Here is a 228,055-nt window from a genome sequence, read left to right as displayed (position 1 = left end):
AAGAACGACCGCGCCGCCTGGCGAGTGCGCGCCTTCACCCTCGCCATGGCGGGCGACGCGGCGGGCGCCGACAAGATTACGGCCAGCATGCTGCCGGGCTTTGCGGCCAGCCTGTCCCCCTTCTTCCGCCGCCTGCCGCAATTGGCCGGCGCGGACCGCGCCTTCGCCGTGCATTTCGGCCGTCTGGCTCCTACGCCCGAACGGATCGCCGACGCCCGCCTCGCACCACCGCTGCCTGCGCCGGTTCGCACGACTGCGCCAGTTGCAGTCGCCGCCGTGACCCCGACTCCGGCGCCCGCAGCCGTCCGCCAGCCGAATGCCGCCGAACGCCGTCGTCAGGCCGCCACCGAACAGGCCCGCCGAACCGCGGAAATCCAGGCACAGCAACTGGCCCAAGCCCGCGCCGACGAGACCGCCCGCCGCGAATCGCTGGCCCGCGCCACTGCCCAAAAGGCGGCGCAGGCGCAGCGCGAACGCGAGGCCCAGCAACTCGCCGCCCAGCAGGCCGAACAGGCCCGCATCGCCGAAGCGACGCGCCTCGAAGCCGAACGGGTCGCCGCGCGACAGGCGGAGGAACGCCGCATCGCCGCCGCTGCGCTTGCCGAACGCGACCGGCAGGCACAGGCTACGCGTCCGCCGGTCCAGGTCGCCGCCGCATCGGTGCCCGACCGACCGGTCGCAACACCGCCGGCAACCCCGACCGTCGCGCCTGCCGCCCGGTCCGAATCGAACGATGACGTCCTCGCCCGAATCATCCGCAACCTCGACATTCCGGCATCCGAACTGGGCGTCGGCCCGCCGCCCGCACCTACGCCCGTCCCGACCAGCGTCGCCGCCTTCGCCGCCGATGCCGCCGCCGCGCGCAAAGCTGCCGCACAACGCGAGGCCGATGCCCGCGCCGCCGAAGCCGCTGAGGCGAAAAAACAGGCCGCCGCCCGCGCCGCCGCTGCCAAAAAGGCCGCGGACGCAAAGAAACTGGCCGACGAGAAAAAGGCCGAAGCCGCCGAAGCCGCGAAGCTAGCCGCCGCCAAGCGCGCCGACCCCGAACGGCATTGGGTGCAGGTCGCCGGTGGCGCGAATGTCGCCGGGCTGCCCGCCGCCTGGGCGATCATGGCGGCAAAGGCACCGGCACTGAAGGGGCGGCAGGCATGGACCACGCCGCTGCGCGCTACCAACCGCCTGCTGACCGGGCCGTTCAAGACCGATGACGAGGCACAGGCGTTCGTCAACACGCTCCGCAAGTCTGGGGTTCAGGCCTTCGCCTTCACCAGCGAGGTCGGGCAGAAGGTCGCGCGGGTGCCGATCAAGTGACCGCCACCTATGCCGCGAACCCGCACGCCCATGGCGGCCGCCTCCACCCCGAACCGGGCGATGCGACACGCGGCCCACGCGACGCATTCCAGCGCGATCGCGACCGCATCATCCATTCGATCAGCTTTCGTCGCCTGCGCCACAAAACGCAGGTGTTCATGGCGCCCGATGGCGATCATTTCCGCGTCCGGCTGACCCACAGCCTCGAAGTCGCGCAGATCGGCCGCGCCGTCGCCCGTACGCTTGGGCTGAACGAGGATCTGACCGAGGCGTTGTGCCTCGCCCATGACATCGGCCATCCGCCGTTCGGCCATGCGGGGGAGGATGCTCTGGAAGCGGCGATGGCCGCGCATGGCGGCTTCGACCATAATGGTCAGACACTGCGCACGCTGACATGGCTCGACAGCCCCTATCCGCGCTGGCGGGGGCTGAATTTGACCTGGGACACGCTGGAAGGGCTTGCCAAGCATAACGGCCCGATCCCGACGCCCGGCTGGGCCTTGGCGCAGGCGGATGCGGCGCACGGTCTGCGGCTGAACGAATGGCCGTCGCTGGAGGCGCAGATCGCGGCGATCGCCGACGACATCGCCTATGACAATCACGACATCGACGACGGCCTGCGCGCCGGGTTGCTGACGCTCGACCAGTTGCTTAGCGTACCGTTCGTCGCAGCCGGATGGGACGCCGTGCGCCGACGCTTCCCCGATGTGCCCGCCGAACGGCTGGTCGGCGAACTGACCCGGTCGCAGATCGGGGCGATGGTCAACGACCTGATCGCCGAGACCAACCGCCGCCTCGCCTTCGCCGAGGTCGAGACCGTCGCCGACGTCCGTGGCGCCGGCCAGTGCCTCGCCCATTTCTCGCCTGAAATGGCCGAGCAGGAGCGGGTGCTCAAACGCTTCATGTACGCCAATCTCTACCACCACCCGCGCCAGTTGGCGGCGGCGGAAATGGCCGGGCGGGTCGTGGCGGGGCTGTTCGCCGCCTATCATGCCGATCCACGGGCGATGCACGATGGCTGGTACAGCACACTGCCCGACACCGAACCCGATCGCAGCCGCCACATCGCCGATTATATCGCCGGCATGACTGATCGCTATGCGGTGCGCTGCTACCGCGAGGTCGTCGGCCCGATCGACCTGCCCGAAGGGTTCTGACCCGACAGCAGCTTTTGCCTAAGCCGACCCTTTCCGCTAAGCGGCGCGGTTCCACCAACCGACCGGAACCGCCATGACGCTGTACCCCCGTTTCTTCGCCCATCTCGACCGCGCGCTCGATACGCTCGTCGCTCGCGGCGACCTGCCGGCGGGACTGGAGCGACGCGCGATCACGGTCGAGCCGCCGCGCGATACCAGCCATGGCGACCTGTCGACCAACGCGGCGATGGTGCTGGCCAAGCCTGCCAAGACCAACCCGCGCGCGCTGGCCGAATTGCTGGTCGCCGAACTGGCGGGCCTGCCCGAAGTGGCCGCTGCATCGGTCGCGGGGCCGGGCTTCATCAACCTGACGCTGACCGACGCCACGTGGCGCGGCGAACTGACCGCGATCGCCGAAGCGGGCGACGCCTATGGTCGGTCGCAGGCCGGGGCGGGGAGCGTCGTGAACATCGAATATGTCTCGGCCAACCCGACCGGTCCGATGCATATGGGCCATTGCCGCGGCGCGGTGGTCGGCGATGCGCTCGCCAGCCTGCTCGAATGGAACGGCGCGCGCGTCATCCGCGAATATTATGTCAACGATGCCGGCGGACAGGTCGCCGTCCTCGCCCGCTCGGTGCATTTGCGCTACCGCGAAGCGCTGGGCGAGAGCGTGACCATTCCCGAAGGTCTGTATCCCGGCGACTATCTGGTCCCGGTGGGCCAGGCGCTCGCCGCCGAGTTTGGCGACCGCTATGTCGATGCGCCGGAGGAGGACTGGCTGGTCCTGTTCCGCACCCGCGCCGTCGCGGCGATGCTCGCCATGATCAAGGCCGACCTGAAACTGCTCGGCATCGAACATGACGTCTTCTCCTCCGAAGCCGAACTCCAGGCGGCGAAGAAGCCCGAGGCGGCCGAGGCATGGCTGCGCGAACGTGACCTTGTCTATGACGGCGTCCTCGAAGCACCGAAGGGCGAGACGCCCGAGGACTGGGAACCGGTCGAGCTGCCGCTGTTTCGCTCGACGAAGTTCGGCGACGATCAGGACCGCCCGATCAAAAAGTCCGACGGCAGCTGGACCTATTTCGGTGCTGACCTCGCCTATCATTTCCAGAAGGCCGAGGGCGTCGACCAGCTGATCGATATCTGGGGCGCCGACCATGCCGGCACCGTCAAGCGGATCGTCGCGGCGGTACAGGCGCTGACGGAAGGGCGGACCCGCTTCGACGTGAAGCTGGTGCAGATGGTGCGGCTGCTGCGCGGCGGCGAGCCGGTCAAGATGTCGAAGCGCGCAGGCAATTTCGTGACGCTCGCCGATGTGGTGAACGAAGTCGGCAAGGACGTGGTGCGCTTCACCATGCTGACCCGCAAGGCCGATGCACAGATGGACTTCGACTTCGCCAAGGTGGTCGAGGCGTCGAAGGACAATCCGGTCTTCTATGTCCAATATGCCCATGCCCGCGTGCATTCGCTGGCGCGGCGTGCGGCGGAGGCGGGGATCGCCGTTGCCGATGACGCCGACCTGTCCCGTCTCGATACGGTCGAACTGGCGCTGGTGAAGCGTGCGGCGCAGTTTCCGCGCATGGTGGAAAGCGCGGCGGCGGTCCGCGAGCCGCACCGTATCGCCTTCTATCTCTATGACTTGGCCGCCGAATTCCATGCGGCGTGGAATCTGGGCAACGATGATCCGTCGCGCCGCTATCTGCAGCCGGACGATCCCGCACTGACACAGGCACGGCTTTTCCTCGCTCGTGCGATCGGGCAGATTATTCGCAACGGCCTTGCTATCATGGGGGTCGAGGCGGTTAAGGAGATGAAATAATGGCGGATTCGATCGCGTCCGGCGATCCCGACCACGAACGTCTGCCCTGGCTGGAAAGCGCAGATCCGGAACCGGATGCGCCGCGTCCGGTGTGGCGGACGGTCCTGCTGGTGCTGATCGGGTTGCTGATGGTGGCCGCGATCGTCTTTGCCCTGTTGCGTCAGCGCGATGCGCCGACCGCCAGCGGCACCGGCGACCTGATCGCCGCCCCCAACGAGCCGTACAAGACGCGCGCCGAGGGTAGCGACGGGATGCAGGTGACCGGCGACAGCGACACCGCCATCGCGACCAGCGAGGGGGCGATGGGCGGCAACGCTTCGGTCAATCTCAACGCCGTGCCCGAAGCGCCGGTACAGGACAGCGCTGCGGCACCCGCTGCGGCCCCTGCCAGCAGCGGCACCGGCCGTGTCGCCACCGCGGTTCCGACGACCACGCAGCGGCTGGAGGCGCGTGCTCCGGCAGCGGCGGCCCCTGCGCCGGCAGCGGCCGGGGCGGGCGGTTCGGTGGTGCAACTGGGCTCGTTCCCGAGCGAGGCGGTCGCCAACACCGCGTGGAACCAGCTGTCGCGGCGGTTCGGCTATCTCGCGCCGCTCGGCAAATCGGTGCAGGTCGCGGAGGTGAAGGGCAAGACCGTATATCGGCTGCGCGTCAACGCCGGTAGCGCCAACCAGGCATCGGACCTGTGCGGCAAGCTGAAACTGGCCGGAGAGAATTGCTTCATCGCCCGGTGAGGGTCACCGGTTGTCGCGCCGGGCCGCCTGCGGTAGCCCGGCGCCTATGAAGCCCGTGATCTTTGGCCTGTCCGGCCCGATGCTGACCGCCGACGAAGCCGCGCTGTTCCGCGAGGCCGATCCGCTCGGCTATATTCTGTTCGGGCGCAATTGCGTCGATCGCGCGCAGATGCGGGCGCTGACCGATGCGTTGCGCGACCTGTCTGGGCGGGCCGATCTGCCGATCCTGATCGATCAGGAGGGCGGGCGGGTCGCGCGGATGCGACCGCCCGAATGGCCGGCGTTTCCGGCGCCCGCTGCCTTCGCCGCGCTGTACGACCGTGCCCCGTCCTCGGCGATCGCCGCGGCCAAGGCGAACGGGCAGGCGATCGGCACGATGCTGGCGGAGGTCGGCGTGACCGTCGATGCACTGCCGCTGCTCGACGTCGCGCAACCTGACATGACCGGCGCGATCGGCGACCGCAGCTATGGTGCCGATCCGATGCAGGTCGCGGCACTCGGCCGTGCGACGCTCGACGGGCTGGCGGCGGTCGGGGTGGTCGGCATCGTCAAGCATATGCCGGGCCATGGCCGGGCCAGAGTCGACAGCCATCTCGAACTCCCGCGCGTCGATGCGTCGGACGACGAACTCGTGATCGACCTGCGACCGTTCCGTACGCTCGCCCACGCGCCGATGGCGATGACCGCGCATGTCGTGTTCTCGGCATGGGACGCCGATCGCCCCGCCACCCTGTCGCCGACCGTCATCCGCGAGGTGATTCGCACGCGGATCGGTTTCGACGGGCTGTTGATGACCGACGATATCGACATGAAGGCGCTGTCGGGCACCCCGGCGGACAAGGCCGCGGCGGCGATCGCTGCCGGCTGCGACGTGGTGCTCGACTGCTGGGCGCGCATGGACGAGATGACGGCGATCGCCGACCGGCTCGATGTCGTCGCGCCGGAGTCGCTGGCACGACTCGACCGGGCGATGGCAGGGGCGGGCAAGGCGACAGGGGTGCCGTTCGCCGAACTGGTCGCCAAGCGCGATAGTTTACTGGCACTCACCTGACGCCACCTGCGCGTAACGTCTTCCTAACCATGATTACCGCAGTCTTGCAGCGGTGTCAGGAGGGGAAGAACGTTGCTAACGACCGAACCGCTGCCGCTCCGGCATAGCTGGCCGTTGTTCGAAACCGGCGTTCGCCTGCCGCTCGGCGCGGTGCATGACCTGACCGTGCCGCTCGCCGCGCCCGCCTTTCGCTGCGACTTGGGGCGCGACTGCCTGCATTGGTCCGACGGCATCTTTGCGCTGTACGGCCTGCCGATCGGCCGCGAGCCCGAACGTGCGCTGGTCCAGTCGCTGTTCGATGACGAGACCCGTCGGAAGCTCGAACGTCTCGCCGCCTATTCGATCAAGCACCGGCGCGGCGTGACCCTCGACGCCGAACTGCACCCGCTCGACGTCGCCACCCGCTGGCTGCGGATCACCGTCGTGCCCGATCCGATCGCACGCGGTCGGCCAATCCTCTACGGGACGCAGAGTGACGTGACGCACGAATATCGGTGACGCCTGTAGCGTCGGGCGGATAGAGTCGCACGCATGGAAGCCGATGCGCCGGTACTGACGATCGAACTTGATGGATGGGAAGGGCCGCTCGACCTGCTGCTGGCGCTTGCACGGACGCAGAAGGTCGATCTGCGCCGCATCTCGATCCTCGCGCTGGTCGAACAATATCTGCGCTGGATCGACCGCGCGGCGGCGTTACGGCTGGAACTGGCTGCCGACTGGCTGGTGATGGCGGCATGGCTCGCCTATCTCAAATCGGCGCTGCTACTCCCGCGCGAGCCGGACATGGACCCCGACCCCGAGGAACTGGCGCTACGCCTGCAACTGCGGCTCGAACGGCTCGATGCGATGCGCGAGGCCGGCGCCCGGCTGCTGGCGCGCAACCGGATCGGGCGCGACGTGTTCACCCGCGGTGATCCGGAGGGGCTGCACGTCGTGCGTAAGGCCCGCTGGGACGCCAGCCTCTATGACCTGATCGGCGCCTATGGCCGGGTCAGTGCGCGGACGCGGCCGGTGCTGCATGTCGTACGTCACCGACCGGTAATGACGCTGGAGGTCGCGATCGAACGGGTCGAGGCGCTGCTCGGTACCCGGATCGACTGGACCGCGATCGAAGCGTTCCTGCCCGGCGATGCCGACGAACGCTTCCGCCGTTCGGCGCTCGCCTCGACCTTTCTCGCCACACTCGAACTGGCGCGACAGGGCAGGGTGGCGATCCGGCAGGACGCACCGTTCGGGCCGATCGAACTCCGGCCGATCGCATGACCGATCCGTTCGTCCGCGCGGTGGAAGCGGTGCTGTTCGCCAGCGAGACGCCGCTGACCGCCACCATGATCGCCGCCTATGTCGGCGACGGCGATATCCGCGCCGCGCTGGCGACCATTCAGGCCGATCACGCCGAACGCGGCTTCGGCTTGGTCCGGCGCGGCGAGCATTGGCATTTCGAAACCGCGCCCGACCTCGCCCATTTCCTGCGCCGCGACCGCGACGAATCGCGCAAATTGTCGCGCGCCGCGATCGAAACGCTGGCGATCATCGCCTATCACGAGCCGGCGACCCGCGCCGATATCGAATCGATCCGCGGCGTACAGATCTCGAAGGGCACGATCGACGTCCTGCTCGCCGCCGGCTGGGTCCGTCCGGCGGGGCGCCGCGAAGTGCCCGGACGGCCGCTGATGTATGCCACGACCTCGGCGTTTCTCGACCATTTCGGGCTGAACAGCCGCCGTGACCTGCCGGGGATCGACGACCTGCGTGCCGCCGGCCTGCTCGAACCAATCGACGATGCGTTTGCAACCATGCTGGAAAGCGGCGACGATAGCGACTAAGTGAACCGGAACGATCCGTTTCGTGTGGAGTGTGGACGATGGGTGGTCTTAGCATTTGGCACTGGCTTATCGTCGGCGTCCTGGTCCTGTTGCTGTTCGGCAAGGGTCGTTTTTCCGACATGATGGGCGATGTGGCAAAGGGGCTGAAGAGCTTCAAAAAGGGTATGGCCGAGGATGACGACGTACCGCCGCCGCCGGCGCGCCCGCGCGAACGGCTGGAGCAGCGTCCGCTCGACGATCGCTACGATCACGATCCGGCTCCGCGCGATCCGGCCTATCGCGACGCTCCGCGCGACGCCGATCGTCCGCACGGCGACCGCTGATCCTTTGCCAACCGGCGGGTTGCGTGCCCGCCTGAACCCGAGCGCCGATGTTCGATATCGCACCTACCGAATTGATGGTCGTCGCGCTGGTCGCGCTGGTCGTCATCGGCCCAAAGGACTTGCCCAAGGCGATGCGCTTCGTCGGCCACTGGGTCGGCAAGGCGCGCGGCGTCGCGCGTCAGTTCCGCTCGGGCTTCGACACGATGGTCCGTGAGGCCGAACTGGCCGAAATGGAAAAGAAATGGGCGGAGGAAAACGCCCGGATCATGCGCGAACATCCGACGACGGATGCGCCGGTCCATCCGGTCGACGCGCCGTCGCCCCCGCCGCCGGTGCATGACCCGGCGCCGCACGACGAACATGCCGCACCGCTGATGGTCGAGCGGCCCGAACTGCGCGAAGGTCCGGCCGATCAGCCGCCTGCCGCCGATGGCAAGGCCGCGTCATGAACGATATCGACGACAGCCAGGCACCGTTGCTCGATCACCTGATCGAACTGCGCCGCCGCCTGCTCTATTCGGTGGTGGCGGTTGCGATCTGTTTCGGCGTCTGCTTCTATTTTTCCGAACAGATTCTGACGTTTCTGGTGAAGCCGCTGCTCGCCGCCGGGCAGAAGCGGGTCATCTTCACCCAGATTTTCGAAGCCTTTTTCGTACAGATCAAGGTCGCGTTCTTCGCGGCGATGATGCTCGCCTTTCCGGTGATCGCCAACCAGCTGTGGCAGTTCGTTGCGCCCGGCCTGTATCGCAACGAAAAGCGTGCGCTGTTCCCGTTCCTGCTCGCGACGCCGATCCTGTTCATCGCCGGCGCGGCGCTCGCCTATTACGTGACCATCCCGGTCGCATTGCATTTCCTGCTCGGCTATCAGGGCAATCTAGGCGGTGTGCAGCAGGAGGCGTTGCCTTCGGTCGAGAACTACTTGTCGTTCGTGATGCAGTTCCTGTTCGCGTTCGGCCTCGCCTTCCTGCTGCCGGTGCTGCTGATGCTGCTGGAGCTCGCCGGGATCGTCACCCGCAAGCAACTGGTGGGTGCGCGGCGCTATGCGATCGTCGCGGCCTTCGCGATTGCGGCGGTCGCGACGCCGCCGGATATCGGGTCGCAGTTCCTCCTCGCGGTGCCGCTGATCCTGCTCTACGAACTGGCATTGATCGCGATCTGGTTCACCGAAAAGCGCCGGGCAAAGCGCGATCCTGATGCTGCCGGCGAGGAAGAGACTGCCTGACGCGTCGGTTGCGGCGGTCGATCGACGACCGCTGCCGTACAGCGATCCGCTCGCATCAAGTCCGACACTGTCCCGGCGCAGGACCTGCGATGAAGGTAAGCGGCAAGAAGCTGGGGGTGCCCAGCCTTCGCCGGGGCGACGACGACAACCTCTTAAGACCATGTGATTTCGTTGGGGGCGTAGCCGGCAGACACTTTGGCAGCGAAAAGGCGGCCCGGACTCGATCCGAACCGCCCCCAATGTCGTCCTTCGTCGGACTTACTTCGAATCCTTGGCCGCGCCGGCCACTGCGTCGCCTGCCGACGATACGTCGCGGCCGACGCCTTCGACCGTGTTGCACGCGCTGATGGCAAGGGCACCTGCGACTACTGCCAAGCTTAGAAACTTACGCATATGTACCTCCGACTTGAAGGCGGGATGACCCGCTGTCCGAGGGAATGTCTGATGCCCGACTTCGTTCCGGTCGGGTAACGCATTGACATTGCATATAAAAAGCAACCCGCCGGTTTTCACCGACGGGCTGCTTAGTTTGAAACCAGAATATGGGCCCGGCGGCGCTACCGGGGGGGGAGGGTTCGCACCAACCGGGCCCTGTTCGTGGATAGCGAGAGCGGGGGGGCATAAATTCGCTATCCAAGGGTGATAACGGCATGCCCGATGCTTGGTTCCGACCGATCTGTGTCTTTTTTGATATTTGTATCCGGTGTTCGATCAGGCCGGGTAGGCGCCGCAGCGCTTGACCTGCCACAGCCCCTTGCGCCAGCATTTCTTGTTGTCGAACTGGTACAGGCGCGCCGGGCGGACATAATAGGGCAGCGCGCGGCCGAACTGCTGTTCGCCATACGCCACCAGCGAGTTGCGCATCTTGCGCATCCGCATTTCAGCGAATTCGCCCAGATAGCCGCGCGGCACGAAGATCGCTTCCTGCCCGATCTCGTTCGCCGCCTGGCAGAAGCTCAGCTGCGCCGACACGGTCGAGAAGCTCGAATAGACGCGCGTACCGAACTGGTCGAGCGCAGTCTGGCCCGCCTTGGTCGAACCGGCGGTACGGATGAAATATTTGCCGAGCGCGTCATAGCTCTGCTTCAATTCGTCGGCATGGTCGAACAGCAGCGCGTTGTAATTGTGCAGCGTCAGCAGCGTCGGTTCGAACTGGCATTGCAGCGCGGCGACGTTCAGCCCCGAACGCAGGTTCCACAGCACAGCAGCGCGCAGCTCGGCCGGCGTCGCACCGGGCAGCGCCTGCGTCGCGACGCCGGATTCCTCTCCGGTCACGCGCGGACCGTTGGTGTCGACGTTCTTGAGGAAAAACTGTGCCGAGGCGGGGGTGGCCGCGACGGTCAGGGCGGCGGCAGCGGCCAGAAACAGGGTACGCACTACGCTCATCTCTTCCTTATCACGGCGCATCGGCGCCTGGGTCAGGGAGCGATGGTTAGGCAGTTTTGCCGGGCGACCCAAGCCCGATTCTGCAACACGCATCACGTTTCGCCGCACGGCCGCGTAACGATCGGTCGATCGACAGGAACACAACGAAAAGGGGCCGCCCGGTCACCCGGACGGCCCCTTCGCCAGAATAGCCGAAACGGCTGATTACATGGCGTTGGTCATGCCGGCTTCGTTCGACATCATCATGTCGTTCGACATCATGGTGTCGTTCGACATCATCATGGTGTCGTTGCCCATCGCGCCGTCCACGGCGGTCATGTTGTCCGACATCGTGCCGTCCATCATGTCGGTCGAGTTCAGGTCGGTGACGGTCGCGTTGTCCGCGGTGGTTTCGGTGTTGCCGCCGCAAGCCGACAGCGCCAGCGCCGCGCCGGCAACGATCGAACCGGTCAGAATCTTCGAGAATGCACGCATGGTAAGCTCCCTAAGCTGTGGAGTAGGCGGCGTTCTTATGCCGTTAATACCCAATCCGCGCTGGACATTAGTCGAACGACCCGTCCCCCTCAAGCCTCGTTTTGCGCGCTAGCGTACAAGGCGTTCAGGAAGGCGGGAAAGCCGTCTGCCAACGCCTGGTCAAAGTCGGTGGTATCGACCGGTTTGCCAAGGGCCTTCGCGCTCGTAACCGGATATTCGGCGATACCGCAGGGAATAATCCCACTAAAATGTGTCAGATCCGGGGCGAGATTGACGGAAAATCCGTGCAACGTCGCCCAGCGGCGCACCCGCACGCCGATCGCGCCGATCTTCGCTTCGGTCCCGCCGTCGCTGGTCCAGATGCCGATCCGGTCGGGCACGGCATAGGCGCGAATGCCGAATTCGCCGAGTGCCCCGATCACCCATGATTCGACCGCATGGACGAAGCGCCGCACGTCGCGCCCGCGCTTCGTCAGGTCGAGCATGAGATACCCGATCCGCTGCCCCGGCCCGTGATAGGTATAGCGTCCCCCGCGCCCGGCGGCATGCACCGGAAACCGGGTGTCGAGCAGTTCGGCGGGATCAGCGCTGGTTCCCGCCGTATAAAGCGGGGGATGTTCGAGCAGCCAGACCAGTTCGTCGGCACGTCGATCGGCGATCGCGGTCGCGCGCGCCTCCATCTCCGCCAAAGCCGCCGGATATTCGATTCGGCCCGGCGAGCGGCGCCATTCGATCTGCTGTTCGGTCGCGATCGGCGGAACGGGTGGATTGCTGGCCATTTTCATTCGGAAAGAGGAGGGGTAGAGCGTCCTTCGGACATATGGGGAGCGAGCGCAACGATGGTGAGTGTCGGAACAGTGTGGGACCGCGCGGTCGATTTCGTCCGCGACCATCTGAGCGCGGTAATGCCGGTGCTGCTCGTCACCCAGTTCGCCGCCCCCGCGATCAGCGGCAGCCTGGCCGGTGTGCGCGCCGATGCGACCGGCGGCACTGCTGCCGGGCTGGGACTGCTGTCCATCGCGACGACGATCATCTCGCTCTGGGGTGCGCTCTACCTGGTCGGTTTTGCCGCACAGCCGAGCGGCCGCGAACATCGTGACGAGGCGATGCGCATCGCGACCAGCAGGTTCCTGCCGCTCATCGGGGTCAGCATCGTGCTGATGGTCGTACTCGGCATCCTCGCGCTGCCGGGCGTGCTGCTCGCCGTTTCGAGCGGGTTCGATTTCATGGCGATTGCCAACGGCACGCCGCTGCAGCCCGCCGACGTCGCCAAGCTCGGCTCGGCTCTGCTGTATTTCGTGGTGCTGGCGCTGTTCGTGCTGTGGGCGTCGGCGCGGCTGCTGCCGATCAATGCCGTCGTGGCAATGGAGCGGCGCGGGCTGGGCGCAATTCCGCGCGCCTTTGCGCTGACGCGCGGGCTGACCTGGAAGCTGATCGGCCTGATCCTGCTCTACGCCATTGTCACCGGCGTGGCGGTATCGGCGGCACAATTCGTGTTCGGCGCGGTCATTGCACTGGTCGTCGGCGACGATGGCGGCCTGTCGATCGCGACCGTCGCCGGGTCGATCGCGGTTGCCGCGGTCAGCGCGGTGCTTGCGCTCTACCAGTCGGCGTTCATCGGCAAGTTGTACCGCGCCATCATCGGCGAACAGGACGACGTGGCCGTTTTCGCATGAGGATCGATATCGGTGCGGTGGTCCGCGAGGCGCTGGCGATCTGGCGGCGCGACCGCGACGTGATTCTGGCGGTGGCAGGCGTATTCTTCTTCGTCCCCAATCTCGCGCTGTCGTTGCTGCTGACCATGGACCGGGCGCCGGTGACGGTCGATGCCGCCACCGTCGACGACAATGCGCTGATCGCGACGTTGCAGGCGCAACTGATCGAAAACGCGCCATGGCTGGCGATGCAGGCGCTGGCCGAGCTGATCGGCATCGCGGTGTTGCTGACGTTGCTGCTCGACCCGGCGCGACCGACCGTGGGCGAAGCGTTGCGCAGCGTGGTCCGCCGTCTGCCGGTGCTGGTCGCGGCGACGTTGCTGGTCAATGCCGCGAAGTTCGGCGGGCTGCTGCTGCTGATCCTGCCCGCGCTGTATGTGATCGGTCGTGTGTTCGTGGTGATACCGGTGCTGGTCGCCGAGCCGCAGCGCCGCTTCGGCGATGCGATGACGCGCGCGCTGACGCTGACCAAGGGGTATGTGCTGCAACTGGTCTCGCTGTCGGCGATGCTGTATTTCGGCGGCCAGCTGATCGCGCTGCTGCTGACCAGCACCGCCAGCGCCGTGTCGCGCAGCGGGGGCAATCCGGTGACGATGGCGATGCTCGCCACCGCCATCGCCTTTGTCGGGGCGGCGATGTCGACCGCCTTCGCGCTGGTCCGCGCGACGGTCTATCGACGGCTGGCGAGCAGGGGATAATGCGGCGCGGCGTCGGCGGGCAGAATGCCGATGCTGCGCGGATCGACGAAGGTCTCGATCGTCCGCTGATACGGCACGAAACCCGACCGCCGATAGAAACCGAGCGCACCGGGATGGTCGAGCGTGCAGGTATGCACCCACACCCGCCGCACGTCCTTGCCCCATGCCAGCGCCAGGGCATGCGCCATCAGCCAGCGGCCATGCCCCTGTCCCGCCAGTTCGGGGATCAGCCCGACATAGGACAGCTCGCATTCGCCCGCCTTGCGATCGTCGAGTTCGAGCATCCCGACCTCGATCCCCGCCCGGTCGACCACCGCCCAGATGCGGACCGCATCGTCGTGGATGATCGCCGCCAGCGTGTCGTCGGCCATCACCAGCCGCGAGAACCACAGCCACGGCCCGCCGATCCGGCGGAACAGCGCGCGATAGCGCTCGATCCCCGGCCGCTCCCAACGCACCAGCCGCAGCGGCGATGCCGGCAGCGGCGCCGGACGCGGCCGTTCGCGCATTTCGAGCGAAGTGACGATCGTCGCGACCTCGTCCGGCTTGACCGGGATCAGCCCCACCGCCTCAGCTCCACGTCGCCAGCGGCGGCAGGCTCATCAGGATCGCATCGATATTGCCGCCGGTCTTCAGCCCGAACAGCGTCCCCCGGTCATAGACCAGGTTGAATTCGGCATAGCGCCCGCGCCATTCGAGCTGCCGCGCGCGATCGGCATCGTCATACGGCATCGCCATCCGCCGCCGGACGAGCTGCGGATAGATCGACAGGAATGCCTCGCCCACGTCGCGGGTGAAGGCGAAGTCGCCTTCCCAGTCGTTCGACAGATGGTCGTAGAAGATGCCGCCGACGCCGCGGTGCACGCCGCGATGGGGGATGTAGAAATAATCGTCGGCCCATTGCTTGAACCGCGGATAATGCGCCGGATCATGCGCGTCGCACGCCGCCTGCAGCGCGGCATGGAAATCGGCGGTATCCTCGGCATAGGGGATAGGCGGGTTCAGGTCCGCGCCGCCGCCGAACCAGCGCTTGGTGGTGACGAGGAAGCGGGTGTTCATATGCACCGCCGGCACGTGCGGATTGGCCATGTGCGCGACGAGGCTGATGCCGGTCGCGAAGAAGCGCGGGTCCTCGGCTGCGCCATGAATCGACTTGGCGAACTCGCCCTCGAACGTGCCGCCGACCGTCGAGACATTGACCCCGACCTTCTCGAACACCTTGCCCTTCATCACCCCGCGCACGCCGCCGCCGCCGGGTGCGCCCGACGGATCGATGCGGTCCCATGGCGTGTAGGCGAAGGCCGCGTCCGATCCGGCCTCGCGCTCGATCGCCTCGAACGACGCGCAGATGCGGTCGCGCAGCGATTCGAACCAGGTGCGGGCGGTTTGTTGCTGGTGATCGAGCGGTTGCATCGCTGCGCTTTGCCGGGCGGGGCGGGCGGGAGCAAGAGGACGGAATGTCTCAATAGGTTGCAACCCGTAGACGACGAGGCGGATCAAGCCTGGGAACCGGTGTCATAATTGCCGAAAAGGTGGCTGGGGTTGAGCGCACGCGCGCCACAATGTCCGCATGTCGAACGTATGCGTCATATGTCGGAACGGTCTTTTGCTCACAGCGCTTGCTGCGTTGCGGGCGAATATCACGCAAATCCGCCATTCCGGTCGAGCAAAAACCGGTCGACGCGACCGGCCAAGGGGGGTAGGACGGTTGCAACCAATGCGAACTGCCGGACCCGTCGGTAGCGTGACTGCACTGATACCGGTTACCTAATGGAGAGAGCCATGTTCGACCGCACCTATTACGCGACGCACCCCGACATGATGGAATGCGTATCGAACGAGGAACTGCGCGACCGGTACCTGATCGACGGCCTGTTCCGCGAAGGCGAATGCGTCCTCAACTACACCCATGCCGACCGGTTCGTGATTGGCGGCGTCGCGGTGGGCGATGCCCCGGTCAAGCTGCCCGCGCAGACCGAACCCAAATCGGCCGAGGGGCATCCGTTCCTCGAACGCCGCGAAATGGCGGTGGTTAATGTCGGCGAAGCCGAAGGCACGCTGACCGTCGATGGCGAGACGTTCACGCTCGGCAACAAGGACTGCGTCTATGTAACGATGGGCGCGACCGACGTCGAATTCGGTGGCAAGGGCGCGCGCTTCTACATCGCGTCGTGCCCGGCGCATAAGGGGTTCACCACCCGCAAGCTCGGCATCGCCGACGCCAATGCGCTCGACCGCGGCAGCCTCGAGGAATCGAACGAGCGCACCATCTATCAGCTGGTCATCCCCGGCGTGTGCGATTCGGCGCAGTTGGTCATGGGCCTGACCGTGCTCAAGCCCGGTAGCGTGTGGAACACCATGCCACCGCACATCCATGAACGCCGCAGCGAAATCTATTTCTACTTCGAACTGCCGACCGAGAACGACAAGGTGTTCCATTACATGGGCGAGGGCGAAGCGATGCGCCACATCGTCATGGGCAACGAGGAAGCCGTCATCTCGCCGCCCTGGTCGGTGCATATGGGGTCGGGCACGCGTGCCTATGCCTTCATCTGGGCGATGGCGGGTGAGAACCAGGACTATACCGATATGAAGGTGCTCGACATCTGCCAGCTGGCGTGAGTCTGCCGTATCCCCGCGCAGGCGGGGATCCAGAGCCGCGGACCTGAACGCTCGTAGCCCTGGGTCCCCGCCTGCGCGGAGATACGCGTTGCGAAGGACCGGGCGCCGCGTGATAGCCCAAATCCCGCCGGTGCGGGAACCGAGGAGTTACCATGAATCCCTTCGATCTTTCGGGCCGGGTCGCGGCCGTCACCGGCGCCAATACCGGCATCGGACAGGCGATCGCACTGGCGCTGGCCGCTGCCGGCGCCGATGTCGCGCTGATCGGGCGCACCCCTGCCACCGACACTGCCGATCGGACGCGGGCCATGGGTCGCCGGGCGGAGATCGTTTCCGCCGATCTGTCGACCATCGCCCCGGTCGAAGGGGTCGTGCAGCAGGTCGTCGATACGCTTGGCGGGCTCGACATTCTGGTCAACAATGCCGGTATCATCCGCCGCGCCGACAGCCTCGACTTTACCGAGGAAGACTGGGACGCGGTCATCGACACCAACCTCAAATCGGTGTTCTTCCTGTGCCAGTCCGCCGGGCGCCACATGGTGGCGCAGGGGCGGGGGAAGATCATCAACATCGCCTCGATGCTGACCTTCCAGGGCGGCGTCCGCGTGCCGAGCTATACCGCGTCCAAGTCCGGCATCGGCGGCCTCACCAAGCTGCTGGCCAATGAATGGGCGGCGAAGGGCGTGAACGTCAATGCGATCGCGCCGGGCTATATCGCCACCAACAACACGGCCGCGTTGCAGGCCGATGAGACCCGCAACCGCCAGATTCTCGAACGCATTCCCGCCGGGCGCTGGGGTGCGGCCGATGATCTGGGCGGGGCGGCGGTATTCCTTGCGTCTTCGGCGTCGGATTATGTTAACGGCCATGTCCTAGCGGTTGATGGAGGATGGCTGGCACGATGATCCTGTGTTTCGGGGAATTGCTGTTGCGGTTGAGCGCCCCCGGGCGTGAGCTGTTGATGCAGAGCCACCGGTTCGACGTGCATGTCGGCGGGGCGGAGGCGAATGTCGCGGTCGGTCTCGCCAATCTCGGCCATGCCGCCGCCTGTGTCAGCGCGGTGCCCGACAATGCGCTCGGTCACGGCGCCGTCGCGGCGATCCGCGCACAGGGGGTCGATTGTTCGCGTGTCGTCCGGCGTGACGGGCGGATGGGGATGTATTTCCTCAGCGTCGGCGCCGGTTTGCGCGCCTCGGACATCGTCTATGACCGCGTCGGCTCCAGCTTCGCGACCGCGCCGGCCGATAGCTGGGACTGGGACCGGCTACTCGACGGCTGTACCCGGCTGCACCTGTCGGGGATCACCCCGGCGCTTGGGCCCGACAGCGCCAATGCCGCGATCGCCGCTGCCGAAGCGGCGCGGGCGAAGGGGCTGACCATCTCGTTCGACGGCAATTACCGTGCCCGCCTGTGGGAAGCATGGGACAGCGACCCGCGCAGCGTGCTGACCAAATTGGTGAGCCTTGCCGACCTGTTGTTCGGCAACCACCGCGACGTGTCGCTGCTGCTCGGCCGCGACTTTTCGGGCGATGGCGAGGATCGCCGGCGCGAGGCGGCGGAGGCGGCGTTTACGGCCTTCCCGAACCTGAAGCACATCGCTTCGACCGCGCGCCATGTCGACGATGCCGACCATCACCGGCTGTCGGCGCGGATCGATACGCCGTCGGCTTCGGTCCAGACCAACGAGATTACCATCTCCGGCATCGTCGATCGGATCGGCGGTGGCGACGCCTTTGCCAGCGGCGTGCTCCACGGGCTGATGTCGGGCAGGAGCGAGGAAGTCGCCGCGCATTGGGGACTGGCGGTCGCCGCGCTCAAACATTCGCTTCCCGGCGATTTTAGCCTGTTTCATCAATCCGATATCGATGCGTTTCTTGCCGGCGGACTGGACGTCCGCCGCTGATCCGATCATAGCTGTCGGCCAAGGGGGGCGCGGCTGCGGAACGGCGGTCCGCGGACCACGTTACTTGGGCGATGCGAGGCGACGTGGATCAGGACGGGGGCAGCAGCGAAACGGCGCGGCGCGACGATCGGCGCATCGCGCTCGAAATCGCCGGCAATGACAGCGGTACCGATCCGTTCGTCGCCGCGGTCCGCGCGACGCGGATGCCGATGCTCATCACCAATCCGCGGCTGCCCGACAATCCGGTGGTGTTCGTCAACGACGCCTTCTGCCGGCTGACCGGTTACGACCGCAACTGGATCATCGGTCGCAACTGCCGTTTCCTGCAGGGCGAGGATACCGACGCCGCTACAGTGGCGCAGATCCGCGAGGCGGTGGCGGGGGAGCGGTCGATCGAGATCGACATCCGCAACTATCACCGTGACGGCACGCCCTTCTGGAACCGGCTGCTGCTGGCGCCGGTCCCCGATGCCGATGGCAAGCTCGCCTATTTCTTCGCCAGCCAGCTCGACGTCACCGCCGAGCGCGACCGGGTTGACGGCCTCGAATCGAGCAACGCCGCGCTGCTCGCCGAACTCGCCGGCCGCTTCCGCGAACAGGAGGAACGCGAGCGCGAGATGCTGTTCGCGCTGGAGGCGGGGCGCTTCGGTACCTGGGCGTTCGACCGCGTCAACCGCCAGGTGAGCATGTCGGCGATCTGCCGCACCAATTTCGGTTTCGACGCCGATTATCCCCCATCGCCCGCCGAAATCTCGGCGATCCTCCACCCCGACGATCGCGCGGCGGCGATGGCCGCGATCGAGGCTAGCCTTGCCGGCGAACCGCTCGAGATCGAGGTCCGCGTCTGCGTGCCCGGCGGCGAGACGCGCTGGATCGCCAGCCGGGGCCAGCCGACCCGCGATGCACAGGGCGAGATCACCCGCCTGACCGGCGTGTCGATCGACGTCACCGTCTACAAGCGGCTGGAGGGCATGCGCGCGGCGATGGCCGAGCTGAACGAGATGCTGCGCCTGCTCGACGACCCGGTCGAAATGACCACCGCCGCGTCGCGCATCATCGGCGAGGCGCTCGGCGTCGACCGTGTCGGCTATGGCGTGGTCGACCGCAAGGCGGAGACGATCACCATCGAACGCGACTGGAACGCACCCGGCGTGACCACCATCGCCGGCGTGCTGCAATTCCGCGACTATGGCAGCTATATCGACGACCTGAAGCGCGGCGAGACGGCGGTGGTCGCCGACGCCCGGACCGATCCGCGCACGCTCGACACCGCGGCGCAACTCGAATCGATCAACGCCCGCGCCTTCATCAACATGCCGCTCACCGAACTGGGCGGGCTGGTCGCGCTGCTGTACGTCAACCATGGCGAGCCGCGCGCGTGGCGCGACGACGAGATCGCCTTCGTCCGCGAAGTCGCCGAGCGCACCCGCGCCGCGACCGAACGCCGCCGCGCCGAACGCGAACTGGCGGCACTCGCCTCCTCGCTGGAGGAACAGGTCGTCGACCGGACCAAGGCGCTGGTCACCGCCCAGGATGCGCTGCGCCAAAGCCAGAAGATGGAGGCGATCGGCCAGCTGACCGGCGGCGTCGCGCATGATTTTAACAATCTGCTGACGATCGTCCGCTCCTCGGTCGATCTGCTGCGCCAGCCCTCGCTGGTCCCCGAACGCCGCGAACGCTATCTCGCCGCGATCAGCGATACCGTCGACCGTGCCGCCAAGCTGACCGGGCAGCTGCTCGCCTTCGCCCGCCGCTCCGCGCTCCAGCCCGAGACGTTCGACGCCAATCTCGCCGTCGAAGCGCTCGGCGACATCGTGCGCACGCTGGCGGGCTCGCGGGTCGATGTGACGATACATGCCAGCGGCGAACCCGCCTTCATTCATGCCGATCCGAACCAGTTCGACACCGCCATGGTCAATATGGCCGCCAATGCGCGCGACGCGATGCAGGGCGAGGGCGCGCTGACGCTGTCGGTCGCGTGTATCGACGGCATCTCCGCCGGCCCGACCACACCCGCCGTGCCCGGATCGTTCGTCGCGGTGACCATTGCCGATACCGGCAGCGGCATCGACGAGGAAACGCTCGGCCGCATCTTCGAACCCTTCTTCACGACCAAGGAACTGGGCAAGGGCACCGGGCTCGGCCTCAGCCAGGTGTTCGGCTTCGCCAAGCAATCGGGCGGCGAGGTCCGTGCACGCAGCGTGCCCGGCAACACCGAATTCATCCTCTACTTGCCACGCGCCGCCGCCCCCAGCGGCGACGTAGTAACCGCGCGCAGCGATGCCGAACCCAGCTGCGGCGACGGGCTGCGCGTCCTGGTGGTCGAGGATAACGAAGCGGTCGGCACCACCACCACCCATGCGCTGGAGGCGCAGGGCTTCGTCACCGTCCACGCACCCGATGGACAGGCCGCGCTCGATCGGTTGGCCGCCGACCCCGATGGGTTCGATGTCGTGTTTTCGGACGTGATGATGCCCGGCATCGGCGGCATGGAACTGGCCGCGCGCGTCCGCGATAGCCACCCACAGCTACCGGTGCTGCTGACCAGCGGCTATAGCGACGTGATCGTCCGTCACGGCACCATGGGGTTCGACCTGCTGCACAAACCCTATACCATCGGTCAGCTGGTCACCGCGCTGCGCCGGACCGCGGGACGTTGACCCCGCCACCGGTCGGCATGCCGCGCGGCTTCGTCGCGCTCTACACGCTCGCCTATTGCGGGTTGTTCGTCGCGTTCATGCCGTTCGTGTCGATCCTGTTGCAGGTGAAGGTCGCTGCGATCGATCCCGCCAATCGCGTCACCCTGTTGGGACAGGCGGTGCTGGGCGGCGCGCTGGTCGCCAGCATCGCCAATATCGCCGCCGGCTGGTTGAGCGACCTGCGCTGGCGGCGTAGCGGCAGCCGGCGCGGGCCGATCGCGCTCGGGCTGGTGCTCATCGCCTTCGCCTTCGCCGCCGTCCATGCCGCCACCACCGCTACCGCGCTGCTGGTCGCGATCGCTTTGTGGCAGGTCGCGCTCAACCTGATGTTCGCGCCGATGGTCGCGGTGATGGCCGACGAAGTCCCCGACGGCGCGAAGGGGCGGGTGTCGGGCCTGCTCGGCATCTCGCACCCGATCGGCGTGTTGTCGGCCGCGGCGGTGACCGCGCCGCTCTTCACCACCGAAGCCGCCCGGTTCGCGGCGAACGTCGCGCTGGCGGCGGTGATGATCGTGCCGTTCCTGCTGTTCGTTCGCGAACGCGGTGCCGGCGGCGCAAGCCATCCGGGGGCGCCGGCAACGACCGCGCTAGCCCGCCGCGACCTGATCCGCGCGTGGGTCGCACGGCTGGCGATGCAGGTCGCGGGCAACGGCCTGACTGCCTATGCCTTTTTCCATTTCTCCGATCGCTGGCGGGGGCAGGGGGATGCGGCAGGACCGGTTGCTCAGGCGATGGCGGTCGTGACCGGCGTGGTCGTCGTCGCCACGATCCTCGCCGGGCGCTGGTCGGACCGGGTCGGCGGGCGCAAGCCGTTTCTGGGCGGCGCGACCCTGTTGGTCGTCACCGGCCTGATCGGCATGGCGCTGGCCCCCGGCTTTTTGGGGGCGGCGATCGGCTATGGCGTGACGCAGACCGGGCTGTCGGTGTTCCTCGCGCTGCATTCGGCGCTGGCGATGCAGTTGCTGCCGTCGCCCGCTACGCGCGGCCGCGATCTGGCGATCCTGAACCTCACCAACACGCTCCCCGCCTGTGTGCCGCCCCTGCTCGCGGCCTTGGTCCCGGCCGGGGCGGGCCTGAGCGCGGTATTTGTCGCGTTGGCGCTGGTCGCCGCCGCCGGCGGGCTGACCGCGCTCACCATTCGCTCGGAGCGCTAGGCCCCCTCGCGCGTTGGCTGCACTTCCAATCTAGGGGAGCGCCAGATGATCCGCCTGTTCCATGTCAGCGACGTCCATTTCGGCGCGGAGGACAAGGCGGCGATCGCGTGGTTCGGCGAAGCGGTGAAGCGCGAACAGCCCGATGCGATCATCATGACCGGCGACCTCACGATGCGCGCCCGCTCCGCCGAATTCGAAGCGGCGGCGGAGTGGCTCGAAAGCCTCGGCCGCCCGGTCACGGTCGAGGTCGGCAACCACGACCTGCCGCTCTACAATCTCTTTGCCCGCTTCGTCCGGCCCTACAAACGCTACAAGCGGCTCGAACGCATGATCGAACGCCCGCTCGAGATCGACGGCGTCGCGATCGTCCCGCTCAAGACCACCGCCCGCTTCCAGTTCCGCTGGGACTGGTCGAAGGGCTATGTCGGGCCGAAGGCGCTGGCGCGCACGCTGAAGCTGATCGACCGGGTGCCGAAGGGTGACCTGATCTTCATCGCCGCCCACCATCCGCTGGTCGATGTCGGCACCAAATCGAGCGGCGAGACCGATGGCGGCGAAGCGGCACTCGACGCGGTCGTCGCCGCCGGCGCGCATGCGGTGCTGTCGGGTCACGTCCACGACCCGTTCGACCTGCCCTATCGCTCGCCCCGCGGCATGTTGCGCATGGTCGGCGCCGGCACCCTGTCGACCCGCACCCGCCGCGACCCGCCGTCGTTCAACGAAATCCGCATCGAGGGTCGCGCGTTCGAAACGATCGCGCGCAAGATGGGTGTGCCGGACGAACCGGTAACGCTCGGCGGGTAGGGGAGGGCACTCACCGTCGCCCCGGACCTCATCCGGAGGTCCGCTTCCTCTGCGCCTCGAGTTCGATTCACCTGCCTGCAACCGTCGCCCCAGCAAAGGCTGGGGCATCCGGCTCCTGTCCCGTGCAGGGCCCGTGAGATGACAGCCTTCGCGGAGCCCTTGCGAAACGTTTTTCCGTACCCCGGCGAAGGCCGGGCCCCATTTCGGGGACGTTCGTACGTTATGGAGCAGCCTTGCCAACTGGACCCCAGCCTTCGCCGGGGTACGATAGCGTTCGGATTGAAGGCTTGAATTTCAGGAGGGGCCGTCTTCGCTGGGAGGACGTGACCGGTCAGCGTTACAGGATCAGCCTCCGCAACGAGACGCCAGCCCAAATCGATACCGCTGCGGAAGGCCCTTACGCCGTGTCCCCGCGCAGGCGGGGACCCAGGGCCACAGCCGCAACCGTTCGTTTAGCTTGGCCCTGGACCCCCGCCTGCGCGGGGGTACGGAGCGGGCCGGCGCGACATTGCAAATTTCGTCGAGCGCTGGGTCAACCCAGACCCGGCAATCTCGCCGGCCCTCAAACCCCTACGCCAATCGCCGCCCGATCAACGTCCCCTTGGTCCCGCGATTGACCAGTTCGAACCGGAAGTTCGGCCACCGCCGCCGCCAGCGCTGCGCGACCACGCGCTCGCCCGGCCTTGCGCCGTCGTCGAGCATCACCACGCCGCCCACCGGCAACCGGTCGAACAAGGTTTCGGCCGCGCCACGGACATAGGGATGGATCGTCCAGGGCGGCCCGTCGATCAGCAGCAGGTCGACCTGATCGGGCAGCGCATCGATATCATACCACACACCCGGCCAGTCGCCCGGCGCCTCGACCAGCGGCGCCGCGCGCAGATCGGCGGCGATGCCATGCTCGGCCAGCCATTCGCGGGTCGCATCGACGAAGCCAGCATGCTGGTCGAAGCTGATGAGCTGTCCGCCGCCATGCTTCGCCAGCGCCGCGCCGGTCACCAGGCTCGACGCGCCGGTGCCTAGTTCGACGACGGTGCGCGGGCGGCTGGCGGCGATCTGTTCGACGATCAGCGACAGATAGCCGGTATCCGCCTTCCAGCTGCCCAGATTGGGGAGCGCATCGGCGGCAAGGCCCAGTTCGGCCATCAACCGCGCCTTGTCGGTGCGCTTGCCGCCCGACAGGCTGCGCAGCAACCACGGCCACTGGATCGCACCGAAGGCGATGGTGAACAGCTTGTCGGACAGGCTGCGACGCAGTTCGTCGGGCCACAGGTCCGAATCGGCAAGTGGCAGCAACGATGTTTTGGCACGCGAGGTCATGGCGTCTCTTGGATTCCGGCTCCGCCAGCGTGCGGACGGGCACTCGCTATACGGTTACGAACCAAACGAAAAGGGCGGCCCGATACCGGACCGCCCCAAAGCGCGTACTGTTGACCGCAAAGGCGGAACCTTTTCTCCGCCCCGGCGTGACCGGCGTCGCCATAAACGGCGACGGCCCGCTTTCCCATTCGGGCCCGCACAGCATCTGCTGGTCGGGTGTCCGAATGGAAAAGCGGGCCGTTTCCACGAAGCACGCCCGTCGGGCCGTGCTTCGCGAGTAACCTTAGCGCTTCGAGAACTGGAAGCTGCGGCGGGCCTTCGCCTTGCCGTACTTCTTGCGCTCGACCGCGCGGCTGTCGCGGGTCAGGAACCCGGCGGCCTTGACCGGCGCGCGCAGGATCGGCTCGTACCGGGTCAGCGCCTGGCTGATGCCATGCTTGACCGCGCCGGCCTGACCCGACAGACCACCGCCCTTGACGGTGCAGATCACGTCATACTGACCGGTACGGTCGGCGACGCCGAACGGCTGGTTGATGACGAGACGCAGCGTCGGACGCGCGAAATACACTTCCTGATCGCGACCGTTGATCGTGATCTTGCCCGAACCCGGCTTCAGCCACACGCGGGCGACGGCGTCCTTGCGACGGCCGGTCGCATAGGCGCGGCCATAGGCGTCGATTTCCTGCGCACGCAGCGGCATGGTCGGCGCGGCCGGAGCAGGGGCGGGGGCGTCGGTGCCAACTTCGGCGGCCGGAGCGGCCTGCTGCGTAGCGGCGGGGGCCTGCTGGCCGGTCAGGTTCGCGAGGTCGGAAAGGGACTGGCGGTTGTCGGACATTATGCGCCCACCTTGTTCTTGCGGTTCATGCCCGCGATGTCGAGAACCTCGGGGTTCTGCGCGCCGTGCGGATGTTCGGTGCCCTTGAAGATGCGCAGGTTGCGCATCTGCTCACGGCCCAGGGGCCCACGCGGGATCATCCGCTCGACGGCCTTTTCGAGGACGCGCTCGGGGAAACGACCTTCGAGGACCTTCTCGGCGGTGACCGCCTTGATGCCGCCGGCATAGCCGGTGTGCTTGTAATAGGTCTTCGTCTTCGCCTTGTTCGAGGTGAAGCGGATCTTGTCGGCATTGATGACGACGACGTTGTCACCGCAATCAACGTGCGGGGTGAACGACGTCTTGTGCTTGCCGCGCAGCACGTTGGCGATGATCGTCGCCGCGCGACCGACCACCAGGCCGTCGGCATCGACGATATGCCACTTCTTCTCCACCTCGTGCGGCTTGGCCGACTTGGTGGTCTTCATGAGCGCCTTCATGGGCGTTGGACCTTTCGGAAGTTAACCGCAGCCGCCCCGAACCGGAGCAGTGCGAACGCCGGCCAATTGCCCAAACTACGCCCGGAAGTCAAGCAAACAGCGGCTTTGCTGACGGGTATCCAGATACCCTATAGACGCCGCCCGGTCGCATGCGCCGCCCAGGTGGTCGCGACGACCAGCATCGCGCCCACGAACTGGTGCAGCGCCGCCACCTCGATCCGCACTCCCGTCATGACCGTCGCGATGCCCAGCAGGATCTGGATGCCGAACGCGATATGTACAACCTTCGCCACCTTCGGGTGCCCGGAGCGCTTCGCCGCGCGCGCCAGCAGGATCAGCGCGGCAACCGTCACCCACGCCCACCAGCGGTGGATGAAGTGCACGACATAGGGGTCGTTGACGATCGCATCCAACGGGTTGCGCGCCGCCCATTCGTCCGCCGGAAAGAACCGCCCGTTCATCAGCGGCCATTGATCGGTGACCAGTCCGGCGTTCAGTCCCGCAACCCACGCCCCGAACAGCAGCTGGACGAACAGCACCAACCCCGCGATCGCGCCGATCGCCGTCATCCGCGCCGGTCGCGCATAGCGATCCGCCGCCAGCTCGCGCAGGTCAAGCGCGGTCCACACCGTCCCCGCCAGGATCAACAGCGCATTGAGCAGGTGTACCGACAGCCGGATATGCGAAACATCGGTCCTGACCGACAGCCCCGAGGCGACCATCCACCAGCCGATCGCGCCTTGCAGGCCACCTAGCGCCAGCAGCGCCAGCAACCGCCCCTTATATCCGGTCGGGATTGCACCCCGGATCCAGAACCATGCCAGCGGCAGCGCAAAGGCAAGGCCGATGATCCGGCCCAGCAGCCGGTGAACATATTCCCAGAAGAAGATGCCCTTGAACTGCGCCAGCGTCATGCCCTGGTTCAGCAGCTGATATTCCGGAATGCGCCGGTAATTGGCGAATTCCGCCTCCCACTGCGCGGCGTTCAGCGGCGGGATCGTGCCTGACAGCGGCTTCCATTCGGTGATCGACAGCCCGGATTCGGTCAGCCGGGTGATCCCCCCGACCACGACCATCGCCACGATCAGCGCGGCGACCCACCACAGCCAGCGGGCGATTGCACCCGGCCGGGCGCGCGAGGGAAGGGGAGGAGCGAGCATGTCCCGGCATCTAGCGATCGTACCCGTCGCACGAAAGGGGCGCGTTTCGCTTTACCCCTCGGGACTTGCCGCTACGGTGCCGCCATGCCGAAAGCCTGCCCATGACGATCGAAGCGCTGATCGCCCGCTACGGCCTTGCCGCGTTGCTGTTGGGCGCGGGCGTCGAGGGCGAGACGGTCGTCATCCTCGGCGGGATCATGGTCCAGCGCGGGGTGTTGCCCTATGTCGGTGCGATCCTTGCCGCCGCGATCGGATCGTTCATCGCCGACCAACTCTTCTTCGCCGCCGGCCGGCGCTTCCGCGATCATCCGCGCGTGGTGCGCTGGCGCGAAAAACCGGCCTTCGCCCGCGCCTTGTCCACGTTCGAACGGCATCCGACGCTGTTCGTCTTCGCCTTCCGCTTCCTCTATGGATTGCGCACCGTCAGCCCCGTCGCGATCGGCACCACCCGCCTGCCGCTAGCGCGCTTCGCGCTGCTCAACGGGTCGGCGGCGCTGCTATGGGCGACGATCTTTGTCTCAATCGGCTATTGGTTCGGTCATGGTCTGAGCGAACTGATCGGCCGCTGGCTGCCGTCGTGGCAGGTGCTCGCTGGCGGCGGCATCGCGCTGGCGATATTGGGCGGCCTGACCTGGTGGTGGCGTCGGCGTTAGTCGCCCTTGCGCCCGATCCGCTCGACCCGCGCAACCACCTCGTCACAAACCGCCGGCGACACGAATTTGGCGATCGACCCGCCATACATCGCGATCTCCTTGACCAGCCGCGACGCGATCGGTTGCAGCGATACGTCGGCCATTAGGAAGACCGTCTCGATCCGGTCGTTCAGCTGCTGGTTCATGCCCGCCATCTGATATTCATATTCGAAGTCGGCGACGGCGCGCAGGCCCCGCACGATGACGCTTGCCCCCTGCCGCTCGGCAAAGGTCATCAGCAGCGCATCGAACGCGACCACTCGAATATCGCCCGCGACCCCGGCCACTTCGCGCTCGACCATGGCGAGGCGTTCGTCGAGCGAGAACATCGGCGATTTCGAAGGGTTGGTCGTCACCCCGATGACCAGCCGGTCGACCAGCTTCGCGCCGCGGCGGATGATATCCATATGCCCGCGGGTGATAGGGTCGAAGGTGCCGGGATAGACGCCGATCCTCACCGATCGCGCTCCAGCACATATCGGGCGATGGCGCGCAGCAGGTCGGCTTCGTGACCGAAGTCGCGCAGATGTTCGATCGACTGCTCGACCAGCAACCGCGCCTGTTCGCGGGCGCGGTCGAGGCCGAGCAGCGACAGGAACGTTTCCTTGCCCGCCTCGCCGTCCTTGCGCAGCGCCTTGCCGACCGCCGCCTCGTCGCCCTCGACGTCGAGAATGTCATCGGCGATCTGGAAGGCGAGGCCGATGTCGCGCGCGAAGCCCCGCAGCGAGGTGCGTTGATCGGCGGGCAGCCGGCCAAGGATCGCCCCGGCCTCGACCGAACAGGCGATCAGCGCGCCGGTCTTCATCGCCTGCAACCGGGTGACGGTATTGAGGTCGAAGCTGGTTTCCTCCGCTTCGAGGTCCATCGCCTGTCCACCGGCCATGCCCGACGGCCCCGATGCGTGCGCGAGGTCGGCGATCAGTTCGATCCGCACATGGCTGTCGGGATGCGTCGCCTCATGCGCGAGGATTTCGAACGCCAGCGCATGCAGGCAATCGCCGGCAAGGATCGCGGTGGCTTCGTCATACGCCTTGTGGACGGTCGGCTTGCCGCGACGCATGTCGTCATCGTCCATCGCTGGCAGGTCGTCGTGGATCAGGCTGTAGACATGGATGCACTCGATCGCGAGCGCGGCGCGGGCGGCACGAGTCCGCTGAACGTTGAACAGCCGCGCGGTTGCGAAGACCAGCAACGGCCGCAGCCTTTTGCCGCCGCCGATCGCGGCATGGCGCATCGCCCTGTACAGGTTCGCGCGCGGATCGCCGGGGACCGGCAGCAGCGCATCGAACTGACGATCCATCTCGGCCGAGATTTCGCGAAGGGCGGCGTTCAGCGACACCGGCGGCGCGATCGTCGCCATTATTGCGCGTCGAACGGCTGGGTCGAGGCGCGCCCTTCGGCATCGACCCGGATCGCCTCGATCCGTGCCTGCGCCGCATCGAGCCGGGCAGCACATTGCGCGCGCAGCAGGTCGCCGCGGGCATAGAGGTCGATCGCGGTCTGCAGGTCTTCCTGACCCGTCTCCAACCGGCTTACGATCCCCTCGAGTTCGCGGAGCGCATCTTCGAAGGACAGGGCGGAAACATCGCGTTCGTCGGACATGAGCGACGCTATGGGGCAGGGGGCAGGGCGATTGCAACTGCCGACCGGCAGCTTGCCGAGATTGCGACAGGTTATGCTTCGCTACCGGCCGGCCCGGATGTGGACGACGCTACCGCTACAGATACGCGCCAATCGCATCCCATGCCGGCTGTTTCACCGCCACCCCCACCGTATGCAGCGGGCTGCTCGAGGGTAGCACCAGCGTCTCGACACCGCTCACCAACGCGCGTCCGGCCTTCCAAGCCGTACCGCCATTGAACGCCACCAGCCGCAACGCGGGCAGCGTCGCGATGAGCGCCGCCACGTCGTTCGCTGTCGCATCGCGGATCGCGGCGTCGCTGCTGCCGGGGCGGGTCGCGCTTGCCACTACGTCCCACAGGCCGATGCCAGCTTTCTGAAGCGCGGCCAGTCGCGCGTCATAGGGCAGGGCAGGCAGGTCGATCCCGACGACCGGCGACAGCAATCGCCAGAACTGGTTCTGCGGATGCGCATAATAACGCCCCGCCGCCAGCGAGGCATCGCCCGGCAGGCTGCCGAGGATCAGCACCCGTGTCGATACGTCGACCACCGGCGGGAACGACGCCTTGCGCGTCACACTGCCTGTCCCGCCGCCCATCCGCTCGACCACGCCCATTGGAAGTTATAGCCGCCCAGCCAGCCGGTCACGTCGACCGCCTCGCCGATCACGTAGAGGCCCGGCAGATGTTTCGCCGCCATCGTCTTCTGGTTCAGCCCATCGGTCGCGACGCCGCCGACGGTCACTTCCGCCTTGGCGAAGCCTTCGGTACCGTTGGGATGGAATTGCCAGCCTGACAGCCGCCGTTCGATATCGCCCAGTACCGCGTCGCGCGCATTGCCGAGTTCGCCCGTCACTTCGAACTTCGCCGCCAGCGCCTCGGCCAGCCGGTCGGGCAGCGCCGCTCCCAGCGCCGATCGCAGCCCGGCGCGGGGACGCGCGCGCTTGGTCGCGAGCAGCCAGCCGGGGGGCTGGTCGGGGACGAAATCGATCGTGACAGCCTCGCGGTGTCGCCAATAGGAGGATGCCTGCAGGATCGCCGGCCCCGACAGCCCGCGATGGGTGAACAGCGCCGCCTCGCGGAACTTCGCCTTGCCCGCGCCTGCCACGACCTCGGTCGCGACACCCGACAATTCGCGGAACAGCGCATCCTCGGGCGGCAGCGTCAGCGGTACCAGTGCCGGGCGCGGCTCGACCAGCTTCAGCCCGAAGCGCTTGGCGAGATCATAGGCGAACCCGGTTGCGCCCAGCTTCGGGATCGACGGCCCGCCGGTCGCGACGACCAACGACGGCGCAGTGGCGCTGCGCTCGCCCTGCACGACGGTGAACATGCCATCGGCATGGCGCACGTCGCGGATCGGCTGGCCCAGCGCGATTTCCGCGGCCGTCGCCTCTTCCAACAGCATCGCCACGATCTGCCGCGCCGATCCGTCGCAGAACAACTGCCCCAGCGTCTTCTCATGCCACACGATACCGTAGCGATCGACCAGCGCGACAAAATCCTGCGCGGTATAGCGCCCCAGCGCCGACCGCGCGAATTGCGGGTTCGCCGAGACATAGCGGTCCCAACTCGCCCCGACATTGGTGAAATTGCACCGTCCGCCACCCGAAATGACGATCTTGCGACCCGGATCGGGCGCATGGTCGACGACCAGCACCCGCCGCCCGCGCTGCGCGGCGATCCCGGCGCAGAACAGGCCGGCGCCGCCCGCGCCGAGGATGATGACGTCATGGCTGGTCATCGCCCGCCCTTCGCATGGCCGAAGGGCGAGGTGAAGGGGTCAGCCCCGTACTACGACCTTCACCAACTGCCCTGGCACCAGCCGCGCATTGTCCTCCAGCCCGTTCAGCGTCAGGAACCGGTCGCGCTGGAAATCGGGATAGGCCATCTGCCGGCTGAGCGAATCGATGGTGTCGTTGGCCTTCACCGTGACGATGCGGATGCGCTTGCCGACGATCGCATTCGCCTCGGCCTGGCTGAGCGTGCCGAAGCTGTCGAGCAGCGATTCGAACGGGCCGATGCCGCGTCCGGCGGGCGTGACGATCTGGAAATAATAGATGGCCGAGGGGTAGCGATAGGCGACGATCGTCACATCCACCGCCTGATTGTTGGCGGTGGCGCGCGTCGTCGCGATCGCGGCTTCGGTGCCGTTGATCCGCGTCAATTGCGGCTCGACCGCGGTCCGCGCCCCCAGCGACGCCAGCCGCTGCTGCACGAAGCTCGCCGGATCGCCGGCCGGCCCCATGCGGAACTCCGCCTGCCCGCCTTGCCCGGCGATCGTCACCGCGTCTGTCCCGTTCTGCAACGCATAGCCGCTGGGCGCGGTGAAGCGGATGCGAAGTGCCGGATGCTTGAAGGTCGTGCCGTCGATCACCCCCTGCGCGGGATCGTCGTCATAGCGAAGGCCATCCAGCATCCGCAAATAGGTCACGTCCTGTGCCGGTTGGGTCGTCGCGCGACCGGCCTGCTGCGCCAGCGCCCGCGCCCGACGGACGCGGTCGGCGCCATTGGGGTGGGTGCTCATCCATGTCGGCACGGTGTTGCCGCCCCGCCCGCTGGTCTGCGCCGCCAACGCCTGCGCTTCGTTCAACTGCACCAGCGCATCGGCCATGCCCGACGGCGCATAGCCAGCAGCCGTCGCATAACGCACCCCGAACTGATCGGCCTGATATTCCTGATTACGGCTGTACGACAGGGTATAGAGCTGCGACCCGACGCCTGCGATCCGCCCGACCAGATCGCTGCCGGTCACTGCGCCCAGCAGCGTCGCGCCCAACGTTCCTAACGTCGATCGGGTGCTGCGCGAATTGCTGTGCCTTGCGGCGACATGGCCGACTTCATGCCCCATGACCGCCGCCAGTTCCGCCTCGCTGTTCATCAGCGCCAGCAGCTGCCGGGTGATATAGACATAGCCGCCGGGGATGGCGAAGGCGTTCTCGACCGGCGAGTTCAGCAGTGTCACCGTGAAGTCGCCGCTCGCGTTCGACAGGCCCGACTGCACCGCCACCCGCTTGCCGACGCGCTCGACATAGGCCGACTGCGGCCCCGAATATTTGCCGCCATATTGCGCCAGCAACTGCGGATTGGCCTGCGCGCCTTGTGCGCGGTCGCTCTGCGAGATCGATCGCGTCTGCGCCGTCGCCGGTGCCGCGATCGTCGCAGCGCACAGCATTGCCGCGGTCCAGATCCGTGTCGTCATCTTCAGCAGTCCCCGTTCAGTCTCGTTCCGAATACGTTGCGATACGACAACGGTTCCGTCCTTCAGCTGAACAAGTCGCCCTGCGGCCCGGCCGGCGGGCGGAAGAGGTCGCAGCGCAGCGGGGCATGGCCACCGGTCAGCCCATGGCGGCGACAGGCGATGGCGAAGCGTGTCGCTAGCAACTGCCCCCACACGCCTTGCCCGCGCATCCGCGAATGGAAGTCCGGATCATTGTCGCGCCCGCCGCGCAGCGACCGGACGATCGCCATCACCTTGCCCGCCCGATCGGGGAAATGGGTGTCGAGCCACGCCCGAAATAGCGGCGCGACCTCGTGCGGCAACCGTACCGGCAGGAAATACGCCCCGGTCGCGCCTGCCTCGGCCGCTCGTTCGATCAGATGCTCGACCTCGTGATCGGTGATGGCGGGAATGACCGGCGATATCGAGACATGGGTGGGGACGCCCGCCGAAGTCAGCTTCGCCACCGCCGCCAGCCGTTTCAGCGGATGCGGCGCACGCGGCTCCAGCGTCCGGGCGACGACCGGGTCGAGCGACGTCACCGACAGTGTGACGCTGACCAAACCCTTTGCCGCCATGGGAGCCAGCAGGTCGATATCGCGCACCACCCGGTCCGACTTGGTCGTGATCGTCAGCGGGTGATTCGTCTCCGCGAGCACCGCGATGCAGTCACGCGTGATCCGCCATTCGCGCTCGATTGGTTGATAGGGATCGGTATTCGTCCCCATCGCGATCGGCCGCGCGACATAGCTGGGCTTGGCCAGTTCGCTCCGCAGCAACGCCGCCGCTTCGGGCTTGGCGAACAGCTTCGTCTCGAAATCCAGCCCCGGCGACAGGTCGTGATAGGCATGGCTCGGCCGCGCGAAACAGTAGATGCAGCCATGCTCGCAGCCCCGATACGGATTGATGCTCCGGTCGAACGGCATGTCCGGCGAGCTGTTGCGCGCGATGATCGTGCGCGGCTGTTCGATCGTCACCGTCGTGCGCAGCACCGGTGCCGCGCCGTCCACCGTCTCGCGCCAGTCGAGCCAGTCGCCGTCCGCATCCCGCACCGGCAGCGCGAAGCGGGTGCTCGCCGGATTATCGGTCGCTCCACGGGCAGGACGGTTGCGCATTGCGCGATGCTACCGGCTTCGTTAGAACGAAGCAAGAACACGAACGGGAGGACGGACATGGCGCGCCTGAACTATCTCGAACTGCCGGTCGCGGCGACCGGGCCGGCGGCGGACTTCTATGCGAAGGTCATGGGGTGGCGCTTCACCGACTATGGCCCGGATTATGCCGCGACGACGACCGGCGATACCGATGTCGGGCTGGATGCCGATACGGCGCTCACGGTCCTGCTCCCGGTCATCCAGGTCGATGATCTCGAAGCGACGCTGGCCGCGGTCGAAGCCGCCGGCGGGACTGTCGTCGAACCGATCTTCGCCTTTCCCGGTGGTCGGCGATTCCATTTTCGGGACCCCGACGGCCATGTGCTCGCGGCGATGGTCCCCGAATGACGTTGCACCCGCCGCCGCCGTCACATTAGGCTGTGCGGGGGTGATTACGGGGAAGGGAAATGATCGGTGCGCTATTGTGGGCGGCGGCGGCGTTGGCTGCGCCCGACGACGCGATGCTCGACCTGCGGCAGCCGGGTAATGTCGTCACCGCGTTGCAACGCGCGGGCTACAAGGGCGAACTGAAGCTGAACAAGGGCGGCGAACCCTATATCCAGAGCAACGCCAACGGGGAGCCGTTCACGATCGAATTCTACGAATGTGACGGGCTGAAGGACTGCAAGTCGTTTCAGTTCAATGCGTGGTACAAGAAGGAACTGGTCTTCAGTCCGGAGATCACCAACGAATGGAACGCCAAGAAGCGTTTCCTGAAGGTCGCGGTCGACAGCGATGGCGACATGCTGCAATTCATGGACGCGACGGTCGTCGGCGGCATGTCGCAGGCGCAGTTCGCTGAACTGCTCGACTGGTATCAGGCGATGGACGGCGCGTTCACGAAATTCCTGCAGGAAAAGCGCGACGCGGCGAAAGCCAAGCCCGCCAAGCAGTAACCAGCGGTCGCTTCGGCTATTGCTCCAGCAGCCGCGGCATCAGCTCGACGAAATTACAGGGTCGGTGACGGCTGTCGAGCTGTTCGGCAAGGATGCCGTCCCACCCGTCCTTCACCGCGCCGGTCGATCCGGGGAGCGCGAAGATATAGGTGCCGCGCGCGACACCGGCGGTGGCGCGCGACTGGATCGTCGACGTGCCGATCTTGGCATAGCTTTGCCAGCGGAACAGTTCGCCGAAACCGGGGATCAGCTTGGTCGCCACCCGTTCGACCGCCTCGGGCGTCACGTCGCGGCCGGTAACCCCGGTACCGCCGGTGGTGATGATACAGTCGATCGCCGGATCGTCGATCCACTGGTCCAGTTGCGCGACGATCGTGTCGATATCGTCGCGCACGATCGCGCGGGCGGCGAGGATATGGCCCGCCCCCTCGACCCGCGCGACCAGCGTGTCGCCCGAACGATCGTCGGCGAAGCCGCGCGTGTCCGATACGGTCAGCACCGCGATGCGGACGGGCACGAACGCCCGGGATTCGTCAATTGGCATCGGCGACGCGCGTCCGGCCGGTCTTGCTCACCCGCACGGCGGCGGCACCCGGTAGCCCCGGGAATTTCGGCCACATGCCCTGCGCCAGCGCGGCGCGGCTGGCCGATGGCTTGCCCGCCTGCTTCTCGTACATCCAGTAATTGCGCAGCACGGTCATGACGTAACCGCGCGTCTCCCAATAGGGGATCGATTCGATGTAGAGCAGCGGATCGCCGCCGTCCTTCAACTGCACGTTCCACGCCTCGACCGGGGTCGGCCCGGCATTGTACGCAGCGATGACCTTGGGCAGCAGCCCGCCGGTGAACGGCCGGTCGCGCAACTGTTCCAGATAGCTTTGCCCGACCGCCATATTGACCTGCGGCTTCGACAGCGCCGATTTTTCGAGTTGCAGGCCATGCGCCCGCGCATAGTCGGTCAGTGCGCCGGGCCGGATCTGCATCAGCCCGGTCGCTCCCGCCGGGCTGACGACAGCAGCATCGAAGCGCGATTCCTGCAGCGTGTGCGCGAACACCAGCGCCTTGTCGACGCGCCACCCGCCTTCCGGCGTCCAGTCGGGGGCGGGATAGCGCGCCTCGACCAGCGGACGCGCGCCCTGCGGCCCGTTATGCGACAGCCACAATTGCGTCGCGGGCAGGTTCAGGCTGCCGCACAGCCGGGTCAGCGCCGCATAGTCGCTTGCTCCCCCGATCCGCGCCTGATGGCGCAGCAGCTTGTCGGCCAGCGCGCCTTCGCCGATTTCGGTCAGCGCGGCGGCGACCTTTACGTTCGATCGCCGCTCCAGCGCGCGCCAGTCGTCGGTCGCGGGCGCGCGGCCATTGGCATCGGCCCCGTCGATTAAACCCAGCGCCTGCCGCGCCAGCAACCCGTAATAGGTCTCGCCATATTGCGCCGCGGTCTGCAACCGCCCCTGAACCAGGTCGGGCCGGCCGCAGGCGATGTCGGCGCGCGTCGCCCAATACAGCCCGGCCGACCGCAATTCGGTATCGCCCGCACGCTGCGCCACGCTGGCGAAGGCGGTCTGCGCCGCGGCGCAATCCTGCTGCCGCCACGCCGCCAGCCCCTGTGTCCAGTCGGCCTGGGCCGCCCAGTCGCCCGAACCGCGCTGCGCCACTGCCGCCAGCCGCCGGGCATTGGCATCGTCGCCCGCCACGAAATAGATCCACGCGACCCGCCCGCGCATCTCGGTCAGCGCTTCCGGCGTCAGCTCGGCTTCGCGCGGGGCGATCAGTGCTTCGGCGGCGGCACCGTCATCGGCCTTCACGTACGGCTTCATCGCCTCGAGCAGCTGCGCCGCGGCGGCGTCGCTCCGCGCAGCCTTGGCGCGCAGCCGCACCGGCGCGGCATCGAACCACACCAGCTTCTGCGGCGTCGGCAGTTCGGGTACCGCGTCCGCCCCGCGCAGCCTGGCGAGGCGGGCGAGGTCGGGCGCCTGCGGCAAATCGGGCGCTTCGGCCAGCAGCGCCAGCAGCTGCGGCAGCTCCACCTTCGGCGATCCCTTGGCAGTAAACAGTTCGGCGCGCGCCACCGCATGCAGCGGCCCCGGCTTCATCGCATCGAGCCGCAATTGCGCATCCGCCCAGCGTCCGCCCCGAATCGCTGCGAACACCTGCGTATAGGCATCGCGGTCCTCGGCCGACAATTGCGGCGGCACCCGCGCCTCGACCGGTGTCCGCGCAACGCTTCCCAGCGTCGGCGCCTCGCCGGCAAGCGCGGGGAGGGCGGGCAACATCAGCGCCGCGAACACGATGGGGGTCAGCTTCACGTGATCGTTTCCCTGGTAAGCAACTGCAAGTGCCGCCAGCTTTCCGCCTTGGCCAAGGGCCGCTCCAACAGGAAGCGCGGGTGGAAGGTGGCGATGGCGGGGCAGTCTATGCCATCATGGTGAAGGGTCCGTAAACCACCGCGTTGCCCGTCGGGCCCCAGCAGTGCCCGGCATGGTTCCGCCCCGAACAACAATAGCTTGGCGGGGGCGACCAGCGTCACCAGCCGCCGCGCCAGATCGTCGAGCGTCGCCTGTGCATCGTCCGGTACCCGCCCGGTCAGCGGCCGCGCCTGCGCAACCCCGGCGATCGTCACCGCGTCCCGGTCCAGCCCGATCGCTGCCAGCATCCGGTCGAGCAGCACGCCGACCGGCCCGGTCATCCACCCTGCTTCCGCCGAATCATCGGCCTCGGGCAGGTCGGTCAGAATCATCAATGCCGGATTTTTTGTCGCCGCGACCGCCAGGCGTTCGGCATTCCATCCGGCCTCAGGCACCGCATCGCTCATCCGCCACGCCACGAACGCATCGAGCGTGTCCGGCGGCAGGTCGGCGACCGGCGTCGACGCTACGGCAGCGGGCGCCCGCGTCGGTGCGGGCGTCGCGAACCAGTCGCGCAGTTCGTCCTCGACCAGCGTGTCGACTCCGGCATCCTGCCACCATTCGAGCGCGCTGGCTGCGGCTTCGTGCCACTGGATATGCTGGTCCGCCCCCATGCCGCCTTTAACGCTCTCCTTGACCTCCCCGTCAATCTGCCCAAATCGTGGGGGAGGACAGGGCGTTGCCGTAGCGCGACGAGGTTGGCCGTACGCGGCGCCCGCGATGAGGATGGAAGATGAGCGAACGGGAATCGATGCCCTATGACGTCGTGATCGTCGGCGCGGGGCCTGCCGGCCTGTCCGCGGCGATCCGGCTGAAGCAGATGGCGGGCGAGACGGGCGAGGAGATCGCCGTCTGCGTCCTCGAAAAGGGGTCGGAGGTCGGCGCCCATATCCTGTCGGGTGCGGTGTTCGATCCGCGCGCGATGGACGAATTGCTGCCCGACTGGCGTGAGCAGGGCTGCCCGATGGCCGAAGTGCCGGTGACCGAGAATCATCACTGGCTGTTGTCCGAAACCGACAGCAGCGAGGTATCGCACCGCATCCTGCCGCCCTTCATGCAGAACAAGGGCACCTATACCGGCTCGCTCGGCAATATGTGCCGGTGGCTGGCCGAACAGGCCGAGGGGCTGGGCGTAGAAATCTTCCCCGGCTTCGCCGCAGCCGAGATCCTCTATCACGAGGACGGCTCGGTAAAGGGCGTCGCGACCGGCGACATGGGCGTGGCGCGCGACGGCACGCACAAGCCCGACTGGCAGCCCGGCCTCGAACTCCACGCCAAATACACCTTCTTTGCCGAAGGGGTGCGCGGGCACCTGTCGAAGCAGATCATCCGCACCTTCGATCTGGCGCGCGACAGCCAACCGCAGGTCTATGGTCTGGGTATCAAGGAATTGTGGGACATTCCGGCCGAAAACCATGCCCCCGGCCGGGTGATCCATACGCAGGGCTGGCCGCTCAGCGAGACGCGTGGGTCCAATGGCGGCGGCTTCCTGTATCATCAGGCAAATGGCCAGGTGGCGTTGGGCTTCGTCACCTGGCTCAACTATTCGAACCCCTATCTCTCGCCCTTCAACGAGATGCAGCGGTGGAAGACCCATCCGGCGATCGCCGCGATCCTGAAGGGCGGCAAGCGCGTGTCCTATGGCGCGCGCGCGATCAACGATGGCGGGTGGCAGTCGGTGCCGAAGCTGACCTTCCCCGGCGGCGCGCTGGTCGGCTGTTCGGCGGGTTTCCTGAACGTCCCGCGGATCAAGGGCATCCACACCGCGATGAAGTCGGGCATGATGGCCGCCGAAGCTGCCTTCACTGCGGTGCGCGACGGGCGGCAGGGCGACGAGCTGACCGCCTACACCGCCGCTTATGAAGCGAGCTGGGTGTACGAGGAGCTGCGCAAGGTTCGCAACGTCGTGCCTTTGGTCAAGAAATTCGGCGATTTCGTCGGGTCGGGCGTGGCGAATGCGACGATGTGGGCCGAGCATTGGGGGCTGCGCATGCCCTTCACCATGGGTCACCACCCCGATCACGAAAGCCTGTGGCGCAAGGATCAGGTCCAGCCGATCGCCTATCCCAAACCCGACGGCGTGCTGAGCTTCGATCGCCTCTCCTCGGTGTTCCTATCGAACACCAATCACGAAGAGGATCAGCCGGTCCATCTGACGCTGAAGGACCCCGACGTCCCGGTCGCATACGACCTGCCGCTCTATGACGAACCCGCGCAACGTTATTGCCCGGCGGGCGTATATGAGATTGTGGGGCAGGAGGTGGGCGAACCCAAATTCGTCATCAACGCGCAGAACTGCGTCCACTGCAAGACGTGCGACATCAAGGACCCGACGCAGAACATCAACTGGGTCGTGCCGGAAGGCGGCGGAGGGCCGAATTATCCGAACATGTAGTCTCGGCATCCTCGCGGCGGCGCTGGTGGCGTCGCCTGCCCTTGCCGCCGACACCCCGCTCGCCGCCTATATGCGGGCGCGTGCCGCCGATGCCGATGGCCGGGCGACGATCGCGGCGCAGGGCTATGCACAGGCGCTGGCCGCCCAGCCGACCGATCCGGTCATCGCCGTGCGTGCGCTGCGCGAGGCACTGGCGAGTGGCGACCTGACGCTCGCCCGCCGGGCGGGGGCGGTGCTGCGTGCCGCCGATGTGGCGCCGCCCGATCTCGATATCCTTGCGTTCGCCGACGCCGTCGACCGGCGCGACGCTGCCGGACAACGCGCGGCACTCGCCCGGCTGGCGGGATCTCCGCTGGGCTTCCTTGCGCCGTTGCTCGCCATATGGGTCGATCAGCCCGCACCTACGGTGGCCGGCGACGGCGGTGCGATCCCCCGCCGCTACGCTGCCGAAAATCAGGCGCTGCGCCTGCTCGCGACCGGACAGGTGACCGAGGGGGTTGCCGCGGTCCGTGCGCTGCTGACCACCGGCGGCAACGATGCCGATCTCCGCCTCAACGCCGCGCAACTGCTGGCGCGGGCGGGGCAGGGCGATACCGCCCGCGCGCTGTTGGCCGGCGACGACCCGGTCCTGTCGCGCAGCGCCGCGACGCTCGGCCGGGGCAGCAAGGGCGATGCCCGCTTCGGCATCTCGCGCCTGTTGACGCGCATGTCCGGCGACCTGTCTGCCGAGGGAACCGAACCGCTGGCGATCATGCTCAGCCGCTCGGCGCTGCTGCTCGATCCGAACTATAGCCGCGCCCGCCTTGCGCTCGCCGATGCGCTCGCCCGCAGCGATGCTACTGCCGAGGCGCAGACGGCACTCGCCGCGATCCCCGCCGACGATCCCTTCGCGCCCAGCGCCGCCGCGCTCGCCATCGTCATCCAGCAGCGCGCCGGCAATCTAGACGCCGCACTGGCCCTTGCCGCGAAACAGGCCGGGCGGGCCGATGCCACCACCGCCGGCCTGCGCCGCTACGCCGACCTGCTGCTCGAAACCGGTCGTGCGCAGGAAGCCGCCGCCGTCTATGCCCGCGCCATGGCCCGGCCGGGTGCGGCGAACGACTGGTCGCTCTACCTGCAACGCGGCGCCGCGCTTGACCGGGCGGGCGACTGGGCGGCGGCGCTTCCAATGCTGCGCCGCGCGGTCGAACTGGCACCGCAGGAACCCGCCGCGCTCAACTATCTCGGCTATGCGCAGGTCGATCGCGGCGAGAATATCGTCGAGGCGACGCGGATGCTCGAACGCGCCCATGCGCTGGCCCCCAAGGACCCGGCAATCGCCGATTCGCTCGGCTGGGCCCGGTTCCGCGCCGGCGACGTGACCGCCGCGCTGCCGCTCATCGAGGGGGCGGCGCGGGCTGCGCCCGACGATGTCGAGATCAACGAGCATCTCGGCGACGCCTATTGGCGCGCCGGTCGCCGGGTCGAAGCCCGCTATGCGTGGCGCGCGGCATCGGTCGAGGCCGAGGTTGCCGACGCCGCGCGACTGGCGAGCAAGCTTGCGAACGGACCCGCTTCGTCGCAACGCTGATTCGATGATCGTCGAACCCGCCCCCGCCAAGCTCAACCTCGCGCTCCACGTCCGCGCGCGGCGCGCCGATGGCTATCACGAACTCGAAACGCTGTTCGCCTTCGTCACCCACGGCGACACGGTGACGCTGACCCCGGCCGATCGCGACGGCTTTGCCATCACCGGTCCGTTCGCGGCGGGTTTGGGCGGGGAGGGCGACAATCTAGTCACCCGCGCCCGCGATGCCTTTCGCGCCGGCTTCGGCCCCGGCCATCCCGTTGCCTTCGTCCTTGACAAGCATCTCCCGGTCGCGTCGGGCATCGGCGGTGGATCGGCCGATGCCGCCGCGGCCCTGCGCGGGCTGGCCCGGTTGCAGGGCATCGGGCTCGATGATCCGACGCTGATGGCGATCGCCGACCGGCTCGGTTCCGACGTACCCGCCTGCTTGGTCGGACGCACCATGATGGGGCGAGGGCGCGGCGAACGACTGACCCCGATCGACGCGCCGAAATTGCCGGTGCTGCTGGTAAATCCCGGCGTCGCCGTATCGACCGCGCAGGTCTTTGCCGGCTGGGACCGCATCGATCGCGGCCCGATCGGCGATGGCGAAGCGCTGTCGATCGCGCAGGCAGGCCGCAACGACCTCGAACCGCCCGCGCGCGCACTCGCCCCCGCGATCGACGATGTCCTCGCCATGCTCCAAATCCTTCCGGGCGTACGGCTCGCCCGCATGTCGGGATCGGGTGCGACCTGTTTCGCCTTGTTCGACGACCCCGCCGCCCGCACCGCAGCCGCTGCTGCCATTCGCGCGGCGCAGCCTGACTGGTGGTGCCTCGAAACGGCACTCGCGTGACGATGTTTTGTGTCGAAGCGGGGCAGGGCGCACCGCTTCCCCTCCGCAAACCGGCTGGCATGAAGCTTGTAACGGGACGGGCGCGGATCACACGCCAGGAGCGGATCGTCCGTGGGCGGTCTCTCCGGACGCCGCCCACTTTTTCCCGATGATCGAGCTGACCCGCGACGGGCACGTCGCCACCCTCTGGCTGGCGCGTGGGGGCAGAAGGAACGCACTGTCGACCGGCCATTGGCGCGACCTCGCCGCTGCCGTCGCCCACCTCGTCGCGTCCGATGCCCGTGCCGTCCTGCTCGCCTCGCGCGAGCCCGGCGTCTTTTCCGCCGGCGCTGACATCGCCGAATTCGGCGAACTGCAACGCACTCCCGCCCGCGCCACCGCCTTTCGCGAAGCCCTGTCCGCCGCGATCGAGGGCGTCGCCGCGCTGCCGATGCCGGTCATGGCCGTCGTCGATGGCGGTTGTTTCGGAGCGGCGGTCGCGCTGATCCTCGCCTGCGACATCACGATTGCCGGCGACGGCGCCCGTTTCGCCGTTCCGCCCGCCCGGCTCGGCATCCTCTACCCGCCCGCCGACGTCGCCCGCCTGACCGCCGCCATCGGCCGCGGCCATGCCGCCCGGCTACTCTTCACCGGCGACGCCATTGCCGCCGACGAAGCGCAAGCGATCGGTCTGATCCACCATCGTGCCCCCGCAGCCTTGCCTTTCGCTCAGGCGCTCGCCGCCCGCATCGCCGCCAACGCCCCGCAAGCCGTGCGCGGCCTCAAGCGCATCCTGAACGCCGAACCCGGTGGCGAGGCACGGTTCGACGCCGCCTTTGCCGGTCCCGAACTGTGCGAAGGGCTCGCCGCCTTCCAGTCCCGCCGCCCGCCGGAGTTTCCATGACCGACCATCTTCCCGGCCGCGACACCTCGTTGCTGCTGCTCTGCGATCATGCCTCGGCGTTCGTGCCGCCCGACATCGCCATCGCGCCCGAATTGCTGGCGCTGCACATCGGTGTCGATATCGGCGCCGGCCCGCTCACCCACGCACTGTCCGCGCGGCTCGACGCGCCCGCGATCCTCGGCACCGTGTCACGACTGGTGATCGATCTCCACCGGCAGAGCGATCATCCTGGCCTGATCCCGACCATATCGGACGGCCATGCCATCCCCGCCAATATCGATGCCGACCGCACCGATCGCATCGCCCGCTTCCACGCACCCTATCACCGCTGGGTCCGCGACCAGGTCCGCCGCGCTCGCCCGCGCCTGATCGTCGCGATCCACAGCTTCACTCCACAACTCGAAACCGGCGGCGACCCGCGTCCATGGGAAGCCGGCATCCTCTACGGCCGCGACGACCGCGCCGCGCGCATCGCCATCGACTATCTCCGTGCGCAAGGCATCCCGACAGGCGATCAGGAGCCGTATTCCGGCCGCTTGCTTAACGCGACCTTGGATCGCCACGCCGATGGGCAGGGCATTCCGTCGCTATCGGTCGAAATCCGCAACGACCTGATCGCCGATCCCGCCGGAGTCGACCATTGGTGCAGCATCCTGACCAACATGATCGACGCTGTGCGCAACGGACTTGCGCTGAACGCTACTCCCGCGCAATAGGCTGTCGCATGACCCAGCAATTCGACAAGTCGCGGCTGCCCAGCCGCCATGTTTCCGTCGGCCCCGAACGTGCGCCGCATCGCAGCTATTATTACGCGATGGGGATTGCCGAAGAGGATATCGCTAAGCCGTTCGTCGCGCTCGCCTCCGCTGGCAATGACAGCGCGCCGTGCAACACGACGCTCGATTTCCAGGCCGATGCCGCGCGCGAAGGCGTGGTGGCGGGCGGCGGCATGCCGCGCCGGTTCAACACCATCACCGTCACCGACGGCATCGCCATGGGCCATCAGGGAATGAAATCCTCGCTGGTCAGCCGCGAAGTCATCGCCGATTCGGTCGAATTGTCGGTGCGCGGCCATTGCTATGACGCGCTGGTCGGCTTTGCCGGCTGTGACAAATCGCTGCCCGGCATGATGATGGCGATGCTGCGCCTCAACGTGCCGTCGATCTTCGTCTATGGCGGATCGATCCTGCCGGGTCGGTTCGAAGACCGCGACGTCACCGTCGTGGACGTGTTCGAAGCGGTCGGTCGCTACGCCGCCGGCACCTGCCCGCTGCACGACCTGACCGCGCTCGAAAAAGTCGCCTGTCCCGGTCATGGCGCCTGTGGTGGCCAGTTCACCGCCAACACCATGGCGTGCGTCGGGGAAGCGATCGGCCTGTCGCTGCCCAATTCGAACATGGTGCCTGCGCCCTATCGCAGCCGCGAGGAGATCGCGATCGCGGCCGGCAAACAGGTCATGGAGTTGGTCCGCTTGAACCTGCGCCCGCGCGACATCGCGACCCGCGCCGCGTTCATCAACGCCGCGCGCGTTGTGGCGGCGACCGGCGGCTCTACCAACGCCGCGCTGCACCTGCCGGCGATGGCGTCGGAGGCCGGCATAGATTTCGATCTCTTTGACGTTGCCGAGGCTTTCAAATCAACGCCTTACGTCGCCGACCTCAAGCCCGGTGGCAAATATGTCGCCAAGGATATGTACGAGGCCGGCGGCGTCTACATGCTGATGAAGACGATGCTTGCCAACGATCTGCTCGACGGCAGCTGCATGACCGTCACCGGCAAGACGCTCGGCGAGAATATCGATGAGGTGACGTGGAACCCGGATCAGAAGGTGATCTACGACGTCAAGACGCCGTTGTCGCCGACCGGCGGTGTCGTCGGCCTGCGCGGTACGCTCGCCCCCGATGGCGCGATCGTGAAGGTCGCCGGCATGAAGCGGCTGCAATTCACGGGAACCGCACGGGTTTTCGATTGCGAGGAAGACGCCTTCGCCGCGGTCGAGGCGCGCAACATCACTGAAGGGTCGGTCGTCGTCATCCGCTATGAAGGGCCGAAGGGCGGTCCGGGCATGCGCGAAATGCTCTCGACCACCGCCGCGCTCTACGGCCTCGGTATGGGCGAAAGCGTCGCGCTCATCACCGACGGCCGTTTTTCGGGCGCGACCCGCGGCTTCTGCATCGGCCATGTCGGTCCCGAAGCAGCCGAAGGCGGCCCGATCGCGCTGGTCGAGGACGGCGATATCATCACCATCGATGCCGAGGCCGGCACCATCGACCTCGACGTTCCCGCCGACATACTCGCCGACCGCCGCGCGAAGTGGCAGCCGCGGGTCAACGACTATCAGGCAGGCGCGCTGTGGCGTTACTCGACCACCGTCGGCCCGGCGTTCCAGGGCGCAGTGACCCATCCCGGCGCCAAGGCCGAGCGTCACGTCTACGCCGATATCTGATCGTGCTATCGACCGGTATCTGCGCCGACGCGGGGATACCGGTCGACCGGCTTATGCTATCGATCGCCGATGATCGACAAACGCCTTCTCCTGATCCCTGCGCTGCTGCTCGCCGCTTGCGACCGGCGACCCGACCCGGATGTCCTCGCCAAGGTCGAGGCCGGACAGCGCACCGCCGCCGCCGATGCCGATGCCGGCCGGATCGACTGCGCGACCGGTAGCGCCCCGGTCGCCGCCGACTGCACGATCGAGCGTACCGTCGACGGCACCGATACCATCCTGACGCTGCGCCAGCCTGATGGCGGCTTCCATCGGCTGCGGATTACCCGCGACGGGCGCGGCGTCGTCGCCGCGGACGGCGCGGAAACGGCGAAGGTCACTGTAATCGGCAACGACCGGATCGAGGTCGCGGTCGGCGATGCGCGCTATCGCCTGCCCGCCACGGTCGGCCCCGTCGCGCGATGACCCTTTTTCCCGCCGACGCTCCGATACTGCGCGCCGCCGAGATGCGCGCGGCGGAATCGGCCGCCTTTGAGTCCGGCGTGTCGCAGGAAGCGCTGATGGAGCGGGCCGGCACCGCCGTCGCGCAACAGGTCCAGCGTATCGCCTTCGGCCGGCCGATTCTTATCCTTGCAGGACCCGGTAACAATGGCGGCGATGCCTTTGTTGCAGCAAGGCTTTTGCGGCAATGGGGCAATGACATCACCGTCGCCGCTCTTCCCGGCAACGCCGATGGCGCCGCCGCGCGAATGCGCACGGCATGGACCGGGGCGGTTCAGTCGCTCGACGCAGCCGAACCACGTCCGATCCTCGTCGACGGCCTGTTCGGCACGGGGGTCACCCGCCCGCTCGACCCCGGTGTCGCCGATCGCCTTGCCGCATTGTCTTCCCACGCCTTCGTCGTCGCGATCGACCTGCCGAGCGGGGTCGACACCGATGCCGAACGATCCTTTGCCGGCGCCGGCCGTGCCGATCTGACCGTAGCACTGGGCGCGCTCAAATCCGCCCATGTCACCGGACCCGACGCCGGACGCATGGGCCATGTCGTCCTCGCCGACCTCGCCATCGCGCTGCCCGCGACCACCCGCACGATCCTGCGCCCGACGATCGCCGCACCCGCCCGCGACGCGCACAAATACAGCCGCGGCTTGATCGCGGTACTCGGCGGCGCAATGCCGGGCGCGGCGAGGCTCGCCGCCCGCGCGGCACTGTCGGCCGGCGCCGGCTATGTCGTGCTGACCGGCGACGAAGCGGGGCAGGGCGGCCCCGACGCACTGGTCCGCCGCACCGATCCGCAGGTGTTGCTAGACGACGATCGCCTGGCGGCGATACTCGTTGGTCCCGGTCTCGGCCGCGACGACAACGCCCGCACCCTGCTCGACATGGCACTCGCCGGCACCTCGCCGCTGGTCATCGACGGCGACGCCCTGTCGCTGCTCGGGCAGGCCGGCCCCGAACGCATCGCCGCCCGGACCGCGCCGACCTGGCTGACCCCGCATGAGGGCGAGTTCGCCCGCATGTTCGGTGACAGGCATGGCAACAAGATCGACCGCACCCGCGAAGCTGCGCTACAGGCGCGCGCGACCATCGTTCATAAAGGCCCCGATACCGTGATCGCTTGCCCGCAAGGCACCGCCATCGTCTCCACCCACGGCCCATCCTGGCTGTCGACCGCCGGGACCGGCGACGTGCTCGCCGGCACGCTCGCCGCACGTCTGCGTCCCGGCGGCACTGGCGCTGCCGAACAGGCGGTGTGGCTCCACGGCCGCGCCGCGCGGCTCGCCGGGCCGGCCTTCGTCGCCGATGCGCTGATCGACCATCTCGGACAGGCGATCGCCGAATGTCGCTGATCGACGACGATGTGATCGTCCGCGTCGCGGCGCGGGGCGAGGGAGTGACCGCCGACGGTGTCCACGTTCCCTTCGCCGCACCCGGCGACCGACTGCTCGGCGATGGATCGATCGAGCCTGGACCGCATCACGCCGAACCGCCCTGCCGGCACTTCCCAAGCTGTGGCGGGTGTCAGCTGCAACACCTTGATATAAGATCGGAAAGCGATTTCGTCGCCGACCGCGTCGCCGGGGCACTGGCCTCGCAATCGCTGACCGCGACCATCCGTCCGGCAATCCTGTCCGCACCCAAGACCCGCCGCCGCGCTACGCTTCATGCCGACCGCCGCGGCAAGCAGGTGACGCTCGGCTTCACCGAGGCCGGCAGCCACCGCATCGTCGACGTCCGCGAATGCCATGTCTTGCTACCCGAACTGTTCGACGCAATCGCGCCGCTGCGCCGCCTGCTTGGTCTCGCGCTGAAGGACCGCACGCGCGCCGACGTGCACCTCGCCCGCGTCGATCAGGGCGTCGACGTGCTCATTATCGGCAAGGTGGCAGAAGGGCTTGCCGCCGCCGAAGCGCTGACAATCTTCGCACAAGAGCAGGGGCTCGCCCGGTTGTCGATCGACGACGGCATGGGGCCGGAGGCGCGATGGGAACCCGAACCCGTCACCGTGACGCTGGGCGGCGTGGCCGTCCCGTTCCCGCCGGGCAGCTTCTTGCAAGCGACCGGCGACGGCGTGGCGGCGCTGATCGCCGCGGTCGACGAAGCTGTCGTCGGGGCCGCCATCGTCGCCGACCTGTTCGCCGGTCTCGGCACCTTCACCCTGTCGCGCGGGTCCAATACCCGAACCTATGCCGGAGAGGCGGGGCGCGAGGCGATCATGGCGTTGAAACTCGCTGCCGCGCGCGCTGGCCGACCGGTTGTCGCCGACCATCGCGACCTGTTCCGCCGCCCGCTGACCCCAGCCGAAATAGACCGGTTCGACGCCGTCATCCTCGACCCGCCCCGTGCGGGGGCACGCGAACAGGCAGCGGCACTGGCCGAGGCGAACGTGCCCGTCATCGCCTATGTTTCCTGCAATCCCAGCAGCTTCGCGCGCGATGCGAAGACATTGGTTCAGGCCGGCTACCGGCTAGATTGGGTGCAGCCGGTCGGCCAATTCCGCTGGTCGACCCATGTTGAACTGGTCGCGCGACTGGTCCGCTAACTTTCCTACTCGCCCGGATCTGCCATCCATGACCGGCGGCGGGGACAGGACCAAACCGGGCATGGCGCGAACCGCGCACGAGTGTGAACTTCGTGAACTTTGACCTGTCAGCCCGGGTAATCGGCGCCGACGAAATACAGCCCGTCGGGCGGTGCGTTCAGCCATAGCGCGGCCCGGTCGCGTGCGGCGAGGATGTCGGCAAGGTCGTCGGGCGTCCGCTTGCCCTGTCCGACCATCGCCAGACAGCCGACCATCGACCGCACCTGATGATGCAGGAACGACCGGGCGGCGGCATGGATCGCGATCCGGTCGCCATCGCGCTCGACCGCCAGCCGGTCGAGCGTTCGCAGCGGGCTGTCCGCCTGACAATGTGCCGACCGGAATGTCGTGAAGTCGTGCCGCCCGACCAGCCGCGCCGCCCCCTCGGCCATCGCCCTCGCATCCAGCTTCTGCGGTACCCGCCACGCCAGCCCCTGTTCGAACGTCAATGGCGCGCGCCGACAGACGATGCGATAGACATAAGCCCGTCGCACGCACGAGAAGCGCGCATGCCAGTCGTCGGCGACGACCTGGCAATCGAGGATCGCCACCGGATCGGGCCGCAACCGCGCGTTCAGCGCCTCCATCAGCCGGAACGGCGCGAACTCCTTGGCGACATCGACATGCGCGCGCATCGCGGTGGCATGGACCCCGGCATCGGTCCGGCCGGCGGCATGGACGGCGGCGGTCTCGCCGGTTACCTCCAGCAGCGCGCGCTCGATCGACCCCTGCACGCTCGCCCCTTCGGACTGGCGCTGCCACCCGACGAACGGCCGTCCGTCATATTCGACCGTCAATGCGAAGCGGGTCATGCCAGCCGCGTACCCTCGGGGATCGCGAAGCCACGCAGCAATTCGGCGGGGGTCATCGCCCCCCGCCCGGCGCGCTGGACCAGCGTCGGCCGCAACGCCCCCTTGGCAGAGGCGATGGTCAGCATATCGTCAATCACGGTGCCCGGCGCACCGGCCCCGTCGACTACCTCCGCCGCCAGCACCCGCACCCGCTCGCCGTTCAGCTCGAAGAAGGCGCCGGGTGCCGGGTTGAACGCCCGCACCTGCCGCTCGGCATCGACCGCGCTGCCCTCGAAGCGCAACCGCGCCTCGCTCTTGTCGATCTTCGCGGCATGGGTCACGCCCTCGCTCGCCTGTTCGACCGGCGGATAGACATCGGGATCGGCCAGCACGTCGAGCATCAACCGCGCCCCCATCGCGCTCAGTTCCTTGGCCAGTTCGCCCGCGGTCTTGGCCCCTACCGGCGTCCGTCCTTCCAGCCGCACCGGCCCGGTATCCATCCCCGCCGCCATCTGCATGATGCCGACCCCGGTTTCCATGTCGCCGGCAAGGATTGCCCGTTGGATCGGCGCCGCCCCCCGCCAGCGCGGCAACAGCGAGCCATGGACGTTCAGGCATCCCAGCCGCGGCGCATCCAGCACCACCCGCGGCAGCAACAGGCCGTAGGCGGCAACTACCGCCACATCGGCATCCAGCGCTGCGAACTCGGCTTGCACCGTCGGATCGCGCAACGTTTCCGGCGTCCGCACCGCGATCCCCAACGATTCGGCCAACCGGTGGACGGGGGAGGGGGTCAGCGCCTTGCCCCGCCCGGCCCGGCGCGGTGGCTGGCTGTATGCCGCGACGACGTCATGCCCGGCATCGACCAGCGCTTGAAAGATCGGCACCGCAAAATCGGGCGTGCCCATGAAGATGATCCGCATGCCGCTCTCTCGACACCGTGGCGTCCGCGCGCGCAACCCCCTATCTTGGGTGGGATGGCCTCTCCCGAAATCGATGCGCTGACGCAGGCGCTCTCCCGCCTTCCCGGTCTCGGCCCCCGCTCGGCCAGGCGTGCGGTGCTGCATCTGGTTAAGAAGCGCGAGACGGCGCTCGATCCGCTGCTGGTCGCGCTCGACCGGGTGGCGCGCAACCTCGCCACCTGTTCGACCTGCGGCAATGTCGACACCACCGATCCGTGTGCCATCTGCACCGACCCACGCCGCGACGATCGTTCGCTGTGCGTGGTCGAGGAGGTCGCCGACCTGTGGGCGCTCGACCGCGCGCGACTATTCCCCGGTCGCTTCCATGTGCTCGGCGGTCGGCTGTCGGCGTTGGAGGGGGTGCGCCCTGACGACCTCGCCATCGATTCGTTGGTCGGCCGCGTTGCGGCGGGCGGCATCGACGAGGTCGTGCTGGCGATGAACGCCACGCTGGAGGGGCAGACCACCGCCCATTACATCGCCGAACGGATCGAGAAATTCCCCGTCCGCCTGACCCAGCTTGCCCATGGCCTGCCGGTCGGCGGCGAGCTCGACTATCTTGACGAGGGGACGCTCGCACAGGCGCTCCGCGCGCGACGCCCGGTCGCTTGACCGCCGGAAATATGCTACCTAGCTAGCCGCTATGGCCATTCTCCCGATCATCGAAATTCCCGATCCCCGCCTCCGCCTCGTGTCCGAACCCGTAGAGGGCGTGACCGACGAGGTGCGGACGCTAATCGCCGACATGTTCGAGACGATGTACGACGCCCCCGGCATCGGCCTCGCCGCGATCCAGGTCGCGGTGCCCAAGCGCGTTCTGGTGATCGACCTGCAGGACGAGGAAGACGAAGAGGGCAAGCCGGTCAAGGCGCCGCATGCCTTCGTCAATCCGGTGATCGAGGAAGTGTCGGACGAGCTGTCGACCTATCAGGAAGGTTGCCTGTCGATCCCCGAACAATATGCCGATGTCGTCCGCCCCGCGCGCTGCCGCGTCACCTGGCTCGACGAGCAGGGCGAGAAGCATGACGAATGGCTCGACGGGCTGATGGCGACCTGCCTCCAGCACGAGATGGACCATCTGAACGGCGTGCTGTTCATCGACCATCTGTCGCGGCTGAAGCGCGACATGGTCATCAAGAAGCTGAACAAGGCGCGCAAGGCGGCGTAAGCGACGAACCGAACCCCCTCCGCCTTGTCCGGTGGGCGGGGCGGGGGTAAGTTCCGGGTCCGTTCCACCCGGAGTATCGCATGGACCCGCTTGTCATCGTCATCGTCGCCGCCGTTCTGCTTGCGGGGTTGGCGATCGGCTGGCTGATGGGCAGCCGGCAGGTCCAGTCGCTTCGCGAGGAACGCGACAAGCGCGAGGGTGATTTCAAACAGGCGATCGCCGATCTCGCTCTCGCCAGCGAACGCGCGAAGGAAGTGCCGACGCTGCGCGAGGAACTGGCCGAAATCCGCGCCGATCGCGACGCGCTGCTGCTCGACCATGCCGCGCTGAAAGCCAATGCCGCGGCGTTCGAGGAACGGCTGACCGAGTTCAAGGACGCACGCGAAGCGATGGCCTCGCAATTCCGCGAAACCGCGCAGATCATGCTCGACGGCGCACAGAAATCCTTCCTGCAACGCGCGCAGGAACGCTTCGCGCAGGCCGGCGACACCAACGAGATGAAGTTGAAGGCGCTGCTCGCCCCGGTCGAGGCGACGCTGAAACGCTACGAAGCCAGCATCGGAAAGGTCGAGAGCGAGCGGCAGGAAGCCTATGGCACGCTCAAAGGCCTGATGGACGCGATGCGCATCGGCCAGGAATCGGTGAAGAGCGAGGCGGCCAAGCTGGTCAACGCGCTGCGCTCCGCCCCCAAGGCGCGGGGCCGCTGGGGCGAGCAGCAGCTGCGCAACGTGCTCGAAACCTGCGGCCTTGCCGAACATACCGATTTCCAGATGGAGGTATCGGTCGATCACGACGGCGGGCGGCTGCGCCCCGATGCGATCGTCAAGGTGCCCGGCGGCAAGAGCCTCGTCATTGATGCAAAGGTCTCGCTCAATGCCTATCAGGACGCGCATGGTGCGGTCGACGAGATCGAGCGGGCGGCGTTCATGACCGCGCACGTCGCGTCGATGAAGAATCACGTAAATGCGCTCGGCGCCAAGAGCTATCAGTCGCAGTTCGAGGATACGCCCGACTATGTCGTGATGTTCGTGCCGGGCGAGCATTTCCTTGCCGCCGCGCTCGAACATGCGCCTGACCTGTGGGACTATGCCTTTGACCGCCGCGTGCTGATCGCGACGCCGACCAACCTGATCGCCATCGCCCGTACTGTCGCGGCGGTGTGGCGGCAGGAGAAGCTGGCCGGCGAAGCGCGGCAGATCGGGCAGCTGGGCCGTGAACTCCATGCCCGCCTCGCCAAGATGGGCGAGCATGTCGCCAAGCTCGGCAAGAATTTGGAAGGCGCCAACACCGCCTACAACGCCTTCGTCGGTAGCCTGGAATCGCAGGTGATGACCTCGGCCAAGCGGTTCGAGACGCTGAATATTGATACTGCCGGCAAGTCGATCGAACCGCTGCCGGTCGTCGAACAATCCCCGCGTCCGCTGACCAAGCTCGCCGTCGCCATCGCGCAAGCCGAGGAAGCCGGCGAGGAGCGCACGGAGGAAACGGCGGTGGAATAGAAACTCAGGCCGGTCGCGGCGGCGTTTCGCCATTATCGCCGAGCACCAGCCCCATCGTCACTGCGACGATCCGCGCCGCGATCATCGCGCATAGCCGGTGCGGATCGTCGCGCGCCGGCACATATTCCGCCAGCACCAGCCCGACGATCTCGCCTTTCTCGGCCAGCGCGGTCAGCAGCAGCACGACCTCCTCATAGCGCAACCCTCCCGGCGTCGGCATCGCCACCGCCGGGAACACTGCCGGGTCGATCCCGTCGCAATCGATCGACACCAGATAGCGCCCACCCGCCGGCACCGCATCGATCGCGGCATCGATCCCGCCGCGGATCAGGTCATAAGCGGTGACGACCCGGCTTCCCCAGTTCCGCGCATCGTCGATCTGCCATGCGCCGCCGCTGCCGAGACCCCGCACGCCGACTTGCACCATGCCGGTCACATGCGGCATCTCTGCCAGCCGCCGCATCGGCGATCCATAGCCCAGCGTCTGCCCACGGATATCATCGCCCCAATCGACATGCGCATCGATCTGCACGACGGTCAGCGGACCGTGATCGGCAAAGGCCGCCGCAAACGGAATCGGCACCGAATCGTCGCCGCCAAGCAGGATCGGCACCGCGCCCGCCGCCAGCACCGCGCGCGTCGTCGCCTCGATCCGCTCGCGATTGCCCGTGGCATCCTCGGGTCGGGTATCGACATCGCCCAGATCGACGACGCCGCGCGCGCCGTTCGGATCGGGGAAGGGTGTGAACCCCAGATCGAAATCGATCTGCGACAATTGCCGCGCGAACCCCAGCGACGCCGCGCGTACAGCAGCGGGTGCATCGGCCGAATGGCTGGGCTCGCCATCGTCATAGGGCGTCGCCTCGCTCGCCCCGAACAGCGCGATGCTTGGCCGCCCCAGCGTATCGAGTTCGGCGGCGGGCAGGGCGGCGAAGGTCGGGCGGGTCATCCCCGCTGAATGCGCCGCACCGTCAAAGGTTCAGGGGCGGTGCTGCCCCAGCACGGTGTACGCCATGACCGCTGTCGCCACTGCCGCGTTCAGGCTGTCGGCCTTGCCCAGCATCGGGATCTTGACCAGCAGGTCGCATTCCGCCGCCATATGCTCGGGCATTCCCTGCGCCTCGTTCCCGGTCAGCAGGAAGGTCGGATCAGGATAGGTCGCCGCGCGATAATCGTGCGTCGTGTCGAGACTCAGCCCGACCAGCGTCCCTGGGCCGCTGCGCAACCACGTCTTGAACGTCGCCCAGTCGGCGCGCGCCACGGCGACGGTGAAGATCGCCCCCATGCTCGCCCGCACCGCCTCGACCGAAAACGGATCGACGCAGTCGTCGATCAGGATCAGCCCGCCGGCACCGGTCGCATCGGCGGTACGCAGGATCGTGCCCAAATTACCCGGATCGCGCAGACGTTCGGCGACCAGCCACAGCGACGCGTTGCGCCGATGGATGGCCGTAAGCTCGGTGGAAAACTCGTCATAGACGCCGACCACCGACCCCGGATTGTCCTTTCCCGACAGTTTGGAAAGGATGTCGACCGTCGTGGCAATGGCGATGCCGCCCGAAGCCTCGGTCTCCTCGATCAGCGTTTCCAGCAGCGGATGCGGCGCATCGCTCGCGAAATAGAGTTCGGCGGGCAGCCATCCAGCCTCGCGCGCTTCGGTCAGGATGCGCAGTCCCTCGGCCAGAAAGCGGCGTTGATCGCGACGATGGCGCTTCTCGCGCAGGTTGCGCGCGGCCTTCACCATGGGGTTCGAATAGGCGGTAATCTCGCGAGGCATGCGACGCCCTAGCGAACCTCGCCGTCCGCGTCGATCGAATCGAGAATGCGCGTGCCCGCCATGAACACCGCGATCGGGCACACCGCGAACATCAGCTTGCCCGCGATCCCCGGGTACATCTGCATGTAGTGGAACCCGCGTTCCACCGCCCCGACGGCAAGGCCGTAGATGACGAGGAACGCCTCGAACTTTGATTTGATCGTGAACAGGTTCTTGAGCCGGGTCAGCATGGTTCCAAATTACGCAATTTACGTACCATCGGCAGTTTTCCGGGAGTTTCGGACCATGCGACGTGGTTAACTGTCAATTAACCCGACAAGGTCGAGCGCCTCTAGCAGCGCGCGCCGCGCCGCGACGATCCGATCGATCAGTGCCGGATCGCCGATCTCCGCCGGTTCGATCCGTTCGGGCCAATGCGCCTCGACCACCGCTGCGATCCGATCGAGCTTCGCATTATCGACCAAAAAGCGCGGATCGATCGTCGCCGGATCGGCGACGACGCGCAGCCGCAGACAGGCGGGGCCTCCGCCATTGGCCATCGATTCGCGGACGTCGACCACCTCCAGCCGCCGGATCGGACCGTTGCCGGCGACCAGTTCCTGCAACCACGTCCACACCGACTCCGTTTCCCGCGCCTCGGCCGGAAGGATCAGCGCCATCCCGCCATCGGGCAAGGTCACCAGCTGCGCATTGAACAGATAGGAGGCGATCGCATCGGCCAAGCTGACCCGATCCGTCGGCACCTCGACGATCTCGACCGACGGCATCGCCGCGCGCAGGTCGGCGAAGAAGCCGTCGCGGTCGTGGAACGCCTGTTCATGCGCGAACAGCACGCGCTCGTTGGCGACCGCGACGACGTCATTATGGAACGCCCCGGCCGCGATCGCTGCGTCCGACTGCCGGACGAACAGCGTCCGCGCAGGATCAAGGCCGTGTGTCCGCGCCACCGCTTCGCACGCCTCGCGATGTTGGCGCGCGGGGAAGGGACCACCGCTCACGCCATAGACGAACACCTCAATCCCCGCCGTGCCATGCGTCTCGCACAGCCGCATATGGTTCGCCGCCCCTTCGTCGCCGAACGGCGCGGGCACCGGGCCGTGCACGGCAAAGGCCTGGTCGGCAAAGGCTAGCTCCACCTGCTTCAGCGTCGCCGGCCATTCATGACTGCGATGCGGCATCGTTACCAGATTGGCGACGGTCAGGTGGCAGCGTCCGTCTGCGGTATCGGGGGCCGGCGACACGGTCGCGGCATTGGCCGCCCACATCGCCGATGCCGACAGCGCCTGCGCCTGCAGATGCGGGGCAGCGCTCGCATAATCGGTCGCCAGTCGCGTCAGCCAGCGCGCGTCCGGCCGTGGATGCGGTAACAGGATCCCCTGCGTCAGTCCCAGCGCGAGGTTCGCGCGCATCTTGGCGATGCCCTGCAACGCCGCCATGCGCGGGCGCGATACCTCGCCGGCATTGCGCGTCGCCGCCAGATTGCCATGGCTCAGCCCGGCATAATTATGGCTGGGACCGATGATTCCGTCGAAATTGATTTCCCGAACCATCGTCACCGCCCCACATGACACAGCGTGTCGCCGACTTCGACGCCCAGCGCGCGCGCCGCCTCCGCGTCGATCGCGATACCGTCGTCGCGCACCGTCACCTCGCCCAGACAGGCGCGGAAATCGGACAGCCGCCCGGTCGACAGCAGCGACGCCTTGCCACCGCCATTGTCAATGGCCACGACCTTCCCCTCGCGCCGGTCGCGGATCGTCATGATCTGGTCGGTACGCGCGGTCATCGTCGGCCCGCCATCGAAGATGTCGACGTAATTCTCATACGCAAAGCCTTCATTCTCCAGCATCCGCATCGCCGCGCGGCCGGTAGGATGGGGCAGGCCGATGACCGCCCGCGCCGCCTCGGGCAGCATCGCGATATAGACCGGGTGGCGCGGCATCAGGTCGGCGATGAACTGGTTGCCATGGATCGCATTGAACTGGTCGGCATCCTGGAACGTCATGCCGAAGAAGCGCCCGGCAACTCCGTCCCAGAAGGGCGATCCGCCCGCCTCGTCGATGATCCCGCGTAATTCGGCCAGCACCCGGTCGGCAAAGCGCCCGCGATGCCGCCCGATGAACAGATAGCGCGACCGGGCAAGCAGCAGCCCCAGCCCACCGGCGCGCTCACCGGGATGCAGGAACAGTCCGCCGACCTCGCTCGCCCCCTCCAGATCGTTGACCAGATTGAGGATATCGGCGCGGAACGTCCGCCCCAGCGCCTCGCTATGCTTGGTCAGCGTCGCGACGCGATAGGAATAGAAGGGCCAGCGCTGCCCGACCTTGGTGAACACCTGACACGTGCCGCGTACCTCGCCGGTGTCGATATTCTCGAGCACCAGCACGAATATCTCGTCGCGCGGGGCATCCTCCTCGTGGCTGAAGGCGATGGCGCTGCGCTCCAGCCGGGTCATCAGCGCATTGCGGTCGGGCGGCAGGTTGGTGAACCCGCCCCCGGTCAGCTTCGCCATTTCATAGAGATATTTCAGGTCCTCTTCGCGTGCTGCGCGGATACGAAACGTCACAATCCCCCCTGTGCCACGATACGCGATATGGCGACCGCCGACAGCGCGGCGCGTTCGGCCAAGCTGTCGACGATCATATATTCGTCCGCCGAATGGATCGCGCCGCCGCGCACCCCCATCGTGTCGATCACCGGTACGCCCTGCGCGGCGATGTTGTTGCCGTCGCACACCCCGCCGGTGTCGCGCCAGCCGATCGGGATCGACAGGTCGTGCCCGACCGCCTGCACCAGCGCGAACAGCTTCGCCGCCCCGGCATCGATCGGCTTGGGCGGCCGGTTGAAACTGCCATGTACCATCACGCCCACGTTATGGGCGGCGGCGGCCATCGCCGTCGCCGCATCGATCTGCGACCGGGCGCGCGCGATTTCATCGGCGCCATGCGGCCGGAAATTGACGCGCAGCACCGCATGGTCCGGCACGACATTGTTCGGCCCGCCGCCCTCGATCCGTGCCGGATTGACCGCCAGCCGCGGCCCCTTCACCGCATTGAGCCGAAGCGCGATATCGGCGGCGGCAACGATGGCGTTGCGCCCGTCCTCCGGATTTCGCCCGGCATGCGCGCTGCGCCCGCTGACCACGATCGAGAAATTGCCGGTCCCGCCGCGCGCGCCGGCGAGCGTCCCGTCGGGCAGCGCAGGTTCATAGGTGAAGGCCGCGACCTTGCTCGCCGCCAACTGCTCGATCAGCCGGGCGGAGGCGAACGACCCGGTCTCTTCGTCGGAATTGATGACCACGTCATAGCCGAAGCGGTCGCCGATCCCCGCCGCCTCGACCGCCTTCAGCGCGGCGAGCATCACCGACAAACCGCCCTTCATATCGGCGGCACCGGGACCGTTCAGCGCGCCGTCGGGCAGGTATCGCGCGGTCTGGAACGCATTTTCCGCGCCGTACACCGTGTCCATATGCCCGGTGAACAGCATCCGCACCGGCGCTTCGGGCCGTACGCGCAGCAGCAGGTGGCGGCCATGATCGATCGCGCGCACCTTGCCGTCGCTGTCGACCGTCTCGACCGGATCGGGATCGACCAGTTCGATCGTGCCGGGCAGCGCGGCGAAATCGTCGGCCAGCAACCCGGCCATCACCGCCAGCCCGGACAGGTTGCGCGTGCCGCTATTGACCGCGACCCATCGCTCGACCTGTACCTGCATCGCCGCGGCGTCGATCGTATCGATCAAAGCGGCGTCTTCATACGTCCCATCCATGCCCCGGTGTAACCGGGATCGGTCGCTTCAGAAAGCATAGACCAAAGATGCACGCCCTGTGGTGTCGGTGTTGACGCGCCCAACCGGCGGTCGGCTTTCATACTGGATGTTGTACGACAGCCGCGCCGATAGCGGTCCCAGCAGCTTGGCATCGACCGCGGTCAGGCTGGTCACCGTGCTGTTTGCCGCCTGGACATAGGCTGACGTATCCTGCCGGAGCGTCAGCGCGGGCGTCATTCGCCAGTCGAAATCGACCGACCCGCGCGCCGCCAGATTGCGCTCCACGTCGCCGGTCGTGAATGAGGTGTGCCGAAATGCCGGCCCCAGTTCGAGGTCGAGCGTTACCGGCCCGCGCGCAATCGCGGTATAACCCGCCCCGCTCGATGCTGAATAACGATCGTAATAGCCGAAGAACTTATCGGATTCATACTGGGCAGCGCCATAGATATACAGCCGGTCGTCGACCTTGTAGTTGGGCTCGAACGCACCGAGATAATGTTCGCGCGACGGAATGCCGTTATTTTCCTGATAATCCGCCTGTAATTTCAGCTTGTGGCGCCAGCGATATCCCTCGCGCGACAGATCGAGCACGGCGGTGATGCCGAGATTGTCCGAATTGCCGCTGTTCACCCAGCCGCCGATTTCGGCTCGCCCCTTGACCAGTGCCCCGAACGATGCGGTGCGCAGGCGCTTCTCGGTCTTCTCGGTCCGCTCGAACGTGTAGTGCGATGCGAGGTCGGCGATCTTCTGCGCATGTTTGGGCGCAGCCTTGCGGGCATAGCGGACGATCGTGGCGACGTCGTTGTCGTTGCCCGACGCCATCGCCTCTTCCAGCATCGTCCGGATTTCGATCGGCAGATCGGGCTCGGGCGGCGGTTCCGCGAAATACAGGCCGAGCGGCAGGAGGAGCGCGGGATTGGGCATCGCCGCCCGCTATAGCCGATCGCCTGACGTCAGGCTGAACCGTTCATCGCGGCTTTGGCGCGGTTCACCGATGCAGATGCTCGGCAAACGCGGCCAGAACCTGTTCGTATAAGGTCTTCTTGAACGGCACGATCATCGTCGGCAGATCGGCCGGATCGGCCCAGCGCCAGGCGCGGAATTCGGGTTCTGGCGTGGCGATGTCGATATCGCCATCCTTGCCTTCGAACGCGAACAGGAACCAGCGCTGCCGCTGCCCGCGCCATTTCCCCTTCCAGATCCGGCCGATCATGTCGTCGGGCAGGTCGTAGAGAAATTCCCCGGGTGCCTCGGCGATCAACCGCACCTTGTCGGACAGCACCCCGGTCTCTTCACGCAGCTCGCGGACGGCGGCGTCGAGCGCTTCTTCGCCCTCGTCGATCCCACCCTGCGGCATCTGCCACGCCTCCAGCGTCGAATCGAGCCGCTGTCCGACGAACACCTGACCGTCGCGGTTCATCAGCATGACGCCGGCACAGGGGCGATAGGGGAGGGTCGTCTTGTCCATCCCCGCTTCCTATCCGGCCCCCGCGGCTTTTGCGAGGACCAACGGCATCTTATCTTGGCGGCGTGATCCCCGTCATTCACCATCCGCACTATGTCGCCGAAAGCCCGCCGGGCAGCCGCTATCGCTGGGGCAAGAACGGTCTCGTCCGTGATCTGCTGCTGGACATGGGACCGGCGATCGACTGGCACGAACCCGAACCGATGCCGCGTGGCTGGATCGAGGCGGTGCACGACGACAGCTATGTCGCCGAGGTGATCGAAGCGCGGGTTCCGCCCGCCAAGGAACGCCGCATCGGTTTCGCGGTCACCCCGCCCATGGCACTGCGCGCTGTCGCGGTGCCCGGCGGTACCTATGCCGCCGCACGTGTCGCGATGGAGCGCGGCTATGCCGCCAACACCGCCGGCGGCAGCCACCATGCGCTGGCCGATACCGGTGCCGGCTATTGCGTGTTCAACGACCTCGCCATCGCCGCCAACCGGCTGGTCGACGAGGGAACGTGCGATCGGGTGCTGGTGGTCGATGTCGACGTCCATCAGGGCGACGGCACCGCATCTTTGCTCGCCGGACGCACCGGCCTCGCCACCTACTCGATCCATGCCGAAAAGAACTTCCCGGCGCGAAAGGCCCGCTCGACGCTCGACATCGGCTTGGCCGACGGGGTCGGCGACGACGAATATCTATCGACGCTGGCCGCGACGCTGGTCCCCCTGATCGACAGTTTTGCGCCGTCGCTGCTGCTGTATCAGGCAGGGGTCGATCCCTTCGCCGACGACCGGCTGGGGCGGCTGTCGCTGACCCAGGCGGGGCTGAACGAACGCGACCGCTGGATCGGACAACTGGCGCGAACGCGCGGTCTTCCGATCGCCAGTGCCTTGGGCGGCGGTTACGGCGACCTGCTCGAGGTCGCGCAGCGCCACGTCCAGTCGATCGTCGCAGTGGCGGAGGGAACCGGGATCGTCGCGCGGGCGTAACGCCTGTTACATGACCGACCCCGTCCTTCTCTGGCTCCGCCAGGACCTCCGCCTGCGCGACCAGCCCGCGCTCGTCGCCGCTGTCGAGGCCGGGGCGATAATCCCGGTCTATATCCTTGACGACAAGAGCCCCGGCGACTGGGCGATCGGCGGTGCCCAGCGCTGGTGGCTGCACCACAGCCTGTCCGCCCTGGACGAATCGCTCCGGGCAAAGGGATCGCGCCTGATCCTGCGCAAGGGCGAGGCCGTCGCCGAACTCCGCAAGCTGATGGACGAAACTGGCGCACCACACATCCACGCCATGCGCCATTACGAGCCGTGGTGGGTAAAGGCGCAGGACGCGCTCGGCGACGATCTGACGCTGCACGACGGCAACCACCTCCGCCCGCCCGAATGCGTCCGCACCGGCTCTGGCGGAATGTTCAAAATCTATTCGTCCTTCTGGAAGGCGCTGAACCAGATGCTGCCCCCGGACGAACCGGTGGCAATGCCGCGCACCATCCGCGCGCCCGCCAAATGGCCGAAGTCCGACCATCTCGCCGACTGGGACCTGCTGCCCACCAAACCCGACTGGTCGACCGCCTTCGGCAAAGCTTGGCAACCGGGCGAGGACGGCGCGTTGAAGGCGCTCAAATCCTTCGCCAGCCGGCTCGACGACTATGCCGAGGCGCGCAACCAGCCCTCGATCGACGGTAGCTCGAACCTGTCGCCGCACCTCCACCATGGCGAGATTTCGCCGCGACAGGTGTGGGCGGCGCTCGACGGATCGGGCGACAGCCTGACCACCTATCGCAAGGAACTGGCGTGGCGCGATTTCTCGAGCGGCGTGATCCTGTCGATGCCAGACTATGCCGACACCAATGGCCGCCCGCGTTATGACAAGCTGAAATGGCGCAGCGGTGCAGCGGCGAACCGCGATCTGAAGGCGTGGCAACAGGGCCGCACCGGCTATCCGATTGTCGATGCCGGCATGCGACAGCTGTGGCAGATCGGCTGGATGCACAATCGCGTGCGGATGATCGCCGCGTCCTTCGTCATCAAGCACCTGCTGATCGACTGGCGTGAGGGCGAGCGCTGGTATTGGGACTGTCTGGTCGATGCAGATTTCGGCAACAATGCCGTCAACTGGCAATGGGTCGCCGGCACCGGAGTTGATTCGAACATGTTCGGGCGGATCATGGCGCCGCTGACCCAGTCCGAGAAATTCGACGCTGTCGACTATATCCGTCGCTGGGTGCCCGAACTGGCGCACCTGTCGGACGCGGCGATCCACGACCCCGATGCCGCCGGATGCCGGCCGGACGACTATCCCGAAAAGATCATCGAGCACCGTGAGGCGCGCGAACGCGCGTTGGCGGCGGCGCGCGGTATCTGATCCCCCTTGTCGCCGGACGCGCGCCGTGCATGTAGGCGCGCGATGCCGTCCGACCCCTTTCGCTTCCTGTCCCCCCTGTTCCGCCGTGCCTTGGCCCGGATCGACGCCGGCCTGACCGCCGGCGCAATCGATGCGACCTTGCCCGACGGCAGCACCCGCCGGGTCGGCGGCCATGCGCCGGGGCCGGTCGCGGTCGTCGTCCTCCACCGCTGGCGCGCGATGTGGCGGCTGGCGCGTGGCGGATCAGCCGGCTGGTACGAGGCGTGGGCCGATGGCGACTGGTCCAGCCCCGATCCGGTGCCGCTGTTCGACCTGTTCATGCGCAACGCCGAAACGCTCGGCACCGCGGCGCGCGCGGGCGGGGTGTCGCGCCTGCTGCGTCGGCTGGGCCATCTGAAACGCCGCAACGACCGCCCCGGCGCACGTGCCAACATCGCGGCGCATTACGACCTCGGCAACGACTTCTACCGCGAATGGCTCGACCCGACGCTGACCTATTCCAGCGCGATCTTCGACGGCGCGACCGGCCTGGTCGAGGCGCAGCACAACAAGCTGACCGCGATCCTCGATCGCACCGCCACCCGCCCCGGTGACCGCATCCTTGAAATCGGCTGCGGCTGGGGCTCGTTCGCCCGCACCGCCGCGGCGGCCGGGCGGCGGGTCGACGCGATCACTCTGTCGACCGAGCAGCAGCGCCATGTCGATGCGATGGCGCTGCCCGGCGTCACCGTGTCGCTGACCGATTATCGCGACGTCACTGGCACCTACGACGCCATCGCCAGCATCGAGATGGTCGAGGCGGTAGGCCGCGAATATTGGCCCGCCTATCTCGACACCATTGCCGCGCGCCTGAAACTCGGTGGCCGTGCAGCGATCCAGTATATCGCCATCGCCGAACCGCTGTTCGATGCCTATGCCGGCAACGTCGATTTCATCCAGGCGCATGTCTTCCCCGGCGGGATGCTGTTGTCCGAACCCCGCTTCCGCGCGCTCGCCGAGGCACGGGGCCTCGCATGGCGCGATGTCCGCCGCTTCGGCCTCGACTATGCCGAGACGCTGCGGCTGTGGCGGCTGGCGTTCGACCGGGCCCGCGCCGAAGGCCGCCTGCCGATGATCGACGACCGCTTCGCCGATCTGTGGCGCTACTATCTGATGTATTGCGAGGGCGGCTTTCGCGGTGGCGGCATCACCGTCGCCCAAGTGACGCTGGTCAGGCAGTAGCGCGCCGCGTCACCCGCACAATTGCCGCCCCTTCGGATCGCGCAGCGCCGTCGCTTCCGATCCGCTGTCGCTCAACCGGTCGACCTCGAACCCGGCAAGCGACGCGCGCCTAGTGCACAGCCGCTTGCACGCCGCCGGCAATGCGCCCGGCAGTCGCACATGATCGCCGTCGAACGCTGCCTCGAACGTGCAGCCATCGCCCAAGTCGACGCGCAACGCCTCGCCGTCGCGCGTAAACCGTCCGCGTCCGCTGCACCCGATATCGTCGCCATAATCGACGAACATCCCGATCCGTTCGCCGGTGATGCACAACCGGTCGCCTGCGCGGGCATATAGCCCGTCCGCCGTCGCCGTCGCCGGATCGCGCACCACGGCGCGCGCGATTGCCGCCTGTTCCAGCGTGGTTTTGCTTTCGGGCGTCGCCGACGGCGAACATCCCGTTAGCACCAGCGCCGCCGCGATCCAGACCCTCACGCCGCGGGCACCAGCCGATCGCCCTCGATCCGTCGAAAGAAACAACTGTTCGCGCCGGTATGGCATGCCGGACCCGCCGGGTCGCACCGCAACCACACCGCATCCTGATCGCAATCGATCCGCGCTTCCACGACGCGCAGCACGTTACCCGACGTCTCACCCTTCTTCCAAAGGCGCCCGCGACTCCGCGACCAGAAGGTCGCCTCGCGCGTCTCCAGCGTCAGGCGCAACGCTTCGTCGTTCATGAAGGCGACCATCAACGGCTCGCCGCTGGCGGCATCTACGGCGATGGCGGTCAACAGCCCATCGGCATCGAATTTTGGGTTCAGCACCAGTCCGGTATCGCGATTTTCCATCGCCGCAACTCCTATCGTCGAACCTGGTTCCGCCGCAATCGACGATCAAAGGGCGACAAATCGATTCCATCTACCTATATGGCAGCCGCGTGACACGCTTATCCCCGGAAGGGCCTATGTTCACCACCCATCCATTCGACGACGACAAGCTGCGCGAGGAGTGCGGCATTTTCGGTGTATCCGGCGCGGACGGCGCTGCAGCGCTGGTGGCCCTCGGCCTCCACGCCCTCCAGCATCGCGGGCAGGAAGCGGCCGGCATCTGCAGCTGGGATGGGGCGATGTTCCATACCCAGCGCGCACAGGGCCATGTCGCGGGCAATTTCGATCGCCCCGACGTGATCGAATCGCTGCCCGGCGCCACCGCCTGCGGCCATGTCCGCTATTCGACCACCGGCGAAACGTCGAACCGCAACATCCAGCCGCTGTACGCCGAACTGGCATCGGGCGGGTTCGCGGTGGCGCATAACGGCAATCTTTCGAATGCGATGCGGCTGCGCAAGGATCTGGTCCGCACCGGTTCGATCTTCCAGTCGACCAGCGATACCGAAGTCATCATCCACCTGGTCGCCACGTCCAACTACCGGACGCTGCTCGACCGGTTCATCGATGCGCTGAAGCAGGTCGAGGGCGCCTATTCGCTGATCTGCATGACGCCCGAGGGGATGATCGCCTGCCGCGACCCTCTCGGTATCCGGCCGCTGGTGATGGGCAAGCTCGGCGACGACGCCTATATCTTCGCCTCCGAAACCGTTGCGCTCGACGTGGTCGGCGCCGAGTTCGTCCGCGAGGTCGAACCCGGCGAACTGGTCATCGTCAAGAACGGTGAACTGCGCTCGATTCGCCCGTTCGCGCCGCTATCCCCCCGTCCCTGCATCTTCGAATGGGTCTATTTCTCGCGCCCCGATTCGATCAGCGACGACCGCTCGATCTATTCGGTGCGCAAGGCGATCGGTGCCGAACTGGCACAGGAAAACCCGGTCGAGGCCGATCTGGTCATCCCGGTCCCCGATTCGGGGGTCCCCGCCGCGATCGGTTATGCGCAGGCGTCGGGCATCCCGTTCGAACTCGGCATCATCCGCTCGCACTATGTCGGCCGAACCTTCATCCAGCCGGGCGACAAGGTCCGCCATCTCGGCGTGAAGCTGAAGCACAATGCCAATCGCAAGCTGATCGAGGGCAAGCGCATCGTCCTGATCGACGATTCGATCGTGCGCGGCACGACCAGCCTGAAGATCGTGCAGATGATGCGCGATGCCGGCGCGGCCGAAGTGCATATGCGCATCGCCTCGCCGCCGACCCGGCACAGCTGCTTCTACGGCGTCGACACGCCCGAACGCGCCAAACTGCTCGCCGCCAAATTCGATCTCGGCGGCATGACCGACTATATCCAGGCGGACAGCCTTGCCTTCGTTTCGATCGACGGGCTGTACCGGGCGCTCGGCGAAGCATCGCGCACCTCGGTCCGTCCGAAATATTGCGACGCCTGCTTCACCGGCGACTATCCGACCCCGCTGACCGATCAGGACGAAACCAGCTCGGTCGATCAACTCGCGGTGCTGGCCGAACGCGTCGGATGAGCGATCGTCTGAAGGGGCAGCTGGCCTTCGTCACCGGTGCCAGCCGCGGCATTGGTGCCGCCACCGCCATCGCGCTCGCGGCGGAGGGCGCTCACATCATCCTGACCGCGCGCACCACCGGCGGGCTGGAGGAGGTCGAGGACGCGATCTACGCAGCCGGCGGGTCGGCGACGATCGCGCCGGTCGACCTCTATGACCGCACCGCCATCCCGCAACTGGTGTCGGCGATCGCCGAACGCTGGCGTGCGCTCGACATGTTGGTGCTCAACGCCGGCGCACTCGGGACGCTGGGGCCGGTGCCGTCGTTCGATCTCAAGGAATTCGACAAGGTGATGGCGCTAAACGTCACCGCCAATGCCGCGCTGATCGCCGCCTTCTCGCCGATGCTGCGGCTGGCACGGTCGGGCAGGGTGGTCGGCGTCACTTCCTCAGTCGGCGCCGCCCCGCGCGCCTATTGGGGCATGTACGGCGCATCGAAGGCGGCGTTCGACAACATCATTGCCAGCTACGGGCTCGAAATGGCGAACATCTCGCCGGTCCGCACCGCGATCGTCGATCCCGGCGCCACCCGGACCAAGATGCGCGAGCGCGCCTATCCCGGCGAGGACCCGCAGAGCGTGAAGCCACCCGAACGCGTCGCCGATGCGATCGTCCGGCTGATGGCCGACGGCTTCGACAGTAGCACCCGTATCCGCGTCGACTGACGAAGGTTCCGGACCCCGGCAAAAACAAATAGTTGGTTCCTGTCGGGGCCGGCTCCCGCCTCGCTCGTTGTCCGGCGGCTGCGCGTGCAGCTTGCCGTTCGAGGAGCTTTTGCATGGCCCTGAAATTCGCCGGAACGATGAACGCGATCAATCGCGGACTGGACGAAACCAAACCCGCCAAGGGCGCGACGATGATCGAGGATTGGGAAGCGGCGCTGGCCGATACCGACGTGCCGGGGGCCAAGGGCATCCTGCGCGACCTCGCCTCGTTGCGCAAGCAATTGGAAAAGGACGCACCTGATAGCGACCGCGTCCACGACCTGCTTCACCGCTTGGGCGCTGCGACAACGAAGATCGCCGACAAGGCCGACAAGCAGCAGGACAAGCTGCGTGCGCTTGGCGAAGCGCTGAGCGAAGCGGGCGAGGAAACCCCCGACGAGGAAGAAGACACCGAAGCCGCCGCCGCTCCGAAGCGGGCGCGCAAGAAGGCTTGAAGGAAGGGCGGCGGGGTGTCACGAATGCCCCGCCACCGCGCCGATTGCGCTTTCCTACACGTCTTTAAACCGCCACCCTCGTCACCCCGGTTTGATCCGGCGTCCTGCCTCGCTTCCAGCGCTTGTTGGAAGGCAGGACACCGGCGCAAGCTCGGGATGACAGAATGCAATCAGGAAACGCCACGGCGCACGAAACGCCGCGAGTGTGAACTTAGTGAACTTTGGCCGCTTACGGCTGCACGGTCGGGGTCCATGGCCGCTCGCGAAACCACTTGGTGATGACGTATTTGGTCCCCTCGACCACTGCCATCCCCTCGTGCAGCGTCGACAGGTTGGGGCTGCCATCGGCGTTCATGTTGTTCCACGCGACCAGCATCCCCGGCCGCGGGTTGAAGCGGACGCCGGCGACCGGAAACCACGTCGCGCCGCCCTGTTCGACCTCGTTCAGATAGACCATCGCCGTCCAGGTCCGCTGCCCGCCCTGTACCGCCATCGGCGCCCAATAATGTTCGTTCTCGTTGAAATAATCGGCATGCGCGCGGAATTGCTGCCCCGGGGCATAGCGCTGTCCCTGCATCGTCTCGCCATATTCGGGTGGGATGCCCAAGAGATGCGCGATCCGCTCGTCGATCGGCTGCAGATCGGGGTGCCAGCGGTCGAGGTCACAGCTGTCCGATGTCCGGAAATTGGGGTCGTTGCTGCTGGTCAGCAGCGTGGATTTGCGCCGCCCGGCATCGATCGTCGCCATCAGCAGCTCGCATTCATCCTCCGACAGGAAGTCGGGGAGTGCGAACAGCACCGCCGCCTCGGTCTTGGCGCGGCGGATGCCGGGGATCGCGGCAAGCTTCGCCTCGACCGTCCGGCCCCATTCGGCACGGACGGGGGAGGGGCTACCAGGGGCTTTGCGGATCGGCGTGTTCATGGGCAGGGGTTCAATCAGATCGCGGTGGCGAGGGGAAGGGGTCAGTAATCCGCCGGCGTCTCCATCAACTCGATCAGCACCCCGCCCATGTCGCGCGGATGGACGAACACGATGGGCGTCCCATGCGCCCCGATCCGCGGCGTCCCCAACACGCGCGCGCCCTTGGCGGTCAGGTCGGCGATCGCGGCATGGATATCCGACACCTCGAAACACAGGTGATGCTGTCCGCCCGCCGGGTTTTTCGCTAGGAAGCCCGCTATCGGCGAGGAATCGTCATACGGCTCGATCAATTCGATCTGCGTATTGGGCGCATCGATGAAGCACACCTTCACACCCTGTTCGACCAGATCGAAAGGCTCGCCAATGGCGTCCGCGCCGAGCAGGTCGCGATACATCGCAATCGAAGCTGCGATCGAAGGCGTAGCGACCCCGACATGATTGAGACGGCCGAGGCTCACAACTCCTCCCCGGCACGGGGAGGGGGACCAGCGAAGCTGGTGGAGGGGAAGTGCCCAACACTGCAACCGTGGTGGATCGGAAAGGTCCCCTCCACCACCTGCGCTGGTCCCCCTCCCCGCAAGGCGGGGACGATGTCAAAGCGGGATATTGTCATGCTTCTTCCACGGGTTATCCAGCTTCTTGTTCCGTAACTTCCGCAACCCCAGCGCCACCCGCCGCCGGGTGGAATGCGGCAGGATCACCTCATCGATGAACCCCTTGCTGGCCGCTACGAACGGGTTGGCGAAGCGCGCCTCATATTCCGCCGTCCGCGCCGCGACCTCTTCCGGGTCCTTCGACCGGAAGATGATCTCCACCGCGCCCTTCGCCCCCATCACCGCGATCTCGGCGGTCGGCCACGCATAGTTCAGGTCGCCGCGCAGATGCTTCGACGCCATCACGTCATAGGCGCCGCCATAGGCTTTCCGCGTAATGACCGTGATCTTAGGCACCGTCGCCTCGGCATAGGCGAACAGCAGCTTCGCGCCATGCTTGATGATGCCCGAATGCTCCTGTCCGACGCCTGGAAGGAAGCCCGGCACGTCGACGAAGGTCACGATCGGTATCTCGAACGCATCGCAGAAGCGGACGAACCGCGCCGCCTTCTTCGACGAATTGATGTCGAGACACCCGGCCAGCACCATCGGCTGGTTGGCGACGATGCCGACGGTCCGCCCCTCGATCCGGCCGAAGCCGATCAGGATGTTCGCGGCATGCCCCGGTTGCAGTTCGAAGAATTCGCCGTCATCGACCGTCCGCACGATCAACTCGTGCATGTCATAGGGCTGGTTGGCGCTCGGTGGGATCAGCGTGTCGAGACTGTCCTCGATCCGGTCCCACGGATCGTCGCTCGGCCGCAGCGGCACGCCGCTGCGGTTGTTGGCGGGCAGGAAATCGACGAAATCACGCGCCGCCAGCAATGCCTCGATATCATTCTCGAACGCGCAATCGGCGACCGACGACTTGGTGGTATGCGTCACCGCGCCGCCCAGTTCCTCTTGGCTGACCACCTCGTTCGTCACCGTCTTGACCACGTCGGGCCCGGTCACGAACATGTAGCTCGAATCCTTCACCATGAAGATGAAGTCGGTCATGGCCGGCGAATACACCGCACCGCCCGCGCACGGCCCCATGATGAGCGACAGCTGCGGCACCACGCCGGACGCCAGAACGTTGCGCTGGAACACCTCGGCATAGCCGCCGAGCGAGGCGACGCCTTCTTGGATGCGGGCGCCGCCCGAATCGTTCAGCCCGATGACCGGAGCGCCGACCTTCATCGCCATGTCCATGATCTTGCAAATCTTCTGCGCATGGCGTTCCGACAGCGAACCGCCGAACACGGTGAAGTCCTGGCTGAAGACATAGACCAGCCGCCCGTTGACCGTCCCCGACCCGGTCACCACCCCGTCGCCCGGAATCACCTGCTCCGGCATCCCGAAATCGACGCAGTTATGTTCGACATACATGTCGAGTTCCTCGAACGATCCTTCGTCGAGGAACACGTCGATCCGTTCGCGCGCGGTCAGCTTGCCCTTGGCATGTTGCGCGGCGACGCGCTTCTCGCCGCCCCCGGCCCGCGCTGCCGTGCGCCGTTTCTCCAACGCTTCGAGTGCTTCGAGCATCGTCTCTCCTTGGCCCCTTAATGGGCGTTTCGCCCCTTGTGCCAGCGGGACGCGGTCGAGCGCAACATTCTTGCGTCGCCCAACACATGCGGTCTGCCCGTACGGGGTTGGCGGACGCGACCGAACCTCCCTACAAGGCCGGTGCCATGACCCGGTTCACCGTCAACAATCTGCCGCAGGAATATCGGCTCGATCCCGAAACGCCGCTGCTCTGGGCGCTGCGCGACGTGTCGAACCTGACCGGCACCAAATATGGCTGCGGCACTGGCCATTGCGGCGCCTGTACCGTCGATATCGACGGCCGGGCGGTGAAGTCGTGTCAGGTCACGATCGGCAGTATCGAGGGCACGTTCGTCACGACGATCGAGGGGCTGGCCCGCGACCGCAGCCACCCGGTCCAGGCCGCATTCCTCGCCGCGCAAGTCGTGCAGTGCGGTTACTGCATCCCCGGCTTCGTCATGGCGACCGCCGCGTTGCTGCGCGCGAACCGTGACCCGGACGAGGCGACGATCGCGGCGGCGCTGACCAACTTGTGCCGCTGCGGCATCTATCCCCGGCTGGTCGATGCGGTGCGACAGGCCGCTGCCGCTGCGCGCGGCGATGCGACGCTGGCACCCCCGCCGCGCCCCGGCATCGATCCGGCGGAGGCGGCGCGCGAGACGCCGGCGCTGACCCCACCCAAACCATAGGCGCTTATTCTTTCAATCGGCTGTCATCGCCATTCAGCCACGGTTGATCGCATCCGTCGTAAGCAGGCACCATCGAAGCCGGCGACATCCGGCGGTGGAGGGAAGCCGAGATGAAGAACCGTTTCCTGCTGGCGTTGCTGAGCGTGACCGCGCTGGTCCCGAGCGCGGCGATGGCGCAGCCCGAGCGCGAGGGGCGGGGGCCCCGCATGCGCGAACGCATCGAGCGTGGACCGGGCGGCGAAACACCACAGGCCCGCGCCGAATTCCGCAACGATATCCGCGTCGAAGCTCCGGCGCCGCGCCCCGAACAGCGCCGTGAGACACCGCGTTTCGAACCGCGCGGCGACCGGCCGGAGCGTGGTCCCGGCTTCGAACGGCGCGATCCGCCGCGCGACGGGCAGGGGCAGATCGATCGCGACGCGATCCGCCGCGAATGGCAGCGGGGCCAGGGCGAACAACGCGACCAGCGCGAGGATCGCGGCTGGCAGCGCGCGCCGCAGCCGGGTCAACCCGATCGCGGCTGGCAGCGTCCGCCCCAGAGCGACGTCCCCGACCGCTTCGAACGCCGCGACCCGCCGCGGGATGCGCAAGGGCAGATCGACCGCGAGGCGCTGCGCCGCGACTGGCCGCGCCGCGACGGTCGCGGTGTTCAGGAACGCGACCGCCGCGAACAATGGCGGCGCGAACAGCTTCGCCGCGATCAGTGGGACGGCGACGGCTGGGCCCGGCGCGACCGCGACTGGAACCGCAATGGCTGGGACCGCGGCAATTGGGAGCGCGACCGCTGGGGCAACAACGGCCAGTGGGACCGCGGCTGGCGGCGCGACGACCGCTATGACTGGAACCGGTATCGCGAACGCAACCGCAGCCTGTACCGCCTCCCGCGCTATTACGCGCCGCAGGGCTGGGGCTATGGCTATCGCCGCTTCGGTGTGGGCGTCCGGCTGAATTCGTTCCTGTTCGGGTCGAACTACTGGATCAACGACCCCTTCTATTATCGCCTGCCTGAGGCATGGGGACCGTATCGCTGGGTGCGCTATTACAACGACGCGCTGCTCGTCGACATCCGCTCGGGCCAGGTCGTCGACGTCGAATACGACATCTTTTGGTAAGCGGTCCGTGGCGGGGTGTTCCTCGCCACGGTTCGTTTGCGCTGGCAATCGCGGCGGCCTTTCCGCAAAACCGTATCAAATGATACGGGAGAGCGATTCGATGGCAGGCGATATCCGGGTGGCGCGCGACGGCGACGTGCTGCGCATCACTCTCGACCGGCCGGAGCGGCTGAACGCCGCCCCGCCGGCGATGTTCGATGCGATCCGGGGTGCACTCACCGGCCTTGGCGATGCGCGGGCGGTGCTGCTGACCGGCGAAGGACGTGCCTTTTGCTCGGGCGCGGATGTGGCGGCGGTGCAGGCGGCGGGCGACGCTCCCGCCGCGACTCATCACGCGCTAATCCACCATTACAACCCCTGCCTGCAGGCGATCGCCGACCTGCCGGTCCCAATCGTCAGCGCGGTGCGCGGCGCGGCGGCCGGCATCGGATGCAGCCTCGCGCTCGCCGCCGATTTCTGCATCGCATCCGACGACGCCTATTTCCTGCAAGCCTTCGTCAATATCGGCCTCGTCCCCGATGGCGGGGCGAGCTGGATGCTGCCGCGCCTGATCGGCCGGGCACGGGCGGCGCGGATGATGCTGCTCGGCGAACGGGTGCCGGCGGCGACCGCGCTCGACTGGGGCATGATCCATGCGGTCGCCGCGCCCGACGCGCTCGACGACGAAGCGATGGCGCTCGCCGGCCGGCTCGCGGCGGGACCGACCGTCGCGCTTGGGCTGACCCGGCGCAACCTCGCTTTTGCGCTCGACCACGACTATCCCGCCGCCATGGTCCGCGAGGCGGAGGCGCAGCGCAGCGCCGCCGCCACCGCCGATGCGCGCGAAGGAACCGCCGCCTTCCTCGCCAAGCGCACCCCCCGGTTCGAGGGGCGCTGACATGACCCGCCTCGACTTGTCCCCCCGCCGGGCGCTAGGGACGTACCCATGACCGGCCCAACGATCGCAGACTGGCAGAAGCTCGCCGCGCGTGAGGTGAAGGACGCCGATCTTACCTGGCACACGCCGGAGGGGATCGCAGTCAAGCCGCTCTACACCGCCGCCGACGCGCCCGATCCGGGCCTGCCCGGTTTCGCGCCGTTCACCCGCGGGGTGAAGGCGTCGATGTATGCCGGCCGGCCATGGACCATCCGCCAATATGCCGGTTTCTCGACCGCCGAGGAATCGAACGCCTTCTACCGCCGCAACCTGGCAGCGGGGCAGAAGGGGCTGTCGGTCGCCTTCGACCTCGCCACCCACCGCGGATACGACAGCGACCATCCGCGTGTGGCGGGTGACGTGGGCAAGGCCGGGGTCGCGATCGACACGATCGACGACATGAAGATCCTGTTCGACGGGATTCCGCTCGACACCATGTCGGTCAGCATGACGATGAACGGCGCGGTGCTGCCCTGCCTCGCCTTCTACATCGTCGCGGCCGAGGAACAAGGCGTCGGTCCGGAGAAGCTGTCGGGCACGATCCAGAACGACATTCTGAAGGAGTTCATGGTCCGCAACACGTACATCTATCCGCCCGAACCATCGATGCGGATCGTGTCGGACATCATCGCCTACACCGCCGAGCATATGCCGCGCTTCAACAGCATCTCGATCAGCGGCTATCACATGCACGAGGCGGGGGCGACGGCGGTGCAGGAACTGGCATTCACGCTGGCCGACGGCATGGCCTATGTCCGCGCGGCGATGGCGCGCGGGCTGGATATCGATGCGTTCGCCGGTCGGTTGTCCTTCTTCTTCGGCATCGGCATGAACTTCTTCATGGAGATCGCCAAGCTGCGCGCCGCGCGCATGCTGTGGAGCCGGATCATCGCCGATTTCGGCGGCAACAGCCGCAGCCAGATGCTGCGCACGCACTGCCAGACCAGCGGCGTGTCGCTGACCGAACAGGACCCGTACAACAACGTCATTCGCACGACCGTAGAGGCAATGGCCGCCACCTTCGGCGGGACTCAGTCGCTCCACACGAACAGCCTGGACGAAGCCGTCGCACTGCCGACCGATTTTTCCGCCCGGATCGCGCGCAACACCCAGCTGATCCTTCAGGAAGAAACCGGCATGACCCATGTCGTCGATCCGCTGGGCGGCAGCTATTATGTCGAGGCGCTGACGAAGGAACTCGCCGACAAGGCATGGGCGCTGATCGAGGAGGTCGACGCGGCGGGCGGCATGATCGATGCCGTGAACAAGGGCCTGCCCAAGGAGCATATCGAACGCGCCGCCGCCGCCCGGCAGGCCCGCGTCGACCGCGCCGAGGACGTGATCGTCGGCGTCAACAAATACCGTCTGGCCGAGGAAACGCCGATCGACATCCTCTCGATCGATAATGCCAAGGTCCGCGCCGACCAGATCCGCCGCATCGAACACGTCCGCGCCACCCGCGACGAAGCGGCTACCCAGGCGGCTCTAAGCGCGCTGCGCGACGGGGCGGCGGGGAACGCCAACCTCCTCGCGCTATGCGTCGCCGCTGCTCGCGCGCGCGCGACGCTCGGCGAAATGTCGGCGGCGATGGAGGTCGCCTTCGGTCGCCACGCCGTCTCGGTCACGCCGGTCAAGGGCATTTACGGGCCCGCCCATGCCGATGACAGCGGCTGGCTGCGCGCCGGCGAAGGCGTGGCGGCGGTCGAGCGGCGGCTGGGCCGCAAGCCTCGCATCCTCGTCGCCAAGATGGGGCAGGACGGTCACGACCGCGGCGCCAATGTCGTCGCCAGCGCCTTTGCCGATCTGGGGTTCGAGGTCGTGTCCGGCCCGCTGTTCCAGACGCCGCAGGAAACCGCCGATCTGGCGATTGCGGAAGCGGTCGACGTCGTCGGCGCCTCCAGCCTCGCGGCCGGGCACAACACACTGATCCCCGAACTGATCGAGCGCTTGGCGGTGGCGGGTCGCGCCGATATCCGCGTCATTGCCGGCGGAGTCATCCCGCCACAGGATTATGCGCTGCTCCGCGAAGCCGGTGTGGCGGCGATTTTCGGACCGGGCACCAATCTGGTCCATGCAGCGGCGGAGGTGCTGAAACTGCTCGGCCACAACCTCCCGCCGGTTGGAGAAACTGTCGAATGAATGTGATTGCGTCCGTACCTGCCAACGTCACCCGTACCCCCGCGCAGGCGGGGGGCCAGAGCGGCGAGCGCGACGCCCTTGGCTCTGGGCCCCCGCCTCCGCGGGGGTGCGCCGAACAAGTTCGGCACAACTGGACCCGCGCGGAAATCGCCGAACTCTTCGACCTGCCCTTCGACGAACTGATGTTCCGCGCCCAGACCGTCCACCGCGCGCACCATGCGGTCGGGCAGGTGCAACTGTGCACGCTGCTCTCGATCAAGACCGGCGGCTGCCCCGAGGATTGCGGTTATTGCTCGCAATCGGCCAGCGCCGATACGCAGCTGAAGGCCGAAAAGCTGATGGACGTCGACGCGGTCCTTGCCAGCGCGGCGGAGGCCAAGGCCGCGGGATCGCAGCGTTTCTGCATGGGTGCGGCATGGCGCAACCCCAAGGACCGCGACATGGACAAGATCGTCGCGATGGTCGAGGGCGTGCGCGACATGGGCATGGAGACCTGCATGACGCTGGGCATGCTGACCCCCGAACAGGCGCAGCGGCTGGGGCAGGCGGGCCTCGACTATTACAACCACAACATCGATACCTCGCCCGAAAACTACGCCAACGTCATTACGACGCGGACCTTCGACCACCGGCTCGACACGTTGGCGCATGTGCGCGAGGCGGGGATCAACGTCTGTTGCGGCGGGATCGTCGGCATGGGCGAGACCCGCGCCGACCGCGTCGGCTTCGTCCACGCCCTCGCCACCCTGCCGCGCCACCCCGAAAGCGTGCCGGTCAATGCGCTGGTCCCGGTCAAGGGCACCGTGCTCGGCAACATGCTGGCCGACACGCCACTCGCGAAACTAGATGATATCGAGTTCGTCCGCACCGTGGCCGTCGCGCGCATTACCATGCCGATGAGCATGGTGCGCCTCTCGGCCGGGCGCGAGAGCATGTCGGATGCGACGCAGGCGCTGTGCTTCATGGCCGGGGCCAATTCGATCTTTACCGGCGACCGCCTGCTGACCGCGGGCAATGCTGGCGACGATGCCGATGCGGCACTGCTGGCGAAACTAGGTATGACGCCGATGGTCGCCGAGGAACCGATGCGCAAGGCGTCATGCTGCTGACCCTGTAAACAGGGCGGATTTGGGAGAGCGATTTGTTCAAGAAGATTCTGGTCGCGAACTGGGGCGAGATCGCCTGCCGCGTGATGCGCACCGCCAAGCGGATGGGCATCGCGACGGTCGCGGTCTATTCCGATGCCGATGCGCGCGCGCCGCATGTGATGATGGCCGATGAGAGCGTACGGCTGGGGCCGGCGCCCGCCGCGCAAAGCTATCTCGTCCCCGAACTGATCCTCGCCGCTGCCCAGGCGACCGGCGCGGACTGTATCCATCCCGGCTATGGCTTCCTGTCGGAGCGCGAGAGTTTCGCCCGCGCCTGTGCCGATGCCGGCATCACTTTCGTCGGCCCGCCGCCGAACGCCATCGCCGCGATGGGCGACAAGATCGAATCGAAGAAGCTGGCCCAGACTGCCGGCGTCAACGTCGTCCCCGGCTTTCTGGGCGAGATTGCCGATACTGAGCAGGCGGTCCGCATCGCCACCGACATCGGCTATCCGGTGATGATGAAGGCTTCGGCCGGCGGCGGCGGCAAGGGCATGCGTCTCGCCTGGTCCGAACAGGATGTCCGCGAAGGCTTCGAGGCGACCAAGCGCGAAGGCCTTGCGAGCTTCGGCGACGACCGAGTGTTCATCGAAAAATTCATCGAAAGCCCGCGCCATATCGAAATTCAGGTGCTGGGCGACCAGCATGGCAACATCGTCTATCTCGGCGAGCGCGAATGCTCGATCCAGCGCCGCCACCAGAAGGTCGTCGAGGAGGCGCCGTCGCCCTTCGTCACGCCCGCGATGCGCAAGGCGATGGGGGAGCAAGCGGTCGCCCTCGCCCGCGCGGTCGGCTATTATTCGGCCGGTACTGTCGAACTGATCGTCTCGGGCGCCGATACCACCGGCGAGAGTTTCTATTTCCTCGAAATGAACACCCGGCTGCAGGTCGAACATCCGGTGACCGAGGAGATCACCGGCCTCGATCTGGTCGAACAGATGCTCCGCGTCGCATCCGGCGAGAAGCTCGCCTTCACGCAAGACGAGGTGAAGCTGACCGGCTGGGCGATCGAAAATCGCGTCTATGCCGAAGACCCCTATCGCGGCTTCCTGCCGAGTACCGGGCGACTGACCCGCTACAATCCTCCCCGGCACGGGGAGGGGGATTATGCGAAGCATGGTGGAGGGGGGGCTCCCCGAACGACGTCGCCCGATACCGCGACACCCCGCACCCGAGTCGACGACGGCGTCGTCGAGGGCGGCGAGGTCAGCATGTTCTACGACCCGATGATCGCCAAGCTCGTCACCTGGGCATCGACCCGCGAAGCCGCGATCGATGCGCAGGTGGCCGCGCTCGACCGCTTCGAACTCGCCGGAGTCGGCAACAATATCGACTTCCTGTCGGCGATCATGCAGCATCCCCGGTTCCGCGACGGTGCGTTGACCACCGGCTTCATCGCCGAGGAATATCCCGAAGGCTTCCACGGCGCCCCCGCCGACGAACCGCTGCTCCGCAAGCTCGCCGCGATCGCGGTCGTCGCCGATCTCGGACAGTCGGATCGCGCCGCGAAGATCAACGGGCAACTCGGCACGCGCATCCCTCGCTCGACCGAACGGGTCGTCACCATCGGCGACCATCGCTACGCCATCTCCGTCGACGGCTACGATGGCGGGCTGTTGGTCAATATCGAAGACGACGCGCCGCTTGATGTGGTCATGCACTGGCGCCCGTCGCAGCGGCTCGTGACCGCGCGCATCGACGGCGAGGAACTGACCGCGCGTATCGCCCGCACCATCGGCGGCTGGAAGCTGACCGCCCGCGGCGCCAGCCACATCGTCCGCGTCCTGCCGCCGCATGTCGCGGCGCTGACCCGGTACATGCTCGACAAGGTCCCGCCCGACCTGTCGCGCTTCCTGCTATGCCCGATGCCCGGCCTGCTGACCCGCGTCGAGGTCGCCGAGGGCCAGCGGGTAGAGGCCGGCCAGCCGCTGGCGGTGGTCGAGGCGATGAAGATGGAAAACATCCTGCGCGCCGAACGCCCCGGCACCGTCGTCCGCATCGCCCATGCCCCCGGCGACAGCCTAGCGGTCGACGCCGTCATCATGGAGTTCGAATAAGGGAACGATTTGCCCGCTGGCGGCTTGTCGGCGGGTGATCGTTACTCCTCCGCAACCATGGTGGCATGCCGCCACCATCTATCAGATCTATCCGCGGTCTTTCGCCGATAGCGACGGCGACGGGATCGGCGACCTGCGCGGCATCGCCGACCGGCTCGACCATCTGGTCACGCTCGGCGTCGATGCGCTGTGGATTTCGCCGATCTTCCCGTCGCCGATGGCCGATTTCGGCTATGACGTCGCCGACTATACCGGCATCGATCCGCGCTTCGGCACGCTCGCCGATTTCGATGCGCTGCTCGCAAAGGCGCATGGTCTGGGACTGCGCGTCCTGCTCGATTTCGTGCCGAATCACAGTTCCGACCGGCATCCCTGGTTCGTCGCGAGCCGGTCGTCGCGCGACGATCCGAAGCGCGACTGGTATATCTGGCGCGACCCCGCCCCCGATGGCGGCCCGCCTAACAACTGGATCAGCGACTTCGGCGGCCCCGCCTGGACCTTCGATCCAGCCACCGGGCAATATTATTCGCGCGCCTTCCTGCCCGAACAGCCTGACCTGAACTGGCGCAATCCGGAGGTGCGCGCCGCGATGCTAGGGGCGATGCGCTTCTGGTTCGATCGCGGCGTCGACGGGTTCCGCATTGACGTGCTTTGGCACATGGTCAAGCATGCCGATTTCCCCGAGAATCCGACCAACCCCGATTATTGCGAGGGCATGGGCGAGATGCACCGGGTCCTCCAACTGAACTCGACCGATCAGCCCGAAGTCCACGCCATCGCCGCCGACATGCGCGAACTGGCCGACCGCTATGATGCGGTCCTGGTCGGCGAGATCTACCTGCCGGTGCCCAAGCTGATGACCTATTACGGGTCGGCCGCCGCGCCCGAAGTCCATCTGCCCTTCAACTTCCAGCTGATCGAAGCCGGCTGGAACGCCGCCGAACTGGCCGATCGGATTACCGAGTACGAGGCGGCGCTGCCCGAGGGCGGCTGGCCCAACTGGGTGCTCGGCAACCACGACCGCCCCCGCATCGCGACCCGCGTTGGATCCGCACAGGCGCGGGTGGCGGCGGTGCTGTTGCTGACGCTGCGCGGTACGCCGACCCTGTATCAGGGCGACGAACTTGGCCTCCCCGATGCGCAGGTGCCAGCCGAAAAGGTGCAGGACCCGCGCGAGCTACGCGAACCGGGGCTGGGGCTCGGCCGCGACCCGGTGCGCACCCCGCTGCCCTGGACCGAACAGGACGGTTTCACCACCGGAGATCCTTGGCTGCCGATCGACCCGGCGCATCTGCCACTCAACGTCGCCGCGCAGGCCGACGATCCGCATTCGATGCTGACCCTCTACCGCCGCCTGCTGGCGCTGCGCCGCGCGACCCCTGCGCTCGCGACCGGCGCGATCAGCGATGTCCGAGCGGAGGGCGACGTCCTCACCTACGTCCGCAGCCACGGCACCGATCGCTACCGCATCGCGCTGAACCTCGGCCATGCGCCCGCCGCGATCACCCTTGAACCCGGCACGGTCGTGCTGTCGACCCATGACGCCGCGACCGCCACCACCCTTCGCCCCGACGAAGCCCTGATCCTGAAAGTCGATTGATGCGCATCGCCATGCTCGCCCCCATCGCGTGGCGCACGCCGCCGCGGCACTATGGCCCGTGGGAGCTGGTCACTAGCCTGTTGACCGAGGCGCTGGTCGTGCGTGGCGTCGATGTGACGCTGTTTGCCACGCTCGACAGCCAGACGTCGGGCACGCTCGCCGGCGTCGTCCCCGCACCCTATAGCGAGGACCCGTCGATTGATGCGAAGGTGTGGGAATTTGCCCATCTCGCCCATGTGTTCGAGCGCGCCGGCGAGTTCGACCTGATCCACAACCAGGCCGATTTCCCCGCACACGCCTTTTCCGGTCTGGTCGACACGCCGATGGTCACCACCATCCACGGTTTTTCGTCCGACCGCATCCTGCCGATGTACGCGCCCTATCAGGACCGGGTGCACTATGTCGCGATCAGTGACGCCGATCGCCATCTGTCGCTGCGCTATGCCGCGACGATCCATCACGGCATCCCGCTGGACGACTTTCCTTTCGATCCGACCGGCAGCGACGACCTGCTCTTCTTCGGCCGGATGCACCCCGACAAGGGTGCGGCCGAAGCAGTCGCGGCAGCGCAGGCCAGCGGGCGGCGGCTGCACATGGCCGGCATCGTCCAGGACGATCGCTATTGGCGCGAAGCGGTCGAACCACATGTCGATGGTGAGCGCATCGTCTATCACGGCGCGGTCGGCGGCAAGGCGCGCACCGACCTGCTCGGACGTGCTCGCGCGCTCCTCCACCTGATCGGCTTCGACGAACCCTTCGGCCTGTCGGTGGTCGAGGCTATGGCCTGCGGCACCCCGGTCATCGCCTATAACCGCGGATCGATGCCCGAACTGATCGAACATGGCGTCAACGGATTCCTTGTCGACAATCTGGACGAAGCCATCGCTGCGATCGACCGGGTGGGGGAGATCGACCGCACCGCCTGCCGCGCGCGTGTCGCCGAACGCTTCTCGGTCGAGGCGATGGCCGAACGCTATCATGCGTTATACACTTCGATCCTCGGCGGCTGAAACCGCGCCAAGTTGTTGAGAGTTGACCCTTTCGTAGAGCGAAAGGATCCCGTCATGCCGCGCGGCGACAAGAGCAGCTATACCGACAAACAGAAGCGCAAGGCCGAGCATATCGAACAAGGCTATGAAGAACGCGGCCTGTCGGAGAAGGAAGCCGAACGCCGCGCCTGGGCCACGGTGAACAAGGATTCGGGTGGCGGCAACAAGTCCGGATCGGGCCGCGGCAAGCCCGACAGCCACGGATCGTCGCGGCGCGGCGGTCGCGCTGCGGCCGATCGCCCCGCTTCCGATCGCTCGGCCGCGGCGAAGAAGGGTTGGGAAACGCGTCGGAAGAACGCATCGAAATGACCGAGACGCTGTCCCCCGTCTTGCCCGAACATATCGAACGTGCTGCCGCCAATCTGCTCGAAGCGGCGTGCAAGGCCGACCTGTCGCTCGCCACCGCCGAAAGCTGCACCGGCGGCATGCTCGCGGCGTTGCTGACGGACGTCGAGGGTGCATCGCACGCGTTCGATCGCGGCTTCGTCGTCTATAGCGAGGGCGCAAAGTGCGAATTGCTCGGGGTCGAGCGCAAGATGCTCGACGATTGCGGCGCGGTCAGTCGCGACGTCGCGCTCGCCATGGCGCGCGGCGCGCTGCGCGGGTCGGACGCCAATATCGCGCTATCGGTCACGGGCTTTGCCGGGGCAGGGGCACCCGGCGACGAAGCGGGCCTCGTCCATTTCGCCTGCGCGGTGCGAGACGGGGCGGAGACGACCCGCGAATGCCACTTCGGCGATATCGGCCGCGGCGCGGTGCGCATCGCCGCGCTCGAACAGGCGCTGTCGATGATACGGGCGGCAATCGATCAGGTGTCGTCGCACGCCGCGCCGAGTGCCGCATAGATCGCGTCGAGGTCGACATCGTCGATGCAATAGGGTGGCATGACGTACAGCGTCGACCCTAGCGGCCGCAGCAACAGGCCGCCCTCGCGAAACCGTGCCAGCAATTTGGGCGCGCGATCGGACAGGTAGCCATCGTCGCCGTCCAGTTCGAACGTCGCGATCGTCCCCAATTGCCGGGCATTGGCGACGCGAGGATGCTCCGCCAGCACCGCCAGCCGCGCCGCCTGCCGCGCCGCCAGCGACGCGATCCGCTCCATGACCGGTTCTTCACGCCAGATCGCAAGGTTCGCATTGGCGGCGGCGCATGCGATCGGATTGGCGGTGTAGCTCGACGAATGAAAAAACATCGTCGCCCGGTCCGCTCCGTAATGTGCCTGATAAATCGCTTCGCTCGCTATCGTCACCGCCAGCGGGATCGCTCCGCCGGTCAACCCCTTCGACAGACACATCAGATCGGGCACGACGCCTGCCTGCTCGCACGCGGTCAGCGTGCCGGTCCGTCCCCATCCGGTCATCACTTCATCGGCGATGAATAATACGCCGTAAGCTGCGCAGATGCGCCGCATCTCGGCGAGGACGGTCACCGGATACATGCGCATCCCGCCCGCACCCAGAACCAGCGGCTCGACGATGAACGCCGCCGCGCCCGCCCGACACGCCACCTCCAGCGCATCAAACGTCGCCTGTTCCTGGCCGCCGTCGGGAAAGGGGATCGACCCGACATCGAACAGCAGCGGTGCATAGGCCCGGTTGAACACGCCGCGCGCCCCGACCGACATCGCCCCGATCGTATCGCCATGATAGCCATGGTCCATCACGAGGATACGGTGCCGGTCCTCACCCCGGTTGCGCCAATACCCCAGCGCCATCTTGAGCGCGACCTCGACGCTGGTCGATCCCGAATCGGAAAAGAACACACGGGTCAGCGCGTCGGGTAGCAGCGCGCGCAGCCCCTTCGCCAACGTCTCTGCCGGCTCGTGCGTGTACCCGGCAAAGATGATTTGATCGAGCCGCCCCGCCTGTTCGGCGATGGCGGCGGTGATGCGCGGGTGGTTGTGGCCGTGCGTCGTCACCCACCATGACGAAATCGCATCGACGATCCGCCGCCCGTCCGCCGTCCACAATGCCGCCCCGTCGCCGCGTACGATCTGCGGGATCGGCTCCTGCAAACCATGCTGGGTAAAGGGGTGCCAGACGGGCGACGAACTCACCGGAAATCCTCCAGATCGAAATGCACGGCGAACGCCGCTGCCAGTGTCGCCGGGTCGAGCGGATCGAGCCGGGGCAGGTGGCCGAGCCGCTTCGTACCCCCCAGCCGGACGATCGTCGCCTCGCTGTCGGGAACGCTGTCGCCGATGAACGCCACGCCCAGCAACGGCACGCCGCGCGACCGCAACGCCTCAATCGACAACAGGCTGTGGTTGATCGTGCCGAGCGCGGTCCGCGCCACCAGCACCACCGGGCGCTGCCAGCGCGCGAACAGGTCGCCGAACGTCGTCGTTCCGACGATCGGCACCAGCACGCCGCCGGCACCCTCCACCACCAGCGGCCCGTTCACCTGCGGTAGCGTCAACCGGTCGACATCAATCGTCACCCCATCAATTTCCGCCGCGCGGTGCGGCGAACACGGCGTGGCAAGCGAATATGCTTCGGGCAGGATGCGCTCTGGCTTGATTCCCGCCAGCCGCGCGACCCGCTGGCGATCGGTCCCGTCATCGGTCCCGGCCTGCACCGGTTTCCAATAGGATGCACCGAGTGCTCCGGTCAGCGCGGCGGCGAACACCGTCTTGCCGACATCGGTATCGGTCCCGGTAACGACGATCACGCTCACAACAATTGCTCCAGACGATCGGCCAATCCGTCGATCGCCGCTTCGTCGACGTTCAGCGTCAGCGAGATTCGCAGCCGCGCGGTACCCGCCGGCACCGTCGGCGGGCGAATCCCTCGCACGTCGAACCCCGCCGCCTGCACCTTGGCCGCCAGCGTCATCGCCCGGCCATCGTCGCCGACGATCAGCGGCAGGATCTGCGACCCGCTGACCGTCGCGCCCATCCGCCCCAGCTTCTGACCGGCATAGTCGACCAACGCCGCCAGCCGCACCCGCCGCGCCGGTTCGTCCTGCAATACCCGCAATGCCGCCCGAACCGCTGCCGCCATGACCGGGGAGGGCGCGGTCGAAAAGATGAACCCGCGCGCGCGGTTTACCAAGAAATCGCACACCAGCGCCGGGCCGCACACCAGCGCGCCTTCGCTGCCCAGTGCCTTGCCGCAGGTACGGAGCGTCACGACGTTCGCCCGCCCTTCATAGGCTGCCGCCAGTCCGCGCCCGTCCGGTCCGAACACCCCGGTCGCATGCGCCTCGTCGATCAACAGCATCGCCTCATGCCGGTCAGCGACCACGATCCAGTCGTCGAGCGGCGCGCGGTCCCCGTCCATGCTGTACAGGCTTTCGACGGCGATCCACGGCGATCCGGTCCCGCCCTCGCGTCGCCAGCGCGCGATCGCATCCTCGCTCGCCTGCGGATCATTATGCCCCGCCGCCACCGCCGGCGCGCGCGCCAACCGCATGCCCTCATGCGCGCTCGCATGGATCAGCGTGTCGTGGACGATCAGGTCGCCGCGCTGCGGCAGGGTCGCCAAGAGCGCGGCATTGGCCGCAAAGCCGCTGCCGAACCACAACGCCGCCTCGCTGCCGAAGAAGGCCGCCGCTTCCTGCTCCAGCGCCGCGTGCTCGGCGTGATTGCCACGCAGCAGCCGCGATCCGCCCGACCCGACCGGTACGCCACGCGCTATTGCATCGGTCACCGCATCGCGCAGCACCGACGAACCGCTCAGCGCCAGATAATCGTTCGACGAGAAGTCGCGCCCCGCGATCGGGATCAGTCGCCGCCGCCGGTCGATCGCCGACAACGCTTCGAGATCGGCCGCGATCGGGCGCAGCGCGCGCGCGGCCATCCGGTCCTGATCGATCATCGCCGCTCCCCGCCGGCCTTGTGCCGGGCGCTGCCCATATCCGCGACATCGCCATGGCGCAAATCGCCGCGTCGCGCGTTTGGGGTGAATGCGTCGGTCGTTGCCATCGGTACGGCACGCAGCGGCGCAGGGGGGAAGGGTACATGGCAGAGTCGTTCGAAGAAAACACGCGTGTCGATCGGGCCGGCGCGACCGGCACCGCCGCGACGCCGCCGTCCGATCCGGTCGACGCGGTGGTCGACGCCCCGACCGAGGAACTCCGCCGCGACCGGTTGCTCGCCGCCCTGACGCTGATCGCCGGGGTCGGACTGGTGCTCGCGCTGCCCTTCGCGTTGCAGGCGGGGGCGCGCTTCTTCCTGCCGCTCACCGCCGCGATCGTCATCGCTATCGCACTGGTACCGCTGCTCGAATGGCAGGAACGGCACCGCGTGCCCGCGCCGCTGGCTGCGCTGTTCTGCGTGCTGTTGTTCCTGATCGTCGCCAATGGCGCGTTGGCGTCGATCGTCGTGCCGGCATGGGGCTGGGCGGCGATCCTGCCCGATCGCATCGACCGGGTGCAGGAAAATATCGCACCGCTGATCGACTTCTACGCCAGTCTCGAGAAATTCGTGAACGGCCTCATCACCAACGTCGCCAACGCTCCCGCGCGCCAGACGACCAGCAGCGTCGCCCCGCCGCAGTCGCTGCTTGATGTCGTGACGACCTCCGCACCGTCCGCGTTGCTCGAAATGTTCTTCGCGATCCTGGTGATCTATTTCTTCCTGGCGGGCTGGACCGATCTGCGCCGTGCCGCGATCACCGGGCGCAGCAGCTTCGGCGGGGCGATGGCGACTGCGCGCGTCATCCAGAACGTCGTCGACGACACCTCGGCGTATCTAGGCACCATCACCTTCATCAATCTGATGCTCGGCGTCATCGTCGCGCTGGCCTTGTGGTATATCGGCATGCCGACACCGCTGATGTGGGGCGGGATCGTCGCGCTTCTCAATTATGTCCCCTATCTGGGACCGATCTTCGCCGCGCTGCTGCTCGCGGTCGGCGGGCTGATGACCTTCACCGATATCTGGTGGGCGCTGTTGCCCGCTGCGATCATGGTCGGCGCGCATCTCGTGGAGGCGAACGTCATCACCCCGCTGGTCGTTGGCCACCGGTTGACAATCAATCCGCTCATGATCCTGATAACGCTCAGCTTCTGGGGCTGGGTCTGGGGCACGCCCGGCGCGCTGCTGGCAGTCCCGTTGCTTATCATCATCCAGACGGTGCTGAAAGGCGCCGGCAAACCCGACATCGCCGGCTTCCTGTTCGAACACGGTACGCTCGTGCAGGATGTGCCGGCCGCGCAACGAAATGCACCAAATGGCAATGGAGGCGTTGACAGTCCCGGCACCGCTCCGTAAAGGCCGCCTCCTCGCTAGAGAGCGGGTGTAGCTCAGTTGGTTAGAGCGCCGGCCTGTCACGCCGGAGGTCGCGGGTTCGAGCCCCGTCACTCGCGCCATGGCGCATCGATCGCGATGCGCCCGGCGCCACAGGGCGCCGTTTTCCATCCAGTCACGGTCGATACGGCAGAATGCGCTGCGACGCGGTCTGGAATTGGCACCATTTTCACATCTGATCCGCCATGGTGCCGCCATCGAATCGATGGGGCAGCATGATCGGACGTTGGGGCAGGGCGATTGGATCGACGATGGCACTGGTCTGCGCACCGATACCGGCCGCGATCGCGCAGGTGTCCGCGCCCAGCGTTGACCGTGCGCCGGGCGAGGTTGAGGCGCCGGCCGTCGAACGCCGCGATCCCCTGCTGGTACAGCTTGCCTATACCGGCGATCTGCTGACCGCGGTCGCGGGTGGCGCAAGCCGTGGCAGCCGCTGGATCCACAATGTCAGCGCTATCGCCACCGCCGATCTCGAACAGCTGGCCGGGGTTCCGCGCACCACCGCACTTGTCCACGGCTTCTACAATAACGGCGCCAGCTTCAGCGGTGGGGTCGTCGGCGATGCGCAGGTCGTCTCCAGTATCGAGGCGGGCATGCCGCTATTCCGATTGCTGGAGGCATGGGTCGAACATGGCGGTGTTGACGGCCGCTGGTCGGCGAAATTCGGGCTGTACGACATCAACAGCGAATTCGACGCGCTGCAGACGTCGCTCCTGTTCGTCAACAGTGCGTTCGGCATGGGGTCTGACCTCGGCACCAGTGGGCGCAACGGCCCCTCGACCTTTCCCAGCACCGGCCTAGCGCTTCGCGGTCAGGTCCGTGTCGGCCCTGCGCTCACGCTGCGCGCGGTGGCGGCGGACGGCGTGCCGAACGACCCGGCCTTTCCCCGCCGGCTCAATGTCGGGTTGCACCGCGGTGAGGGCGCGCTACTGATCGGGGAGGGGGATGTCGAACTCGGCACCGTCCGCCTGCTCGCCGGGGCATGGGCCTATACCGCGCGGATCGACGACCGGTATGATGCTGGCATCGCCGCCGCCACTAAGCGCCATGTCGCCAGCAACGGCCTGTATCTGCGTGGCGAGGCACAGTTGATCGGCGACAGCGATCGTGGCGTCCGCGGCTTTGTCCGGCTGGGTACGGCCAGTAGCCGCGCCAACATCTTCGACCGCTTCGTCTCGGGCGGTATCGTCGGCCACGGCCTCGTTCCCGGCCGTCCGGCCGACGACAGCGGCATCGCCATCGCCTGGGCCGGAGCGAGCAGCGCCAGCCGTGACCTTGCCCTCGCCCGCCATGGCGGGCGGCCCGATGCCGAAACCGCGATCGAACTCACCCACCGTGTCGCTGTCACCGACTGGCTCGGCGTACAGCCGCATGTCCAATATGTCCTCGATCCCGGGCTTGACCCGACGCTCGACGACGCGCTCGTCCTCGGCATCCGCCTGACCGCCGCCTTGGCCCGTTGACCGGAAAAACCGCGTGCCCCGAAATACCCGCTTTACAGCAACGATTCGCTACCCTACACGCCGCCTCCTCGCTAGAGAGCGGGTGTAGCTCAGTTGGTTAGAGCGCCGGCCTGTCACGCCGGAGGTCGCGGGTTCGAGCCCCGTCACTCGCGCCATTGCTTGCGAAGCGGTGGCGCTACCGCCAGTGGCCGGTCTCCATCCACCGCAACATTGCTCGCATCGGCAACACCCACAGCCATGCGATCCCGGCGATCAGGTAGAAGCCGAGCTGCAACAGCCAGTGCCAGCCGCCGACCACAGCCGACAGCATCGCCACACCGATCGCCCATAGCGTCAGGAGGACGAGGATCGCCAACACCCCCGCCGGTTTGCGCCATGTCGGCTCGTTCATGTCGCGGCTCCCGGCAAGATCAGTTCGGTTTCGGTAACAATCGCATCCAGCGGCATGTCCCACGCATCGCGCGGCAGTTCGTCGACCTGCTGTACCGACCACGCAATGCCGATGCGAAGTGCCTCCGGCCATGTGGCAAAGGCGCGGTCATAGTGACCCGCGCCCTGGCCCAGCCGGTTGCAGCGTGAATCGAACCCAAGCAACGGAGTCAGGATGATGTCGGGTACCACCGGCGCCGAATTACCCGCCGGCTGCTTCAACCCGAACGGCCCCTCGACCATCCGCCCGCCCGGTGCGGTGTGGAACTGGATCGGCGATTCGCGATCGACGACCACCGGCCATGCCAGCGTCGCCCCGGCATAGATCGCCGCTGCCTCGAAACGGGACGGATCGGCCTCGCTGCCGACCGGCACATAGCTGGCGACGATCATCCCACGCCGCAGCGCGTTCAGGAACAGGCCCGGCGGCACCAAAGGCGGCCGATCGCGCTCGACGAAGCCGCGGCGCAAACGACGCAGCTCGCTACGCAAAGCCGGCTTGTCGATCGTCATGGGCGAAGCATGGGGTGGCGGGACCACCATGGGCCGTTGGCCGCGTTATCCACTGACGCACGGTACGTCAGGTGGGGATCATGTACGTCAGACCAGGATCTGCGCAGGGACAACCCCCATGGATGAAGAAATAGCCTCAGGGATTATGCATGGCTCGCACCGGGCAGTTCCCGCCACCACCTATTTAGCGATCCTGTGGCACTTCCTCAAGGGTCGCGGCAACCGTTTCGAGTCGCTCGGCAATTTGCGTCAGCACCGCCGCCGACAGCCCGGCCGCCGGGTTCTCCTCGCGTTCGGCCAGTTCGTCGGCGACCATCAGCGCGATGTACAGCAGCGTACGTTCCGCTGATCCGCCGGCGGCGCGTTGGGCGGCGCCGGCGTGGCGTTCGAGCATCGCCGCCAGCGCGCGCAGCTTCGGCTCCTCGCCGTCGCGGCAACCGACCTGATATTCGCGTCCCGCGACGTTCAGCGCGATCTGTCCCATTAATCGGTCTCCGTCTCACGCGCGATCACTGAATCCAGCGCCCCGATCGCATCGCCGATCTTCGAACGCAGCGCGGCGTGGCGTGTGGCAAGTGTATGATTTTCGAACGACCACGACTGCGCCGCACGTTCGATCCGCACCAGCGCCCGTTCGATCCGCGCAATGGCGTCGGCGTGGGGGGTGTCGTTCATCGGATAAATCCACGCTTGCTATACATGTTAAACAACCCTTCGTCTGGGCGGTTGACTGTGGGGCGCGACGGTTCCAAAGGCTCGCGCGAACCTTCGGACTCTGGCGCCCAACAGGAGTGCGCGTGACCATATCCCAGCTAGAACTCGCCAACGCCATCCGCGTTTTGTCGATGGATGCGGTCGAGGCCGCTAATTCCGGTCATCCGGGCATGCCGATGGGCATGGCCGATGTCGCCACCGTCCTGTGGTCCAACTATCTTAAATTCGATCCGACCGACCCGAACTGGGCCGATCGCGACCGTTTCGTGCTGTCGGCGGGCCATGGATCGATGCTGATCTATTCGCTGCTCCATCTGACCGGCTATGCCCGCCCGACGATCGACGACATCGCCGCCTTCCGCAAGCTGGGCAGCCCATGCGCCGGCCACCCGGAGAATTTCGAGCTGCCCGGCATCGAATGCACCACCGGCCCGCTCGGGCAGGGCCTGGCGATGGCGGTCGGCATGGCGACCGCCGAACGGCACCTCAACACCGTGTTCGGCGACGATCTGGTCGATCACCGTACCTGGGTGATCGCCGGTGACGGCTGCCTGATGGAAGGCATCAACCACGAAGCGATCGGCCTTGCCGGGCATCTGAAGCTTGGCCGTCTGAACGTGCTGTGGGACGATAACCGCATCACCATCGACGGTTCGACCGACCTGTCGACCAGCGAGGACGTCGCCGCGCGTTATGCCGCGACCGGCTGGCACGTCGTCGCCTGTGACGGCCACGACTTCGCCGATATCGACCGTGCGCTCGCCGAAGCCGCCGCCGATCCGCGCCCATCGCTGGTCCGCTGCCGCACCGTCATCGGCAAGGGCGCGCCGAACAAGGGCGGCAGTCACAAGGTCCATGGTTCGCCGCTTGGCGCCGAGGAAATCCTCGCCACTCGCGCCGCCTTGCTGTGGGAGCATGAGGCCTTCAACCTGCCCGAAGCACTGACCGACGCGTGGAAGGCGGTCGGTGCCCGCGGCGGTGCGGTTCGCGCCGAATGGCAGGATCGCCTCACCGCCCATGCCGACCGCGCCGAATTCGAACGCCGCATGGCCAACAAGCTGCCCGACGGCTGGTCGCTGAAGGGGCACATCGACGGTCTGCTCGCCGAACCGAAGAAGATCGCGACCCGCGTCGCATCGTCGCTGGCGCTCGAAGCGATCAACGCCTCGCTGCCCGAAACGATCGGCGGCTCGGCCGACCTGACCCCGTCGAACAACACCCAGACCAAGGCGCAGGTCGCGCTGACCGCCGAGGATTATTCGGGACGCTACATCCATTACGGCATCCGCGAATTCGGCATGTCGGCGGCGATGAACGGCATGGCGCTGCACGGCGGCGTGCTCGCCTATGGCGGCACCTTCCTCGTCTTCGCCGACTATGCGCGGCCTGCGATCCGCCTGTCGGCGCTACAGAATGCCGGCGTCGTCTATGTCATGACCCACGACTCGATCGGTCTGGGCGAAGACGGCCCGACCCACCAGCCGATCGAGCATGTCATGAGCCTGCGCCTGATCCCCGGCCTCGACGTCTATCGCCCCGCCGATGCGGTCGAGACGGCGGAATGCTGGGAACTGGCGGTACAGCGCCGCGACGGGCCGTCGCTGCTGGCGCTGTCGCGTCAGAACCTGCCGCAGGTCCGCACCGAAGCCGGCGAAAACCGCAGCGCGCGCGGTGCCTATCGCCTGAAGGGTGCCGAGGCGGTGCGCCGCGTCATCCTGCTCGCGACCGGTTCGGAGGTCGAGATCGCGCTCGGCGTCGCCGCGAAGCTGGAGGGGCAGGGGATCGGCGCCGATGTCGTGTCGATGCCGTGCTGGTCGCGCTTCGATGCGCAGGACGCCGCCTATCGCGAGGACGTCCTGCCGCACGCCCGCCCCGACGAGATCCTGCGCGTCTCGATCGAGGCGGGGACGACGATCGGCTGGGAACGCTATACGATGGTCGACGGCCTGCGCTTCGGCATCGACCGGTTCGGGGCGTCGGCCCCGGCGGACAAGCTCTACGAATATTTCGGCCTGACCACCGATGCCATCACCGCGAAGGTGCTGGCGCGGCTCGGACATTGAGGGAGACGCGGATATGACGAAAGTAGCGATCAACGGTTTCGGGCGCATTGGCCGCCTGGTGGCGCGCGCGATCCTCGAACGGCCCGACAGCGGCCTCGAACTGGTCACGATCAACGACCTCGCCGATGCGAAGTCGAACGCATGGCTGTTCAGCCGCGACTCGGTCCATGGCAAATATCCGGGCGACGTGTCGGCCGAGGGTGACGATCTGGTCATCGACGGCAAGCGCATCCGCGTCACCGCCGAACGCGATCCGGCCAACCTGCCGCACAAGGAACTGGGCGTCGAACTGGTCCTCGAATGCACCGGCTTCTTCACCGACCGCACCTCGTGCCAGAAGCATATCGATGCCGGTGCCAAGCGCGTGCTGATCTCCGCCCCGGGCAAGAATGTCGACCTGACCGTCGTCTATGGCGTCAACCACGACAAGCTGGAGGCAGGTCACACGATCGTGTCGAACGCGTCGTGCACCACCAACTGCCTCGCACCGGTCGCCAAGGTGCTGAACGATTCGATCGGGATCGAACGCGGTCTGATGACCACGATCCACGCCTATACCAACGACCAGAAGATCCTCGACCAGATCCACCCCGATCTGCGCCGCGCCCGTGCCGCTGCCATGTCGATGATCCCGACCACCACCGGCGCCGCCCGCGCGGTCGGTGAAGTGCTGCCCGAACTCAAGGGCAAGCTCGACGGTTCGGCGGTCCGCGTGCCCGTGCCGGACGGCAGCCTCGTCGACCTGACCTTCACCCCCAAGCGCGACACCACCAAGGACGAAGTCAATTCGATCCTGAAGGCGGCATCGGAATCGGGTCCGCTGAAGGGCGTGCTGGTCTATTCGGAAGACCCGCTCGTCTCGATCGACATCGTCCACACGCCCGCATCGTCGACCGTCGACAGCCTCGAGACCGCCGTCCTCGACGGCAAGCTGGTCCGCGTCGTGTCGTGGTACGACAACGAATGGGGCTTCTCGAACCGCATGGTCGACACCGCGACCGCGATGGCGAAGCTGGGCTGACCCGATGGCGGGCGGTATCCTGAAGGGCATCGCCCGCCACGCCTTTTCGCGCGGGCCGATCGAGCTGGTGCAGACGGTGCGCGTCACCGTCGAAACCGGCCTCGACGGCGATTTCCGCGGCGCGCTCAAGCCCGGCCGCAACAACCGGCAGGTGTCGCTGATGGAAGTCGGCGACTGGGCGCAGGCGATGCGCGAGGTCGGCCACGACCTGCCATGGTGGGAACGTCGCGCGAACCTGCTGGTCGAGGATTTCGACCTGCCGCAGACGCGTGGGAGCCTCGTGCGCGTCGGTCCGGTGCTGCTCGAAATCACCAAGGAATGCGATCCGTGCAGCCGCATGGAAACCATCGTCGAGGGGCTGCGCGGCGCGCTGATCCCCGACTGGCGCGGCGGCGCGCTGGCGCGGGTGATCGAGGGCGGTCAGATCAGCGTCGGCGATACCATCCAAATTGAAACACCGGCCGTTCATCCTGAGTAGCCGCTGAGCTTGTCGAAGCGGCGTATCGAAGGATCGATGCTTCGATACGAGCCTTCGCCTTCGCTCAGTCTCTACTCAGCATCCACGGCGAAGGAGACGAAGAATGAGCCGCAATTTCAAAACGCTCGACGACATGGGCGACCTCACCGGCAAGCGCGTGCTGGTCCGCGAGGACCTGAACGTACCGATGGCCGATGGCGCCGTCACCGACGACACCCGGCTGCGCGCCACCATCGGCACCGTCACCGACCTTGCCGATCGCGGTGCGATCGTCCTGATCCTCGCCCATTTCGGCCGGCCCAAGGGGCAGCCGAACCCGACCATGTCGCTGGCCCCGGTCACCAAGCCGCTGTCGGACGTGCTCGGCCGCGAGGTTCGCTTCGTCGACTGGACCGGCGCTGCCGAAGCGGTGCGGATGATGCAGCCGGGTGACATCGCCGTGCTAGAGAATACGCGGTTCTTCGCAGGCGAGGAGAAGAACGACCCGCAACTGGTTGAAACCATGGCGGCGCTGGGCGACTATTATGTCAACGACGCCTTCTCCGCCGCGCACCGTGCCCACGCCTCGACCGAGGGGCTGGCGCACAAGCTCCCCGCCTTTGCCGGGCGGCAGATGGAGGCCGAACTCGACGCGCTCGACAAGGCGCTGGGCAATCCGCAGCACCCGGTCGCCGCGGTCGTCGGCGGGGCGAAGGTGTCGTCGAAGCTCGACGTGCTGAAGCATCTGGTCGGGCGGGTCGATCACCTGATCATCGGCGGCGGCATGGCCAACACCTTCCTCGCCGCGCGCGGCGTCAATGTCGGCAAGTCGCTGTGCGAGCATGAACTGACCGGCACGGCGGACGAAATCTTCGCGGCGGCGGAAAAAGCCGGCTGCACCATCCATCTGCCCTATGACGTCGTCGTCGCGACCGAATTCAAGCCGAACCCGGCGACCCGCACCGTCAACGTTCACGAAGTGGCCGCCGACGAAATGATCCTCGACGTCGGCCCCGCCGCGACCGAGGCGCTGGGCGATGTGCTCAAGAACTGCCGGACTCTGGTGTGGAACGGGCCGATGGGCGCCTTCGAAACCCCGCCCTTCGACGTCGCCACCGTCGCACTCGCCCGGACCGCGGCGGCGCTGACCGCCGACGGGTCGCTGATATCGGTCGCGGGCGGCGGCGATACCGTCGCGGCGCTGAACCAGGCGGGCGTCGCGGACCAGTTCAGCTTCGTCTCGACCGCCGGCGGCGCCTTCCTCGAATGGATGGAAGGCAAGGAACTCCCCGGCGTCGCCGCACTGGCCCGCTGATCCGTCCCTGACTGACCACCGTATCCCCGCCTGCGCGGGGGTACGGTGTTTTGCGTACGGCCGATGTCCCGTTCCGCGCCGCGCCCAGCAACAACCCGCTTGATCCCAGCCGCAACCCCCGCTACCCGTTCAACACGTTAAACGGGAGGTGGCTTCGGGTGCTAGGCGTACGACTCGATACCGAGCTTGAGGAGCGACTCGCCAATGTCGCTCGCTCGCAGGGACGCTCCAAGAGCGACATCGCCCGCGATGCCGTGCGCCGTTACGTCGAACTCCACGACGAAGCCTTTCGCGCCGAAGCCCGCCGCCAGTCCGAACGCGCCGCCGCGCGCGACGACGGCGCCGACTGGGCCTTCTTCGATCGTGTCGAGGCGGAGGACGGCCGGTGGAGATAAGGCGCGGCATGATTGTCCTGGTCGAAGGACCCGAGGCACTCGCCAACAAGCGCCGGCCCTTTCTGGTCGTGCAATCCGATCTGTTCAACGAAGCGCACGCCTCGGTCACGCTGATCCCGATGACCAGCCTGACCGGCGGCGAAACGCTGTTCCGCGTGCCGTTCGCGCCGTCCGACACGACCGGCATTTCGGTCGAGAGCGAGGCGCAGGTCGACAAGATCAAGACCCTGCGCCGAAGCCGCATCGTCCGCGTGCTGGGGCAGGCGACTGCAACATCGATGGAGCAGGTGGATCAGGCGCTGCGGCGCTGGCTCGCGCTCTGACTTCTTTTCCGAACCTGAAGGGAACGCCCATGAACACCGCTGACATGACTGCGAAGATTGCCGACGGACAGGGTTTCATCGCCGCGCTCGACCAGAGCGGCGGTTCGACGCCGAAGGCGCTGAAGGGCTATGGCGTCGAGGACGGCGCGTGGTCGACCGATGAGGAAATGTTCGGCCTGATCCACGACATGCGCGCCCGGATCATCACCTCCGACGCCTTCGCCGGCGACAAGGTGATCGGCGCGATCCTGTTCGAACGCACCATGGACGGACAGGCGGGCGGCAAGCCGGTGCCGCAGGCGCTGGCCGACAAGGGCGTCGTCCCGTTCCTGAAGATCGACAAGGGGCTGGAGGACGAAGCGAACGGTGTGCAGTTGATGAAGCCGATCCCCGGCCTCGACGAACTGCTCGCCCGCGCCGCCAAGCTCGGCATCTTCGGTACCAAGGAACGCTCGGTTATCAATCTTGCGAACCCGCAGGGCATCGCCGCGGTCGTCAAGCAGCAGTTCGAGGTCGGGCAGCAGGTCCTCGCCGCCGGGCTGATGCCGATCATCGAACCGGAAGTGAACATCAAGAGCGCCGAGCGGGCTGAGGCCGATCGGATCCTGCTCGACGAGACCCTGAAGGCGCTCGATGCGATGCCGGGCAATGACAAGGTCATGCTGAAGCTGTCGCTGCCGGCCAAGCCCGGCCTGTTCCAGCCGCTGGTCGATCATCCACGCGTGCTGCGCGTCGTCGCGCTGTCGGGCGGGTTCGGCCGCACCGAAGCCTGTGCCGAATTGGCCAAGAACCCCGGCATCATCGCCAGCTTCAGCCGCGCGCTGCTCTCGGACCTGCGCCAGCAGATGACCGATGCCGAGTTCGACAAGGCGCTGGGCGACGCGATCGACGAGATCCACGCCGCCTCGACCCAGAAGGCGCTGGTCGCAGCGTAACGCTTTCCTACACCGTTCGGACGGTGGCAAAAAGGGCATCGGGCGCCAACGCGTCCGGTGCTCTTTTCCATCGTGCCACACTGCTCCAACGTCATCCCCGGCGTCCCGCTTTTTCTTCCCGCAGCAGACGGTCGGCTACTAATAGTCACTTGCAACTTGGCGTGCGAAACGCGTGCGAGTGTGAACTTAGTGAACTTTGACGCCCCGAAACCCTTTCACCCGCTGCGCGGCTGGGGCAGGGAGGCGCCATGACCCTCGACGAAGATCCGCTCGGCCCGCTTTCCCCCGATTTCGCGAAGCAGTTCGTTCGCGACGTGCGCCGCCCGCCATGTCAGCTCTACCTGATCTCGCCGCTCGACGTGGCCGGAACCTTCCCCGATCGCCTTGCCCGCGCGCTCGATGCCGGGCCGGTCGCCGCCTTCCAGTTCCGGGTGAAGGATGTCGACCAGCACGCCGCCGCGCGCTTGGCCGAACCGCTCCAGCGCATCTGTGCCGACCGCGACGTCGCCTTCCTCGTCAACGACAGCATCAGCCTCGCCAAGCGTCTCGGCGCCGATGGTGTCCATCTCGGGCAGGAGGATGGCGATCCGCGCGAGGCGCGCGATGTGCTCGGCCCCAATGTCCAGATCGGCGTGACGGCGCATGACAGCCGCCACCTCGCGATGGAAGCCGGGGAGGCCGGTGCCGATTATGTCGCGTTCGGTGCCTTTTACCCGACGACGACCAAGGAAGTACGCCATGTCCCCGAACCGGTGATCCTGTCGTGGTGGTCGGCGGTGTTCGAACTGCCCTGCGTCGCGATCGGCGGCATCACGCCTACCAACGCTGCCCCGTTGATCGCCGCCGGGGCCGACTTCCTGGCGGTGTCGGGATCGGTCTGGAATGGCGACGAAGCCGCCGCCGTCCGCGCCTTTGCCGAGGTGCTCGGATAGTCGGAAACGTCTTGGCCGGCCGTTCGTTATCCATCCTCAACGAGTTCGAGGAGGGGTCATGAAGCGACTGGCATGGGCGGCGATCCTGTTGGGTGGCGCGGCGTTGGCGCAGGCACCCGCGCCGCAAGGGCTGCCGGCGATCGACCGGAACGTTCTGCATGCGCAGGTGCTGCTCGACCGCCACGGCTTCACCGTCGGCGTCATCGACGGTCGGGACAGCCCGGCCTTTGCCAAGGCACTGCGCGGCTTCCAATCGGCCCGCGACCTGCCGGTCACCGGTAAGCTCGACCCCGCCACCGTCCGCGCGCTCAACCCCAATATGCGCCCGGCCACAGTCACGCTGACCCTGTCGGACCGCGCGCTCGCTGGCCCCTACACCAATCCGATCCCGAAGGAGTATGCCGACCAGGCGAAGCTGACGGTGATCGGCTACCGCTCCCCACTCGAGAAGCTGGCGGAGATGTTCCACACCACGCCCGCGACGCTGGTCGCGCTCAACAGCCGCGAGACGATGCTGAGCCCCGGCACCCGCGTCGTCTTCCCCAACGTCCTGCCTGCGTCGCGCAGCTATGCCGAAACCTGGTCGCCAGAATATCGCCAGACGCTGGCCAACCTGAACGTCGATGCGAATCAGCAGCAGGCCGACCGGGTCGTGGTCGACAAGTCGGAGGGCTGGCTGCGCGCCTATGCCGGCGACCGCATCCTCGCCCAGTTTCCGGCGACGATGGGGTCGTCGCACGATCCGCTGCCGATCGGCAAATGGACGATCCAGGGCGTCGCCCCCAATCCCGACTGGCAGTATAATCCCGCGATCCTGCGCCATGCCGACAAGTCGGACAGCAAGGAGATCGTCCCGCCCGGCCCGAACAATCCGGTCGGCGTCGTCTGGATCGACCTGTCGAAGGAGCATTACGGCATCCATGGCACGCCGGAGCCGGAGAATATTGGCAAGACCGAGAGCAATGGCTGCATCCGGCTGACCAACTGGGACGCGGCGCGCCTGTCGCTGATGGTGAAGCCGGGCACCCCGGCGATCTTCCAGCCATAGGGCAGGGGCGATGAACCGGATCGGCTGGACCTTTCTCGGCCTGTTCGCGGTGATCGGCGCACTGGCGGCCTTGCTGGTCGATTTCGGCGGATCGGCAGCACCACGCCGATCCGCGCAGCAGGTGCGCCCAGCCGAACAGCTTGCGGCGGGCGGACTGGTTATGCCGGTACAGGGCGCGCGCTGGTCCGATATCCGCGATAGCTGGGGCGACAGCCGCGGCGGTGGATCGCGCGGCCATACCGGTACCGACATCATGGCACCGGGGGGCACGCCGGTCGTCGCGGCGGCGGACGGGGTGGTCGAAAAACTGTTCTACAGCGACGGCGGCGGCGGGATCACTGCCTATGTCCGTGCGCCCGACCGCCGGCTATCCTATTATTACGCCCACCTCGCCGCCTACGCGCCGGGCCTGCGCGAAGGGGGCCGGGTGCAGGCGGGCGATCCGATCGGCCTGGTCGGCGACACCGGCAATGCCGGCGCCGGCAACACCCATCTGCATTTCGGGATCGAACGGCTGCTACCCGACGAGGCATGGCATCAGGGGCGGGCGATTGACCCCTATCCGCTGCTTGCCCGCGGCCGGGCGGAGCGGTAAGGGCGCAGCTTCGCTCTTTCCAACAGGTATGGTTCGTCATGAAGATCAGCGGCGTCGACATTCGCCCCGGCAACATCATCGAATATGAAGGCGGCATCTGGCGCGCGGTCAAGATCCAGCATACGCAGCCGGGCAAGGGCGGCGCCTATATGCAGGTCGAGATGAAGAACCTGCGCGACGGCCGCAAGAACAATGTCCGCTTCCGCTCGGCCGAGACCGTCGAGCGCATCCGGCTGGATACCAAGGACTTCCAGTTCCTGTATCCCGAAGGCGACATGCTGGTGTTCATGGACAAGGAAACCTACGACCAGGTGTCGTTGCCCCGCGACCTGCTGGGCGATGCCGCCGCGTTCCTGCAGGACGGCATGGACGTCGTCATGGAACTCTATGAAGACGAAGCGATCAGCGTCCAGCTGCCCGACACGATAGAAGCGACGATCGTCGAGGCCGATGCTGTGGTGAAGGGCCAGACGGCATCGTCGTCGTACAAGCCTGCGGTGCTCGACAACGGCGTCCGCGTGATGGTCCCGCCGCACATCGCCTCGGGCACGCGCATCGTCGTCGACGTGTATGAGCAGACGTATGTGAGGCGGGCTGATTGAGGCGCAGCGGTCGGAGCAAATAGCGATCGCTATTTGCCCTGACCGCAAGCCCGGCCGGCGCGCGGATGCGCGACCGACGACGCGGGCTTTGCCCGCGTCCGCTGCCAAATAGATTCAAGCAGGAACCAGAACCATGTCCGCCCAGTCCGGCCTCATCACCGTCATCGAACGCGCTGTCCGCAAGACCGGCCCGCGCCTGCGCCGCGACTTCGGCGAGGTCCAGCATCTTCAGGTCAGCCGGAAGGGACCCGCTGACTTCGTGTCGATGGCCGACAAGCGAGCCGAGGAAACGCTGGTCGAGGAACTGCGCAAGGCGCGGCCCGACTGGGGCATGCTGCTGGAGGAAGGCGGCGAGGTCGCCGGTGACCCGACCAAGCCACGCTGGATCGTCGATCCGCTCGATGGCACCACCAATTTCCTGCACGGTATCCCGCATTTCGCGATCTCGGTCGCGGTCGAGGAACCGAACGGCGTCGGCGGCAAGCCGGAGATTACGACCGCGATGGTCTATAACCCGATCACCGACGAAGGCTTCTGGGCCGAAAAGGGCCGCGGTGCGTGGTTGCAGGGGCAGCGGCTGCGGGTATCGTCGCGGCGCGACCTGTCAGAAGCGCTGATCGCGACTGGCATTCCCTTTCTCGGCTATGGCAACTTCAGCGAATGGACCCGCATCTTTGGCGCGGTGGCACCTGAGGTCGCGGGCATCCGCCGCTTCGGCGCGGCGGCCCTCGACCTCGCCTATGTCGCGGCGGGCCGGTTCGACGGCTTCTGGGAATCAGGCCTGAAGAAGTGGGACATCGCGGCGGGCATGTTGCTGGTGAAGGAAGCCGGTGGCTTCGTCACCGACTATCGCGGTGCCGACCGAGCCTATGAAAAGGGCGAGGTGCTGGCCAGCAACGAACAGATGCAGACCCGTCTGCACAAGCTGGTCGCGGGCGCGCTGCGCTGATCCGGTAAGGCACTGCCGGGCCGGTCGGGTCCGGCAGCATTGGCGATGCTCCGGCTCCGCGCGACGGTCGCGCGGGGGATCATATTATGGCGCGCGTCGGACCCCTGCGGAATTGAGAGTGATTCTCATCCTGTTCCGCCCTTGATGCACCCGCGCCATCAGCCTAAAGCCGGCTCCATTCATACCGCAACCGCGAGAGACCCTGCCTTGGTCGACCTGTCGCAATATCTGCCGATCCTGATGTTCCTGGGCGTCGCCCTGGTCCTGTCGACGGCGTTCGTCGTGCTGCCGATGGTGGCGTCGCGCTTCACCGGTTCGTACAAGCCGACGCCTGAAAAACTGACCGAATATGAATGCGGCTTCCCCGCGTTCGAGGATTCGCGCAGCCAGTATGACGTCCGCTTTTATCTGGTCGCGATCCTGTTCATCATCTTCGATCTCGAAGCAGCGTTCCTATATCCTTGGGCAGTCTCGGTTTTCGACCTCGGCTGGACCGCGTGGGTGTCGATGATGGTGTTCATCGGCGAACTGGCGCTGGGTCTCGTATATGCTTGGAAGATGGGAGCTCTCGAATGGGAGTAGAACTCACGACGCCGCCGCACGGATTCGGCGCGGGTAACGCCGCCGGCGTGCCGGTACAGGCGCCTGATCAGGGTTTCTTCAACGACCTGAATGGCGAACTGACCGATAAGGGCTTTCTGGTCACCTCGACCGAAGACCTGTTCCAATGGGCGCGGACCGGTTCGCTGTGGTGGATGACGTTCGGCCTCGCCTGCTGTGCGGTCGAAATGATCCACGTCAACATGCCGCGCTACGACATGGAGCGTTTCGGCGCCGCGCCGCGCGCGTCGCCGCGCCAGTCGGACGTGATGATCGTCGCGGGCACGCTCTGCAACAAGATGGCCCCGGCGCTGCGCCGCGTGTACGACCAGATGTCGGAACCGAAATACGTCATCTCGATGGGCAGCTGCGCCAATGGCGGCGGCTATTACCACTATAGCTACAGTGTCGTGCGCGGTTGCGACCGCGTGGTGCCGGTCGACATCTATGTCCCCGGCTGCCCGCCGACCGCCGAAGCGTTGCTCTATGGCGTGATGCAGTTGCAGCGGAAGATCCGCCGTTCGGGGAGCATCGAACGGTGAAGGCGCCTGCACCCCGTTATGCGCCTAATGACGGCGTGATCAACGCCGCCACTGCCGCGCTCGGCGACATGCTGCTACATGCGCAGGATCTGGTCGGCGAAGTCTCGCTGACCATCGACCGTGACCGTCTGGTCACGGCGATGGAGACGCTGCGGGACACGCCGGGGCTGAAGTACGAGATGCTGGCGGAGATCGCCGGCGTTGATTACCCCGAACGGCCCGAGCGGTTCGACGTCGTCTATCACCTGCTGTCGATGACCCGGAACCACCGCATTCGCGTGCGCGTGACGACCGATGAGGAACAGCCGGTGCCGTCGGTGACCGGCATCTGGTACAATGCCGGTTGGCTTGAGCGCGAAGTGTATGACCTCTACGGCGTGCTGTTCTCGGGCAATGCTGATCTGCGGCGTATCCTGACCGATTACGGCTTCCGCGGCCATCCGCTGCGCAAGGACTTCCCGCTGACCGGCTATGTCGAGATGCGCTATTCGGAAGAAGCCAAGCGCGTCGTTTATGAGCCGGTCAAGCTGGCGCAGGACTTCCGGACGTTCGACTTCATGAGTCCGTGGGAGGGCGCCGAGTACGTCTTGCCAGGTGACGAGAAGGCTGCCGAACCCAAGCCGGCTGTCGGACAGGCGCCGGGCGCACAGTCGCCGGTGACCGCCGATCAGGTCGCTCGCGCGCATGACTCGGAAAAGAGGGCCGAGCCGAACGCGCCCGAGGTGAAGACGACCGACCACACCGGACAGACTGGCGCAGGCAAGCCGCATCCCGGCAACCAGCCGCAGGAAAAGCCGGTCGATCCCGACGTGCCCTCGCCTGACGCGACGGCGAAGTCGGCGGAGAACAAGTGATGGCCGATTACGATCCGCTCGAAACCGCGCATCAGGCGCAGGGCACCGACGTCGAAATCCAGAATTACACGATCAACTTCGGTCCGCAGCACCCGGCGGCGCACGGCGTGTTGCGTCTCGTTACCGAGCTGGACGGCGAGATCATCGAACGCATCGATCCGCATGTCGGCCTGCTCCACCGCGGCACCGAGAAGCTGATCGAGTACAAGACGTACGCGCAGGCGCTGCCGTACATGGACCGGCTCGATTACTGCTCGCCGATGTGCATGGAGCACAGCTATGTCCTCGCGGTCGAGAAGCTGCTCGATATCGAGGTCCCGTTGCGCGCCCAGTATCTGCGCGTGTTCTTCGCCGAACTGACCCGCATCATGAACCACATGCTGAACCTGGGTTCGCATGTCATGGACGTGGGCGCGATGACGCCGAACCTGTGGATGTTCGAGCTGCGCGAAGACACGATGAACTTCTACGAACGGGCATCGGGTGCGCGGATGCACGCGAACTTCCTGCGCGTGGGCGGCATCCGGCAGGACGTTCCACTGAAGCTGCTGACCGATATCGCCGAATGGCTCGACACGCGGCTGCCGCGCCTGTTCGGCGATGCGATCAGCCTGGTTGCGGAGAACCGCATCTTCAAGCAGCGCAACGTCGACATTGCGATCGTCAGCCGCGAAGATGCGGTACGCTGGGGCTTTTCGGGTCCTATGATCCGCGGTGCCGGCATTCCGTGGGATATCCGCAAGGCACAGCCCTACGACGCGTATGACCGGGTCGAGTTCGACGTGCCGGTCGGCACGCGCGGCGACTGCTACGACCGGTTCATGGTTCGCGTCGAGGAGGTCTGGCAGTCGGCACGCATTATGAAGCAGTGCCTGGCGGAGATGCCTGAGGGTCCGATCTCGAGCGATGATCGCAAGGTCGTGCCGCCGAAGCGCGGCGAGATGAAGCAGTCGATGGAAGCGCTGATCCATCACTTCAAGCTGTACACCGAGGGCTATCACGTGCCCGCCGGCGAGGTCTATGTCGCGACCGAAAGCCCCAAGGGCGAATTCGGTATCTACATGGTCTCGGATGGCAGCAACAAGCCGTACCGCGTGAAGATCCGTCCGACCGCGTTCAGCCACCTGCAGGCGATGGACTTCATGTCGAAGGGGCACATGCTCGCCGACATCACCGCCATCCTGGGTGCGATGGACATCGTGTTCGGGGAGTGCGACCGTTGAGCCGTCTCAATACCGTGACGGCGATGATGGAGCGCTACAACGCGCGCGACGCCGCGGGCTATGCCGCGTTCTTCGCCGACGATGGCTGTGAAGCGCAGTATCGCGGCGACGTGGTGCGCGACGGACGTGCCGGCGTGGAAAGCGGGATGGCGGCGGTTTTCGCCGAATTCCCGGAGAACCACGCCGAAGTCCTGCAGTCGTTCGAGCTGAGCGAGCGTGTCGTGCTGCACGAACGAGTCCAACGCTCGACCGATGCCGAACCGTTCGACGTGATGACCATCTATTCGTTCAGCGGCGACAAGGTCAGCCGCGTGGAGTTCATTCGCTGATGGCCGACGCCCCCAACATCCCCGACGAAGCGGAGGTCCGCGCGCGCTGGGGCAATTTCACCTGGAACCCCGCCAATGCCGAGAAGGCGCGCGAGATCGTCGCGCGCTATCCCGAGGGGCGGCAGCAGTCGTGCACCATCCCGTTTCTCGATCTCGCCCAGCGGCAGGTCGGGGCCGAGACCCATACCCAGGGCTGGCTGCCGGTGCCGGTAATCGAGTTCATCGCGCGCGAACTGCAAATGCCCTATATGCGGGTGTACGAAGTCGCGACCTTCTACACGATGTTCAACCTCGCGCCGGTCGGTCGCTATCATGTGCAGGTCTGCGGCACGACGCCGTGCATGTTGCGTGGGTCGGACGACGTGTTCGCGGCCTGTAAGAACCGCGGGCTGGCGAAGGGCAAGACGACGCCCGATGGTCTGTTCACGCTCACTGAGGTCGAGTGCATGGGCAATTGCGCCTCGGCACCGATGGTTCAGATCAACGACGACAATTACGAAGACCTCGACTATGATCGCATGACCGTGATCCTCGAGGCGCTGGCACGCGGCGAGACGCCGAAGCCGGGCACGCAGGAACCGGGTCGTCATACGGTCGAACCGGTCGGTGAACCGACCAATCTGGTCGCGATGATGACCGAGAACCACGATTACCGGCCCGAATGGGAAACGGCTTCGTGAGGGCGCTGGGCAGCCTGTTGATCGCGGTGCTGGTCGGCATCGTCGTGTTGTGGATCGCACTCGAACTGTTCGTCGGTGCGTTGAAGCTGCTCGGCGTCGCCATCGGCATCGCAGCGATGGTTGCCGTTTATTTTGTCGCCGAAAAGGCGATCGGGAAGGGACGATAAGGATGCTGGCCGACAAGGATCGCATCTTCACCAACGTGTACGGGTTCCAGCCATGGAACCTCGACGCCGCCGTGATGCGCGGCGATTGGGACAATACCAAGGCGCTGTTGCAGCTTGGGCCCGACACGATCATCGATCGGATCAAGGCTTCCGGTCTGCGTGGGCGTGGCGGGGCAGGGTTCCCGACCGGCACCAAATGGTCGTTCATGCCGAAGGCCCCCAAGCCCGACCGGCCGAATTTTCTGGTCATCAACGCCGACGAATCCGAACCCGGCTCGTGCAAGGACCGCGAGATCATCCGCCACGATCCGCACAAGCTGATCGAAGGCGCGCTGGTCGCGGGCTTCGCAATGCGCGCGCGGGCGGCCTATATCTACATTCGCGGCGAATATATCCGCGAGGCGGAGACGCTGTTCGCGGCGATTGCCGAAGCCTATGCCAAGGGGCTGCTCGGCAAGAACGCGTGCGGTTCGGGCTATGACTTCGACGTCTTCGCGCATCGTGGCGCCGGTGCGTATATCTGCGGCGAAGAAACCGCGATGCTTGAAAGCCTCGAGGGCAAGAAGGGGCAGCCGCGGTTGAAGCCGCCATTCCCGGCGGGTGCCGGCCTCTATGGCTGCCCGACGACGGTCAACAATGTCGAATCGATCGCGGTCGTCCCGACAATCCTGCGCCGCAGCCCCGAATGGTTCGCGAGTTTCGGCGCCGAGAATAATCGCGGGACCAAGCTGTTCCAGATCAGCGGCCATGTGAACCGGCCGTGCGTGGTTGAGGAAGCGATGAGCATCCCGTTCCGCGAACTGATCGAAAAACATTGCGGCGGCATTCGCGGCGGTTGGGACAATCTGCTCTGCGTGATCCCCGGCGGATCGTCGGTGCCGTTGGTCAAGGCTGAGCACATTATCGACGCGCCGATGGATTTCGACGGGCTGAAGGCGGTCGGATCGGGTCTCGGTACGGCGGCGGTGATCGTCATGGACAAGTCGACCGACGTCGTCCGCGCGATCAGCCGTCTCAGCTATTTCTACAAGCATGAGAGCTGCGGCCAGTGCACGCCGTGCCGCGAAGGCACGGGGTGGATGTGGCGGGTGATGGAACGGCTGCGCACTGGCGACGCCGACATCTCCGAAATCGACATGCTGCAACAGGTCACCAAGCAGGTCGAAGGCCACACCATCTGCGCACTGGGCGACGCAGCGGCGTGGCCTATCCAGGGCCTCATCAAGAATTTCCGCCCGGAAATTGAGCGGCGAATCAACGAGAAGCGCGGCGGCGGCATGTCGCCCATGATGGAAGCGGCCGAATAATGCCGAAGGTAAAAGTAGACGGGATCGAGGTCGAGGTGCCGCAGGGCGCCACCGTCCTCCAGGCGTGCGAAGCGGCGGGGAAGGAAATCCCACGGTTCTGCTATCACGAACGACTGTCGATCGCCGGCAATTGCCGGATGTGCCTGGTCGAAGTGAAGCCGGGGCCGCCCAAGCCGCAGGCATCGTGCGCGCTGCCCGCCGCCGACAATCAGGAAATCCGCACCGACAGCGCGATGGTGAAGGCCGCGCGCGAAGGCGTGATGGAATTCCTGCTCATCAACCACCCGCTCGACTGCCCGATTTGCGATCAGGGTGGCGAGTGCGACCTGCAGGACCAGTCGGTCGCCTATGGCCGCGGTCACTCGCGCTATGACGAGAACAAGCGCGCGGTCACCGAGAAATATATGGGGCCGATCGTCAAGACGGTGATGACGCGCTGCATCCAGTGCACGCGCTGCATCCGTTTTGCCGAGGAAGTCGCCGGGGTCGAAGAGATCGGCGCGATCTATCGCGGCGAGAATATGCAGATCACCAGCTATCTCGAACAGGCCGTGTCGAGCGAACTGTCAGGCAATATCGTCGATCTGTGCCCGGTCGGTGCGCTGACGTCGAAGCCCTATGCGTTCGAAGCGCGCCCGTGGGAACTGAAGAAGACGCTCGCGATCGACGTGATGGACGCGGTCGGCACCAATATCCGCCTCGACAGCCGCGGTCGGCAGGTGCTGCGCTGCGTGCCGCGCATCAACGAAGACGTGAACGAGGAATGGGCGCACGACAAGACGCGCCACGCGGTGGACGGCTTGGTCCGCCGTCGCCTCGACAAGCCTTATGTCCGGAGGGACGGCAAGCTGGTCGCGGCCGAATGGGATGACGCTTTCGCCGCGATTGCGGCGGTCAACGCTGGTCCTTCGGTGGCGGCGATCGCGGGCGACCTGCTCGATTGCGAAACGATGTTCGCTGCCAAGGCGCTGGTCAATGCGCTCGGTTCGTCGTTGCTCGAAGGGCGGCAGACCGGCATGGACTATGACGTCACCAATCTCGGTGCCGTCGCGTTCAATTCGACGATCGCCGGCGTCGAGGATGCCGATGCGATCCTGCTGGTCGGTACCGACCTGCGCCACGAAGCGCCGCTCATCAACACCCGCGTCCGCAAGGCGATCAAGAAGGGCGCGCGCGTCTTCGCGATCGGCCCGGAAGTCGATCTGACCTACAAGGCGGAATGGCTGGGCGACGATCTGGGGTTGCTCGGCGGTCTGCCCGACCGCGCGGCCGAAGCGATGGATGCTGCCAAACGGCCGATGGTCATCGTCGGTCCGGCAGCACTAAAGAACGGTCATGGTACGGCGGTGAGGCTCGCCCAGGACGGCAATCTGGTCCGCACGCTCGAAGACGGCACGACGTGGAACGGCTTCAACGTCGTCCATCTCGCCGCGGCGCGGATGGGCGCGCTGATGCTGGGCTATGCGCAGCTGGGCGGTATCGCCGACATCATCGCGGCGAACCCGAAGCTGGTCTTCTTCCTCGGCGCCGACGAAGTCGATTTCGCGAAGTTCGCAGGCGCGACCAAGGTCTATATCGGTCATCATGGCGACAAGGGCGCGGCGGCGGCGGACATCGTCCTGCCGGGCGCGAGCTATGCCGAAAAGGCCGGCACCTATGTCAACATGGAAGGCCGCGTGCAGCGCGGCGACCGTGCCGTCTTCCCGCCGGGCGATGCCCGCGAGGACTGGACGATCTTCCGCGCACTGGCCGAAGTGCTGGGCGTGACGCTGCCGTTCGACGACTTCGCCGGCGTGCGCGCGGCGATGGCGGCGGCGGTACCCGAACTCGGTCGCGAAGGTCTGGTACGGTTTGACTGGAACCCGCCGGCGCTCGACGCTAAGGCGTCGGGCACGGTGACCTATCCGGTGACCGACTTCTACCTGACCAATGCGATCTGCCGGGCCAGCCCGACGATGCAGCGTTGTTCGGCCGAACTTGTCCATGGCCAGGATTTCGCGGAGGCCGCCGAGTGACCTCGTTCTTCGAAACTACCGTCGGCCTGCCCTATGGCTGGGCGTGGACCGTCGCCACGCTGGTCGGCATTCTGGTCATCGCGCTGCCGCTGATGCTGGCGGTGGCGATGATCATCTATGCCGACCGCAAGATCTGGGCGGCGATGGCGCTGCGGCGTGGGCCGAACGTCGTGGGGCCACTCGGTCTGCTGCAGTCGTTCGCCGATGGTCTCAAGGTGTTCCTGCAGGAAACGATCGTGCCGTCCTCGGCTAATCGCGGCCTGTTCCTGCTCGCGCCGATCATCACGTTCACTGTCGCGCTGATCGTCTGGGCGGTGATCCCGTTCGATGTCGGCGTGGTGGTTGCGGACATCAATGTCGGCCTGCTCTATATTCTCGCGGCATCGTCGCTCGGCGTATATGGCGTCATTATCTCGGGCTGGGCGTCCAACTCGAAATATCCCTTCTACTCGGCGCTTCGTGCGGCTGCGCAGATGGTCAGCTATGAAGTCGCGATCGGGTTCGTGCTGATCGCGGTGGTGCTCTGGGCCGGGTCGTTCAACCTGACGACGATCGTGCTGGAGCAGCGGGCGCATATTTTCGGTTTCATCAACGGCTTCGGATTCAACCCGCTGCTGTTCCCGATGGCGGTCGTGTTCCTGATCTCGTCGCTCGCCGAAACGGCACGCGCGCCGTTCGATCTGACCGAAGCGGAATCGGAACTGGTCGCGGGCTATCAGACCGAATATTCGTCGATGGCATTCGCGCTGTTCTGGCTCGGCGAATATGCCAACGTGATCCTGATGTGCGCGCTCAATGCGCTGCTTTTCTGGGGTGGGTGGCTGCCGCCGGTCGATTGGGCACCGCTGTATTTCGTCCCGGGCATCATCTGGTTCTTGGCAAAGACCTTCTTCTTCTTCTTCGTCTTCAGTTGGATCAAGGCGACGGTGCCTCGGTATCGTTACGACCAACTGATGCGGCTGGGCTGGAAGATTTTCCTGCCGCTGTCGCTGACCTTCGTGTTCCTCGTCTCCGGTTATCTGATGATCGACCGTGTAGGATTGCCGTCATGAGTATCGCCCAGACCATCCGATCGTTCACCCTGTGGGAGTTCGTGAAGGCGCACGCGCTGACGTTGCGGTACTTCTTCAAGCCCAAGGCGACGATCAACTACCCGTACGAGAAGAATCCGATCTCGCCCCGTTTCCGCGGCGAGCATGCGTTGCGACGCTACCCTAACGGCGAAGAACGCTGCATCGCGTGCAAGCTGTGCGAGGCGGTGTGTCCGGCGCTGGCGATCACGATCGAGGCCGAACCGCGCGATGACGGCAGCCGCCGTACGACGCGCTACGACATCGACATGACCAAGTGCATCTATTGCGGGCTGTGCCAGGAAGCGTGCCCCGTCGATGCGATCGTCGAAGGTCCGAACTTCGAGTTCGCGACCGAAACGCGCGAAGAGCTGATCTACCACAAGGACAAGCTGCTCGCGAATGGTGACCGCTGGGAACGCGCGATTGCCGCGAACCTTGCGAGCGACGCGCCCTATCGGTAATGGCGCGCATATTCCGTACCGGCGGGGAAGAGAAACCTCGCTTCGCCGGCCAGTTGATTAAAGTTTCGTCCCGCAGCAACGCGCGGGGCGGGCAGGGGGAAGAGCAGCGCTCGTGATCCAGACACTCGCCTTCTATCTGTTCGCCACGATCGTGGTGGCATCGGCCGCGCTGACGATCACGTCGCGCAACCCGGTCCATTCGGTGCTGTGGCTGATCCTCGCCTTCTTCAACGCAGCCGGCCTGATGGTCCTGTGCGGCGCCGAGTTCATCGCGATGCTGCTCGTCATCGTCTATGTCGGCGCGGTCGCGGTGCTGTTTCTGTTCGTGGTCATGATGCTCGACATTGACTTCACCGAACTGCGCGCCGGCTTCGTCCGCTATCTGCCGGCCGGCCTCGCGCTGGCGGTGCTGCTGGCGGTCGAACTCGTCGTCGGGGCCTATGCCTGGACCGCCGCGCGCATCGATCTCGCCAAGCGGATTGCGCCGGCCGACGTTGCGGTGCCGAATATCGAGGCAATCGGGCGGTTGCTCTATTCTCGGTACCTGTACGTGTTTGAAGGCGTCGGGCTAGTGCTGCTGGTCGCGATGATCGGCGCGATCGTTCTGACCCAGCGCAAGCGCGCGGATGCGAAGGCGCAGAACATCAATCGACAGATCAACCGTCGTGCGAAGGACGCCGTCCGCAACGTCAATCAGCCCATCGGGCAGGGGGTGGAGCTGTGATCGGTCTTACCCATTATCTGGTCGTCGCGGCGATCCTGTTCACGCTGGGGGTGCTCGGCATCTTCCTGAACCGCAAGAACCTGATCGTCATCCTGATGTCGATCGAGCTGATCCTGCTGGCGGTGAACATCAATTTCGTGGCCTTTTCGGCGCAGCTGGGCGACCTGGTCGGCCAAATCTTCGCGATGTTCGTGCTGGCGGTCGCCGCCGGTGAGAGCGCGATCGGGCTGGCCATCATGGTCATCTATTTCCGTGTCCGCGGTTCGATCGCGGTCGACGACGTCAACCGGATGAAGGGGTGATGCCGGTGGCTTTTCGGGTTTCGGGGGTGCTTGTATGAGCGCCATCCATATCGTCGTGTTCCTGCCGCTGCTGGCGTCGATCGTCGCGGGTCTGTCGAACCGCGCCTTCGGCATCGGGCTGCCGAAGATGGTGACGACAGCGGGGCTGTTCGTCGCCGCTGCGCTGTCGTGGTCGATCTTCATCCCGTTCCTGACCGGAACCGCGCAGGCCGGCGTGGCGCCGGTGTCGACGTGGATCCTGTCGGGCGGCATGAACATCGCTTGGGAACTCCGTGTCGATGCGCTGACCGCAGTCATGCTGGTCGTCATCACCAGCGTGTCGGCGTTGGTCCATCTCTATAGCTGGGGCTATATGAGCGAGGACCCGGATCAGCCGCGCTTCTTCAGCTATCTGTCGCTGTTCACCTTCGCGATGCTGATGCTCGTGACCGCGAACAATTTGGTGCAGATGTTCTTTGGTTGGGAAGGCGTCGGCCTGGCGTCGTACCTGCTGATCGGCTTCTGGTTTAAGAAGCCGTCGGCCAATGCCGCGGCGATCAAGGCGTTCGTCGTCAACCGGGTCGGCGATCTCGGCTTCATGCTCGGCATCTTCGGCACCTATCTGGTGTTCGGAACGATCTCGATCCCGGCGATCCTCGAAGCAGCGCCGTCGATGGCGGGTTCGACGATTGGCTTCCTGTGGTTTCGCGCCGATACGATGACGGTGCTCTGCCTGCTGCTGTTCGTCGGCGCGATGGGCAAGTCGGCGCAGTTGGGTCTTCACACCTGGTTGCCCGACGCGATGGAAGGGCCGACCCCGGTGTCGGCGCTGATCCACGCGGCGACAATGGTCACCGCGGGCGTGTTCATGGTGTGCCGCTTGTCGCCGATGTTCGAAACCTCGCCGACCGCGCTGGCGGTGGTGACGGCGGTCGGCGCCGCGACCTGCCTGTTCGCGGCGACGATCGGGCTGGTGCAGACCGACATCAAGCGCGTCATCGCCTATTCGACCTGTTCGCAGCTCGGCTACATGTTCTTTGCGGCGGGGGTCGGTGCGTATGGCGCGGCGATGTTCCACCTGTTTACGCACGCCTTTTTCAAGGCGTTGCTGTTCCTGGGCGCCGGTTCGGTCATCCACGCGATGCACCATGAACAGGACATGCGCTTCTATGGTGGCTTGCGGAAGCATATCCCTCTCACCTTCTGGGCGATGATGGCGGGCACGCTGGCGATTACCGGTGTCGGCATCTACGGCATCGGCGGCTTTGCTGGTTACCATTCGAAGGATGCGATCCTCGAAGCGGCTTGGGCATCGGGTCCGGGCGGTTACGGTGCATTCTATGTCGGTACCTTCGCGGCGCTGCTGACGAGCTTCTATTCGTGGCGGCTGATGTTCCTGACCTTCTTCGGTACGCCGCGCTGGGCCGGGTCCGAGCATATCCAGCACGCGGTGCACGATGCGCATGGTCACGGTCATGGCGACCACCATGACACTCATGGTCACGGCCATGACGATGGCAGCCATCCGGCACCGCCGGCCGCCGAAGATGCAGGCCACGCCCCGTCGACGCACGCGGCGCATGCGAGTGAGGTCGCGGAAGGTACGGCAGGCTATCACCCGCACGAAAGCCCGTTGCCGATGCTGATCCCTCTGATCGTGTTGACGATTGGGGCAGTCGCCGCGGGCTATGTCTTCCATCACTGGTTCATCGAGCCGGAAGCGGGCGAGACGTTCTGGAAGGGCAGCCTGTTCTTCGACGAACATCTCATGCACGAAATGCATCAAGTCCCGTTGCTGGTGAAGCTGGCCGCGACAATCGTGATGCTGGTTGGTCTGGCTAGCGCCTTCTACGTCTACATTGCGCGGCCGGGTACGGCGGCAGGGATCGCCGACACGTTCCGCGTGCTGCACCGGTTCCTGCTCAAGAAGTGGTATTTCGACGAGCTGTATCACCTGCTCTTCGTGCGCCCGGCCTTCGCCCTTGGCCGCTTCTTCTGGAAGCGTGGCGACGAGCAGACGATCAACCGCTTCGGCCCCGACGGGTCGGCGGCGCTGGTCGACTTCTCCAGCCGCCTCGCGGTCAAGATGCAGACCGGCTATCTCTACACTTATGCTTTCGTCATGCTGATCGGCCTGACGGCGGCGGTTACCTGGGCGATCGCGTCGTGATGCGCGGTTTCAAGCAATTGGTTCGGGGGAATAACTCGTGAACGGCTTCCCGATCCTGTCGGTGATGCTGCTGGTACCGGCGGTCGCGGCGATGCTGTGCCTGTTCGTATCGGCGAATGCCGCGCGCTGGACGGCGCTGGCCGCAACGCTCGTCAACTTCGGACTGGGCGTGCTGTTGTGGGCCAATTTCGATATCGGCGGCGCGCAGTGGCAGTTCGTCGAAGCGCCGGCGATGGGCGATTTCGGCGTATTCCGCTATGCGCTGGGCATCGATGGTTTCGCGTTGATGCTCATCATGCTCAGCGTCTTCCTGATGCCGATCTGCATCGGCGCGTCGTGGAAGTCGGTCACCAACCGCGTGCCCGAATATATGGCGCTGTTCCTCAGCGTCGAAGTGCTGATGATCGGCACCTTCGCAGCGCAGGACCTGTTGCTGTTCTATGTCTTCTTCGAAGCCGGCCTGATCCCGATGTATCTCATCATCGGTATCTGGGGCGGGGCGAACCGCATCTACGCGTCATACAAGTTCTTCCTGTACACCCTGCTCGGTTCGCTGCTGATGCTGATCGCTATGATCTACATGATCCGCTCCGCGGGTACCTCGGATATCCCGACGCTGATGGCGTATGATTTCCCCGTGCAGGTGCAGACGTGGCTGTGGCTCGCTTTCTTCGCATCGTTCGCGGTCAAGATGCCGATGTGGCCGGTCCACACCTGGTTGCCCGACGCGCACGTGCAGGCACCGACCGCTGGCTCTGTCATTCTGGCCGGCGTGTTGCTGAAGCTCGGCGGATATGGCTTCCTGCGCTTCTCGATCCCGATGTTCCCCGAAGCCTCGGGTGAGCTGACATGGCTGATCCTGACGCTGTCGGCGGTTGCAGTGGTCTACACCTCGCTGGTTGCGCTGGTGCAGTCGGACATGAAGAAGCTGATCGCCTATTCGTCGGTCGCCCACATGGCGATCGTCACCATCGGCCTGTTCGCCTTCAACCAGCAGGGTATCGAAGGCGCGATGATCGTGATGCTCAGCCACGGGCTGGTATCGGGCGCGCTGTTCCTGTGCGTCGGCATCATCTACGACCGGCTGCATACCCGCGAGATCGCACGCTACGGCGGTCTGGCGATCAACATGCCGCGCTATGCCGTGTTTTTCCTGCTGTTCACCATGGCGTCGATCGGTCTACCGGGCACGTCGGGCTTTGTCGGCGAGTTCCTGAGCCTTGCCGGCACCTACCGCGTGTCGACCTGGGCGGCGCTGATCTGCACGACCGGCATCATCCTCGGCGCGGCCTATTCGCTCTATCTGTATCGTCGGATTGCGCTGGGCGATCTGGTGCATGACGATGTGAAGGCGATGCCCGACGTGTCGATGCGCGAGCTGGCGATGCTGGCGCCGATCGCCGCGGTCGTGCTCTGGATGGGCGTCTATCCCGAAAGCTTCCTCGCGCCGATGCGCAAGGATGTCGGGCTGCTGCTCGCGCGGATCGAGCGCGCGGCACCGGTTTCGGACTCACGGCCGACCGCGGGCAATCCGGCGGCGGCAGCGGCGCACGCCGCGGAACATGGAACGGGCGGCGGTGAAGCGGCGCACGGGGAATCGCACTGATGAGCTACGCCGAACAACTTTCGATGACCCTGCCCGAGCTGGTGCTCGCGGTCGGGGCGATCGTCCTGATGCTGGTATCGGCATGGGGCAAGCAGGGCGCGACGCGCGGTGTCAGCATCGCGGCGGTGTTCGTGCTGGCCGGGGCCGGCGCGGCGCTGATCGGTAACGGTTCGTCGGGCGGTACCGCCTTTGGCGGGATGTACCGCGCCGATGCCTTCGCTGCCTTTGCCAAAGTGCTGATCTATCTCGCGTCGGCCGTAGCGATCATCATCGCGCCGCGCTTCTTCGAACGCACCAGCGGCGAGGATCTGAAGCCCGAATATCCGGTGCTGATCCTGTTGTCGGCATGCGGCATGGGCATGATGGTGTCGGCGTCCGACCTGTTGCTGCTCTATGTCGGTCTCGAACTGCAGAGCCTTGCCGCTTATGTGCTTGCCAGCTTCATGCGCCGCGATACGCGGTCGGCCGAGGCGGGGCTGAAGTATTTCGTGCTGGGCGCGCTGGCGTCGGGCATCCTGCTCTATGGCATCAGCCTGGTGTACGGTTTTGCCGGCACGACGCTGTTCGCCGATATCGCGACGGCCTATGCCGGACCGCGCAACATGGGCTTGTTGTTCGGGCTGGTGTTCGTGTTCGCCGGGATCGCGTTCAAGCTGGCGGCGGTGCCATTCCACATGTGGACGCCCGACGTGTATGAAGGTGCGCCGACCCCGGTCACCGCCTTCTTCGCTTCGGCGCCGAAGGTTGCGGCGATGGCGATGGCGCTGCGCGTCGCGGTCGAGGCGATGGGCCCGGCCGTCGACCAGTGGCGGCAGATCGTGATCTTCGCGGCGCTGGCGTCGATCGTGCTCGGTGCGGTCGGTGCGATCGGGCAGGCGAACATTAAGCGACTACTGGCCTATTCGTCGATCAACAATGTCGGCTTCGCGCTGATCGGCCTCGCTGCCGGTTCGGCCCAGGGCGTGGCGGGCGTGCTGTTCTACCTCGCCGTCTACATCGTCATGACGCTCGGTTCGTTCCTGATCGTGCTGCAGATGCGCGGGAGCGACGGGCAGCCGGTGGAGACGCTGGCAAGCCTGTCGGGCCTGTCGCGGACGCGGCCGGCGCTGGCGCTGGCGCTGGCGATCTTCATGTTCTCGCTGGCCGGTATTCCGCCGCTGTTCGGCTTCTGGGCCAAGTATGCGGTGTTCGACGCGGCGGTGCAGGCCGGGCTGTTCCCGCTGGCGGTGATCGGCATCGCCGCGTCGACGATCGGGGCCTATTATTATCTGCGCGTCGTCAAGACGATGTACTTCGATGAACCTGCGCCGGAGTTTCTGCGCGAACCGGCGCTGGTCGAGGGTGGCCTGACCTTTGCGGCGGCGGTGGTGATCTCGCCGGTCAGCCTGTTCCTGATCCCGGCACTGTCGGCGTGGTCGCTGACCGCGGCACGGGCGCTGTTCTGACGATCCGCGTCGTTGGCGAGACCGGGTCGACCAACGCCGACCTGCTCGCCGCTGCCGCGACCGGAGCGGAAGAAGGGCTGTGGTTGCGGGCGGAACGGCAATCGGCCGGGCGCGGGCGGTTGGGCAGAGACTGGGTCGACGGCGCGGGCAATCTGTTCGCCAGCACGATCGTCCGGTTGCGGCCGCACGACCCGGCCGCGCATACGCTGACGCTGGTTGCGGCGGTCGCATTGGCGGACGCGATTGCCATGTCCGCACCGGGATTGGCGACGATCAAATGGCCGAACGACCTGATGGTCGGGGATGCCAAACTTTCAGGCATTTTGCTCGAGCGATCGGGTGATGCGGTGGTTATCGGCTTCGGGGTCAATCTGGCCTCACAGCCGGCCCTTACCGATAGGCGGACAACGTCGCTGACGGCGTTGGGCGTCGCGCTGACGCCGGAAGCGCTGCTGGCCGGGCTCGTCGAACGGTTCGCGGCGTGGTTGGCGATTTGGCGGCGAGGCGATGGATCGGTCGTTCGGGCCGCGTGGGAGGAACGGGCGCATCCGCGCGGAACACCGCTGCGCGTGCGACTTCCCGATGGCAGCGAGCGATCGGGGCGGTTCGACGGGCTTGATGCCGATGGCGCGTTGCGGCTGATCGGCGGTGACGGGCGGACGGGCACCGTCCATGCCGGCGACGTTTCGGCATGAAGCAAACCAGCGGCGATCGTCGGGACCGCTTGTCGCGGAGCGCCACACGCTCTAGCGGGATAGGGGAGCGCGCCGGTCGGGCGTGACGGGGAAGTTCGATGCTGCTTGCGATCGATGCCGGCAATACCAACATCGTCTTCGCACTGGTCGATGGCGATATGATCGTCGCGCGCTGGCGGATCGCCACCGATCCGCGCCGCACCGCCGACGAATATGCGGTATGGCTCAGCCAGTTGCTGGCATTGGGCGGTCGGGATCGATCGGTGGTCGATGCGGTCATCATCGGCACGGTGGTGCCGCGCGCGCTACATAATCTGGAAGTACTGGCGAGCAAATATTTCGGCGTGGAGGCGTTGGTCGCGGGACGGGGGCAGGCGGCGTTCGGCATTGCGCTGGATGTCGAGGAGCCGCATGCGGTCGGGGCCGATCGCGCGCTGAATGCGATCGCAGCACACGCCGCGCATCCGGGCGACCTGATCGTCGTCGATTTCGGCACTGCCGCAACGTTCGACGTAGTCGATTATACCGGAGCATATAAGGGCGGGATCATCGCGCCTGGGATCAACCTGTCGCTGGACGCGCTGGTGACGGCGGCGGCAAAGCTGCCCCGGATCGCGATCGAGGCGCCGGCGTCGAAGACCGTCATCGGCCGCAATACCGCCGACCAGATGCATATCGGCATCTATTGGGGTTATATCGCGATGATCGAGGGGCTGGTCGCGCGGCTGAAGGCGGAGATCGGCCGCCCGGTCCGCGTGATCGCCACTGGCGGTCTGGCGATCCTTTTCGAGAAACATACGCAGGTCTTCGATTCGATCGAACAGGACCTGACGATCACGGGACTGGCGATGTTGTGGCGCCGCACCCATATTTCCACGGCAACCGAATGAACGAAACCGAACCCGCGAATGGGCGCGGGCATTGAAAGAGATTGAGTGACACCAAAGAAAGAACTGTTGTTCGTCGCGCTTGGCGGGTCGGGCGAAATCGGCATGAACGTCAACCTGTACGGTACCGCCGGCAAATGGTTGATGGTCGATTGCGGCGTGACCTTCGCCGACCCCGCTTATCCGGGCATTGACGTGATGCTGCCCGACCTGCAATTCATCGAGGAACGCGGCGATCAGCTGCTCGGGATCGTCATCACCCACGGGCATGAGGACCATATCGGGGCGCTGCCCTATCTGGCCGCCGATCTGGGCGTGCCGATCTATGCCACGCCGTTCACCGCCGGGCTGATCCGCGGCAAGCTGGACGAAGAGGGCATTGCCGACCGGGTGAAGCTGAAGATCGTACAGCTGGGCGGCGACGTGAATGTCGGTCCGTTCGGCGTTCGTTTCGTGCCGATGGCGCATTCGATTCCCGAATCGACTTCGCTCGTGATTTCCACGCCGCATGGGAAGGTGTTCCATTCGGGCGACTGGAAGCTCGACGATCAGCCGATGGTGGCGACGCCGGCGAGCCCGGCGGAACTGACCGCGATCGGCGATCAGGGTATCCTCGCGCTGGTGTGTGATTCGACCAACGTCTTCAATACTGAGGCGTCGGGATCGGAAGCCGATGTCCGCAAGGGGCTGTTCGAACAGATCGCTTCCGCCGAAGGGCGGCGGGTGATGGTCACCAGCTTCGCTTCGAACGCGGCGCGGCTGCACACGCTGGGCGAGGTCGCGCGCGACACCAACCGCAAGGTGTGTGTCGCGGGCCGTTCGCTCGACCGCATCCTGAAGGTTGCGAAGGCGACCGGCTATCTGAAAGACTTTCCGCAGACCGTTGATTTCGACACCGCGATGCGCTTGCCCCGCGATCAGGTGCTCATCATCGCGACCGGGGGGCAGGGCGAACAGCGCGCGGCGCTGGCGCGGATCGCCAATCGTGAGCATCAGCTGAGCCTGCAATCGGGCGACCGCGTCATCTTCTCGTCGAAGCAGATCCCCGGCAACGAGGTCGCGATTGGTCGTATCCAGAACCAGCTCGCCGCGGCGGGAATTGAGATGGTGACCGATCGGCAGGCGCATGTGCATGTGTCGGGTCACCCCGGGCGACCGGAACTGGCCAAGCTCTATGGCTGGCTGCGCCCGAAAATCCTGATGCCGGTGCATGGCGAGATGCGGCACCTGATGGAACATGCCCGTTTCGCCCTGTCGCAGGGGATCGATCAGACGCTGGTCCAGACCAATGGCGACATCGTGCGTCTGGCGCCGGGCAATCCGACCAAGGTCGGGCATGCGGTCGTCGGGCGGCTTGCGCTGGATGGCGACGTGATCCTGCCGGCCGATGGCACGACGATCAACGAACGGCGCAAGCTGGCGGCGTTCGGCCATATGTCGGTGGCGGTCGCGATCGATCGGCGCGGGCAGTTGATCGGCGAGCCGCAGATCCGGGTACAGGGCGTGCCGGTCGAGGAAGACCGCGAACCCTTCCTCGAGGAAGCGGTCGATGCGGCGGCGGAAACGGTAGCGGCGAAGGGACGCGAGCGGTCCAAGCTGCCGGAGGCGATCCGTCTGGCGGTGCGCCGGGTGGCGACGCGCTGGACCGGCAAGAAGCCGGTCGTCGACGTCCTGATCATCCCGGCCTGACGCGCGGCACATGGCCTGGCAGTCGGCGCTCGCCATCTACCTGTTGTTCTGGGTGCTGGCGATGTTCCTAGTGTTGCCGTTCGGGGTTCGCACGACGCATGAAGCGGGCGAACCCCCGGTGCCGGGACAGGCCGACAGCGCCCCATCCGGCTTCCGCTTCGGGCGGATGGCGTGGCGCACGACGTTGGTATCGGCGGTTTTGTTCGGCGGCTTTTACCTCAACTACATCTATGGTTGGGTGACGGCCGACATGCTGAACTTCTACAATTGAGCCGAGCTCAATCGATAATAGTCTCGACCAGATCGTGTGGGTAGCGGGTGAATTCACGGTACAGCCGGAAATGGCTGGTTTCCTCCAGCGTCGTCGGACGCAAGCCGAAGCGTTCGACCTGCCATAGATCGGCGTCGGGCAGCGCCATCAGGATCGGCGAGTGCGTCGCCATGATGACCTGACAGGTTTCGACGCGTTGCAGATTGCGGAGCAGCTTCAGAAGATCGAACTGCTTGGTCGGTGACAGCGCCGATTCCGGCTCGTCGAGAATGAACAACCCCTGTTCCGACAGGCGTTCTTCGAAGAAATGCAGGAAGCCTTCGCCGTGCGACGCGCGAAGATAGCCGGCGCGGTGTGATCCGACTTCGTCGAGATAGCGGGCAACGGAGAAAAAGGTTTCAGCGCGGAAGAACCAGCCATGCCGTACCTGCGGCAGCCATGCCGCACGGAGCAGGTCGCCAAGCCGGCCGGCATCCTCACCTGCCGCCGGAGATCGACCGATCGCTGCCATGCCCTGCGTGCCGCCGCCTTCGCCGAAGCCTGCCATGGTCGCGATCGCTTCGAGCAGCGTCGACTTTCCCGAACCATTTTCGCCGACCAAGACGGTGATGGGCTTTTCGAACGTAAGATCGAAGCCGCCGCCCAACACGATCGGGAGCGAGAAGGGATAGGCATTCTGGTCCTGCCAGGCCAATGCCTCGTCCGGCAGCCAGACACGTTTCAGGAACGGTGGGGGAAGCGAGATCGTTCGCGCTCGGCGTGTCATAACGTTCTCTGCCGGGAAGCCGCCTAGTTGCGCAGCCGCTCGATTGCCTGCGCCAGCACGACGTACAGCTTGCCCATGTCCGACGACAGCAGGGTCACTCCCATCGGGGATCCGTCGCGCAGGCCGAGTATCTGGCGGAGCATCGCTTCGAAATCGTGGATGTAGCGGTTCACCTGATCGCGGAAGTCGGGATCGGAATCGTAGAGCGCCGCAATCTCGCGTGCCTGCGTGCCGTCGACCAGCCGCACCGCCCGGCGGGTGAAGACGCCACGATCGCCCTTCAGATAGGCGGCCCAGGCGGTGTCGGAGACATCGGTCGACAGCGACCGGGCGATGTCGATCGCGGCTGAATTCATCGCCTCGATCAGCAACGACACGCGGCGCGAGAATTGGTCGCTGTCGGCTGCCTCGCGTTCGGCGCGAGCGGTCGCGATACGCTCATCGAGTTGCTTGCTGGTGTCAGCGATGTCGAGCATCTGCCGCGACAGGCGTTCCGATGCCTCGATCGCCGAGGCGACGGCGTGGTTGGCAATGGCGGATAGTTCGGCGACCTGCCCCTTCACCGCGCTGTCGACGGCGTTGGCAAGCGCACGGGCGCCTTTTGCCTCGAGATCGCGGGCGGCGTCGGGCAGGACCTTGGCCAGCGTCTCTCGCGCCTGTTCGCTGGCGGCTTCGGCGGTATCGCGGATGCGGAGCATCGCTTCGGTCAAACGCGGCGCAGCGTCTTCGGAGAAGTGGATCGTCGTCGCGATCGTTTCGTCGACGATGGTGCGGACATTCTCGATCCGGTCGGCCCCGCGATCGAGCGTGTCGAGCAGCGACTGCTGGACGGTCGACAGCGTGTCGCGCTGCATCGCCACCACCCCGGCAATCGCCTCGATCGCCTCGTGCGTGCTTTCGGCCGCGGTGACCAGCGCGAGCAATTCGGGCTTGGACTGGGCGACGACCGCGCGACTGGCGGCGATGCGGCTGTCGAGGCGGTCGAGCGCGCCGGGCAGCGTCTCGTCCATTTCGCGCGCCGCGGCGTCGAGCGCGGTCAGCACTTCCTCGGCACTGGCGATCACGCGGCGGGCGGTGACGTCGCCATTGGCCAGCGCTTCGCACAGGGCATCGGCGACCTGGGTCAGCGCATCGACCGATCCGGCTACCGCCTGGGTCCGTTCGACCCCGGTGATCCGTAACCGTTCGAACCGGTCGTCGACCCCGGCCAATCCATCGTTGAGCAGCGCCAGCAACGCCTCGCCATCGCGGCGGCGGTCGTTCAGCTGCCCGGTGAGCATCTGGATCGCCGAGTCGATTGCCGCCACGCGGCCAGCCAGCTGTTCGGCGCCTTCGCGACCGGCGCGTTCGATCGCCGATCCATTCGCCTCGATCATGGCGATGGTCGCGTCACCCTGTGCGGTGATCGCCTTGCGCGATTCGTCGATCGCGGCGGCCGCGCGTTCGAGCACGGCGTCGATCGCTTCGGACATGGTGGCGATGACGGTTTCGAGGCGAGCACCGGCGCTCTCGCTGGTCGCCTCCATCCGGTTCATATGCGCCGCCAGCCGCTGCGCCGCACCGCCGGCCAGTTCGTCGGCCTCACGCGCGCGTTGCGAAACGACGACCAGCTGCGCGTCGAGCGCGGCGACGCGTTCGCTGGCCGACAGGCCGGTCGCTTCGACCAGCGCGGCCATCTCCGCCGCTTCGGCGCGCGCGCGGGGCAGCGAGGACAGCACCGTCGACAGCCGCTGCTGGGTCGCATCGGCCACCCGTTCGAGCCGGCCGGCGGTGGTTTCGATCGCGTCGACCTGTTCGCCGATCCCGGCACTGACGCCGCGCAACCGGTCGGTCGCGCTATCGCCTAGAGCCAGCAGCGACTGGGTCTGCTCCGCCAATTCCCGGCGCGACTCCGCCAGCGTCTGGCGCACGCGGGTGACGACCGCCTCCAGCGCCTGCGCCTCGGCACGCATCGCCTGCGCAGTGGCGGCGAAGCGGCGGGCCTCCGCCCGGCTGTTCCGGCGGAGCAGCAGCCAGCCGACGCCGAGCATCATCGGCGGCACGCACAAGGCGGCGATGAACGACACCAGCCCGATCGGCCCGAGCGCGGGCAGCGACGGCGCGCTCCAGGCGAGCATCCCCCCGGTCCAGCCCAGCACGGCGAGGGCGGCAAGCGTCGGTCCGATCCAGTTGCGGCGGATCGGCTCGGGCTCGGCCACCGCCTCCGCCAGCCAGTGCTGCGCTTCGTCCTGGGCGACGTGGCCGTCGTCGGCAGGGTGGTGCGGCTGTTGCAGCCCGGTGATCGAACCCCCATTCATGTGCCACCGTCTATCATGGACCTGCCGTCAACGACAGACCGGTCGAACGATCGGGAGGTAACTGTCTGTTAATCTTTGGGGGCGTATCGTTCATCCATGGTCTATGATCCCGGAGCAATCGATGCGGCGCTGGCGGCGGCGTTGGGCGACGAACCCCAACTGATCGCCGAGCTTCGCCGAGCCTTTGTCGACAGCGCGCAGAAGGCGCTCGGTGCGTTGGAAGCGGCGGACACCGATGGCTGGCAGCCGGCGGCGTTCCGGCTGAAAGGGCTGGCGGCCAGTTTCGGCGCGGTCGACCTGATGGCGCTGTCGAGTGCGGCGGCGGCGGCGGTGCCGGGCGATAAGGTGATGCTTGCCAAGCTGCACGAGGCGATCGACGAACTTTGACGCTTACCGCCGGCGCGACAATTCGCGCATGGCGGCATCGAGTCCGTCGAGGGTCAGCGGATACATCCGGTCGGCGAACAGGTCGCGGATCAACTGGGTTGAATGGGACCATTGCCAATGGTCCTGCGGCGCGGGATTGATCCACGCCGCCGACCGCCAGTGCGCGGTCAGCCGTTGCAGCCAGACGGCGCCGGCCTCCGCATTCATATGCTCGACCGATCCGCCAGGTTGCAGGATTTCGTACGGGCTCATTGCCGCATCGCCGACCACGATCAGCCGGTAATCGGGGCCATAGGTCCGCAGTAGTTCAGCGGTCGACGTCTGTTCGGCCCAGCGGCGGCGATTGTCGCGCCACACGCCCTCATAGATACAGTTGTGGAAATAGAAGAAGTCGAGGTGGCGGAACTCCGACGTGGCGGCCGAGAATAGCTCCTCCACCTGCGCGACGAACGGATCCATCGATCCGCCGACATCGAGGAACAGCAGCAGCTTGACCGCATTGCGCCGTTCCGGCCGCATCGTGACGTCGAGAAAGCCGCGCCGCGCGGTACCCACGATCGTCGCGTCGAGGTCGAGTTCGTCGGCGGCGCCTTCGCGGGCGAAGCGGCGCAGGCGGCGAAGCGCGATCTTCAGGTTGCGGGTGCCGAGTTCGCGTCCGTTGTCGAGGTTGCGGAATTCGCGGCGTTCCCAGACCTTGACCGCGCGGCGATGGCGACTCTCGCCGCCGATACGGACGCCCTCCGGATTATAGCCGCCATGGCCGAACGGGCTGGTGCCGCCGGTGCCGATCCATTTCGATCCGCCCTCATGCCGTTCCTGCTGCTCGGCTAGCCGCTGGCGCAGCAGTTCCATCAGCGCGTCCCAGTCGCCGGTCGGCGCGATCTTTGCCATCTCCTCGGGCGACAGATAGCGTTCGGCGATGCGGCGGAGCCATTCGTCGGGCAGGGTTAGCGGGTCGACGCCATTGGTGGCGTCGATGCCGGCGAAGACCTGTGCGAACACGCGGTCGAAGCGGTCGACCAGCCCCTCATCCTTCACGAAGGTCGCGCGGGCGAGGTGATAGAAGCTGTCGAGGTCGGGATCGATCACGCCGCGCCCAAGCGCGTCGAGCAGGACGAGATGCTCGCGAATGCTGACGGCGATGCCGGCGCTGCGCAGCGCGTCGACGAACGAATGGAACATGGGGCGGGTCTAACGCGATCGGGCGTAGAGGCGCCAGTGGCTGCCCGACAGGCCGGCCGGATCGCCACGCGCGATTTCGCGGAAACGGCGGCCGCAGCGAATCAGCGGGTCGGGAAAGGGGTTATAGCCATCGCGTTCGATAAAGCGGAACGGTGCGCAGGGGCCGTCGTCGATGGTCAGGGGATAGCGTTGCGATCGGGCGGCAGCGTTGAGGATCGCGGTCGAACGCGACAATGCTACCGAGACGGTGGCCCCCTGTGGCGCTACGGCAGCCAAGGTTCGGACCGCCCGGCCGGGATCGCCGCGCAGATTGGCGACCAGTGCGAGGTCGCGGTCGATCGCTGTCCAGCTGAACAGGGCACCGACAACCAGGACGGGGAGGCGCCAGGCGCGGCGCTTCCTCCACAGGACGGGCAGGGTGCTCGCCGCTAGCAGCAGCAGTGGCGGGACGGCGATGATGTAATAGCGGGCGGCGCCGCTGTTCGGCAGCGCGAGCAACGCGACCGCCAGCGGCAGGCCGACCCCGGTCAGCAGGACCAAGCCGATCAACCGGTCGCGGACGAAGCAGCCGGCGATGGCGACGGCCGGGGCGATAACCCACAGCCCGCAACTCCACGTCCAGAGCTGTTCGAGCGCGATCAGCCATTTCGTCATGTTATGCGGTTCGCGTGCGCCGAACTGGAAGCCGTTTCTGCTGGTCATTGCCGCGCCGACCGCGATCGCGATCAGTAACGCCACGGCGATCAGCGCGGGGGCGAACAGGCGTACCGTATCGCGTAGCGAGCCCCGCCAGCCGGCGGCGCGCCACCGCTCGATCCCGACCCAGCCGCCCAGCCCGGCGAGGCCGAACAGCATCGTCGCCTGCGATAGACACCCGAAGATCGCCGCCAGCAGCATCGCGGTCGCTGGCGGCTGCCCGTCGGGTGCGGCTAGCCAGCGGTCGGCCACGCCGATCGCCGCGACCCATGCGAGCAGCATCGGCGCATAGCCGCGCGCCTCCGATCCGAAGGTCACGAGGAAGGGCGAACCGGCAAAGGCGATGGCGGCAAGGACCGCCGCCGCCCGCCCCCGGCGCAGTGCGATGGCGGCGGCGAGTGGGATGGTCGCGGTGCCGGTGACGATCGACAGCGCGCGCTGGAACAGCGGCGGCGCGGTGCTGCCGACCCATTGCAGCCACAGGCTGTTGAGATGGTGATTGTTGTCGTGGTTGATCCGGACGAATATCCCGGCGGGAGTCCCGACGTCCTGCGCAACGACCGCCGACCATGCCTCGTCCAGCCACAATCCGCCGTGCGCGGCGAGGATGCGTACCGCAAGCCCGGCTAGGGTGGCCAGCGCGATCGCCGCGCAGACGCCACGCCGCTGTCCGATCGTCAAGGCCGGCAGCAAGCGGTCAGCGCGCGTAGGCGTCGATCAGCGACCCGACATAGTCCGGTGCCTTGCCGCTCAGTTCGGCGGCGGGGCGGGGACCGTAGATGAAGCCGTGCGTCGGATATTCGGATCCGCCCAGCCCCTGCGTATCGCGGTACCAGACCTTGACCTTCGTCCAGTCGCCCTTGGCCGACACATCGAACACGGTCACGTCCTGTTCGACGCCGCCGCGTACGCCGTTGATCCGCGACCAGTTGGCATGGGTGACCATCGCGACGCGCGGTTCGACCACGCGGCTGATGACGAGGACGTGGCCGAGCGGCAGGCGATCGGTCCGGGCAAAAGCGAGGACGGCGCCGACCCTCGGCTTGTGCCCGCGTGGATAGCGACCGTCGGCCTGATCCCACCAGGTCCAGGCGTCCCCGTAGATTTCGATGCCCGACGCCGCCCGCGCAAAGGGCACGCATTGCCCGACATAGTCGAGCAACGAGCGCGCGCCGACCGGCACGCTGACGATGGCGGCAAAGGCAAGGAGCAGGAAGCCCCGGACGAGCGAACCGAACATGATGACGATCCTGCCGAACGATGGTCGCCAAGTGATTGTCGAACATGGTTAACAAATCGTCGACACTGCGCAACCCCTGTCGTGATCAGCGGTCCTTGCCCCGGTGCAGGAAGGCCAGTCGTTCGAACAGCATCACGTCCTGTTCGTTTTTCAGTAGCGCGCCGTGCAGCGGCGGGATCGCCTTGGCCCGATCGTGCGACGCCAGCACCTCCAGCGGCATGTCGTCGTGGAGCAGCAGCTTGAGCCAGTCGAGCAACTCGCTGGTCGACGGTTTCTTCTTCAGCCCCGCCGTCTCGCGGACCGCGAAGAACAGGTCGAGCGCGCGGTTGACCAGCAGCGTCTGGATACCTGGGAAATGCACGTCGATGATCGCCTGCATGGTCGCGCGGTCGGGGAAGCGGATATAATGAAAAAAGCAGCGGCGCAGGAAGGCGTCGGGCAGTTCCTTTTCGTTGTTGGAGGTGATGACGACGATCGGGCGTTCGCGCGCGGTCACCCGCTCGCCGGTCTCGTACACATCGAACGCCATGCGATCGAGTTCGTGAAGGAGGTCGTTGGGGAACTCGATATCGGCCTTGTCGACCTCGTCGATCAGCAGCACCGGCAGCGTCGGGCTGACGAACGCCTCCCACAATTTGCCGCGGCGGATATAGTTAGCGATATCATGGACGCGCGGATCGCCCAGCTGCCCGTCGCGCAGCCGCGCCACCGCGTCATATTCGTACAGCCCCTGCTGCGCGCGGGTGGTCGACTTGACGTTCCATTCGATCAGCGGTGCGCCGATCGCGCGGGCGATCTCCTGCGCCAGCACTGTCTTGCCGGTACCGGGCTCGCCCTTCACCAGCAGCGGCCGACGCAGCGTCACCGCGGCATTGACCGCGACCTTCAGGTCGTCGGTCGCGACATAGTTCTGGGTTCCTTCGAACCGCATCGCCTGTTCCTTGGTCATGGACCCAGCGATACGGACAGACACGGCCGGACGCTAGCCGCGGCTTTCGGCGCGAGCGGCGAGGAGGTCCCACAGCCCGCGATGCTGGGCGAGCAGCTGATGCACGCCGAAGGTCATCGCCCGCTCGACCGCTGCGTTGATCGCGACCGCCTCGATCAGCTGCCGGGTCTGTCCGGGCGAGGGCAGGGTGCAGGGGATGACGTCGATGCCCATGCGTTCGGCCGCGGCATCGAGCGGGCGGCGGATCACCGGCCAGTCGAGCGTCACCGCGATCGCCGCGCCCAGCGCGCAACCGGGACGGATCGATCGCGACAACAGGTCGATGGCGTTGCGCTGCGTCGCGAGCGCGGCTTCGGCGGCGGCCTGTCCGGGGGTGCCCGGCGGCGGTCCGGCGGCGGCGGCGACACGGATCAGATAGGCGCGTTCCTCGACGAACGCCGCACCGGCATGTGCCAGCCAGGCGTCGGCGGCGGGATTGTTGGTCGCGCTGGTCGCCAGATCGACGACACCCGGATGGCGTCCGTGGAGGGTACCGAGCTGGTGCAGCGCATCGGCGATATCGCGTAAAGCTACACCGCCGCGCGACAGGCGTTCGGGCGTGGCATGGGTCCCGCTTCCGTCGGCATGAACGATCTGCGCCACCCGATCGGCGACGCCCCAATCATGCGTGTCGTTCGCTATCGCAACTGTCACCAACGGCTCCCAATGTCGTCCGAGCGGGCTATCCCCGTTCGACCGATGGTATGCCTGCAAGAGATAACCCAAGCGCGTAGGAACAAGGTTTCCAGCACTTTAACCGCGTTCAACAGCGCTAAAAGCGCTTCGGTCCGACGCCGAAACGAAACGCCCCGGCGCTTTTGCAAGAGCCGGGGCGGGTCGATTACTGGTCGAGGAAAGAGCGCATCTTGCGACTGCGGCTCGGATGTTTGAGCTTGCGCAGCGCCTTCGCCTCGATCTGGCGGATGCGTTCGCGGGTCACGCTGAACTGCTGCCCGACCTCTTCGAGCGTGTGGTCGGTGTTCATGCCGATGCCGAACCGCATGCGCAACACGCGCTCTTCACGCGGCGTGAGGCTGGCAAGGACGCGGGTGACCGTTTCCTTCAGGTTCGCCTGGATCGCGGCATCGACCGGGATGATCGCGTTCTTGTCCTCGATGAAGTCGCCCAAGTGCGAATCCTCCTCGTCGCCGATCGGCGTTTCGAGGCTGATCGGCTCCTTGGCGATCTTCATCACCTTGCGAACCTTTTCGAGCGGCATCGACAGCCGTTCGGCCATTTCCTCCGGCGTCGGTTCGCGGCCCTGTTCGTGCAGGAACTGGCGGCTGGTGCGGACCAGCTTGTTGATCGTCTCGATCATGTGGACCGGGATGCGGATCGTCCGCGCCTGGTCGGCGATCGAGCGGGTGATCGCCTGCCGGATCCACCACGTCGCATAGGTGCTGAACTTGTAGCCACGGCGATATTCGAACTTATCGACCGCCTTCATCAGCCCGATATTCCCCTCCTGGATCAGGTCGAGGAATTGCAGCCCGCGATTGGTGTATTTCTTGGCGATCGAAATGACGAGACGCAGGTTCGCCTCGACCATTTCCTTCTTGGCGATACGCGCCTCGCGCTCACCCTTCTGCACCATGTTGACGATGCGGCGGAACTCGCTGAGCGCCATACCGGTCTGCTGCGCGATCTCGCCGATTTCGGTGCGGATGCGGTCGACGGCGGCGCCTTCGTTCTCCGCGAACGCCTTCCACTTCTTGTCGATCGTCGCGACCGAGGTCAGCCATTGCTCGTCGAGCTCGTGATCGACATAGCTGTCGAGGAACGCCTTGCGCGGGACCTTGTGCCGCTCGGCCAGCCGCAGCATCTGCCCGCCCAAAGCGGTCAGGCGGCGGTTATAGGCATAGAGCTGATCGACCAGATATTCGATCTTCGCCTGATGGAACTGGACGCTTTCGACCTCGGCAGTCAGTTCCTCGCGCAGCTTCTGATACTTACGTTCCTCAGCGCTCGACAGCCCGTCGCCGGTCGCCATCGCGTCCAAGCGCTGCGACTGCATCTTCGAGAATTTCTTGAAGATCGCGGTGATGTTGGCGAACTTCTCCAGCGCCTGCGGCTTGAGTTGTTCCTCCATCTGCGCGAGGCTGAGAGTGTTGTCCTCATCCTCGTCGTCGCTCGGGCGCGGGGCGCGGCGTTCGCCGTCCTCGTCCTCGTCGGCCGAGGCTTCCTCGGGCTCTTCCTCTTCCTTGAAGCTGGGGCCGGCGTTCTTCGATGAAATCTCGCCATTGTCATCGGCGTCCTCGTCGTCGGACAGCGATTCCGGAGCCGGGTCCTTCGAGAGCATCGCGTCGAGATCGAGGATCTCGCGCAGCTGCATCGTGCCTTCGTTTAGCGCGGTCGACCAGCCGATGATCGCGTTGAAAGTGATCGGTGATTCGCACAGGCCGAAGATCATCGTGTCGCGACCGGCCTCGATCCGCTTGGCGATGGCGATTTCGCCCTCGCGGCTGAGCAGTTCGACCGCACCCATTTCGCGCAGGTACATGCGGACCGGATCGTCGGTCCGGTCGACGGTTTCCTTCTTCTTGGCCGGTTCGAACGCAGCGGACGCGTCGTCCTGTTCGCCGGCATTGTCGTCGCCGTCGTCTTCTTCCTGCTTGGCGCGCTCCTCGCTCTCGCCGTCCTCGCCCGCGTCCTCATTCTCGACGACGTTGACACCCATGTCGTTCAGCGCCGACATGATGTCCTCGATCTGCTCCGAGGTCATCTGATCCTGCGGCAGCATTTCGTTCAACTGGTCGACGGTGATGTAACCGCGTTTCTTGGCGCGCGCGACCAGCTTCTTGATCGACCCTTCGTTCAGGTCGATCAGCGGCGCATCGCCGGAATCGATCGTGTCGTCGCCGCCACCATTCGCCTTGGCCATCAATAACCCTCAGAAATTTATGCAGCGCGTTCGCCTAGCGCTATTTTACCGGTCGTCTTCGTCCGACACCGCCGGATTTGCAAGCCAAGAGCGAGCAATCGGGCGGTCCGGCCGCGGATTTCCGGCAATTCTACGACGGCGATATGGGAGGCGGGGCGAAGGGGATCAAGCCGCCTCGTCCAGTTCCTCCATCCAGCTACGGATCCGTGCCTGCACCGCGGCATGGTTCGAGCGTGCCTGTTGATAGTCGGCGAAGGTGCGCTCGGTCGTCTCCTGCCGGCAGCGTTCGGCAGCGGCATTTTCTGCCCGGCGGCAGGCCTGTTCGTCGACCAAGATCTGGATGACGCGCAGCAGATCGGTCTCGGCGGTTTCGCGGTCGGCCTCGCGCAGCCAGAAGCTGAAGGCGAGATCGGTCTCCTTGTTACGCCGAGCCATATCGACCAGCTGCCGGTCATTGGCGATCGTGTCGCTCAGCAGGCTTTCGCTCAGGTCGTTGCGATAGATGGCAAGGTCGATCAGGTGATTGCGCCAGCGCTGCAACTGCTGGTTCTTGATCGGCAACTGGGCGACCAGTTCACAGTGGCGGGTCAGCACGTCGACATGCTGCATCAGCCCCATCAGCACCGCGCGCTGGAAGGCGAAGACCAGATCGACTTCCTTGACATCGGCCGCCGCCGCCATGTCGTTGGCGACGATGCGCAGGCGGCGGTCCTTGGCACCGAACAGCGCGAAGAACTGATCCTTGAAGGTACGAAAATACTCGCGGCGAATGCCTTCATGGGTGATCGTACCGGCGAGGCGCGCCAGTTCGTGCTCGAACGCCGCGCGCTCGTCGGGGCCGGCGCCGGGGGGCAGCGTCGCCAGCTCCAGCCGCCACAGGAAATCGGACAGCGATTCGCGGCGGGCAAGCAGGTCTTCGAACGCTTGCGGTCCCTCCGCACGCACCAGATCGTCAGGGTCCATGCCGTCGGGAATGGTGACGATCGAAATGCTTTTGCCCGGTTGCAGCAGCGGCAGCGCGCGTTCTGCCGCGCGCCGCGCCGCCTTGATCCCGGCCGCGTCGCCGTCGAAGCACAGGATCGGGCAGTCGGCCATCCGCCACAGCCGTTCGAGCTGATGCTCGGTCAGCGCGGTGCCGAGCGGGGCAACGACCTCATCGAAACCGGCCTGGGCCAGGGCGATGACGTCCATATAGCCCTCGACCGCGATCACCCGCTTGGCCTTCCGCGCGGCGGCCTGTGCCCGGTCGATATTGTAGAGGGTGCGCCCCTTGTCGAAGAGCGGGGTTTCGGGCGAGTTCAGATATTTCGGCTCGCCATCGCCGAGGATGCGCCCGCCGAACGCGATCGTCCGCCCGCGTGCGTCGCGGATCGGGATCATCAGCCGTCCGCGGAAGCGGTCGTACGGCTCCTTGCCCTCGACCGAAATCAGCATCCCCGATTCGACCAGCATCGGATCGCCATAGGATGCCAGCGCTGCCTTCAACCGGCCGCGCGCATCGGGGGCATAGCCCATGCCGAACGCGCGCGCCGTCTCGGGCTTGATGCCGCGCTTGACGAGCGCGTCGCGGGCAATGCCGCCTTCGTCGCCGAGGCGATCGGCGAACCAGCTTTGTGCGTCGGCCATCAACTCATGCAGGCCTTTGGCGCGCTCCGCCGCCTTCGCCGACCGCGCATCCTGCGCGGGCATCTCCATGCCGGCGGCGGCGGCCAGTTCCTTCACCGCGTCGATGAAGGGCAGGCCGCGCTGATCGGTCATCCAGCGGATCGCATCGCCATGCGCGCCGCAGCCGAAACAGTGGTAGAAGCCCTTGTCATCATTGACCCAAAAGCTCGGCGTCTTCTCGGTATGGAACGGGCAGCAGGCCTTGTGCTCGTTGCCCGAGCGCTGAAGCTTCACCGATTTGCCGACCAGCGCCGACAGCGTCGTGCGGGTGCGCAACTCGTCAAGGAACTGGGGCGATAGGGTCATGGCTCTTTATGCCCCGAACGGAACGGGTACGGCAACGCTTAACTCAGCGCCCCTTTCACCGCCGCGCTCGCCTTGCTCATGTCGAGTTCGCTGCCGTGGCGCGACTTCAATTCGGCCATGACGCGGCCCATGTCCTTCATGCCGGTAGCGCCCAGATCGGCCTTGATCGCCTCGATCGCTGCTGCCGTCTGTGCTTCGTCCATCTGCTGTGGCAAAAAGCGTTCGATGACGGTCACTTCGCGCGCTTCGCCAGCGGCGAGTTCGGGGCGGTTGCCCTTTTCGTACATCTCGATCGATTCGCGGCGCTGCTTGACCATTTTCTGGAGCACTTCGACGACCAGCGCGTCGTCGCTGTCGGGAGCCTTGCCGGTGCGCGCCTCGATATCGCGGTTCTTGATCGCCGACTGGATCAGGCGGATCGTGGCCGTCGTCTCCTTGTCGCCGCCCTTCATGGCGGTGACGAGGGCGTCCTTGATGGTGTCGCGAATCATGGCGGTTCCAGTGTCTCTCATTCGGATAAGCGATCACGCATAGCCGCAATCGATCCGCGATCACAGGATTGACGGGGCGGGACGTTGGGACTAGCCGCCACCGCTTAGCGACATCATCAGACAAACCCAGGAGTGCCCGCCCATCATGGCCGACGCCAAGCCATTCGCCATGCCCGAAGGAGCCACCGGGGTTCTCGTCCTTGCCAATGGCGACGTGCTGTGGGGCCGTGGCTTCGGCGCGGAGGGCGCTGCGGTCGGCGAGGTGTGCTTCCACACCGCGATGACCGGGTACCAGGAGATCATGACCGATCCGTCCTTTGCCGGGCAGATCATCACCTTCACTTTTCCGCACATCGGCAATGTCGGCACCAACGTCGACGACGTCGAGGCGAACGACCCGCACGCGCTGGGCATGATTGTTCGCGAGGATGTGACGGCGCCGTCGAATTTCCGGTCGAATGAACATCTTGATGCCTGGATGGCGCGGCACAACCGGATCGGGCTGGCCGGCATCGATACGCGGGCGCTGACCCGGCGCATCCGGCAGGGCGGGGCGCCCAACGGGGTGATCGCGCATTCGGCGGCGGGCGAGTTCGACATTCCGGCGCTGCTGGCACAGGCGCAGGCTTGGCCGGGGCTGGAGGGCATGGACCTTGCCAAGACGGTGTCGTGCGAGACGCATTATGGCTGGGCCGGCGGGGCGTGGCATCTGGGCAAGGGCTATGACGACAGCACGCACGCGGAAGGTGGCGAAGGTGCCACGCAAAGCACATCGCGTCCGCATGTCGTTGCGATCGATTATGGCAGCAAACGCAATATCTTCCGCAACCTTGTTCACGCTGGTGCTGAAGTAACCGTGCTACCGGCCACCGCGACCTATGAAGAGGTGATGGCAGCGAACCCCGATGGCATTTTCCTGTCGAACGGTCCGGGCGATCCGGCGGCGACGGGGGAATATGCGGTGCCGGTGATCCGCCGACTGCTGGAGACCGGCAAGCCGTTGTTCGGCATCTGTCTGGGGCACCAGCTGCTCGGCCTCGCGGTGGGCGCGACCACGACCAAGATGCATCAGGGCCATCGCGGCGCGAACCATCCGGTCAAGCGCCTGTCCGACGGCGCGGTCGAGATCACCAGCATGAACCACGGCTTTGCGGTCGAGCGCGACAGCCTGCCCGCCAACGTCCGCGAGACGCATGTGTCGCTGTTCGACGGATCGAATGCCGGCATCGAAGTGGACGGTGGTCGCGCGTTTTCGGTCCAGTATCATCCAGAGGCTTCGCCCGGGCCGCAGGACAGCTTCTATCTGTTCGAGCGGTTTGTCGGGATGATGAAGAGCTAACGGATGCTCGACTTAGTGCGCTTCAGGATCAGACCCGAATGCCTCGCATCCGCCTTGGCGGATTTTGGCAGCGTTGGCGTCGAACCTGACAGCGTAGAAGCGCGACCCGATGGTGACGTCGCCGTCGAGTTCCACAATCTGACTGATGAATACGCAGCCCTGTTGGTCCGCGTATTCAAACCTGAATATTCCGCGATCATTGGCGTGATCGGCGGGCCGCTGTTCGAGGACTAATCATGCCAAAACGCACCGACATTTCGTCCATCCTCGTCATCGGCGCGGGGCCGATCGTCATCGGCCAGGCTTGCGAGTTCGATTATTCGGGCGTGCAGGCGATCAAGGCGTTGAAGGAGGAGGGCTATCGCATCGTCCTTGTCAATTCCAACCCCGCGACGATCATGACCGACCCCGAACTGGCCGACGCGACCTATGTCGAGCCGATCACCCCGGCGGTCGTCGCCAAGATCATCGAGAAGGAACGCCCCGATGCGGTGCTGCCGACGATGGGCGGACAGACCGCGCTGAACACTGCGCTGGCGCTGGCGAATGACGGTACGCTCGAAAAGTTCGGCGTGCAGATGATCGGCGCCGATGCCGAGGCGATCGACAAGGCCGAGGACCGTCAGAAGTTCAAGGTCGCGATGGAGAAGATCGGCCTCGAATCCGCGCGCAGCCATATCGCGCATAGTGAGGCGGAGGCGCTGGCCGGGCTGGAGCATGTCGGGTTGCCCGCGATCATCCGCCCGTCGTTCACGCTGGGCGGGACCGGCGGCGGCGTCGCCTATAACCGCGACGAATTTTTGCGCATTGTCCGCGAGGGACTGGACGCGTCGCCGACCACCGAAGTGCTGATCGAGGAATCGCTGCTCGGCTGGAAGGAATATGAGATGGAGGTGGTCCGCGATCGTGCGGACAACGCCATCATCGTGTGTTCGATCGAGAATATCGACCCGATGGGCGTGCACACCGGGGATTCGATCACCGTCGCCCCGGCGCTGACGCTTACCGACAAGGAATACCAGATCATGCGCAACGCATCGATCGCGGTCCTGCGGGAAATCGGTGTCGAAACAGGGGGTTCGAACGTACAGTTCGCGGTCAATCCGAAGGACGGCCGCCTGATCGTGATCGAGATGAACCCGCGCGTGTCGCGCTCATCCGCGCTGGCGTCGAAGGCGACCGGCTTCCCGATCGCCAAGGTCGCCGCCAAGCTGGCGGTCGGCTATACGCTCGACGAGATCACCAACGACATCACCGGTGCGACGCCGGCATCGTTCGAACCGACGATTGACTATGTCGTCACCAAGATCCCGCGCTTCGCCTTCGAAAAGTTCAAGGGATCGCAGGCGGTGCTATCGACGGCGATGAAGTCGGTCGGCGAAGTCATGGCGATCGGCCGCAATATCCATGAATCGATGCAGAAGGCGCTGCGCGGGCTGGAGACCGGGCTGTCGGGCTTCAACAGCGTCGAGCGGCTGGCGGGTGCACCGCGTGCGGAGATCGAGGCGGCACTGGCCGTCGCGACCCCCGACCGGTTGCTGGTCGCGGCACAGGCGCTGCGCGAAGGCTTCACCGTCGCCGAAGTGCACGCCATCGCCAAATACGACCCGTGGTTCCTCGAACGCATGGCGGAAATCGTCGCGGCGGAAACCGAAGTTTGCACCAACGGCCTGCCGCAGGACGCGGCGGGCATGCGTCGCCTGAAGGCGATGGGCTTTTCGGACAAGCGTCTGGCGTGGCTGGCGCTGCAATCGGCCAATCTGCGCGGCATGGAACGCGGCATCGCGCGCGGGTCGGGCCTGATCCACGAGGTCGTCAAGATGATGACCGGCGGCGTGACCGAGGACGAGGTGCGTCAACATCGGCACAAGCTGGGTGTACGGCCGGTGTTCAAGCGCATCGACACCTGCGCCGCCGAGTTCGAGGCGAAGACGCCATACATGTACTCGACCTACGAAGCGCCGACCTTCGGCGAGCCGGAGGATGAGAGCCAGCCGTCTGCCGCCAGGAAGATCGTCATTCTGGGCGGTGGGCCGAACCGGATCGGGCAGGGGATCGAGTTCGACTATTGCTGCTGCCATGCCTGCTTCGCGCTGAGCGATGCCGGCTATGAAACGATCATGGTCAACTGCAACCCGGAAACGGTGTCGACCGATTACGACACGTCGGACCGACTGTATTTCGAACCGCTTACCGCCGAGGACGTGCTGGAAATCCTGCATGTCGAAGCGTCGAAGGGCGAATTGGTCGGGGTGATCGTGCAGTTTGGCGGGCAGACGCCGCTGAACCTCGCCCGCGCGCTAGAGGCCGCCGGTATCCCGATCCTGGGCACCACGCCGGATTCGATCGATCTGGCCGAGGACCGCGAGCGCTTCGCCGATCTGGTCACCTCGCTGGGTCTGCTCCAGCCGGCCAATGGACTGGCGCGCAGCCGCGACGAGGCGGCGGTGATCGCCGATCGGATCGGCTATCCGGTGCTGATGCGGCCGAGCTATGTGCTGGGCGGGCGGGCGATGGAGATCGTCGATTCGCTCGGGCAGCTCGACGACTATATCCAGACTGCGGTGCAGGTATCGGGGGACTCGCCGGTCCTGATCGACCAGTATCTGCGCGACGCGATCGAGGTCGATGTCGATGCGATCGCCGATGGCGACGATGTGGTCGTCGCGGGCGTGTTGCAGCATATCGAGGAAGCGGGCGTCCATTCGGGCGACAGCGCGTGTTCGATGCCGCCCTATTCCTTGGGTGCCGATACCATCGCCGAGATCGAGCGGCAGACGGTGGCGCTGGCCAAGGCGCTGAACGTCAAGGGGCTGATGAACATCCAGTTCGCGGTCAAGGACGGCAAGGTCTATCTGATCGAGGTCAATCCGCGCGCCAGCCGCACGGTGCCGTTCGTCGCCAAGGCGATCGGGACGCCGGTCGCCAAGATCGCAGCCCGGGTGATGGCGGGCGAGAAGCTGGCCAACCTGCCGGTCATCGATCGCGACATCGATCATGTCGCGGTCAAGGAAGCGGTCTTCCCGTGGGGACGCTTCCCCGGCGTCGATCCGGTCCTGTCACCGGAAATGAAGTCGACCGGCGAAGTTATGGGAATCGACGGTGATTTCGCCACCGCCTTTGCCAAGGCGCAGATGGGTGCCAACATCGTCCTGCCCAACAGCGGCACGGTGTTCGTGTCGGTCAAGTCGAGCGACAAGCCGGTGATCCTGCCAGGCGTGCAGTTGCTGGTCGAGCTGGGCTTCAGGATCGTCGCGACCAGCGGGACGGCCGATTACCTCGCCGAGAACGGCGTGCCGGTGGAACGGGTGAACAAGGTGGCGCAGGGTCGTCCGCATATCGTCGACAAGATTTTCGACGGCGATATCGCGATGATCTTCAACACCACCGAAGGGTGGCAGTCGCTGAAGGATTCGGAATCGATCCGCGCGTCGGCCCAGTCGCAGAAGGTGCCGTATTTCACTACGGCGCCCGCCAGCGTCGCGGTGGCGCAGGCCATTCAGGCGCTGGGTGCCCGGTCCCTTGAAGTGCGGCCGTTGCAGTCCTATTATTCGCAATCGCACAACTGATCCCCATCAGCGGAATGTTGCGCGCGGACGGGCAGGGAGGCCCGTCCGTGTGGCGGGGGTAATGACAAAAGGGACGCGCGCGCGATGGCGACGGTCGAAAAGATGCCGATGTTGCAAGAGGGCTATGATCGCCTGACGGCGCACCTCAAGCAACTGAAGGTCGAACGGCCGCAGATCATCGACGCGATCGAGGAAGCGCGCGCGCATGGCGACCTGTCCGAAAACGCCGAATATCATGCGGCGAAGGAGCGGCAGGGCCAGATCGAGGCGTCGATCGCCGATATCGAGGACAAGCTGAGCCGCGCGCAGGTCATCGATCCCAAGGATCTGTCGGGTGACAAGGTCGTGTTCGGCGCGACCGTCACGCTGCTCGACGAGGATGACAAGGCGGTCACCTATCAGATCGTCGGCCAGACCGAGGCGGATGCCAAGTCGGGCCGCATCTCGTATAATTCGCCAATGGGCCGCGCGCTGATCGGGCGCAAGGTCGACGACGATGTCGAAGTGACGGTGCCGTCGGGCGACCGTTACTACCAGATCTCGAAGATCGAGTTCATCTAGACCCCGATGTTCGAACGGCGTCCCTCGCCGTCGATCTTGGTGATCGGCGGGTTGATCGCGTGCGTCAGCGCGTGGCTGATCCTGACCGGCGGTGTGTGGAGCGCGGCGATCGCGGCGGGCTTTGTACCGCTGCGCATGACCAGCAATGTCGCGTCGATCGAGGGGTTTGCGCCGTTCGTCCCGGTGTGGCTGACGCCGGTCACCGCCGCGTTCATTCATGACGGGTGGCTGCATCTGGGCTTCAACCTGCTGACGCTCGCGATCGTGGGCACGCCGATGCAGCGCGCAGTGGGCTTGCGCGGGGTGTTGGTGCTGTTGCTGGTCGGGGCTTATGCGTCGGTCGCCGCGCAGTGGCTGGCGGGGCCGACTTCGCCCGCGCCGATGATCGGGGCGAGCGGGGCGATCTCGGCATTGATCGGCGCCTATGCGCTGCTGTTCGGCGGGGGCAAGGCGAAGGCGATCGGGCCGGTGCCGGCGCATGTCGTCCATGCGGTGTGGCTGGGGGTGAGCTGGACGCTGCTCAACCTGGTTGTCGGCTGGGCGAGCGCGGGGAGCGAGATGCCGATCGCCGGGGCGGCCCATGCCGGCGGGTTCGTTGCCGGAATGCTGTTGCTGCGGCCGCTGTTGCGGTGGCGTTGGGGGCGGCGGGTGGAAGCTGGCAGCCCCAACTGAGTCATTTGCCTCCTTCCCTCAACCTCCCCGTTCGCTTCGAGCGGAGGTTCGAGCCTGTCGAGAACCGTAGTCGAGAAGGGGTTGCCCCACGAGAGGCGTTCTCGACGGACGCTTCTCGACAAGCTCGAAGCTGCTCGAACCGAACGGGGTGGGGAAGGCTGCCTGGGACGGGCAAGGGCAGCCGTCCGGAACGGAGTGAGGGGGCGTCCGGGTGTGCGGGCGCCTTACGCCCCCGGCAGTTCCGGCTCGAGCAGGCGGTGCAGGTGCACCACCACATATTTCATCTCGGCATCGTCGACGGTCCGCTGCGCCGCGGCGCGCCATGCCTTTTCGGCGCTGGCATAGTCGCCGAAGATGCCGACGACGTCGATCGCCTTCAGGTCGGCGAAGTCGAGCGTGCGCGGATCGGAGACGCGGCCGCCGAAGACGAGGTGGAGTTTGCTCATGATCGTTCCCGCAGTGCAAAAAAGTTACGCCCAGCCCGCATAGCGGACCGGGCGTACCCTTCAAGCCATAAACTGGCAGCGATCAGCGCTTGACCGCAGCCTTGCCGCTGTCGGCGGCGGCCTGCACGACGGTGCTGAACGCCGAGCGCAGCTGTTCCTTGGCGCCGTCCTTGCTGGGCAGTGCGGCGGTCAGCTGTTCCTTGCCGACGTCGCGTGCGGTCGCGGCGGCGGCGGCGGCGGCGGCGGCCAGCTTCTTGCCGAGCGGGGCGAGGGTCTTGGTCTCCTGCGCGGTGCGCGGCAGCAGCGCACCGAGCACGGCACCGAGCGCCAAGCCGCCGGCGAGGACGGCGAGCGGGTTGGTTTCGATCGTTTCCGACCCGCGCTGTGCGGCTTCGTGCGCCGCTTCCGAGGCGCGCTTGGCGGCGTCGTGCGCGGCGTCGCTGGTCGCGTGGGCGGCGGTCGACGCCTTTTCCTTCAGCGTGTCGATCGTGCCCGTGGTTTCGTGCGGGGCGGTCTTGAGTTCGCTCATGATGTCATTCCTTGTTCGGGACGGGCGGGGGCGGGGCGATGGGGGCCGGGGGCGGCGGTGGCGCCTTGCGGAACAGGCGGGCGATGCGCTTGCGGGCAAGTAGCGCGACGATACCGGTGGCGATGCCCGCCGCGACGCCAGGACGCTCCATCACGACGGCGACACCGTCCTCCGCCTTGTCGCGCAGGTCGTGGGCGACGTTCGAGGCGATGGTCGAAGGCGACAGGCGATGTTTCGCCTCGGCGAGGCTGGCCTGCAACCGGGCGCGCTTGAGCAGCGCGTCGGCGCGGGCGGCGGCGAGGGTCGGCGGGATCATCAGCTGTCTCCCAGTGGCGCGACGACGCGCTTGAAGCTCGACAGCGCGACCTTGGCGAGGATCGCCGCGATCACGAGTGCGATGACGACGACCAGCAGTGTCGCCCAGCCCGGTCCCATGATCGGGCGCAGCGACAGGATCGCCCCAACCAGCAGCGCGGTGACCGCCGACAGCGCGATGACCACCGCACCGACCGCGAGACCGGCGGCGATGCCGGCCTGCGATCCGCGCGTGCCTGCGACCGTCTTCCATAGCGTCACCTCGGCCCGGGCATAGGCCTTCGCATCCTCGACGACGCGACTGACGACCGTTCCCAGCCCCTCGTCCCCCATGATCGGGGTCAGCCCTTGACCACGGGGGTGGTGTCGGCGTCAGTGCCCGCCTTGACGACGCGGGCCAGTACGAAGCCGAGCGCAGCGGCAGTGCCGATCGCGATCGCCGGGCTCTTGCGCACGAAATCGCTGACGTCGGCGATCAGATCCTCGACTTCCTTGCCGCGCAGGCTGTCCGAGAAGCCCGAAATCGCCTGCGCCGCCGAACGGGCATATTGGCCGTACTGTTCGCCGAGCTTTTCGTCGACGGTGCCGGCGGCGTCTTCCATCAGCTTCGAGAATTCATCAAGCGCACCGGTCGCCCGCGCCTTGCCCTCGTCCGCCAGGCCGCGCGCCTTTTCGGTCGCCTTGGTGGTCAGCTTCGACGCTTCGTCCTTCAGCGTCTGCTTGGCGCCGGCGGTCGAACTCGCTTCCGAATCGAACGAAGTCGTTGCAGCGGGGGTGAATTCGACCGTCCCGCCGGTGGTCGGCGTGATGTCGGCATTGAAGTCGACAGCGGTGTCGTTGGTGGTCGGCGAGCCGCCGGTCCGATTGAAGTCGGTCATAACGAATCCTTTCTTCGTTTCGGGACGATAACCATGCGGCCATGGTCGGGTTCCGCGTCACGCACAGGATTTGCGAGCGGCGGGACGAATGGATAGAGGGACCGCGACCACGCCGTACCCACGGGCATAGAAGGAGTCGTTACGTGACCGCAATCATTCAGGTGCATGGCCGCCAGATCCTCGACAGCCGCGGCAACCCGACCGTTGAGGTCGACGTGCTGCTGGAGGATGGCAGCTTCGGCCGTGCCGCGGTCCCGTCGGGCGCGTCGACCGGTGCGCACGAAGCCGTCGAAAAGCGCGATGGCGACAAGAGCATGTATCTGGGGAAGGGCGTGCTGGCCGCTGTCGAGGCGGTGAACGGCGATATCGCCGAAGCGGTGCTGGGCATGGATGCCGAGGACCAGAGCGACATTGACAACGCGATGATCCAGCTAGACGGCACCGACAATAAGGGCCGGCTGGGCGCGAACGCGATCCTGGGCGTCAGCCTTGCGGTGGCGAAGGCGGCGGCGGATGCGCGCGGGCTGCCGCTGTATCGCTATGTCGGCGGTGTGTCGGCGCACCTGCTGCCGGTGCCGATGATGAACATCATCAACGGCGGCGAACATGCCGACAATCCGATCGACTTCCAGGAATTCATGGTGATGCCGGTCGGTGCCGACAGCATCGCCGAAGCGGTCCGCTGCGGTTCGGAAATCTTCCACACGCTGAAGAAGGGCCTGTCGGAGAAGGGCCTCGCGACTTCGGTCGGCGACGAAGGCGGCTTCGCGCCGGCGCTCAGCAGCACGATCGATGCGCTCGACTTCATCATGCAGAGCATCGAACGCGCCGGCTACAAGCCGGGCGAGGACGTGATGCTGGCGCTCGATTGCGCGGCGACCGAATTCTTCAAGGGCGGCCGGTATGAGATGGTCGGTGAGGGCAAGTCGCTGTCGCCGCACGAAATGGCCGATTACCTCGCGGATCTCGCCGCGCGCTATCCGATCCTGTCGATCGAGGACGGCATGTCGGAGGATGATTTCGAAGGTTGGAAGGCGCTGACCGATAAGATCGGCAACAAGGTCCAGCTGGTCGGTGACGATCTGTTCGTGACCAATCCGAAGCGGTTGGCCATGGGTCTGGAACAGGGCCTTGCCAACTCGCTGCTGGTGAAGGTCAACCAGATCGGCACGCTGAGCGAGACGCTGGAGGCGGTGAACCTGGCGCAGCGCAACCGCTACACCGCGGTCATGTCGCACCGTTCGGGCGAGACCGAGGACGCGACGATCGCCGACCTGGCGGTCGCGACCAACTGCGGCCAGATCAAGACCGGGTCGCTGGCGCGGTCGGACCGGCTTGCCAAGTACAATCAGCTGATCCGGATCGAGGAAGAGCTGGCAGGTGCCGCGCGCTATGCGGGGCGTTCGATCCTGCGTTGATCGAGTAGCGGATCGGGAAGGGGGCGTCGGTGCGAACCGGCGCCCTTTTTCGTTGGTGGCGGCGGATAGGGCTGATTTGGTGACGTCACGCAGGCCGTGCTTGTACTCAGGCGATTGTTCCGGAATGTTATTTTCGAACGTTGCTTGATTCTCGGCAGCTGCGAGGGGACGGAATGTTGGTCGGACACCTGTTGCGTACCGGTCTACTGGCCCTCACCCTATCGGCGGCAGCCGTTCGATCGGGAGCGCAGGAAGCGGCCGCCCCGTCGCCTACGGCTACCACTAGTCAGCCGGAGATACTGGTCACCGCCCCGCCCCCCCCGGATGAAAAGCAGGTCCGTCGGCTGGTACGCGCTATCACGCCCAACGTCGCGCGGGAAAATCCGATGGCGCGGTTCACCGAACCGGTATGCTTCGCAACGGCCGGCCTGCCGCGTGCGACGCTGATCCCGTTGAGCAACCGGATGGTACGGACTGCGCAGGCGGCGGGTATCCGGCTTGGCGGCGAAAAATGCCGCGCGAACGTACTGGTGATGTTCGTCGATGACGGCAAAGCGGAGGTCGAACGGCTGGCCAAGCACAGCCCGTGGATTTTCAGCGGCATCGACCGCAGCAAAATCGCCGGCCTACTTGATGAACCAGGGCCGATCCATGTCTGGAGCACGACCGAGATTCGCAGCCGGGACGGCGATCGGATGTATAATGGTCCCGAATATAATGGACTGCCGCAACTGAATATTCAGCTGTCGTCCTTCATCGTCCTGCCGATCAGGGAGGATATTTTGTTCTCCGTCCTGCTCATCGATCGCAAGGCGGCGATTGGGCGGAACGTCAATCAGATTGCCGATTACGCAGCGATGCGAACGCTGACGATGATACGGGCCAAGGGTGCAGCGGGTGTCAACTCGATCCTGGCCCTGTTCGATCCCGAACCCGCCACGCCGCCGCTGGAAATGACGGATTTCGACCATGGCTATCTGAAGACGCTCTACACCGGACAAGGCAATCAGCGATCGACAGTGAAGGTGCGGCAGATCGGCCGGGCGATCCTACAGGCGCAGGCACCGGCCCCCTGACGGACTGCTAAAACAACCGCCCGCCATCCGGCACGCGGTGGTCCGGCGCGAACAATACCACCGCCCCCGCATCATCGGGAAAGCCGAGCGTCAGCACCTCCGACACGAACTTGCCGATCTGGCGCGACGGGAAGTTGACGACCGCCGCGACCTGGCGCCCGACCAACCCCTCGCAAGCATAATGTTCGGTGATCTGCGCGCTCGAGCGTTTGCGGCCGATGACCGGGCCGAAATCGATGACCAGCTTGATCGCGGGCTTGCGCGCCTCTGGATAGGGTTCGGCGGCGACGATCGTGCCGACGCGGATGTCGACCTTCAGAAAGGTGTCGAAATCGATCGGGTCGCTGAGCGTCGCGGGGTCGTGCAGCAGGTGCATATCGGCTCCTCGGGGGCGGCAGGTGGCTTGCGTGGACGGCGGGTATAAACGACATACGCGCGATGTCGCGTGCCTCGCCACTTCGTCAGATGCTGAAACGTGCCGGATGGCCGGCGCTGGTGATCCTCGTCATCGGCTTCTTTGCCTATCATGCAGTCCTGGGGCCGAACGGGGTGCTGGCGTATCGCGACTATCAGCGCAAGCTGGCGGTGCGGAAGGCGCAATATGCCTGTCTGGAGAAGGTGCGCGCCGATCTGCGCAACCGGGTCGAACTGCTCGATCCGCGCCATGCCGATCCCGACATGGTCGACGAACTCGTCCGGCGAAAGCTGAACGTCGCGCATCCGGACGAATTCATCGTGCCGATCGGCGGCGAGGCGGCGGCGCGGACGCGGTGCGGAATCCGCATCGACGACTGATTCCGGACCGGAACGGGCGGGTTCGGTTGCGCGGGGACGCAAATCGCGTCATAGGCGCGGCTCCTACCCATCCTTTCAGGAACGAGGCATCCGAACCGTGGCAAAAGCACCGGCGCAAGGCCGCACCAGCGAACCCGTCATTCCCAATCGCGAACGGCCGGGTGAGCCAAAGCGGTACGAGGCGTCGAAAGAGGAATTGCTCTCCTTCTACAAGGAGATGCTGCTCATCCGTCGTTTCGAGGAGAAGGCGGGGCAATTGTACGGCCTCGGCCTGATCGGTGGTTTCTGCCACCTGTATATCGGTCAGGAAGCCGTCGCCGTCGGGTTGCAGTCGGCGCTCGAATCCGGCAAGGATTCGGTCATCACCGGGTACCGCGACCATGGTCACATGCTGGCGTACGGCATCGATCCCAAGGTCATCATGGCCGAGCTGACCGGACGCGAAGCCGGCATCAGCCGCGGCAAGGGCGGGTCGATGCACATGTTCTCGACCGAGCATAAATTCTATGGCGGTCACGGCATCGTCGGCGCGCAGGTGTCGCTGGGCGCGGGTCTCGCGTTCGGGCACAAATACGCGAACGACGGCGGCGTCTGCATGGCCTATTTCGGCGACGGCGCCGCGAACCAGGGCCAAGTGTACGAATCGTTCAACATGGCCGAGCTGTGGAAGCTCCCGATCATCTTCGTGATCGAGAACAACCAGTATGCCATGGGGACCAGCGTCAATCGCGCATCGTCGGAAGACCAGTTGTACAAGCGCGGCGAAAGCTTCCGCATTCCGGGCATCCAGGTCGATGGCATGGACGTGCTGGCGTGCCGCGGCGCTGCCGAGGAAGCGCTGGCATGGGTGCGTGCGGGCAAGGGGCCGATCATCCTCGAGATGAAGACCTATCGCTATCGTGGTCACTCCATGTCCGACCCGGCCAAGTATCGCAGCCGCGACGAAGTGCAGGCGGTCCGCGACAAGTCCGACCCGATCGAGGGGCTGAAGCGGGAGCTGGAAGCGGCCGGCGTCACCGAAGCCGATCTGAAGACGATCGAGCAGGACATCCGCAAGGTCGTCAACGAAGCCGCCGACTTTGCCGAAAGCGCGCCCGAACCGAACCCGGAAGAACTGTACACCGACGTGCTGGTGGAGACTTACTGAGATGCCGATCGAACTGAAGATGCCGGCGCTGTCGCCCACGATGGAAGAAGGCACGCTGGCCAAGTGGCTCGTCAAGGAAGGCGACACGGTCAAGTCGGGCGACATCATGGCCGAGATCGAGACCGACAAGGCGACGATGGAATTCGAAGCCGTCGATGAAGGCACGATCGCGCAGATCGTCGTCGCCGAAGGTACCGACAATGTGAAGGTCGGCGCGGTCATCGCGATCCTCGCCGCCGAAGGCGAAGATGTCGACGCGGCCAAGTCGTCGCAGCCGACCGAGGCACGCGCCGGCGATGCCGCCGCCGCCACGCCGAAGGCCGAAGAGAAGAACGACGACAAGGCGCCGCCGACGCCCGAGGGCACGTCGCAGCAGCACGCCGAAACCGGCGCGCGCCAGCTGTTCGACGCAGCCGACCAGGAAGGCGAGACCGCGCCTGAGATCCCGGAAGGGACCGAGATGGTCAAGACCACGGTCCGCGACGCGCTGCGCGATGCGATGGCCGAGGAGATGCGCGCCGACGACCGCGTGTTCGTGATGGGCGAGGAAGTCGCCGAATATCAGGGCGCGTACAAGGTTACGCAGGGCCTGCTCGCCGAATTCGGCGACCGTCGCGTCATCGACACGCCGATCACGGAATATGGCTTTGCCGGCATCGGTACCGGTGCGGCGATGGGCGGTCTGCGCCCGGTCATCGAATTCATGACGTTCAACTTCGCCATGCAGGCGATCGACCACATCATCAATTCGGCGGCGAAGACCAACTATATGTCGGGCGGCCAGATGCGCTGTCCGATCGTGTTCCGTGGTCCCAATGGTGCGGCGAGCCGCGTCGGTGCACAGCACTCGCAGAACTATGGCCCGTGGTATGCCAGCGTCCCCGGGCTGATCGTGATCGCGCCCTATGACGCGGCCGATGCGAAGGGCCTGCTGAAGGCGGCGATCCGCTCGACCGATCCGGTCGTCTTCCTCGAAAACGAACTGATGTACGGCCGGTCGTTCGACGTGCCCAAGCTCGACGATTTCGTCCTGCCGATCGGCAAGGCGCGCATCATGAAGCCGGGCAAGGACGTGACGATCGTCAGCTATTCGATCGGTGTCGGCATTGCGCTCGAAGCCGCCGAGAAGCTGGCCGGTGAAGGCGTCGACGCGGAAGTGATCGACCTGCGCACGCTGCGCCCGCTCGATACCAAGACGGTGCTCAAGTCGCTGAAGAAGACCAACCGGCTGGTCGTGGTCGAGGAAGGTTGGCCGACCTGCTCGATCGCGTCGGAAATCGCCGCGGTGGTGATGGAGCAGGGCTTCGACGACCTCGACGCCCCGGTGCTGCGCGTCACCAACGAGGACGTGCCGCTGCCCTATGCCGCCAACCTCGAAAAGCTGGCGCTCATCACCAGCGACAAGGTGGTGGAAGCGGTGAAGAAGGTTACTTACAAGAACTGATCCCGAACCGGCCCCGTCACGTCGCGCTATAGGCATCGCAATAATAGCGCGGCGCGGCGGGTTCCGGATTGTAGATCTGATCGAAATTACGGCGATCGCGGATAACGAACGCCGCCGTCGCGTGGATGCGCGCCGACCCGCCGGGTAGCCAGGCGGTACCGACGATCGGCCGATATTCGTAATTCACCTCGATATACATGACGCCCGACCCGACCGGCGACTGGACCTTGGGATCCTGATCGCCCATCCCGTTCGGCATGTTCACTCCGCCGTTCCACCAGTTCGTGCCGATGCCGTCGTCACGGTCCATCGTGCCATAGGTCCGGTCGTAACTGGAATCGTAATCCGGGCCGCGCATCAATCCGATGCAGCGTTGCCAGTGTAGATATTGCACCCCTTTCCAACCCTGTTCGAGGCTGGAAATGGTGACCCGTCCGCGGGTGGTCAGGTCGATCCGTTCGCCCTGCAACCGGGTGGCGGTAAGCACGTCGTTGATGTCGATCTCACGCAACTGCTTGATGCTGTCGCTGTTCATGTCGCCGACGCGCGAGGCGTTGTCGGCAAGGTTCTGTGCGATCTGATGGACGCGCATGTTCGTCAGCGCGAGATTGGCGGTCTCGACGGCGTAAAGGCCGACGGCGAGGACAAGGGGCAAACCGAGCGCGAATTCGAGTAGCGCCACGCCGCGTCGATCGCGACAGCTCCTCTCGATGGCGCGGAAGGCGTTGGTGGTCATCGTCATGGCAGGCAGACCCGCTGGACCGCAGGCGTGTTCTGCCGCTTGTACGGCTGGTTCTTGAGCAGCGTGGAAGACTCTATTTCCTGCGTGGCGGGCAGGCCGAGTAGCGTCATGACCGGGAATGGCCGCGTATAGACGACGCGCACCGTATAGCGGGTCACGTCTTCGGCGCCGCCCTGACCGGTGCGGGCGGGGTTTCGGTCATACTGGCCGTTGCCGTTAATGTCGTCGAAACATTCCTGCGCGTCGAGCATGCCATTGCCGTTCGTATCATAGATCGGTTCTGGCTTGATCAGCGCGAACGCCGCATAGTTTTCGCGGTACGAGTTGAATGTGGCGTCCTTCGCGATCATGCCGATCGCCGCCTTCACCTGATCGTCGATGGCGCTCTGATCGGTCGCGCTGCTTTCCAGCGTCGAATCGCGTCCCGCCTTCTGCACCGCACCGTCGAGAATAGCCTGGACATAGGGCCGGTAGAGGAGGTCGCCGATCCCCATCACCAACAGCATCAGAACCGGAGCGAGAATCGCGAATTCGATCACGGTCGTACCGCGCCGATCGCTGCCGATGCCGGACAGGACCCGCGCGGTCATCGCGAAATCCGCAGCATGGCGACCGCCTTCGCAATCTTCTTGAACGCTTCCGAAAGACCGCTGCCCGACGTCGTCGCCATCGCCTGATCCGGGGAGGAGGCACAGCGCTGCAATTCGTCGATAATGCTGGTGCCGAGCGCGACCGTCCAGACGTCGATCCCCATCGCCTTCGCCTTGTCGCACAATGCGCTGAAGCGGGCATTGTGGTAGAATGTCAGGTCGCTGTCGCCATTGGCGACGCGTCGGTCCCATGCCTCCATGCCGTACAGGCCATAGGTTCGGTCGCTCGGTTCCATCTCGCCATCGGTCATGAAGACGACGACCTGTTTGGGAGCGTTGCGATTGCCCTGCTTGGCGTTGTCGCTGGCGAAGATGCCATCGCGCGCGAGCAACCGGGTTGCCCACAGCATGCCGATATCATGTTCGGTACTGCCATAGGGTGCGAAGTCCGCATCGTTGACATAGGTCTTGACCTGATCGCGGTCCATTTCCTTCAGCCGCTGTACCGGCTTCACGCATCCCGACCAGTACATCCACTGCACGTCGCCACCGTTGCCGGCTGCCGTGATCGAACCGAGAGAGGGACTGCCGTTCCTGAAGCGTTGGTAGGTGACGTCCGGCCAGAATGGGACCCAGCGTTGCTGGCCCGACGGCTTAAGACTGGGGTTCATGCCGGGCGGGAGGTTGTTGATGTCGAATTGGCGCCAGCCCGACGCACTATTGTCAGTTTCCTCGATACATCCGAGCCAGGCGTCGTTCGCCTGTTCGACGCGGCTCGGGTTCCTGACCGACGCCTTGTTGACGAAATCGCTGATATCGACTGCGCGCCGTTCATAAGTCCAAACGGGATCGATGTTGATGGTCGTGACCCGACACTGTTGGCCGTCGTTCGACCATATTATCTCGCGCCGAACGGCATAGCCGTTCCGGTCGAATTCCAGCCGATTGCCCGGATCACGTCCGGTCCGAACCCGTTCGCAGTCGCGGCGCGTCAGGGTTCTGCTTTGTCTGGAGCCATCCTGTTCATTGACCAGAACGCGGGTTTGATACGATGCGGTGTCGCTTCTACCGCCGCTGCCGAAGAGATAGTCGGGCGACATGGCCCGGATCGCCGCCCCGGCGTTGACAGTGCTGGCATAGGGTACGAACCCGTACCGCACCCGTGTCGTCGGCTGCTTGGCGGTGTTCATAGTGTCGTAGAAGTCGACGACGGCGGTTCGCAACGCCGCGATCCGGGAGTCCGAGAATTCGTCGATGCTGACGGCTGTGCCGCCGGCGTAGCCGGGGGTGATGTCCGCGGTATTGCTGCCGGGACGGGTATACTCACGCCCGTACATACGACGGTTGCGGCATGTCGCCGCGCTGTCACTTGCCGGGCAGGCCATCGAACCGGTCGTATCGAGAACGAACATGACGTCGGTGTCGGCAATATCGAAACGTGCCTCGCACGAAACCGTCAACGTCACGTCGGGCGCGGCGAACATGCGCATGACCGACATCGGCACTGTCACGGTGGCATCACCAGCGACGCGGTTCTGTTCGGTGCGTCGCGGCGTGAAGTCGACATTGGTGATGCCGAGCCAGCCATCGGCGATGTTGTTCGCGAAAAACGCCCTGGCCTGCGTGGTGGCGGTTTCGCCCAGTTCGGTGTTGCTGTCCTCGTCCATGAACTTGCGGCCGGCCAGCACGCCGGAGTCGCACGCCTGTTGCAGACGGTTCTTAACCATGTAGACACGCGCCGTATCGACGGCCGATCCGCCAAGCGCCGTGATCGGAATGAGCGCGATCGCCATCATCGCCAGCGTATTGCCGCCGCGATTGCGTGCCAAGCGCTGCAGAAAGCTGATCGGGCACGATGCGTGCCGTCGTCCATTCATCGTATTTCGCCCGTCCCGCCTGCGACGCCAGACCATATTTTCCGTCACTGCATGGCAGGTCGGGGTTGACGCTCGGTTAAGACTTGGCTGGGACGACACGCATGCATCCCGATCCCGAACGCAGCCTCGCGCTGGCCTATGCCCCCGACGACGGACGGCGCGCAGCGCTGTCGGCGCTGCTCGCGCTCGATGCGGCGCTGGCCGATGTCGTGCGGACCACGACCCAACCCGCGATCGGGCAGATCCGGCTGGCATGGTGGCGCGAGCAACTGGCGAAGCTCGACCAAGCGCCGCCGCCGGCGATGCCGGTGCTGACCGGGCTGGCGGAGCAGGTGCTGCCGCGCGGCGTGACCGGCGCCGTGCTGGCGAAGGTGGTCGAGGGGTGGGAGGTGCTGATCGAGGAGGAAACGCTCGATCGCGATGCGCTGCACCGGTTCGGTGCGGAGCGGGGCGGGCAGTTGTTTGCGCTGGCCGCCGCGATCCTAGGCGGTGATGCCGGGCGGGCGGCGACGCTGGGGCAAGGATGGGCGCTTGCCGATCTGACCCGGCATCTCGACGACCCGAGCGTTGCGTCGGCGGCGGGCGGCCTGGCACGTGCGGCACTGGCGACGCCGTTGCGCGGGGTTGCCCGGTCGCTCGGCCTGATGGCGCTGTCGGCGCGGCTCGATCTGGCACAGGTCGCGCTCGGCGGGCCGAAGCGCGCGGCGCGGCTCGCCTGGTTCGGGCTTGCCGGGCGATAGGGGCTGGCCGATACAGACGGCTGGCAGCGGGGAGTTGAGCGATGTGGCGGTTCCTGGCGGGGGTGGGCTCGGCACTGGCGCTGGTCGCGGCCGGGCTGTTCCTGTTTCGTGGCGATGCCGCCACCGAGCCGCTGCCGCCGCCGCCCGCGCCGCCCGCGCCGGCCGCTGCCGCGCAGACCGCCCGGGCGGAGCTGCCCGAACCGCCCGCTGCCACCACGCGGACGCGCGAGCAGAAGCGGTTCGACCGCTATGACAAGGATCGCGACGGCCGCATCACCCGCGAAGAATATCTGGCGTCACGGCGCAAGGCCTATGCGAAGCTCGACACCAATGGCGACGGGCGGCTGAGCTTCGACGAATGGGCGGCCAAGACGACGGGCAAGTTCGCGACCGCCGACAAGGGCCGCGACGGGACGCTCGATGCCGCCGAGTTCGCGACGACCGCGGTAAAGCGCAAACCGGCGAAGCGCGTCGATTGTCCGCCGGCTCCAGCATCCCCCGAAGAAAGTTGACGTTCACGTCAACGTAAACTAGCGTAGTGGCTATGATAGCTGCCGCCGCCCGCCTTTCCGAGTCGTCCGGCGAAACCGATCGCTTCTCGATCACCGACCTGTGCGGCGAGTTCGGGGTCACCGCCCGCGCGCTGCGCTTTTATGAGGACGAGGGGCTGATCGCGCCCGAACGGCGGGGCCTCGCCCGCATTTATTCGCAGCGCGACCGGGCCAGGCTGGCATGGATTTTGCGTGGCAAGCGGGTCGGCTTCAGCCTGGCCGACATTCGCGAGATGATCGACCTGTACGATATCGGCGACGGTCGCGTCGTGCAGCGGCAGGTCACCGTCCAGAAATGCCGCGACCGGATCGCGCTGCTCGAAAACCAGCGGCGCGACATCGACGCCGCGATCGCCGAACTCAGCGACTTCGTGTCGACCATCGAAGCGCTACCACAACAGACCGCCCCGTCAGAGGGCGCATCGCCGGAGAAGGATTGACCCGATGCCCAGCTATACCCCGCCGGTCCGCGACACCCGCTTCATCCTCGACCATGTGCTGAAGATCGGCGACCATGCCGACCTGCCCGGTTTCGCCAACGCGACGCCCGACACGGTCGAGGCGGTGCTGGAAGAGGGTGGGCGCTTCGTCGCCGAGGTGCTGTTTCCGCTGAATGCATCGGGCGACCAGCAGGGCTGTACCCGCCACGCCGATGGCAGCGTGACGACGCCCGACGGGTTCAAGGACGCGTATCGCCAGTTCGTCGAATCCGGCTGGGGCACATTGTCGGCGCCGGAGCAGTTCGGCGGGCAGGCGATGCCGCATGTCGTCGCGACCGCGTTCGAGGAATATCTGATCTCCGCCAACATGGCGTTCGCCATGTATCCGGGGCTGACGCACGGCGCGATCGCCGCGCTGCTGGTGAAGGGTTCGCCGGAACAGCAGGCGATGTACGTGCCCAAAATGGTGTCGGGCGAGTGGGGCGGCACCATGAACCTGACCGAGCCGCAATGCGGCACCGACCTCGGCCTCATCAAGACGCGCGCGGTGCCGAACGACGACGGGTCGTGGGCGATCACCGGGACCAAGATCTTCATCTCGTCGGGCGAGCACGACCTGACCGACAACATCATCCACCTCGTTCTTGCCAAGACGCCGGGCGCGCCGGAAAGCTCGAAGGGGATTTCGCTGTTCGTCGTGCCGAAGTTCCTGGTGAACGACGACGGTTCGCTGGGCGCGCGCAATCCGGTCACCTGCGGCTCGATCGAACACAAGATGGGCATCCACGCCAATTCGACCTGTGTCATGAACTATGACGGGGCGAAGGGCTGGCTGGTCGGCGAGGAGATGAAGGGGTTGGCGGCCATGTTCATCATGATGAACGCGGCGCGCCTCGGCGTCGGGTTGCAGGGGCTGGGCGTGGCCGAGACCGCGTATCAGAATGCGGTGATCTATGCCGGCGACCGGCGGCAGGGGCGCGCGCTGACCGGTCCTGCGCAGCCGGAAGAAAAGGCCGATACGCTGTTCGTCCATCCCGATGTCCGCCGCATGCTGATGGAGGGTAAGGCGCTGACCGAGGGCTTGCGCGCTCTGTGCCTGTGGGGCGCGTTGCAGGTCGATCTGGCGCATATGAGCGAGGATGCGGCGACGCGCGAACTGGCCGACGATCTGGTGTCACTGCTGACCCCGGTCATCAAGGGCTACGGCACCGACAAGGGCTATGACGTCGCGACCAATGCGCAACAGGTCTATGGCGGGCATGGCTACATCGCCGAATGGGGCATGGAGCAATATGTTCGCGATGCCCGGATCGCGATGATCTATGAAGGCACCAATGGCGTGCAGGCGATGGATCTGGTCGGGCGCAAGCTGGCGCAAAATGGCGGCCGGGCGATCCAGCATTTCTTCCGCATCGTCGGCGAGGAGATTGCGACCGCCAAGGGTGCGGACGCGACGCGCGATTTTGCCGAGCGGCTGGAGCGGGGACTGAAGGACCTGCAGGCGGCGACGATGTGGTTCATGGGCAACGGGATGCAGAACCCGAACCATGTCGGTGCCGGCGCGCATTCGTACATGCACATCATGGGCATCGTCGCGACGGGCCTGATGTGGCTGCGGATGCTAACCGCTGCCGAGGCGCTGGCGGTGTCGGGCGAGGGCGATCCGAGCTTCGTCGAGGGCAAACGGGTGACCGCGCGCTTCTATGCCGAGCGGATCATTCCGGACACCGGCGCGCTGCGGCGCAAGATCGAGGGCGGGGCCGATGCGGTGATGGCGCTCGACCCGGCGCTGTTCGCGCGAGGATAGGGTTCGACGCCATCGAACCTACACCCCGGACCCGGTCCGGGGTGACGTCGTTTCGAGCGGTCCGCTTACTTCTCGCGCTTCTTGCGATGCGTCTCGAGGTCGAGCACCGCCGAGTCCGCACCTTCGGGCAGCAGGCCCAGCCGCCGCGCGACTTCCTGATAGGCTTCGACCTCGCCGCCCAGATCGCGACGGAAGCGGTCCTTGTCGAGCTTTTCGTTGGTTGCCATGTCCCACAGGCGGCAGCCATCGGGGCTGATCTCGTCCGCGAGAATGATCCGGCTGAAATCATTGTCCCAGATGCGGCCGAATTCGAGCTTGAAGTCGACCAGCCGGATGCCGATCCCGGCGAACAGGCCCGACAGGAAATCGTTCACGCGGATCGCCATGTCGGCCATCTCATGCAGTTCGTCCTGCGCCGCCCAGCCGAAGCACAGGATATGCTCGTCCGACACCATCGGATCACCGAGCGCATCGTCTTTGTAGTAATATTCGATGATCGTGCGGGGCAGCTGCTGCCCTTCTTCGATGCCGAGGCGCTTGCTGATCGATCCGGCGGCGACGTTGCGCACCACGACCTCGATCGGCACGATCTCGACCTGGCGGATCAACTGCTCGCGCATGTTGAGGCGGCGGATGAAGTGGGTCGGCACGCCGATATTGCCGAGCAGCGTGAAGACATGCTCGGAAATCCGGTTGTTCAGCACGCCCTTGCCGTTGATCGTACCCTTTTTCTGGGCGTTGAAGGCGGTGGCGTCGTCCTTGAAATACTGGATCAGCGTACCCGGTTCCGGACCCTCGTACAGGATCTTTGCCTTGCCTTCGTAGATCTGGCGGCGGCGAGCCATGCGATTCCCTTCGACGAAACGGGGCGGCCGGGGGATGCCCCTGGCCGGTGGAGAAAGCCGCCGCATAGCCCAAGGGGGCCGGCCGTGCAATCACGCCGCGGGAGTGGATGCGAGTGGCGTCTCAACCGCGCAGCGCCCGCGCGATCGCCGCCTTCGCCGTTTCCCAAGCCGGGGTGCCGGGGGTGATCAGTTCGACATGGCCGGTGTCGTCGATGCGGTGCTGGGTGACCCAGTCGCCGGCCGCTTCGGCGGCTGTAGCAAAGGCGGGACTCATGCGTGCGGGGACGATGCGGTCCTGCGCGCCGTCGATCAAGTCGATCGGGACGCCGATCGGCAGCAGTGCGACGACCGACGTATCGGCAAAGCGATCGGGGCGGTCGCCGCCGACCAGTTGCGCGATCACCTCGGTTCCGCAGCCATTGTCGGGATTGGCCGCAACGGCAGCAAGGTCGGGCAGGCCACCCAAGCTGACGACATGAGCGATCGGCAGGGGATCGTCGGTTGCGAGCGGACTGCTTGGGGGCAGGCGGTGGCGAGCGGCGAGCCAGAGCGCCAGATGGCCGCCGGCAGAATGGCCGACCGCCACGAGGCGTGACAGGTCGAGCCGATGCGCCTCGGCATGGTCGCGCAGCAGGTCGGCCGCCGCTGCCGCGTCGCGAAACGTCCCCGGATAGCCGCCGCCGTCGCGATCGACGCCGCGATAGTCGATATTCCAGACCGCAATCCCGTCCGCGCGCAGATCGGCCGCGACCCAGTCCATCAGTCGCCGGTCGGCGATCGAACTCTGCCAGCAGCCGCCATGGACCATCAGTACCGTCGGACGGCGGTCGCCCGGGCTGCCGGACGGCAACCACAGATCGACCAGCTGCAATTGATCTGTCCCATAACGAAGCGTAAGATCCGGCTCGGCCCGTGGCCGCGCGGTCAGATCGGGCCAGGTCATTGGACTCCACCGAGTGCCGGGTTCGAACATTGCCGATTTTTTCTCCATGCGAGACCGCAACCGTACGAAAACGTAAAGATCGTATAATAAAAGTCGCGCAGCCGCATAAATTTGGGTTAAAGGAAGCGCGGGGAAGAGAATGGCCGGATATGCGCCGGCCGCAAAGGGGCGTTATCGTGGGTAGAACTCGTACGATCGAGCGTGACAAGCTGTTGGATGCGGCAGAGGCCGTGACGCTGGAAAAGGGGCCGGCCGGACTGACCATCGCCGCCGTTGCCGAGCAGATGGGCATCACCAATGGTGGCGTGCAATATAGTTTCCGGAGCAAGGAATCGCTGATCGCCGCGATGTTCGAGCGGTGGCAGGAAGAATATGCCGAACGGATCGCCGAGCTCGGCGCAAGCGACCCCACCGGCCCCTGCGCCGTGCGCAAGCATATCGACTATGCCGCCGACTATGACGATCGGTCGCGGCGCGGTGCGCCCAGCCTGTTGGTGACGCTGCTCAATTCGCCGCAGCACATGACGCTGGTGCGCAAATGGTATCGCGACCGGGTCGACATGATCGACGTGACCGGCGAACGCGGCCGGCGGCTGCGGCTGGCGTTCCTTGCGATGGAGGGTGCGTTCCTGATGCGCCTGTTCGGGATGATCGAGATGGGGGACGCCGAATGGCAGTCGATCGTCGCCGATGTCGTCGCCCTGGCCGATGACGAACCGGAGCAGGATGTTGCCAAGGCCGGGCGCGAAGCCGCCTGATCCCGGTTCGTTCCATTTCGCCCCTCGCAGGAGCGCGGTTCGCCTGCTATCGCGGTCGCGATGGCAAGTGAACTGACCGACCCTTCGACCCCGATCGGCGTCTTCGACGCACCGTTCGACAGCGCATTGTCCGAGCGTTACCTCGTCTATGCGCTGTCGACGATCACCGCCCGGTCGCTGCCCGATGTGCGCGATGGCCTCAAGCCTGTTCACCGGCGTCTTCTCTGGGCGATGCGGTTGCTGAAGCTCGATCCGGCGTCGGGGTACAAGAAGTGCGCGCGCGTCGTCGGCGACGTCATCGGCAAATATCATCCGCATGGCGATCAGTCGGTCTATGACGCGATGGTCCGCTTGGCGCAGGATTTCGCGCTCCGCTATCCGCTGGTCGACGGGCAGGGCAATTTCGGCAATATCGATGGCGATAACGCCGCTGCATATCGTTATACCGAGGCACGGCTGACCCAGGTTGCGATCGACCTGATGGCCGGCCTCGACGAAGACGCGATCGATTTCCGCCCTACCTATAATGGGGAGGAGCAGGAGCCCGAACTGTTCCCGGGCATGTTCCCCAACCTGCTCGCCAATGGCGCCAGCGGCATCGCCGTCGGCATGGCGACCAGCGTGCCGCCGCACAATGCCGCCGAATTGTTCGAGGCGGCGATGGTGCTGGTCGATCAGCCGCAGGCGGACGATGCGGCGGTGCTCGCCCATGTCCGCGGCCCCGATTTCCCGACCGGCGGCATCGTCGCCGATCCGCCCGCGGCGATCCGCGAAGCCTATGCCACCGGGCGCGGCGGCTTCCGGGTCCGGGCACGCCACATGGTCGAGCGGGAAAAGGGCGGCGGCTGGCAGGTCGTCGTCACTGAGATCCCCTACGGGGTGCAGAAGGGCAAGCTGATCGAACAGATTGCCGCGCTCATCAACGACAAGAAGCTGCCGATCCTGACCGATGTCCGCGACGAATCGGATGCCGAGATCCGCATCGTCCTCGAACCGCGCAGCCGCACCGTCGACCCGCAGGTGCTGATGGACGGGCTGTTCCGGCTGACCGACCTCGAATCGCGGGTTCCCCTGAACCTCAACGTCCTCGACAAGGACCGCACCCCGCGCGTCATGTCGCTGCGCGAGGCGCTGAAGGCGTGGGTCGATCACCAGTTCGTTGTCCTGCGCCGTCGCAGCGAGCATCGCCTGTCGAAGATCGCCGACCGGATCGAACTGCTCGATGGCTATCTGGCCGCCTATCTCAATCTCGACCGCGTGATCGCGATCATCCGCAGCGAGGATGAACCGAAGCCGGTGCTGATCGCCGAGTTCAGCCTCACCGACCGTCAGGCCGAAGCGATCCTGAACATGCGGCTGCGATCGTTACGCAAGCTGGAGGAGATGGAAATCCGCGGTGAGCGTGCAAAGCTGGAGAAGGAGCAGGCCGAACTGACGCTGCTGCTATCGAGCGAGGCGCGGCAGCGCACGCGAATGAAGCGCGACCTGTCGAAGATGCGCGATCGCTATGGCAGTGAGACCGCGCTCGGTCGGCGACGCACTGCGATCGAGGAAGCCGCACCGGCGCGGGAAATCCCGGCCGAGGCGATGATCGAGCGCGAGCCGCTGACCGTCATCCTGTCGCAACGCGGCTGGGTGCGCGCGCTCAAGGGGCATGTCGATCTCGCATCGGCCGATACCGCGCGGTTCAAGGAGGGTGACGGCCCCGCCTTCGCCTTTCATGCGCACACCACCGACAAGCTGTTGCTGACCACCGATGGCGGGCGTTTCTACACGCTGGGGGCCGACAAGCTGCCCGGCGGGCGCGGCTTCGGCGAACCGGTTCGGGCGATGATCGACCTCGATGGCGATGCCAGGATCGTCGGGCTGTTGCGTGCGGCGGCGTCGGACCGGCTGCTGCTGGCGGCGACCGACGGGCGCGGTTTCGCGGTACGGGTCGCCGATGTGCTCGCCGAAACGCGCAAGGGCAAGCAGGTGATGGCGCCCCGGCCGGGTGCGAAGCTGAAGGTCGTGCGACCGATCGGCGCCGACGACGATTATGTCGCGGCGATCGGCGACAATCGCAAGCTGGTGCTGTTCCCGCTGTCCGAACTCGCCGAAATGGCGCGCGGGCAGGGCGTGCAGTTGCAGCGGTTCCGCGACGGTGGCCTGTCGGATGCGCGCACGTTGCGCTTTGCGGACGGGCTGACCTGGACGATGGGTGGCGAGACCGGACGGGTGCGCACCGAAAGCGACCTGACGCCATGGCGTGCCGCCCGTGGTGCCGCGGGGCGTATGCCGCCCAACGGCTTCCCGCGCGACAACCGCTTCTGACCGGCGTCCACGGCGGCTCGAAACCGCAGCACGGCGACGGCTGTCTCATCCATTGGAATCGTTTGCCAGGCTTCAGAAGCTTTTAACCAACGTTGCCCTATAGCGATGCAAATGGCTTTTGGTCGGCAGTTCCTTTCCGCGTTCAAGGCGCATCCGTTTTCGGACGACCCTACGGCCGTCGAGGGCGAACCAGGCCATGTGCCGGGCGCAGCGAATATGGTCGACTCGGCAGCGCTCGACCTGATCCCGGCGCCGACCGCGATTGCGCATCTGGTCGACGGACGGCTGGTGTTCAGCGCCAGCAACGTCGCGTTTCGCGCCGCCGGGTTCGTCGGCGCAGGGCAGGCGGCGCTACTCGAGGGTATCGGCGAGCAAATCGCGACCTTCCTGACCTCGACCGAGACCCGCCGCCGCCTATCGTTGCAGGTCGGCGATTCGGTCGACAGCCGCTATTACGACGTGACGCTGGCGCGGCGTCCCGAAACGGTCGCGCTGGCGCGCTGCCTGATAACGCTGCTCGATCAGACCGCCGAACAGCGCACCGAGGCCAGCCTGCGCCGCGAGATGAACACCGATTCGCTGACCGGGCTCGCCAACCGCATGGGGTTCGGCGATCTGGTCGACGAGGGGATCGCCGGGGGCAATCGCGCGCGCTATGCGGTGCTGGCGATCAATCTGGACCGCTTCAGCCGGGTCAACGCCTGCATGGGATCGCTGTCGGGCGACGAGTTGCTGATCTCGGTCGCCCGCCGGTTGAAGGGCGTGCTGCGCGGTTGCGACGTGCTGGCGCGGACGGGGGGCGATGAGTTCGCAGTGCTGCTGACGCTGCGCGAGGGGCCGGACGATGCGATGCTGGTCGCCGGGCGGCTGCAACAGGCGCTGGTCCAGCCGTTCCAGCTGTCCGATTTCAGCATCCGCGTCGATTGCTCGATCGGCATCGCGCTGGGCGAGGATGCCGAGGACGAGGCCGAAGATCTGATCCGTCACGCTCAGTTCGCGGTCAAACGGTCGAAGCGCACCGGCCAGACCGAAATCTATCGCCCGCACCTGTTCGACATCGTCCGCAGCCAGTTTTCGATCGAGACGCGCCTGCGCAACGCGCTGGAGGAGCGGCAGTTGCGGCTGGCGTTCCAGCCGATCTACGACCTGTCGAACGGCCGCATCAACAGTTTCGAGGCACTGGCGCGGTGGCGGACGCCGGACGGTCAGGATATCTCGCCGGTCGATTTCATTCCCGTCGCCGAGGAATCGGGCCTGATCGTGCCGCTTGGCCGCTGGGCGATGGACGAGGCGGCGCGAATATTGGCGCTCTGGGACCGTCAATGGGGCGGGCAGTGCGGTGCCAAAATGGCGGTCAATCTGTCGGCGGTGCAATTGCAGCGCGACGATATCGCCGCGATGTTCGCCGACGTGCTGGCGCGCCACGATCTGCCGGGCGATCGCTTCACCATCGAATTGACTGAAAGCGCGTTCATCGTCGATCCCGACCGCACGCTCAAGACGATGCTGGCACTGAAGGACATGCGCGCGACGATCGCGATGGACGATTTCGGCACCGGCTATTCGAACCTTGCCTATCTGCAGAAACTGCCGATCGACAAGCTGAAGATCGACCGCAGCTTCGTGTCGGGCATGCTTGCCGATCGCGACAAGGTGGCGATCGTTCGCGCGATCCTGAGCTTGGCACAGGCGCTCGGCATGCGGACGACGGCCGAGGGGATTGAGACGCAAGAACTCGAGCAGACGCTGGTCGCGCTCGGCTGTGCCTTTGGGCAAGGCTATTATTATTCGAAACCGATCGAGGCCGATGCGGCCTATGCGATGCTGGTCGCGCGCAACGCCTGAGCCACGACGTCGTCGGCGATCGCATGGGTACGTTCCGCGTCGGGAAAGCCTTCGGCGATCCAGCGATCCTCGACCGCGCGCAATGCCCTTGCGACATCTGGTCCGCGCGCCAGACCGCGCTCGACCAGCGCCCCGCCCGATAGCGGCAGGGTCGGGCGGGTCCAACCGGTCAGGCTCGCTGCCGCGACCGCATCACCCGCCAGCAGCAGGCCGTCGATCGCGCTTTCGACACCCAGCCGATATCCCAGCGCCTGCGGATGTTGCGCGTGGCCTTGCCCCAATGCAGTCGCAATCCGCTTGCGCTGGGCGTTCGACAGTTTCAGCCGCGCGGTGACGGCTTCGGCGGTGCCGGGCTCCAGTAGTGCGGCAAGACGACGGGTCGGATCGGGCGCGATCCCTGCCGCGACCTCGCTGCTTGCCAGCGCGGCGAGCCGTTCGACCGCCGCCACGTCGATCTCGGGCAGAACCGGTTTCCAGATGCCATGCTGCACCATCAACCGCATGACCGCCACCGCATCGCGCGCGACCAGCAGCTTGAGCAACTCATCGGCGATCCGTTCACGCGACAGCGCCATCAGGTCGTTGGCGCGATCGATACACGCCGCCAGCCCCTGTGCATCGGGTGCATCGCCAAACCGTGCTAGGAAGCGGAAGAAGCGCAGGATGCGCAGATGATCCTCGGCGATGCGCCGCAACGGGTCGCCGATGAAGCGCACCCGCCCGCCACGCAGATCGGCGATGCCGCCGAAATAATCGTGCAGCGCATGGGTCCGCATATCGGCATAGAGCGCGTTCATCGTGAAGTCGCGCCGCGCCGCATCGGCCTGCCAATCGTCGGTGAAGGCGACCTCGGCATGGCGGCCGTCGGTGGTCACGTCGCGGCGGAGCGTCGTCACCTCGACGACGGTGCCATCGGCGACTGCGGTAATCGTGCCGTGCGCAATGCCGGTCGGCACCGCCTTGATGCCCGCCGCCTCCAGCCGTCGCACGACCTCCTGCGGCGGATGGATCGTCGCGACGTCGATGTCCGACACCGGCAGCCCCAGCAACGTGTCGCGCACCGCACCGCCGACATAGCGCGCCGCGCCCGCTTCGGCGCCAAGCGCATCGGTCAGCCGGTCGAGGCCGGGGCGCTGCATCCAGTCGGCAGCGGGGAGGGTGTCGGTCAGGGCCATGTCAGTCGTCGCGCCAGGTTGAGGATCATCGCCGCCGTCGCACCCCAGATGCGCCGATCGCCGAAGATCAGTTCGTAATAGAATCGCTCGGTCCCTTCGTGCCAGCGGCTGCCGATCGAGAAATTGGTCGGATCGAGCAACAGCCGCAGCGGCACCTCGAAGATCGCATCGACCTCGAGCGGCGCGGGAACCAGCGGCAGATCGGGCGGCACCGTCGCCAGCACCGGGACCACTTCGAAGCCGGTCACGGTGTGATAGCGATCGAGCGTCGCCACCACCGTCGCCTCCTCCGCCGGCAACGCGATTTCCTCGGCCGCCTCGCGCAGTGCTGCCGTCACCGGCCCGCCATCGGCCGGGTCGATGCTGCCGCCGGGAAACGCCACCTGTCCGGCATGGGTGCGCAGGTCGCCGGTCCGCTGCGTCAGCAGCACGCCCGGTTCGTCGCGTTCGGTCACCGCGATGAGCACCGCCGCCGCGCGCCACCCGCCCGCCGGCATCGGCGCCGCGCCGTTCAGGTCGCCGGTCAGCAGCGGCTCGACCGGGTCCGCCAGCCGCGCGCGCAGCCGGTCGGCCAGCGTCATGCCGGCTCGAACGGAAAGAAGGCGCCCTCGCTCCACAGCCCGCGCCGCCCGTCCGGCCCCGTCGCCAGCCGCTCGACCAGTTCGTAGAAGACCGGCCGCGCGATCAGCGCATCCATGCCGCCCCGCACCCGCAGATAGGGGCGCGGCGCATCCGCAGTTCCTTCGATCCGGATCGGATGCTCGGCATCGGCCACCGCCAGTTCGTGGGTATTCAGCCGGAACGCGATCCGCGCCTGTTCGCCTTCACCCGACAGCTTCGCCTCGACCGCGACGAACGGCGCGTCGTCGACCGCGATCGACAGCTTTTCGACCGGCGTCACCAGGACGTACGAACCGTCCTCCTCCCGCCGCAGGATCGTCGAGAACAGGCGCACCATCTCGCTGCGGGTGATCGCACTGCCCTGATGATACCAGCTGCCGTCGGCGGCGATGCGCATTTCACTGTCGCCGCAATGGGTCGGGTTCCAGCGCTCGACCGGCGGCAATTTGGCTTCGGCGGCAAGGCGGGCGACCTCGGCGAGGGAGAGCGAGGCGAAGTCGGCGGGGGGCTGCATGGGCATGGCCGTCCGTTAGCTTGGACGGCGCGCCCGCGACAAGGGGTTCACGCCGCCAGCGCGACGCGCGGCCCGATCATGCCGTTGCATTCGGGCACGGCACCGCGCGCCAGCAGCCGCCGCTGCTCATACGGCCCCGGCATCCGCCAGCCGCCGCTTCGCGCCGCGCTGAACCCGAAGCGGCCATAATATTCGGGATCGCCGATCAGCATGAGCGGTGCATCGTCACCCGCCGCCGCGATCGATTCCGCCATCAGCCGCTGCCCGATGCCGGTGCCCTGCCGATCGGGCGCGACCGCGACCGGACCGACCATCACCATCGGCATCGCCTGCCCGTCGTCGCCGTTCAACTGCACCGGCCAGCATTGGATACAGCCGGTCAGCCGTTCGCCCTCGACCCACGCGAAGCTGAGCGCACCGATCGGTTGCAGGCCGGTCCGCACCCGATAGGCCGTTCGCTGATGCCGGTCGATCCCGAACGCCGCGTCGAGCAGCGCTTCGACCTCGGCGGCGGCAATGGTGGCAAGCGGGCGCAAAGCGGACAAGGGCGGGTCCAATCCAATCGGGATGCGCGCCTGTACCGCCACGACCGACGCGCACAAGGGGCAAGATTCGCGGCCGGCATGGTTTCGCCGCCCGCGCCGTCTGCTATCGCGCCGATATTCCCAGATGATGACAGGTGCCGCTTGCGCGATTCGCTCCAACTCGAAGTCCATGATATCGAGGTGAATGTCCTGACCGGCATTTACTCGGAGGAAACGCACCTGCCGCAGCCGCTGCGGATTTCGATGACGGTCGATCTCGATTGTCCCGAACGCTTCGCGCCGGACACGCCGCTGTCCGCCTCCAAAAGCTATATGGACCTCAAGCACGCCGCGACCGATGCGTTGCCGCAGGGGGTGCATTTCACGCTGATCGAAGGCGTCGCGGATCACATCGTCGACACGCTGTTCCTGTCCGATCCGCGTGTGCAGCGGGTGAAGATCCGCATCGTGAAGCTGGCCATCGCCGAGGACGGCGAATCGATCGGCGTCACCATGGTCCGGCACCGGCGGTGAGCCGCCCGCTGGCGCTGGTCACCGGCAGCTATCGCCGGCTGGGCGGGCATATTGCGGTGCGACTGGCTGAGGCCGGTTATGACGTCGCGCTCCATGCCAGTACGCCGGGCGAGCCCGATGCCGCGGTCGTCGCCGGGATCGGCGGGGCACGATATGGGTCCTTCGCCGCCGATCTGGCCGATCCGGCGGCGGTCGCCGCGCTGATCCCGGCGGTGGCGGATCGGTTCGGCCGTCGGGTCGACCTGCTGGTCAACAATGCGTCCTGCTTTCGTGCCGACGACGACAGCTACCCTGCGCCCGAATCGCTGACCGCCCATTTCGCGGTCAATGCCGCCGCGCCGTTCGTGCTCGCCACGGCGCTGGCGGGGCAGGGCGGGTCGGCGGTCGTCAACATCCTCGACCAGCGCATCGCCCATCCGCATCGCGATCAGCTGGCCTATACCCTGTCGAAGCAGGCACTTGCCGAAGCCACCCGTACGCTGGCGCTGGCACTGGCGCCGGCGGTGCGGGTCAACGGCGTGGCGCCGGGCCTGACGATTGCGACCGATGATTATGACGCCAGGCAGCTGGACCGGCTGGCGGCGATGATGCCGCTCGAACGCCTTCCTAGCGCCGATCAGGTCGCGGACGCCGTGCTATTTCTCGCCGGCGCCACCGCCTCGACCGGACAGTTGCTGTTCGTCGACGGCGGGGCTGGGCTGGTCCGATTCGAACGCGACTTCGTCCATCTCGGCCGCTGACAGGTCACCGGCCGTCGTCGCACCGGCCGAGTTGTTGCCGGACGAACGCATAATCCTCGCGCGCGATCGTGGCATTGTCGTCGTCCTGCGACTGCAGGCTCGCCTCGGGCAGCGTGTCCGGCAGACCGCAGGCCAGCCGGTACCAGGCAAGCGTGTCGCGTTGCGGCGCACCGCCTGCTTCGTCGATGATATCGCCCAGCGACAACGCCCAGCGCTTTTCCTCGCCCGGCCGGCGCAGGATCAGCAGCGATACCGGGTTGCCATTCGCAGTCTTCAGGAAGATCTGCGTCTCGCCTTCGCCGGGGAGGGTGCCGGGCACGTGGAAGGCGTTGCCGATCCCGGTCACCGCCGGCGGTGCATCTGGGGCTAGCACGTCCCGCACGACGCCCCGCACCCGCTGATCGAGTGCGGGCGTCCAAGCAAATTGCGCATCGGGCGTGAGCAGTTGTACCTGATCGGGACGCCCCGCCACCGCGCGGGCAAAGGCGATGACCCGCTGGCGCTTCAGATTGGGCGCACGACCCCGCGGATCGAACGGCACGTCGACCAGATAGCCGACCCGCGCCGGCAACGGCCCGCTCGCCCGAATCAGCGCGCTGACATCGGCAGTGACATAGAAGCGGACATGCCCCGGCGCGAGGCCGGTCGCCTCCGCCGGCGGAATGCGGGCGGCCGAGCGAATCGTTGCGTCGAGCACGATCTCCCCGTCGAGCGCAAGCCGGGCGAGTTGCGCATAGGGCGGTCCGGATGATTCGGTAGCGATAACATCGGGCGTGCCATTCTGGCGCGCGACGACCGGGCCACACCCGATCAAAAACAGGGACATGCCGGTCGCGGTAAGGAGGATGCGCTTCATCCGACCGGTCATAATGCCCGGAAATGCGCGGTTACAGACTTATTTCGGTAATGGCGCGATTGTACGATTGTTTCGTCCGACAAAGCGTTTGCGTCGTTTAAAAGGCCGCGATAGACAATCGCGTCCGGAATGCCGCGTAGCCCCGGACACGACGGTCGTTGCGTGCCGGTTTCGCCGGACGGACCGACCCAATGTACCGGGCTAGAGGAGTTTGGTTGCTGAATGGCTTACGCTGACCAAAAAGCAGGTAGTGGCCGGATCGTCGCACTGATCATCGTGGGGATTCTCCACGTTGTGATCGGTTATGCGTTCATCTCCGGCCTCGCCTATAAATATGTGAAGAAGGTGACTGAGGATACCGAGACGTTCGACGTCGAGGAACCGCCACCCCCGCCCGAGGAGATTCCTCCTCCCCCGCCGCCGCCCGATCAGCCGCAGCCGCAGTCGCCGCCGCCGGTCGTAACGCCGCCGCCGATCGTCCAGACGCAGGCACCGCCGCCGGTGGTGATGCAGACGGTGACGACGCCGCCACCGACCTATGCGCCGATCCCGACCGCTGGTCCGCCCGCGCCGCCCGCACCGGTTGCGCCGCCGGCGCCCCCGGCTCCGGTCATCAGCAAGGCCGCTGGCGCGAAGGGTGACCCGTCGCAGTGGATCACGCAGGACGACTATCCCGCGTCGGCGCTCAACAGCGGTGACGAAGGCGTGACCGCGATCTCGTGGGACATCAACGCCCAGGGTCGCGTCGAGAATTGCCGCGTGACCTCGTCGAGCGGTTCGGCCGCGCTGGATCGGGCCGCGTGCTCGGCCCTGCAACGCCGCGCCCGCTACTCGCCGGCGCTCGATCAGGCGGGCAATCCGATCCGTTCGAGTTCGTCGCGTCGCGTTCGCTGGCAGTTGCCGGCCGACCGGTAAGACCGGGTGTCCCGCGACGCTGTGTCGCGGGGCGGTCCGGGGCATAATTCTTCAAGAACATAATCAGCTCTAAGGAAACTATCCGATGCTCACCATTCTTGCTGCCGGCGCACCCGCCGGGGCTCCGAACTTCGGCTTCTGGGAAGCGCTTCAGCAGGGCGGCGCGATCGCGTTCGGCACGCTGGGCATCCTGGTCATCATGTCGGTCGGCTCGTTCTACATCCTCTTCACCAAGCTGTTCGAACAGCAGAAGATCATGAACCAGGCGAAGCGCGTTCGCGCCACCTTCTGGCAGTCGAACTCGCTGCGTGAAGGCGCCGCCAAGCTCGACAAGAACTCGGCCTATCGCCAGATCGTCGACGACGGCCTCGCCGCGCAGGACCAGCACGGCAAGCTGACCGATCCGGTTGAAGCGCATGACTGGCTGCACGGTTCGCTGGCGCGTTCGGAAGCGTCGATCAACTCGAAGCTCAATGGCGGCCTCGCCTTCCTCGCGACTGTCGGTGCCACCTCGCCGTTCGTCGGTCTGTTCGGTACCGTGGTCGGCATCTACCGCGCGCTCGTGAAGATCGGTGCCGCAGGTCAGGCCGCGATCGGCGACGTCGCGGGTCCGGTCGGTGAAGCGCTCATCATGACCGCCATCGGTCTGGTCGTCGCGGTTCCGGCCGTGCTGGCGTACAACTGGCTGCAGCGCCGCAACAAGTCGATCGCGGAAGACCTGTCGGCCTTCTCGAACGACGTGCTTGGCTACCTCGCCTCGAACGGTGCGGTTCGTCCGACCGTCGCCGCTCGTGGCCCGGCTCCGACCGCCAAGCCGGCAGTCGGCAGCACCACCGCCGGCCAGGCCGGTGGCGTGCCGACCGCGCCGCGCGTTTGATCCGACGCTGACACCGCCGGGGTCGTGATCGGTCCCGGCGGTTCGATTGAGTATAAGTGGATAGGATAGCCTCATGGCGATGAGTGTTGGCGGCGGCGGCGATGAAGCCCCCCTCTCGGACATCAATACCACGCCGCTCGTGGACGTCATGCTCGTGCTGCTGATCATCTTCCTGATCGCGGTTCCGGTCGTGGTCCAGCAGGTGAGCGGCCTCAAGGTCCCGAAGGTCGTGTTCGAACCGACGACGACCAAGCCCGAAAACGTGTCGCTTTCGGTGCAGGGCCTCGACGGACAGTGCGCCGTCTATTGGGGTCTCACCCGCGTCAATGCGGACGAGCTGCGGACCCGCGCGGTCAAGAAGTTGGAAGACGAAGTCGCCCGTCAGGGTGGCGTCGGCAACCCGAACCTCGAACTGCCCGAAGTGCATATCCGCGGCGATGTGAACACGCCGTATCGCTGCATCGGCGGTACGATCTACACGATGCAGTCGGCCGGGTTCACCAAGGTCGGGTTCATTTCCGAACCGGACCCCAATACCACGCCGCGTGCGCGTCAATAGGAGTAGCCTGACATGGCAATGAGTGGTGGCGGTCGCGCAGACGACGAACCGATGATGGACATGAACACGACGCCGTTGATCGACGTGCTGCTCGTGCTCCTGATCATGTTCATCATCACCATCCCGATCCAGAGCCACGCGGTGAAGGTCGACCTGCCGCAGCCGGACAACCGGCCGCAGACCGTCGTTGATCCGGTGAAGAACAAGATCGCGATCAATGCGCAGGGCCAGACCTTCTGGAACGGCACGCCGGTCGACGAGGTCACGCTGACCCAATATCTCGACCAGACCGTCGCGATGAACCCGCAGCCCGAACTGCACTTCCAGCCCGACGCTACGGCGCGGTACGAAGTGGTCGACGGGGTGTTGGCGATCGTGAAGCGGGCGAACGTGACGAAGCTCGGCTTCGTCGGCAACGAACAGTATCGCGCCGACTTCTAAGCGGCGCGCACCACTGTCTCGCAAAGGGGCGGCTTCGGCCGCCCCTTTTTTTATGTCCGGCTTGCGGAGCCGTCTTAAAAGTGAAACATTGATGTCATCACGATGTAACAAACAGGAGATGATGTCATGCGAATCGGAACGCTCGTACTGCTTGCCCCGGCGCTGGCGGCCATGGGGATCGCCAGCGCGAACGCCCAGGATGCGCAATACGCGCACGCTGCTATTGCCGCCGGAAACCTCCCGGCTGCCGAACGCGCGCTGGAGCGCGACACGCGGGCGGGAAGCCGGGAACCGCAGGTCCTGCTCAATCTCGCCGCCGTCTATGCGATGACCGACCGCCCCGACGCGGCCCGCGCCCTGTATGCGCGTGTGTTGGCGGGCGAGGATGCATCACTGCTGATGCCGTCGGATCAGGTCGCGAGCGCCCATGACGTGGCGCGCCGCGGACTGCGGATGCTGGATAAGTCGAACGCGGTCTTGCTGACGTCGCGCTGATTGCTGCGGGCGTACGGCTGATGGCGGCGGCCTTTACTTCACGTCCGATGTAGCCGCCGGAAACGAACGAACAAAAACGCCGCCGGGTTATCCCGACGGCGTTTTCGTTTGCACATGCTGATCTGCGTCAGAAATTCATGCGCGCGACGATCGAGTAGCGCCGATCGTTCACATACCATTGCCGCGGCACGCGACGGATCGCGTCGTTCTGATCGGCGACGGCTGCTTCGGTCACCGTCATGGCATTGGTCAGGTTCACACCTTGGATGCCGATGCGGAATTGCGGCGTCACCTGCAGGAAGGCCGAGGCGTCCATCTGTCCATAGGCCCGTTGGAAGATCGGATCGAACGGGGTGATGACGTCGCGCAGCGTCAGCAGATAATCCGACCGCCAGTTATACGACGCCCGCAGCGACAGCGCCCCGATGTCGATGAACGGGGTAATGTTGAACTGGTGCTTCGACAGGCCTTGCAGCGGAAAGTTGGTTCCGGTGATCGTCGGCTGCTGACCGGCGGCGACCGCTGGATCGGTCGCGGAAAGCACCGCCTGCGGCACGCCCGAGCTGCTGATGAAGGTGTAGTTGGCCTGCAACCCCAGCCCCTTCAGCGCCCCGGGCAGGAAGTCGTAGGTTTGCTGATAGCCGACCTCGACCCCGCGGATATGGCCGGTTGCGTCCGAATTGACCGGCGTAGTGACGATCGCCTCGAAACTCTCGCCATTATTGGTGAAGGTCTGGCGCTGGGTGTCGTTGGTCAACACCTTGCTCAGCCGCTTGTAGAAGCCCGAAACGGTGATCGAGCCAACCCGCGAGAAATACCATTCGCCGGTCAGGTCGAAACTGTCGGCCTCGGTCGGCAGCAGATAGGGGTTGCCGGCGTTGAATTGGCCGAACACCTGCACTTGGTTCGGGGGCAGGGTGCCATCGGGATTGACGACGATCGGAACCTGCGCACCGGTGCTGTCGAGCTGCGACTGGGTAGTGAGGCCCACGGTATAATAGTTTCGCACCAGACCCGGCGACGGCGGCGACACACCCTTGCCATAGGCGGCCCGGAATTGCAGCCCGTTGCCGACCTCTAGCCGTACGTTCAGGCTCGGCAGCCAGTAATCATAGGTCAGGTCGACATTGTTGGCGACGACCGCGCCGTTCAGGAAGTTCTGATAGCTGGCCTGTTGCGCGCTCGGCAATGCGCAGAAGGCGGGGACGGTGGCGCCGGTTTCGCCGGCGATCACCTGTCCGATCGCTTCCGAACATTGCGCCGCGGTCGGCAGCGAGGTGACGGTCGGGAAGGACTGGAACCCTTGGCTGATCCGCTGCGTGCTGGTGTAGCGCACGCCGACATTCCCGTTGAACTTCCACCCGTTACCGAATTCGGTGTCGAACCGCGCCATGATATAGGCGGCCTTGTTGCGTTCGGTCTGCGGATTGACCTCGCCGCGCAGATAGTCGGTGCCGGGCACCACGTCGCAGCGCTGGTTGAGCGGGTTCCAGCCGGCATTGATCGCCCGGCCATCGGCGCAGGTCGTGCCCGGTTGCCATTCACGACCGATTAGCAACCCAAGTTCGCGATACTGTTCGAGGTTGCTGGCCGGACGCCCCGAATAGAACAGGCGGCCGGGGCCGGCGGGGCTGGGAGTGCGGCCCTGCAGAAAGTTGTTGTAGAAGAAGGGCTGCGTCACGTTCAGCGGCGCCCCGCCATCGGTGGTCGGATCGCCATCGACAATGTCCGTCAGCCAGACCGGACCATTATTGCCCCATTGTTCGGACAGCACGCCCCAATTGTAGGCCGAGAAGCGCGACACCGTATCGCGTTGCGCGAAGCGACCGCCGGCGCGGACCGCGCGGAGGAAGCCCGATTCGGGGAAGCTGTATTCGAGGTCGAGCCGCACCGCGTCCGAATTGCCGTCCGATTCCTCGGCATGGTCCATCGCCGAGCGATAGAAGGTGTTGTACGGATCGATGAAGCTCTGGTGCGTGCCGCTGAAATAGGTCGGATAGACGTCGGTGCCGGGCGTGCCGACACAGGTCGTGTCGCAGGTTTGCGGCGCAATGAAGCTGACCTCGGGAATGCCCTTTCCATTCAGGCGGATCTGCGCGTCCTGGTAGCTCGACGTCCACAGGCCGTTATCGACGGTGCGGTTGGTCGACACGACGTGCTGATAGTCGAGGTTCAGACCGAGCCGGCTGCTGACGTCCCATTTCAGGTTGAACGAGTAATCGGTCGTGACATTCTTCGAAATCTGTTCGCGACCCTGATTGTTCGATTGCAGCCCCGACGCAGGGGTGCGCGGGTCGAGGCCCTGTTGGTCGGCACGCCAGCCGGTCGGCGCGGTAATGATGCCGCTTTCGAACAGCCCGCTATCGTCGAAGTTCAGCGTCGTGCCGGCGCGGGCGCGCGAGTCGCCGTTGGTCGTGACGTTATCGGTCGCGATTTCGATGGTGCGTTCGTTCCACGCCTGGCGCGCGTCGGAGCGCAGGAACTGGGCGGTCGCCTCAATCGAGCCGTCGGTCGAGCGCCACTGCGCCGCCGCCGAATAGCCATAGCGTTCGCGGTTGAAGTCCTGGCTGCCGATCACTGCGCCGCGCGGGAACAGCCCTTCGCCCGTCTGGGTCGCGCCGTCAAAGGCGACGACGTCGTTGCGGGTGCCGTCCGAATAGATCGGGCGCACGCGGAACGACGAGATGCCGAGCCGGTCGGCGCGGGTGTAGAGCTGCGAATAGCTGATCGAGCCGAGTAGACCGAATTCGCCGATCCCGGTCTCCCAGCGGTTGCTGACCAGCGCCGACAGCGACGGGGCGCCCTTCTTGGCGAATTCGCCATAGTTCATCTCGGCATTGGCGGAGACGAGCAGCCCCTTCTGGTCGAACGGCTTGCGGGTGCGCAGGTTGACCACGCCGGCGATACCGCCCTCGATGCGGTCGGCGGAGGGCGATTTGAACACGTCGACGCCGCCGAGCAGTTCGGAAGGCACGTCGGCAAAGCTCAGGCCACCGCTATTGCCGGCCGAGAAGGCGTCGCGTCCGTTGAATTCGGAACGGACATAGGTGAGGCCGCGCACGACCACGCCCGACCCCTCGACGGAAAAATGGTCGGGATCGACGCCGGCGGCAAAGCGGTTGATCGACACGCCGGGGATGCGCTGCAGCGTTTCGGTGACCGATCGGTCGGGCAGCGCGCCGATATCCTCGGCCGTGACCGAATCGACGATCACGTCCGAATTGCGCTTGATCCCCTGTGCGGTCGACAGCGACTGGCGGAAACCGGTGACGACGATATCGGGGGCGGCGGTATCATCGGGGGCCTGGGTCGGCTCGGCTTGGTTGTCAGCGTTGTCAACGCCTGGCGCGATCGACGTCTGCGATACGTCGCCGGCGGCGGTTTGCGCCAGGGTCGGGGCGGCGAGGCACAGCGCGACCAGCGACGCACCGGCCTTCAACGCGGCGGCGAGCGAACGGTCGGCGGACGACGGATGGATGGATGATGTTGGCACGGACTGCTGTTCCTCCCCGGATATGGTAGCGCTATCATTACGACGCGCTTTTTTGGTTCGGGGTCGGGCTTAGAAGACAGGGTCGTCCACAATCAATAGCTTGGCTGGTACGTATCGCGAATACATGCGTATGTGTTGCAAAAGTGTCGCCGTCGGTGTCCGCGGGGACCGGAGCGGCGCAGGAAACGGAACGGGGTTTCAGCAGATGGAATGCGCCTGGCTCAATTCGGACATACGGAACGCTACCGCTCGGCGGGACCGCGACGCATGAGCGACGACCGGATTCGCCGGATCGTCATCGTCGGCGGGGGGACGGCGGGGTGGATGGCCGCCGCGACCTTCGCGAGGCTGCTGACCACCGACTATTGCCAGATCACGCTGGTCGAATCGGACGCGATCGGCACGGTCGGGGTGGGGGAGGCGACCATCCCGCAAATGGCGACGTTCAACCGGATGCTGGGCATCGACGAAGCCGAGTTCCTGCGCGAGACGCAGGGCAGTTTCAAACTGGGCATCGAGTTCGTCGACTGGACCCGCATCGGCCATAGCTATTTCCACCCCTTCGGCAGCTACGGCATCAACATGAACGGCATCTCGTTCCATGCCTATTGGTTGCGGCTGCATGGCATAGGCGAGGCGCCGACGATCGAGCCATGGTCGCTCCAGGCGATGGCGAGCGCAAAGGGCAAGTTCATGCGCCCGATCGATGCCGGCAATTCGCCGCTGAGCGACATCGCCTATGCCTATCATTTCGATGCGGCGCTCTATGCCCGTTATCTGCGGCGCTATGCCGAGGCGCGCGGGGTCGTGCGACACGAAGGGCGGATCGAGCGGGTCGACCTGCGCCCCGAGGACGGCTTCGTCGAGGCGGTGATGCTGGCGGACGGTCGCCGGATCGCAGGCGACCTGTTCATCGACTGTTCGGGCTTTCGCGGCCTGCTGATCGACCAGACGCTGGGGGCGAAGTTCGTCGACTGGTCGCACTGGCTGCCCTGCGACCGGGCAGTGGCGGTGCCGTGCGCGGGTGCCGAGGCGATGGCGTCGTTCACCCGCTCGACCGCGCGGCGTGCCGGGTGGCAATGGCGCATTCCGCTCCAGCACCGCATCGGCAACGGCCATGTGTTCAGCAGCGCGCATATGAGTGACGACGAGGCGGCGGCGATCCTGCTCGACAATCTCGACGGCGAACCGCTCGCCGAACCGCGCTTCGTGCCGTTCCGCGCCGGCCATCGCGACCGCATGTGGATCCGGAACTGCGTCGCGATCGGGCTGTCGTCGGGGTTCCTCGAACCGCTCGAATCGACCAGCATCTGGCTGATCCAGTCGGGACTGTCGCGGCTGATGGCCATGTTTCCCGACCGCCATTTCCGTGCAGCGGAGATCGAGCGGTACAACCGCATCCTGTCGACCGAATATGCCGAGATCCGCGACTTCATCATCCTGCATTACCATGCGACCGAGCGCGACGATTCAGATTTCTGGCGCCACTGTCGGACGATGGAGGTGCCTGAACGACTGGCCGAAAAGATGCGAGTGTTCCGCACCCATGGCCGCACCTTCCGCGAGAATGAGGAACTGTTCAACGATACCAGTTGGTTCGCCGTGATGAACGGGCAGGGGATGCGGCCGGCGGGCTATGATCCGATCGCCGAAACGCTGTCGCTCGACGAAACCCGGGCGCGGCTGGCGCATATCCGCGACGCAATCCAGGCATCGGCGGACTATATGCCGGCACATCGCGAATTCCTCCGCAGCTATTGCGCGGCGGGCGACCGGTAAGCCCCCTCCCCGATCAGGAGAGGGGGAGAGAGAAGTTACCGGACCGTCAGCGTGGTCGCCTTCAACGACGTCGAACTGTTGCCCGCGCTGATCGTGAACGTGCCCGGTTCGACGACGCGGTGCATCTCGACGTTCCAGAAGGCGAGATCGGCAGGCTTCAGGTCGAACGTCACCGTCCGCTTCTCGCCCGGCTGCAGCGTCACGCGTTGGAAATGCTTGAGTTCGAGCACCGGCCGGGTGACCGTCGCCTCGTCGTCGCGGACATAGAGCTGGACGACCTCGTCGCCCGCACGGCGGCCGGTATTGGCGACGTCCACCGACACCCGCACCGTCTCGTCGCGGCCGATCGTCGCCTTGGCCAGACGCGGCGCGCCGACGTCGAAGCTGGTATAGGACAGGCCGTAGCCGAACGGATAGAGCGGGGCGGTGCTGTCGAACAGATAGCCGCGCCGCGACGTCGGCTTGTGGTTGTAGAAGATCGGCAACTGCCCCTCGCTGCGCGGGACCGATACCGGCAGCTTGCCACCGGGATTGGCACGGCCGAGCACGATATCGGCGACGGCGTTGCCGGTTTCCTGCCCCAGATACCAGCCTTCGACGATCGCCGGCGCGTTCGCCTCCAGATAGGTCGCGGCAAGCGGACCGCCGTTCAGCAGGACCACGACCACCGGCTTGCCGGTCGCGAACAGGCGGCGGGCCAGTTCGTTCTGCTCGCCGATCAGGTCGAGCTTCTGCCGGTCGCCCAGATGCTGGTCAGCCCATGCCTCGCGGCTCAATTGTTCGTTCTGGCCGAGCACCAGCAGGATCGTGTCGGCCGATGCCGCCTTGCGTACCGCTTCCTCGATCAGCGGGGCGTTTTCGGCGGGTGGGACCAGATCGACCTTGTCGCCGGCCCATTGCCGGCTGCGGGTCAGGCGCACGCCCTCGGCATAATCGACCGAGAAGCGGCCCTGCGCGGCCTGCTGCATGCCCTCCAGGACACTCACGACATGCTTGGGCACGTCCGAATAGCCACCGATCGGGGTGTCGCGGGCATGGGTGCCGACGACCAGCATCTTGCCGACCTTGGCCGGATCGAGCGGGAGCAGGTTGTTCTGGTTCTTGAGCAGCACCATCGAGCGGACGGCGGCTTCGCGGGCGAGCGCGATCGCGTCGGGGGTCGCGGTCTTCGCCTCGGCGGTGCGGGCATCGGCATAGGGGTTTTCGAACAGCCCCATCTGGAACTTCATGGTCAGGATGCGGCGGACGGCATTGTCGACCTGTTCCGGCGACACCTGTCCCGACTTGACCATGGCGGCCAGCGTCGACCAGCCATCGGCATCGGGCAGTTCCATGTCGACCCCGGCGTCGAGCGCGCGGCGGCCGGCGGCGGCCATGTCGGTGCCGTACATCTTGTGGCGGGTGTTCAGTTCCTTGATCGCGAAATAGTCGCTGACCACCGACCCCTTATAGCCCCATTCGCGGCGCAGCACGTCGTCGAGCAGCCATTTGTTCGCATGGCTGGGGATGCCGTCGATCTCGTTGTACGACGCCATCACCGCCTGCACTGGCAGTTCCTTCACCGCGCGTTCGAACGGCGGGAAGAAATTCTCGCGCAGCGTGCGTTCGGAGATGTTGGCCGGGCCGACATTGGTGCCGTTTTCGGGCTGGCCATGGCCGGTCATGTGCTTCAGCGTGACCATGACCTTGGTCGGCGCCAGCGGCAGGGTCGTCCCCTGGAACCCGCGAATCGCGGCAAGTCCCATCTCGCCGACCAGATGCGGGTCCTCGCCATAGGTTTCCTCGATCCGGCCCCAGCGCGGGTCGCGGGCAACGTCGACGACCGGAGCGAGCGCGAGGTTGGCACCGCGCGCCCGCATCTCTCGCGCCGCCACACCGAACACGCGCTCGACCAGCGCCGGGTCCCACGACGACGCGAGCGCAATCGACTGCGGAAAGCTGGTGGCGCCGCGCGCGACATAGCCGTGCAGCGCTTCCTCATGCATGATGAGCGGGATGCCGAGCCGGGTCTGTTCGACCGCCCAACGCTGTGCGGCGTTGATATAGTCGGCGGTTTCCTGCGCGGTGCGGTTGACGGCATCGGCGGTGACGCCCGCTGCATTGTTGCCGGCAGTGACGCCGCGCTTGTCCGACGGGCGGGTGATCTGGCCGAGGCCGTTGGGGAAGGCGCGCGCGGCCTTCGCTGCCGAGAAATTGCCCTTGGCGTCCTGAACGTCGCGCTTCTTTTCCCAGATGCCGATCATCTGCGCGACCTTTTCCTCCAGCGTCATGCGGCGCAGCAGGTCCTCGACGCGCGCCGCGACCGGCTGCGACGCGTCCTTGTAGACCACACGTTCGGTAGCAGCCGGACGGGAAGGACGGGTCTGCGCGATCAGGGTGCCGGTCGCGGCGGTCGCCAGCAGACAGGCAAGCGCAAGGCGAACGGGCTTGGGCGTCAGGGTCACATTCTCTCTCCCGGGACAATCGGCATCCGGTTCGCCCGCCGCCGCTATTTGGTAGCGCTATCAGCTATCTTTCCCGATCGGACCCGTCAACCGATCGCACGATTTGCATTCGTCCGTTCCGCGCCATAAGCATTGGGACAAGGGAGCGGTTTTCATCCATGGAAAAGCCAAGTCGTCGCAGCGGTGGCAGCATTACCGTGCAGGACGTCGCGCGTTCGGCGGGCGTGTCGGCGATGACGGTCTCGCGCGTCGTCAATGGCGGGGCGAATGTTCGCCAGTCGACACGCGAGGCGGTGTTGGCGGCGATCGAGCAGCTCAACTATTGGCCCAACACTGCCGCCCGCAGTCTGGCGGCGGGGGAGGCGGCACAGATCGGGCTGCTCTATGCCAATCCCTCGCTCGCCTATCTGTCGAACTTTCTGATCGGCGCGCTGGAGGGCGCGCGCAAGGTCGGTTGCCACCTCGTCCTCGAACCGTGCGAAGGCGACAGCGCCGAGGAACAGGCCGAGGGCGCGCGGCGCTTCGCATCGACGGCGGTACAGGGCGTGATCCTGCCGCCGCCGTTGTCGGATTCGGTGCCGGTCCGCGACGAACTCGACGCCGCGGGCACGCCTTCCGTCGCGGTCGCGGTCGGGGTGGCGCAACCGGGACGCGCATCGGTGCGGATCGACGATTGCGCCGCGGCGCAGGCGATGACCCAGCATCTCATCGACCTTGGCCATCGTCGGATCGGTTTCGTGCGCGGTGACCCGAACAACGGGTCCAGCGCCGAGCGCTGGCGCGGCTTCGTCGCCGCGATCGAGGCGGCGGGATTCGATCTCGCCGACATGCCGGTCGAACAGGGCTATTTCACCTTCCGTTCGGGGATCGATGCCGGCGAGAAGCTGATCGACCGCGACGATCGCCCGACTGCGATCTTCGCCAGCAACGATGACATGGCCGCCGCGGCGATCAGCGTCGCGCACCGCCGCGGGCTGCACGTGCCCGAGGATCTGAGCATCGTCGGCTTCGACGATACCTCGCTCGCGACCACCACCTGGCCCGAGATCACGACGATCCGCCAGCCGATCGCGGCGATGGCCGAGGCGGCGGTCGAGATGCTGCTGGCCGAGATCCGCGATCGCCGCATGGGACAGGACGGCGCTGGCGAGGACCGCGTGCTCGACCACGAACTGATCGTGCGCGAATCGTCGGGGCCGGCGCCGGTGGCGGCGAAGCGTCCGGGAATGGCACGGCGGCGGCCGGCGGCGTAAAAGGCACCGCGGTTGCGTCGCGACCGCTTGCATTTGTCGTAATAATTCGCCACCGTTACCGCTAACACGCCGTTTCGAACGGTGGTGAACATGGAGTGGATGGGGATGGTAGAGGCGACGGGGGAGCGCGTGAATATCGCGCTCGTCATCGCGATCGTGGCAGTGGCGACGATCGGGGGGCTGTTGTTCGGATATGACAGCGGGGCGGTAAACGGCACGCAGGAAGGGTTGAAGACCGCGTTTGGCCTGAGCGAGGCCGGGCTCGGCTTTACGGTCGGATCGCTGTTGATCGGCTGTTTCGTCGGTGCGTTCCTCGCTGGCAAGCTGGCCGACGCGATGGGTCGCCGCAAGGTGATGATGCTCGCCGCCGTGCTGTTCCTGGTCGGCGCGATCATTCAGGGTTTCAGCCACGTCCAGGCGCTGTTCGTCATCGCCCGCTTCATGGGCGGCATGGCGGTCGGTGCGGCATCGGTGCTCTCGCCCGCCTATATCTCGGAGGTCGCACCGGCGAACATCCGCGGGCGGATGACGACCGTGCAGCAGATCATGATCATCACCGGTCTGACCGTCGCGTTCGTCGTGAACTATTATCTGGCCGCCGCGGCTGGTAGCTCGACCGCCATCTGGTGGGGCGGTTACGAGGCATGGCGCTGGATGTACTGGATGCAGGCGATTCCCGCCGCCGTCTTCCTCGTCGCGCTCCTCTTCATCCCGGAAAGCCCGCGCTATCTGGTGCAGAAGGGCCGGCTGGACGAAGCGCGCATCGTGCTGACCCGCCTGTTCGGGCCGGCCGCCGCTGCCGTGAAGATCCGCGATATCGAGGCATCGTTCAGCAAGGATCACAAGCCCGCGCTGCGCGACATCATGGACCCGGTGAAGGGCGGCATCCGCCCGATCGTGTGGGCCGGCCTCGTGCTGGCGGTGTTCCAGCAGCTCGTCGGGATCAACGTGATCTTCTATTACGGCGCGACGCTGTGGCAGGCCGCGGGCTTCTCCGAAGCGGAAGCGTTGCAGCAGAACATCTTCTCGGGCGCGATCTCGATCGTCGCCTGTTTCCTGACGGTCGGGCTGGTCGACAAGATCGGGCGCAAGCCGCTCCTGTTGATCGGTTCGGCGGGCATGGCGCTAACGCTGTTCGTCATGGTCTATGCCTTCTCGACTGGTACGGTGCAGGGTGCGACGCTGCTCCTGCCGGGCAATATGGGTCAGGTCGCTGTCGGCGCCGCGCTCGCCTATTCGGCATTCTTCAACATCAGCTGGGGCCCGGTCATGTGGGTCATGCTGGGCGAAATGTTCCCGAACCAGATGCGCGGTTCCGCGCTGGCGGTCTGCGGCTTTGCCCAGTGGTTCGCCAACTATGTCGTGACGCAGAGCTTCCCGGTAATGCTCGGCACTATCGGTTTGGCCGCCAGCTACAGCTTCTATGCGGTCTGCGCCGCGATCAGCTTCTTCCTCGTCCAGAAATTCATCCATGAAACCAAGGGCAAGGAACTGGAGGACATGCAGGGCTGAGAATCTGCGTTACGTGTAACCTTCGCCACCTTCGGCCCCGCGCGTTGCGGGGCCCTTCGACCGAGTAGGCATGATGACCCGTACCCCCGCCCGTCCGTTCCGATCGCGCGAATGGTTCGCCGCGCCCGGCCGTCTCGACATGGCCGCGCTCTATCTCGAACGGTTCATGAACTACGGCATCACGCCGAAGGAACTGACCAGCGGGCGGCCGATCATCGGCATCGCCCAGTCGGGATCGGACCTGACGCCGTGCAACCGCATCCACCTCGAAACGGTCAAGCGGGTCAAGGCCGGGATCGAGGCGGCGGGCGGGATTCCGATGGAATTCCCGACGCATCCGATCTTCGAGAATTGCCGTCGCCCGACCGCGGCGATCGATCGCAACCTCGCCTATCTCGGGCTGGTCGAAATCCTGAACGGCTATCCGATCGATGCGGTGGTACTGACCACCGGATGCGACAAGACGACGCCCTCGGCGATCATGGCGGCGTCGACGGTCGATATTCCTGCGATCGTCCTGTCGGGCGGGCCGATGCTCGATGGCTGGCATGACGGCGATCTGGTCGGGTCGGGCACGGTCATCTGGCGCTCGCGCCGCAAGCTGGCGGCGGGCGAGATCACCGAGGAAGAGTTCCTCGAAGCCGCGACCGCCTCGGCCCCCTCGGCGGGCCATTGCAACACCATGGGCACCGCATCGACGATGAACGCCATCGCCGAAGGGCTCGGCATGTCGCTGCCCGGCTGTGCGGCGATCCCGGCGCCGTACCGCGAACGCGGGCAGATCGCCTATGAGACGGGCAAGCGTATCGTCGAAATGGCCTATGACGATCTGCGCCCGTCCAAGATCCTGACGCGCCAGTCGTTCCTGAACGCGATCGCGCTCATCACCGCGATCGGCGGGTCGTCGAACGCGCATCCGCACCTCCATGCCATGGCGCGCCATGCCTATATCGAACTGAAGCCGTCCGATTGGATGGACTATGGCTATGACCTGCCGCTGCTGGTCGACGTACAGCCCGCCGGGCGCTTCCTCGGCGAGCGCTTCCACCGCGCCGGCGGCGTACCGGCGGTGCTGAGTGAACTGATCGCAGTGGGGAAGGTCGACGGCAATGTCGCGACCGTGACCGGCCGGACGCTGGGCGAGAATGTCGCCAACCGCGTCGCCACCGATCGCGAGGTCATCCGCCCCTATGATCAGCCGCTCAAGGAACAGGCCGGCTTCCTCGTCCTGTCGGGCAATCTGTTCGACGTGGCGATCATGAAGACCAGCGTGATCGGTCCCGATTTCCGCGCGCGCTATCTGTCGCAGCCGAGCAACGAAGGCTGTTTCGAAGGGCGGGCGATCGTGTTCGACGGATCGGACGATTATCATCACCGCATCGACGATCCGGCGCTGGATATCGACGAGAATTGCATCCTCGTCATCCGCGGTGCGGGCGTGATCGGCTGGCCCGGATCGGCCGAGGTCACCAACATGCAGCCGCCCGCAGACCTGCTCCAGCGGGGGATCCAGAGCCTGCCGACGATCGGCGACGGTCGGCAGTCGGGAACGTCGGACAGCCCCTCGATCCTCAACGCCTCGCCCGAAAGCGCGGTCGGCGGCGGCCTCGCATGGTTGCGGACCGGCGACACGATCCGCATCGACCTGAACCACGGTCGCTGCGACATGCTGGTGAGCGACGACGAAATCGCCCGCCGCAAGGGCGAGGGCATTCCGCCGGTACCGGCCAGCCAGACGCCGTGGGAGGAAATCTACCGCGAAAAGGTCGGCCAGCTCGGCGAAGGCGGCGTGCTCGACCTTGCGCTCAAATATCGCCGGACGTCGGAAACGACGCCGCGCCACAATCACTGAGGAAACGGACATGAAGAGCGAACATGCCGCGCGGATGCTGCCGGCCGATCATGACACGGCGCTGCTGGTCGGGCGGATGCAACTGGCCGATGGCCCGACGCCGGTGGTGGTGAAGGGTGGCAAGGTCATCGACGTGTCCGCGCATGCCGCGACCGTCGCCGACCTGCTGGAGCGCAGCGATATCGTGTCGCTCGACGGTCCGGTGGTGTGCGACACGGCGGCGCTTGCCGATCCGACGGGCGAGCATCCGCCGATCCTGTCGCCGATCGACCTGCAATGCGTGAAGGCGGCGGGCGTGACCTTCGCCGTGTCCGCACTGGAGCGGGTGATCGAGGAACGCGCACGCGGCGATGCCGATGCGGCGCAGGGCATTCGCGGCGACCTCGAAGCGCGCATCGGCGGCGGCATCCGCTCGGTAAAGCCGGGTTCGAAGGAAGCGGCCGAACTGAAGGCCGCGCTGATCGAAGCCGGCATGTGGTCGCAATATCTGGAGGTCGCGATCGGCCCCGATGCGGAGGTGTTCACCAAGGCGCCTGTGCTTTCGACCGTCGGCTGGGGCGCGGATGTCGGCATCCGCTCGGACTCGTCGTGGAACAACCCCGAGCCGGAGATCGTCGTCGTCGCGACCAGCGACGGCAAGGTCGTCGGCGCGACGCTCGGCAACGACGTCAACCTGCGCGATTTCGAAGGGCGCTCGGCGCTGCTGCTCGGCAAGGCGAAGGACAATAACGCCTCGACCGGGATCGGCCCGTTCATCCGCCTGTTCGACGGCGATTTTACCATGGACACGGTACGCGATGCGGTGGTTGACCTGCGTATCGACGGCCCCGAAGGCTATGTCCTGACCGGTACCAGTACGATGCGCGAAATCAGCCGTGACCCGGAAGATCTCGTGCGGCAGGCGCTGTCCGAGCATCAATATCCCGATGGTTTCGTCCTGTTCCTCGGCACGCTGTTCGCGCCGGTGCAGGATCGCGACGAGCCGGGTCGCGGCTTCACCCACAAGCCCGGCGACGTGGTGCGTATCTCTACCCCGTCGCTCGGCGAACTGGCGAACACCGTCACCACCTCCAAGGCTGCCGACCCCTGGGCGTTCGGCATCCGCGACCTGATGCGCAACCTCGCGCGCCGCGGCCTGATCGCCGCCTGACACCTCTTTGCTGGATATCTTCCATGTCGCCTGACGATTTCGCCTATCCCATCGCGCCCGAAGCCCGCGCCTCCTATCCGTCACTCGCCGGCAAGCGCGTGCTCATCACCGGCGGCGGGTCGGGGATCGGCGCGGGTGTGGTCGAGGGGTTCGTGCGGCAGGGCGCGCACGTCACCTTCTTCGACATTGCCGAGGCGGATTCGCTCAAGCTCATCGAGGAACTGGCGGGCGTCGGCCCGACCCCGTCGTTCCAGCGCGTCGACCTGACCGATATCGCCGCGCTCAAGGCCGCGATCGAACAGGCGATTGCCGAGGGTGGCGAATTTGACGTGCTGGTCAACAATGCCGCCAGCGATGATCGTCATTCGATCGAGCAGGTCGACGAAGCCTATTGGGACAACCGGATGGGCGTGAACCTGCGCCACCTGTTCTTCGCGGCGCAGGCGGTGATCCCGGGCATGAAGGCCAAGGGCAAGGGCGTGATCGTCAACATGGGGTCGATCAGCTGGCACCTCGCGCTGGAGGAACTGACCTTGTATCAGACCGCCAAGGCGGCGATCGAAGGGCTGACCCGCAGCTTCGCGCGTGAACTGGGCGGCGACGGCATCCGTTCGGTCTGCGTCATTCCGGGCAATGTCCGCACGCCCCGCCAGCTGAAATGGTACACGCCCGAGGGCGAGGCCGAGATCGTGAAGGCGCAGTGCCTGAACGGGCGGCTGGTCGCCGGCGACATCGCCGCGATGATCCTGTTCCTTGCCTCCGACGATGCGCGGCTGGTAACCGGGCACAGCTTCTTCGTGGATGCAGGGTGGCGATAGGATGACGAAGGTACAGAAGTCCGAACCGGTCAGCGTCTGGGACCTGTCGGCACCGTTGCTGGAGGGGCCCAACTGGGTCGACCGCGACAACGCGCTGTGGTTCGTCTGTATCAAGACGCCGCGCATTCACCGCTACGACCCGGCGAGCGGCGAGCGGCGCAGCTGGGCCGCGCCCGGCCAGTGCGGTTTCGTGTTGCCCTCGGCCGATGGCAAGTTCATCGCCGGGCTGCAAACCGGGTTGCACCGCTTCGACCCGACGACCGGCGCGTTCACGCTGCTAGTCGATCCGGAACCCAATCTGCCCGGCAACCGGCTGAACGACGCGACCGTCGCGCCCAATGGCCAGCTGTGGTTCGGGACGATGGACGATGGCGAGCGCGCGGCGACCGGCGCGATCTATCGCCTTGCCGCCGATGGCTCGGCCATCGCGTCGAGCCCGCAGGTTGCGATCACCAACGGACCGGCGGTCAGCCCCGATGGCAGGACGCTGTACCATGTCGATACGCTGGGCGGGCATATCTATGCCTGCACCATCGCCGCCGACGGATCGCTGACCGACCGGCGGCTGTTCGTGACGATCCCGAATGCCGAAGGCTTTCCCGATGGCCCGGCAGTCGATGCCGACGGTTGCGTGTGGATCAGCCTTTACGCCGGCTGGGGCATCCGCCGCTATTCGCCCAAGGGCGAGTTGCTGGAGACGATCAAGATGCCGGTCGATGCGATCACCAAGATCGCGTTCGGCGGTCCCGATCGCAAGACAGTGTTCGCGACCACCGCGAACAAGCATCACGATGCCGATCAGGCTGCGGCGCAACCGCTGGCGGGCAATCTGTTCCGGTTCGAGGTCGACGTGCCGGGCGTGGCCGGACCGGAAGTGTCGATCGGCATCTGATCGGGTCAGGCGGTCCGCAGCCGTTGCCAGTTGCCGATATGCGCCATTGCGAGCGCGAGGCTGCCGGCGACGGTCAGCGCGGTCTCCGCGCCGGGCACGCTGTTGAACGCCAACCCTGCCGCCAGTCCAGCCAGTCCCAGCGCGCCGAGCAGCATCGGCACGATCCGGCCATGCGCCCGCCATCCGCCAACCAGCGCCAGCGCGCTGACCGGGATCGCGGTCAGCAACAGCAGCAGATGCAGCCATTCCGACGACGGCAGACCGATGCTCGCCAATGCTGGCAGCAGCGCGAACAGGATCGGCAGGCCGATGCAATGGATCAGGCAGAGCAGCGACGCGCCGATCGCCGCGCCGTCGAGAAGGGTCGCACGTTGCATGGCCGCGCAGATGTGACTTTATATCATCTGGCGCAAGGGGTTCAGCTCGATTTTCGGACGACCAGTTCGGGCGCAAGCAGCACCGGCGCGGTTTCCTGTCCGCCGACCCGGCGGATCAGCATGTCGACCAGCAACTCCCCCGCCTGCGCATAATCCTGGCGGATGGTGGTGAGCGGCGGCTGCGCGAGCGAGGCGGCGGGAATGTCGTCGAACCCGACCAACGCGACGTCGTCGGGCACGCTCCGCCCCGCCTCGGCCAGCGCCCGCACCGCGCCCAGTGCGATCATGTCCGACGCGGCAAAGATCGCGTCGAACGCGATGCCGCGCGCGATCAGGCGACAGGCGGCGTCATAGCCCGATGCCTCGCTCGACAGCGCATCGACTTGCAATCCCGGATCGACCGGCAGTCCGGCCTTGTGCAACGCAGCCACCAGCCCGCGATATCGGTCGCGCGATTCGGGATATTGACTCGACGCATCGCCGAGGAACGCGATCCGCCCACGCCCGCGTTCGATCAGATGCTGCCCGGCATCATGCCCGCCCGCGAAATTGTCGCAGCCGATGACCGTGCCCGGATGCGCGGGATCGGGCGAACCCCAGCGGACGAAATGCGTCCCCTGCGCCACCAGCTGGTCGAGCCGCCGCGAATAGGCGTCGAAATCGCCATAGCCGAGCAGGATCAGCCCATCGGCCTTGCGGCTGTCCTCGTAATCGACATGCCAGTCGGCCGAGAGCTGCTGGAACGAGGTCAGCAGGTCATAGCCGCGCGCGCCGCAGGTATGCAGGATCGACCCCAGCATCGACAGAAAGAACGGGTTGATCCGGGAGCCATCGGGCGCCGGGTCCTCGAAGAACAGCAGCGCCAGCGTGGAAGTGCTGCCGCGCCGCAGCGCCGAGGCGTTCTTGTCGACCTTGTAATTCAGTTGCGCGGCGATCGCCTCGATCCGCAGGCGCGTGGCGGCGCTGACCGTCCGGTCACCGCGCAGCGCCCGGCTGACGGTTGGTTGCGATACGCCGGCCAGCGCCGCGATATCGAAGGAGGTCGGCTTGTCGCCCGCCGCCATGCCTGGGTCCTTTATGGCCGCTGCGAGCCTGTTCCGTATCAACGAACGGCCGGTGTAGCGCCCGGCATCGGTCACCGGCAAGCACCCACTGAATACGTATGCTGTTCGCTTCTCATGCGGCCCGTGTCGTTTCAATAGGAGGGTACGGACGAACCGGGCGAAAGAACCGGGGAATCAATCATTTCTGGGGAGGTTTGGGAAATGCGGTATTCATCGCAGGCGCGGTCGTGCGCCCGGCTGGCGCGCGGTGCCAGCATCACGGCATTGATCGCGGCCGGTGCGTTGGCAGGAGCCGGCAGCGCGTTCGCACAGACGGCGACGACCACCCCGGAGCCGACCACGGCCCAGACCGACGGCACCGACCCGACCGATCCCACCGCGAACGAAGACGTCGATATCGTCGTCACCGGCTTTCGCGCCAGCCTCGAAAACGCCGTCGCCGAAAAGAAGAACCGCGATCAGGTCGTCGAATCGATCAGCGCTGAGGATATCGGCAAGCTGCCCGACGCCTCGATCGCCGAGTCGATCGCGCGCCTGCCGGGTCTGACGTCGCAGCGCGTGTCGGGTCGGTCGAACTCGATCTCGATCCGCGGTTTCGCGCCCGATTTCTCGACCACGCTGCTCAACGGCCGCGAACAGACCTCGACCGGCGACAACCGCGCCGTCGAATATGATCAGTATCCGGCCGAGATCATGAGCCAGGTCGTCGTGTACAAGACCGGCCAGGCGAATCTGATCGGACAGGGTCTGTCCGGCACCGTCGACCTGCGCACCGTCCGTCCGCTCGAATATGGCCGTCGCACGATCGCGCTCGGCGCGCGCGGCACCTATGCCGATCTCGGCAAGCTGAATGCCGGGTCGCGCGACAAAGGGTACCGCGTCAGCGGAACCTATATCGACCAGTTCGCCGATGACCGGATCGGCATCGCACTGTCGGCCAACTATCTCGACGAACCCTATCAGATTCAGGAATTCAACGCCTGGGGCTATGCCGGCTTCAACGGGCAGGGGGTGATCGGCGGATCGAAATCCTATGTCACCTCGACCCGGCTCAAGCGGCTCGGCCTGTCGGGGACGCTGCAGTACAAGCCGGTCGATAACCTGACGGTGACGGTCGACGGCTTCTATTCGGACTTCAACGACGATCAGCTGAAGCGCGGTATCGAACTGCCGCTCGGCTATGGACAGGCGTTCAACGACCCGACCCAGCCGCAGGGCGTCAAGCTGACCGGCACGACCGTGAACAGCGACGGTTTCATCACGTCGGGCACGTTCGGCAATGTCGAAGGCGTCGTTCGCAACGACGCGTTCGAGCGCAAGGCGAAGCTCTACGCCTTCGGCTACAACATGGCGTGGCGCGGCGACGATGGCTGGAACGCGACGCTCGACGCTAGCTATTCGCGCACCGACCGTGAGGAGATCATTCTCGAAAGCTATGCCGGTACCGGCTACGGCCAGAATGTCGGCGCGAAGGACACCATCGCTTTCACCAGCGGCAAAACGGGTACGCGCTTCAGCCCGACGCTCAACTATTCCGACCCGAACCTGATCCTGCTGACCGATCCGCTCGGCTGGGGCGGATCGAACCTGCAGGCCGGTTACTATAACGACCGCAAGGTGCAGGACCGCATCGCACAGTATCGCTTCGAGGTCGAAAAGGAGCTGGATGGCTTCTTCGGCGCGGTGAAGGCGGGGCTGAACTATACCGATCGCGACAAGTCGCTCGATCCGGTCGAGGCGCTCCTTGCGCTGAGCGGCGGGCTGCGCTCGCTGCGCATTCCCGACCAACATGTGCAGGAGCCGACCAGTCTCGATTATCTGGGTCTCGGTCCGATGCTCAGCTACGATCCGCGCGACCTGTTGGCAGGTGGCGTCTATCAGTTGAACCCGAATACCAGCCTCGACGTGCCGGCCAAGGCGTTCCGCATCGCCGAGGACCTGATGACCATGTACGTCCAGGCGGACATCAACCAGGACATCGGCGCATCGGTTCTGACCGGCAATGTCGGCGTACAGGCGGTTGCGACCGAACAGAAGTCGTCGGGTCTGGTCGCGGCAAACGGGACGCTGGTCCCGACGATCCGTGGTGCCGATTACTGGGATTTGCTGCCGAGCCTCAACCTGTCGCTGCGTATGCCGGGCGACTGGGTGATCCGCGCCGGTGCTGCGCGGCAGGTACAGCGTCCGCGCCTCGACGATATGCGCGTGTCGCAGGGCTATGGCTATAATCCGCAGGAACAGATCATCACCGGCGGCGGCGGCAACCCGTTCCTCCGTCCGATCCGATCGAACTCGTTCGATCTGACCGTCGAGAAATATTTTGGACGCGCCGGCTACATTGCGGCACAGGGCTTCTACAAGGACCTGAAGTCGTTTGTGTATAATCAGACGATCCCGTTCGACTTCGGCGGTTTCCCAACGCCCACGGGCACCCCGGCGGGCACGCCGACGCTCGGTCGATCGGACGTGCCGATCAACGGCGAGGGCGGAAGCATCTACGGTGTCGAACTGGCGTCGACGCTGCCGCTCAACACCTTTGTGTCGTTCCTCGATGGTTTTGGCGTGACCGGCGGCGGATCATGGACCAAGACCCAAATCAAGCCGACCCCGACCTCCCCTGCGGAAGACATTCCGGGCTATTCGAAATGGGTCATCAACGGCACCGCCTATTTCGAGAAATGGGGCTTCAGCGCGCGCGGCTCCGCCCGGTACCGGTCGAGCTTCATCGGCGAACTGTCCGGTTTCGGTGGCAATCGCCAGCGTCGCCGTGCGCTGGACGAGACGATCATCGACGCGCAGGTCGGCTATGAATTTCCGAAGGGCACGACGCTCGAAGGATTGTCGCTCTTCGTGCAGGGGCAGAACCTGACCGACGAACGCTTCGCGACCGTCGATCCGGCGTACGACCTCGCGGTAATCGATTATCAGAGCTATGGCCGGCGCTTCCTTGCCGGGGCATCGTTCCGGTTCTGAAGCCACATGCCCGCCCGTCCCATGTCGGACGGGCGGCGGTGACGGGAGGCGTTGATGGCGATCGATCAGAACCCGGTCCGCAGCGTCGCTATCGTCGGCGGCGGTTCTGCTGGCTGGATGGCCGCTGCGGCGCTGGCCCGGTTCCTGCCGGCAGACACGCGGATCACGCTCATCGAGTCCGACGCGATCGGGACGGTCGGCGTGGGCGAGGCGACGATCCCACAACTGCGCCTGTTCAACCAGCATCTGGGCATCGACGAGGATGATTTCGTCGCGCGCACCGGCGGCAGCTTCAAGCTCGGCATCGAATTCGTCGGGTGGAACAGGGCGGACAGCCGCTATCTCCACGCGTTCGGCACGATCGGCCGGTCGCTGGGGCTGGTGGCGTTCCAGCATTACTGGCTGGCGGCGGGCGGCGGCGACGCGCCGGCCTCGCTCTGGACGCACAGCGCCTGCGCCGGGGCGGCGGCGGCGAACCGATTCGATCGCGATCCGGGCAATCCGCAGGCGCCATCGGGCATTGCCTGGGCCTATCATTTCGACGCGGCGCGTTACGCCGCCTATCTGCGCGAACGCGCCGAGGCCGGTGGCGTCGAGCGGGTCGAGGGGCGGGTGGTCGCGATCGATCTGGACGATGCCGGCATTGCCGGAGTGACGCTCGACGATGGTCGAGCGATCGCTGCCGATTTCTTCATCGATTGTTCGGGGTTCGCCGCGCTGTTGATCGGGCGGATGCCGGGCGATCGCTGGGACGACTGGTCGTCGTTACTCCCCTGCGACCGGGCGCTGGCGGTGCCCTGCACGGCGACACAACCGATTACGCCCTATACCCGCGCTACCGCGAGGAGCGTGGGGTGGCAGTGGCGTATCCCGTTGCAGGCGCGGACCGGCAACGGGTTGGTCTATGCCAGTACGCATATGTCCGATGACGAGGCGATGGCGACCTTGCTCGGCAACCTCGACGGGGCGGCCTTGGCCGATCCCAGGCTATTGCGCTTCACCACCGGGCGTCGCCACGCGCCCTGGATCGGAAATTGCGTGGCGCTGGGACTGGCTGCCGGGTTTCTCGAGCCGCTGGAGTCGACGTCGATCCACCTGGTGCAGTCGGGGATCGCCCGGCTGCTGTCGCTATGGCCGGTATCGCGACCGCGTCCGGCCGATATCGCCGAGTTCAACCGCCAGTCCGAACGCGAATGGCTCGGCGTGCGCGACTTCCTGATCGCACATTATGTATTGAACGGTCGCGACGAGCCTTTTTGGCAGGAACGGCGCGCTACGCCGCTCCCCGACAGCCTCGCCGAGCGTATCGCGCTGTTCCGCGAATCGGGCCGCATTGTCCGCGACGAGCATGAATTGTTCGGCGAGGTCGCGTGGCTGCAATTGCTGGTAGGGCAGGGGGTGCGGGCGGAAGGCTATCACCCGCTTGCCGACGCGTTGCCCACCGACCGCCTCCACCAGTTTCTCGACATGCATTCTAAACATGTTGCCGCCACGGTCGCGCGGATGCCGACCCATGACCAGTTCCTGCGCGCCCATTGTCCGGCGCCCGATGCAAAGGTTGCCGCGTGATCCGATCCCTGCTTCTGGCCCTCACCCTCGGCACAAGCGCATTGCCTGCCGCCGCGCAGGATTTCCGATCCCGCGCGCCTGAAGACGAAGTGATCTATTTCGTCCTGCCCGACCGGTTCGAGAATGGCGACCGGTCGAACGATCGCGGCGGGTTGAGCGGCGACCGCATGGTCCATGGCTATGATCCGACCGCCAAGGGCTTTTACCATGGCGGCGACCTGAGGGGGCTGACCGCGCGGCTGCCCTATATCCAGTCGCTCGGCGCCACCGCGATCTGGGTTGGCCCGATCTTCAAGAACAAGCCAGTGCAGGGCGGCCCTGGCCAGGAGTCGGCCGGCTATCATGGCTATTGGGTGACCGACTTTACCCAGGTCGATCCGCATCTCGGCACTAATGCCGATTTCAAGGCTTTGGTCGATGCGGCGCATGCGCGGGGAATGAAGGTCTATATGGACATCATCGCCAACCACACCGCCGACGTCATCCAGTATCGCGAATGCGCCGGCCAGAGTAGCTGCGTCTATCGCAGTCGCGCGGACTATCCCTATGCCGCCAAGGGCAAGAACCGGGGCTTCGCTGGTGATGGCGTGCAGACGGCGGAGAATTTCGCGAAGCTGACCGACCCGTCCTTCGCCTACACGCCCTATGTGCCGGCGCCCGAAAAGGCGCTGAAGGTGCCGGCGTGGCTCAACGATCCGATCTATTATCATAACCGCGGCAATACGACCTTCACCAACGAAAGCTCGCAGATGGGCGATTTCGTCGGCTTGGACGATCTGATGACCGAAAATCCGCGCGTGGTCGCGGGGATGATCGACATCTTCGGCGGCTGGATCGACCGGTTCGGTATCGACGGCTATCGCATCGACACCGCCCGCCATGTGAACCCCGCATTCTGGGCGGCGTTCGTGCCGGCGATGCGCGAACGGGCCAGGGCGAAGGGCATTCCGAATTTCCACATCTTCGGCGAAGTAGCACTATCGTCGCTCGACGCGGGCGGCCTTGCGGCATGGACGAAGACCGGCAAGTTTCCCGCCGTGCTCGACTTTGCGTTCCGCGAGGGCGTAGTGCAGACGCTGGCGGGCAAGCGGGGCACCGACGCCTTCGAAACCGTGTTCGACGGCGACGTGCTCTATGCCGGGGGCGAGGCGATGGCGCGGCAACTGCCGACCTTTACCGGCAATCACGACAATGGCCGCTTCGCCTTCTATCTCCGGCAGGCGCGACCCGAAGCGAGCGATGCCGAAACCCTGTCGCGCGTGATGCTGTCCAACGCCATGCTGCTGACGCTGCGCGGTGTTCCGACCATCTATTCGGGCGATGAACAGGGATTTGCTGGCGACGGCAACGATCAGGACGCGCGCGAGGATATGTTCGCGTCGCAGGTCGCGTCGTACAATGACAACAAGCTGGTCGGCACCAACGCCACCACCGCGACCGCCAACTTTACGCCGACGCATCCGCTCTATCGCCAAATTGCCGAACTGGCGAAGCTGCGCACGAGCACCCCGGCGCTGACCCGCGGGCGGCAGGTGCTCCGCGCTCGGGAGGAAACACCCGGCCTGCTCGCCATCTCGCGCTTCGATCCGACCAGCAACGCCGAAGTCCTGCTGCTATTCAACACCTCGACCGCGCCAATCACGCGCAACGTACAGGTCGAAACCGCCTCGACCGGCTTCCGTGCGCTCGCCGGACGCTGCGGCAGCGTGACCGCGCCAGGTGCGATCCGTGTCGACCTTCCCGCCCTTGGCTATGCGGTATGCGCCGCGGAGACCCGCTGATGACCGAGACTGCGAATACGCGCCGCTGGTGGCACGGCGCGACGATCTACCAAATCTACCCGCGCAGCTTCGCCGACAGCAATGGCGACGGAATCGGCGATTTGCCCGGCATCACCGCGCATCTCGATCATGTCGCGTCGCTCGGCGTCGATGCCATCTGGCTGTCGCCCTTCTTCACGTCGCCGATGAAGGATTTCGGCTATGACGTTGCAAATTATTGCGATGTCGACCCGATCTTCGGCACGCTCGCCGACTTCGACGCGCTGATTGCGAAGGCACATGCGCTGAACCTGAAGATCATCATCGATCAGGTCTGGTCGCATACCAGTGACGAACATCCATGGTTCGTCGAAAGTCGGTCGAGCCGCACCAATCCGAAGGCCGACTGGTATGTCTGGGCCGATGCCAAGCCCGACGGGTCGCCGCCGAGCAACTGGCAGTCGGTGTTCGGCGGGCCGGCCTGGACGTGGGACGCTCGGCGCGGGCAATATTATCTGCACAATTTCCTGAAGGAACAGCCGCAACTCCACGGTCATAATGCGGAACTGCAGGAAGCGTTGCTCGACACCGCGCGCTTCTGGCTCGACCGTGGCGTCGACGGGTTCCGGCTCGATGCGATCAATTTCGCGATGCACGACCCGGAACTGCGCGACAATCCGCCGATGCCAAGCAACGGCAAGACGCGCACCCGCCCGTTCGATTTTCAGCGCAAGCTGTATAATCAAAGCCATCCCGATATTCCCGGATTCCTCGAACGCGTACGGCTGCTGCTCGACGGCTATGATGGCGACCGCTTCACTGTTGCCGAAATCGGCGGCGACGAGGCGACGCGCGAGATGAAGCTGTTCTGCGGCGGCGGCAACCGGCTGAACACCGCCTATGGCTTCGACTTTCTCTACGCGCCCGAATTGTCGCCCCGCATCCTGCGCGACGCGCTGGAACCATGGGACGAAGCATCGCCCTGGCCCAGCTGGGCGTTCGAGAACCATGACGCGCCGCGTGCCGTCTCGCGCTGGCTGCCCGAAGGCGCCGATCCCGCCGCGTTCGGCCGGGTAAAGATGTTGCTCCTCGCATGTCTGCGCGGCAACATCTTCCTCTACAATGGCGAGGAACTAGGCCTGCCGCAGGTCGAGATCGCGTTCGAGGATCTGCAGGACCCCGAAGCGATCGCCAACTGGCCGTTGACCCTGTCGCGCGACGGTGCACGCACGCCCATGCCATGGGTCGCCGACGCCGAGAATCTTGGCTTCGGGTCAGTCAAGCCATGGCTGCCGGCGGGTGAGGCTCACCGCCCGCTGGCGGTCGACCGGCAGGAGGGCGACCCGCAGTCGCTGCTGCACTTCACCCGCAACGCGCTGACGCTGCGCAATGCCCATTTGGCGTTGCGATCGGGCAGCATGACGATCGTCGAGGCATCGGACGCGATCCTCACTTTCGAACGCAAACTGGACGGGCAGCGACTGCTCTGCGTGTTCAACCTGTCGAATGCGCCGGCTGATTTTGTCGCGGGTGACGGCTGGCGGTCGATCGAAACCATCGGCGATGTCGACGGCGACCGCTTCGGCGCGTTCGCGGCGCGCGTCGCTATCCGCGACGAAGTCGGCTGAGGTTGTAACAGGTCCTGCCCGCTCGCGGGGAGGGGGAGAGAATTCAATGCAGACCCGCCCGACGCTCGACTTTGCCCAGCTCTGGAACATCTCGTTCGGCTTCTTCGGCATTCAGATCGGCTTCGCGTTGCAGAACGCGAATGCCAGCCGCATCTTCCAGTCGCTCGGCACCCCGATCGACCAGCTGGGGCTGATGTGGATCGCCGCCCCGCTGACCGGGCTGCTGGTCCAGCCGCTGATCGGCCATTATTCCGACCGGACCTGGGGACGGCTGGGGCGCAGGCGACCCTATTTCCTGGTCGGCGCGATCCTGTGTACCTGTGCGCTGTTCTTCATGCCCAATTCGCCCAGTATCCTCGCCGCGGCGATGACGCTGTGGATTCTCGATGCGTCGCTCAACGTGTCGATGGAGCCGTTCCGCGCCTTTGTCGGCGACATGCTCGCCCCCCGGCAGCGTCCGGCGGGCTATGCGTTCCAGACATGGTTCATCGGCGCCGGCGCGGTCGTTGCCAGCATCGCGCCCTATGTCCTCGAACACGGCTTCGGCGTCAGCAACGTCGCGCCGGCGGGACAGGTGCCCGATGCCGTGCGCTACGGCTTCTATTTCGGTGGCGCAATGCTGCTCGCGGCGGTGCTGTGGACGGTGCTGACCGTTCGCGAATACAGCCCGGCAGAACTGGCGGCGTTCGGCGAGGAGGCGGAGGAGCCTGCCGACCCGATGCCGCCGGCCGTGCCGCAGCGCGGGCCGTTGTGGATCGCGGGCGGCATCGTCGTCGCGCTGCTGATCGCATGGGCCGAGCGGAGCGGCGCGCTGGAGAGTGGGCGGGAAGCCTATTTCGTCGCCGCCGGGATTGCGCTGTACGGCGTGGCGCAACTCGTGTCGGGGGCACTGGTGCGCAGCGGGCGTGGCGACAATGTGCTCAGCCACATCATCGGCGATCTCGCCACCATGCCCGACACGATGCGCCGCCTCGCGCTGGTCCAGTTCTTTACGTGGGGCGCGCTCATCATCATGTGGGTCTATACGACGCCGGTGATCGCACAGCAGGTCTGGGGCACGATCGATCCTGCCTCTGACGGCTATAACCAAGCGGGCAGTTGGGTCGGCGTACTGTTCGCCATCTATTCGGGGGTCGCGGCGGTGGCGGCGTTCGCGCTGCCGGTGCTGGCCCGCCGGATCGGCGCGGCGCGGACCCATCTGCTGTGCCTCGCCATCGGCGCGGCGGCCTATATCGGCATCTTCGTGACGCACGACGGGATGGGCATGATCGTACCGATGATCGGGATCGGCATCGCCTGGGCTTCGGTGCTGACCATGCCCTATGTGCTGCTCGCCAACGCGCTGCCACAGCGCAAGCTGGGCGTCTATATGGGCATCTTCAACTTCTTCATCGTCCTGCCGCAGCTGATCGTCGCGACGGTGATGGGCGGGGTCATCAAGACGTGGTTCCCGACCGATCCGGCCTATACGATGCTGGTGGCGGCGACGGTGATGGCGCTGGCGGCGGTGGCGATGCTGCGGGTGCCCGAACCTATGCCAGCGTGACCGTCCGGGCGGCGCGATCGATGCGGATCGACGCGCCGGGCAGGCGGAGTTCGAAACCCGGACAGTCGGGCGCTTCCCAGCGTTCGGGCGTCATCGGCGTGCCGTCGAGCGTCAGCCATGTCGCCTGATCGGGCACGGTCCGGTCGAACACCGCCGGCCGCTCGCGCCGCCAGCGGGAGAGGGTGGCGACATGCTCTTCCAAGGCAACGTCGCGCGCTGCCCAGTCGACCCAGGTGATCGCATTGTCCTGCGCATAGGCATTGTTGTTGCCCCGTTGGCTGCGACCGAATTCATCGCCGGCGGTCAGCTGGATATGGCCGCGCGTCGCGAACAGCGTCGCCAGCAGCGCGCACAGGTCTGCCGTGCGGGCGGCGTTCACCGACGCATCGTCAGTCGGTCCTTCAACGCCGTGGTTCCACGACAGGTTGTCGCCATGACCGTCGCGATTGTCCTCGCCATTGGCATGGTTGTGGCGCTCGACACGCGACACGAGGTCGGCAAGCGTGAAGCCGTCATGCGCGGCAAGGAAGTTCACGCTGCGGGTCGGTGATCCGAAGACATCGGCCGATCCCATCAATCGCGTCGCCAGCGTGCCGACGCCGGCATCGCCGCGCCAGAAGCGGCGGACATCGTCGCGATAGCGGTCGTTCCATTCGAGCCAGTCGGCCGGGAACTGCCCGAGCTGATAGCCGCCCGGACCGATATCCCACGGCTCGGCGATCATCACCCGGTCGGCCAATAGCGGGTCGGCGGCAATGGCGGCAAAGATTGGCGCATGGGCGTCGAACCCCGGCGACCGGGCGATGACCGGCGCCAGATCGAAGCGGAACCCGTCGACGCCCAGCGTCGCGAAATGGCGCAGCGATGCGAGGATCAGATCGCGCACCCCGGTATCGCCGGCATCGAGCGTATTGCCGGTGCCGGTGTCGTTGATGAGGCTACCGTCCGGGGCATGGGCATAGCAGCGATCGTCGAGCCCGCGCAGCGACAGGATCGGGCCATGCACGTCGCTCTCACCGCTATGGTTGAACACGATGTCGAGGATCACGCCGATCTCCGCCGCGTGTAGGGCCGCGATCGTCTCGCGCAGTTCGGCGACGCCACCGGGCGCGAGGCCGGGATCGATCGCCATCATCGCGACCGGATTATAGCCCCATGCATTGGTAAGCCCGAGCGGCGGCAGATGCCGTTCATCGATCCACGCGACGATCGGCATCAACTCCACCGTACCGACGCCGATCTTCTGAAGATGCGCGACGACCGAGGGGTGGGCGAGCGCGGCGATCGTCCCGCGCTGCGCCTCGGGCACATCCGGGTGCATCATGGTGAAGCCACGGACGTTCAGTTCGTAGATCGGCCGCGCCGGATCGATGCGCGGTGACGCCGGCCGGATCGGTACGACCGGCGCGGGAACGATCGCCCGCGGCACGATCGCCGTAGTATCCGCACCGAATTGCGAGAGGGCCGGGTCGTAGGCGAAACGGCGATCGAGCTCGACCGCATAGGGATCGATAAGCAGCTTCGCCGGATCGAACCAGCGTCCCGCGTGCGGCGCCCATTCGCCTTCGGCGCGGTAACCGTAACGCTGTCCGGGGCCGACGCCCGCCACGTCGCAGACGAACCAGTTGCCATCGCGGGTCATCACGACGCGGCGTTCGCGGTCCTCATCGAACAGACACAGCCACACCCCCGCCGCGTCGCGCGCGCGGACGACGAAACGGGTTCCGCCGTCGATCGGGCTGGCGCCGGGCGTCACTGGTTCGTCAGGCTGCGATAGAGATCGGCATAGCGCGCGCCGCTGCGCTTCCACGAAAAGTCTGCGCGCATCCCCTGTTTCTGCATTCCCGTCCACAGGTCGGGGCGGGCATAGAGCGCCATCGTCCGTCGCAGCGCATGGAGCAGCCCGTCCTGGGTCACCGCCGCGAACTGCACGCCGGTCGCCACGCCCGCCGCGACCGCCGCTTCATTGGCGTCGATGACCGTGTCGGCCAGTCCGCCGGTCCGCGCCACGACCGGCACGCAGCCATAGGCCAAGCCGTAAAGTTGCGTCAGCCCGCACGGTTCGAAACGCGATGGGATCAGGATCGCGTCGCCGCCGCCCTGCAACAGATGCGACAGCGCCTCGTCATAGCCGATCCGCACGCCGATGCGCCCGGGATGCCGGCTGCGCGCCGCCATGAACGCCCCTTCCAGCGCCGCATCGCCCGATCCGAGCAGGGCGAGCCGCCCCCCGAGCGCGACCAGCATGTCGAGGCCGTCGGCGAGCACGTCCATGCCCTTTTGCCACGTCAGCCTGCTGACGACGATGAAGATCGGCCCGTCGCCGTGATCGAGGTCGAATGCGGTTTCGATGGCGCGCTTGTTGGTGCGGCGGCGTGACAGGTTGCGCGCGCTGTAGCGGGCGGGGAGGGCGGCGTCCTGCTCGGGCGACCATATCGCCGGGTCGATGCCGTTGACGATGCCGCTGACCCGGTCGCTGCGCGCTTCGATCAGCCCTTCCAGCCCCATGCCGAATTCGCTGCGGCGGATTTCCTCGGCATAGCTCGGCGACACCGTGGTGATCGCATCGGCCGATGCCAGCCCGGCCTTCAGCAAGCCGACACCGCCATAATATTCGACCCCGTCGAGCGCGAACGCCGACTCCGGCAGGGCGAGTTCTGCGAAGATGCCGGCATCGTAGCGGCCCTGGAACGCGATATTGTGGATCGTCAGCACGCTCGGCACGGTCGCGCCGTCGTAACGCAGATAGGCCGGCGCCATCGCCCCCTGCCAGTCATGCGCATGGAGCAGGTCGAAGCGCGGCGCGATATCCGCCGCCGCCCGCCCAAGGGCAGCGAAGCGCCGCCAATTGTCGCTCCAGTCGCGTCCGGTGGCATCGGCATAGGGTCCGCCATCGCGCATGAACAGGTCGGGCGCATCGAGGACCAGCAGCGGATGGCCGTCGATCCTCCCCGCGATCAGTCGCGCCGGTGATCCGAGCAGATCGTCCCAGCGCTGCACGGGCTTGGCCTTGCCCACTTGCCTCAGGACCGAGGGATAGCCGGGCAACAGCGTCGTCGTCTCGACACCGTGCGGCGCGAGCGCGGCGGGCAGGGCCCCGACGACATCGGCGAGCCCGCCGGTCTTGACCAGCGGATAGGCTTCGGAAGCGACCGAGAGAACGCGCACCTACATCCTTTCCGTGCCGGGGAGGATCTCGACAGCAACCATCACAGTTCCAGCCGGTCGATCATCGGCTGGGTAATCAGGCAGATGCCGCGTTCGGTCCGGCGGAAGCGGTGGCCGTCGATCACCGGATCCTCACCGACCACCAGTCCATCGGGAATCGTCACCCCGGCATCGACCACGCACCGCGTCAGCCGCGCGCCGCGCCCGATATGGGTCATCGGCAGGATCACCGATTCATCGATGTTGCTATAGCTGTGCGCCCGAACCCCGGTGCTCAGCAGGCTGCGATGGATGCTCGACCCCGACACGATGCAATTGCCGGAGACGAGGCTCGAGACCGCACAGCCGCGCCGTCCATCCACGTCATGGACGAACTTGGCCGGTGGCGTGATCTCCGAATAGGTCCATAGAGGCCAAGTCCCGTCGTACAGGTCGAGTTCGGGGACGACATCCGTCAGGTCGATATTCGCCTCCCAATAGGCATCGACCGTCCCCACGTCGCGCCAATAGGCCCGCGGCTCCTCGGGACTGCGCACGCACGAGGCGGAGAAGCGATGCGCCTGTGCATGACCGTGCTTGACCAGCCACGGGATCAGGTCCTTGCCGAAATCGCGGCTCGAATCCTTCGTATCGGCGTCGCGGCGCAGTTCCTCGAACAGCAATTTGGTGCGGAACACATAGATGCCGAGGCTGGCGAGCGCGCGGTCGGGCTGGCCGGGGATCGCGGGCGGGTCCTTGGGCTTCTCGACGAAATCGATGATCCGGTCGGTGGCATCGACATGCATCACGCCGAACCCTACCGCCTCCATCCGCGGCACTTCCATGCACGCCACCGTCACGTCGGCACCGGTGTCGACATGCTGCTGGAGCATCAGCTCGTAATCCATCTTGTAGATATGGTCCCCGGCGAGGATGACCATATATTCCGGATTATAGCTCTGGATGATGTCGATATTCTGGAACACCGCGTCGGCCGTGCCCTCATACCATTGAAACTCGCTGATCCGCTGGCTGGCGGGCAGGATGTCGAAGCTCTCGTTGCGTTCGGGGCGCAGGAAATTCCAGCCGCGCTGCAAATGGCGGATCAGGCTGTGCGCCTTGTACTGCGTCGCCACGCCGATGCGGCGGATGCCCGAATTGATCGCGTTCGACAGCGCGAAATCGATGATCCGGCTCTTGCCGCCGAAATAGACGGCCGGCTTGGCGCGGGTGTCGGTCATCTCGAACAACCGGCTGCCGCGCCCGCCCGCCAGAACATAGGCCATCGCGTCGCGCGCCAATGGTTGTCCCCGCCGTTCCATGCATCTCTCCCCGTTTACGCTTCGTATTTGAACCACAAGGTGGCGAGCGGCGGCAGGGTCAGCACGACCGCTCCGCCCTCGCTCGCCACAACGCCCAGATTACCGATTCCGCTGCCGCCATAAGCGGACGCATCACTGTTCAGCACCTCGCGCCAGCGCCCGTCCTGCGACACCGGCACGCGGTACCCCTCGCGCGGGACGGGGGTCAGGTTGCTGACGATCAGCACCGGCGCTTCACCCGGCGCGCGGCGTTCCCATGCGAAGACGGAGTTGGCGAAATCGTCGACCACCGCCCATTCGAAACCGTCGCCCTCGCAATCGCGCGCGTGCAGCGCAGGGGTGTCGCGGTACAGCCGGTTGAGATCGCGTATCAGCGACGCGACGCCACGATGCGCAGGTGCGTCCATAAGCTCCCAGTCGAGTGCACGCTCCTCCGACCATTCGCGCCGCTGCGCGAACTCCTGCCCCATGAACAGCAGCTTCTTGCCCGGATAACCCCACATCAAGCCGTAATAGGCACGCAGATTGGCGAATTGCTGCCAATCATCACCCGCCATCTTGTTCAGCAGCGACCCTTTGCCATGGACCACTTCGTCATGGCTGAGCGGCAGGACGAAATTCTCGCTGAAGGCATAGGTCAGGCCGAAAGTGATTTCGTTGTGGTGATGCGAGCGATACACCGGCTCGCGCGCCATATAGGCGAGCGTGTCGTGCATGAAGCCCATGTTCCACTTGAACCCGAAGCCGAGACCGCCTTCATGCGCCGGCTTCGACACGCCCGGCCATGACGTCGATTCCTCGGCGATGGTGAAGAACCCCGGATGCTCGCGATAGACGGCGCGGTTGGTCGCCCGCAGGAACTCGACCGCCTCCCAATTCTCGCGCCCACCGGCTTCGTTCGGGATCCATTCGCCGTCCTTGCGCGAATAGTCGCGGTACAGCATCGACGCGACCGCATCGACGCGCAAACCGTCGACATGATAGCGCTCAGCCCAGAACAGCGCGTTGTTGACCAGGAATTGCGATACCTCGCGCCGCCCGAAATTATAGATTGCGGTGTTCCAGTCCGGATGGAACCCGAGCCGCGGATCGTCATGTTCGTAAAGCGCGGTGCCGTCGAACCGCGCGAGGCCGTGCGCGTCGGTCGGGAAATGCGCCGGTACCCAGTCGAGCAGGACGCCGATACCCGCCTTGTGCGCACCGTCGACGAAGCGAGCGAACCCGGCCGGATCGCCGAACCTCGCTGACGGGGCGTAGAGGCCGGTGGTTTGATACCCCCAGGACGGGTCATAGGGATGTTCGCTGATCGGCAGAAACTCGATATGGGTAAAGCCCATGTCGACGACATAGGGGATCAACCGGTCGGCCAACTGGTCCCACGGCAGGAACCAACCATCGTCCCCGCGCTGCCAGCTACCGGCATGGACTTCGTAGATCGAGATCGGCACGCGGCGCGGATCGATCGACGCCCAATGGTCGCGGTGTGCGGCGTCGCGCCAGTCATGGTCGGGCGGCGCGGCGGTGCGCGACGCGGTCGCCGGCCGCAACTCGCTGGCAAAGGCGAAGGGGTCGGCCTTGTGCGGCAGCCGCTGCCCGTCGGGACCGATGATCGCGAACTTGTACGCCTGTCCGGGGCCCACATCGGGCAGGAAGATTTCCCAGACGCCGACATCGCTCCGCCGCCGCATCGGGTGGCGCTTGGTATCCCAATGGTTCCAGTCGCCGACGACGCTGACAACCTGCGCATTGGGCGCCCACACCGCAAAGTGCATCCCCTCGGCACCCTCATGCCGGATCGGATGCGCGCCGAGCTTGTCGTGCAGGCGCAAGTGCGTGCCCTCGGCGATCAGGAAGTCGTCGGTCGGCCCCAGCACCGGGCCGAACGAATAGGGGTCCTTCACCCACCATTCGCCGCCGCCGCCACGCGCGTAATAAAGGAGCGGCTGGGGCGGGCCGTCGATCGTTCCCTCGACGATGCCGTCACCGACCGGCCGCAACTCGCCGAGCATCTTGCCCGACAGGTCATGCGCCAGCACCTTTTGCGCGTTGGGCAGCCATGCGCGAACGAACGTCCCCTCGGGACCGGCATGCGGTCCCAGAAGGGCGAATGGATCGGCATGACGCCCCGCGAGCAGCGCCGCGATGGCGTCGGCCGGGGGCCTCACATCACCTTCCAGATATCGCGGGCATATTCGCCGATCGTGCGGTCGGAGGAGAACCAGCCGACCCCGCCGACATTGCGGATCGCGCTGGCGTTCCAGCCGGCGCGGTCGGCCCAGCGGGCGTCGACGTCGCGCTGCGCCTGCGCATAGCTGTCGAAGTCGGCCGCGCACAGGAACCAGTCGCTATCCTCGATCCCGTCGATCAGGCCCGCATAGCGGCCAGGATCGTCATGGCTGAACACGCCGCCCTTGATCGCCGACAGCGCCTGCTGCAGCTCGCGCGACGCGTCGATCGCCTCGCGCGGGTTATAGCCATTGGCGCGCTTCTCGGCGACTTGGTCGGCGGTCAGGCCGAAGATGATGATGTCGTCGGCGCCGACATGGTCGCGGATCTCGACATTGGCACCGTCCAACGTGCCGATGGTCAGCGCACCGTTCAGGGCGAGCTTCATATTGCCGGTGCCCGATGCCTCCATGCCCGCGGTGCTGATCTGTTCGGACAGATCGGCGGCGGGCATGATGAGTTCGGCGAGCGACACATTGTAGTTCGGCACGAACGCGACGCGCAGCAGCCCGCGCACCGCCGGATCGGCATTGACCCGCCGGGCCACATCGTTCGCCAGTTTGATGATGAGCTTCGCGTTGTGATAGCTCGACGCCGCCTTGCCCGCGAACAGCTTCACGCGGGGCGTCCAGTCCTTGTCCGGGTTGCTGCGGATCTGGTCGTACAGCGCGACCGTCTCGAGGATGTTCAGCAACTGGCGCTTATATTCGTGAATGCGCTTGACCTGCACGTCGAACATCGCATCGGGATCGAGGCGGACGCCCATCACCTCGCGCAGATGCTGCGACAGCCGGACCTTGTTCGCGCGCTTCACGCTTTCGAACTTTTCCCGGAACGCCGCGTCGGCGGCGAACGGCTTCAGGTCGGCCAGCTTCGTCGCGTCGTCGAGGAAGCCGTCGCCGATCGCCTCCTGGATCAGCGACGTCAGCCCCGGATTGCTCTCGAACAGCCAGCGGCGCGGCGTGATGCCGTTGGTCTTGTTATTGATCCGGTCGGGATAGAGGCGATGCAGATCGGCGAACACCGTCTGCTTCATCAGGTCGGTGTGCAGTGCCGCGACGCCATTGACGCTGTGGCTGCCGGTAAACGCCAGGTTCGCCATGCGCACCCGCCGCTCGCCGCCTTCGTCGATCAGGCTGATCGCGGCGATGGCGCGATCGTCCTGCCCCTGCGCTCGCGCCTCGCGCAGCACTTTCGCGTTGATCGCATAGACCAGCTGCATGTGGCGGGGCAGCAGGCGTTCGAACAGCGGCAGCGGCCAGCTTTCCAGCGCCTCGGGCAGCAGCGTGTGGTTGGTGTAGCCGAAGGTTGCCTTGGTGATCTCCCACGCGCCCTCGAAATCGAGCGAATGATCGTCGATCAGGATGCGCATCAATTCGGCGACTGACACTGCCGGATGCGTATCGTTCAGCTGGATCGCCGCCTTGTCGGGCAGGGTGCGGATGTCGCCGAAATACTGGACGTGGCGGCGGACGATGTCCTGGATCGATGCGGAGGAGAAGAAATATTCCTGGCGCAACCGCAATTCCTGCCCGGCGGGGGTCGAGTCCGCCGGATACAGCACGCGGACCAGCGTGTCGGCCCGGACCGATGCGGCCAGCGCGCCTTCGTGGTCGCCGGCATTGAACCGGTCGAGCCGGATCGGATCGCGCGCCCGTGCCGTCCACAGTCGCAGCGTGTTGACCCGCGCCCCGCGCCAGCCGATCACTGGCGTGTCCACCGCGACCGCTTCGACGCTTTCGCTCGGCATCCAGTGGCAATCGCCATTCTCGTCACCGACGACTTCACCGCCGAAGCCGATACGATAATTGCTCTCGCGGCGCTCGAACTCCCACGGATTGCCATGACGCAGCCAGGTTTCGGGCAGTTCGACCTGCCAGCCATTGTCGATCCGCTGGCGGAACATGCCGTTCACATAACGGATGCCATAGCCGTACGCGGGCAGGTCGAGGCTGGCGAGGCTTTCCATGAAACATGCCGCCAGCCGCCCGAGACCGCCGTTGCCGAGCGCGGCATCGGGTTCCTCGCCCTCCAGATCGGCAAGGTTCACGCCCAGCGACGCCAGCGCGTCACGCACCTCGTCGGTCCGCGACAGGTTGGCGATCGCGTCGCGGAGCAGCCGCCCGATCAGGAATTCGAGGCTGAGATAATAGACCTTCTTGGCGCCGGCGGCATGGGCCTGCTTACTCGACGCCATCCAGCGTTCGATGATGTCGTTGCGTACCGTCAGGATGGTGGCGGCGAGCCAGTCATGCGGCAATGCTGCCTGTGCATCCTTGCCGATCCGATGGACCAACGTTTCGAGAATCGCTTCGGCGAGCGGCGGGGACGTAGGGGAAACGGCGGCGAAGGCAGGCTGGGTCACGCAGGTTCCTCTGAACAGGGTCGGAGCGACAGTATCGATTGTCGAACGCTTGTCACGCGCAATACGTATGCGTGCGATGCGTCGTTCCGGTTACCATCGGGTTAGCAGGTCTTTAATGTCGCACGACTTTGTCGCGGCACCGGCCTCCACTCCCAACCGTTCGGTTCGAGTAGCTTCAAGCTGTCGAGAAGCGCCTGTCGAGAACGACCCTGCAACAACCAACGCCTTCTCGACTACGGTTCTCGACAGGCTCGAACCTGCGCTCGAAGCGAACGGGAAAAGGAAGCAGTGCTACCCGACCATCACCACATGCAGGAATCGCGGGCCATGCGCGCCGCGGACATATTGCCCCTCGATATCGGTCGTCCCCGAAACCCCGGTGACCCAGTAATGCGCGCGATGCCCAGCAAGATCGGCCGGGATATCCTCCAGCGTCGCGACCAGATCGTCCTCCGCCAGCACGACGATATGGTGCAGCGTCAGGAAATTGGGCAGCATCGGCGCGTCCGGCGCGGTTTCGAACACCAGCGACCCGCTTTCCGCGACGCCCGTCTTCGCCACCGCCAGCGTCGCGACCTGATCCGGCGCGGCGACAGCGTCGATCCGGAACCCGCGCCAGTCGAGTGCCGCCACGCTGGCTGTGGGTGGCAAATAGAGCGCAGCGGGCAGGGCCTGTGCCGCCAGATAGCGCCGTACCGCATCAGGTAGTGCCGGCGCATCATCGATCCGGTCGAACGTCGCCGACACGCTCGGCCCCGCCAGCCTTGCGACAAAGCGGTCGAGCAGCGAACCGGCCGGTTCGGGCGGGCGTTCGCTCCCCGCGACCAGCGCCGCCGCCTGCGCCGCCAGATCGACCGGCACCGGCGCGCGCAGCTTGCCGAGGATCGCGTCGCGCGCGCTCATCGCCGTCGCCCTTTTGCATATTGTTCCATGAAGGTGCCGCCTTCGGGGGCGGGCATGTCGCGATATTTCGTCCATGCGCCGGCAAGGGGTAGCCGCGATATCCAACCCTGCCGCGCCATTAGCCGCATCGCTTGTACCGCCGCACCGCTCGCCATCCGGTAGAGGCGGGGCCGCAGCACTGCACGTCGCCAAAGTCCCAGCCCCTGTCGCATCGACACCGGCTCCAGGCCCTCGCGCCAGCTCTTCTCGCGCCATCCGCGCAGCAGGGTGGGGAGCGGTATCTTGACCGGGCACACCTCCTGGCACCGCCCGTTCATCGTACAGGCATGGGCAAGATCGCGATTGGCCGACAGCCCGTCGAGCGCCGGCGTCAGCACCGCGCCCATCGGCCCCGGATAGGTGCCGCCATAGGCGTGGCCGCCGACTTGGCGGAATACCACGCAATGGTTCATACATGCACCACAGCGGATACAGCGCAGCATTTCCTTCAACGCCGCATCCGCCGCCATCGCGCTGCGGCCGTTGTCGACCAGCACGATGTGCATCTCCTCCGGCCCGTCGCGGTCCCCGGCTCGCTTCGGCCCGGTATAGAAGGTCGTATATTGGGTCAGCGCCGCGCCGGTCGCCGACCGCGCCAGCATCCTGAGCATGTGGATCGCATGCGGCAGCGAGGGCACGATCTTTTCGATCCCCGCCGTCACGATATGCACGCGCGGCGGCACGATCGACAGTTCGGCATTGCCTTCGTTCGTGACGGTGCAAATGCTTCCCGTATCAGCGACGAGGAAGTTCGCGCCCGAAATACCGACATCGGCGCCCAGCATTTCGCTGCGCAGATGCCGCCGGGCGCTTTCCGCCATCGCCGCGATCGTTTCCTCGACATGCGGGTCGCAATGCTTGGCGCGGAACAGCGCCGACACTTGCTCGCGGGTCTTGTGCATTGCCGGCCAGACGATGTGCGACGGCCGCTCGCCCCCCAGCTGAATGATATGTTCGGCCAGGTCGGTCTCGACCCGTTCGATCCCCGCCTCGGCCAGCGCATGCGGCAGGCCGATTTCCTCACCCAGCATCGATTTCGACCGCGCGACCGATTTCGCACCGGCCCTGCGGCACAGGTCGATGACGATCGTCGCCGCTTCATCAGCGGTCTGCGCCCAATGGACCTGCGCACCGGCCGCGATCGCATTCGCCTCGAACATCTCCAGATAATGGCCGAGATGCGCGATCACATGATCCTTGATCGCCGCCGCCCGCGTCCGGGCGTCCTCGAATGCCGGGAAAGCCTCGACCGCCAGCGCCCGCTTGGCCTCGGCGGTGCCCGCGGTACGCTCGACCGCGACCTTAAGCACACGGTCCGCTAGCGCCAGTTCAACCCGTTGCCCAAAGCTCATGACGTTTCCCCGATCGCCGGGCCGTCGCCCATGCCGGCCAGGATCTCGACGGTATGGAACGCCCGCACCTCGCTGCCGCGCCGATGCAGCTTGCCCGCCATGTTCATCAGACAGCCAAGGTCACCGGCCAGCAGCAGCGCCGCGCCGCTATCCTCGATCGCCTGCGCCTTCTCCTCGACCACCGCGTTCGAAATGGCGGGATATTTGACGCAGAAGGTGCCGCCAAAGCCGCAACAGGTTTCCGCGCCTTTCAGCGGCAACTGGTCGAGGCCGGCGACCGCTGACAGCAGCGCGCGCGGCTGGCGCTTGATGCCGAGTTCGCGCAGCCCCGAGCAACTGTCGTGATAGGCGGCGCTGGTCGGCAAGGCGACACCGTCCGGTCGCCAGCCCTGTGCGTCGAGGAACGACAATATCTCGTGCGTCCTCGCCGCCAGCGCCTCGGCCCGCGCCAGCCATGCGGGATCGTCGGCGAAGAGTTCGGGATAATGGACCTTGATCGTGCCGCCGCACGATCCGCTCGGCACCACGATCGTGTCATAGGGTTCGAGGCAGGCGATCGTCGCCTTGGCGATCGCGACCGCGCCGTCATGGTCGCCCGAATTGAGCGCTGGCTGGCCGCAACAGGTCTGACCGGGCGGGACGATCACGTCGAAGCCGGCTTCTTCCAGCACCTTCAGGCTGGCAAAGCCGATGACCGGCCGCATCGCATCGACCAGACAGGTGACGAACAGAGCGACCGATGGCTGGTTCATAGCCCGTGCCGCTTGGCGAAGTCGAAGAACAGGTTTGTCCAGGGGGCCGGTTGTCCGTCGAGCATGACGCCGAACCCATGGCCGCCAATCTCCGGGAAATAGGCTTCGGCCGGACGCTTCGACCGCCGCAGCGCCGCCAGCAGCGCAAGACCGTTGTCGACGCTCACCACCTTGTCGTCGATCGCATGGGCGATGAAGGTCGGTGGGCTGGCCGCGCCGATCCACGCATCGGTGCGGGCGCGCACCGTTTGGTCGGGGGACGGATCCTTGCCGAGCAACTGGTCCTGCGACCCCTTGTGCGTGCCGGGCGTGCCCATCAGCGCGACCGGATAAAGCAGCCCTGCCGCGCGAACGCCCAGCGGCTGCGCATCGGCGGCGTCGACCGGCGTATAGGTCGCGTCGGTCCGATAGACCAGCATCGCGGCGAGGTGCCCGCCGGCCGAGAAGCCCATCACGCCAATCCGGTCGATCGCGACGCCATTGCCGTTCGCCTCGGCCTTGATGAGCCGCAGCGCACGCTGCGCATCCTGCAACGGTGCGTCCGGTCCCGCGGCCCATGGATCGCCGGGCAACCGGTACTTCAGTAGATAGGCATGATAGCCGCGATCGGCGAAGAATTGCAGCAGCGCCCGCCCGCCATTGCCGATCGCGACGCGCAGGTATCCGCCGCCCGGGATCAGCAGGATCGCCGCGCCGTTGGGCTTGGTTGGAGCGATGTGCGCGATGGTCGGGGTGCGGACGTGCAGGAAGGCGGTGTCGTCCTTCGGCCCAGTCGGGGAGCGGGGGATTTCCTGCTCCGTCGCCGTGACCTTCTCCCCACCCGGTGCCGCGCCCGGCCAGATCGGGCGGTAGGCGAGGGAAGCGGAACCCGGCTGGGCGAGGGCGGGCAGGGCGGTGGCGATGCCGAGCGCGGCTCCTACCCCGAGAAACGTCCGCCGTGCCATGCCCCAACCAGCAACGTCACCCCAGCGTAGGCTGGGGTCTTGCTCGATCGAAGCGCCCGCTCCGTCACCAAGAGACCCCAGCCTGCGCTGGGGTGACGATGGTTTGGAGCGCCTCACCGACATCCCATCTTCCCCAGTGGCGTAGTCCGCGTCAGGTCGGGCCGGTCCTTCGCGACCTTCGCCGCGACCGGAAGCCCGGTTCGCGCCAGATCGGCGGCGATCAGTTCGGCCACGCCGCGCGCGCCCAGTTCGCTGAAGTGGGTGTCGTCGCTGATCCCGTCCTTGAACCCCGGATAGCGTCCGGCCGGATAGTGAAGGAACAGCGCCTTCGACCCCTCGACCCCCTTGCCGTCGACCCAGCCGCGCGACGCTGCCTCGAGATCGATCAGCTGCGTTCCCGTGGTGGCGGCGATATCGCGCACCACCGCCGACCACGCCGCGAAATCGGCCTTGGTCTTGCCGTCCGGCCCGAACGAGCGGCGCGCGACCGGCGTGATCAGGATCGGCGTCGCGCCGTGCCCCTTCGTCTCCCACACCATCCGCAACAGATTGTCGCGGTACAGCGTCGCGGCCGGGGCATAGCGTTCCGGCTTGTTCTGGCTGGCGTCGTTATGGCCGAACTGGATCAGCACGACATCGCCGGGCTTCACATCGGCCATGATCTTGTCCCATCGCCCCTCGGCGATGAAGCTCTTGGTCGAGCGACCGCCCATCGCCCGGTTCTCGACCCGTACGTCGCCGGTCAGGCCGCAGGGCAGCATCTGCCCCCAGCCGGTCTGCGGATAGCGATCTTCCTTGTAGTTCTGCGCGGTCGAATCACCGGCGATGAAGATCGTTTCGGCGGACAATGGTGCACCTATCAGTATCCCCGCGCAGGCGGGGATCCAGAGCCGCAGACGACGACGCTTGTCACCTTGGACTCCCGCCTTCGCGGGAGTACGGTTGAAGCCTTGGCTCATTGCAGGTTCACGAACATGCCGCCGTCGACCAGCAGCGCCGCACCGGTGACATAGGCCGCCATGTCGGATGCGAGGAACACGATCGGTCCGACCATATCCTCGGGCTGGCCCAGCCGGCCGAGCGGCACGCGGCTTTCCATATATTTGCGCTTCGCTTCGTCGGCGAGGTCGTCCTTGTTGATCTCGGTCAGGATCGTGCCCGGCAGCACCGAATTGCAGCGGATGCCGTGACGCCCCAGCGCGATCGCCGTCGACTGCATCAACGAATGCACGCCGGCCTTGGTCGGGGTGTAATGCGTCTGGTACTCGCCGCCGACCAGTGCCGAGATCGACGACACTGCGATGATCGCACCGCCATCGCCCTGTTCGACCATCGCCTTCGCCGTCGCCTGGCACATATAATAGGCGCCGTGCAGGTTGACGCGCAGCGTCCGCTCCAGCGTCTCGGCCGGCATGTCGAGGAAGCCGTGGAATGGGCAGATGCCGGCGTTCGACACCATCACGTCGACCCGGCCGAATTCGGCGACGGCCTTCCCGACGAAATCGGTCGCGGTGGCGGCTTCGGCGACGTCGCCCTTGATCGCGAGGCCACGCTGTCCGGTCGCCTCGATCGCGGCGATACAGGCATCGGCGTCTTCGTCGCGGCTGTGATAGTTGATGACGACGTTCGCGCCATGCTGCGCCGCGCCGATCGCCGCAGCCCGACCGATGCCGGTCGATGCGCCAGTCACCAATACCGTCTTGCCTTCCAACAGCTTCATCTCGGTCCTCGTCCTTATCGCTTGCGCCGTTTTTGCAGCGCCTGTGTTTCCGGGGACCAGCCGAGATCGCGGCTGATCCGTTCGGCGGTGCCGCGCACGTCGACGCTGAGCGTCTGCATGCGGTCATCGTCCATATATTGCGCGGCGCTCGACACGCTGATTGCGCCGACGATCCTGCCCGACGCATCGCGCACCGGGGCAGCGACGCAGCGGATCAAATCCTCGTTTTCCTCAAGGTCATAGGCATGGCCGCTGGCGACATAACCGCGCATCCGTTCCATCCAGATGTCGAAGTCGGGCCGGCGCGTGCCGGGCGGATGCTCTGCCTCGAAGATCGCGGTCCAGCGCGTTTCCGAATCGTCGAGCAGAAGGGCCTTGCCCAGACCGGTCGACGACAGCGGCTGACGATCGCCGATCCGGCTGGAGATATCGACGCGGCGCCGTCCCGGGATCTTGTCGAGGTACAGTGCCAGATCGCTGTCGAGCCGCCCAAAATGGACCGTGTCCTCGGTCTGGCTGGCGAGTTCCTCGATCCGTGGCCGTGCGATCTGCACGATATCGGCCTGCCCTTGCGCGAGGAAGCCGAGCTGCAACAGCTTCGGCCCCAACAGATAGCCTTCGCGCGGCAGGAAGGTAAGAAAACCGCGATCGATCAATGCATTGGCCAGCCGGTGCGTCGTCGACCGCGTCAATCCCATGCGCTGCGACAGCTCGGCCAGCTTTACCGGGCCGTCGATCACCTGATCGAGCAGGTCGAGCCCGCGCACCAGCGTCTGGCTGCCCTGCGCCTTGCCCGCGCCCTTGGCGTCGGGTTCGGCATCGCCCTCGGCTGCGATCGGCGATTCTTCATTTGACGGTTTCTGTCTCATCTAGTAGCATCCTATCCCATAAAGTGAGAAAGTAAACCAGTCGGAGCGGATGTTCGCGGGATTTCCCGCAGCGGGGTTTCCAACAGTTCAGACCGCATGGGTCGGCTTCATACCACATAATGGTATTCGGCGCGTGCGGATTTCGGATCAGTCGGCGGCGGACCTTGGCGTCCGCGCGTGTAACGAAGGTGGTGGCAATGAAGGCGGCGCTTCCCAGGATCAAACACGTCCGCGCGTTCACCGTGCGGGGCGGCGGGGCGGATTATCACGACCAGCAGGGCTATCACTGGATCGACGATCACATCGCGACCCCGATGAGCCGTTACCCTGAATATCGCCAGTCGCGGCAGAGCTTCGGCATCAACGTGCTCGGCACGCTGATCGTCGAGATCGAGGCGGAGGACGGCACGATCGGTTTCGCGGTGACGACCGGCGGCGAACCTGCCTGCTTCATCGTCGAGAAGCACCTTGCCCGCTTCCTCGAAGGGCGCTCGCCGACTGAATATGAGAAGATCTGGGACCAGATGTACTTCTCGACCCAATATTATGGACGCAAGGGGCTGGTGGTGAACGCCATTTCGGGCGTCGACCTTGCGCTGTGGGATCTGCTCGGCAAGCTGCGCGACGAACCGGTCTATCAGATGCTGGGCGGCGCGGTGCGCGACGAACTGCAATTCTACGCGACCGGCGCGCGGCCCGATCTCGCCAAGGAAATGGGCTTTATCGGTGGCAAGATGCCGCTGCACCATGGTCCGGCCGAGGGCGTCGAGGGCTTGAAGAAGAACATCGCCGAACTCGCCGACATGCGCTCGCGTGTCGGGCCGGACTTCTGGCTGATGTGGGATTGCTGGATGGCGCTCGACGTCGACTATGCGACGCGCCTCGCCCATGCCGCGCACGAACACGGCCTGAAATGGATCGAGGAAGCGATCAGCCCCGACGATTACTGGGGCTATGCCGAACTCAAGCGCAACGTGCCGCGCGGGATGCTGGTCACCACCGGTGAGCATGAGGCGACCCGCTGGGGTTTCCGCATGCTGATGGAGATGGATTGCTGCGACATTATCCAGCCCGATGTCGGCTGGTGCGGCGGCGTCACCGAACTGCTCAAGATTTCGGCGCTGGCCGATGCGCGCGGCAAGCTGGTCGTGCCGCACGGATCGTCGGTCTACAGCTATCACTTCGTGGTCACCCGCCACAATTCGCCCTTCGCCGAATATCTGATGATGGCGCCGGAGGCCGATCATGTGCAGCCGATGTTCCATCCGCAGTTGATCGGCGAACCGATTCCGGAGAACGGGCGGATGCGGACCAGCAAACTCGACGCTCCGGGCTTCGGGGTCGAACTGAACCGCGACCTGACCATGCACCGTCCCTTCGAAGATTGAGAGAAACGACATGAAATTCTGCCGCTATGGAAATCGGGGCGCTGAAAAGCCCGGCATCGTCGATGCGAATGGCCAGATCCGTGACCTGTCGGGCGTGGTCGACGACATCACCGTCGCCAGCATCGCCGGGCTGAACGTCGATGTCGACGCCCTGTCGGTCGTTGATGGAACGCCTCGCTACGGCGTACCGGTCGCCGGCATCGGCAAGATCGTCGCGATCGGCCTGAACTATGCCGACCATGCCGCCGAATCGAACCTGCCGGTGCCGGCCGAACCGATGATGTTCATGAAGGCGCTGTCGTCGCTGACCGGCCCGAATGACGAGGTGATGATTCCCAAGGGTTCGACCCATACCGACTGGGAAGTCGAACTGGCCGTCGTGATCGGCAAGACCGCGCGCTACGTGTCGAAGGAAGATGCGTTGTCCCACGTCGCCGGCTTTGCCATCGCCAACGACGTGTCCGAACGCTTCAACCAGAAGCAGCGCGGCAGCCAGTGGTCGAAGGGCAAGGGCCACGACACCTTCTGCCCGCTCGGCCCCTGGCTGGTGACGCCGGACGAGGTGGGCGACCATCAGAATCTCGACATGTTCCTCGACGTCAACGGCGAGCGGATGCAGACCGGCAATACGAAGACGATGATCTTCGACGTCGCCGAACTCATCGCGTACGTCAGCGAGTACATCACCCTGTATCCGGGCGACGTGATGATCACCGGTACGCCGCCGGGCGTGGGCGAGGGCAAGAAGCCGAACGCCATCTACCTGAAGGCAGGCGATACGATGAAGCTTGGCATCGCGGGTCTCGGCGAACAGAAGCAGCAGGTCGTCGAATGGCGCAACCTCGGCGACGTGGTGCTCGGATGACGATCTATTCGGGGCGGTTCGCCGGGCGGAACGCGATCATCACCGGCGGCGCGTCGGGCCTCGGCCTCGCCGTCGCCGAACGCATCGTCGCGGAGGGCGGACAGGTATCGGTGTGGGACATGAACCCCGCGCTGGAGCAAACCTGTGAACGCGCCGGGCTGCACGGCGTCCGTCTCGATGTTTCCGACGCAGCGGCGGTCGCCGCCGCTGCCGAGGAAAGTGTGGGCGCACTGGGCAAGATCGATATCCTGATCTGTTCGGCGGGCATCACCGGCGCGACCGTGCCGGTGCATGAATTCCCGATCGACAGCTGGCTGCAGGTCGTGAACGTCAACCTGAACGGCCTGTTCTACTGCAACCGCGCGGTCGTGCCGCACCTGCTGGCGAACGGCTATGGCCGGATCGTCAACGTGGCTTCGGTCGCGGGCAAGGAAGGCAACCCCAATGCCAGCGCCTATTCGGCGACCAAGGCCGGGGTGATCGGCTTCACCAAGTCGCTTGGCAAGGAACTCGCCGGCAAGGGCGTCATCGCCAACGCGCTGACCCCGGCGACCTTCGAAAGCCCGATCCTCGCGCAACTGCCGCAGAGCCAGGTCGACTATATGCGCTCGAAAATCCCAATGGGACGGTTGGGCGAGGTCGACGAAAGCGCGGCGATGGTGTGTTTCATGGCCAGCGAGGAATGCAGCTTCACGACGGGGTCGGTGTTCGACACCTCGGGTGGTCGGACGACGTACTAGGACCCGTTAGCCGCATTCCCGTTCGGTTCGAGCAGCTTCGAGCGAAGTCGAGAAGCGTCCGTCGAGAACGCCCTGATTGGGGCAACCCCTTTTCGACTACGGTTCTCGACAGGCTCGAACCTGCGCTCGAAGCGAACGGATGCTGTAACTAGGAACAGAACCGGGAGCGCAATGCCATGGAAAAACTCCCCTTCGTCGACGCCCATGTCCATCTCTGGGACCTCGACCATATCCGCTATCCATGGCTGACCCCGCCTTTCGCCGATGACGGTCCCAACGGCTCGGTCGAACCGATCGCCAGAACCTATCTGCTCGACGACTATCGCGCCGATGCCGGCGACTGGGACGTGCGTGGCATCGTCCATGTCGATGCCGGTGCGGCGACCGCCGATGCGCTGAAGGAAACCCGCTGGCTACAGACGATGGCCGATCGCGAGGGGCTGCCGAGCGCGATTATCGCCTTTGCCGACCTGTCCGACCCCGACGTCGACACGTTGCTCGGGCAGCACGCGGCACACCCGAACGTCCGCGGCATCCGCCATATCGTCAACTGGCACCGCGATCCGCGTCGCACCTACACCCCGCACGACGTGACCCAGGACGAGGCATGGGGCAGGGGCTATGCTCGCCTTGCCGCACACGGCCTCAGCTTCGATCTGCAAGCCTATCCCGGCCAGTTCCCTGGTCTCGCCCGGCTGATCGAGCGCCATCCCGAAACGCCGGTGATGATAAATCACATGGGTATGTGCGTGCCGGGCGAGGAACGCGAATGGCGCGACGGCCTGACCGCGCTCGCCCGCCTGCCGCATGTCGCGATCAAGCTGTCGGGCATCGGCTTCACCCACCGCCCGTGGACCCTGGATCAGGCCCGCACGCTGGTGCGGACCGCGATCGATCTGTTCGGCACCGACCGGGCAATGGTCGCCAGCGATTTTCCGACCGACAAGCTGTTCGGCAGCTTCGCCGAAACGCTCGGCGCCTATGTGACGGCCACCGCCGACTTCACCGAAGCCGAACGCCGCGCGATGTTCGCCGGTAACGCCAACCGCCTCTATCGTCTGGGCCTGACGCTATGACGCCCAATCCGCTGACCGGCGTCCTCTATCATTGGCTAGGCGGCTTCGCCTCGGCCAGCTTCTACGTGCCCTATCGCGGCGTCAAACGCTGGTCGTGGGAAATATACTGGCTGACCGGCGGCATCTTCTCGTGGGTGCTCGCCCCATGGTTCTTCGCGCGTGTCCAGACGAACGATCTGCTCGGCGTGCTGGCCGCGACCCCGGCGCCGACGCTGCTCTGGCCGATCTTCTTCGGCGTGCTATGGGGCTTCGGCGGGCTCGGCTATGGGCTGGTCATGCGCTATCTCGGCCTATCGCTCGGCATGGCGGTGGTGCTCGGTCTCTGCACCGTCTTCGGCACGCTGATCCCGCCGCTGTTCGCCGGGGACTTCGCTGAAAAACTGCTCGATACGACATCGGGCAACATCATCCTCCTGGGGCTCGCCCTGACGCTGGCGGGGATCGTCGTCGTCGCGTTGGCGGGTGCCAAGAAGGATCAGGCGCTGTCCCCCGAACAAAAGGCCGCCGCCGTCGCCGAGTTCGATTTCCGCAAGGGCATCGTCGTCGCGATCTTCGCCGGGATCATGTCGGCCTGCTTCGCTTTCGGCCTTGCCGCCGGCGAACCGATCAAGGCACTGTCGGCGGCGGCGGGCACCGGGCCGCTATGGACCGGGCTGCCGGTGCTGTGCCTCGTCATGTTCGGCGGGCTGCTGACCAACGCGGTGTGGTGCACGATCCTGATCGTCCGCAACCGCAGCGCCGGCGAATGGCTCGGCCGGGGCAAGGCGGCCGGCGCGCCGATGGCGGGCAATTTCCTGCTGTGCGCGCTCGCCGGCACCGCCTGGTATTTCCAGTTCTTCTTCTACACCATGGGCGAAAGCCAGATGGGTCGGTTCGGCTTTTCGAGCTGGACGCTGCACATGGCCTCGATCATCATTTTCGGCACGCTTTGGGGCTTTGCGCTCAAGGAGTGGAAGGACGCTGCCCCCCGGACCCGTGCGATGGTCTGGGGCGGCGTCACGCTGCTGATCCTCGCTACGATCGTGATCGGCTATGGCAACATGATCGGCGAATAGGCGATCAACGCAGCGGCCGCACCACGGCCGCGTCGCGATCGACCGACAATATCCCGTTCGCCTCGCGCAATTCGGCGATCTGCAACACGGTGCGCCGGTGCCAGCGCAGATCGCGCACGACTTCCGGCTCGCCCGACTGGTGCACGAAATAGACGATCCACGCCCGGTCGCCGACCACGACGATGTCGGGATGCTGCCCCTTTGCCCGGTCGGTCGGACGCTTGCCCGGATCGGCGAGCAGATAGTCCGGTTGCCGGGTCCAGTTCGCCGCATCGTCGGACCGCTGCACCAGCAATCCCTTCCACGCGTCGCTGACCAGCCACCAGCGCCCGCGCCAGCGGAACGCCTTCGGCCCTTCGCCCGGGGTGTCGGTGACGATGCCCTTGACCGTCCAGTGGATCAGGTCGCTGCTATCGGCATAGTTGATCGATTTGCCGGTGCGTTCGTCGTTGAACCACAAACGGTAGCGGTTCGGCCCCAGCACTGCGACACTGGCGTCGATCACCCGGTCGGAGCCCAGGTCGAGCCGCTCCCCGCATTCCCACCGCTTCAGGTCGCGACTGGTCAGGTGCACGATGTAGCGCGGCGCGTTCCAGTCCCGGAATACCCCCGGCACGACCGTCAGCCACATATGCCAGCGCCCGCCGATCCGCTGTACCTCGGGCGCCCACAGCGTCGCGCCGGTGCAGCCTTGCGGTATCGCCGCCGTACCGCCATAGCGCCAGTGGACGCCGTCCTTCGACCGGGCGATGCCGATCGCGGTGCCATGCACCCACGACACGTCCTTCTCATCCTCGATCGGCAGGTTCGCGCGGCGGTTCGTATAGAACATCACCCATTCGCGGCTCGCCGGATCGCGCACCGTCGACGCATCGGCCGCACCGTCATGCACCGGATCGCGCCACAGCGGAACCGGAGCGGTTGCGGTGGCCGCCTGTGCCAGCAACGCCGCCCAGATCATGCGAGCTTCGCCGCGACCGGGTTGTTGCCCCATAGCCGGTCGTGCGGCCATCCCGACAGGTCCTCGACCACCGCCTTGTGCCGCGGATCGGGGGGCGCAGTGTCGCCGGTGCGCAAGCGTTCGATCTCCTCCATCAGGATCGCGTGCGTCGTCGGATCGAGGTGGAAGCGCAGCGAGATGAGGATGCCCGCGGCGAGCACGCCAAGCGTCCCCACGCCTAGCAGCAGCGCGATGGTGTTGACCGCTTCCGGCGTCTGCGTCTGCGCGCCCGACACGAAGCCGCCCGCCTGGATGATGAGCCCGACCCCCGCCACCGCCGCCGCCTGCGTCGCCTTGCGCACGAAGGTCATGACGCCGGCAAAGCTGCCCTCGCGCCGCTGTCCGGTCACGATCTCGTCGACATCAGCCATGTAGTTGTACGTCGCCCATGGGATATAGTTTAACGCGCCGCGACCGAGCCCGGCAAGGCCGATCGCCAGATAGATGAGCGGGCTGGTCGCGGTCGTACCCCCCGCCCACAGCGACAACAGCACGATGACGCCGAGGCCGAAGGTGACCGCCGCCAGCCGATAGGCGAAGGCCGGCGAGGCGCGCAGCGCGAGGTTGATCGCGATCACCACCGCCACGAACTGGACGATATACATCGTGCCGAGCAGTCCTGAGGCCATCGCCGTCGTGCCCGCCAGTGCAAAGATCACGAAGAAGGTGAAGGCGGCGTTGAAGATGTCCTGGCTGATATAGCCGCCCAGATACATGCCGAGGTGCAGCCGGAACGCACGGATGCGCATCGTAGAGAACAGGTTGCGATACAGCGCCTTGAACGCCGAACCGACGCCCGCGCTCGCCCGTCCGGCGGCCTGCGGGGGCAGGGGGCGTTCCCAGCTGAACCGGTACAGGAACGCCGCCGTCGCCATGAACAGCGCCGCGAAGATCAGCCCCATATAGAAGAAGGTCTGCGCACTGTCGCGGCCGAGATAGTTGATGAGCCATAGCGGCAGGAACCCGGCGAGGATCGCGGCGGTCTGGCCGAACAGGATGCGGAACCCTGCGAACTTCGCCTTGGTCTTGTAGTCGGTCGACATTTCCGCAGCGAGGGTCTCATACGGGATGATGACCATCGCATAGACCAGCTCGAACCCGACATAGCTGACCAGATAATACCAGAAGCTCATGCCCGGCAGCCACATCAGCGCGAAGCTCGGCAGCAGGGGGATCGCGGCGAGGATGAAGAAGCGCCGCCGCCCGAACCGTCGCCCCAGCGACGTCGTGCCGAAATGATCGGACAGATAGCCGATCACCGGCGACGCGACGGCATCGAGGATGCGGGCGACCGCGAAGATCAGCGCCGCCTGTCCCGCGGTCAGCCCGCAGAACTGGGTGTAGAAGATCAGCACCCATCCCGAGATCACCGCCATCGACCCCGCGCCCAGCACGTCGTTCGACCCATAGGCGAGGTAGTTGATGAGCCGTACCGGACGCTTGGCAGGTGGGGCGGATATCACGCGCGCTCTCTCCTCCGCATGGTGCAGGCTTGCGTCGCCCACTTCATCATGCTCAATATGTGAATAGTTATCATACTATGTGGAACATCCACAAGCGCGTTTGGAGAGAGCGATGCGGACCCCGATGATCCTCGGCCTCGCGGCAATGCTGATGAACGCCGCGCCTGCGCTGGCTAAGCCCGCCGCCGAATGGGTCGATCGCCTGACCGGCCACCGCGTCATCCGCATCAGTCGCGTGCCCGACAGCACGACGCTTTACTTCCACCAGAACAGCTATACGCCGCAGGGCGACCGGATGGTCGTAAACGTGCCCGACGGCATCGCCACGGTCGACCTGAAGACATGGGACCTGAAACCGCTGATCCGTGAAAAGGGTGTGACGCTGCTCTTCACCGGCCGGCGCACCCGCACCGCTTACTATGCGCGGCAACTTCGCAACGATGCCAGCGGTCCGTCCTCGGTCTACGCCGTCGATATCGACACCGGCCGCACGCGCAAGGTCGCCGACGTCCCCGGCGGGTCGATCGGCTCGATCAACGCCGACGAGACGCTGCTGCTGGGACAGGTCGCATTGGGCGAAGGCACGCTACGCCCCGACGGCACGCGGCAGGACGATCGCCATACGCCCGGCCGCGTCGTCGGGCCGGGCGAGGCCGATTACCGCGCCACCCGCGCCGACGGCACGCCGTACAGGTTCGCCGAGGCCAAGGAACGCCGGCTGAACGAACGGCTGGAGGCGGGCATTCCGATGGAGATCTTCACCATCGACCTGCGCACCGGGCAGCGGCGTGTCGTCACCGCCTCGACCGATTGGCTGAACCATATCCAGTTCTCGCCGACCGATCCGCAGCAAATTATGTATTGCCACGAAGGGCCGTGGCATAAGGTCGACCGCATCTGGACCATCCGCGCCGACGGGACGGGCAAGACGCTGATCCACAAGCGCACCATGAACATGGAGATTGCCGGCCACGAATTCTTCTCGGTCGACGGCCGGACGATCTGGTACGACCTGCAAACGCCCCGCGGCGAGGTGTTCTGGCTCGCCGGCTACGACCTGACGACGCGCAAACGCCATTGGTACAAGGTCGACCGCGACCAATGGTCGGTCCATTACAACCAGATGCCCGGCGGCAAGCGCTTTTCCGGCGATGGCGGTGACAGCGAGATGGTCGCCCACGCCCCTGACGGCAAATATCTATACCTGTTCACGCCGCAGGCGATCCCCGACGTCGCCGATATCCACGCCGCCAATGTCGATGCGCTGATCGTGCCCGGCACGCTGGCGGTCGAGAAGCTGGTCGACATGCGCCAGCACGACTATCGGCTGGAGCCGAACATGACCTTCACCCCCGACGCGAAATGGGTCGTGTTCCGCGGCAATTTCGAAGGTGCCACGCACATCTATGCGGTGGAGGTGGCGAAGCCCGCCACCCCCTGAAACCCCGTCAGGCGATCGGCGGCAACCGTTCGAGATGCTTTTCCAGCGTCAGCGGATAGTCGCGGACCCTGACCCCGGTCGCGTTATAGACCGCATTCGCCACCGCGCCCGCAACGCCGCACATGCCGAGCTCGCCGACGCCCTTGGCCTTCATCGGGTTGGCCTTCTCATCCGCCTCGTCGAGGAACACGACCTCCTGATGCGGAATGTCGGCATGGACCGGCACTTCGTAGCTCGCGAGGTCGTGGTTGACGAACATGCCGAAGCGCTTGTCGACCGCCAGTTCCTCCATCAGCGCCGATCCCGCGCCCATCGTCATCGCGCCGATCACCTGGCTGCGCGCCGATTTCGGGTTGATGATCCGCCCCGCCGCGCACACCGCCAGCATCCGCCGGATGCGGGTGATGCCGGTATAGGCGTCCACCCCCACCTCGACGAAATGCGCGCCGAAGGTCGCGAACTGATAGGACTTGTCGAGCTTGTCGAATTCGATCTTGTCCTCGCCGACCAATTCGCCGCCCGCCGCTGCGGCGCGCAGGTCGCCGCTCTTGCCGCCGCCGCTGACCCGGCCATCGACGAATTCGGCACTCGCCGCATCGATGCCCAGCCGCCCGGCCACCTGTTCGCGCAGCTTGACGCAGGCGGCATAGACGCCCGCCGTCGCATTGGCCGCGCCCCATTGCCCGCCGGAGCCTGCCGACACCGGATAGGCCGAACTGCCGAGCTTCACCACCACCGCCTCGGCCGGCACGCCCAGCATCTCGCCCGCCGTCTGAGCGATGATCGTATAGCTGCCGGTGCCGATATCGGTCATGTCGGTCTCGACCGTCACCACCCCCTTACGGTCCAGCCGCACGCGAGCGCCCGACGGCCGGTTGACGTGATTGCGGAACGCGGCGGCAACGCCCATGCCAACCAGCCATTTGCCGTCGCGCATCTGCCCCGGCGTAGCGCTGCGCCGCGACCAGCCGAAGCGCTGCGCCCCTTCGTTCAGGCACCGGACCAACTGCCGCTGTGAGAAACGCCGCTCGGGCTTTTCAGGATCGACCTGCGTGTCGTTCTTCACCCGCAGCGCGACGGGGTCCATCCGCAGCTTTTCAGCGAGTTCATCCATCGCGATTTCGAGCGCCATCATCCCCGGCGCTTCGCCAGGCGCGCGCATTGCATTACCCTCGGGCAGGTTCAGCACGGCAAGGCGCATTGAGGTCAGCCGGTTCGCCCCGGCATAGAGCAGCTTGGTCTGGTTGACCGCGGTTTCCGGGCCGCCATTGGGCTGGTCACCCGATCCGCTCTCATGCGCGATCGCAGTGATCGTGCCATCGGCCTGCGCGCCCAGCCGGATGCGCTGCCGCGTCGCCGGGCGATGGGTCGCATTGTTGACCATCAACGGCCGCTGCATGGCCAGCTTCACCGGCCGCTTCGCCGCCTTCGCGCCCAGCGCTGCCAGCACCGCATCGGCGCGCAGGAACAGCTTGCCGCCAAAGCCGCCGCCCACATAGGGCGACATGAGCGTAATCTTGTCCTTGGGAATGCCGAGCGTCCTGGCAAGATCGCCGCGCCCCCAGTCGATCATCTGGTTCGACGTCCACAGCGTCAGTTCATCGCCATTCCACGCCGCGATCGACGCGAACGGCTCCATCATCGCATGGCTGTGGTCGGGCGTGGTATATTCGGCATCGATCTTGACCGGCGCGGCGGCAAAGGCGTCCTCGAACGTGCCGACCCGGTCGACCGGCGGCGCCCCGCTGCCCTCGCCGCTGTCGCCGCCGGTCAAGGGCGCGGTCTTGAGCGCCTCGTCCAGATCATAGCTGCCGGGCGCCCGCGCATAATCGATCCGCACCAGTGCGGCGGCGGCGCGCGCCTGTTCGAACGTCTCGGCCACGACCAGCGCCACCGCCTGATGATAATGGTCGACCTGCGGCCCGGCGAGCAGCTTGACCGTATTCATCTGCCCCTTGCCCAACTTCCCCGCATTCTGCGCGGTGACGATGGACAGGACGCCCGGCGCGGCGCGCGCGTCGTCAAGGTTGATCGACCGGATCGTACCCTTCGCCACCGCCGATCCGACGATATAGCCATAGGCCGGATTGGCGATGGCGCGATGCTCATAGGCATAGGGTGCGAAGCCGGTCGTCTTGAGCGGACCATCGATCCGGTCGTGCGGGCGGCCGACCACCTTCATCCGGTCGATGGGATTGGTCGTCGCGGGGGTATCGAACTGCATGGATTACGCCTTGGCTTGCGCGATGACCGATGCCAGCGCGCGGGTGGCGAGCGGCAGCTTGAACGCATTGTCCTTGGTCGGGGTCGCCCCCTGAAACGCCCGCCCGGTGACCGCGGCGGCCCCTTGCGGCAGCAACGCGTCCGCCGCCTCGACCCGCCAGGGCCGTGGCGCCACGCCGCCGAACGCGACGCGCCCGGTGCCGTCGCGCTGGATCACCGCCGCGACCGACACCAGCGCATAGGCATAGGACGCCCGGTCGCGTACCTTTTCATAGAAATGGCGCCCGCCGATCGGGCGGGGCAGAGTGACGGCGGTAATCAGCTCACCGGGCTTCAGCACCGTATCTATCTCGGGCCGATCACCCCATAGCCGGTGGAACTCGGCAATCGGGATGGAGCGCGTCTGCCCACTGCCGTCGACCGTCTCGATCGTCGCGTCGAGCACCCGCATCGCCACCGCCATGTCTCCCGGAAAGGTCGCGATACAGGCGTTGCTGACGCCGATCACGCCCAGCTGCCGCGAATAGCCGCCGATCGCCGCGCATCCCGACCCCGGCTTGCGTTTGTTGCAGGCCATGTTGGTGTCGTAGAAATAGGGGCAGCGCGTCCGCTGCAGCAGATTGCCGGCGGTCGACGCCTTGTTGCGCAACTGGCCCGAAGCCCCGGCGACGATCGCGCGGGTCAACACACCATAATCGCGCCGTACCCGTTCGTCGGCCGCCAGATCGGTATTGGTAACAAGTGCCCCGATGCGCAGGCCGCCGTCGCGGGTCTTCTCGATCTTGTCGAACCCCAGATCCTGCACGTCGACCAGATGCATCGGCGTCTCGATCTCCAGCTTCATCAGGTCGAGCAGATTGGTGCCGCCCGCGATGAACTTGGCATCGGGGCGTCCGGCGACGATGCGCGCCGCCGCGACCGCGTCGCGTGCGCGTTCGTAGGTGAAGGCTCTCATGCCTTGGCTCCCGCGACATCGGCCATCGCATCGGCGATGTTCGAATAGGCACCGCAGCGACAGATATTGCCGCTCATCCGCTCGCGCATCTCCATGTTCGTTGCGGCCGGGCGTCTAGTCAGGTCGGCCTGCACATGACTCGGCACCCCGCGCCGTATCTCGTCGAGCACCGCCACCGCCGAACAAATCTGCCCCGGCGTGCAGTAGCCGCATTGATATCCGTCATGCTTGACGAACGCGGCTTGCATCGGGTGCAGCTTGTCGGGGGTGCCCAGCCCCTCGATCGTCACGATCGCGTCGCCTTCGTGCATCACCGCCAGCGTCAGGCACGAATTGATCCGCTTGCCATCGACCAGCACCGTGCACGCCCCGCACTGGCCATGATCGCAACCCTTCTTGGTGCCGGTCAGGTACAGGTGCTCGCGCAATGCATCGAGAAGCGTGGTCCGCGTATCCAGCGTCAGCTGCTGCGGCTTGCCGTTCACCGTGAACCGGACCGGCATGGTCGGCGGCGCCTGCGGTTCGGGGGCAGTCTGCGCGACCGCCGCGCCCGGTGCTACCGCGATCGCGGCACCCATCGCGCCGCTCGCCAACACGCCGCGGCGTGAGATTTCCAGTTCGGGCCTGTCCGCCATGCGTTCGATCATCCTTGTCGGGGAACATCCCGGAAGCCGGGACAACGCACGAAGCCGCCGATCGCCCCGTCACGATCGGCGAGCGTACGCAATCGCGCGAACGAATGGGGTCAGCCGGGCAGGCCGCCGGTCTGGCGCAGCGCCTCGCCCAGCGCGAGTGCGGCGGCGGTGGCGAGGTTCATCGATCGCACCTCCGCCCGGATCGGCAGGCGCAGCCGCTCGTCACACGCCTCGGAAATGTCGGCGGGAACGCCGGCGCTCTCCTTGCCGAACAGCAGCACGTCGTCGGGTTGGAAGGCGAAATCATAGGCCGACCGGTCGCTTTTGGTCGTGAACAGCACGAGCCGCGGCGGCGCGACCGCCGACCGGAATGCATCGAAGCCCCCATGCCGCGTGACCGCGACATGGTCGATATAGTCCATCGCCGTCCGCCGCACCCGCCGATCGTCCCAGGCGAACCCCAATGGCTCGATCAGGTCGACCGCGACGCCCAGACAGGCGGCCAGCCGCAGCACGGCGCCAACATTGCCGGGGATTTCGGGTTCATACAGGGCGATCCGCATCACCGCTGCTTGGCGGCTGAACGGCGCCGGCGCAAGGTCGCGTGGGTCAGATCGCCATTTCGACCGGCGCCAGCAGATGGTCGACGACCCGCATCGGCCGGCCGATATGATAGCCCTGCAACTGGTCGCAGCCCCATTCACGCAGCTGCGCCAACTGTTCGGCGGTCTCGACGCCTTCGGCGACGATCGACATGCCCAGACTCTTGCCGAGGCCGATCGTCGCCTTGACGATCACGGCGGATGCGGCGTCGGACAGCATCGTCGCGACGAAGCTACGATCGATCTTCAGCTTGTCGAAGGTGAATTCCTTCAGATTGCTGAGCGACGAATGACCGGTGCCGAAATCGTCCATGGCGATGATCGCGCCTGCCGCCTGCAACCGGCGCAGCGTCGTCTGCACCGCATGTCGATGCTGGTCGAGCAGCGTCGCGCTTTCGGTGACTTCGAATTCCAGCCGGCGGGTGGCGATACCGTGTTTCGCGGCGAGGTCGAGCAGGGTGCCGGCCAGTTCGGCGTCGCGGAACTGGAGCGGCGACAGGTTCAGCGCCAGCAGCATCGTCTCAGGCCACTGCGCGGCGGCGGCCATCGCCGTATCGGCGACCCATTGGCCGATGCGCCCGATCTGCCCCGTCGCCTCGGCGATCGGGATGAAGATGTCGGGGCGGATGTCGCCCAGATCGATATGGGTCCAGCGCAGCAGCGCCTCGAACCCGGTGATATCGCCCTCGGGGGTCGCGATCGGCTGATAGGCGAGATAGAGCTGGTTCGCATCGATCGCGCGTTCCAGATCGCGGCCCAGCCGGCTGCGCAGGCTAACTTCCTCCAGCAGTCCGGTATCGAAGAAGCGCGCGGTGTTCCGCCCGTCCGACTTCGCCCGGTACAGCGCCATGTCCGCCAGATTGTGCAGGTCGTCGCCGCCCTGATCGGGGGAGGAGATGGCGACGCCAATGCTCATCTGGATCGGGACGTCGGCGGTCATCGTCGCTTCGCTCGCCCGAGCGATGCGGCGCAGAAGCGCCTCGGCGGCGGCCGGCTGAGACTGGGCGACCTGGATGATCGCGAATTCGTCGCCACCGATCCGCGCGACGAGGTCGCTGGCGCGGACACAGCCCGACAACAGCTTGGCCGCGCGGCGCAACGCGTCGTCGCCGCCGGCATGGCCGCAGCGGTCGTTGATGCTCTTGAATTCGTCGAGGTCGATCGCGAACAGCGTGACCTTCTCGCCGGTCCGCCGCGCACGGATCAATTCGTGGGTCAGCCGGTTCTCGAACAGCAGCCGGTTGGGCAGGCCGGTCAGCGCGTCGTGATGGGCGAGGAAGTCGACCCGCCGCTGCGCGCTACGCTGCGCCTCCATCGCCTTGTGATATTCGGACACGCCGCGCGCCAGGTCGCCGACCTCGTCGCGCCGGTCGAGACACGGCACGCTCTGCCCGACGGGACGGTCGGCGCGAAAGGCGCGCAGGATGCCGGCGATCGCGGTGATCGGGTCGATGACGCGCAGGTGCAGCCACAACGCCATCACCAGCAGCGCCAGGATCACCGCCCCGGCACTCAGCAGCGCGCGAAACGTGCCACGGTGGTTGAGCGAAATGGCGTCGTCGGCGGCATCCCCGATCGCACGGCCCAGCACGTCGCGCGCCCGCGTCCGTTCACTCTCCAGCCGTTTCAGCGCATCAAGGAACCGCGGCATCGCCGGCTTGATGGCGTCGGGATCGTGGCGGGCGGTGTCGACCAGCCCCTGTCCGATCGGCACGAACGCCATCGTCGCGAGGCGGGTCTGCGCCAGTGCGATGCGCAGTTCGGCCGGCAGCGCCCGGTCGGGGTCGGTTATGGTGACGTTCGACAGCTGGCGGAATGCCCGCAACTCGGCGGACAGCAGCCGCCACTGCGCCTCGGGCACGGTGCCGTGCCGCTCGGCCATCCGGGTCGCATCGCCGATCGACAGCCGCAGCGCCCGCTGCGCCGCATCCTGCCGGTCCTGCCCGCGCAGCAATTCGGTCAGGTGGCCGATATGCCCCGCCGCCGATCCGACCTCCGCGCCGATGTGCAGCCAGCTCGCCAACAGCAACAACGACGGCAGCAGCACGGCCGCGCAGGCTAACGTTACCTTGGTCGAAATCGAGAGATGCACCGGCGACTCCCCGTGGAAGGCCGCAGGGTAGGGTAAAGAAATTACCAACAGGTTAGGATTTCCCCGCCCGCCACCGTTCGACCGGCGGCGGGCAGGGCGGTGGTCAGCGGCGGCGCGGCGGCACCGAAGCGACCACCGGCACGACCCCCTTGGGCGCCGCGGCCAGCCGCCGGATCAGGTCGGTCTCGGCGGTGCGATAGGGGGTGCCGTCGGCGCGGAACACCTCGTGGAACCAGATGGTCGGCTCGGCCAGCACATAGGGCTTCTGCCAGCTGTCCCATGGCAGCCGCGTCTGCGTCTTTCCATCGACGAAGCCCCAGTTCATCATGCCGACATTGTAGCGTTTCGCGATCGGCAGCGACCCGTCGAAGGTCGATCCGTTGCCGCGCGCCATATATTCGGTGCAGATGATCGGGCGCTGATAGGGCAGCAGCTGCCGGATGCGCCCCTCGAACGTCTCGGGCCAGCTATAGTCGTGGAAGGTGATGACGTCCGACTGCGCCAGTTGCAGCTTCGCCATCGCCGATCCCTTGCCTCCCGGCGTCCAGTCGTCGCCGATCCACACGCCCGAGGTGATCGGCTGCATCGGATCGGCTTCGCGCGCCCAGTCGAACACCTGCGCCAGCAGCGCGCGGACCAGTGGCTCCTTGCCCTCCTGCCCCTTATACTGATCGGCGCCGTTGTCGGGTTCGTTCCACACGTCCCAGCCGAGGACGCGATCGTCGCGACCGAACGCCGCGATCACGCCCTGCACATAGGCCTTGTACGCCGGATAACGGCTCCGGTCGCGCAGGCCGACCATGCCCGGCCCCTGGACCCAGCCCGAATTATGCACGCCGGGGATCGGCGGATGCTGCGGACCCAGCTTCGGGTTCGGGTCCCAGCAGCTGTCGAACAGCACGAACAGCGGCTTGATCTTATGCCGCGCGGCGATCTGCAGGAATTCGTCGATGCGCCGCTTGAACCCCTCCGGGTCCTGCGTCCACAGCTGGTCGTGCAGGAACACGCGCATCGTGTTCATGCCGATGCCCTGCGCCAGGTTCAGCTCGTAATCGATCCGCTTCGGGTCCCAGGTCTCGGCCTGCCACATCTCGAACTGGTTGATCGCGCTCGCCGGCGTGAAGTTCGCCCCGACCAGCCATGGCTGCTTCGCATACCATGCATTGGCCTGCGCCTCGCTCCACCGGTCGCGCGCCTCGGCCGGGCTCATGGTCAGCATGGTCGCACCCAGCAGCGCGACGACAAATTCCTTCATTCATTCTCTCCCTTGTCCGCGCTCCCGGTCCGACCACACACGGTGGTCGGAGCGCGAAAACGCTTCTTTCGTAACCGTTTCCAATTATCACATATATTCGTATTGTGAACGCCTTCCGGCGCTGTTAGGTCGGACAAATCGGCGGCACCAGACCGCATCGCTTTGAACTGGGGAGGAAATATGCACCGCAAGCATTTCTGGCGCGCATCCGCGTCGCTGCTGGCCGCCACCGCGGGCACGCTGCCGCTGACCGCGCTCGCACAGACCGGCGCGCAGGAAACGCCCAAGCCGACCACGCCGTCCGATCAGTCGGTCAGCCCGACCGCCCCGGCACCGTCGACTCAGGACAGCGCGAGCGACGACGGCGACATCGTCGTCACCGGCCTGCGCCGCAGCCTGCAATCGGCGCAACAGCTCAAGCAGAATTCGGACGGCATCGTCGATGCGATCGTCGCCGAGGATATCGGCAAGCTGCCGGACACCTTCGCCTCCGCAGCCCTCGCGCGCGTGACCGGCGTACAGGTGACGCGCGGCGCAGGCGAGGCGGCGGGCGTCCAGATCCGCGGCCTGCCCGATATCAGCACCACCTATAACGGCCGCGAGATCTTCACCGCCGAAGGGCGCTTCGTCGCGATCCAGGATTTCCCGGCCGGCACCGTCGCCGCGCTCGAAGTCTACAAATCGAGCACCGCGAACCTGATCGAGGGCGGCATCGGCGGACAGGTCAATGTCCGCGGCCGCCGGCCGTTCGATTTCAAGGGCCTCGAAATCTCCGGCTCGCTCAACGGCGTCAACTGGGAGCAATCGGGTGGGCTGACGTGGAACGGCAACCTCCTGGTCAGCGGGCGGTGGAACACCGGCATCGGCGAGATGGGGCTGCTCGTCAACGCGTCCTATGTCGGGCTGAACTATCTCGACGCGACGCGCGAACAGTCGCTGGTGATCGGTACGACGAACGTCGCCAATGCCGGCGTCGACGGCGTCCGCTATCCCGATGCGCAGGGCCGCTTCACCAGCAACGGCAAACGCTGGCGTCCCTCGGCGAACGCCGCGTTCCAATGGCGGCCAAGCGACGAACTCGAACTTTATGTCGACGGCCTGTATCAGGGCTATCGCGGCCATGATTCCAACCAGTGGATGTTCGTGCCGATCTTCGGCGGCGACGCGTTCCGCCTGAACAACCTGACGACGCGCGACGGCAACCCCACCATCGCCCAGAGCGCGACCGTGGTCGGCGCCAACACGCCCGACGGCTATTTCACCTCCGCAAACGGCCGCACCGATACCTATCAGGTCGGCGGCGGCGCGACCTGGACCCGCGACCGGCTGCGCCTGTCGGCGGATGTCGCCTATACCGACAGCGCCTACACCTTCAATCTGAACAATATCGACTATCTGTTCGCCAGTTCGCCGACCCGCAACGTCGTGTTCGAAACGCCCAGCGGCAATTATGGCGGGCCGAGTTTCAACTTCGTCGATTTCGACGTGACCGATCCGAGCAATTTCCTGACACGCGGCTTCTTTCAGGAATTCCTGAAGGTCGGCGGCAAGGACATTCAAACCCGCTTCGACGCGCAATACGACCTTGGCGACGGCTTCCTGAAGGAATTCAAGGTCGGCTTCCGCTACAACGACCGCGACGCCAATCGCGATCGCGGCGCGCCGTACATCAGCACGCTGAACGGCAGCGTGCTGACCGAACAGCGCATTCCCATCTCGGCGCTGCCGATCGAGATCGGATCGACGCGCCCGGCATTCAAATTCGACAATGCCTTCCCGGTGAAGACGATTGCGTCGATCACCGAACCCAGCATCCGCGCGAACATCGCCGAGCTGCGCTCCTTCTTCGGCGCGCCGGCCGGCAACCCGGCCTATAACCCGACCGAGAATTTCCGCGCGAATGAAAAGGCGTTCGCGACCTATGCGCAGGTCAAATACGGCTTCGACCTGAGTTCGACGATGAGCGTCGACGGTCTGGTCGGCGTCCGCGCGGTCAAGACCAAGACGCGCATCGGCGGCTTCGCCCGCGACGAAACCGATCCGGCCAACCCGACCTTCAGCCCGGTTACCGCCGAAAACGAATATACCGACTATCTGCCCAACGTCAGCGCGCGGATCCGCTTCAACGAAGAACTGCAGATGCGCCTCGCCTATACCCAGACGCGGACGCGGCCGAACTTCTTCGACCTGAACCCGACGCTGACCGTTGGCCCGCCGCCGGTCATCGACCCCAACAATCCGCCCAACCCGAACGATCCGAACAGCAATCTGCGCAACATCTCGGGCGGCAACCCGGAGTTGAACCCGCTGACCTCGGACAATTACGACGTCAGCCTCGAATGGTATTTCTCGCGGACCGGTTCGCTCACCGGCGCACTGTTCCGCCGCGATGCGCAGGGCTTCATCTCGCGCGTCGCCATCGCTCCGGTCGATCTCGGCTATGGTCCGTCGCGCTTCGACCGGCCGGAAAATACCGGCAAGAC

Annotated in this window: 220 protein-coding genes and 2 tRNA genes (2 of these 222 only partly in view); 130 read left to right on the top strand and 92 right to left on the bottom strand. The window is 66.1% G+C overall.

What is annotated here, in order from left to right; genetic code table 11:
• The 11 genes from ACTHQV_RS07700 to tatC all read left to right on the top strand — a co-directional run.
• Positions 1-1,311, top strand: the 3' portion of a protein-coding gene (locus ACTHQV_RS07700; RefSeq protein WP_440489338.1) for a tetratricopeptide repeat protein. The gene continues 552 nt to the left of window position 1, outside the view; only the last 1,311 of its 1,863 coding nucleotides appear in the window; its start codon lies off the left edge, out of view; the stop codon is at positions 1,309-1,311.
• Positions 1,308-2,468, top strand: a complete 1,161-nt coding sequence (locus ACTHQV_RS07695; RefSeq protein ID WP_440489337.1) for a deoxyguanosinetriphosphate triphosphohydrolase — start codon at positions 1,308-1,310, stop codon at positions 2,466-2,468. Before ACTHQV_RS07700 ends, ACTHQV_RS07695 begins: the two co-directional genes overlap by 4 nt.
• A gap of 73 nt (positions 2,469-2,541) precedes the next feature.
• Positions 2,542-4,269 (top strand): arginine--tRNA ligase, encoded by a 1,728-nt coding sequence (argS, locus tag ACTHQV_RS07690; RefSeq protein ID WP_440489335.1) that lies wholly within the window; start codon positions 2,542-2,544, stop codon positions 4,267-4,269.
• A complete protein-coding gene (locus ACTHQV_RS07685; protein ID WP_440489334.1) occupies positions 4,269-5,000 on the top strand; it encodes an SPOR domain-containing protein in 732 nt (243 codons plus the stop codon). The genes argS and ACTHQV_RS07685 overlap by 1 nt, the downstream gene beginning before the upstream one ends.
• Before the next feature lie 46 nt (positions 5,001-5,046).
• A complete protein-coding gene (gene nagZ, locus ACTHQV_RS07680) occupies positions 5,047-6,051 on the top strand; it encodes a beta-N-acetylhexosaminidase (protein WP_440489332.1) in 1,005 nt (334 codons plus the stop codon).
• A 72-nt stretch (positions 6,052-6,123) separates the two neighbouring features.
• Positions 6,124-6,549 (top strand): hypothetical protein, encoded by a 426-nt coding sequence (locus ACTHQV_RS07675; RefSeq protein ID WP_440489330.1) that lies wholly within the window; start codon positions 6,124-6,126, stop codon positions 6,547-6,549.
• A gap of 33 nt (positions 6,550-6,582) precedes the next feature.
• Entirely contained in the window at positions 6,583-7,314 is a 732-nt protein-coding gene (locus ACTHQV_RS07670; protein ID WP_440489328.1) for a segregation and condensation protein A, read from the top strand.
• A complete protein-coding gene (gene scpB / locus ACTHQV_RS07665; protein WP_440489326.1) occupies positions 7,311-7,877 on the top strand; it encodes an SMC-Scp complex subunit ScpB in 567 nt (188 codons plus the stop codon). The genes ACTHQV_RS07670 and scpB overlap by 4 nt, the downstream gene beginning before the upstream one ends.
• A gap of 38 nt (positions 7,878-7,915) precedes the next feature.
• The gene (locus ACTHQV_RS07660) at positions 7,916-8,200 is read left to right on the top strand and encodes a twin-arginine translocase TatA/TatE family subunit (protein WP_440489325.1); all 285 of its coding nucleotides are present in this window, start codon (positions 7,916-7,918) and stop codon (positions 8,198-8,200) included.
• 47 nt (positions 8,201-8,247) lie between these two features.
• On the top strand, positions 8,248-8,649 hold the full coding sequence (gene tatB, locus ACTHQV_RS07655; protein WP_440489324.1) for a Sec-independent protein translocase protein TatB: 402 nt from the start codon (positions 8,248-8,250) through the stop codon (positions 8,647-8,649).
• The gene (gene tatC / locus ACTHQV_RS07650; RefSeq protein ID WP_440489323.1) at positions 8,646-9,422 is read left to right on the top strand and encodes a twin-arginine translocase subunit TatC; all 777 of its coding nucleotides are present in this window, start codon (positions 8,646-8,648) and stop codon (positions 9,420-9,422) included. Before tatB ends, tatC begins: the two co-directional genes overlap by 4 nt.
• 258 nt (positions 9,423-9,680) lie before the next feature.
• On the opposite strand, the gene ACTHQV_RS07645 is transcribed toward tatC, so the two are convergent.
• From ACTHQV_RS07645 to lipB, 4 genes are all read right to left on the bottom strand, one after another.
• Complete coding sequence (locus ACTHQV_RS07645) at positions 9,681-9,815, bottom strand: entericidin A/B family lipoprotein (protein ID WP_056452423.1); 135 nt, start codon at positions 9,813-9,815, stop codon at positions 9,681-9,683.
• A gap of 318 nt (positions 9,816-10,133) precedes the next feature.
• A complete protein-coding gene (locus ACTHQV_RS07640; RefSeq protein WP_440489321.1) occupies positions 10,134-10,808 on the bottom strand; it encodes a hypothetical protein in 675 nt (224 codons plus the stop codon).
• Between the two features lie 204 nt (positions 10,809-11,012).
• Positions 11,013-11,282, bottom strand: a complete 270-nt coding sequence (locus ACTHQV_RS07635; RefSeq protein WP_242115838.1) for a hypothetical protein — start codon at positions 11,280-11,282, stop codon at positions 11,013-11,015.
• 89 nt (positions 11,283-11,371) lie between these two features.
• Positions 11,372-12,061 (bottom strand): lipoyl(octanoyl) transferase LipB, encoded by a 690-nt coding sequence (gene lipB, locus ACTHQV_RS07630; RefSeq protein ID WP_440489319.1) that lies wholly within the window; start codon positions 12,059-12,061, stop codon positions 11,372-11,374.
• Positions 12,062-12,124: 63 nt separating this feature from the next.
• Between lipB and ACTHQV_RS07625 the strand changes: the two genes are divergently transcribed.
• Both ACTHQV_RS07625 and ACTHQV_RS07620 read left to right on the top strand, forming a co-directional pair.
• Positions 12,125-12,958 (top strand): hypothetical protein, encoded by an 834-nt coding sequence (locus tag ACTHQV_RS07625; RefSeq protein ID WP_440489317.1) that lies wholly within the window; start codon positions 12,125-12,127, stop codon positions 12,956-12,958.
• Positions 12,955-13,695 carry a hypothetical protein gene (locus ACTHQV_RS07620; RefSeq protein ID WP_440489315.1) on the top strand — a complete coding sequence of 247 codons (741 nt, stop codon included), beginning with the start codon at positions 12,955-12,957 and terminating at the stop codon, positions 13,693-13,695. Before ACTHQV_RS07625 ends, ACTHQV_RS07620 begins: the two co-directional genes overlap by 4 nt.
• On the opposite strand, the gene ACTHQV_RS07615 is transcribed toward ACTHQV_RS07620, so the two are convergent.
• Both ACTHQV_RS07615 and hemF read right to left on the bottom strand, forming a co-directional pair.
• The gene (locus ACTHQV_RS07615) at positions 13,668-14,261 is read right to left on the bottom strand and encodes a GNAT family N-acetyltransferase (RefSeq protein ID WP_440489314.1); all 594 of its coding nucleotides are present in this window, start codon (positions 14,259-14,261) and stop codon (positions 13,668-13,670) included. The genes ACTHQV_RS07620 and ACTHQV_RS07615 overlap by 28 nt on opposite strands.
• A gap of 4 nt (positions 14,262-14,265) precedes the next feature.
• Positions 14,266-15,108 carry an oxygen-dependent coproporphyrinogen oxidase gene (hemF, locus tag ACTHQV_RS07610; RefSeq protein ID WP_440489313.1) on the bottom strand — a complete coding sequence of 281 codons (843 nt, stop codon included), beginning with the start codon at positions 15,106-15,108 and terminating at the stop codon, positions 14,266-14,268.
• Between the two features lie 369 nt (positions 15,109-15,477).
• Between hemF and kduI the strand changes: the two genes are divergently transcribed.
• The 6 genes from kduI (at position 15,478) to ACTHQV_RS07580 (ending at position 22,877) form a co-directional block, all read left to right on the top strand.
• Positions 15,478-16,317: a 5-dehydro-4-deoxy-D-glucuronate isomerase gene (gene kduI / locus ACTHQV_RS07605; RefSeq protein WP_440489311.1), complete on the top strand. Its 840-nt coding sequence runs from the start codon at positions 15,478-15,480 to the stop codon at positions 16,315-16,317.
• A 152-nt stretch (positions 16,318-16,469) separates the two neighbouring features.
• Complete coding sequence (gene kduD / locus ACTHQV_RS07600; protein ID WP_440489309.1) at positions 16,470-17,222, top strand: 2-dehydro-3-deoxy-D-gluconate 5-dehydrogenase KduD; 753 nt, start codon at positions 16,470-16,472, stop codon at positions 17,220-17,222.
• A complete protein-coding gene (locus tag ACTHQV_RS07595; protein WP_440489308.1) occupies positions 17,207-18,220 on the top strand; it encodes a sugar kinase in 1,014 nt (337 codons plus the stop codon). The genes kduD and ACTHQV_RS07595 overlap by 16 nt, the downstream gene beginning before the upstream one ends.
• Before the next feature lie 71 nt (positions 18,221-18,291).
• A complete protein-coding gene (locus ACTHQV_RS07590; protein ID WP_440489306.1) occupies positions 18,292-20,880 on the top strand; it encodes a PAS domain-containing protein in 2,589 nt (862 codons plus the stop codon).
• Positions 20,877-22,073 carry an MFS transporter gene (locus tag ACTHQV_RS07585; RefSeq protein ID WP_440489305.1) on the top strand — a complete coding sequence of 399 codons (1,197 nt, stop codon included), beginning with the start codon at positions 20,877-20,879 and terminating at the stop codon, positions 22,071-22,073. The genes ACTHQV_RS07590 and ACTHQV_RS07585 overlap by 4 nt, the downstream gene beginning before the upstream one ends.
• A gap of 45 nt (positions 22,074-22,118) precedes the next feature.
• Positions 22,119-22,877: a metallophosphoesterase family protein gene (locus ACTHQV_RS07580; RefSeq protein ID WP_440489304.1), complete on the top strand. Its 759-nt coding sequence runs from the start codon at positions 22,119-22,121 to the stop codon at positions 22,875-22,877.
• Positions 22,878-23,447: 570 nt separating this feature from the next.
• Here ACTHQV_RS07580 and ACTHQV_RS07575 read toward each other — a convergent pair.
• From ACTHQV_RS07575 to ACTHQV_RS07560, 4 genes are all read right to left on the bottom strand, one after another.
• The gene (locus tag ACTHQV_RS07575) at positions 23,448-24,197 is read right to left on the bottom strand and encodes a class I SAM-dependent methyltransferase (RefSeq protein WP_440489302.1); all 750 of its coding nucleotides are present in this window, start codon (positions 24,195-24,197) and stop codon (positions 23,448-23,450) included.
• A gap of 283 nt (positions 24,198-24,480) precedes the next feature.
• Positions 24,481-25,032, bottom strand: a complete 552-nt coding sequence (gene rpsI, locus ACTHQV_RS07570) for a 30S ribosomal protein S9 (RefSeq protein ID WP_440489300.1) — start codon at positions 25,030-25,032, stop codon at positions 24,481-24,483.
• Positions 25,032-25,511, bottom strand: coding sequence for a 50S ribosomal protein L13 (gene rplM / locus ACTHQV_RS07565; protein ID WP_440489298.1), 480 nt, complete (start codon positions 25,509-25,511; stop codon positions 25,032-25,034). The genes rpsI and rplM overlap by 1 nt, the downstream gene beginning before the upstream one ends.
• Positions 25,512-25,639: 128 nt before the next feature.
• Positions 25,640-26,671, bottom strand: a complete 1,032-nt coding sequence (locus ACTHQV_RS07560; RefSeq protein ID WP_440489296.1) for a COX15/CtaA family protein — start codon at positions 26,669-26,671, stop codon at positions 25,640-25,642.
• Between the two features lie 101 nt (positions 26,672-26,772).
• Here ACTHQV_RS07560 and ACTHQV_RS07555 point away from each other — a divergent pair, with 101 nt between their 5' ends.
• Positions 26,773-27,324 carry a DedA family protein gene (locus tag ACTHQV_RS07555; RefSeq protein ID WP_440489295.1) on the top strand — a complete coding sequence of 184 codons (552 nt, stop codon included), beginning with the start codon at positions 26,773-26,775 and terminating at the stop codon, positions 27,322-27,324.
• Here ACTHQV_RS07555 and coaD read toward each other — a convergent pair.
• The 7 genes from coaD to ACTHQV_RS07520 form a co-directional block, all read right to left on the bottom strand.
• A complete protein-coding gene (gene coaD / locus ACTHQV_RS07550; protein ID WP_440489293.1) occupies positions 27,321-27,821 on the bottom strand; it encodes a pantetheine-phosphate adenylyltransferase in 501 nt (166 codons plus the stop codon). The two genes, ACTHQV_RS07555 and coaD, sit on opposite strands and share 4 nt — an antisense overlap.
• Positions 27,818-28,723 (bottom strand): polyprenyl synthetase family protein, encoded by a 906-nt coding sequence (locus ACTHQV_RS07545; protein WP_440489291.1) that lies wholly within the window; start codon positions 28,721-28,723, stop codon positions 27,818-27,820. Before ACTHQV_RS07545 ends, coaD begins: the two co-directional genes overlap by 4 nt.
• Positions 28,723-28,965: an exodeoxyribonuclease VII small subunit gene (locus ACTHQV_RS07540; protein ID WP_055999565.1), complete on the bottom strand. Its 243-nt coding sequence runs from the start codon at positions 28,963-28,965 to the stop codon at positions 28,723-28,725. Before ACTHQV_RS07540 ends, ACTHQV_RS07545 begins: the two co-directional genes overlap by 1 nt.
• 115 nt (positions 28,966-29,080) lie before the next feature.
• Positions 29,081-29,560: a DNA-deoxyinosine glycosylase gene (locus tag ACTHQV_RS07535; protein ID WP_440489289.1), complete on the bottom strand. Its 480-nt coding sequence runs from the start codon at positions 29,558-29,560 to the stop codon at positions 29,081-29,083.
• On the bottom strand, positions 29,557-30,723 hold the full coding sequence (locus ACTHQV_RS07530) for an NAD(P)/FAD-dependent oxidoreductase (protein ID WP_440489287.1): 1,167 nt from the start codon (positions 30,721-30,723) through the stop codon (positions 29,557-29,559). The genes ACTHQV_RS07535 and ACTHQV_RS07530 overlap by 4 nt, the downstream gene beginning before the upstream one ends.
• Before the next feature lie 39 nt (positions 30,724-30,762).
• The gene (locus ACTHQV_RS07525) at positions 30,763-32,181 is read right to left on the bottom strand and encodes a M48 family metalloprotease (protein ID WP_440489286.1); all 1,419 of its coding nucleotides are present in this window, start codon (positions 32,179-32,181) and stop codon (positions 30,763-30,765) included.
• Positions 32,182-32,243: 62 nt separating this feature from the next.
• On the bottom strand, positions 32,244-33,314 hold the full coding sequence (locus tag ACTHQV_RS07520; RefSeq protein WP_440489284.1) for a PA0069 family radical SAM protein: 1,071 nt from the start codon (positions 33,312-33,314) through the stop codon (positions 32,244-32,246).
• Between the two features lie 57 nt (positions 33,315-33,371).
• On the opposite strand from ACTHQV_RS07520, the gene ACTHQV_RS07515 reads away from it, so the two are divergent.
• Entirely contained in the window at positions 33,372-33,701 is a 330-nt protein-coding gene (locus ACTHQV_RS07515; protein WP_440489282.1) for a VOC family protein, read from the top strand.
• Between the two features lie 59 nt (positions 33,702-33,760).
• Complete coding sequence (locus ACTHQV_RS07510; RefSeq protein ID WP_440489281.1) at positions 33,761-34,249, top strand: YbjN domain-containing protein; 489 nt, start codon at positions 33,761-33,763, stop codon at positions 34,247-34,249.
• Positions 34,250-34,265: 16 nt separating this feature from the next.
• On the opposite strand, the gene moaB is transcribed toward ACTHQV_RS07510, so the two are convergent.
• Genes moaB through ACTHQV_RS07495 form a run of 3 tightly spaced genes read right to left on the bottom strand, consistent with a single transcriptional unit; the run spans position 34,266 to position 37,268 of the window.
• Positions 34,266-34,793, bottom strand: a complete 528-nt coding sequence (moaB, locus tag ACTHQV_RS07505; protein ID WP_440489279.1) for a molybdenum cofactor biosynthesis protein B — start codon at positions 34,791-34,793, stop codon at positions 34,266-34,268.
• On the bottom strand, positions 34,783-36,522 hold the full coding sequence (locus tag ACTHQV_RS07500; protein WP_440489413.1) for a transglycosylase SLT domain-containing protein: 1,740 nt from the start codon (positions 36,520-36,522) through the stop codon (positions 34,783-34,785). The genes moaB and ACTHQV_RS07500 overlap by 11 nt, the downstream gene beginning before the upstream one ends.
• A 29-nt stretch (positions 36,523-36,551) precedes the next feature.
• Positions 36,552-37,268 (bottom strand): uracil-DNA glycosylase family protein, encoded by a 717-nt coding sequence (locus ACTHQV_RS07495; RefSeq protein ID WP_440489277.1) that lies wholly within the window; start codon positions 37,266-37,268, stop codon positions 36,552-36,554.
• A gap of 119 nt (positions 37,269-37,387) precedes the next feature.
• Between ACTHQV_RS07495 and ACTHQV_RS07490 the strand changes: the two genes are divergently transcribed.
• From ACTHQV_RS07490 to ACTHQV_RS07450, 9 genes are all read left to right on the top strand, one after another.
• A complete protein-coding gene (locus tag ACTHQV_RS07490; protein WP_440489275.1) occupies positions 37,388-39,049 on the top strand; it encodes an electron transfer flavoprotein-ubiquinone oxidoreductase in 1,662 nt (553 codons plus the stop codon).
• 25 nt (positions 39,050-39,074) lie between these two features.
• Positions 39,075-40,619: a tetratricopeptide repeat protein gene (locus ACTHQV_RS07485; protein ID WP_440489274.1), complete on the top strand. Its 1,545-nt coding sequence runs from the start codon at positions 39,075-39,077 to the stop codon at positions 40,617-40,619.
• Between the two features lie 4 nt (positions 40,620-40,623).
• Positions 40,624-41,451 carry a 4-(cytidine 5'-diphospho)-2-C-methyl-D-erythritol kinase gene (locus tag ACTHQV_RS07480; RefSeq protein WP_440489272.1) on the top strand — a complete coding sequence of 276 codons (828 nt, stop codon included), beginning with the start codon at positions 40,624-40,626 and terminating at the stop codon, positions 41,449-41,451.
• Positions 41,452-41,599: 148 nt separating this feature from the next.
• Positions 41,600-42,334 carry an enoyl-CoA hydratase/isomerase family protein gene (locus ACTHQV_RS07475; protein WP_440489270.1) on the top strand — a complete coding sequence of 245 codons (735 nt, stop codon included), beginning with the start codon at positions 41,600-41,602 and terminating at the stop codon, positions 42,332-42,334.
• Positions 42,331-43,050, top strand: coding sequence for an N-formylglutamate amidohydrolase (locus tag ACTHQV_RS07470; protein ID WP_440489268.1), 720 nt, complete (start codon positions 42,331-42,333; stop codon positions 43,048-43,050). The genes ACTHQV_RS07475 and ACTHQV_RS07470 overlap by 4 nt, the downstream gene beginning before the upstream one ends.
• 8 nt (positions 43,051-43,058) lie before the next feature.
• The gene (ilvD, locus tag ACTHQV_RS07465; RefSeq protein ID WP_440489267.1) at positions 43,059-44,780 is read left to right on the top strand and encodes a dihydroxy-acid dehydratase; all 1,722 of its coding nucleotides are present in this window, start codon (positions 43,059-43,061) and stop codon (positions 44,778-44,780) included.
• Between the two features lie 69 nt (positions 44,781-44,849).
• Entirely contained in the window at positions 44,850-45,245 is a 396-nt protein-coding gene (locus ACTHQV_RS07460) for a hypothetical protein (RefSeq protein WP_440489266.1), read from the top strand.
• Positions 45,242-46,630 (top strand): NAD(P)H-hydrate dehydratase, encoded by a 1,389-nt coding sequence (locus tag ACTHQV_RS07455; protein WP_440489264.1) that lies wholly within the window; start codon positions 45,242-45,244, stop codon positions 46,628-46,630. The genes ACTHQV_RS07460 and ACTHQV_RS07455 overlap by 4 nt, the downstream gene beginning before the upstream one ends.
• Positions 46,621-47,823, top strand: coding sequence for a class I SAM-dependent RNA methyltransferase (locus tag ACTHQV_RS07450; protein ID WP_440489263.1), 1,203 nt, complete (start codon positions 46,621-46,623; stop codon positions 47,821-47,823). Before ACTHQV_RS07455 ends, ACTHQV_RS07450 begins: the two co-directional genes overlap by 10 nt.
• 107 nt (positions 47,824-47,930) lie before the next feature.
• On the opposite strand, the gene truA is transcribed toward ACTHQV_RS07450, so the two are convergent.
• Positions 47,931-48,674: a tRNA pseudouridine(38-40) synthase TruA gene (gene truA / locus ACTHQV_RS07445; RefSeq protein WP_440489261.1), complete on the bottom strand. Its 744-nt coding sequence runs from the start codon at positions 48,672-48,674 to the stop codon at positions 47,931-47,933.
• Positions 48,671-49,576 carry a methionyl-tRNA formyltransferase gene (gene fmt / locus ACTHQV_RS07440; RefSeq protein ID WP_440489259.1) on the bottom strand — a complete coding sequence of 302 codons (906 nt, stop codon included), beginning with the start codon at positions 49,574-49,576 and terminating at the stop codon, positions 48,671-48,673. Before fmt ends, truA begins: the two co-directional genes overlap by 4 nt.
• A 54-nt stretch (positions 49,577-49,630) precedes the next feature.
• On the opposite strand from fmt, the gene recR reads away from it, so the two are divergent.
• The 3 genes from recR (at position 49,631) to ACTHQV_RS07425 (ending at position 52,282) form a co-directional block, all read left to right on the top strand.
• A complete protein-coding gene (gene recR, locus ACTHQV_RS07435) occupies positions 49,631-50,227 on the top strand; it encodes a recombination mediator RecR (protein WP_440489258.1) in 597 nt (198 codons plus the stop codon).
• 31 nt (positions 50,228-50,258) lie between these two features.
• Entirely contained in the window at positions 50,259-50,783 is a 525-nt protein-coding gene (gene def / locus ACTHQV_RS07430; RefSeq protein WP_440489256.1) for a peptide deformylase, read from the top strand.
• Positions 50,784-50,863: 80 nt separating this feature from the next.
• Positions 50,864-52,282 carry a DNA recombination protein RmuC gene (locus ACTHQV_RS07425; protein WP_440489254.1) on the top strand — a complete coding sequence of 473 codons (1,419 nt, stop codon included), beginning with the start codon at positions 50,864-50,866 and terminating at the stop codon, positions 52,280-52,282.
• 4 nt (positions 52,283-52,286) lie between these two features.
• On the opposite strand, the gene ACTHQV_RS07420 is transcribed toward ACTHQV_RS07425, so the two are convergent.
• The 8 genes from ACTHQV_RS07420 to ACTHQV_RS07385 form a co-directional block, all read right to left on the bottom strand.
• Entirely contained in the window at positions 52,287-53,231 is a 945-nt protein-coding gene (locus ACTHQV_RS07420; protein WP_440489252.1) for an arginase family protein, read from the bottom strand.
• Between the two features lie 30 nt (positions 53,232-53,261).
• Positions 53,262-54,059 (bottom strand): TrmH family RNA methyltransferase, encoded by a 798-nt coding sequence (locus ACTHQV_RS07415; protein ID WP_440489251.1) that lies wholly within the window; start codon positions 54,057-54,059, stop codon positions 53,262-53,264.
• An 8-nt stretch (positions 54,060-54,067) separates the two neighbouring features.
• The gene (locus tag ACTHQV_RS07410) at positions 54,068-54,289 is read right to left on the bottom strand and encodes a hypothetical protein (RefSeq protein ID WP_440489250.1); all 222 of its coding nucleotides are present in this window, start codon (positions 54,287-54,289) and stop codon (positions 54,068-54,070) included.
• Positions 54,290-54,355: 66 nt separating this feature from the next.
• Entirely contained in the window at positions 54,356-55,609 is a 1,254-nt protein-coding gene (locus tag ACTHQV_RS07405; RefSeq protein WP_440489248.1) for an N-succinylarginine dihydrolase, read from the bottom strand.
• Positions 55,610-55,611: 2 nt separating this feature from the next.
• Positions 55,612-56,625, bottom strand: coding sequence for an arginine N-succinyltransferase (locus tag ACTHQV_RS07400; RefSeq protein ID WP_440489247.1), 1,014 nt, complete (start codon positions 56,623-56,625; stop codon positions 55,612-55,614).
• A complete protein-coding gene (locus tag ACTHQV_RS07395) occupies positions 56,622-57,827 on the bottom strand; it encodes a hydrolase (RefSeq protein ID WP_440489246.1) in 1,206 nt (401 codons plus the stop codon). The genes ACTHQV_RS07400 and ACTHQV_RS07395 overlap by 4 nt, the downstream gene beginning before the upstream one ends.
• A gap of 27 nt (positions 57,828-57,854) precedes the next feature.
• Entirely contained in the window at positions 57,855-58,751 is an 897-nt protein-coding gene (locus ACTHQV_RS07390; protein ID WP_440489245.1) for a DUF481 domain-containing protein, read from the bottom strand.
• Between the two features lie 64 nt (positions 58,752-58,815).
• Positions 58,816-59,295 carry an RNA pyrophosphohydrolase gene (locus ACTHQV_RS07385; RefSeq protein WP_440489243.1) on the bottom strand — a complete coding sequence of 160 codons (480 nt, stop codon included), beginning with the start codon at positions 59,293-59,295 and terminating at the stop codon, positions 58,816-58,818.
• A 62-nt stretch (positions 59,296-59,357) separates the two neighbouring features.
• Between ACTHQV_RS07385 and ACTHQV_RS07380 the strand changes: the two genes are divergently transcribed.
• Genes ACTHQV_RS07380 through ACTHQV_RS07370 form a run of 3 tightly spaced genes read left to right on the top strand, consistent with a single transcriptional unit; the run spans position 59,358 to position 62,862 of the window.
• The gene (locus tag ACTHQV_RS07380) at positions 59,358-60,266 is read left to right on the top strand and encodes a histone deacetylase family protein (RefSeq protein ID WP_440489241.1); all 909 of its coding nucleotides are present in this window, start codon (positions 59,358-59,360) and stop codon (positions 60,264-60,266) included.
• Between the two features lie 10 nt (positions 60,267-60,276).
• A complete protein-coding gene (locus ACTHQV_RS07375; RefSeq protein WP_440489239.1) occupies positions 60,277-61,641 on the top strand; it encodes a cryptochrome/photolyase family protein in 1,365 nt (454 codons plus the stop codon).
• Positions 61,642-61,683: 42 nt separating this feature from the next.
• Positions 61,684-62,862 (top strand): class I SAM-dependent methyltransferase, encoded by a 1,179-nt coding sequence (locus ACTHQV_RS07370; protein ID WP_440489238.1) that lies wholly within the window; start codon positions 61,684-61,686, stop codon positions 62,860-62,862.
• Between the two features lie 9 nt (positions 62,863-62,871).
• Here ACTHQV_RS07370 and ACTHQV_RS07365 read toward each other — a convergent pair whose 3' ends face one another.
• Together ACTHQV_RS07365 and hisI are read right to left on the bottom strand one after the other, a co-directional pair.
• The gene (locus ACTHQV_RS07365) at positions 62,872-63,336 is read right to left on the bottom strand and encodes a hypothetical protein (protein WP_440489237.1); all 465 of its coding nucleotides are present in this window, start codon (positions 63,334-63,336) and stop codon (positions 62,872-62,874) included.
• The gene (gene hisI / locus ACTHQV_RS07360; protein ID WP_440489235.1) at positions 63,333-63,692 is read right to left on the bottom strand and encodes a phosphoribosyl-AMP cyclohydrolase; all 360 of its coding nucleotides are present in this window, start codon (positions 63,690-63,692) and stop codon (positions 63,333-63,335) included. Before hisI ends, ACTHQV_RS07365 begins: the two co-directional genes overlap by 4 nt.
• Positions 63,693-63,808: 116 nt before the next feature.
• Here hisI and purF point away from each other — a divergent pair, with 116 nt between their 5' ends.
• The 3 genes from purF (at position 63,809) to ACTHQV_RS07345 (ending at position 66,467) form a co-directional block, all read left to right on the top strand.
• Positions 63,809-65,269, top strand: a complete 1,461-nt coding sequence (purF, locus tag ACTHQV_RS07355; RefSeq protein WP_242115716.1) for an amidophosphoribosyltransferase — start codon at positions 63,809-63,811, stop codon at positions 65,267-65,269.
• A complete protein-coding gene (locus ACTHQV_RS07350) occupies positions 65,266-65,973 on the top strand; it encodes an SDR family NAD(P)-dependent oxidoreductase (RefSeq protein ID WP_440489234.1) in 708 nt (235 codons plus the stop codon). Before purF ends, ACTHQV_RS07350 begins: the two co-directional genes overlap by 4 nt.
• Positions 65,974-66,086: 113 nt before the next feature.
• Positions 66,087-66,467 carry a hypothetical protein gene (locus tag ACTHQV_RS07345; protein ID WP_440489232.1) on the top strand — a complete coding sequence of 127 codons (381 nt, stop codon included), beginning with the start codon at positions 66,087-66,089 and terminating at the stop codon, positions 66,465-66,467.
• A 229-nt stretch (positions 66,468-66,696) separates the two neighbouring features.
• On the opposite strand, the gene ACTHQV_RS07340 is transcribed toward ACTHQV_RS07345, so the two are convergent.
• The 3 genes from ACTHQV_RS07340 to ACTHQV_RS07330 form a co-directional block, all read right to left on the bottom strand.
• Positions 66,697-67,389: a prolyl hydroxylase family protein gene (locus tag ACTHQV_RS07340; protein ID WP_440489231.1), complete on the bottom strand. Its 693-nt coding sequence runs from the start codon at positions 67,387-67,389 to the stop codon at positions 66,697-66,699.
• A gap of 41 nt (positions 67,390-67,430) precedes the next feature.
• Positions 67,431-67,847 carry a methylmalonyl-CoA epimerase gene (gene mce / locus ACTHQV_RS07335; RefSeq protein WP_440489230.1) on the bottom strand — a complete coding sequence of 139 codons (417 nt, stop codon included), beginning with the start codon at positions 67,845-67,847 and terminating at the stop codon, positions 67,431-67,433.
• Between the two features lie 135 nt (positions 67,848-67,982).
• Complete coding sequence (locus ACTHQV_RS07330; protein ID WP_440489228.1) at positions 67,983-69,509, bottom strand: acyl-CoA carboxylase subunit beta; 1,527 nt, start codon at positions 69,507-69,509, stop codon at positions 67,983-67,985.
• A 146-nt stretch (positions 69,510-69,655) separates the two neighbouring features.
• On the opposite strand from ACTHQV_RS07330, the gene ACTHQV_RS07325 reads away from it, so the two are divergent.
• The 10 genes from ACTHQV_RS07325 (at position 69,656) to ACTHQV_RS07280 (ending at position 81,064) form a co-directional block, all read left to right on the top strand.
• A complete protein-coding gene (locus ACTHQV_RS07325) occupies positions 69,656-70,198 on the top strand; it encodes a (2Fe-2S)-binding protein (protein ID WP_440489227.1) in 543 nt (180 codons plus the stop codon).
• A gap of 110 nt (positions 70,199-70,308) precedes the next feature.
• Entirely contained in the window at positions 70,309-71,310 is a 1,002-nt protein-coding gene (locus tag ACTHQV_RS07320; RefSeq protein ID WP_440489226.1) for an RcnB family protein, read from the top strand.
• Between the two features lie 100 nt (positions 71,311-71,410).
• Positions 71,411-72,187, top strand: coding sequence for an enoyl-CoA hydratase-related protein (locus tag ACTHQV_RS07315; protein WP_440489225.1), 777 nt, complete (start codon positions 71,411-71,413; stop codon positions 72,185-72,187).
• Positions 72,188-72,235: 48 nt separating this feature from the next.
• Positions 72,236-74,365, top strand: a complete 2,130-nt coding sequence (gene scpA, locus ACTHQV_RS07310) for a methylmalonyl-CoA mutase (protein WP_440489224.1) — start codon at positions 72,236-72,238, stop codon at positions 74,363-74,365.
• Positions 74,362-75,474: a biotin synthase BioB gene (bioB, locus tag ACTHQV_RS07305; RefSeq protein WP_440489223.1), complete on the top strand. Its 1,113-nt coding sequence runs from the start codon at positions 74,362-74,364 to the stop codon at positions 75,472-75,474. The genes scpA and bioB overlap by 4 nt, the downstream gene beginning before the upstream one ends.
• Before the next feature lie 32 nt (positions 75,475-75,506).
• Positions 75,507-77,570, top strand: coding sequence for an ATP-binding protein (locus tag ACTHQV_RS07300; protein ID WP_440489222.1), 2,064 nt, complete (start codon positions 75,507-75,509; stop codon positions 77,568-77,570).
• A gap of 34 nt (positions 77,571-77,604) precedes the next feature.
• Positions 77,605-79,170, top strand: a complete 1,566-nt coding sequence (locus ACTHQV_RS07295) for an alpha-amylase family glycosyl hydrolase (RefSeq protein ID WP_440489220.1) — start codon at positions 77,605-77,607, stop codon at positions 79,168-79,170.
• Complete coding sequence (locus tag ACTHQV_RS07290; RefSeq protein ID WP_440489218.1) at positions 79,170-80,180, top strand: glycosyltransferase family 4 protein; 1,011 nt, start codon at positions 79,170-79,172, stop codon at positions 80,178-80,180. Before ACTHQV_RS07295 ends, ACTHQV_RS07290 begins: the two co-directional genes overlap by 1 nt.
• Before the next feature lie 54 nt (positions 80,181-80,234).
• Positions 80,235-80,528: a plasmid stabilization protein gene (locus tag ACTHQV_RS07285; protein WP_440489217.1), complete on the top strand. Its 294-nt coding sequence runs from the start codon at positions 80,235-80,237 to the stop codon at positions 80,526-80,528.
• Complete coding sequence (locus ACTHQV_RS07280) at positions 80,525-81,064, top strand: CinA family protein (protein ID WP_440489215.1); 540 nt, start codon at positions 80,525-80,527, stop codon at positions 81,062-81,064. Before ACTHQV_RS07285 ends, ACTHQV_RS07280 begins: the two co-directional genes overlap by 4 nt.
• Here the strand turns inward: ACTHQV_RS07280 and ACTHQV_RS07275 are convergent.
• The 3 genes from ACTHQV_RS07275 to ACTHQV_RS07265 are packed head-to-tail and all read right to left on the bottom strand — an operon-like array spanning position 81,028 to position 84,037.
• Complete coding sequence (locus ACTHQV_RS07275; protein ID WP_440489214.1) at positions 81,028-82,275, bottom strand: adenosylmethionine--8-amino-7-oxononanoate transaminase; 1,248 nt, start codon at positions 82,273-82,275, stop codon at positions 81,028-81,030. The genes ACTHQV_RS07280 and ACTHQV_RS07275 overlap by 37 nt on opposite strands.
• Positions 82,272-82,901: a dethiobiotin synthase gene (bioD, locus tag ACTHQV_RS07270; protein WP_440489411.1), complete on the bottom strand. Its 630-nt coding sequence runs from the start codon at positions 82,899-82,901 to the stop codon at positions 82,272-82,274. Before bioD ends, ACTHQV_RS07275 begins: the two co-directional genes overlap by 4 nt.
• Positions 82,892-84,037, bottom strand: a complete 1,146-nt coding sequence (locus tag ACTHQV_RS07265) for an 8-amino-7-oxononanoate synthase (RefSeq protein WP_440489212.1) — start codon at positions 84,035-84,037, stop codon at positions 82,892-82,894. The genes bioD and ACTHQV_RS07265 overlap by 10 nt, the downstream gene beginning before the upstream one ends.
• A gap of 143 nt (positions 84,038-84,180) precedes the next feature.
• Here ACTHQV_RS07265 and ACTHQV_RS07260 point away from each other — a divergent pair, with 143 nt between their 5' ends.
• From ACTHQV_RS07260 to ACTHQV_RS07245, 4 genes are all read left to right on the top strand, one after another.
• Positions 84,181-85,434 (top strand): AI-2E family transporter, encoded by a 1,254-nt coding sequence (locus tag ACTHQV_RS07260; RefSeq protein WP_440489210.1) that lies wholly within the window; start codon positions 84,181-84,183, stop codon positions 85,432-85,434.
• Positions 85,435-85,455: 21 nt separating this feature from the next.
• Positions 85,456-85,532, top strand: a tRNA-Asp gene (locus ACTHQV_RS07255).
• A gap of 189 nt (positions 85,533-85,721) precedes the next feature.
• On the top strand, positions 85,722-86,933 hold the full coding sequence (locus ACTHQV_RS07250) for a carbohydrate porin (protein WP_440489208.1): 1,212 nt from the start codon (positions 85,722-85,724) through the stop codon (positions 86,931-86,933).
• Between the two features lie 78 nt (positions 86,934-87,011).
• Positions 87,012-87,088 (top strand) — tRNA-Asp (locus ACTHQV_RS07245).
• 20 nt (positions 87,089-87,108) lie between these two features.
• Here the strand turns inward: ACTHQV_RS07245 and ACTHQV_RS07240 are convergent.
• From ACTHQV_RS07240 to ACTHQV_RS07225, 4 genes are all read right to left on the bottom strand, one after another.
• Complete coding sequence (locus ACTHQV_RS07240) at positions 87,109-87,324, bottom strand: DUF2842 domain-containing protein (RefSeq protein ID WP_440489206.1); 216 nt, start codon at positions 87,322-87,324, stop codon at positions 87,109-87,111.
• Positions 87,321-87,875 (bottom strand): 5-formyltetrahydrofolate cyclo-ligase, encoded by a 555-nt coding sequence (locus ACTHQV_RS07235; protein ID WP_440489204.1) that lies wholly within the window; start codon positions 87,873-87,875, stop codon positions 87,321-87,323. The genes ACTHQV_RS07240 and ACTHQV_RS07235 overlap by 4 nt, the downstream gene beginning before the upstream one ends.
• Before the next feature lie 184 nt (positions 87,876-88,059).
• The gene (locus tag ACTHQV_RS07230) at positions 88,060-88,359 is read right to left on the bottom strand and encodes a cell division protein ZapA (protein WP_440489203.1); all 300 of its coding nucleotides are present in this window, start codon (positions 88,357-88,359) and stop codon (positions 88,060-88,062) included.
• The gene (locus ACTHQV_RS07225) at positions 88,359-88,550 is read right to left on the bottom strand and encodes a hypothetical protein (protein WP_440489201.1); all 192 of its coding nucleotides are present in this window, start codon (positions 88,548-88,550) and stop codon (positions 88,359-88,361) included. Before ACTHQV_RS07225 ends, ACTHQV_RS07230 begins: the two co-directional genes overlap by 1 nt.
• 122 nt (positions 88,551-88,672) lie before the next feature.
• Between ACTHQV_RS07225 and tkt the strand changes: the two genes are divergently transcribed.
• The 32 genes from tkt (at position 88,673) to ACTHQV_RS07065 (ending at position 118,243) form a co-directional block, all read left to right on the top strand.
• Positions 88,673-90,652 (top strand): transketolase, encoded by a 1,980-nt coding sequence (gene tkt, locus ACTHQV_RS07220; RefSeq protein WP_440489200.1) that lies wholly within the window; start codon positions 88,673-88,675, stop codon positions 90,650-90,652.
• Between the two features lie 13 nt (positions 90,653-90,665).
• Positions 90,666-91,673: a type I glyceraldehyde-3-phosphate dehydrogenase gene (gap, locus tag ACTHQV_RS07215; RefSeq protein WP_110152597.1), complete on the top strand. Its 1,008-nt coding sequence runs from the start codon at positions 90,666-90,668 to the stop codon at positions 91,671-91,673.
• 4 nt (positions 91,674-91,677) lie between these two features.
• Positions 91,678-92,151 (top strand): MOSC domain-containing protein, encoded by a 474-nt coding sequence (locus ACTHQV_RS07210; RefSeq protein ID WP_440489198.1) that lies wholly within the window; start codon positions 91,678-91,680, stop codon positions 92,149-92,151.
• Positions 92,152-92,254: 103 nt separating this feature from the next.
• Complete coding sequence (locus ACTHQV_RS07205; protein WP_440489196.1) at positions 92,255-93,445, top strand: phosphoglycerate kinase; 1,191 nt, start codon at positions 92,255-92,257, stop codon at positions 93,443-93,445.
• Between the two features lie 158 nt (positions 93,446-93,603).
• Positions 93,604-93,840 (top strand): ribbon-helix-helix protein, CopG family, encoded by a 237-nt coding sequence (locus ACTHQV_RS07200; RefSeq protein ID WP_055755878.1) that lies wholly within the window; start codon positions 93,604-93,606, stop codon positions 93,838-93,840.
• Positions 93,841-93,848: 8 nt separating this feature from the next.
• The gene (locus ACTHQV_RS07195; protein WP_200913147.1) at positions 93,849-94,163 is read left to right on the top strand and encodes a type II toxin-antitoxin system PemK/MazF family toxin; all 315 of its coding nucleotides are present in this window, start codon (positions 93,849-93,851) and stop codon (positions 94,161-94,163) included.
• Between the two features lie 29 nt (positions 94,164-94,192).
• Positions 94,193-95,098: a fructose bisphosphate aldolase gene (locus ACTHQV_RS07190; protein ID WP_440489194.1), complete on the top strand. Its 906-nt coding sequence runs from the start codon at positions 94,193-94,195 to the stop codon at positions 95,096-95,098.
• A 248-nt stretch (positions 95,099-95,346) separates the two neighbouring features.
• Entirely contained in the window at positions 95,347-96,030 is a 684-nt protein-coding gene (gene thiE, locus ACTHQV_RS07185; RefSeq protein WP_440489192.1) for a thiamine phosphate synthase, read from the top strand.
• Positions 96,031-96,088: 58 nt separating this feature from the next.
• A complete protein-coding gene (locus ACTHQV_RS07180) occupies positions 96,089-97,078 on the top strand; it encodes a L,D-transpeptidase family protein (protein WP_440489190.1) in 990 nt (329 codons plus the stop codon).
• 10 nt (positions 97,079-97,088) lie between these two features.
• Positions 97,089-97,673 carry a M23 family metallopeptidase gene (locus ACTHQV_RS07175; protein WP_440489188.1) on the top strand — a complete coding sequence of 195 codons (585 nt, stop codon included), beginning with the start codon at positions 97,089-97,091 and terminating at the stop codon, positions 97,671-97,673.
• 38 nt (positions 97,674-97,711) lie between these two features.
• A complete protein-coding gene (gene efp / locus ACTHQV_RS07170; RefSeq protein WP_066687286.1) occupies positions 97,712-98,275 on the top strand; it encodes an elongation factor P in 564 nt (187 codons plus the stop codon).
• A 133-nt stretch (positions 98,276-98,408) separates the two neighbouring features.
• A complete protein-coding gene (locus tag ACTHQV_RS07165; protein WP_440489186.1) occupies positions 98,409-99,224 on the top strand; it encodes an inositol monophosphatase family protein in 816 nt (271 codons plus the stop codon).
• Positions 99,225-99,431: 207 nt separating this feature from the next.
• On the top strand, positions 99,432-99,806 hold the full coding sequence (locus ACTHQV_RS07160; protein ID WP_440489185.1) for an NADH-quinone oxidoreductase subunit A: 375 nt from the start codon (positions 99,432-99,434) through the stop codon (positions 99,804-99,806).
• On the top strand, positions 99,797-100,366 hold the full coding sequence (locus tag ACTHQV_RS07155) for a NuoB/complex I 20 kDa subunit family protein (RefSeq protein WP_055755898.1): 570 nt from the start codon (positions 99,797-99,799) through the stop codon (positions 100,364-100,366). The genes ACTHQV_RS07160 and ACTHQV_RS07155 overlap by 10 nt, the downstream gene beginning before the upstream one ends.
• Positions 100,363-101,220 (top strand): NADH-quinone oxidoreductase subunit C, encoded by an 858-nt coding sequence (locus ACTHQV_RS07150; protein ID WP_440489184.1) that lies wholly within the window; start codon positions 100,363-100,365, stop codon positions 101,218-101,220. Before ACTHQV_RS07155 ends, ACTHQV_RS07150 begins: the two co-directional genes overlap by 4 nt.
• Complete coding sequence (locus ACTHQV_RS07145; RefSeq protein WP_440489183.1) at positions 101,220-102,443, top strand: NADH-quinone oxidoreductase subunit D; 1,224 nt, start codon at positions 101,220-101,222, stop codon at positions 102,441-102,443. Before ACTHQV_RS07150 ends, ACTHQV_RS07145 begins: the two co-directional genes overlap by 1 nt.
• Positions 102,444-102,466: 23 nt before the next feature.
• On the top strand, positions 102,467-102,772 hold the full coding sequence (locus tag ACTHQV_RS07140) for a nuclear transport factor 2 family protein (protein WP_440489409.1): 306 nt from the start codon (positions 102,467-102,469) through the stop codon (positions 102,770-102,772).
• Positions 102,772-103,452, top strand: a complete 681-nt coding sequence (locus tag ACTHQV_RS07135) for a complex I 24 kDa subunit family protein (protein ID WP_440489181.1) — start codon at positions 102,772-102,774, stop codon at positions 103,450-103,452. The genes ACTHQV_RS07140 and ACTHQV_RS07135 overlap by 1 nt, the downstream gene beginning before the upstream one ends.
• Complete coding sequence (locus ACTHQV_RS07130) at positions 103,449-103,619, top strand: hypothetical protein (RefSeq protein WP_440489180.1); 171 nt, start codon at positions 103,449-103,451, stop codon at positions 103,617-103,619. The genes ACTHQV_RS07135 and ACTHQV_RS07130 overlap by 4 nt, the downstream gene beginning before the upstream one ends.
• A 2-nt stretch (positions 103,620-103,621) precedes the next feature.
• Positions 103,622-104,926, top strand: a complete 1,305-nt coding sequence (nuoF, locus tag ACTHQV_RS07125) for an NADH-quinone oxidoreductase subunit NuoF (protein ID WP_056452184.1) — start codon at positions 103,622-103,624, stop codon at positions 104,924-104,926.
• Positions 104,926-106,941, top strand: a complete 2,016-nt coding sequence (gene nuoG, locus ACTHQV_RS07120; RefSeq protein WP_440489179.1) for an NADH-quinone oxidoreductase subunit NuoG — start codon at positions 104,926-104,928, stop codon at positions 106,939-106,941. Before nuoF ends, nuoG begins: the two co-directional genes overlap by 1 nt.
• On the top strand, positions 106,938-107,993 hold the full coding sequence (gene nuoH / locus ACTHQV_RS07115) for an NADH-quinone oxidoreductase subunit NuoH (RefSeq protein ID WP_440489177.1): 1,056 nt from the start codon (positions 106,938-106,940) through the stop codon (positions 107,991-107,993). Before nuoG ends, nuoH begins: the two co-directional genes overlap by 4 nt.
• Entirely contained in the window at positions 107,990-108,475 is a 486-nt protein-coding gene (gene nuoI / locus ACTHQV_RS07110; RefSeq protein ID WP_440489175.1) for an NADH-quinone oxidoreductase subunit NuoI, read from the top strand. Before nuoH ends, nuoI begins: the two co-directional genes overlap by 4 nt.
• 112 nt (positions 108,476-108,587) lie before the next feature.
• The gene (locus tag ACTHQV_RS07105; protein WP_440489173.1) at positions 108,588-109,199 is read left to right on the top strand and encodes an NADH-quinone oxidoreductase subunit J; all 612 of its coding nucleotides are present in this window, start codon (positions 108,588-108,590) and stop codon (positions 109,197-109,199) included.
• Positions 109,196-109,501 (top strand): NADH-quinone oxidoreductase subunit NuoK, encoded by a 306-nt coding sequence (gene nuoK, locus ACTHQV_RS07100; RefSeq protein ID WP_440489172.1) that lies wholly within the window; start codon positions 109,196-109,198, stop codon positions 109,499-109,501. Before ACTHQV_RS07105 ends, nuoK begins: the two co-directional genes overlap by 4 nt.
• Before the next feature lie 34 nt (positions 109,502-109,535).
• A complete protein-coding gene (gene nuoL, locus ACTHQV_RS07095) occupies positions 109,536-111,650 on the top strand; it encodes an NADH-quinone oxidoreductase subunit L (RefSeq protein ID WP_440489171.1) in 2,115 nt (704 codons plus the stop codon).
• 37 nt (positions 111,651-111,687) lie between these two features.
• Complete coding sequence (locus tag ACTHQV_RS07090) at positions 111,688-113,256, top strand: NADH-quinone oxidoreductase subunit M (RefSeq protein WP_440489170.1); 1,569 nt, start codon at positions 111,688-111,690, stop codon at positions 113,254-113,256.
• Positions 113,256-114,701, top strand: a complete 1,446-nt coding sequence (gene nuoN, locus ACTHQV_RS07085) for an NADH-quinone oxidoreductase subunit NuoN (protein ID WP_440489168.1) — start codon at positions 113,256-113,258, stop codon at positions 114,699-114,701. The genes ACTHQV_RS07090 and nuoN overlap by 1 nt, the downstream gene beginning before the upstream one ends.
• Positions 114,668-115,396, top strand: coding sequence for a biotin--[acetyl-CoA-carboxylase] ligase (locus ACTHQV_RS07080; RefSeq protein ID WP_440489166.1), 729 nt, complete (start codon positions 114,668-114,670; stop codon positions 115,394-115,396). Before nuoN ends, ACTHQV_RS07080 begins: the two co-directional genes overlap by 34 nt.
• Positions 115,397-115,494: 98 nt before the next feature.
• Positions 115,495-116,286: a type III pantothenate kinase gene (locus ACTHQV_RS07075; RefSeq protein WP_440489164.1), complete on the top strand. Its 792-nt coding sequence runs from the start codon at positions 115,495-115,497 to the stop codon at positions 116,284-116,286.
• A gap of 45 nt (positions 116,287-116,331) precedes the next feature.
• Complete coding sequence (locus ACTHQV_RS07070) at positions 116,332-117,972, top strand: ribonuclease J (RefSeq protein WP_440489163.1); 1,641 nt, start codon at positions 116,332-116,334, stop codon at positions 117,970-117,972.
• Between the two features lie 10 nt (positions 117,973-117,982).
• Positions 117,983-118,243, top strand: a complete 261-nt coding sequence (locus ACTHQV_RS07065) for a DUF1467 family protein (RefSeq protein WP_440489161.1) — start codon at positions 117,983-117,985, stop codon at positions 118,241-118,243.
• A 7-nt stretch (positions 118,244-118,250) separates the two neighbouring features.
• Here the strand turns inward: ACTHQV_RS07065 and ACTHQV_RS07060 are convergent, their stop codons facing one another.
• Positions 118,251-118,937, bottom strand: coding sequence for an AAA family ATPase (locus ACTHQV_RS07060; protein ID WP_440489160.1), 687 nt, complete (start codon positions 118,935-118,937; stop codon positions 118,251-118,253).
• Positions 118,938-119,032: 95 nt separating this feature from the next.
• On the bottom strand, positions 119,033-121,306 hold the full coding sequence (locus ACTHQV_RS07055) for a hypothetical protein (protein WP_440489158.1): 2,274 nt from the start codon (positions 121,304-121,306) through the stop codon (positions 119,033-119,035).
• Between the two features lie 96 nt (positions 121,307-121,402).
• Here ACTHQV_RS07055 and ACTHQV_RS07050 point away from each other — a divergent pair, with 96 nt between their 5' ends.
• Positions 121,403-121,693 (top strand): Hpt domain-containing protein, encoded by a 291-nt coding sequence (locus tag ACTHQV_RS07050; protein WP_440489156.1) that lies wholly within the window; start codon positions 121,403-121,405, stop codon positions 121,691-121,693.
• A 3-nt stretch (positions 121,694-121,696) separates the two neighbouring features.
• Here ACTHQV_RS07050 and ACTHQV_RS07045 read toward each other — a convergent pair whose 3' ends face one another.
• The 8 genes from ACTHQV_RS07045 to ACTHQV_RS07010 form a co-directional block, all read right to left on the bottom strand.
• Positions 121,697-122,875, bottom strand: a complete 1,179-nt coding sequence (locus tag ACTHQV_RS07045; RefSeq protein ID WP_440489155.1) for a vWA domain-containing protein — start codon at positions 122,873-122,875, stop codon at positions 121,697-121,699.
• 9 nt (positions 122,876-122,884) lie between these two features.
• Positions 122,885-124,264, bottom strand: coding sequence for a hypothetical protein (locus ACTHQV_RS07040; protein WP_440489153.1), 1,380 nt, complete (start codon positions 124,262-124,264; stop codon positions 122,885-122,887).
• 4 nt (positions 124,265-124,268) lie between these two features.
• Positions 124,269-124,811, bottom strand: coding sequence for a CHAP domain-containing protein (locus ACTHQV_RS07035; RefSeq protein ID WP_440489151.1), 543 nt, complete (start codon positions 124,809-124,811; stop codon positions 124,269-124,271).
• Between the two features lie 85 nt (positions 124,812-124,896).
• Positions 124,897-125,742 (bottom strand): AAA family ATPase, encoded by an 846-nt coding sequence (locus ACTHQV_RS07030; protein ID WP_440489407.1) that lies wholly within the window; start codon positions 125,740-125,742, stop codon positions 124,897-124,899.
• A gap of 51 nt (positions 125,743-125,793) precedes the next feature.
• Positions 125,794-126,453, bottom strand: a complete 660-nt coding sequence (locus tag ACTHQV_RS07025; RefSeq protein ID WP_440489149.1) for a DUF6975 family protein — start codon at positions 126,451-126,453, stop codon at positions 125,794-125,796.
• Between the two features lie 187 nt (positions 126,454-126,640).
• Complete coding sequence (gene rpoD / locus ACTHQV_RS07020) at positions 126,641-128,680, bottom strand: RNA polymerase sigma factor RpoD (RefSeq protein ID WP_440489148.1); 2,040 nt, start codon at positions 128,678-128,680, stop codon at positions 126,641-126,643.
• Positions 128,681-128,845: 165 nt separating this feature from the next.
• Positions 128,846-130,651, bottom strand: coding sequence for a DNA primase (gene dnaG / locus ACTHQV_RS07015; protein WP_440489147.1), 1,806 nt, complete (start codon positions 130,649-130,651; stop codon positions 128,846-128,848).
• 38 nt (positions 130,652-130,689) lie between these two features.
• Positions 130,690-131,142: a GatB/YqeY domain-containing protein gene (locus ACTHQV_RS07010; RefSeq protein ID WP_440489146.1), complete on the bottom strand. Its 453-nt coding sequence runs from the start codon at positions 131,140-131,142 to the stop codon at positions 130,690-130,692.
• A 145-nt stretch (positions 131,143-131,287) separates the two neighbouring features.
• Between ACTHQV_RS07010 and carA the strand changes: the two genes are divergently transcribed.
• From carA to ACTHQV_RS06985, 5 genes are all read left to right on the top strand, one after another.
• Entirely contained in the window at positions 131,288-132,481 is a 1,194-nt protein-coding gene (gene carA, locus ACTHQV_RS07005; RefSeq protein WP_440489144.1) for a glutamine-hydrolyzing carbamoyl-phosphate synthase small subunit, read from the top strand.
• A gap of 3 nt (positions 132,482-132,484) precedes the next feature.
• A complete protein-coding gene (locus ACTHQV_RS07000; protein WP_440489143.1) occupies positions 132,485-132,715 on the top strand; it encodes a hypothetical protein in 231 nt (76 codons plus the stop codon).
• 2 nt (positions 132,716-132,717) lie between these two features.
• Positions 132,718-136,050: a carbamoyl-phosphate synthase large subunit gene (gene carB, locus ACTHQV_RS06995; protein WP_440489141.1), complete on the top strand. Its 3,333-nt coding sequence runs from the start codon at positions 132,718-132,720 to the stop codon at positions 136,048-136,050.
• 84 nt (positions 136,051-136,134) lie between these two features.
• The gene (gene greA, locus ACTHQV_RS06990) at positions 136,135-136,611 is read left to right on the top strand and encodes a transcription elongation factor GreA (RefSeq protein WP_242115654.1); all 477 of its coding nucleotides are present in this window, start codon (positions 136,135-136,137) and stop codon (positions 136,609-136,611) included.
• A 6-nt stretch (positions 136,612-136,617) separates the two neighbouring features.
• A complete protein-coding gene (locus tag ACTHQV_RS06985; RefSeq protein ID WP_440489139.1) occupies positions 136,618-137,283 on the top strand; it encodes a rhomboid family intramembrane serine protease in 666 nt (221 codons plus the stop codon).
• Positions 137,284-137,507: 224 nt separating this feature from the next.
• Here the strand turns inward: ACTHQV_RS06985 and ACTHQV_RS06980 are convergent, their stop codons facing one another.
• The 5 genes from ACTHQV_RS06980 to ACTHQV_RS06960 form a co-directional block, all read right to left on the bottom strand.
• On the bottom strand, positions 137,508-137,729 hold the full coding sequence (locus ACTHQV_RS06980; protein ID WP_440489137.1) for a DUF4170 domain-containing protein: 222 nt from the start codon (positions 137,727-137,729) through the stop codon (positions 137,508-137,510).
• A gap of 82 nt (positions 137,730-137,811) precedes the next feature.
• Positions 137,812-138,258, bottom strand: coding sequence for a hypothetical protein (locus tag ACTHQV_RS06975; RefSeq protein ID WP_440489136.1), 447 nt, complete (start codon positions 138,256-138,258; stop codon positions 137,812-137,814).
• Between the two features lie 4 nt (positions 138,259-138,262).
• A complete protein-coding gene (locus ACTHQV_RS06970; protein ID WP_440489134.1) occupies positions 138,263-138,574 on the bottom strand; it encodes a hypothetical protein in 312 nt (103 codons plus the stop codon).
• Entirely contained in the window at positions 138,574-138,906 is a 333-nt protein-coding gene (locus ACTHQV_RS06965) for a phage holin family protein (protein ID WP_440489133.1), read from the bottom strand. The genes ACTHQV_RS06970 and ACTHQV_RS06965 overlap by 1 nt, the downstream gene beginning before the upstream one ends.
• An 8-nt stretch (positions 138,907-138,914) precedes the next feature.
• Positions 138,915-139,451: a hypothetical protein gene (locus tag ACTHQV_RS06960; RefSeq protein WP_440489132.1), complete on the bottom strand. Its 537-nt coding sequence runs from the start codon at positions 139,449-139,451 to the stop codon at positions 138,915-138,917.
• A gap of 143 nt (positions 139,452-139,594) precedes the next feature.
• On the opposite strand from ACTHQV_RS06960, the gene eno reads away from it, so the two are divergent.
• Positions 139,595-140,869 carry a phosphopyruvate hydratase gene (gene eno / locus ACTHQV_RS06955; RefSeq protein ID WP_440489131.1) on the top strand — a complete coding sequence of 425 codons (1,275 nt, stop codon included), beginning with the start codon at positions 139,595-139,597 and terminating at the stop codon, positions 140,867-140,869.
• A gap of 386 nt (positions 140,870-141,255) precedes the next feature.
• Positions 141,256-141,945 (top strand): hypothetical protein, encoded by a 690-nt coding sequence (locus ACTHQV_RS06950; protein WP_440489129.1) that lies wholly within the window; start codon positions 141,256-141,258, stop codon positions 141,943-141,945.
• A gap of 7 nt (positions 141,946-141,952) precedes the next feature.
• On the opposite strand, the gene ACTHQV_RS06945 is transcribed toward ACTHQV_RS06950, so the two are convergent.
• A complete protein-coding gene (locus tag ACTHQV_RS06945; RefSeq protein ID WP_440489127.1) occupies positions 141,953-142,321 on the bottom strand; it encodes a tRNA-binding protein in 369 nt (122 codons plus the stop codon).
• 62 nt (positions 142,322-142,383) lie between these two features.
• Here ACTHQV_RS06945 and ACTHQV_RS06940 point away from each other — a divergent pair, with 62 nt between their 5' ends.
• From ACTHQV_RS06940 to ACTHQV_RS06930, 3 genes are all read left to right on the top strand, one after another.
• The gene (locus ACTHQV_RS06940; RefSeq protein ID WP_440489126.1) at positions 142,384-142,740 is read left to right on the top strand and encodes an FtsB family cell division protein; all 357 of its coding nucleotides are present in this window, start codon (positions 142,384-142,386) and stop codon (positions 142,738-142,740) included.
• Positions 142,741-142,837: 97 nt separating this feature from the next.
• Positions 142,838-143,887 carry a pyruvate dehydrogenase (acetyl-transferring) E1 component subunit alpha gene (pdhA, locus tag ACTHQV_RS06935; RefSeq protein ID WP_440489124.1) on the top strand — a complete coding sequence of 350 codons (1,050 nt, stop codon included), beginning with the start codon at positions 142,838-142,840 and terminating at the stop codon, positions 143,885-143,887.
• Position 143,888: 1 nt separating this feature from the next.
• Positions 143,889-145,331, top strand: coding sequence for a pyruvate dehydrogenase complex E1 component subunit beta (locus tag ACTHQV_RS06930; protein WP_440489123.1), 1,443 nt, complete (start codon positions 143,889-143,891; stop codon positions 145,329-145,331).
• Positions 145,332-145,347: 16 nt separating this feature from the next.
• Here the strand turns inward: ACTHQV_RS06930 and ACTHQV_RS06925 are convergent, their stop codons facing one another.
• Genes ACTHQV_RS06925 through ACTHQV_RS06915 form a run of 3 tightly spaced genes read right to left on the bottom strand, consistent with a single transcriptional unit; the run spans position 145,348 to position 148,492 of the window.
• Entirely contained in the window at positions 145,348-146,013 is a 666-nt protein-coding gene (locus ACTHQV_RS06925; protein WP_440489121.1) for a TadE family protein, read from the bottom strand.
• 56 nt (positions 146,014-146,069) lie between these two features.
• Complete coding sequence (locus tag ACTHQV_RS06920) at positions 146,070-146,663, bottom strand: TadE/TadG family type IV pilus assembly protein (RefSeq protein WP_440489120.1); 594 nt, start codon at positions 146,661-146,663, stop codon at positions 146,070-146,072.
• Positions 146,660-148,492, bottom strand: coding sequence for a TadE/TadG family type IV pilus assembly protein (locus ACTHQV_RS06915; protein WP_440489118.1), 1,833 nt, complete (start codon positions 148,490-148,492; stop codon positions 146,660-146,662). The genes ACTHQV_RS06920 and ACTHQV_RS06915 overlap by 4 nt, the downstream gene beginning before the upstream one ends.
• Before the next feature lie 149 nt (positions 148,493-148,641).
• On the opposite strand from ACTHQV_RS06915, the gene ACTHQV_RS06910 reads away from it, so the two are divergent.
• Genes ACTHQV_RS06910 through ACTHQV_RS06895 form a run of 4 tightly spaced genes read left to right on the top strand, consistent with a single transcriptional unit; the run spans position 148,642 to position 152,078 of the window.
• On the top strand, positions 148,642-149,280 hold the full coding sequence (locus ACTHQV_RS06910; protein ID WP_440489116.1) for a squalene/phytoene synthase family protein: 639 nt from the start codon (positions 148,642-148,644) through the stop codon (positions 149,278-149,280).
• Between the two features lie 41 nt (positions 149,281-149,321).
• Positions 149,322-149,792, top strand: coding sequence for an EF-hand domain-containing protein (locus ACTHQV_RS06905; RefSeq protein WP_440489115.1), 471 nt, complete (start codon positions 149,322-149,324; stop codon positions 149,790-149,792).
• 32 nt (positions 149,793-149,824) lie between these two features.
• Positions 149,825-150,271: a MerR family transcriptional regulator gene (locus ACTHQV_RS06900; protein WP_440489405.1), complete on the top strand. Its 447-nt coding sequence runs from the start codon at positions 149,825-149,827 to the stop codon at positions 150,269-150,271.
• 4 nt (positions 150,272-150,275) lie between these two features.
• Complete coding sequence (locus ACTHQV_RS06895; RefSeq protein ID WP_440489113.1) at positions 150,276-152,078, top strand: acyl-CoA dehydrogenase C-terminal domain-containing protein; 1,803 nt, start codon at positions 150,276-150,278, stop codon at positions 152,076-152,078.
• Between the two features lie 65 nt (positions 152,079-152,143).
• Here the strand turns inward: ACTHQV_RS06895 and purC are convergent, their stop codons facing one another.
• Together purC and ACTHQV_RS06885 are read right to left on the bottom strand one after the other, a co-directional pair.
• Positions 152,144-152,923, bottom strand: coding sequence for a phosphoribosylaminoimidazolesuccinocarboxamide synthase (gene purC / locus ACTHQV_RS06890; protein ID WP_440489111.1), 780 nt, complete (start codon positions 152,921-152,923; stop codon positions 152,144-152,146).
• A gap of 121 nt (positions 152,924-153,044) precedes the next feature.
• Positions 153,045-153,794 carry an alpha/beta hydrolase family protein gene (locus ACTHQV_RS06885; RefSeq protein ID WP_440489110.1) on the bottom strand — a complete coding sequence of 250 codons (750 nt, stop codon included), beginning with the start codon at positions 153,792-153,794 and terminating at the stop codon, positions 153,045-153,047.
• A 248-nt stretch (positions 153,795-154,042) separates the two neighbouring features.
• Here ACTHQV_RS06885 and ACTHQV_RS06880 point away from each other — a divergent pair, with 248 nt between their 5' ends.
• From ACTHQV_RS06880 to ACTHQV_RS06870, 3 genes are all read left to right on the top strand, one after another.
• Positions 154,043-154,624: a TetR/AcrR family transcriptional regulator gene (locus tag ACTHQV_RS06880; RefSeq protein ID WP_440489109.1), complete on the top strand. Its 582-nt coding sequence runs from the start codon at positions 154,043-154,045 to the stop codon at positions 154,622-154,624.
• A 60-nt stretch (positions 154,625-154,684) separates the two neighbouring features.
• Positions 154,685-156,937, top strand: coding sequence for a DNA topoisomerase IV subunit A (parC, locus tag ACTHQV_RS06875; RefSeq protein WP_440489108.1), 2,253 nt, complete (start codon positions 154,685-154,687; stop codon positions 156,935-156,937).
• Positions 156,938-157,153: 216 nt separating this feature from the next.
• The gene (locus tag ACTHQV_RS06870; protein WP_440489403.1) at positions 157,154-158,782 is read left to right on the top strand and encodes a putative bifunctional diguanylate cyclase/phosphodiesterase; all 1,629 of its coding nucleotides are present in this window, start codon (positions 157,154-157,156) and stop codon (positions 158,780-158,782) included.
• On the opposite strand, the gene ACTHQV_RS06865 is transcribed toward ACTHQV_RS06870, so the two are convergent.
• From ACTHQV_RS06865 to ACTHQV_RS06850, 4 genes are read right to left on the bottom strand one after another with little or no spacing between them, the layout of a single operon-like run.
• Positions 158,752-159,957, bottom strand: a complete 1,206-nt coding sequence (locus tag ACTHQV_RS06865; RefSeq protein WP_440489106.1) for a CCA tRNA nucleotidyltransferase — start codon at positions 159,955-159,957, stop codon at positions 158,752-158,754. The genes ACTHQV_RS06870 and ACTHQV_RS06865 overlap by 31 nt on opposite strands.
• Positions 159,948-160,538 carry a CoA pyrophosphatase gene (locus ACTHQV_RS06860; RefSeq protein WP_440489105.1) on the bottom strand — a complete coding sequence of 197 codons (591 nt, stop codon included), beginning with the start codon at positions 160,536-160,538 and terminating at the stop codon, positions 159,948-159,950. The genes ACTHQV_RS06865 and ACTHQV_RS06860 overlap by 10 nt, the downstream gene beginning before the upstream one ends.
• Complete coding sequence (locus ACTHQV_RS06855) at positions 160,535-161,098, bottom strand: DUF1285 domain-containing protein (RefSeq protein WP_440489104.1); 564 nt, start codon at positions 161,096-161,098, stop codon at positions 160,535-160,537. The genes ACTHQV_RS06860 and ACTHQV_RS06855 overlap by 4 nt, the downstream gene beginning before the upstream one ends.
• A gap of 41 nt (positions 161,099-161,139) precedes the next feature.
• Complete coding sequence (locus tag ACTHQV_RS06850; protein ID WP_440489401.1) at positions 161,140-161,637, bottom strand: GNAT family N-acetyltransferase; 498 nt, start codon at positions 161,635-161,637, stop codon at positions 161,140-161,142.
• Positions 161,638-161,778: 141 nt separating this feature from the next.
• Between ACTHQV_RS06850 and ACTHQV_RS06845 the strand changes: the two genes are divergently transcribed.
• Positions 161,779-162,150, top strand: a complete 372-nt coding sequence (locus tag ACTHQV_RS06845; RefSeq protein WP_440489103.1) for a dihydroneopterin aldolase — start codon at positions 161,779-161,781, stop codon at positions 162,148-162,150.
• Entirely contained in the window at positions 162,147-162,890 is a 744-nt protein-coding gene (locus ACTHQV_RS06840; protein ID WP_440489102.1) for an SDR family oxidoreductase, read from the top strand. Before ACTHQV_RS06845 ends, ACTHQV_RS06840 begins: the two co-directional genes overlap by 4 nt.
• A gap of 4 nt (positions 162,891-162,894) precedes the next feature.
• Here the strand turns inward: ACTHQV_RS06840 and ACTHQV_RS06835 are convergent, their stop codons facing one another.
• On the bottom strand, positions 162,895-163,716 hold the full coding sequence (locus tag ACTHQV_RS06835; protein ID WP_440489100.1) for a hypothetical protein: 822 nt from the start codon (positions 163,714-163,716) through the stop codon (positions 162,895-162,897).
• 252 nt (positions 163,717-163,968) lie between these two features.
• Between ACTHQV_RS06835 and ACTHQV_RS06830 the strand changes: the two genes are divergently transcribed.
• The 5 genes from ACTHQV_RS06830 to ACTHQV_RS06810 all read left to right on the top strand — a co-directional run bounded on the left by ACTHQV_RS06830 (position 163,969) and on the right by ACTHQV_RS06810 (position 167,033).
• Positions 163,969-164,661 carry an energy transducer TonB gene (locus ACTHQV_RS06830; RefSeq protein ID WP_440489098.1) on the top strand — a complete coding sequence of 231 codons (693 nt, stop codon included), beginning with the start codon at positions 163,969-163,971 and terminating at the stop codon, positions 164,659-164,661.
• A gap of 85 nt (positions 164,662-164,746) precedes the next feature.
• Complete coding sequence (locus ACTHQV_RS06825; protein ID WP_440489097.1) at positions 164,747-165,538, top strand: MotA/TolQ/ExbB proton channel family protein; 792 nt, start codon at positions 164,747-164,749, stop codon at positions 165,536-165,538.
• Positions 165,539-165,611: 73 nt separating this feature from the next.
• Positions 165,612-166,097 (top strand): ExbD/TolR family protein, encoded by a 486-nt coding sequence (locus tag ACTHQV_RS06820; protein WP_242115617.1) that lies wholly within the window; start codon positions 165,612-165,614, stop codon positions 166,095-166,097.
• A gap of 12 nt (positions 166,098-166,109) precedes the next feature.
• Positions 166,110-166,538, top strand: a complete 429-nt coding sequence (locus ACTHQV_RS06815; RefSeq protein ID WP_440489095.1) for an ExbD/TolR family protein — start codon at positions 166,110-166,112, stop codon at positions 166,536-166,538.
• A gap of 126 nt (positions 166,539-166,664) precedes the next feature.
• Entirely contained in the window at positions 166,665-167,033 is a 369-nt protein-coding gene (locus ACTHQV_RS06810; protein ID WP_440489093.1) for a tetratricopeptide repeat protein, read from the top strand.
• A gap of 127 nt (positions 167,034-167,160) precedes the next feature.
• Here the strand turns inward: ACTHQV_RS06810 and ACTHQV_RS06805 are convergent, their stop codons facing one another.
• Entirely contained in the window at positions 167,161-170,526 is a 3,366-nt protein-coding gene (locus ACTHQV_RS06805; RefSeq protein WP_440489092.1) for a TonB-dependent receptor, read from the bottom strand.
• A 267-nt stretch (positions 170,527-170,793) separates the two neighbouring features.
• On the opposite strand from ACTHQV_RS06805, the gene ACTHQV_RS06800 reads away from it, so the two are divergent.
• Positions 170,794-172,305 carry a tryptophan halogenase family protein gene (locus ACTHQV_RS06800; protein WP_440489091.1) on the top strand — a complete coding sequence of 504 codons (1,512 nt, stop codon included), beginning with the start codon at positions 170,794-170,796 and terminating at the stop codon, positions 172,303-172,305.
• Positions 172,306-172,340: 35 nt separating this feature from the next.
• Here ACTHQV_RS06800 and ACTHQV_RS06795 read toward each other — a convergent pair whose 3' ends face one another.
• The gene (locus ACTHQV_RS06795; protein ID WP_440489090.1) at positions 172,341-174,749 is read right to left on the bottom strand and encodes a glycoside hydrolase family 3 N-terminal domain-containing protein; all 2,409 of its coding nucleotides are present in this window, start codon (positions 174,747-174,749) and stop codon (positions 172,341-172,343) included.
• A gap of 158 nt (positions 174,750-174,907) precedes the next feature.
• Here ACTHQV_RS06795 and ACTHQV_RS06790 point away from each other — a divergent pair, with 158 nt between their 5' ends.
• The 6 genes from ACTHQV_RS06790 (at position 174,908) to ACTHQV_RS06765 (ending at position 182,226) form a co-directional block, all read left to right on the top strand.
• Positions 174,908-176,002 (top strand): LacI family DNA-binding transcriptional regulator, encoded by a 1,095-nt coding sequence (locus ACTHQV_RS06790; RefSeq protein ID WP_440489088.1) that lies wholly within the window; start codon positions 174,908-174,910, stop codon positions 176,000-176,002.
• Positions 176,003-176,107: 105 nt separating this feature from the next.
• Entirely contained in the window at positions 176,108-177,514 is a 1,407-nt protein-coding gene (locus tag ACTHQV_RS06785) for a sugar porter family MFS transporter (RefSeq protein WP_440489086.1), read from the top strand.
• A gap of 70 nt (positions 177,515-177,584) precedes the next feature.
• Positions 177,585-179,366, top strand: coding sequence for an IlvD/Edd family dehydratase (locus ACTHQV_RS06780; RefSeq protein WP_440489083.1), 1,782 nt, complete (start codon positions 177,585-177,587; stop codon positions 179,364-179,366).
• Between the two features lie 10 nt (positions 179,367-179,376).
• A complete protein-coding gene (locus tag ACTHQV_RS06775) occupies positions 179,377-180,516 on the top strand; it encodes a fumarylacetoacetate hydrolase family protein (RefSeq protein WP_440489082.1) in 1,140 nt (379 codons plus the stop codon).
• 23 nt (positions 180,517-180,539) lie between these two features.
• Positions 180,540-181,334, top strand: a complete 795-nt coding sequence (locus tag ACTHQV_RS06770; RefSeq protein WP_242115608.1) for an SDR family NAD(P)-dependent oxidoreductase — start codon at positions 180,540-180,542, stop codon at positions 181,332-181,334.
• 1 nt (position 181,335) lies between these two features.
• Positions 181,336-182,226 (top strand): SMP-30/gluconolactonase/LRE family protein, encoded by an 891-nt coding sequence (locus ACTHQV_RS06765; RefSeq protein ID WP_440489081.1) that lies wholly within the window; start codon positions 181,336-181,338, stop codon positions 182,224-182,226.
• Positions 182,227-182,231: 5 nt separating this feature from the next.
• Here ACTHQV_RS06765 and ACTHQV_RS06760 read toward each other — a convergent pair whose 3' ends face one another.
• Both ACTHQV_RS06760 and ACTHQV_RS06755 read right to left on the bottom strand, forming a co-directional pair.
• Entirely contained in the window at positions 182,232-182,603 is a 372-nt protein-coding gene (locus tag ACTHQV_RS06760; protein ID WP_440489080.1) for a MerC domain-containing protein, read from the bottom strand.
• Positions 182,604-182,644: 41 nt separating this feature from the next.
• Positions 182,645-183,667 carry a LacI family DNA-binding transcriptional regulator gene (locus ACTHQV_RS06755; RefSeq protein ID WP_440489078.1) on the bottom strand — a complete coding sequence of 341 codons (1,023 nt, stop codon included), beginning with the start codon at positions 183,665-183,667 and terminating at the stop codon, positions 182,645-182,647.
• Between the two features lie 201 nt (positions 183,668-183,868).
• Between ACTHQV_RS06755 and ACTHQV_RS06750 the strand changes: the two genes are divergently transcribed.
• From ACTHQV_RS06750 to ACTHQV_RS06730, 5 genes are read left to right on the top strand one after another with little or no spacing between them, the layout of a single operon-like run.
• The gene (locus ACTHQV_RS06750; protein WP_440489077.1) at positions 183,869-186,640 is read left to right on the top strand and encodes a TonB-dependent receptor; all 2,772 of its coding nucleotides are present in this window, start codon (positions 183,869-183,871) and stop codon (positions 186,638-186,640) included.
• Between the two features lie 54 nt (positions 186,641-186,694).
• Positions 186,695-188,209 carry a tryptophan halogenase family protein gene (locus ACTHQV_RS06745; RefSeq protein ID WP_440489075.1) on the top strand — a complete coding sequence of 505 codons (1,515 nt, stop codon included), beginning with the start codon at positions 186,695-186,697 and terminating at the stop codon, positions 188,207-188,209.
• The gene (locus ACTHQV_RS06740; RefSeq protein ID WP_440489073.1) at positions 188,206-189,990 is read left to right on the top strand and encodes an alpha-amylase family glycosyl hydrolase; all 1,785 of its coding nucleotides are present in this window, start codon (positions 188,206-188,208) and stop codon (positions 189,988-189,990) included. Before ACTHQV_RS06745 ends, ACTHQV_RS06740 begins: the two co-directional genes overlap by 4 nt.
• Entirely contained in the window at positions 189,990-191,597 is a 1,608-nt protein-coding gene (locus ACTHQV_RS06735) for an alpha-glucosidase (RefSeq protein WP_440489072.1), read from the top strand. Before ACTHQV_RS06740 ends, ACTHQV_RS06735 begins: the two co-directional genes overlap by 1 nt.
• A gap of 46 nt (positions 191,598-191,643) precedes the next feature.
• Positions 191,644-193,143: an MFS transporter gene (locus ACTHQV_RS06730; RefSeq protein ID WP_440489071.1), complete on the top strand. Its 1,500-nt coding sequence runs from the start codon at positions 191,644-191,646 to the stop codon at positions 193,141-193,143.
• Here the strand turns inward: ACTHQV_RS06730 and glgX are convergent.
• From glgX to ACTHQV_RS06670, 12 genes are all read right to left on the bottom strand, one after another.
• Positions 193,130-194,899: a glycogen debranching protein GlgX gene (glgX, locus tag ACTHQV_RS06725; protein WP_440489070.1), complete on the bottom strand. Its 1,770-nt coding sequence runs from the start codon at positions 194,897-194,899 to the stop codon at positions 193,130-193,132. The two genes, ACTHQV_RS06730 and glgX, sit on opposite strands and share 14 nt — an antisense overlap.
• Positions 194,896-196,311 (bottom strand): glycogen synthase GlgA, encoded by a 1,416-nt coding sequence (gene glgA, locus ACTHQV_RS06720; protein WP_440489069.1) that lies wholly within the window; start codon positions 196,309-196,311, stop codon positions 194,896-194,898. Before glgA ends, glgX begins: the two co-directional genes overlap by 4 nt.
• A gap of 41 nt (positions 196,312-196,352) precedes the next feature.
• Entirely contained in the window at positions 196,353-197,612 is a 1,260-nt protein-coding gene (gene glgC / locus ACTHQV_RS06715) for a glucose-1-phosphate adenylyltransferase (RefSeq protein WP_440489067.1), read from the bottom strand.
• Positions 197,613-197,626: 14 nt separating this feature from the next.
• Entirely contained in the window at positions 197,627-199,777 is a 2,151-nt protein-coding gene (glgB, locus tag ACTHQV_RS06710) for a 1,4-alpha-glucan branching protein GlgB (protein ID WP_440489066.1), read from the bottom strand.
• Positions 199,774-202,203: a glycogen/starch/alpha-glucan phosphorylase gene (locus tag ACTHQV_RS06705; protein WP_440489064.1), complete on the bottom strand. Its 2,430-nt coding sequence runs from the start codon at positions 202,201-202,203 to the stop codon at positions 199,774-199,776. The genes glgB and ACTHQV_RS06705 overlap by 4 nt, the downstream gene beginning before the upstream one ends.
• A 291-nt stretch (positions 202,204-202,494) precedes the next feature.
• Positions 202,495-203,106: a LutC/YkgG family protein gene (locus tag ACTHQV_RS06700; protein WP_440489062.1), complete on the bottom strand. Its 612-nt coding sequence runs from the start codon at positions 203,104-203,106 to the stop codon at positions 202,495-202,497.
• Positions 203,103-204,497 (bottom strand): lactate utilization protein B, encoded by a 1,395-nt coding sequence (locus ACTHQV_RS06695; RefSeq protein WP_440489061.1) that lies wholly within the window; start codon positions 204,495-204,497, stop codon positions 203,103-203,105. The genes ACTHQV_RS06700 and ACTHQV_RS06695 overlap by 4 nt, the downstream gene beginning before the upstream one ends.
• Entirely contained in the window at positions 204,494-205,249 is a 756-nt protein-coding gene (locus ACTHQV_RS06690) for a (Fe-S)-binding protein (protein WP_440489059.1), read from the bottom strand. Before ACTHQV_RS06690 ends, ACTHQV_RS06695 begins: the two co-directional genes overlap by 4 nt.
• Complete coding sequence (locus ACTHQV_RS06685; RefSeq protein WP_440489058.1) at positions 205,246-206,193, bottom strand: alpha/beta hydrolase; 948 nt, start codon at positions 206,191-206,193, stop codon at positions 205,246-205,248. The genes ACTHQV_RS06690 and ACTHQV_RS06685 overlap by 4 nt, the downstream gene beginning before the upstream one ends.
• Before the next feature lie 113 nt (positions 206,194-206,306).
• Positions 206,307-207,041 carry a rhamnogalacturonan acetylesterase gene (locus tag ACTHQV_RS06680; RefSeq protein WP_440489057.1) on the bottom strand — a complete coding sequence of 245 codons (735 nt, stop codon included), beginning with the start codon at positions 207,039-207,041 and terminating at the stop codon, positions 206,307-206,309.
• 107 nt (positions 207,042-207,148) lie between these two features.
• Positions 207,149-207,913: an SDR family NAD(P)-dependent oxidoreductase gene (locus tag ACTHQV_RS06675; protein ID WP_440489056.1), complete on the bottom strand. Its 765-nt coding sequence runs from the start codon at positions 207,911-207,913 to the stop codon at positions 207,149-207,151.
• Positions 207,914-207,927: 14 nt separating this feature from the next.
• Entirely contained in the window at positions 207,928-208,782 is an 855-nt protein-coding gene (locus tag ACTHQV_RS06670) for an IclR family transcriptional regulator (RefSeq protein ID WP_440489055.1), read from the bottom strand.
• Positions 208,783-208,979: 197 nt separating this feature from the next.
• Between ACTHQV_RS06670 and rhmD the strand changes: the two genes are divergently transcribed.
• The 5 genes from rhmD to rhaT all read left to right on the top strand — a co-directional run bounded on the left by rhmD (position 208,980) and on the right by rhaT (position 213,906).
• Entirely contained in the window at positions 208,980-210,170 is a 1,191-nt protein-coding gene (rhmD, locus tag ACTHQV_RS06665; RefSeq protein ID WP_440489053.1) for an L-rhamnonate dehydratase, read from the top strand.
• 10 nt (positions 210,171-210,180) lie between these two features.
• The gene (locus tag ACTHQV_RS06660; protein WP_440489052.1) at positions 210,181-211,035 is read left to right on the top strand and encodes a fumarylacetoacetate hydrolase family protein; all 855 of its coding nucleotides are present in this window, start codon (positions 210,181-210,183) and stop codon (positions 211,033-211,035) included.
• Positions 211,032-211,775, top strand: a complete 744-nt coding sequence (locus ACTHQV_RS06655; RefSeq protein WP_440489050.1) for an SDR family NAD(P)-dependent oxidoreductase — start codon at positions 211,032-211,034, stop codon at positions 211,773-211,775. The genes ACTHQV_RS06660 and ACTHQV_RS06655 overlap by 4 nt, the downstream gene beginning before the upstream one ends.
• A gap of 176 nt (positions 211,776-211,951) precedes the next feature.
• Positions 211,952-212,851, top strand: coding sequence for an amidohydrolase family protein (locus tag ACTHQV_RS06650; RefSeq protein WP_440489048.1), 900 nt, complete (start codon positions 211,952-211,954; stop codon positions 212,849-212,851).
• Entirely contained in the window at positions 212,848-213,906 is a 1,059-nt protein-coding gene (rhaT, locus tag ACTHQV_RS06645; protein WP_440489046.1) for an L-rhamnose/proton symporter RhaT, read from the top strand. The genes ACTHQV_RS06650 and rhaT overlap by 4 nt, the downstream gene beginning before the upstream one ends.
• 4 nt (positions 213,907-213,910) lie before the next feature.
• Here the strand turns inward: rhaT and ACTHQV_RS06640 are convergent, their stop codons facing one another.
• Both ACTHQV_RS06640 and ACTHQV_RS06635 read right to left on the bottom strand, forming a co-directional pair.
• Entirely contained in the window at positions 213,911-214,867 is a 957-nt protein-coding gene (locus ACTHQV_RS06640) for a glycoside hydrolase family 43 (protein WP_440489044.1), read from the bottom strand.
• Entirely contained in the window at positions 214,864-216,369 is a 1,506-nt protein-coding gene (locus ACTHQV_RS06635; RefSeq protein ID WP_440489042.1) for an MFS transporter, read from the bottom strand. The genes ACTHQV_RS06640 and ACTHQV_RS06635 overlap by 4 nt, the downstream gene beginning before the upstream one ends.
• 112 nt (positions 216,370-216,481) lie before the next feature.
• Here ACTHQV_RS06635 and ACTHQV_RS06630 point away from each other — a divergent pair, with 112 nt between their 5' ends.
• Positions 216,482-217,810 (top strand): oligogalacturonate lyase family protein, encoded by a 1,329-nt coding sequence (locus tag ACTHQV_RS06630; RefSeq protein ID WP_440489040.1) that lies wholly within the window; start codon positions 216,482-216,484, stop codon positions 217,808-217,810.
• 7 nt (positions 217,811-217,817) lie between these two features.
• On the opposite strand, the gene paoC is transcribed toward ACTHQV_RS06630, so the two are convergent.
• The 6 genes from paoC to ACTHQV_RS06600 form a co-directional block, all read right to left on the bottom strand.
• Complete coding sequence (gene paoC, locus ACTHQV_RS06625) at positions 217,818-220,034, bottom strand: aldehyde oxidoreductase molybdenum-binding subunit PaoC (RefSeq protein WP_440489038.1); 2,217 nt, start codon at positions 220,032-220,034, stop codon at positions 217,818-217,820.
• Positions 220,035-220,037: 3 nt separating this feature from the next.
• Positions 220,038-220,988, bottom strand: coding sequence for an FAD binding domain-containing protein (locus ACTHQV_RS06620; RefSeq protein WP_440489036.1), 951 nt, complete (start codon positions 220,986-220,988; stop codon positions 220,038-220,040).
• Positions 220,985-221,623: an aldehyde dehydrogenase iron-sulfur subunit PaoA gene (gene paoA, locus ACTHQV_RS06615; protein WP_440489035.1), complete on the bottom strand. Its 639-nt coding sequence runs from the start codon at positions 221,621-221,623 to the stop codon at positions 220,985-220,987. Before paoA ends, ACTHQV_RS06620 begins: the two co-directional genes overlap by 4 nt.
• Positions 221,624-221,733: 110 nt before the next feature.
• Entirely contained in the window at positions 221,734-222,186 is a 453-nt protein-coding gene (locus tag ACTHQV_RS06610) for a tRNA (cytidine(34)-2'-O)-methyltransferase (RefSeq protein ID WP_440489033.1), read from the bottom strand.
• A gap of 46 nt (positions 222,187-222,232) precedes the next feature.
• Entirely contained in the window at positions 222,233-224,272 is a 2,040-nt protein-coding gene (locus tag ACTHQV_RS06605) for a putative bifunctional diguanylate cyclase/phosphodiesterase (RefSeq protein WP_440489031.1), read from the bottom strand.
• A 148-nt stretch (positions 224,273-224,420) separates the two neighbouring features.
• Positions 224,421-225,572, bottom strand: a complete 1,152-nt coding sequence (locus tag ACTHQV_RS06600) for a 1,4-beta-xylanase (protein ID WP_440489030.1) — start codon at positions 225,570-225,572, stop codon at positions 224,421-224,423.
• Positions 225,573-225,752: 180 nt separating this feature from the next.
• On the opposite strand from ACTHQV_RS06600, the gene ACTHQV_RS06595 reads away from it, so the two are divergent.
• On the top strand, positions 225,753-228,055 hold the 5' portion of the coding sequence (locus ACTHQV_RS06595; RefSeq protein ID WP_440489029.1) for a TonB-dependent receptor. Its footprint extends 532 nt past the window's final position; only the first 2,303 of its 2,835 coding nucleotides appear in the window; the start codon lies at positions 225,753-225,755; its stop codon lies beyond the right edge, outside the window.

Source organism: Sphingomonas sp. SAFR-052 (genome assembly GCF_051965015.1).
Classification (GTDB): domain Bacteria; phylum Pseudomonadota; class Alphaproteobacteria; order Sphingomonadales; family Sphingomonadaceae; genus Sphingomonas.
The sequence above is the reverse complement of the archived record's forward strand: the minus strand, read 5'-3'. Positions and strand labels throughout refer to the sequence as shown.

Excerpts from the sequence above, each read along its gene's own strand:
- ACTHQV_RS06755 (WP_440489078.1), bottom strand. The coding sequence starts at position 183,667 with ATGGCGGCGGGCGACAAGCCGACCTCCTTCGATATCGCGGCGCTGGCC.
- ACTHQV_RS06630 (WP_440489040.1), top strand. The coding sequence starts at position 216,482 with ATGCGGACCCCGATGATCCTCGGCCTCGCGGCAATGCTGATGAACGCC.
- ACTHQV_RS07195 (WP_200913147.1), top strand. The coding sequence starts at position 93,849 with ATGATTGTCCTGGTCGAAGGACCCGAGGCACTCGCCAACAAGCGCCGG.
- recR (WP_440489258.1), top strand. The coding sequence starts at position 49,631 with ATGGCCTCTCCCGAAATCGATGCGCTGACGCAGGCGCTCTCCCGCCTT.
- ACTHQV_RS07450 (WP_440489263.1), top strand. The coding sequence starts at position 46,621 with ATGTCGCTGATCGACGACGATGTGATCGTCCGCGTCGCGGCGCGGGGC.
- ACTHQV_RS07315 (WP_440489225.1), top strand. The coding sequence starts at position 71,411 with ATGGCAGGCGATATCCGGGTGGCGCGCGACGGCGACGTGCTGCGCATC.
- ACTHQV_RS06650 (WP_440489048.1), top strand. The coding sequence starts at position 211,952 with ATGGAAAAACTCCCCTTCGTCGACGCCCATGTCCATCTCTGGGACCTC.
- hemF (WP_440489313.1), bottom strand. The coding sequence starts at position 15,108 with ATGCAACCGCTCGATCACCAGCAACAAACCGCCCGCACCTGGTTCGAA.
- ACTHQV_RS07575 (WP_440489302.1), bottom strand. The coding sequence starts at position 24,197 with ATGACCTCGCGTGCCAAAACATCGTTGCTGCCACTTGCCGATTCGGAC.
- fmt (WP_440489259.1), bottom strand. The coding sequence starts at position 49,576 with ATGCGGATCATCTTCATGGGCACGCCCGATTTTGCGGTGCCGATCTTT.
- ACTHQV_RS06860 (WP_440489105.1), bottom strand. The coding sequence starts at position 160,538 with ATGACGCTGGCCGACCGGCTGCGCGCGCGGCTGGCGGACCCGGTCGAG.
- ACTHQV_RS06685 (WP_440489058.1), bottom strand. The coding sequence starts at position 206,193 with ATGGCACGGCGGACGTTTCTCGGGGTAGGAGCCGCGCTCGGCATCGCC.
- ACTHQV_RS07460 (WP_440489266.1), top strand. The coding sequence starts at position 44,850 with ATGATCGACAAACGCCTTCTCCTGATCCCTGCGCTGCTGCTCGCCGCT.
- nuoN (WP_440489168.1), top strand. The coding sequence starts at position 113,256 with ATGAGCTACGCCGAACAACTTTCGATGACCCTGCCCGAGCTGGTGCTC.
- greA (WP_242115654.1), top strand. The coding sequence starts at position 136,135 with ATGGCGACGGTCGAAAAGATGCCGATGTTGCAAGAGGGCTATGATCGC.
- ACTHQV_RS07350 (WP_440489234.1), top strand. The coding sequence starts at position 65,266 with ATGAGCGATCGTCTGAAGGGGCAGCTGGCCTTCGTCACCGGTGCCAGC.
- ACTHQV_RS06765 (WP_440489081.1), top strand. The coding sequence starts at position 181,336 with ATGACGAAGGTACAGAAGTCCGAACCGGTCAGCGTCTGGGACCTGTCG.
- ACTHQV_RS06730 (WP_440489071.1), top strand. The coding sequence starts at position 191,644 with ATGCAGACCCGCCCGACGCTCGACTTTGCCCAGCTCTGGAACATCTCG.
- ACTHQV_RS07155 (WP_055755898.1), top strand. The coding sequence starts at position 99,797 with ATGGGAGTAGAACTCACGACGCCGCCGCACGGATTCGGCGCGGGTAAC.
- ACTHQV_RS07620 (WP_440489315.1), top strand. The coding sequence starts at position 12,955 with ATGAGGATCGATATCGGTGCGGTGGTCCGCGAGGCGCTGGCGATCTGG.
- ACTHQV_RS07455 (WP_440489264.1), top strand. The coding sequence starts at position 45,242 with ATGACCCTTTTTCCCGCCGACGCTCCGATACTGCGCGCCGCCGAGATG.
- ACTHQV_RS07290 (WP_440489218.1), top strand. The coding sequence starts at position 79,170 with ATGCGCATCGCCATGCTCGCCCCCATCGCGTGGCGCACGCCGCCGCGG.
- ACTHQV_RS07230 (WP_440489203.1), bottom strand. The coding sequence starts at position 88,359 with ATGGGACAGATCGCGCTGAACGTCGCGGGACGCGAATATCAGGTCGGT.
- ACTHQV_RS07340 (WP_440489231.1), bottom strand. The coding sequence starts at position 67,389 with ATGAACACGCCGATCCGCAAAGCCCCTGGTAGCCCCTCCCCCGTCCGT.
- ACTHQV_RS06855 (WP_440489104.1), bottom strand. The coding sequence starts at position 161,098 with ATGCCCATGCAGCCCCCCGCCGACTTCGCCTCGCTCTCCCTCGCCGAG.
- paoA (WP_440489035.1), bottom strand. The coding sequence starts at position 221,623 with ATGGCGGACAGGCCCGAACTGGAAATCTCACGCCGCGGCGTGTTGGCG.
- glgC (WP_440489067.1), bottom strand. The coding sequence starts at position 197,612 with ATGGAACGGCGGGGACAACCATTGGCGCGCGACGCGATGGCCTATGTT.
- ACTHQV_RS07520 (WP_440489284.1), bottom strand. The coding sequence starts at position 33,314 with ATGCGCAACCGTCCTGCCCGTGGAGCGACCGATAATCCGGCGAGCACC.
- ACTHQV_RS07265 (WP_440489212.1), bottom strand. The coding sequence starts at position 84,037 with ATGATCGATCAGGACCGGATGGCCGCGCGCGCGCTGCGCCCGATCGCG.
- ACTHQV_RS07240 (WP_440489206.1), bottom strand. The coding sequence starts at position 87,324 with ATGAACGAGCCGACATGGCGCAAACCGGCGGGGGTGTTGGCGATCCTC.
- carB (WP_440489141.1), top strand. The coding sequence starts at position 132,718 with ATGCCAAAACGCACCGACATTTCGTCCATCCTCGTCATCGGCGCGGGG.
- kduI (WP_440489311.1), top strand. The coding sequence starts at position 15,478 with ATGTTCGACCGCACCTATTACGCGACGCACCCCGACATGATGGAATGC.
- ACTHQV_RS07280 (WP_440489215.1), top strand. The coding sequence starts at position 80,525 with ATGACCGAGACGCTGTCCCCCGTCTTGCCCGAACATATCGAACGTGCT.
- ACTHQV_RS07580 (WP_440489304.1), top strand. The coding sequence starts at position 22,119 with ATGATCCGCCTGTTCCATGTCAGCGACGTCCATTTCGGCGCGGAGGAC.
- ACTHQV_RS06760 (WP_440489080.1), bottom strand. The coding sequence starts at position 182,603 with ATGCAACGTGCGACCCTTCTCGACGGCGCGGCGATCGGCGCGTCGCTG.
- ACTHQV_RS06800 (WP_440489091.1), top strand. The coding sequence starts at position 170,794 with ATGAGCGACGACCGGATTCGCCGGATCGTCATCGTCGGCGGGGGGACG.
- ACTHQV_RS07140 (WP_440489409.1), top strand. The coding sequence starts at position 102,467 with ATGATGGAGCGCTACAACGCGCGCGACGCCGCGGGCTATGCCGCGTTC.
- ACTHQV_RS07390 (WP_440489245.1), bottom strand. The coding sequence starts at position 58,751 with ATGCCCAATCCCGCGCTCCTCCTGCCGCTCGGCCTGTATTTCGCGGAA.
- ACTHQV_RS06900 (WP_440489405.1), top strand. The coding sequence starts at position 149,825 with ATGATAGCTGCCGCCGCCCGCCTTTCCGAGTCGTCCGGCGAAACCGAT.
- ACTHQV_RS06610 (WP_440489033.1), bottom strand. The coding sequence starts at position 222,186 with ATGCGGATCGCCCTGTATGAACCCGAAATCCCCGGCAATGTTGGCGCC.
- ACTHQV_RS06780 (WP_440489083.1), top strand. The coding sequence starts at position 177,585 with ATGATGACCCGTACCCCCGCCCGTCCGTTCCGATCGCGCGAATGGTTC.
- ACTHQV_RS07660 (WP_440489325.1), top strand. The coding sequence starts at position 7,916 with ATGGGTGGTCTTAGCATTTGGCACTGGCTTATCGTCGGCGTCCTGGTC.
- ACTHQV_RS07480 (WP_440489272.1), top strand. The coding sequence starts at position 40,624 with ATGATCGTCGAACCCGCCCCCGCCAAGCTCAACCTCGCGCTCCACGTC.
- ACTHQV_RS06775 (WP_440489082.1), top strand. The coding sequence starts at position 179,377 with ATGAAGAGCGAACATGCCGCGCGGATGCTGCCGGCCGATCATGACACG.
- ACTHQV_RS06820 (WP_242115617.1), top strand. The coding sequence starts at position 165,612 with ATGGCGATGAGTGTTGGCGGCGGCGGCGATGAAGCCCCCCTCTCGGAC.
- ACTHQV_RS06790 (WP_440489088.1), top strand. The coding sequence starts at position 174,908 with ATGGAAAAGCCAAGTCGTCGCAGCGGTGGCAGCATTACCGTGCAGGAC.
- ACTHQV_RS07525 (WP_440489286.1), bottom strand. The coding sequence starts at position 32,181 with ATGACGACACGGATCTGGACCGCGGCAATGCTGTGCGCTGCGACGATC.
- ACTHQV_RS06910 (WP_440489116.1), top strand. The coding sequence starts at position 148,642 with ATGCATCCCGATCCCGAACGCAGCCTCGCGCTGGCCTATGCCCCCGAC.
- ACTHQV_RS07545 (WP_440489291.1), bottom strand. The coding sequence starts at position 28,723 with ATGGCGACGATCGCGCCGCCGGTGTCGCTGAACGCCGCCCTTCGCGAA.
- ACTHQV_RS07175 (WP_440489188.1), top strand. The coding sequence starts at position 97,089 with ATGAACCGGATCGGCTGGACCTTTCTCGGCCTGTTCGCGGTGATCGGC.
- ACTHQV_RS06640 (WP_440489044.1), bottom strand. The coding sequence starts at position 214,867 with ATGATCTGGGCGGCGTTGCTGGCACAGGCGGCCACCGCAACCGCTCCG.
- truA (WP_440489261.1), bottom strand. The coding sequence starts at position 48,674 with ATGACCCGCTTCGCATTGACGGTCGAATATGACGGACGGCCGTTCGTC.
- ACTHQV_RS07410 (WP_440489250.1), bottom strand. The coding sequence starts at position 54,289 with ATGCTGACCCGGCTCAAGAACCTGTTCACGATCAAATCAAAGTTCGAG.
- ACTHQV_RS06945 (WP_440489127.1), bottom strand. The coding sequence starts at position 142,321 with ATGCACCTGCTGCACGACCCCGCGACGCTCAGCGACCCGATCGATTTC.
- ACTHQV_RS06895 (WP_440489113.1), top strand. The coding sequence starts at position 150,276 with ATGCCCAGCTATACCCCGCCGGTCCGCGACACCCGCTTCATCCTCGAC.
- ACTHQV_RS07030 (WP_440489407.1), bottom strand. The coding sequence starts at position 125,742 with ATGCGGTTCGAAGGAACCCAGAACTATGTCGCGACCGACGACCTGAAG.
- ACTHQV_RS07050 (WP_440489156.1), top strand. The coding sequence starts at position 121,403 with ATGGTCTATGATCCCGGAGCAATCGATGCGGCGCTGGCGGCGGCGTTG.
- ACTHQV_RS07285 (WP_440489217.1), top strand. The coding sequence starts at position 80,235 with ATGCCGCGCGGCGACAAGAGCAGCTATACCGACAAACAGAAGCGCAAG.
- thiE (WP_440489192.1), top strand. The coding sequence starts at position 95,347 with ATGACCCTCGACGAAGATCCGCTCGGCCCGCTTTCCCCCGATTTCGCG.
- ACTHQV_RS07495 (WP_440489277.1), bottom strand. The coding sequence starts at position 37,268 with ATGGGGGCGGACCAGCATATCCAGTGGCACGAAGCCGCAGCCAGCGCG.
- ACTHQV_RS07205 (WP_440489196.1), top strand. The coding sequence starts at position 92,255 with ATGAGCCGCAATTTCAAAACGCTCGACGACATGGGCGACCTCACCGGC.
- purF (WP_242115716.1), top strand. The coding sequence starts at position 63,809 with ATGTTCACCACCCATCCATTCGACGACGACAAGCTGCGCGAGGAGTGC.
- ACTHQV_RS07590 (WP_440489306.1), top strand. The coding sequence starts at position 18,292 with ATGCGAGGCGACGTGGATCAGGACGGGGGCAGCAGCGAAACGGCGCGG.
- ACTHQV_RS07235 (WP_440489204.1), bottom strand. The coding sequence starts at position 87,875 with ATGACGATCGACAAGCCGGCTTTGCGTAGCGAGCTGCGTCGTTTGCGC.
- ACTHQV_RS06960 (WP_440489132.1), bottom strand. The coding sequence starts at position 139,451 with ATGACCGACTTCAATCGGACCGGCGGCTCGCCGACCACCAACGACACC.
- ACTHQV_RS07420 (WP_440489252.1), bottom strand. The coding sequence starts at position 53,231 with ATGACCCGCCCGACCTTCGCCGCCCTGCCCGCCGCCGAACTCGATACG.
- ACTHQV_RS06695 (WP_440489061.1), bottom strand. The coding sequence starts at position 204,497 with ATGAGCTTTGGGCAACGGGTTGAACTGGCGCTAGCGGACCGTGTGCTT.
- ACTHQV_RS06930 (WP_440489123.1), top strand. The coding sequence starts at position 143,889 with ATGCCGATCGAACTGAAGATGCCGGCGCTGTCGCCCACGATGGAAGAA.
- tatC (WP_440489323.1), top strand. The coding sequence starts at position 8,646 with ATGAACGATATCGACGACAGCCAGGCACCGTTGCTCGATCACCTGATC.
- ACTHQV_RS07190 (WP_440489194.1), top strand. The coding sequence starts at position 94,193 with ATGAACACCGCTGACATGACTGCGAAGATTGCCGACGGACAGGGTTTC.
- ACTHQV_RS07375 (WP_440489239.1), top strand. The coding sequence starts at position 60,277 with ATGACCGACCCCGTCCTTCTCTGGCTCCGCCAGGACCTCCGCCTGCGC.
- rhmD (WP_440489053.1), top strand. The coding sequence starts at position 208,980 with ATGAAGGCGGCGCTTCCCAGGATCAAACACGTCCGCGCGTTCACCGTG.
- tatB (WP_440489324.1), top strand. The coding sequence starts at position 8,248 with ATGTTCGATATCGCACCTACCGAATTGATGGTCGTCGCGCTGGTCGCG.
- parC (WP_440489108.1), top strand. The coding sequence starts at position 154,685 with ATGGCAAGTGAACTGACCGACCCTTCGACCCCGATCGGCGTCTTCGAC.
- carA (WP_440489144.1), top strand. The coding sequence starts at position 131,288 with ATGGCCGACGCCAAGCCATTCGCCATGCCCGAAGGAGCCACCGGGGTT.
- ACTHQV_RS07560 (WP_440489296.1), bottom strand. The coding sequence starts at position 26,671 with ATGCTCGCTCCTCCCCTTCCCTCGCGCGCCCGGCCGGGTGCAATCGCC.
- gap (WP_110152597.1), top strand. The coding sequence starts at position 90,666 with ATGACGAAAGTAGCGATCAACGGTTTCGGGCGCATTGGCCGCCTGGTG.
- ACTHQV_RS06815 (WP_440489095.1), top strand. The coding sequence starts at position 166,110 with ATGGCAATGAGTGGTGGCGGTCGCGCAGACGACGAACCGATGATGGAC.
- ACTHQV_RS06905 (WP_440489115.1), top strand. The coding sequence starts at position 149,322 with ATGTGGCGGTTCCTGGCGGGGGTGGGCTCGGCACTGGCGCTGGTCGCG.
- argS (WP_440489335.1), top strand. The coding sequence starts at position 2,542 with ATGACGCTGTACCCCCGTTTCTTCGCCCATCTCGACCGCGCGCTCGAT.
- scpB (WP_440489326.1), top strand. The coding sequence starts at position 7,311 with ATGACCGATCCGTTCGTCCGCGCGGTGGAAGCGGTGCTGTTCGCCAGC.
- ACTHQV_RS06950 (WP_440489129.1), top strand. The coding sequence starts at position 141,256 with ATGGCGCGGTTCACCGAACCGGTATGCTTCGCAACGGCCGGCCTGCCG.
- rhaT (WP_440489046.1), top strand. The coding sequence starts at position 212,848 with ATGACGCCCAATCCGCTGACCGGCGTCCTCTATCATTGGCTAGGCGGC.
- ACTHQV_RS07500 (WP_440489413.1), bottom strand. The coding sequence starts at position 36,522 with ATGTTGCCCGCCCTCCCCGCGCTTGCCGGCGAGGCGCCGACGCTGGGA.
- ACTHQV_RS06975 (WP_440489136.1), bottom strand. The coding sequence starts at position 138,258 with ATGAGCGAACTCAAGACCGCCCCGCACGAAACCACGGGCACGATCGAC.
- ACTHQV_RS07515 (WP_440489282.1), top strand. The coding sequence starts at position 33,372 with ATGGCGCGCCTGAACTATCTCGAACTGCCGGTCGCGGCGACCGGGCCG.
- rplM (WP_440489298.1), bottom strand. The coding sequence starts at position 25,511 with ATGAAGGCGCTCATGAAGACCACCAAGTCGGCCAAGCCGCACGAGGTG.
- ACTHQV_RS07345 (WP_440489232.1), top strand. The coding sequence starts at position 66,087 with ATGGCCCTGAAATTCGCCGGAACGATGAACGCGATCAATCGCGGACTG.
- ACTHQV_RS06620 (WP_440489036.1), bottom strand. The coding sequence starts at position 220,988 with ATGAGAGCCTTCACCTACGAACGCGCACGCGACGCGGTCGCGGCGGCG.
- bioB (WP_440489223.1), top strand. The coding sequence starts at position 74,362 with ATGAATGTGATTGCGTCCGTACCTGCCAACGTCACCCGTACCCCCGCG.
- ACTHQV_RS07645 (WP_056452423.1), bottom strand. The coding sequence starts at position 9,815 with ATGCGTAAGTTTCTAAGCTTGGCAGTAGTCGCAGGTGCCCTTGCCATC.
- ACTHQV_RS06690 (WP_440489059.1), bottom strand. The coding sequence starts at position 205,249 with ATGAACCAGCCATCGGTCGCTCTGTTCGTCACCTGTCTGGTCGATGCG.
- ACTHQV_RS06810 (WP_440489093.1), top strand. The coding sequence starts at position 166,665 with ATGCGAATCGGAACGCTCGTACTGCTTGCCCCGGCGCTGGCGGCCATG.
- rpsI (WP_440489300.1), bottom strand. The coding sequence starts at position 25,032 with ATGTCCGACAACCGCCAGTCCCTTTCCGACCTCGCGAACCTGACCGGC.
- ACTHQV_RS07385 (WP_440489243.1), bottom strand. The coding sequence starts at position 59,295 with ATGGACAAGACGACCCTCCCCTATCGCCCCTGTGCCGGCGTCATGCTG.
- ACTHQV_RS07370 (WP_440489238.1), top strand. The coding sequence starts at position 61,684 with ATGCCGTCCGACCCCTTTCGCTTCCTGTCCCCCCTGTTCCGCCGTGCC.
- ACTHQV_RS06940 (WP_440489126.1), top strand. The coding sequence starts at position 142,384 with ATGTCGCGTGCCTCGCCACTTCGTCAGATGCTGAAACGTGCCGGATGG.
- ACTHQV_RS06830 (WP_440489098.1), top strand. The coding sequence starts at position 163,969 with ATGGCTTACGCTGACCAAAAAGCAGGTAGTGGCCGGATCGTCGCACTG.
- ACTHQV_RS07180 (WP_440489190.1), top strand. The coding sequence starts at position 96,089 with ATGAAGCGACTGGCATGGGCGGCGATCCTGTTGGGTGGCGCGGCGTTG.
- ACTHQV_RS07260 (WP_440489210.1), top strand. The coding sequence starts at position 84,181 with ATGGCAGAGTCGTTCGAAGAAAACACGCGTGTCGATCGGGCCGGCGCG.
- ACTHQV_RS07555 (WP_440489295.1), top strand. The coding sequence starts at position 26,773 with ATGACGATCGAAGCGCTGATCGCCCGCTACGGCCTTGCCGCGTTGCTG.
- ACTHQV_RS07010 (WP_440489146.1), bottom strand. The coding sequence starts at position 131,142 with ATGATTCGCGACACCATCAAGGACGCCCTCGTCACCGCCATGAAGGGC.
- ACTHQV_RS07320 (WP_440489226.1), top strand. The coding sequence starts at position 70,309 with ATGAAGAACCGTTTCCTGCTGGCGTTGCTGAGCGTGACCGCGCTGGTC.
- ACTHQV_RS07595 (WP_440489308.1), top strand. The coding sequence starts at position 17,207 with ATGGCTGGCACGATGATCCTGTGTTTCGGGGAATTGCTGTTGCGGTTG.
- ACTHQV_RS07415 (WP_440489251.1), bottom strand. The coding sequence starts at position 54,059 with ATGCCTCGCGAGATTACCGCCTATTCGAACCCCATGGTGAAGGCCGCG.
- ACTHQV_RS07395 (WP_440489246.1), bottom strand. The coding sequence starts at position 57,827 with ATGGATGGGACGTATGAAGACGCCGCTTTGATCGATACGATCGACGCC.
- ACTHQV_RS06735 (WP_440489072.1), top strand. The coding sequence starts at position 189,990 with ATGACCGAGACTGCGAATACGCGCCGCTGGTGGCACGGCGCGACGATC.
- lipB (WP_440489319.1), bottom strand. The coding sequence starts at position 12,061 with ATGGCCAGCAATCCACCCGTTCCGCCGATCGCGACCGAACAGCAGATC.
- scpA (WP_440489224.1), top strand. The coding sequence starts at position 72,236 with ATGACCGGCCCAACGATCGCAGACTGGCAGAAGCTCGCCGCGCGTGAG.
- ACTHQV_RS06670 (WP_440489055.1), bottom strand. The coding sequence starts at position 208,782 with ATGAGACAGAAACCGTCAAATGAAGAATCGCCGATCGCAGCCGAGGGC.
- nuoL (WP_440489171.1), top strand. The coding sequence starts at position 109,536 with ATGAGCGCCATCCATATCGTCGTGTTCCTGCCGCTGCTGGCGTCGATC.
- ACTHQV_RS07225 (WP_440489201.1), bottom strand. The coding sequence starts at position 88,550 with ATGAACGACACCCCCCACGCCGACGCCATTGCGCGGATCGAACGGGCG.
- ACTHQV_RS07000 (WP_440489143.1), top strand. The coding sequence starts at position 132,485 with ATGCTCGACTTAGTGCGCTTCAGGATCAGACCCGAATGCCTCGCATCC.
- ACTHQV_RS07075 (WP_440489164.1), top strand. The coding sequence starts at position 115,495 with ATGCTGCTTGCGATCGATGCCGGCAATACCAACATCGTCTTCGCACTG.
- ACTHQV_RS07510 (WP_440489281.1), top strand. The coding sequence starts at position 33,761 with ATGATCGGTGCGCTATTGTGGGCGGCGGCGGCGTTGGCTGCGCCCGAC.
- ACTHQV_RS07145 (WP_440489183.1), top strand. The coding sequence starts at position 101,220 with ATGGCCGATTACGATCCGCTCGAAACCGCGCATCAGGCGCAGGGCACC.
- ACTHQV_RS07065 (WP_440489161.1), top strand. The coding sequence starts at position 117,983 with ATGGCCTGGCAGTCGGCGCTCGCCATCTACCTGTTGTTCTGGGTGCTG.
- ACTHQV_RS06660 (WP_440489052.1), top strand. The coding sequence starts at position 210,181 with ATGAAATTCTGCCGCTATGGAAATCGGGGCGCTGAAAAGCCCGGCATC.
- nagZ (WP_440489332.1), top strand. The coding sequence starts at position 5,047 with ATGAAGCCCGTGATCTTTGGCCTGTCCGGCCCGATGCTGACCGCCGAC.
- rpoD (WP_440489148.1), bottom strand. The coding sequence starts at position 128,680 with ATGGCCAAGGCGAATGGTGGCGGCGACGACACGATCGATTCCGGCGAT.
- ACTHQV_RS06655 (WP_440489050.1), top strand. The coding sequence starts at position 211,032 with ATGACGATCTATTCGGGGCGGTTCGCCGGGCGGAACGCGATCATCACC.
- ACTHQV_RS06770 (WP_242115608.1), top strand. The coding sequence starts at position 180,540 with ATGTCGCCTGACGATTTCGCCTATCCCATCGCGCCCGAAGCCCGCGCC.
- nuoG (WP_440489179.1), top strand. The coding sequence starts at position 104,926 with ATGCCGAAGGTAAAAGTAGACGGGATCGAGGTCGAGGTGCCGCAGGGC.
- purC (WP_440489111.1), bottom strand. The coding sequence starts at position 152,923 with ATGGCTCGCCGCCGCCAGATCTACGAAGGCAAGGCAAAGATCCTGTAC.
- ACTHQV_RS06980 (WP_440489137.1), bottom strand. The coding sequence starts at position 137,729 with ATGAGCAAACTCCACCTCGTCTTCGGCGGCCGCGTCTCCGATCCGCGC.
- ACTHQV_RS06600 (WP_440489030.1), bottom strand. The coding sequence starts at position 225,572 with ATGAAGGAATTTGTCGTCGCGCTGCTGGGTGCGACCATGCTGACCATG.
- ACTHQV_RS07685 (WP_440489334.1), top strand. The coding sequence starts at position 4,269 with ATGGCGGATTCGATCGCGTCCGGCGATCCCGACCACGAACGTCTGCCC.
- def (WP_440489256.1), top strand. The coding sequence starts at position 50,259 with ATGGCCATTCTCCCGATCATCGAAATTCCCGATCCCCGCCTCCGCCTC.
- ACTHQV_RS07035 (WP_440489151.1), bottom strand. The coding sequence starts at position 124,811 with ATGTTCGGTTCGCTCGTCCGGGGCTTCCTGCTCCTTGCCTTTGCCGCC.
- ACTHQV_RS07530 (WP_440489287.1), bottom strand. The coding sequence starts at position 30,723 with ATGACCAGCCATGACGTCATCATCCTCGGCGCGGGCGGCGCCGGCCTG.
- ACTHQV_RS06985 (WP_440489139.1), top strand. The coding sequence starts at position 136,618 with ATGTTCGAACGGCGTCCCTCGCCGTCGATCTTGGTGATCGGCGGGTTG.
- ACTHQV_RS07250 (WP_440489208.1), top strand. The coding sequence starts at position 85,722 with ATGGCACTGGTCTGCGCACCGATACCGGCCGCGATCGCGCAGGTGTCC.
- ACTHQV_RS06965 (WP_440489133.1), bottom strand. The coding sequence starts at position 138,906 with ATGGGGGACGAGGGGCTGGGAACGGTCGTCAGTCGCGTCGTCGAGGAT.
- ACTHQV_RS06700 (WP_440489062.1), bottom strand. The coding sequence starts at position 203,106 with ATGAGCGCGCGCGACGCGATCCTCGGCAAGCTGCGCGCGCCGGTGCCG.
- hisI (WP_440489235.1), bottom strand. The coding sequence starts at position 63,692 with ATGGAAAATCGCGATACCGGACTGGTGCTGAACCCAAAATTCGATGCC.
- moaB (WP_440489279.1), bottom strand. The coding sequence starts at position 34,793 with ATGCCAATTGACGAATCCCGGGCGTTCGTGCCCGTCCGCATCGCGGTG.
- ACTHQV_RS07670 (WP_440489328.1), top strand. The coding sequence starts at position 6,583 with ATGGAAGCCGATGCGCCGGTACTGACGATCGAACTTGATGGATGGGAA.
- ACTHQV_RS07475 (WP_440489270.1), top strand. The coding sequence starts at position 41,600 with ATGATCGAGCTGACCCGCGACGGGCACGTCGCCACCCTCTGGCTGGCG.
- kduD (WP_440489309.1), top strand. The coding sequence starts at position 16,470 with ATGAATCCCTTCGATCTTTCGGGCCGGGTCGCGGCCGTCACCGGCGCC.
- ACTHQV_RS07405 (WP_440489248.1), bottom strand. The coding sequence starts at position 55,609 with ATGGTTCGGGAAATCAATTTCGACGGAATCATCGGTCCCAGCCATAAT.
- ACTHQV_RS06785 (WP_440489086.1), top strand. The coding sequence starts at position 176,108 with ATGGTAGAGGCGACGGGGGAGCGCGTGAATATCGCGCTCGTCATCGCG.
- ACTHQV_RS07135 (WP_440489181.1), top strand. The coding sequence starts at position 102,772 with ATGGCCGACGCCCCCAACATCCCCGACGAAGCGGAGGTCCGCGCGCGC.
- ACTHQV_RS07540 (WP_055999565.1), bottom strand. The coding sequence starts at position 28,965 with ATGTCCGACGAACGCGATGTTTCCGCCCTGTCCTTCGAAGATGCGCTC.
- paoC (WP_440489038.1), bottom strand. The coding sequence starts at position 220,034 with ATGCAGTTCGATACCCCCGCGACGACCAATCCCATCGACCGGATGAAG.
- ACTHQV_RS06970 (WP_440489134.1), bottom strand. The coding sequence starts at position 138,574 with ATGATCCCGCCGACCCTCGCCGCCGCCCGCGCCGACGCGCTGCTCAAG.
- ACTHQV_RS07210 (WP_440489198.1), top strand. The coding sequence starts at position 91,678 with ATGGCGGGCGGTATCCTGAAGGGCATCGCCCGCCACGCCTTTTCGCGC.
- ACTHQV_RS07330 (WP_440489228.1), bottom strand. The coding sequence starts at position 69,509 with ATGCTCGAAGCACTCGAAGCGTTGGAGAAACGGCGCACGGCAGCGCGG.
- ACTHQV_RS07490 (WP_440489275.1), top strand. The coding sequence starts at position 37,388 with ATGAGCGAACGGGAATCGATGCCCTATGACGTCGTGATCGTCGGCGCG.
- nuoI (WP_440489175.1), top strand. The coding sequence starts at position 107,990 with ATGAGTATCGCCCAGACCATCCGATCGTTCACCCTGTGGGAGTTCGTG.
- ACTHQV_RS06865 (WP_440489106.1), bottom strand. The coding sequence starts at position 159,957 with ATGGCCCTGACCGACACCCTCCCCGCTGCCGACTGGATGCAGCGCCCC.
- dnaG (WP_440489147.1), bottom strand. The coding sequence starts at position 130,651 with ATGACCCTATCGCCCCAGTTCCTTGACGAGTTGCGCACCCGCACGACG.
- ACTHQV_RS07055 (WP_440489158.1), bottom strand. The coding sequence starts at position 121,306 with ATGAATGGGGGTTCGATCACCGGGCTGCAACAGCCGCACCACCCTGCC.
- ACTHQV_RS07635 (WP_242115838.1), bottom strand. The coding sequence starts at position 11,282 with ATGCGTGCATTCTCGAAGATTCTGACCGGTTCGATCGTTGCCGGCGCG.
- ACTHQV_RS06825 (WP_440489097.1), top strand. The coding sequence starts at position 164,747 with ATGCTCACCATTCTTGCTGCCGGCGCACCCGCCGGGGCTCCGAACTTC.
- nuoF (WP_056452184.1), top strand. The coding sequence starts at position 103,622 with ATGCTGGCCGACAAGGATCGCATCTTCACCAACGTGTACGGGTTCCAG.
- ACTHQV_RS07325 (WP_440489227.1), top strand. The coding sequence starts at position 69,656 with ATGACCCGGTTCACCGTCAACAATCTGCCGCAGGAATATCGGCTCGAT.
- efp (WP_066687286.1), top strand. The coding sequence starts at position 97,712 with ATGAAGATCAGCGGCGTCGACATTCGCCCCGGCAACATCATCGAATAT.
- ACTHQV_RS06835 (WP_440489100.1), bottom strand. The coding sequence starts at position 163,716 with ATGTCCCTGTTTTTGATCGGGTGTGGCCCGGTCGTCGCGCGCCAGAAT.
- ACTHQV_RS06750 (WP_440489077.1), top strand. The coding sequence starts at position 183,869 with ATGCGGTATTCATCGCAGGCGCGGTCGTGCGCCCGGCTGGCGCGCGGT.
- ACTHQV_RS06870 (WP_440489403.1), top strand. The coding sequence starts at position 157,154 with ATGGTCGACTCGGCAGCGCTCGACCTGATCCCGGCGCCGACCGCGATT.
- ACTHQV_RS06745 (WP_440489075.1), top strand. The coding sequence starts at position 186,695 with ATGGCGATCGATCAGAACCCGGTCCGCAGCGTCGCTATCGTCGGCGGC.
- ACTHQV_RS07425 (WP_440489254.1), top strand. The coding sequence starts at position 50,864 with ATGGACCCGCTTGTCATCGTCATCGTCGCCGCCGTTCTGCTTGCGGGG.
- ACTHQV_RS06675 (WP_440489056.1), bottom strand. The coding sequence starts at position 207,913 with ATGAAGCTGTTGGAAGGCAAGACGGTATTGGTGACTGGCGCATCGACC.
- ACTHQV_RS06920 (WP_440489120.1), bottom strand. The coding sequence starts at position 146,663 with ATGACCGCGCGGGTCCTGTCCGGCATCGGCAGCGATCGGCGCGGTACG.
- ACTHQV_RS07165 (WP_440489186.1), top strand. The coding sequence starts at position 98,409 with ATGTCCGCCCAGTCCGGCCTCATCACCGTCATCGAACGCGCTGTCCGC.
- ACTHQV_RS07045 (WP_440489155.1), bottom strand. The coding sequence starts at position 122,875 with ATGTTCCATTCGTTCGTCGACGCGCTGCGCAGCGCCGGCATCGCCGTC.
- ACTHQV_RS07470 (WP_440489268.1), top strand. The coding sequence starts at position 42,331 with ATGACCGACCATCTTCCCGGCCGCGACACCTCGTTGCTGCTGCTCTGC.
- ACTHQV_RS07640 (WP_440489321.1), bottom strand. The coding sequence starts at position 10,808 with ATGAGCGTAGTGCGTACCCTGTTTCTGGCCGCTGCCGCCGCCCTGACC.
- ilvD (WP_440489267.1), top strand. The coding sequence starts at position 43,059 with ATGACCCAGCAATTCGACAAGTCGCGGCTGCCCAGCCGCCATGTTTCC.